Origin of the sequence: Curtobacterium sp. PhB78 (assembly GCF_003751685.1) — a bacterium.
In the GTDB taxonomy this organism is placed as follows: domain Bacteria; phylum Actinomycetota; class Actinomycetes; order Actinomycetales; family Microbacteriaceae; genus Curtobacterium.
This window is the reverse complement of the sequence record NZ_RKIA01000001.1, coordinates 55,464-279,022: the sequence shown is the minus strand read 5'-3', so window position 1 is coordinate 279,022 and position 223,559 is coordinate 55,464. Positions and strand designations below refer to the sequence as shown.

The 223,559-nt window shown below is 71.4% G+C and carries 225 protein-coding genes and 3 tRNA genes (2 of these 228 cut by a window edge); 108 read left to right on the top strand and 120 right to left on the bottom strand.

The window, feature by feature from the left end:
- A protein-coding gene (locus tag EDF53_RS01430; RefSeq protein WP_123291912.1) for a siderophore-interacting protein crosses the window boundary here: on the bottom strand, window positions 1-349 show its beginning. The gene continues 491 nt to the left of window position 1, outside the view; only the first 349 of its 840 coding nucleotides appear in the window; its start codon is at window positions 347-349; its stop codon lies off the left edge, out of view.
- Window positions 350-377: 28 nt separating this feature from the next.
- On the opposite strand from EDF53_RS01430, the gene EDF53_RS01425 reads away from it, so the two are divergent.
- Genes EDF53_RS01425 through EDF53_RS01410 form a run of 4 tightly spaced genes read left to right on the top strand, consistent with a single transcriptional unit; the run spans window position 378 to window position 4,418 of the window.
- Window positions 378-1,457: an iron ABC transporter permease gene (locus tag EDF53_RS01425; protein WP_235035880.1), complete on the top strand. Its 1,080-nt coding sequence runs from the start codon at window positions 378-380 to the stop codon at window positions 1,455-1,457.
- Complete coding sequence (locus EDF53_RS01420) at window positions 1,454-2,530, top strand: iron ABC transporter permease (RefSeq protein WP_260215155.1); 1,077 nt, start codon at window positions 1,454-1,456, stop codon at window positions 2,528-2,530. Before EDF53_RS01425 ends, EDF53_RS01420 begins: the two co-directional genes overlap by 4 nt.
- A complete protein-coding gene (locus tag EDF53_RS01415; protein ID WP_123291910.1) occupies window positions 2,527-3,396 on the top strand; it encodes an ABC transporter ATP-binding protein in 870 nt (289 codons plus the stop codon). The genes EDF53_RS01420 and EDF53_RS01415 overlap by 4 nt, the downstream gene beginning before the upstream one ends.
- 11 nt (window positions 3,397-3,407) lie before the next feature.
- The gene (locus tag EDF53_RS01410; protein WP_148058243.1) at window positions 3,408-4,418 is read left to right on the top strand and encodes an ABC transporter substrate-binding protein; all 1,011 of its coding nucleotides are present in this window, start codon (window positions 3,408-3,410) and stop codon (window positions 4,416-4,418) included.
- Window positions 4,419-4,516: 98 nt separating this feature from the next.
- On the opposite strand, the gene EDF53_RS01405 is transcribed toward EDF53_RS01410, so the two are convergent.
- A complete protein-coding gene (locus EDF53_RS01405) occupies window positions 4,517-6,571 on the bottom strand; it encodes a transglycosylase domain-containing protein (RefSeq protein WP_260215154.1) in 2,055 nt (684 codons plus the stop codon).
- 148 nt (window positions 6,572-6,719) lie between these two features.
- The gene (locus EDF53_RS01400) at window positions 6,720-7,166 is read right to left on the bottom strand and encodes an NUDIX hydrolase (RefSeq protein WP_123291907.1); all 447 of its coding nucleotides are present in this window, start codon (window positions 7,164-7,166) and stop codon (window positions 6,720-6,722) included.
- Between the two features lie 42 nt (window positions 7,167-7,208).
- On the opposite strand from EDF53_RS01400, the gene EDF53_RS01395 reads away from it, so the two are divergent.
- Entirely contained in the window at window positions 7,209-7,439 is a 231-nt protein-coding gene (locus tag EDF53_RS01395) for a hypothetical protein (RefSeq protein WP_123291906.1), read from the top strand.
- Here EDF53_RS01395 and EDF53_RS01390 read toward each other — a convergent pair.
- Window positions 7,436-8,392: a phosphotransferase gene (locus EDF53_RS01390; RefSeq protein WP_123291905.1), complete on the bottom strand. Its 957-nt coding sequence runs from the start codon at window positions 8,390-8,392 to the stop codon at window positions 7,436-7,438. The genes EDF53_RS01395 and EDF53_RS01390 overlap by 4 nt on opposite strands.
- 62 nt (window positions 8,393-8,454) lie before the next feature.
- Between EDF53_RS01390 and EDF53_RS01385 the strand changes: the two genes are divergently transcribed.
- Complete coding sequence (locus EDF53_RS01385; RefSeq protein ID WP_123291904.1) at window positions 8,455-8,694, top strand: hypothetical protein; 240 nt, start codon at window positions 8,455-8,457, stop codon at window positions 8,692-8,694.
- A 4-nt stretch (window positions 8,695-8,698) separates the two neighbouring features.
- Here the strand turns inward: EDF53_RS01385 and EDF53_RS01380 are convergent, their stop codons facing one another.
- Together EDF53_RS01380 and EDF53_RS01375 are read right to left on the bottom strand one after the other, a co-directional pair.
- Entirely contained in the window at window positions 8,699-8,947 is a 249-nt protein-coding gene (locus tag EDF53_RS01380) for a hypothetical protein (RefSeq protein ID WP_123291903.1), read from the bottom strand.
- On the bottom strand, window positions 8,944-9,450 hold the full coding sequence (locus EDF53_RS01375) for a MarR family winged helix-turn-helix transcriptional regulator (protein WP_123291902.1): 507 nt from the start codon (window positions 9,448-9,450) through the stop codon (window positions 8,944-8,946). Before EDF53_RS01375 ends, EDF53_RS01380 begins: the two co-directional genes overlap by 4 nt.
- Before the next feature lie 92 nt (window positions 9,451-9,542).
- Between EDF53_RS01375 and EDF53_RS01370 the strand changes: the two genes are divergently transcribed.
- Window positions 9,543-10,472, top strand: a complete 930-nt coding sequence (locus EDF53_RS01370; protein WP_185020895.1) for an NADP-dependent oxidoreductase — start codon at window positions 9,543-9,545, stop codon at window positions 10,470-10,472.
- A gap of 22 nt (window positions 10,473-10,494) precedes the next feature.
- On the opposite strand, the gene EDF53_RS01365 is transcribed toward EDF53_RS01370, so the two are convergent.
- Window positions 10,495-11,355: a pentapeptide repeat-containing protein gene (locus tag EDF53_RS01365; RefSeq protein WP_123291901.1), complete on the bottom strand. Its 861-nt coding sequence runs from the start codon at window positions 11,353-11,355 to the stop codon at window positions 10,495-10,497.
- A 224-nt stretch (window positions 11,356-11,579) separates the two neighbouring features.
- Between EDF53_RS01365 and EDF53_RS18915 the strand changes: the two genes are divergently transcribed.
- On the top strand, window positions 11,580-11,771 hold the full coding sequence (locus tag EDF53_RS18915; protein ID WP_146249808.1) for a hypothetical protein: 192 nt from the start codon (window positions 11,580-11,582) through the stop codon (window positions 11,769-11,771).
- 25 nt (window positions 11,772-11,796) lie between these two features.
- On the opposite strand, the gene EDF53_RS01360 is transcribed toward EDF53_RS18915, so the two are convergent.
- Genes EDF53_RS01360 through EDF53_RS01345 form a run of 4 tightly spaced genes read right to left on the bottom strand, consistent with a single transcriptional unit; the run spans window position 11,797 to window position 15,507 of the window.
- Complete coding sequence (locus tag EDF53_RS01360) at window positions 11,797-12,453, bottom strand: response regulator transcription factor (protein ID WP_123291900.1); 657 nt, start codon at window positions 12,451-12,453, stop codon at window positions 11,797-11,799.
- A complete protein-coding gene (locus EDF53_RS01355; protein WP_185020894.1) occupies window positions 12,450-13,736 on the bottom strand; it encodes a sensor histidine kinase in 1,287 nt (428 codons plus the stop codon). The genes EDF53_RS01360 and EDF53_RS01355 overlap by 4 nt, the downstream gene beginning before the upstream one ends.
- Entirely contained in the window at window positions 13,733-14,599 is an 867-nt protein-coding gene (locus EDF53_RS01350; protein WP_123291898.1) for an ABC transporter permease subunit, read from the bottom strand. The genes EDF53_RS01355 and EDF53_RS01350 overlap by 4 nt, the downstream gene beginning before the upstream one ends.
- The gene (locus EDF53_RS01345; protein ID WP_123291897.1) at window positions 14,596-15,507 is read right to left on the bottom strand and encodes an ABC transporter ATP-binding protein; all 912 of its coding nucleotides are present in this window, start codon (window positions 15,505-15,507) and stop codon (window positions 14,596-14,598) included. Before EDF53_RS01345 ends, EDF53_RS01350 begins: the two co-directional genes overlap by 4 nt.
- Before the next feature lie 113 nt (window positions 15,508-15,620).
- Here EDF53_RS01345 and EDF53_RS01340 point away from each other — a divergent pair, with 113 nt between their 5' ends.
- Window positions 15,621-16,616 (top strand): alpha/beta hydrolase, encoded by a 996-nt coding sequence (locus EDF53_RS01340; RefSeq protein ID WP_123291896.1) that lies wholly within the window; start codon window positions 15,621-15,623, stop codon window positions 16,614-16,616.
- 9 nt (window positions 16,617-16,625) lie between these two features.
- Complete coding sequence (locus tag EDF53_RS01335) at window positions 16,626-17,192, top strand: GNAT family N-acetyltransferase (protein WP_123291895.1); 567 nt, start codon at window positions 16,626-16,628, stop codon at window positions 17,190-17,192.
- Between the two features lie 170 nt (window positions 17,193-17,362).
- Here the strand turns inward: EDF53_RS01335 and EDF53_RS19110 are convergent, their stop codons facing one another.
- From EDF53_RS19110 to EDF53_RS01305, 6 genes are all read right to left on the bottom strand, one after another.
- Window positions 17,363-17,923, bottom strand: coding sequence for a TetR family transcriptional regulator (locus tag EDF53_RS19110; RefSeq protein ID WP_185020893.1), 561 nt, complete (start codon window positions 17,921-17,923; stop codon window positions 17,363-17,365).
- Window positions 17,920-18,771 carry an MBL fold metallo-hydrolase gene (locus EDF53_RS01325; protein WP_123291894.1) on the bottom strand — a complete coding sequence of 284 codons (852 nt, stop codon included), beginning with the start codon at window positions 18,769-18,771 and terminating at the stop codon, window positions 17,920-17,922. The genes EDF53_RS19110 and EDF53_RS01325 overlap by 4 nt, the downstream gene beginning before the upstream one ends.
- Window positions 18,768-19,496: an alpha/beta fold hydrolase gene (locus EDF53_RS01320; RefSeq protein ID WP_123291893.1), complete on the bottom strand. Its 729-nt coding sequence runs from the start codon at window positions 19,494-19,496 to the stop codon at window positions 18,768-18,770. Before EDF53_RS01320 ends, EDF53_RS01325 begins: the two co-directional genes overlap by 4 nt.
- Window positions 19,497-19,534: 38 nt before the next feature.
- The gene (locus EDF53_RS01315; protein WP_123291892.1) at window positions 19,535-19,906 is read right to left on the bottom strand and encodes a VOC family protein; all 372 of its coding nucleotides are present in this window, start codon (window positions 19,904-19,906) and stop codon (window positions 19,535-19,537) included.
- A 107-nt stretch (window positions 19,907-20,013) separates the two neighbouring features.
- Entirely contained in the window at window positions 20,014-20,721 is a 708-nt protein-coding gene (locus tag EDF53_RS01310) for a YafY family protein (protein ID WP_123291891.1), read from the bottom strand.
- 108 nt (window positions 20,722-20,829) lie between these two features.
- Window positions 20,830-22,311 (bottom strand): mannitol dehydrogenase family protein, encoded by a 1,482-nt coding sequence (locus tag EDF53_RS01305; RefSeq protein ID WP_123291890.1) that lies wholly within the window; start codon window positions 22,309-22,311, stop codon window positions 20,830-20,832.
- Between the two features lie 184 nt (window positions 22,312-22,495).
- Between EDF53_RS01305 and EDF53_RS01300 the strand changes: the two genes are divergently transcribed.
- From EDF53_RS01300 to EDF53_RS01270, 7 genes are all read left to right on the top strand, one after another.
- Entirely contained in the window at window positions 22,496-23,134 is a 639-nt protein-coding gene (locus tag EDF53_RS01300; protein WP_165901448.1) for a TetR/AcrR family transcriptional regulator, read from the top strand.
- A 75-nt stretch (window positions 23,135-23,209) separates the two neighbouring features.
- On the top strand, window positions 23,210-25,912 hold the full coding sequence (locus EDF53_RS01295) for an MMPL family transporter (RefSeq protein WP_123291888.1): 2,703 nt from the start codon (window positions 23,210-23,212) through the stop codon (window positions 25,910-25,912).
- 300 nt (window positions 25,913-26,212) lie between these two features.
- On the top strand, window positions 26,213-26,653 hold the full coding sequence (locus EDF53_RS01290; RefSeq protein WP_111086213.1) for a MarR family winged helix-turn-helix transcriptional regulator: 441 nt from the start codon (window positions 26,213-26,215) through the stop codon (window positions 26,651-26,653).
- Window positions 26,654-26,705: 52 nt separating this feature from the next.
- Window positions 26,706-26,918, top strand: coding sequence for a hypothetical protein (locus tag EDF53_RS01285; protein WP_173169183.1), 213 nt, complete (start codon window positions 26,706-26,708; stop codon window positions 26,916-26,918).
- 41 nt (window positions 26,919-26,959) lie between these two features.
- The gene (locus EDF53_RS01280; RefSeq protein ID WP_123291886.1) at window positions 26,960-28,051 is read left to right on the top strand and encodes an alkene reductase; all 1,092 of its coding nucleotides are present in this window, start codon (window positions 26,960-26,962) and stop codon (window positions 28,049-28,051) included.
- Window positions 28,052-28,292: 241 nt separating this feature from the next.
- Entirely contained in the window at window positions 28,293-30,419 is a 2,127-nt protein-coding gene (locus EDF53_RS01275) for an acyltransferase family protein (RefSeq protein WP_185020892.1), read from the top strand.
- Window positions 30,420-30,675: 256 nt separating this feature from the next.
- On the top strand, window positions 30,676-30,984 hold the full coding sequence (locus EDF53_RS01270; protein WP_185020891.1) for a DUF4190 domain-containing protein: 309 nt from the start codon (window positions 30,676-30,678) through the stop codon (window positions 30,982-30,984).
- A gap of 47 nt (window positions 30,985-31,031) precedes the next feature.
- On the opposite strand, the gene EDF53_RS01265 is transcribed toward EDF53_RS01270, so the two are convergent.
- Window positions 31,032-31,406, bottom strand: a complete 375-nt coding sequence (locus EDF53_RS01265) for an HIT family protein (protein WP_123291883.1) — start codon at window positions 31,404-31,406, stop codon at window positions 31,032-31,034.
- 36 nt (window positions 31,407-31,442) lie between these two features.
- On the opposite strand from EDF53_RS01265, the gene EDF53_RS19105 reads away from it, so the two are divergent.
- Window positions 31,443-31,610: a hypothetical protein gene (locus tag EDF53_RS19105; protein ID WP_185020890.1), complete on the top strand. Its 168-nt coding sequence runs from the start codon at window positions 31,443-31,445 to the stop codon at window positions 31,608-31,610.
- A gap of 97 nt (window positions 31,611-31,707) precedes the next feature.
- On the opposite strand, the gene EDF53_RS01260 is transcribed toward EDF53_RS19105, so the two are convergent.
- From EDF53_RS01260 to EDF53_RS01250, 3 genes are all read right to left on the bottom strand, one after another.
- Window positions 31,708-31,780: transfer RNA gene (locus EDF53_RS01260), tRNA-Arg, on the bottom strand.
- A 110-nt stretch (window positions 31,781-31,890) separates the two neighbouring features.
- Window positions 31,891-32,676, bottom strand: coding sequence for a dienelactone hydrolase family protein (locus EDF53_RS01255; protein WP_123291882.1), 786 nt, complete (start codon window positions 32,674-32,676; stop codon window positions 31,891-31,893).
- Between the two features lie 28 nt (window positions 32,677-32,704).
- Window positions 32,705-34,126 (bottom strand): glucose-6-phosphate dehydrogenase, encoded by a 1,422-nt coding sequence (locus tag EDF53_RS01250; protein WP_123291881.1) that lies wholly within the window; start codon window positions 34,124-34,126, stop codon window positions 32,705-32,707.
- A gap of 76 nt (window positions 34,127-34,202) precedes the next feature.
- On the opposite strand from EDF53_RS01250, the gene EDF53_RS01245 reads away from it, so the two are divergent.
- The 3 genes from EDF53_RS01245 to EDF53_RS01235 all read left to right on the top strand — a co-directional run bounded on the left by EDF53_RS01245 (window position 34,203) and on the right by EDF53_RS01235 (window position 38,758).
- Entirely contained in the window at window positions 34,203-35,360 is a 1,158-nt protein-coding gene (locus EDF53_RS01245; RefSeq protein ID WP_173169152.1) for a Gfo/Idh/MocA family protein, read from the top strand.
- Window positions 35,357-36,280, top strand: coding sequence for a sugar phosphate isomerase/epimerase (locus EDF53_RS01240; protein ID WP_123292302.1), 924 nt, complete (start codon window positions 35,357-35,359; stop codon window positions 36,278-36,280). The genes EDF53_RS01245 and EDF53_RS01240 overlap by 4 nt, the downstream gene beginning before the upstream one ends.
- Window positions 36,281-36,391: 111 nt before the next feature.
- The gene (locus tag EDF53_RS01235; protein WP_123291880.1) at window positions 36,392-38,758 is read left to right on the top strand and encodes a bifunctional UDP-sugar hydrolase/5'-nucleotidase; all 2,367 of its coding nucleotides are present in this window, start codon (window positions 36,392-36,394) and stop codon (window positions 38,756-38,758) included.
- Between the two features lie 329 nt (window positions 38,759-39,087).
- Here EDF53_RS01235 and efeB read toward each other — a convergent pair whose 3' ends face one another.
- From efeB to efeU, 3 genes are read right to left on the bottom strand one after another with little or no spacing between them, the layout of a single operon-like run.
- A complete protein-coding gene (efeB, locus tag EDF53_RS01230) occupies window positions 39,088-40,389 on the bottom strand; it encodes an iron uptake transporter deferrochelatase/peroxidase subunit (RefSeq protein ID WP_123291879.1) in 1,302 nt (433 codons plus the stop codon).
- Window positions 40,386-41,606 carry an iron uptake system protein EfeO gene (gene efeO, locus EDF53_RS01225; protein WP_123291878.1) on the bottom strand — a complete coding sequence of 407 codons (1,221 nt, stop codon included), beginning with the start codon at window positions 41,604-41,606 and terminating at the stop codon, window positions 40,386-40,388. The genes efeB and efeO overlap by 4 nt, the downstream gene beginning before the upstream one ends.
- Entirely contained in the window at window positions 41,593-43,188 is a 1,596-nt protein-coding gene (efeU, locus tag EDF53_RS01220; RefSeq protein ID WP_123291877.1) for an iron uptake transporter permease EfeU, read from the bottom strand. The genes efeO and efeU overlap by 14 nt, the downstream gene beginning before the upstream one ends.
- A gap of 69 nt (window positions 43,189-43,257) precedes the next feature.
- Here efeU and EDF53_RS01215 point away from each other — a divergent pair, with 69 nt between their 5' ends.
- Complete coding sequence (locus EDF53_RS01215; RefSeq protein WP_123291876.1) at window positions 43,258-44,043, top strand: trimeric intracellular cation channel family protein; 786 nt, start codon at window positions 43,258-43,260, stop codon at window positions 44,041-44,043.
- Between the two features lie 258 nt (window positions 44,044-44,301).
- Window positions 44,302-44,910: a TetR/AcrR family transcriptional regulator gene (locus EDF53_RS01210; RefSeq protein WP_123291875.1), complete on the top strand. Its 609-nt coding sequence runs from the start codon at window positions 44,302-44,304 to the stop codon at window positions 44,908-44,910.
- 279 nt (window positions 44,911-45,189) lie between these two features.
- Here EDF53_RS01210 and EDF53_RS01205 read toward each other — a convergent pair whose 3' ends face one another.
- The 5 genes from EDF53_RS01205 to EDF53_RS01185 form a co-directional block, all read right to left on the bottom strand.
- Window positions 45,190-47,535, bottom strand: coding sequence for a DUF3488 and transglutaminase-like domain-containing protein (locus EDF53_RS01205; RefSeq protein ID WP_148058241.1), 2,346 nt, complete (start codon window positions 47,533-47,535; stop codon window positions 45,190-45,192).
- The gene (locus EDF53_RS01200; protein WP_123291873.1) at window positions 47,532-48,863 is read right to left on the bottom strand and encodes a DUF58 domain-containing protein; all 1,332 of its coding nucleotides are present in this window, start codon (window positions 48,861-48,863) and stop codon (window positions 47,532-47,534) included. The genes EDF53_RS01205 and EDF53_RS01200 overlap by 4 nt, the downstream gene beginning before the upstream one ends.
- Window positions 48,863-49,855 carry a MoxR family ATPase gene (locus EDF53_RS01195; protein ID WP_235035938.1) on the bottom strand — a complete coding sequence of 331 codons (993 nt, stop codon included), beginning with the start codon at window positions 49,853-49,855 and terminating at the stop codon, window positions 48,863-48,865. The genes EDF53_RS01200 and EDF53_RS01195 overlap by 1 nt, the downstream gene beginning before the upstream one ends.
- Window positions 49,856-50,027: 172 nt before the next feature.
- Complete coding sequence (locus EDF53_RS01190; protein ID WP_123291871.1) at window positions 50,028-51,032, bottom strand: sugar phosphate isomerase/epimerase; 1,005 nt, start codon at window positions 51,030-51,032, stop codon at window positions 50,028-50,030.
- A complete protein-coding gene (locus tag EDF53_RS01185) occupies window positions 51,029-52,249 on the bottom strand; it encodes a Gfo/Idh/MocA family protein (protein ID WP_123291870.1) in 1,221 nt (406 codons plus the stop codon). Before EDF53_RS01185 ends, EDF53_RS01190 begins: the two co-directional genes overlap by 4 nt.
- Before the next feature lie 98 nt (window positions 52,250-52,347).
- Here EDF53_RS01185 and EDF53_RS01180 point away from each other — a divergent pair, with 98 nt between their 5' ends.
- Window positions 52,348-53,343, top strand: a complete 996-nt coding sequence (locus EDF53_RS01180) for a LacI family DNA-binding transcriptional regulator (protein ID WP_123291869.1) — start codon at window positions 52,348-52,350, stop codon at window positions 53,341-53,343.
- A gap of 64 nt (window positions 53,344-53,407) precedes the next feature.
- Here EDF53_RS01180 and EDF53_RS01175 read toward each other — a convergent pair whose 3' ends face one another.
- On the bottom strand, window positions 53,408-53,857 hold the full coding sequence (locus EDF53_RS01175) for a MarR family winged helix-turn-helix transcriptional regulator (RefSeq protein ID WP_123291868.1): 450 nt from the start codon (window positions 53,855-53,857) through the stop codon (window positions 53,408-53,410).
- Window positions 53,858-54,028: 171 nt separating this feature from the next.
- Between EDF53_RS01175 and EDF53_RS01170 the strand changes: the two genes are divergently transcribed.
- A complete protein-coding gene (locus EDF53_RS01170; RefSeq protein ID WP_123291867.1) occupies window positions 54,029-55,225 on the top strand; it encodes an MFS transporter in 1,197 nt (398 codons plus the stop codon).
- A 15-nt stretch (window positions 55,226-55,240) separates the two neighbouring features.
- On the opposite strand, the gene EDF53_RS01165 is transcribed toward EDF53_RS01170, so the two are convergent.
- The 6 genes from EDF53_RS01165 to EDF53_RS01140 all read right to left on the bottom strand — a co-directional run bounded on the left by EDF53_RS01165 (window position 55,241) and on the right by EDF53_RS01140 (window position 61,539).
- The gene (locus tag EDF53_RS01165) at window positions 55,241-56,053 is read right to left on the bottom strand and encodes a hypothetical protein (RefSeq protein WP_148058240.1); all 813 of its coding nucleotides are present in this window, start codon (window positions 56,051-56,053) and stop codon (window positions 55,241-55,243) included.
- Window positions 56,046-57,035 carry a type IV toxin-antitoxin system AbiEi family antitoxin gene (locus tag EDF53_RS01160; protein WP_123291865.1) on the bottom strand — a complete coding sequence of 330 codons (990 nt, stop codon included), beginning with the start codon at window positions 57,033-57,035 and terminating at the stop codon, window positions 56,046-56,048. Before EDF53_RS01160 ends, EDF53_RS01165 begins: the two co-directional genes overlap by 8 nt.
- A 139-nt stretch (window positions 57,036-57,174) precedes the next feature.
- Window positions 57,175-57,263 (bottom strand) — tRNA-Ser (locus EDF53_RS01155).
- Window positions 57,264-57,749: 486 nt separating this feature from the next.
- The gene (locus tag EDF53_RS01150) at window positions 57,750-59,063 is read right to left on the bottom strand and encodes an LCP family protein (protein ID WP_123291864.1); all 1,314 of its coding nucleotides are present in this window, start codon (window positions 59,061-59,063) and stop codon (window positions 57,750-57,752) included.
- A gap of 170 nt (window positions 59,064-59,233) precedes the next feature.
- On the bottom strand, window positions 59,234-59,914 hold the full coding sequence (locus tag EDF53_RS01145; RefSeq protein WP_123938362.1) for a GntR family transcriptional regulator: 681 nt from the start codon (window positions 59,912-59,914) through the stop codon (window positions 59,234-59,236).
- Window positions 59,915-60,084: 170 nt separating this feature from the next.
- Window positions 60,085-61,539 carry an MFS transporter gene (locus EDF53_RS01140; protein WP_311316827.1) on the bottom strand — a complete coding sequence of 485 codons (1,455 nt, stop codon included), beginning with the start codon at window positions 61,537-61,539 and terminating at the stop codon, window positions 60,085-60,087.
- A 203-nt stretch (window positions 61,540-61,742) separates the two neighbouring features.
- On the opposite strand from EDF53_RS01140, the gene EDF53_RS01135 reads away from it, so the two are divergent.
- Together EDF53_RS01135 and EDF53_RS01130 are read left to right on the top strand one after the other, a co-directional pair.
- The gene (locus EDF53_RS01135) at window positions 61,743-63,128 is read left to right on the top strand and encodes an AAA family ATPase (protein WP_123291862.1); all 1,386 of its coding nucleotides are present in this window, start codon (window positions 61,743-61,745) and stop codon (window positions 63,126-63,128) included.
- Entirely contained in the window at window positions 63,121-65,121 is a 2,001-nt protein-coding gene (locus EDF53_RS01130; protein WP_123291861.1) for a VWA domain-containing protein, read from the top strand. The genes EDF53_RS01135 and EDF53_RS01130 overlap by 8 nt, the downstream gene beginning before the upstream one ends.
- Window positions 65,122-65,484: 363 nt before the next feature.
- On the opposite strand, the gene EDF53_RS01125 is transcribed toward EDF53_RS01130, so the two are convergent.
- Genes EDF53_RS01125 through EDF53_RS01105 form a run of 5 tightly spaced genes read right to left on the bottom strand, consistent with a single transcriptional unit; the run spans window position 65,485 to window position 69,365 of the window.
- Window positions 65,485-66,243, bottom strand: coding sequence for an SCO1664 family protein (locus tag EDF53_RS01125; protein WP_123291860.1), 759 nt, complete (start codon window positions 66,241-66,243; stop codon window positions 65,485-65,487).
- Window positions 66,240-66,767, bottom strand: a complete 528-nt coding sequence (locus EDF53_RS01120; RefSeq protein WP_123291859.1) for a DUF3090 domain-containing protein — start codon at window positions 66,765-66,767, stop codon at window positions 66,240-66,242. The genes EDF53_RS01125 and EDF53_RS01120 overlap by 4 nt, the downstream gene beginning before the upstream one ends.
- A 33-nt stretch (window positions 66,768-66,800) precedes the next feature.
- The gene (locus tag EDF53_RS01115) at window positions 66,801-67,523 is read right to left on the bottom strand and encodes an MSMEG_4193 family putative phosphomutase (RefSeq protein ID WP_123291858.1); all 723 of its coding nucleotides are present in this window, start codon (window positions 67,521-67,523) and stop codon (window positions 66,801-66,803) included.
- A gap of 10 nt (window positions 67,524-67,533) precedes the next feature.
- Window positions 67,534-68,235 (bottom strand): ABC transporter ATP-binding protein, encoded by a 702-nt coding sequence (locus EDF53_RS01110; RefSeq protein WP_123291857.1) that lies wholly within the window; start codon window positions 68,233-68,235, stop codon window positions 67,534-67,536.
- On the bottom strand, window positions 68,232-69,365 hold the full coding sequence (locus EDF53_RS01105; RefSeq protein WP_123291856.1) for an ABC transporter permease: 1,134 nt from the start codon (window positions 69,363-69,365) through the stop codon (window positions 68,232-68,234). The genes EDF53_RS01110 and EDF53_RS01105 overlap by 4 nt, the downstream gene beginning before the upstream one ends.
- A 150-nt stretch (window positions 69,366-69,515) precedes the next feature.
- On the opposite strand from EDF53_RS01105, the gene EDF53_RS01100 reads away from it, so the two are divergent.
- The 5 genes from EDF53_RS01100 (at window position 69,516) to EDF53_RS01080 (ending at window position 74,260) form a co-directional block, all read left to right on the top strand.
- Complete coding sequence (locus EDF53_RS01100; protein WP_123291855.1) at window positions 69,516-70,685, top strand: sensor histidine kinase; 1,170 nt, start codon at window positions 69,516-69,518, stop codon at window positions 70,683-70,685.
- On the top strand, window positions 70,682-71,302 hold the full coding sequence (locus EDF53_RS01095) for a response regulator transcription factor (protein ID WP_123291854.1): 621 nt from the start codon (window positions 70,682-70,684) through the stop codon (window positions 71,300-71,302). The genes EDF53_RS01100 and EDF53_RS01095 overlap by 4 nt, the downstream gene beginning before the upstream one ends.
- A gap of 46 nt (window positions 71,303-71,348) precedes the next feature.
- Window positions 71,349-72,563 (top strand): MFS transporter, encoded by a 1,215-nt coding sequence (locus EDF53_RS01090; RefSeq protein ID WP_123291853.1) that lies wholly within the window; start codon window positions 71,349-71,351, stop codon window positions 72,561-72,563.
- 59 nt (window positions 72,564-72,622) lie between these two features.
- Window positions 72,623-73,768: an AI-2E family transporter gene (locus tag EDF53_RS01085; protein ID WP_123291852.1), complete on the top strand. Its 1,146-nt coding sequence runs from the start codon at window positions 72,623-72,625 to the stop codon at window positions 73,766-73,768.
- 63 nt (window positions 73,769-73,831) lie between these two features.
- Window positions 73,832-74,260 (top strand): BLUF domain-containing protein, encoded by a 429-nt coding sequence (locus tag EDF53_RS01080; protein ID WP_111084665.1) that lies wholly within the window; start codon window positions 73,832-73,834, stop codon window positions 74,258-74,260.
- Here EDF53_RS01080 and EDF53_RS01075 read toward each other — a convergent pair.
- The 4 genes from EDF53_RS01075 to EDF53_RS01060 form a co-directional block, all read right to left on the bottom strand.
- The gene (locus tag EDF53_RS01075; RefSeq protein ID WP_134194579.1) at window positions 74,223-74,855 is read right to left on the bottom strand and encodes a ScbR family autoregulator-binding transcription factor; all 633 of its coding nucleotides are present in this window, start codon (window positions 74,853-74,855) and stop codon (window positions 74,223-74,225) included. The genes EDF53_RS01080 and EDF53_RS01075 overlap by 38 nt on opposite strands.
- A gap of 157 nt (window positions 74,856-75,012) precedes the next feature.
- Window positions 75,013-76,386 (bottom strand): sugar ABC transporter substrate-binding protein, encoded by a 1,374-nt coding sequence (locus EDF53_RS01070; RefSeq protein WP_123291850.1) that lies wholly within the window; start codon window positions 76,384-76,386, stop codon window positions 75,013-75,015.
- Between the two features lie 24 nt (window positions 76,387-76,410).
- Window positions 76,411-77,352, bottom strand: a complete 942-nt coding sequence (locus EDF53_RS01065; protein ID WP_123291849.1) for a carbohydrate ABC transporter permease — start codon at window positions 77,350-77,352, stop codon at window positions 76,411-76,413.
- Window positions 77,353-77,367: 15 nt separating this feature from the next.
- The gene (locus EDF53_RS01060; RefSeq protein WP_123292300.1) at window positions 77,368-78,315 is read right to left on the bottom strand and encodes a carbohydrate ABC transporter permease; all 948 of its coding nucleotides are present in this window, start codon (window positions 78,313-78,315) and stop codon (window positions 77,368-77,370) included.
- A gap of 230 nt (window positions 78,316-78,545) precedes the next feature.
- On the opposite strand from EDF53_RS01060, the gene EDF53_RS01055 reads away from it, so the two are divergent.
- Together EDF53_RS01055 and EDF53_RS01050 are read left to right on the top strand one after the other, a co-directional pair.
- Window positions 78,546-79,778: a Gfo/Idh/MocA family protein gene (locus EDF53_RS01055; protein ID WP_395872969.1), complete on the top strand. Its 1,233-nt coding sequence runs from the start codon at window positions 78,546-78,548 to the stop codon at window positions 79,776-79,778.
- 74 nt (window positions 79,779-79,852) lie between these two features.
- Window positions 79,853-80,866 (top strand): LacI family DNA-binding transcriptional regulator, encoded by a 1,014-nt coding sequence (locus tag EDF53_RS01050; RefSeq protein WP_248703786.1) that lies wholly within the window; start codon window positions 79,853-79,855, stop codon window positions 80,864-80,866.
- 57 nt (window positions 80,867-80,923) lie between these two features.
- On the opposite strand, the gene EDF53_RS01045 is transcribed toward EDF53_RS01050, so the two are convergent.
- A complete protein-coding gene (locus tag EDF53_RS01045; RefSeq protein WP_123291848.1) occupies window positions 80,924-81,379 on the bottom strand; it encodes a helix-turn-helix domain-containing protein in 456 nt (151 codons plus the stop codon).
- A gap of 85 nt (window positions 81,380-81,464) precedes the next feature.
- Between EDF53_RS01045 and EDF53_RS01040 the strand changes: the two genes are divergently transcribed.
- The 3 genes from EDF53_RS01040 to EDF53_RS01030 all read left to right on the top strand — a co-directional run bounded on the left by EDF53_RS01040 (window position 81,465) and on the right by EDF53_RS01030 (window position 83,253).
- Window positions 81,465-82,160 (top strand): SDR family oxidoreductase, encoded by a 696-nt coding sequence (locus EDF53_RS01040; RefSeq protein WP_123291847.1) that lies wholly within the window; start codon window positions 81,465-81,467, stop codon window positions 82,158-82,160.
- 101 nt (window positions 82,161-82,261) lie between these two features.
- On the top strand, window positions 82,262-82,675 hold the full coding sequence (locus EDF53_RS01035) for a hypothetical protein (RefSeq protein WP_123291846.1): 414 nt from the start codon (window positions 82,262-82,264) through the stop codon (window positions 82,673-82,675).
- Window positions 82,672-83,253 carry a DUF6036 family nucleotidyltransferase gene (locus EDF53_RS01030; RefSeq protein ID WP_123291845.1) on the top strand — a complete coding sequence of 194 codons (582 nt, stop codon included), beginning with the start codon at window positions 82,672-82,674 and terminating at the stop codon, window positions 83,251-83,253. The genes EDF53_RS01035 and EDF53_RS01030 overlap by 4 nt, the downstream gene beginning before the upstream one ends.
- A 6-nt stretch (window positions 83,254-83,259) precedes the next feature.
- Here the strand turns inward: EDF53_RS01030 and EDF53_RS01025 are convergent, their stop codons facing one another.
- The 5 genes from EDF53_RS01025 to serS all read right to left on the bottom strand — a co-directional run bounded on the left by EDF53_RS01025 (window position 83,260) and on the right by serS (window position 86,660).
- On the bottom strand, window positions 83,260-83,823 hold the full coding sequence (locus tag EDF53_RS01025) for a GrpB family protein (protein ID WP_123291844.1): 564 nt from the start codon (window positions 83,821-83,823) through the stop codon (window positions 83,260-83,262).
- Window positions 83,820-84,362, bottom strand: a complete 543-nt coding sequence (locus tag EDF53_RS01020) for a GNAT family N-acetyltransferase (RefSeq protein WP_123291843.1) — start codon at window positions 84,360-84,362, stop codon at window positions 83,820-83,822. The genes EDF53_RS01025 and EDF53_RS01020 overlap by 4 nt, the downstream gene beginning before the upstream one ends.
- Window positions 84,362-84,449, bottom strand: a tRNA-Ser gene (locus tag EDF53_RS01015). Before EDF53_RS01015 ends, EDF53_RS01020 begins: the two co-directional genes overlap by 1 nt.
- 88 nt (window positions 84,450-84,537) lie before the next feature.
- Window positions 84,538-85,401 carry an HAD-IIB family hydrolase gene (locus tag EDF53_RS01010; RefSeq protein WP_123291842.1) on the bottom strand — a complete coding sequence of 288 codons (864 nt, stop codon included), beginning with the start codon at window positions 85,399-85,401 and terminating at the stop codon, window positions 84,538-84,540.
- Window positions 85,398-86,660, bottom strand: coding sequence for a serine--tRNA ligase (gene serS / locus EDF53_RS01005; RefSeq protein WP_123291841.1), 1,263 nt, complete (start codon window positions 86,658-86,660; stop codon window positions 85,398-85,400). Before serS ends, EDF53_RS01010 begins: the two co-directional genes overlap by 4 nt.
- Window positions 86,661-86,732: 72 nt before the next feature.
- Here serS and EDF53_RS01000 point away from each other — a divergent pair, with 72 nt between their 5' ends.
- Window positions 86,733-87,809, top strand: coding sequence for a diacylglycerol kinase family protein (locus tag EDF53_RS01000; protein WP_123291840.1), 1,077 nt, complete (start codon window positions 86,733-86,735; stop codon window positions 87,807-87,809).
- Window positions 87,810-87,926: 117 nt separating this feature from the next.
- On the opposite strand, the gene pheA is transcribed toward EDF53_RS01000, so the two are convergent.
- Genes pheA through EDF53_RS00980 form a run of 4 tightly spaced genes read right to left on the bottom strand, consistent with a single transcriptional unit; the run spans window position 87,927 to window position 91,338 of the window.
- Entirely contained in the window at window positions 87,927-88,883 is a 957-nt protein-coding gene (pheA, locus tag EDF53_RS00995) for a prephenate dehydratase (RefSeq protein WP_123291839.1), read from the bottom strand.
- 53 nt (window positions 88,884-88,936) lie between these two features.
- Entirely contained in the window at window positions 88,937-89,482 is a 546-nt protein-coding gene (locus tag EDF53_RS00990) for a MarR family winged helix-turn-helix transcriptional regulator (protein WP_123291838.1), read from the bottom strand.
- Between the two features lie 9 nt (window positions 89,483-89,491).
- Window positions 89,492-89,941, bottom strand: a complete 450-nt coding sequence (locus EDF53_RS00985; protein WP_123291837.1) for a hypothetical protein — start codon at window positions 89,939-89,941, stop codon at window positions 89,492-89,494.
- Window positions 89,938-91,338, bottom strand: coding sequence for a molybdopterin-dependent oxidoreductase (locus EDF53_RS00980; protein ID WP_185020889.1), 1,401 nt, complete (start codon window positions 91,336-91,338; stop codon window positions 89,938-89,940). The genes EDF53_RS00985 and EDF53_RS00980 overlap by 4 nt, the downstream gene beginning before the upstream one ends.
- Window positions 91,339-91,359: 21 nt before the next feature.
- On the opposite strand from EDF53_RS00980, the gene EDF53_RS00975 reads away from it, so the two are divergent.
- Genes EDF53_RS00975 through EDF53_RS00965 form a run of 3 tightly spaced genes read left to right on the top strand, consistent with a single transcriptional unit; the run spans window position 91,360 to window position 94,094 of the window.
- Window positions 91,360-92,799 carry a glycosyltransferase family 87 protein gene (locus tag EDF53_RS00975; RefSeq protein ID WP_123291836.1) on the top strand — a complete coding sequence of 480 codons (1,440 nt, stop codon included), beginning with the start codon at window positions 91,360-91,362 and terminating at the stop codon, window positions 92,797-92,799.
- A 5-nt stretch (window positions 92,800-92,804) separates the two neighbouring features.
- Window positions 92,805-93,851, top strand: coding sequence for a GTP 3',8-cyclase MoaA (moaA, locus tag EDF53_RS00970; RefSeq protein WP_123291835.1), 1,047 nt, complete (start codon window positions 92,805-92,807; stop codon window positions 93,849-93,851).
- 3 nt (window positions 93,852-93,854) lie between these two features.
- Entirely contained in the window at window positions 93,855-94,094 is a 240-nt protein-coding gene (locus EDF53_RS00965) for a MoaD/ThiS family protein (protein ID WP_123291834.1), read from the top strand.
- Between the two features lie 299 nt (window positions 94,095-94,393).
- Here EDF53_RS00965 and EDF53_RS00960 read toward each other — a convergent pair whose 3' ends face one another.
- The 6 genes from EDF53_RS00960 to EDF53_RS00935 are packed head-to-tail and all read right to left on the bottom strand — an operon-like array spanning window position 94,394 to window position 99,669.
- Complete coding sequence (locus EDF53_RS00960) at window positions 94,394-95,494, bottom strand: calcium:proton antiporter (protein WP_123291833.1); 1,101 nt, start codon at window positions 95,492-95,494, stop codon at window positions 94,394-94,396.
- A gap of 12 nt (window positions 95,495-95,506) precedes the next feature.
- Window positions 95,507-96,532: an ABC transporter ATP-binding protein gene (locus EDF53_RS00955; protein ID WP_123291832.1), complete on the bottom strand. Its 1,026-nt coding sequence runs from the start codon at window positions 96,530-96,532 to the stop codon at window positions 95,507-95,509.
- Window positions 96,529-97,329 (bottom strand): ABC transporter permease, encoded by an 801-nt coding sequence (locus tag EDF53_RS00950; RefSeq protein WP_123291831.1) that lies wholly within the window; start codon window positions 97,327-97,329, stop codon window positions 96,529-96,531. The genes EDF53_RS00955 and EDF53_RS00950 overlap by 4 nt, the downstream gene beginning before the upstream one ends.
- Window positions 97,330-97,332: 3 nt before the next feature.
- On the bottom strand, window positions 97,333-98,148 hold the full coding sequence (modA, locus tag EDF53_RS00945; protein ID WP_123291830.1) for a molybdate ABC transporter substrate-binding protein: 816 nt from the start codon (window positions 98,146-98,148) through the stop codon (window positions 97,333-97,335).
- Window positions 98,145-98,561 carry a molybdopterin-binding protein gene (locus tag EDF53_RS00940; protein WP_123291829.1) on the bottom strand — a complete coding sequence of 139 codons (417 nt, stop codon included), beginning with the start codon at window positions 98,559-98,561 and terminating at the stop codon, window positions 98,145-98,147. Before EDF53_RS00940 ends, modA begins: the two co-directional genes overlap by 4 nt.
- A 52-nt stretch (window positions 98,562-98,613) precedes the next feature.
- Complete coding sequence (locus EDF53_RS00935) at window positions 98,614-99,669, bottom strand: HesA/MoeB/ThiF family protein (protein WP_165901074.1); 1,056 nt, start codon at window positions 99,667-99,669, stop codon at window positions 98,614-98,616.
- Window positions 99,670-99,764: 95 nt separating this feature from the next.
- On the opposite strand from EDF53_RS00935, the gene EDF53_RS00930 reads away from it, so the two are divergent.
- Window positions 99,765-101,417 (top strand): glycosyltransferase family 39 protein, encoded by a 1,653-nt coding sequence (locus tag EDF53_RS00930; protein WP_148058239.1) that lies wholly within the window; start codon window positions 99,765-99,767, stop codon window positions 101,415-101,417.
- Window positions 101,418-101,501: 84 nt separating this feature from the next.
- Here the strand turns inward: EDF53_RS00930 and EDF53_RS00925 are convergent, their stop codons facing one another.
- The 5 genes from EDF53_RS00925 to EDF53_RS00905 all read right to left on the bottom strand — a co-directional run bounded on the left by EDF53_RS00925 (window position 101,502) and on the right by EDF53_RS00905 (window position 107,017).
- Window positions 101,502-102,434 carry a 4-(cytidine 5'-diphospho)-2-C-methyl-D-erythritol kinase gene (locus EDF53_RS00925; RefSeq protein WP_111084697.1) on the bottom strand — a complete coding sequence of 311 codons (933 nt, stop codon included), beginning with the start codon at window positions 102,432-102,434 and terminating at the stop codon, window positions 101,502-101,504.
- Window positions 102,435-102,443: 9 nt separating this feature from the next.
- Entirely contained in the window at window positions 102,444-103,751 is a 1,308-nt protein-coding gene (locus EDF53_RS00920) for an O-acetylhomoserine aminocarboxypropyltransferase/cysteine synthase family protein (RefSeq protein WP_123291826.1), read from the bottom strand.
- A complete protein-coding gene (locus EDF53_RS00915) occupies window positions 103,751-104,803 on the bottom strand; it encodes an LLM class flavin-dependent oxidoreductase (protein ID WP_123291825.1) in 1,053 nt (350 codons plus the stop codon). Before EDF53_RS00915 ends, EDF53_RS00920 begins: the two co-directional genes overlap by 1 nt.
- Before the next feature lie 109 nt (window positions 104,804-104,912).
- The gene (locus EDF53_RS00910; RefSeq protein WP_123291824.1) at window positions 104,913-105,911 is read right to left on the bottom strand and encodes a RimK family alpha-L-glutamate ligase; all 999 of its coding nucleotides are present in this window, start codon (window positions 105,909-105,911) and stop codon (window positions 104,913-104,915) included.
- Between the two features lie 263 nt (window positions 105,912-106,174).
- Window positions 106,175-107,017, bottom strand: coding sequence for a helix-turn-helix transcriptional regulator (locus EDF53_RS00905; protein ID WP_123291823.1), 843 nt, complete (start codon window positions 107,015-107,017; stop codon window positions 106,175-106,177).
- Between the two features lie 102 nt (window positions 107,018-107,119).
- Between EDF53_RS00905 and EDF53_RS00900 the strand changes: the two genes are divergently transcribed.
- Window positions 107,120-107,860, top strand: a complete 741-nt coding sequence (locus EDF53_RS00900) for an SDR family oxidoreductase (RefSeq protein ID WP_123292296.1) — start codon at window positions 107,120-107,122, stop codon at window positions 107,858-107,860.
- A gap of 118 nt (window positions 107,861-107,978) precedes the next feature.
- Here the strand turns inward: EDF53_RS00900 and EDF53_RS00895 are convergent, their stop codons facing one another.
- The 9 genes from EDF53_RS00895 to rsmI all read right to left on the bottom strand — a co-directional run bounded on the left by EDF53_RS00895 (window position 107,979) and on the right by rsmI (window position 114,224).
- Window positions 107,979-108,404, bottom strand: coding sequence for a hypothetical protein (locus tag EDF53_RS00895; protein WP_123291822.1), 426 nt, complete (start codon window positions 108,402-108,404; stop codon window positions 107,979-107,981).
- 52 nt (window positions 108,405-108,456) lie between these two features.
- Window positions 108,457-108,588, bottom strand: a complete 132-nt coding sequence (locus EDF53_RS19565) for a hypothetical protein (RefSeq protein ID WP_260215149.1) — start codon at window positions 108,586-108,588, stop codon at window positions 108,457-108,459.
- A 21-nt stretch (window positions 108,589-108,609) separates the two neighbouring features.
- Window positions 108,610-108,996 carry a hypothetical protein gene (locus tag EDF53_RS00890; RefSeq protein WP_123291821.1) on the bottom strand — a complete coding sequence of 129 codons (387 nt, stop codon included), beginning with the start codon at window positions 108,994-108,996 and terminating at the stop codon, window positions 108,610-108,612.
- 37 nt (window positions 108,997-109,033) lie between these two features.
- Window positions 109,034-109,567: a type II toxin-antitoxin system VapC family toxin gene (locus tag EDF53_RS00885; protein ID WP_123291820.1), complete on the bottom strand. Its 534-nt coding sequence runs from the start codon at window positions 109,565-109,567 to the stop codon at window positions 109,034-109,036.
- Window positions 109,568-109,569: 2 nt separating this feature from the next.
- Window positions 109,570-109,842: a hypothetical protein gene (locus EDF53_RS00880; RefSeq protein ID WP_123291819.1), complete on the bottom strand. Its 273-nt coding sequence runs from the start codon at window positions 109,840-109,842 to the stop codon at window positions 109,570-109,572.
- A 92-nt stretch (window positions 109,843-109,934) separates the two neighbouring features.
- A complete protein-coding gene (gene rsmA, locus EDF53_RS00875) occupies window positions 109,935-110,786 on the bottom strand; it encodes a 16S rRNA (adenine(1518)-N(6)/adenine(1519)-N(6))-dimethyltransferase RsmA (RefSeq protein ID WP_123291818.1) in 852 nt (283 codons plus the stop codon).
- Window positions 110,786-111,694 (bottom strand): TatD family hydrolase, encoded by a 909-nt coding sequence (locus EDF53_RS00870; RefSeq protein ID WP_123291817.1) that lies wholly within the window; start codon window positions 111,692-111,694, stop codon window positions 110,786-110,788. The genes rsmA and EDF53_RS00870 overlap by 1 nt, the downstream gene beginning before the upstream one ends.
- Complete coding sequence (gene metG / locus EDF53_RS00865) at window positions 111,691-113,268, bottom strand: methionine--tRNA ligase (RefSeq protein ID WP_123291816.1); 1,578 nt, start codon at window positions 113,266-113,268, stop codon at window positions 111,691-111,693. The genes EDF53_RS00870 and metG overlap by 4 nt, the downstream gene beginning before the upstream one ends.
- Before the next feature lie 134 nt (window positions 113,269-113,402).
- Window positions 113,403-114,224, bottom strand: coding sequence for a 16S rRNA (cytidine(1402)-2'-O)-methyltransferase (gene rsmI, locus EDF53_RS00860; protein ID WP_123292295.1), 822 nt, complete (start codon window positions 114,222-114,224; stop codon window positions 113,403-113,405).
- A 99-nt stretch (window positions 114,225-114,323) separates the two neighbouring features.
- Here rsmI and EDF53_RS00855 point away from each other — a divergent pair, with 99 nt between their 5' ends.
- A complete protein-coding gene (locus tag EDF53_RS00855; protein WP_123291815.1) occupies window positions 114,324-115,955 on the top strand; it encodes a dolichyl-phosphate-mannose--protein mannosyltransferase in 1,632 nt (543 codons plus the stop codon).
- Between the two features lie 178 nt (window positions 115,956-116,133).
- Here the strand turns inward: EDF53_RS00855 and EDF53_RS00850 are convergent, their stop codons facing one another.
- Window positions 116,134-116,796 (bottom strand): TetR/AcrR family transcriptional regulator, encoded by a 663-nt coding sequence (locus tag EDF53_RS00850; RefSeq protein ID WP_165901439.1) that lies wholly within the window; start codon window positions 116,794-116,796, stop codon window positions 116,134-116,136.
- A 169-nt stretch (window positions 116,797-116,965) separates the two neighbouring features.
- On the opposite strand from EDF53_RS00850, the gene EDF53_RS00845 reads away from it, so the two are divergent.
- The 7 genes from EDF53_RS00845 to EDF53_RS00815 all read left to right on the top strand — a co-directional run bounded on the left by EDF53_RS00845 (window position 116,966) and on the right by EDF53_RS00815 (window position 127,567).
- Window positions 116,966-118,507, top strand: coding sequence for an MFS transporter (locus tag EDF53_RS00845; protein WP_123291813.1), 1,542 nt, complete (start codon window positions 116,966-116,968; stop codon window positions 118,505-118,507).
- Window positions 118,508-118,854: 347 nt separating this feature from the next.
- Entirely contained in the window at window positions 118,855-119,727 is an 873-nt protein-coding gene (locus EDF53_RS00840; RefSeq protein ID WP_185020888.1) for a sulfurtransferase, read from the top strand.
- A 31-nt stretch (window positions 119,728-119,758) separates the two neighbouring features.
- Entirely contained in the window at window positions 119,759-120,826 is a 1,068-nt protein-coding gene (locus EDF53_RS00835; RefSeq protein ID WP_123291811.1) for an NAD(P)-dependent oxidoreductase, read from the top strand.
- Between the two features lie 2 nt (window positions 120,827-120,828).
- Window positions 120,829-121,368 (top strand): ATPase, encoded by a 540-nt coding sequence (locus tag EDF53_RS00830; protein WP_123292294.1) that lies wholly within the window; start codon window positions 120,829-120,831, stop codon window positions 121,366-121,368.
- Between the two features lie 90 nt (window positions 121,369-121,458).
- Entirely contained in the window at window positions 121,459-123,303 is a 1,845-nt protein-coding gene (locus tag EDF53_RS00825) for a thioredoxin domain-containing protein (protein WP_123291810.1), read from the top strand.
- An 18-nt stretch (window positions 123,304-123,321) separates the two neighbouring features.
- Window positions 123,322-127,179 (top strand): ATP-dependent RNA helicase HrpA, encoded by a 3,858-nt coding sequence (hrpA, locus tag EDF53_RS00820; protein WP_123292293.1) that lies wholly within the window; start codon window positions 123,322-123,324, stop codon window positions 127,177-127,179.
- Between the two features lie 19 nt (window positions 127,180-127,198).
- Complete coding sequence (locus tag EDF53_RS00815) at window positions 127,199-127,567, top strand: VOC family protein (protein WP_123292292.1); 369 nt, start codon at window positions 127,199-127,201, stop codon at window positions 127,565-127,567.
- Here the strand turns inward: EDF53_RS00815 and EDF53_RS00810 are convergent, their stop codons facing one another.
- Window positions 127,568-128,122, bottom strand: a complete 555-nt coding sequence (locus EDF53_RS00810) for a YbaK/EbsC family protein (protein WP_123291809.1) — start codon at window positions 128,120-128,122, stop codon at window positions 127,568-127,570. It lies immediately after the preceding gene.
- Between the two features lie 40 nt (window positions 128,123-128,162).
- On the opposite strand from EDF53_RS00810, the gene EDF53_RS00805 reads away from it, so the two are divergent.
- Window positions 128,163-128,855: a maleylpyruvate isomerase family mycothiol-dependent enzyme gene (locus EDF53_RS00805; protein ID WP_123291808.1), complete on the top strand. Its 693-nt coding sequence runs from the start codon at window positions 128,163-128,165 to the stop codon at window positions 128,853-128,855.
- Window positions 128,852-129,505 (top strand): CatA-like O-acetyltransferase, encoded by a 654-nt coding sequence (locus tag EDF53_RS00800; protein ID WP_123291807.1) that lies wholly within the window; start codon window positions 128,852-128,854, stop codon window positions 129,503-129,505. Before EDF53_RS00805 ends, EDF53_RS00800 begins: the two co-directional genes overlap by 4 nt.
- A 158-nt stretch (window positions 129,506-129,663) precedes the next feature.
- Here the strand turns inward: EDF53_RS00800 and EDF53_RS00795 are convergent, their stop codons facing one another.
- The 3 genes from EDF53_RS00795 to EDF53_RS00785 are packed head-to-tail and all read right to left on the bottom strand — an operon-like array spanning window position 129,664 to window position 133,204.
- Window positions 129,664-131,286 (bottom strand): extracellular solute-binding protein, encoded by a 1,623-nt coding sequence (locus tag EDF53_RS00795; protein ID WP_123291806.1) that lies wholly within the window; start codon window positions 131,284-131,286, stop codon window positions 129,664-129,666.
- 5 nt (window positions 131,287-131,291) lie between these two features.
- Entirely contained in the window at window positions 131,292-132,218 is a 927-nt protein-coding gene (locus EDF53_RS00790; protein ID WP_123291805.1) for a carbohydrate ABC transporter permease, read from the bottom strand.
- Window positions 132,215-133,204, bottom strand: a complete 990-nt coding sequence (locus EDF53_RS00785) for a sugar ABC transporter permease (protein WP_260215146.1) — start codon at window positions 133,202-133,204, stop codon at window positions 132,215-132,217. The genes EDF53_RS00790 and EDF53_RS00785 overlap by 4 nt, the downstream gene beginning before the upstream one ends.
- 164 nt (window positions 133,205-133,368) lie before the next feature.
- Here EDF53_RS00785 and EDF53_RS00780 point away from each other — a divergent pair, with 164 nt between their 5' ends.
- Together EDF53_RS00780 and EDF53_RS00775 are read left to right on the top strand one after the other, a co-directional pair.
- On the top strand, window positions 133,369-134,376 hold the full coding sequence (locus EDF53_RS00780) for a LacI family DNA-binding transcriptional regulator (RefSeq protein ID WP_123291804.1): 1,008 nt from the start codon (window positions 133,369-133,371) through the stop codon (window positions 134,374-134,376).
- Window positions 134,377-134,437: 61 nt separating this feature from the next.
- The gene (locus EDF53_RS00775) at window positions 134,438-134,824 is read left to right on the top strand and encodes a VOC family protein (protein WP_243698104.1); all 387 of its coding nucleotides are present in this window, start codon (window positions 134,438-134,440) and stop codon (window positions 134,822-134,824) included.
- A 147-nt stretch (window positions 134,825-134,971) separates the two neighbouring features.
- Here the strand turns inward: EDF53_RS00775 and EDF53_RS00770 are convergent, their stop codons facing one another.
- Window positions 134,972-135,718, bottom strand: a complete 747-nt coding sequence (locus EDF53_RS00770) for an alpha/beta hydrolase (protein ID WP_311316826.1) — start codon at window positions 135,716-135,718, stop codon at window positions 134,972-134,974.
- An 83-nt stretch (window positions 135,719-135,801) separates the two neighbouring features.
- Between EDF53_RS00770 and EDF53_RS00765 the strand changes: the two genes are divergently transcribed.
- The 3 genes from EDF53_RS00765 (at window position 135,802) to EDF53_RS00755 (ending at window position 138,269) form a co-directional block, all read left to right on the top strand.
- Complete coding sequence (locus EDF53_RS00765) at window positions 135,802-136,299, top strand: hypothetical protein (protein WP_123291803.1); 498 nt, start codon at window positions 135,802-135,804, stop codon at window positions 136,297-136,299.
- A gap of 19 nt (window positions 136,300-136,318) precedes the next feature.
- The gene (locus tag EDF53_RS00760; RefSeq protein ID WP_123291802.1) at window positions 136,319-136,867 is read left to right on the top strand and encodes a dihydrofolate reductase family protein; all 549 of its coding nucleotides are present in this window, start codon (window positions 136,319-136,321) and stop codon (window positions 136,865-136,867) included.
- 103 nt (window positions 136,868-136,970) lie between these two features.
- Window positions 136,971-138,269, top strand: a complete 1,299-nt coding sequence (locus EDF53_RS00755) for an NAD(P)/FAD-dependent oxidoreductase (RefSeq protein ID WP_123291801.1) — start codon at window positions 136,971-136,973, stop codon at window positions 138,267-138,269.
- Window positions 138,270-138,391: 122 nt separating this feature from the next.
- Here EDF53_RS00755 and EDF53_RS00750 read toward each other — a convergent pair whose 3' ends face one another.
- On the bottom strand, window positions 138,392-139,297 hold the full coding sequence (locus EDF53_RS00750; protein ID WP_123291800.1) for an SDR family oxidoreductase: 906 nt from the start codon (window positions 139,295-139,297) through the stop codon (window positions 138,392-138,394).
- 109 nt (window positions 139,298-139,406) lie between these two features.
- On the opposite strand from EDF53_RS00750, the gene EDF53_RS00745 reads away from it, so the two are divergent.
- The 3 genes from EDF53_RS00745 to EDF53_RS00735 all read left to right on the top strand — a co-directional run bounded on the left by EDF53_RS00745 (window position 139,407) and on the right by EDF53_RS00735 (window position 142,471).
- Window positions 139,407-139,979 carry a TetR/AcrR family transcriptional regulator gene (locus tag EDF53_RS00745; RefSeq protein ID WP_123291799.1) on the top strand — a complete coding sequence of 191 codons (573 nt, stop codon included), beginning with the start codon at window positions 139,407-139,409 and terminating at the stop codon, window positions 139,977-139,979.
- 89 nt (window positions 139,980-140,068) lie between these two features.
- Window positions 140,069-141,280: an acyltransferase gene (locus tag EDF53_RS00740; RefSeq protein ID WP_185020887.1), complete on the top strand. Its 1,212-nt coding sequence runs from the start codon at window positions 140,069-140,071 to the stop codon at window positions 141,278-141,280.
- 9 nt (window positions 141,281-141,289) lie between these two features.
- Entirely contained in the window at window positions 141,290-142,471 is a 1,182-nt protein-coding gene (locus EDF53_RS00735; protein ID WP_123291797.1) for an NAD(P)/FAD-dependent oxidoreductase, read from the top strand.
- A gap of 30 nt (window positions 142,472-142,501) precedes the next feature.
- On the opposite strand, the gene EDF53_RS00730 is transcribed toward EDF53_RS00735, so the two are convergent.
- Both EDF53_RS00730 and EDF53_RS00725 read right to left on the bottom strand, forming a co-directional pair.
- The gene (locus tag EDF53_RS00730) at window positions 142,502-143,371 is read right to left on the bottom strand and encodes a UbiA family prenyltransferase (RefSeq protein WP_123291796.1); all 870 of its coding nucleotides are present in this window, start codon (window positions 143,369-143,371) and stop codon (window positions 142,502-142,504) included.
- Window positions 143,368-144,291 carry a DMT family transporter gene (locus EDF53_RS00725; protein WP_111084731.1) on the bottom strand — a complete coding sequence of 308 codons (924 nt, stop codon included), beginning with the start codon at window positions 144,289-144,291 and terminating at the stop codon, window positions 143,368-143,370. Before EDF53_RS00725 ends, EDF53_RS00730 begins: the two co-directional genes overlap by 4 nt.
- 71 nt (window positions 144,292-144,362) lie before the next feature.
- Between EDF53_RS00725 and EDF53_RS00720 the strand changes: the two genes are divergently transcribed.
- From EDF53_RS00720 to EDF53_RS00680, 9 genes are all read left to right on the top strand, one after another.
- Window positions 144,363-145,211 carry a LysR family transcriptional regulator gene (locus EDF53_RS00720; protein WP_123291795.1) on the top strand — a complete coding sequence of 283 codons (849 nt, stop codon included), beginning with the start codon at window positions 144,363-144,365 and terminating at the stop codon, window positions 145,209-145,211.
- Window positions 145,212-145,285: 74 nt separating this feature from the next.
- Window positions 145,286-145,720 (top strand): excisionase family DNA-binding protein, encoded by a 435-nt coding sequence (locus tag EDF53_RS00715; RefSeq protein ID WP_123291794.1) that lies wholly within the window; start codon window positions 145,286-145,288, stop codon window positions 145,718-145,720.
- Window positions 145,721-145,748: 28 nt separating this feature from the next.
- Window positions 145,749-146,315 (top strand): putative toxin-antitoxin system toxin component, PIN family, encoded by a 567-nt coding sequence (locus tag EDF53_RS00710; protein ID WP_123291793.1) that lies wholly within the window; start codon window positions 145,749-145,751, stop codon window positions 146,313-146,315.
- A 45-nt stretch (window positions 146,316-146,360) separates the two neighbouring features.
- Window positions 146,361-147,173: a fructosamine kinase family protein gene (locus EDF53_RS00705; protein WP_123291792.1), complete on the top strand. Its 813-nt coding sequence runs from the start codon at window positions 146,361-146,363 to the stop codon at window positions 147,171-147,173.
- A 226-nt stretch (window positions 147,174-147,399) separates the two neighbouring features.
- Window positions 147,400-149,553: a glycosyltransferase family 39 protein gene (locus EDF53_RS00700; RefSeq protein WP_260215145.1), complete on the top strand. Its 2,154-nt coding sequence runs from the start codon at window positions 147,400-147,402 to the stop codon at window positions 149,551-149,553.
- A gap of 35 nt (window positions 149,554-149,588) precedes the next feature.
- Window positions 149,589-150,311 (top strand): response regulator transcription factor, encoded by a 723-nt coding sequence (locus EDF53_RS00695; RefSeq protein ID WP_123292287.1) that lies wholly within the window; start codon window positions 149,589-149,591, stop codon window positions 150,309-150,311.
- Window positions 150,308-151,882, top strand: coding sequence for a cell wall metabolism sensor histidine kinase WalK (locus tag EDF53_RS00690; RefSeq protein ID WP_185020885.1), 1,575 nt, complete (start codon window positions 150,308-150,310; stop codon window positions 151,880-151,882). Before EDF53_RS00695 ends, EDF53_RS00690 begins: the two co-directional genes overlap by 4 nt.
- A 108-nt stretch (window positions 151,883-151,990) precedes the next feature.
- Complete coding sequence (locus EDF53_RS00685; RefSeq protein WP_123291791.1) at window positions 151,991-152,260, top strand: hypothetical protein; 270 nt, start codon at window positions 151,991-151,993, stop codon at window positions 152,258-152,260.
- Window positions 152,261-152,533: 273 nt separating this feature from the next.
- Window positions 152,534-153,022, top strand: a complete 489-nt coding sequence (locus EDF53_RS00680; protein WP_111084734.1) for a hypothetical protein — start codon at window positions 152,534-152,536, stop codon at window positions 153,020-153,022.
- Between the two features lie 39 nt (window positions 153,023-153,061).
- Here the strand turns inward: EDF53_RS00680 and EDF53_RS00675 are convergent, their stop codons facing one another.
- Window positions 153,062-153,892 (bottom strand): helix-turn-helix transcriptional regulator, encoded by an 831-nt coding sequence (locus EDF53_RS00675; protein ID WP_123291790.1) that lies wholly within the window; start codon window positions 153,890-153,892, stop codon window positions 153,062-153,064.
- A 131-nt stretch (window positions 153,893-154,023) separates the two neighbouring features.
- On the opposite strand from EDF53_RS00675, the gene EDF53_RS00670 reads away from it, so the two are divergent.
- The 3 genes from EDF53_RS00670 to EDF53_RS00660 all read left to right on the top strand — a co-directional run bounded on the left by EDF53_RS00670 (window position 154,024) and on the right by EDF53_RS00660 (window position 163,006).
- Window positions 154,024-155,310 carry a bifunctional glycosyltransferase family 2/GtrA family protein gene (locus EDF53_RS00670; protein WP_260215144.1) on the top strand — a complete coding sequence of 429 codons (1,287 nt, stop codon included), beginning with the start codon at window positions 154,024-154,026 and terminating at the stop codon, window positions 155,308-155,310.
- A gap of 341 nt (window positions 155,311-155,651) precedes the next feature.
- Window positions 155,652-161,219, top strand: a complete 5,568-nt coding sequence (locus EDF53_RS00665; RefSeq protein ID WP_123291789.1) for a glutamate synthase-related protein — start codon at window positions 155,652-155,654, stop codon at window positions 161,217-161,219.
- Window positions 161,216-163,006 (top strand): sulfite reductase subunit alpha, encoded by a 1,791-nt coding sequence (locus tag EDF53_RS00660; protein WP_123291788.1) that lies wholly within the window; start codon window positions 161,216-161,218, stop codon window positions 163,004-163,006. Before EDF53_RS00665 ends, EDF53_RS00660 begins: the two co-directional genes overlap by 4 nt.
- 398 nt (window positions 163,007-163,404) lie before the next feature.
- Here EDF53_RS00660 and EDF53_RS00655 read toward each other — a convergent pair whose 3' ends face one another.
- From EDF53_RS00655 to EDF53_RS00640, 4 genes are read right to left on the bottom strand one after another with little or no spacing between them, the layout of a single operon-like run.
- Window positions 163,405-163,800 carry an ATP-dependent DNA ligase gene (locus tag EDF53_RS00655; protein ID WP_123291787.1) on the bottom strand — a complete coding sequence of 132 codons (396 nt, stop codon included), beginning with the start codon at window positions 163,798-163,800 and terminating at the stop codon, window positions 163,405-163,407.
- Window positions 163,801-163,808: 8 nt separating this feature from the next.
- Window positions 163,809-164,951 carry a S9 family peptidase gene (locus tag EDF53_RS00650; protein WP_123291786.1) on the bottom strand — a complete coding sequence of 381 codons (1,143 nt, stop codon included), beginning with the start codon at window positions 164,949-164,951 and terminating at the stop codon, window positions 163,809-163,811.
- A gap of 4 nt (window positions 164,952-164,955) precedes the next feature.
- Entirely contained in the window at window positions 164,956-165,861 is a 906-nt protein-coding gene (locus EDF53_RS00645) for a hypothetical protein (RefSeq protein WP_123291785.1), read from the bottom strand.
- Window positions 165,861-166,250, bottom strand: coding sequence for a hypothetical protein (locus EDF53_RS00640; RefSeq protein ID WP_123938427.1), 390 nt, complete (start codon window positions 166,248-166,250; stop codon window positions 165,861-165,863). Before EDF53_RS00640 ends, EDF53_RS00645 begins: the two co-directional genes overlap by 1 nt.
- A gap of 158 nt (window positions 166,251-166,408) precedes the next feature.
- Between EDF53_RS00640 and EDF53_RS00635 the strand changes: the two genes are divergently transcribed.
- Both EDF53_RS00635 and EDF53_RS00630 read left to right on the top strand, forming a co-directional pair.
- Entirely contained in the window at window positions 166,409-166,753 is a 345-nt protein-coding gene (locus tag EDF53_RS00635) for a helix-turn-helix transcriptional regulator (protein ID WP_123291783.1), read from the top strand.
- Window positions 166,753-167,736, top strand: a complete 984-nt coding sequence (locus EDF53_RS00630) for an SRPBCC family protein (RefSeq protein ID WP_123291782.1) — start codon at window positions 166,753-166,755, stop codon at window positions 167,734-167,736. Before EDF53_RS00635 ends, EDF53_RS00630 begins: the two co-directional genes overlap by 1 nt.
- Before the next feature lie 133 nt (window positions 167,737-167,869).
- On the opposite strand, the gene EDF53_RS00625 is transcribed toward EDF53_RS00630, so the two are convergent.
- Genes EDF53_RS00625 through mvk form a run of 5 tightly spaced genes read right to left on the bottom strand, consistent with a single transcriptional unit; the run spans window position 167,870 to window position 173,183 of the window.
- Window positions 167,870-169,030, bottom strand: coding sequence for a hydroxymethylglutaryl-CoA synthase (locus EDF53_RS00625; protein WP_123291781.1), 1,161 nt, complete (start codon window positions 169,028-169,030; stop codon window positions 167,870-167,872).
- Window positions 169,027-170,091: a hydroxymethylglutaryl-CoA reductase gene (locus tag EDF53_RS00620; RefSeq protein ID WP_123291780.1), complete on the bottom strand. Its 1,065-nt coding sequence runs from the start codon at window positions 170,089-170,091 to the stop codon at window positions 169,027-169,029. The genes EDF53_RS00625 and EDF53_RS00620 overlap by 4 nt, the downstream gene beginning before the upstream one ends.
- Entirely contained in the window at window positions 170,084-171,166 is a 1,083-nt protein-coding gene (locus tag EDF53_RS00615; RefSeq protein WP_123291779.1) for a phosphomevalonate kinase, read from the bottom strand. The genes EDF53_RS00620 and EDF53_RS00615 overlap by 8 nt, the downstream gene beginning before the upstream one ends.
- Window positions 171,163-172,188, bottom strand: a complete 1,026-nt coding sequence (gene mvaD / locus EDF53_RS00610) for a diphosphomevalonate decarboxylase (protein WP_260215143.1) — start codon at window positions 172,186-172,188, stop codon at window positions 171,163-171,165. Before mvaD ends, EDF53_RS00615 begins: the two co-directional genes overlap by 4 nt.
- The gene (mvk, locus tag EDF53_RS00605; RefSeq protein WP_123291777.1) at window positions 172,188-173,183 is read right to left on the bottom strand and encodes a mevalonate kinase; all 996 of its coding nucleotides are present in this window, start codon (window positions 173,181-173,183) and stop codon (window positions 172,188-172,190) included. The genes mvaD and mvk overlap by 1 nt, the downstream gene beginning before the upstream one ends.
- A gap of 81 nt (window positions 173,184-173,264) precedes the next feature.
- Between mvk and EDF53_RS00600 the strand changes: the two genes are divergently transcribed.
- Genes EDF53_RS00600 through EDF53_RS00590 form a run of 3 tightly spaced genes read left to right on the top strand, consistent with a single transcriptional unit; the run spans window position 173,265 to window position 175,184 of the window.
- Window positions 173,265-173,738, top strand: a complete 474-nt coding sequence (locus tag EDF53_RS00600) for a MarR family winged helix-turn-helix transcriptional regulator (protein ID WP_185020884.1) — start codon at window positions 173,265-173,267, stop codon at window positions 173,736-173,738.
- Between the two features lie 21 nt (window positions 173,739-173,759).
- The gene (locus tag EDF53_RS00595; RefSeq protein ID WP_123291776.1) at window positions 173,760-174,182 is read left to right on the top strand and encodes an organic hydroperoxide resistance protein; all 423 of its coding nucleotides are present in this window, start codon (window positions 173,760-173,762) and stop codon (window positions 174,180-174,182) included.
- Window positions 174,183-174,209: 27 nt separating this feature from the next.
- Complete coding sequence (locus tag EDF53_RS00590; RefSeq protein WP_123292283.1) at window positions 174,210-175,184, top strand: zinc-binding dehydrogenase; 975 nt, start codon at window positions 174,210-174,212, stop codon at window positions 175,182-175,184.
- A gap of 152 nt (window positions 175,185-175,336) precedes the next feature.
- Here EDF53_RS00590 and EDF53_RS00585 read toward each other — a convergent pair whose 3' ends face one another.
- The 4 genes from EDF53_RS00585 to EDF53_RS00570 all read right to left on the bottom strand — a co-directional run bounded on the left by EDF53_RS00585 (window position 175,337) and on the right by EDF53_RS00570 (window position 178,881).
- Window positions 175,337-176,794 carry a sugar porter family MFS transporter gene (locus EDF53_RS00585; RefSeq protein ID WP_123291775.1) on the bottom strand — a complete coding sequence of 486 codons (1,458 nt, stop codon included), beginning with the start codon at window positions 176,792-176,794 and terminating at the stop codon, window positions 175,337-175,339.
- A gap of 158 nt (window positions 176,795-176,952) precedes the next feature.
- Window positions 176,953-177,486, bottom strand: coding sequence for a hypothetical protein (locus EDF53_RS00580; RefSeq protein ID WP_123291774.1), 534 nt, complete (start codon window positions 177,484-177,486; stop codon window positions 176,953-176,955).
- Window positions 177,487-177,526: 40 nt separating this feature from the next.
- Window positions 177,527-178,330 (bottom strand): zeta toxin family protein, encoded by an 804-nt coding sequence (locus EDF53_RS00575; RefSeq protein ID WP_123291773.1) that lies wholly within the window; start codon window positions 178,328-178,330, stop codon window positions 177,527-177,529.
- Window positions 178,327-178,881, bottom strand: coding sequence for a hypothetical protein (locus tag EDF53_RS00570; protein ID WP_123291772.1), 555 nt, complete (start codon window positions 178,879-178,881; stop codon window positions 178,327-178,329). The genes EDF53_RS00575 and EDF53_RS00570 overlap by 4 nt, the downstream gene beginning before the upstream one ends.
- A 140-nt stretch (window positions 178,882-179,021) precedes the next feature.
- Here EDF53_RS00570 and EDF53_RS00565 point away from each other — a divergent pair, with 140 nt between their 5' ends.
- Window positions 179,022-179,924, top strand: coding sequence for a LysM domain-containing protein (locus EDF53_RS00565; RefSeq protein ID WP_123291771.1), 903 nt, complete (start codon window positions 179,022-179,024; stop codon window positions 179,922-179,924).
- Between the two features lie 186 nt (window positions 179,925-180,110).
- Here the strand turns inward: EDF53_RS00565 and pgi are convergent, their stop codons facing one another.
- From pgi to EDF53_RS00545, 4 genes are all read right to left on the bottom strand, one after another.
- Window positions 180,111-181,832, bottom strand: a complete 1,722-nt coding sequence (gene pgi, locus EDF53_RS00560) for a glucose-6-phosphate isomerase (RefSeq protein WP_123291770.1) — start codon at window positions 181,830-181,832, stop codon at window positions 180,111-180,113.
- A 167-nt stretch (window positions 181,833-181,999) separates the two neighbouring features.
- The gene (locus EDF53_RS00555) at window positions 182,000-184,237 is read right to left on the bottom strand and encodes a cation-translocating P-type ATPase (RefSeq protein WP_123291769.1); all 2,238 of its coding nucleotides are present in this window, start codon (window positions 184,235-184,237) and stop codon (window positions 182,000-182,002) included.
- Window positions 184,234-184,452, bottom strand: a complete 219-nt coding sequence (locus tag EDF53_RS00550) for a heavy-metal-associated domain-containing protein (protein ID WP_374202908.1) — start codon at window positions 184,450-184,452, stop codon at window positions 184,234-184,236. The genes EDF53_RS00555 and EDF53_RS00550 overlap by 4 nt, the downstream gene beginning before the upstream one ends.
- Window positions 184,453-184,487: 35 nt before the next feature.
- Window positions 184,488-184,778: a metal-sensitive transcriptional regulator gene (locus EDF53_RS00545; RefSeq protein ID WP_111084793.1), complete on the bottom strand. Its 291-nt coding sequence runs from the start codon at window positions 184,776-184,778 to the stop codon at window positions 184,488-184,490.
- Between the two features lie 114 nt (window positions 184,779-184,892).
- Here EDF53_RS00545 and EDF53_RS00540 point away from each other — a divergent pair, with 114 nt between their 5' ends.
- The 11 genes from EDF53_RS00540 to EDF53_RS00490 all read left to right on the top strand — a co-directional run bounded on the left by EDF53_RS00540 (window position 184,893) and on the right by EDF53_RS00490 (window position 191,176).
- Window positions 184,893-186,101, top strand: coding sequence for an AraC family transcriptional regulator (locus EDF53_RS00540; RefSeq protein ID WP_165918763.1), 1,209 nt, complete (start codon window positions 184,893-184,895; stop codon window positions 186,099-186,101).
- A gap of 162 nt (window positions 186,102-186,263) precedes the next feature.
- Window positions 186,264-186,731: an Asp23/Gls24 family envelope stress response protein gene (locus EDF53_RS00535; RefSeq protein WP_123291767.1), complete on the top strand. Its 468-nt coding sequence runs from the start codon at window positions 186,264-186,266 to the stop codon at window positions 186,729-186,731.
- The gene (locus tag EDF53_RS00530; protein ID WP_123291766.1) at window positions 186,728-186,919 is read left to right on the top strand and encodes a DUF2273 domain-containing protein; all 192 of its coding nucleotides are present in this window, start codon (window positions 186,728-186,730) and stop codon (window positions 186,917-186,919) included. Before EDF53_RS00535 ends, EDF53_RS00530 begins: the two co-directional genes overlap by 4 nt.
- Window positions 186,916-187,233: a hypothetical protein gene (locus EDF53_RS00525; RefSeq protein WP_123291765.1), complete on the top strand. Its 318-nt coding sequence runs from the start codon at window positions 186,916-186,918 to the stop codon at window positions 187,231-187,233. The genes EDF53_RS00530 and EDF53_RS00525 overlap by 4 nt, the downstream gene beginning before the upstream one ends.
- A gap of 9 nt (window positions 187,234-187,242) precedes the next feature.
- Window positions 187,243-187,818 (top strand): DUF6286 domain-containing protein, encoded by a 576-nt coding sequence (locus EDF53_RS00520; RefSeq protein ID WP_123291764.1) that lies wholly within the window; start codon window positions 187,243-187,245, stop codon window positions 187,816-187,818.
- Entirely contained in the window at window positions 187,815-188,378 is a 564-nt protein-coding gene (locus tag EDF53_RS00515; RefSeq protein ID WP_123291763.1) for a hypothetical protein, read from the top strand. The genes EDF53_RS00520 and EDF53_RS00515 overlap by 4 nt, the downstream gene beginning before the upstream one ends.
- A gap of 98 nt (window positions 188,379-188,476) precedes the next feature.
- Window positions 188,477-188,650, top strand: a complete 174-nt coding sequence (locus tag EDF53_RS00510; protein WP_123291762.1) for a CsbD family protein — start codon at window positions 188,477-188,479, stop codon at window positions 188,648-188,650.
- Between the two features lie 76 nt (window positions 188,651-188,726).
- Window positions 188,727-189,809, top strand: a complete 1,083-nt coding sequence (locus tag EDF53_RS00505) for an Asp23/Gls24 family envelope stress response protein (RefSeq protein WP_123291761.1) — start codon at window positions 188,727-188,729, stop codon at window positions 189,807-189,809.
- Entirely contained in the window at window positions 189,806-190,222 is a 417-nt protein-coding gene (locus EDF53_RS00500) for an MFS transporter permease (protein WP_123291760.1), read from the top strand. Before EDF53_RS00505 ends, EDF53_RS00500 begins: the two co-directional genes overlap by 4 nt.
- Window positions 190,223-190,260: 38 nt before the next feature.
- Entirely contained in the window at window positions 190,261-190,452 is a 192-nt protein-coding gene (locus EDF53_RS00495; protein ID WP_111084762.1) for a hypothetical protein, read from the top strand.
- A 73-nt stretch (window positions 190,453-190,525) separates the two neighbouring features.
- Window positions 190,526-191,176 carry a gamma-glutamylcyclotransferase family protein gene (locus EDF53_RS00490; protein WP_260215141.1) on the top strand — a complete coding sequence of 217 codons (651 nt, stop codon included), beginning with the start codon at window positions 190,526-190,528 and terminating at the stop codon, window positions 191,174-191,176.
- Here EDF53_RS00490 and EDF53_RS00485 read toward each other — a convergent pair.
- From EDF53_RS00485 to rimK, 4 genes are read right to left on the bottom strand one after another with little or no spacing between them, the layout of a single operon-like run.
- Window positions 191,152-192,138, bottom strand: coding sequence for an NAD(P)-dependent oxidoreductase (locus tag EDF53_RS00485; RefSeq protein ID WP_123291759.1), 987 nt, complete (start codon window positions 192,136-192,138; stop codon window positions 191,152-191,154). The two genes, EDF53_RS00490 and EDF53_RS00485, sit on opposite strands and share 25 nt — an antisense overlap.
- Window positions 192,135-194,849 (bottom strand): alpha/beta fold hydrolase, encoded by a 2,715-nt coding sequence (locus tag EDF53_RS00480; RefSeq protein WP_260215140.1) that lies wholly within the window; start codon window positions 194,847-194,849, stop codon window positions 192,135-192,137. The genes EDF53_RS00485 and EDF53_RS00480 overlap by 4 nt, the downstream gene beginning before the upstream one ends.
- On the bottom strand, window positions 194,846-195,952 hold the full coding sequence (locus EDF53_RS00475; protein WP_111084764.1) for a 3-oxoacyl-ACP synthase III: 1,107 nt from the start codon (window positions 195,950-195,952) through the stop codon (window positions 194,846-194,848). The genes EDF53_RS00480 and EDF53_RS00475 overlap by 4 nt, the downstream gene beginning before the upstream one ends.
- Before the next feature lie 53 nt (window positions 195,953-196,005).
- Window positions 196,006-197,184 (bottom strand): 30S ribosomal protein S6--L-glutamate ligase, encoded by a 1,179-nt coding sequence (gene rimK / locus EDF53_RS00470; protein ID WP_123291758.1) that lies wholly within the window; start codon window positions 197,182-197,184, stop codon window positions 196,006-196,008.
- 349 nt (window positions 197,185-197,533) lie between these two features.
- Between rimK and EDF53_RS00465 the strand changes: the two genes are divergently transcribed.
- From EDF53_RS00465 to EDF53_RS00455, 3 genes are read left to right on the top strand one after another with little or no spacing between them, the layout of a single operon-like run.
- Window positions 197,534-198,010, top strand: a complete 477-nt coding sequence (locus EDF53_RS00465; RefSeq protein WP_148058237.1) for a hypothetical protein — start codon at window positions 197,534-197,536, stop codon at window positions 198,008-198,010.
- Window positions 198,007-198,639: an RES family NAD+ phosphorylase gene (locus EDF53_RS00460; RefSeq protein ID WP_123291756.1), complete on the top strand. Its 633-nt coding sequence runs from the start codon at window positions 198,007-198,009 to the stop codon at window positions 198,637-198,639. Before EDF53_RS00465 ends, EDF53_RS00460 begins: the two co-directional genes overlap by 4 nt.
- A gap of 33 nt (window positions 198,640-198,672) precedes the next feature.
- Window positions 198,673-199,155, top strand: coding sequence for a RimK/LysX family protein (locus tag EDF53_RS00455; protein ID WP_123291755.1), 483 nt, complete (start codon window positions 198,673-198,675; stop codon window positions 199,153-199,155).
- Window positions 199,156-199,273: 118 nt separating this feature from the next.
- Here the strand turns inward: EDF53_RS00455 and EDF53_RS00450 are convergent, their stop codons facing one another.
- Window positions 199,274-200,167, bottom strand: a complete 894-nt coding sequence (locus EDF53_RS00450) for an alpha/beta hydrolase family protein (RefSeq protein ID WP_123291754.1) — start codon at window positions 200,165-200,167, stop codon at window positions 199,274-199,276.
- A 119-nt stretch (window positions 200,168-200,286) separates the two neighbouring features.
- On the bottom strand, window positions 200,287-200,847 hold the full coding sequence (locus EDF53_RS00440) for a TetR/AcrR family transcriptional regulator (protein ID WP_123291753.1): 561 nt from the start codon (window positions 200,845-200,847) through the stop codon (window positions 200,287-200,289).
- A gap of 41 nt (window positions 200,848-200,888) precedes the next feature.
- Here EDF53_RS00440 and EDF53_RS00435 point away from each other — a divergent pair, with 41 nt between their 5' ends.
- The gene (locus tag EDF53_RS00435) at window positions 200,889-202,127 is read left to right on the top strand and encodes an MFS transporter (protein ID WP_185020883.1); all 1,239 of its coding nucleotides are present in this window, start codon (window positions 200,889-200,891) and stop codon (window positions 202,125-202,127) included.
- On the opposite strand, the gene EDF53_RS00430 is transcribed toward EDF53_RS00435, so the two are convergent.
- Window positions 202,033-202,371, bottom strand: a complete 339-nt coding sequence (locus tag EDF53_RS00430; RefSeq protein ID WP_123291751.1) for a YciI family protein — start codon at window positions 202,369-202,371, stop codon at window positions 202,033-202,035. The genes EDF53_RS00435 and EDF53_RS00430 overlap by 95 nt on opposite strands.
- A 148-nt stretch (window positions 202,372-202,519) precedes the next feature.
- Here EDF53_RS00430 and EDF53_RS00425 point away from each other — a divergent pair, with 148 nt between their 5' ends.
- From EDF53_RS00425 to EDF53_RS00405, 5 genes are all read left to right on the top strand, one after another.
- Window positions 202,520-203,194 carry a peroxiredoxin-like family protein gene (locus EDF53_RS00425; protein WP_123291750.1) on the top strand — a complete coding sequence of 225 codons (675 nt, stop codon included), beginning with the start codon at window positions 202,520-202,522 and terminating at the stop codon, window positions 203,192-203,194.
- Between the two features lie 10 nt (window positions 203,195-203,204).
- On the top strand, window positions 203,205-204,479 hold the full coding sequence (locus EDF53_RS00420) for a sensor histidine kinase (RefSeq protein WP_123291749.1): 1,275 nt from the start codon (window positions 203,205-203,207) through the stop codon (window positions 204,477-204,479).
- A complete protein-coding gene (locus EDF53_RS00415; RefSeq protein ID WP_123291748.1) occupies window positions 204,461-205,165 on the top strand; it encodes a response regulator transcription factor in 705 nt (234 codons plus the stop codon). The genes EDF53_RS00420 and EDF53_RS00415 overlap by 19 nt, the downstream gene beginning before the upstream one ends.
- A 373-nt stretch (window positions 205,166-205,538) precedes the next feature.
- Window positions 205,539-206,420: an ABC transporter ATP-binding protein gene (locus EDF53_RS00410; protein WP_123291747.1), complete on the top strand. Its 882-nt coding sequence runs from the start codon at window positions 205,539-205,541 to the stop codon at window positions 206,418-206,420.
- Window positions 206,417-207,493: an ABC transporter permease gene (locus EDF53_RS00405; RefSeq protein ID WP_123291746.1), complete on the top strand. Its 1,077-nt coding sequence runs from the start codon at window positions 206,417-206,419 to the stop codon at window positions 207,491-207,493. Before EDF53_RS00410 ends, EDF53_RS00405 begins: the two co-directional genes overlap by 4 nt.
- Window positions 207,494-207,562: 69 nt before the next feature.
- Here the strand turns inward: EDF53_RS00405 and EDF53_RS00400 are convergent, their stop codons facing one another.
- The 3 genes from EDF53_RS00400 to EDF53_RS00390 all read right to left on the bottom strand — a co-directional run bounded on the left by EDF53_RS00400 (window position 207,563) and on the right by EDF53_RS00390 (window position 209,529).
- On the bottom strand, window positions 207,563-207,793 hold the full coding sequence (locus EDF53_RS00400) for a helix-turn-helix transcriptional regulator (RefSeq protein WP_123291745.1): 231 nt from the start codon (window positions 207,791-207,793) through the stop codon (window positions 207,563-207,565).
- Entirely contained in the window at window positions 207,793-208,404 is a 612-nt protein-coding gene (locus EDF53_RS00395) for a hypothetical protein (protein WP_123291744.1), read from the bottom strand. The genes EDF53_RS00400 and EDF53_RS00395 overlap by 1 nt, the downstream gene beginning before the upstream one ends.
- 93 nt (window positions 208,405-208,497) lie before the next feature.
- Window positions 208,498-209,529 (bottom strand): YeiH family protein, encoded by a 1,032-nt coding sequence (locus tag EDF53_RS00390; RefSeq protein ID WP_123291743.1) that lies wholly within the window; start codon window positions 209,527-209,529, stop codon window positions 208,498-208,500.
- Between the two features lie 57 nt (window positions 209,530-209,586).
- On the opposite strand from EDF53_RS00390, the gene EDF53_RS00385 reads away from it, so the two are divergent.
- Window positions 209,587-210,270, top strand: a complete 684-nt coding sequence (locus EDF53_RS00385; protein ID WP_123291742.1) for a hypothetical protein — start codon at window positions 209,587-209,589, stop codon at window positions 210,268-210,270.
- Entirely contained in the window at window positions 210,267-210,932 is a 666-nt protein-coding gene (locus EDF53_RS00380) for a hypothetical protein (RefSeq protein WP_123291741.1), read from the top strand. The genes EDF53_RS00385 and EDF53_RS00380 overlap by 4 nt, the downstream gene beginning before the upstream one ends.
- Here EDF53_RS00380 and EDF53_RS19100 read toward each other — a convergent pair.
- Complete coding sequence (locus tag EDF53_RS19100) at window positions 210,923-211,531, bottom strand: LppP/LprE family lipoprotein (RefSeq protein WP_185020882.1); 609 nt, start codon at window positions 211,529-211,531, stop codon at window positions 210,923-210,925. The genes EDF53_RS00380 and EDF53_RS19100 overlap by 10 nt on opposite strands.
- 64 nt (window positions 211,532-211,595) lie before the next feature.
- Between EDF53_RS19100 and EDF53_RS00370 the strand changes: the two genes are divergently transcribed.
- Complete coding sequence (locus EDF53_RS00370) at window positions 211,596-212,426, top strand: alpha/beta hydrolase (RefSeq protein ID WP_123291740.1); 831 nt, start codon at window positions 211,596-211,598, stop codon at window positions 212,424-212,426.
- A gap of 146 nt (window positions 212,427-212,572) precedes the next feature.
- A complete protein-coding gene (locus EDF53_RS00365) occupies window positions 212,573-212,917 on the top strand; it encodes a hypothetical protein (RefSeq protein WP_123291739.1) in 345 nt (114 codons plus the stop codon).
- A gap of 32 nt (window positions 212,918-212,949) precedes the next feature.
- Here EDF53_RS00365 and EDF53_RS00360 read toward each other — a convergent pair whose 3' ends face one another.
- From EDF53_RS00360 to EDF53_RS00345, 4 genes are all read right to left on the bottom strand, one after another.
- Window positions 212,950-214,368: a hypothetical protein gene (locus EDF53_RS00360; RefSeq protein ID WP_148058236.1), complete on the bottom strand. Its 1,419-nt coding sequence runs from the start codon at window positions 214,366-214,368 to the stop codon at window positions 212,950-212,952.
- Between the two features lie 148 nt (window positions 214,369-214,516).
- Window positions 214,517-215,668, bottom strand: a complete 1,152-nt coding sequence (locus EDF53_RS00355; RefSeq protein WP_123292279.1) for a Gfo/Idh/MocA family protein — start codon at window positions 215,666-215,668, stop codon at window positions 214,517-214,519.
- Window positions 215,665-216,498, bottom strand: coding sequence for a sugar phosphate isomerase/epimerase (locus EDF53_RS00350; protein WP_123291737.1), 834 nt, complete (start codon window positions 216,496-216,498; stop codon window positions 215,665-215,667). The genes EDF53_RS00355 and EDF53_RS00350 overlap by 4 nt, the downstream gene beginning before the upstream one ends.
- 92 nt (window positions 216,499-216,590) lie before the next feature.
- Window positions 216,591-217,955: an MFS transporter gene (locus EDF53_RS00345; RefSeq protein ID WP_123291736.1), complete on the bottom strand. Its 1,365-nt coding sequence runs from the start codon at window positions 217,953-217,955 to the stop codon at window positions 216,591-216,593.
- A 132-nt stretch (window positions 217,956-218,087) separates the two neighbouring features.
- Between EDF53_RS00345 and EDF53_RS00340 the strand changes: the two genes are divergently transcribed.
- Window positions 218,088-218,672 (top strand): TetR/AcrR family transcriptional regulator, encoded by a 585-nt coding sequence (locus EDF53_RS00340; RefSeq protein ID WP_123291735.1) that lies wholly within the window; start codon window positions 218,088-218,090, stop codon window positions 218,670-218,672.
- Between the two features lie 132 nt (window positions 218,673-218,804).
- Here EDF53_RS00340 and EDF53_RS00335 read toward each other — a convergent pair whose 3' ends face one another.
- Window positions 218,805-218,987, bottom strand: a complete 183-nt coding sequence (locus EDF53_RS00335; RefSeq protein WP_123291734.1) for a hypothetical protein — start codon at window positions 218,985-218,987, stop codon at window positions 218,805-218,807.
- A gap of 172 nt (window positions 218,988-219,159) precedes the next feature.
- Between EDF53_RS00335 and EDF53_RS00330 the strand changes: the two genes are divergently transcribed.
- From EDF53_RS00330 to EDF53_RS00315, 4 genes are all read left to right on the top strand, one after another.
- Window positions 219,160-219,921, top strand: coding sequence for a LamB/YcsF family protein (locus EDF53_RS00330; RefSeq protein ID WP_123291733.1), 762 nt, complete (start codon window positions 219,160-219,162; stop codon window positions 219,919-219,921).
- Entirely contained in the window at window positions 219,918-220,550 is a 633-nt protein-coding gene (locus EDF53_RS00325; RefSeq protein ID WP_123291732.1) for an allophanate hydrolase subunit 1, read from the top strand. Before EDF53_RS00330 ends, EDF53_RS00325 begins: the two co-directional genes overlap by 4 nt.
- Complete coding sequence (locus tag EDF53_RS00320) at window positions 220,547-221,431, top strand: biotin-dependent carboxyltransferase family protein (RefSeq protein WP_123291731.1); 885 nt, start codon at window positions 220,547-220,549, stop codon at window positions 221,429-221,431. The genes EDF53_RS00325 and EDF53_RS00320 overlap by 4 nt, the downstream gene beginning before the upstream one ends.
- Before the next feature lie 80 nt (window positions 221,432-221,511).
- Window positions 221,512-221,814, top strand: coding sequence for a putative quinol monooxygenase (locus EDF53_RS00315; RefSeq protein ID WP_111086660.1), 303 nt, complete (start codon window positions 221,512-221,514; stop codon window positions 221,812-221,814).
- An 11-nt stretch (window positions 221,815-221,825) separates the two neighbouring features.
- On the opposite strand, the gene EDF53_RS00310 is transcribed toward EDF53_RS00315, so the two are convergent.
- Together EDF53_RS00310 and EDF53_RS00305 are read right to left on the bottom strand one after the other, a co-directional pair.
- Window positions 221,826-222,584: a glycoside hydrolase family 16 protein gene (locus EDF53_RS00310; protein ID WP_123291730.1), complete on the bottom strand. Its 759-nt coding sequence runs from the start codon at window positions 222,582-222,584 to the stop codon at window positions 221,826-221,828.
- 150 nt (window positions 222,585-222,734) lie between these two features.
- Window positions 222,735-223,559 carry the 3' portion of a DUF2891 domain-containing protein gene (locus EDF53_RS00305; RefSeq protein ID WP_260215139.1) on the bottom strand. Its footprint extends 231 nt past the window's final position, so 825 of the gene's 1,056 nt are visible here — the last part of the coding sequence; its start codon lies beyond the right edge, outside the window — the gene reads right to left on this strand; its stop codon occupies window positions 222,735-222,737.

Below are 223,559 nucleotides of genomic sequence, written 5' to 3'. Positions count from 1 at the left end.
CAGCGTCGGTGTGCACGACGAAGTCGATGTCCATCTCGGCGGTGCCGTCGGGCATCGGGCGGAACGCGGCGACGGTGTAGTTCGCGCAGTGCGGACGGACGTCCTCGGGGATGGCCAGGAACGTCGGCCACCACTTCTTGCCGTCGAGGTCCGGCATCCGGAACGCGTCCTGGTCCGGACGCCCGGTGAACAAGCGGAACCAGTGGTCGAAGCCGAGGAACGGGAACTCGTGCAGGTCGTCGCCGGTGACGGTGACACGCTGCATCGACGGCGTCGTGCGCTCGGTGCGCAGGACCCGGGCACGGAAGAGCCGGGGATTCTCGGGCAGGAGCCGCGGAGTCTTCGCCATGAGGCAAGGCTAACCTAAGATGTTCTCCGTGCCAGCCCCCTCCCCCGCCCTGGCTTCCGTCTCGGAGGCCCGCACCGCCGATGCGTCAGCAGCCCTCGGTGTCCACCGCACCGCCGTCCGTCGCCGCGTCCTGGTGATCGCCGGACTGGTCGTCGTGCTGGTCCTGGTGGCGGTCGCGAGCATGCTCCTCGGCAGCAACCGGATCGGCGTCGACCGGGTGCTCGACGGCCTGTTCCGGACCGGGTCGACCACCGATGAGGCGATCGTCTGGGGCTCCCGGGTCCCGCGCACGCTCATCGGTGCCGCGGTCGGTGCGGCCCTGGGGATCGCGGGGCTCCTGATGCAGGGACACACGCGCAACCCGCTCGCCGACCCCGGACTGTTCGGGGTCTCGTCGGGTGCCGGGCTCGCCGTCGTCCTCGGCGTCTACGTGTTCGGGGTCACGAGCACCGGCGCGACGGTGTGGTTCGCCCTCGGCGGTGCGCTGGTCGCGAGCGTCGTGGTGTTCTCGGTGACGATCGCGGGCAGCGGGACGGCGAGCCCGGTCCCCCTCGCCCTCGCGGGCGCTGCCGTTTCAGCCCTGTTGGGCGCGTTGACCTCGTTCGTCGTCCTGACCGACCAGGACTCGCTCGACGCCTACCGGCTGTGGGTCGTCGGTTCCCTCGCCGCACGCCAACTCGACATCCTCGGGGCAGTGTGGCCGTTCCTGGTCGCCGGGCTGGTGCTCGCGATCCTGAACGTCCGGGCACTCGATGCACTCGGGCTCGGCTCGGACCTGGCCAAGGGCCTGGGCGAGAACGTGCTCGTCGCGCGGCTCGTCGGGCTCGGGGCCATCACGTTGCTCGCAGCCGGTGCGACCGCCGCCGCCGGGCCGATCGGCTTCGTCGGCCTGACCGTGCCGCACGTCGCCCGAGCCCTCGTCGGCACCGGGCACCGGTGGACCCTGCCGGTCTCCGGGCTCGTCGGAGCGGCGCTCGTGCTGCTCGCCGACGTCGTCGGACGCCTGATCGGCGGGTTCTCGGAGGTCGAGGTCGGCATCGTCCTGGCCGTCATCGGCGGCCCCGTGTTCGTCGCCGTCGCCCGTCGCCGATCGCTGGTGTCCCTGTGACGGGCGCTGCGGTCCGCGCGCCCGGCCGTTCCGGTGTCCGCATCGGTCCGATCGGCCTCGCCTGGCGCCCGCGGGTGTTCTGGTACACGGTGGCCTCGCTCGGTCTGGTCCTGGTGCTCGTCGTCCTCGGTGTGGCGATCGGCTCGACCTGGATCGCCCCGGGCATCGTGCTCCGCTCCTTGGTCGGGCTCGAGACCGGCCCGGACGGCTTCATCATCACCACACTCCGGCTGCCCCGTGTCCTCACCGGAGCGCTCGTCGGGCTGACCCTCGGCATCGCCGGCGCACTGACCCAGACCTTCACGCGGAACCCCCTGGGCACCCCGGACATCATCGGCGTGACCTCGGGCGCGAGTGTCGGCGCCGTGGCGGCCATCGTGCTCGGCGGGGGCACCTACTCGGTGTCCTCGATCGTGCTCAGCGGCGGGATCCCGGTGGCCGCGACGATCGGTGCGCTCGTCGCCGCCGCCGTCGTCTACGGGCTCGGCTGGCGCGGCGGGGTGCAGAGCTACCGGCTCATCCTCGTCGGCATCGGCGTGAGCGCGACCCTCGACGCCGTGACGAGCTACCTGCTCGTCCGCGCCAAGATCACCATCGCGACCGCGGCGTCGCAATGGCTCGTCGGCAGCCTGTCGAGCACCTCGTGGTCGAGCGTCTGGCCACTCCTCATCGTCGCCGCGGTCGCGGTGCCGATCGCCCTGGCGACGAGTGCGGCGCTCGGCATCGGACAGCTCGGTGACGAGGTCGCGACCGGGGTGGGGCTCGCCGTCCAGCGGCACCGCCTGCTCGTGATCGCCCTGGCCGTCGTGCTCACCGCCGCCGCCGTCGCCGCTGCGGGACCGGTCGGTTTCGTCGCGTTCGTGGTACCGCAGGTCGGACTCCGGCTGGCCGGCACGAACCGTCCGCCCCTGCTGCTCGCCGGTCTGCTCGGCGCAGCGCTCGTCCTCGCCGCGGACCTGCTGTCCCGATCGGCGTTCCCGTGGCAGGTGCCCGTCGGCATCATCACGACCGTGATCGGTGCCCCCTACCTGATCTGGCTCCTCATCCGTCACCGCAAGGAGATGTCCCGATGACTCCCCCGTCGACACCCCCGTCCACACCGGTCCTCGAAGCCCGCGGCCTGTCCGTCGGCTACGACCGGCACCCCGTGCTGACCGATCTCGACCTGCGCATCGAGCGCGGCACCGTGACGACGTTCCTCGGCGCGAACGGCTGCGGCAAGTCGACCCTGCTCAAGGCCTTCGGGCGCGTGCTGAAGCCGCAGTCCGGCGAGGTCCTGCTCGACGGTGCCCCGATCCGCAAGGAACCGAACCGCCAGGTCGCGCGGAAGCTCGCGATCCTGCCGCAGTCCCCCGTCGCTCCTGCGGGCACGAGCGTGCTCGACCTCGTGATGCGCGGCCGCAACCCGCACCAGTCGTGGGCGAAGCCCTGGACCGCGGACGACGCCGACGTGGCGGAGCAGGCCATCGCGGCGACCGGGCTGACCGACGTCGCCCACCGCGACGTCGCGAGCCTGTCGGGTGGCCAGCGACAGCGTGCATGGATCGCCCTGGTGGTGGCGCAGCAGGCCGACACGTTGCTGCTCGACGAACCGACGACCTACCTGGACCTCGCGCACCAGCTCGAGGTCCTGCGCCTGGTGCGCCGGCTCAACCGCGAGCAGGACTCCACCATCGTGATGGTCCTGCACGACCTGTCGCTCGCGGCCCGGTTCTCCGACCGGCTCGTCGTCCTGCACGACGGCGGCGTCGCTGCCGACGGCGCACCGCACGAGGTACTGACCCCCGCGTTGCTCGAGCACGCCTTCGGGCTGCACGCGCGCGTGTTCCCGGACCCCGTGACCGGTGCCCCGATGATCGTGCCCGAGGCCGACGAGCACGACCCGGCGCCGCATGCCGAACCGGACGTCGAACTGGCGGGTGCCACGCACTTAGGTTAGCCTCTCCTAACGTGAAGCTCTCCCGACGCGGCTCCCTCCGAGCCACTCTCCTGACCTCCGTGGCCGTCTCGGCCCTCCTCCTCGCCGGCTGCTCGAGCACCGACTCGAACGACTCCGACGGTGACACCGCGGCATCGAAGGCCTGGTCCTACGAGGACGCCACCGGCACGACCGTCAAGGTCGACCACACGCCGAAGCGCGTCGTCGTGCTGAACGACATCGCGATCTCGTTCATCGAGTACGGCCTGAAGCCGGTCGGCACCTTCGGCCAGCTGACCATGGCGAAGGACGCCCGCTTCGACGACCTGGACACCGACGGCATCACGCAGCTCGGCACCGGGTACGGCGACGTCGACCTCGAGAAGCTCGCCGCGCTGAAGCCCGACCTCGTCGTGACCTCGGTCTACCCGACCGACGAGAAGGGCACGCTCGACGACACGCAGCCCGGCTACGGCTTCAAGGACAACGAGCAGGAGAAGCAGATCGAGGCCATCGCGCCGGTCGTCCAGGTCAAGTGGGGCGGCAAGGGCGAGGACGTCATCGAGAAGATCGCCGACCTGAGCGAGTCGCTCGGTGCGAAGGAGTCGACGATCGAGGCCGCCGAGAAGCGCTTCGACACCGCCGGTGACGAGCTCGAGAAGGTCGCGAAGGAGCAGGACCTGTCGGTCGTCTCCATGTACGCCGACGGTGACGGCGCCTACGTCACCCGCCCGACCGACGAGCCGCTGCTGCAGATGTACTCGTCGTTCGGCGTCGACTTCGTGAACCCGAAGCCGAAGGGCTTCTACTGGGGCATCTACTCGTGGGAGAACGCGGGCCAGATCAAGGCCGACGTGCTGCTGCTGTCGCAGCAGGGCTACCAGGTCGCGGACCTCGAGAAGCAGCCGACCTTCGCCGACAACGCGGCGCTCGAGGCCGGCCAGGCGCACAGCTTCACCTTCCCGGCGCTCGACTACGCCTCGCAGGCCGGCTACATGACGGAGCTGGCGGGCTGGCTCGAGGACAGCAAGAAGCTGTCCTAGGACGCAACCAACGATCGGACGGGAGGCCCGTTGCCAGCTGGCGACGGGCCTCCCGTCTGTCCTATGGTGCGTCTCGTGCACGTGACCCGCTGCTGTCGTCAGCCCGCCGGCAAGGCGGCGTTCACAGCGGTCTGCGCATCGCGCCAGACCGCTGCGCGGGACCCCGCGTAGGTGCCGCCCTGACCGTTCGAGTAGTACCGCAGGTTGTGCTTCCCGCCGTCGGTGTTGCCCTGCCAGTACGCGGTCACAGCACGCGAGCTCCCGCCGACCAACCACACCTGGTCGGCGGCGTCGGCCGTCCCGGTCTTGCCGAACAGCGTGGTGCCGTCCGGGGTCTGGCCGCCGCTCGCCGTGCCGCCTCGGAACGCGCCCTGCATGACCTCGAACGCCGTCGCCGCAGTCTGCGGCGAGACGGCCTGCGAGCAGGTGCGCGGCTGCCCGCCGAGCTCCGTGCCGTCCGGTGCGGTCACCTGGTCGATGACGACCGGCGCGCAGTACCGACCACCGTTCGCGACGCCCGCGTACGCCGCCGCCATCGTCAGCGGCGCGATGCTCTCGGTACCGAGCAGCGACGCGGGGTTCCACGGCAGCTCGCCGCCGGCGGCCAGGTGCACACCGAGGCGCTTCGCGACGTCCCGGATGTCGCACAGGTCGAGCTGCGCCGCCATCGACTGGTAGGCGGCGTTCACGGACTGGGCCGTGGCCGAGCGGACCGAGTACGGCCCCTTCTGGCCGGGCGAGTCGTTCTTCGGCTGCCAGAAGGCCGTCGTCTGCTCGCCGCACGCCGTCCACGTGCTCTGCGGGTGCGGGGTGCCGTTCACGACCGTGTCCGGGCTGCGGCCGGCTTCGAGCCACGCCAGCAGGGTGAACATCTTGTAGGTCGAGCCGGTCTGGAAGCCCGTCGAATCTCCGTCGGCCTGGTCGACGGCGTAGTTCAGCGACGTCGCCGTCGGTGGCGCCTGCTCCGACCGGTCGTAGTCGGTGTTCTGCGCCATCGTGAGCACCCGGCCGGTGCCCGCCTCGACGGTGTTCAGCGTCGCGCCCAGCGCCAACCGGGTCTCGGTCTTCGGGTCGTACCGGTCGAGCAGTTCCTTCTGCTTCGCGTTCAGGTCGAGATCGAGCGTCGTCTGGATGCGGTACCCACCCGTCCGCCAAGCATCGGCGCGCTGCTGCTTCGTCGCGCCGAGCTGCGGCAGACGTTCGGCGACGCGCTTGGCGTAGTCGCAGAAGAACTCCGCCCCGGTCTCGACGGCCTCGCACCCCTGCTGCGGTGCGGTGATCCGGACGGAGTCGGCCAGCCGCGACAGCCGTGCCGTGCGGTACTCGTCGGTCGTCAGGTGCCCCTGCTCGTGCATCGAGCGGAGGATCACGTTCCGCCGCGCAGCGTTGTCGCGGTAGTGGTCCGGCGTGGACAGGTCGCGGCGCTCCGGCCACTGCACGATCGCGATGAGCGATGCCGCTTCGGCCGGGGTCAGGTCGGTGGCGGACTTGCCGTAGTAGTGCTGCGCGGCCGACTGCACACCGTAGGTCTGGTCGCCGAAGTACGCGATGTTCAGGTACGCCGTCAGGATCTGCTCCTTGGTGTACTTCTTCGCCAGGCCGATCGCGAGCTTCATCTCGGCGAGCTTCCGCTGCGGCGACCGCTTCGTCGCCTCCTTGTACCCGGCCTCCTGCTCCTCGAGCGTCGGCAGCTCGCTCGCCCGCTGGATCTTGATGTTGCGGACGAGCTGCATCGTGAGCGTCGAGCCACCCGAACCGCCCTCGCCCTGCGACGCGGCGACGCTCACCAGGGAGCGGACCATCGACGTCGCGTCCACACCACCGGTCTCGTAGAACCGCTTGTCCTCACCGTCGACCGCGGCGTGCTTCAGCTGGTCGCTGATCTGGTCGAACGACAGCTCCTGCCGGTCCTGCGCCCACACGTTCGCCAGGTGCACCGGTTCGCCACCGCGGTAGGCCCAGACCTGGTTGCGCTGCGGCAGATCCCCGATCTCGATGTGCTCCGGCAGCGATTCGAACACCCCGATCGCCGACGTCGTGCTCACCCCGGCGACCGCGATCATCGGCGTCACGCCGACCCCGATCATCAACCCGGCGAGCACACTGCCGCCCACGAAGCCGAGCGCGGCTCCCCCTGCACGTCTCATCGTCATCGCTCTGGATCCCCCGTGGTGCATCACCGCACCGATCTGGCGCGGTAGTTCGGGAGCGTCCCAGCCGTTCTCGGGCGGTCGCCGGGACTTCGCCGCGGAACACCGCCGTGTCCGCTGGGAATGCGCCCGTCGTGACGGGATCGTGACGTCAGCGGGTCGAGTGGTCACCTTGCGTCGCCGGGACGGTGCCTGCGAGCAGTTCGAGCACGCCGTCCGGGAACACCGGGACGTCCGTGTCGACGGGCGCCCAGCGCACCGGGCTGCCCTCGTCCAGCACCACGAGTTCAGCGTCGAGCGGCACCGCGTCCAGCTCTGCCGACCGGACGGCGAACACGTGGACGTACTCGTGTCCGGGCTGCCCCTCGTACTCGAACAGGTTCTCGAGGACACCGAGCAGCCGGACGTCGTCGAGGGCGACGTCGAGCTCCTCGCGGAACTCCCGGCGGAGCGCCTGGACCGCGGTCTCGCCGAACTCGATGCCGCCGCCGACTGCACGGTGGAAGCGGAGGTCCCGCACGCTGTCGAACGACTCGGACAGCAGCACGTGGCCGTCCTTGACCGGCAGCCCGACCGAGATGTTCCGGATGCTCCCCATCACGCCACTCTGCCACCGGTGCGGGTTCGGTAGGTTCGAGCCATGCACCACATCCGCTCGATCGTCACCCTCGCGATCGTCTTCCTCGGTCTGGGCTTCCTGCTCACCGCCGGTGGTTCCGTCTGGACGATCCTCACCCCGGACGGCACTGGCGTGAACTTCGCCGCGGGGTTCATGTACATGGGTGGCATGGTCGTCGGTATCGCCGGGATCGCACTCGGGGTCGCCGCGCTCGTGGCCGTCGCCCGGGCGGCGAAGCGCTTCGGCCGCTAACCGGCGAGCGCCTCGGCAGCAGCACCCCACCCGGTGGGGTCATCCCCCGGCGGGACGAACAGCATCGTGTTCCAGAGCACCAGGACGTCCCACCACGCGAGCTCGTCGGCAGTGAGCGCGCTCACCGAGCGGTAGCCGTCGAGCAGCTGCCGGTGGACGGCCGCGGGGACCGGGCCCCAGTCGTGGAAGAGCGTCCCGAGCAGGACGGCCGAGCGTGCCAGCTCGACGATGCGGTGGTCGAGGCGCAGGTCCTCGAAGTCGATGACGGCGACGACGTCCGAGTCGGCGAACAAGACGTTCGCCGCCCGGTAGTCGCCGTGCACGATCTGGACCGGCAGGTCGTCGGACGGCGCGGCCGCAAGCAGCCGTCGCAGTGCCACCCGGGCGCGGTCCAGCACGTGCGTCGGCCCACCGTCGAGCCAGTCCTCGACCTGCTGCACGAGCGGGGTCGGCGGCGGGCGTACACCGGCCGCGCGCGCCCGATCGGGGCTGTCGCGCAGGGCGTCGTGGAAGCGGGCGAGCGTCGCACCGGCGGCGCGGACCTCTGCCGGTTCACGGACGTCCAGCAGTGTTCCGTCGATGACGCGCTGGAGCCCCATCGAGACCCCGTCGTCCTCGACCTGCACCCGTCCGTCGGGCGTCGGCACCGGGGCGGAAACGGGCAGGCCGCGCTCCGCGAGCCACGTCGTGAGGTCCGTCGCGAACGCCAAGCGCTCGAACCCCTCCGGTGCGATGGACCACTTCAGGAGCATCCGGCCGTCAGCGGTCGACACCCAGGCGAGCGCGTTGTGGTCACTCATCACGATGCGCTCGCACACGACGATGTGCACGTTCCACCACCGGTCGAGCGTCCGGATGACCCAGTCCTCGGCAGCGGCGACGTCCGTGAACCCGAAGCGGCTCCGCAGCACCTGGGCGGGATCGGCACGTTCCCAGAGCATCTCGAGGGTCATCGCTCCACCCTCGCAGGTCGCGCTACCATCCGGTACCGGTCCACCCACGGAAGCGAGCCGCCATGACCTCCCAGAGCACGAGGGTCCTGCACGTGATGTGCACGGTGTTCCTGTTGGGCGCCTTCCTGTCGGTCGGGATCGGTGGGTGGTCGCTCGCGAACGACACCGGGGGCGGTGCGAACATCGGCGGCGGCATCCTGATGCTGTTCGGTTACCTGCTCGGCCTGATCGGGATCGCGCTCGGGGTCGCCACACTTGTCGTCGACACCGTGTCGCGGCGACGGTCACGCACGCGCAGCTGACGCCTCAGCGGCGGCGAGCGCGGAGCCGCTGCACGCCCACCCATCCGGCGACCGCGAAGCACCCGAGCGCGAGGACGTACGAGACGAGCAGGTCGGCCCACGTGCGCGGGTTGATCGATCCGTCGGGCAACCGCTCCTGGAGTTGGAACGACGTCGGGAACAGCCAGTACGACGTCGCGTAGACGGTGAGCGCCAGTCCGACGACGACCGAGCCGACGATGATCCACCGAGCAGCGCGCGCTCCGACGGTCACGCGGACGCCCCCTTCACGGATCGTCGCGACGCCGACCGCGGTGGGTTCGCTCGCAGGTGTTCGCTGATGCGTCCGAGGATCCGGCCGAGGTCGGTCGCGTCGTCGTCCGTGATCGGTGCGAACAGGAGTCCGTGCACGGTGCCGATGTGGCCGGGGAACACCTCGGCAAGGACCTCGCGCCCCGCGTCGGTGATCGCGACGACGGTGCTGCGCTCGTCGTCCGGCGACGGGGACCTCGTGACGAGCCCGCGCTGTTCGAGCAGTTGCGCCTGGTAGGTCAGCCCGCTGCGGCTGTACACGACACCGTCGGCAAGGTCCGTCATGCGCAGGTGCCCCTCCGGAGCGTCCCCCAACCGCGCCAGGAGCTGGAACTGCACGGTGCTCAACCCGCCGACGTCGCGGAGCTGCTTCTCGACCGCGGGGCGCAGGAGTGCACTCACCTCGGTCAGCGCGAAGTAGGCGCTGAGCTGTGTCGGGGTCAGTGCAGTTGGGGTGTCGCTCATGGAGCCATCCTACCTGTTGCTTCGAGTTCGAAGCAGTGCTAGCGTCTCCGACAGGCGCTTCGAATTCGAAGCAACTACGAGAGGGCATCACCATGAAGGCAGTGCAGTTCCACGAAGTCGGCGGACCCGAGGTCCTCCAGTTCGGCGAGGTCGAGCAGCCGACCCCGGCAGCGGGTCAGGTGCGACTCCGCGTCGCGGCCTCCGCGTACAACGCTGCGGACAACGGCATGCGGGCTGGCTTCCTGCCGATCCCGATCCAGCTGCCGCACGTCCCCGGCTACGACGTCTCCGGCACGGTCGACGCGATCGGCGAGGGGGTGACCGGGTTGACCGTGGACGACGCGGTCATCGCGTTCCTGCCGATGGACCGCGACGGCGGGGCAGCCGAGTACGTCGTCGCGCCGGCGGACGCCGTGGTCGCAGCGCCGACGAGCGTCCCGCTCGCCGACGCAGCCGCGCTGCCGTCCGTCGCGCTGACGGCATGGCAGGCCCTGTTCGACGACGGCCGGCTCACCGCCGGGCAGCGTCTGCTTGTCTTGGGTGCCGGCGGGGTCGTCGGCAAGTACGCCGTCCAGCTCGCCAAGCGCGCCGGAGCACACGTCATCGCGACCGCCAGCCCCCGCAGTGCCGATGCCGTGCGCGCGGCCGGTGCCGACCAGGTCATCGACCACACCGACGTCGACCTGCTCGACGCCCTCGACGGTCAGGTCGACGTGCTGCTCAACCTGGCGCCGATCGAGCCCGAGCAGTTCGCGGCGGACGTCGCAGCGGTCCGTGACGGCGGGGTCGTCGTGAGCACGACGGCGTTCATGGCCACGCCGGGTGACGAGTCGCGAGGCGTTCGTGCAGCGACTGTGTTCGTCCTGCCGAACCGCGAACGCCTGACGGAGCTCGTCGCGCTCGTGGACGCCGGGGCCCTGACGGTCGAGGTCACGCGGCGCATCCCGCTCGCCGATCTGCCCGCACTGCACGCCGAGGGCGCAGCCGGGAGGATCGTCGGCAAGGTCATCGTCCTGCCCTGACCCGGATCACCGGATCACCGGATCACCGGAGCGACCAGTGTGACGGGCGGTCCAGGTCGTCGGGCAGCACCGTGGATGCGTCACCCTGGGCGGCGTTCACCTGCGGCTGGGTGAGGAACAGCGCGTTCGACAGGTCCGCTCCCCCGAGCCGGGCATCGCGCAGGTCCGCCCCGAGCAGGTCCACGCCAGACAGGTCGCCTCCCCGCAGGTCCGCGGCGATCAGGACCGCACCGCGCAGATCGGCGCCGACCCGGACGCGAGATCGCAGGTCGCGGCCGGCCAGGTCAGCCGACGGGTGCAGGTCACCGACCGCCTCACCGGCGGCGGGGTACCCACCTCGAGCCTCGGCGCTGACGTCGATCAGGACGGAACGAACGTCGAACCGGAGCGACTCGACGTCCACCGCGATGACGTCGGCCAGCTCGCCGTCGAGGACCTGCTGAATGCGGCGCCCGAGCACGGTCGGTGCTTCCGCAGACCCCAGAACGGTCGATCGGGACACCGCCTCGGCCAGGTACCAGAGCATCTCGTGGAGCTGCCGGGCGACGGCGAAGGCCCGGAACATCTCGGGCTTCGAGTCGGGTTCGTCGACCCAGCTCGTGCCGTCGAACAGGACCTGCGAGACGTACTGGCCGGCCCCGAAGCAGTCGAAGGTGGTGCATCCGGTGAACCCCCGTGGACGGAGGGCCTGGTGGATCGTGCAGGAGAAGTCGTCGGCCAGGTTGCGGCACGGAGTCCCTGAGGCCTTGTCGATCGGGAAGTCGCTGGACCGCTGGAACCCGAAGGCGGTGCAGCAGAGGGCGAAGCAGTCACCGCACGAAGCGCGGAGCCCCGAGCGGTCGGCGGGAGAAGAAGGAGAGGATGAAGAAGAAGACGATGACATGGACGAACGGTCTCTCTGGAGTGGTCTCGACAGGGCGCCGGGGTGCTGGGGAACTCCGTCGGGAGTCCCCGTTCCGGGCGCACGAGATCACCACCCCTCGTCCGAGGAGCGAACCGGTGTCGCTGGATGGGCTCTGCGTCACAGAGCGGGAGAACGTGTCACTGCGGCCAGGCTAGCGGCGCGCGACTGCGCCCGTCCGCAGTCCCGACGCGTACGGTGCACGTGTGACCAGAACCCACCCGGCAAGACCGCACCGCCTCGTGCTGATCGCCGCCGCCGTCGTGCTGGTGATCGGCATCGTGCTCCTGTTCACACCGTGGGACGGCTTGATCCCCGTGCTCGCCTGGGTGCTGATCGTCGCGTCCATCGCCCTCGGCGCGATCACCCTCTTCTTCTCGCGCGCACCCCGCAGCTGAGCGCCGCCACGCGATCGGCGCCCCGTCAGGACCGCGGCACGAGACCGTGCTCGTAGGCGAAGATCACCGCATGCACCCGGTCGCGCAGGCCCAGTTTGCCGAGCACCCGCCCGACGTGGGTCTTGACCGTGGACTCGCTCGTCACCAGGTGTGCGGCGATCTCGGGGTTCGACAACCCGCGGGCCATCGCGAGCAGCACCTCGCGCTCCCGCGGGGTCAGGGGCTCCAGCGGGTCCGGACCCGCCGGCCGGTCGTCCGGCAGCACGGAGCCGAAGAGCTCGAGCATCCGCTGCGTCACCCGCGGTGAGACCGCGGCCTCGCCCGCTGCCACGGACCGGACAGCGTCGAGGAGCTGCGCGGCGCTGACGTCCTTGAGCAGGAACCCGCTCGCCCCGGCACGCAGGCCACCGAACGCGTACTCGTCCAGGTCGAAGGTCGTCAGCACGAGCACCCGGGTCTCGGGGACCTGCTCGACGATCGCGGCCGTCGCCGTGACGCCGTCGACGTGGGGCATCCGGACGTCCATGAGCACGACATCCGGACGCAGAGCACGCACGAGCCGAACTCCCGCACCGCCGTAGCCGGCTTCGCCGACGACCTCGATGTCGGACTGTGCCTCGAGCAGCAGTCGGAACCCCGTCCGGATGAGCTGCTGGTCGTCGACGATCGCCACGCGGATCACCGGTCCTCCGTCCTGACCGGGATCGTCGCCCGGATCTGCCAACCGTCGGTGCCGTCGCGGGAGCCCGCGCGCACCTGCCCACCCAGCGCGCGGATGCGCTCGTCGATCCCGATGAGCCCTCGACCCGACCCCGCTGGGGCGTGGGCCGATCCGCCCGGCCGAGTCGGGCCTCCTGTCCGTCCGTCGTCGGTGACGACCACGGTGACCTCGGTGGCGGACGCTGCCACGCGGACGTCGACGGATCGGACGCGCTGCGCGTGCCGGGCGGTGTTGGTGAGGCCCTCCTGCACGACCCGGTACACGGCGAGCTGCAGGGCATCGTCGTCGGGGACGACGCCGATGCGTTCGAGGGCGACGGGGGTGCCCAGCGCGCGGAACCGGTCGACGAGCTGCGGGACGTCGTGGATGCCCGGTTGCGGCGCGAGCGCGGGTTCGCCGTCGCCTCCGAGCACCCCGAGCATGCGGCGCATGTCGCCCATCGCGCCACGGCCGACGTCGGCGACACCGCGCATGGCAGCGGCAGCGGACCCCGCCGAACCGGTGGGTGCACCGGCTGCCGACCCGGCCGCCGCGCCCTCGGCCAGCCGCACCATCACCGTGAGCGAGTGCGACACGATGTCGTGCATCTCCCGCGCGATCCGGGCCCGCTCCGCGGCAGTGGCGAGCTGCGCCTGCTGGTCACGCTCCCGGGCCAGCTGGTGCGCGCGGTCGATGAGCGCCTGCGTGTAGCGACGGCGGTTCGACACGTTGACCCCGATCAGGACCGCTGCCAGCAGGAACGTCGTGGGCTGCGGGTACAGGACGTCCGCGAGTCCTCCGGACCCCGGCGCGACCACGAAGACGCGCAGCGCCGTCGCCCCCGCCGCCAGCACGACGGCGACCGCGCCCGTCCACCACCCGGCGGCACGCGACCACCACACGGTCGCGGCGTACACGGTGAAGAGCACCGGCGAGTACCCCGCTTCCGTCCACGTCATCGCGACGACGGACGCGAGCCCGAGCACCGCCGTCACCGCGGGGTGTGTGCGCCGGAGCGGGATGCCGGAGACGGCGATGACCACGAGGACGACGACCGTGACCCGCGCGGCGGGGCTCCCGTCGACCTGCCACGCACTCCGGAACGCGACGACGACCTCGATCGCACCCCAGAAGACCATGAGCAGCGCGTCGGTCATGACCGGGTGGCGTGCCCAGAACCGCCGGAGCCGGCCGGGTGCGTCGGGCAGGGCGATGCCCCCGGCACCGTCCTGGACGGCACCGGGGGCGAGGTCGGCAGGGGTCACGCGTCCCGCTTCTCGACCAGGGCGAGCGCCGTCACCGAGGCGACGACCACCCAGGCCAGCAGTACCGCGAATCCGCTCCATCCCCCCAAGGCTAGGACGCCGTCGTGCCACCCCGACGTCACCTCGGTGCCGAACTGCATGAGCGGCTGCCCGGCGTTCTGCGGCAGCAGGTTGGTCAGCGTGCCGAGCCAGTCCGCTCCGGTGAACGACTGCACCAGCTGCACGACGACCGGGGCGACCAGCATCAGGCCGAGGACCCCGGCGATCGCGCCGGCTGTGGAACGCAGGACCACACCGACCGCGAAGGCGAGCAGCGCGATGAGCGTCAGGTAGACCGAGGCGCCGAGCAGCGGCATCGCGACGCTCGCGTCCAGCGACGCCTCGACGTTCCGCCCCGCCGCGATCGGCAGGGTGGTGAACGCGGTGGCCCAGACGCTCACGGCACTCGTGACGAAGACGGCCACGGCGAGGACGATCGCCTTCGCCGCCAGTGCGACCGACCGCCGTGGGACCGCCGCGAACGACGAGCGGATCATGCCGGTGCCGTACTCGCCGGTGACGACGAGGGCGCCGATCACCGCGACGATCAGCGACGAGAGCATCGTGCCGCTCGTGCTGTAGAGGACGAGGGCGTTCCGAGCCGCGTCACCCGAGAGCCCCTGACCGCCGTTGTCCGCGAAGGACGCCAGGAGCACACCGATGCCGATCGGCAGGACGAGCACCAGCAGGAAGCTCCACGCCGTCGACCGCAGCGAGCGGAGCTTGATCCACTCCGAGCGCAGGACGCCGGAGAAGTGGACGCCGGACGTGTGGCTGCCGGCTCCGTCGTGCCGGGGCAGGGTGTCGCTCGTGACCGCGCTCATCGGGCCACCTCCGATCGGTACTCGACCTGGTCGTGCGTGAGTTCGAGGTAGGCCTGCTCCAGGCTCGCCTCGGTGGTGGCCAGCTGGTGCAGGACGATGCCCGCGGCACCGGCTGCCTCGCCGATCTGCTCGGCGCCGAGGCCACGGACCTGCAGCGACCCGTCGCTCTCGTAGCCGATGGTGACGTCCGGTCCGGCGATCGCGTCGAGGAGCCGCTCGGGCTCCGGCGTCCGCACGGTGACTGACCGCTCCGTGGCGGCGGCGACCAGGTCCGCGATGTCCGTGTCCGCGAGCATCCGGCCGCGACCCATCACGACGATGCGGTCGGCGGTCAGGGCCATCTCGCTCATCAGGTGGCTCGAGATGAACACCGCACGTCCCTCGGCGGCCAGGCTGCGGGCGAGCCGACGCACCCACACGACGCCCTCGGGGTCGAGGCCGTTGACCGGCTCGTCGAGGATCAGCGTCTGCGGATCACCGAGCAGTGCCGCCGCGATCCCGAGCCGCTGCCCCATGCCGAGCGAGAACCCGCCGACGCGCTTCTTCGCGACGTTCTCGAGACCGGTCATCCCGATGACCTCGTGCACCCGGGCCGTCGGGATCCGGTGCGTCGCGGCGAGCGCCGACAGGTGGTCGAAGGCGCTGCGTCCCTTGTGGACCGCCTTGGCCTCGAGCAGTGCGCCGACGCGACGCAGCGGGTCGCGCAGCTCGCGGTAGGGGCGTCCGTCGACGTGGGCGGTGCCCGAGGTCGGCCGGTCGAGTCCGACGACGGCGCGCATCGTGGTGGACTTGCCCGCGCCGTTCGGACCGAGGAAGCCGGTGACGACGCCGGGGCGCACCGTGAAGGACACGTCGTCGACGGCGACCTTCTCGCCGTAGCGCTTGGAGAGGTTCTGGATCTCGATCATGCGGCAACGGTACGGAGACCACCGGGTCCACCACATCGCCGTCGCAGACGATCTCCGCGGAGCGACCGTGGTACCCCGGTACCACCCGCAGCGGTGCCGGATACGGTGGGGTCATGGTCGTCCAGCGGTGGCACGAGGACGTCCTCGGAGCGCCCTACGAGCGACTCGAACTGCCGCTCGGCTCCGACCCCGAGGGGCCGGTCGTCGCCACCCTCGTCCGTCGTCGGCACACCCCGACGGACCTGCTGCTGCACGGGCGCGGGCCGCTGCACGGCGCTGACGTGCTGTACGTGCACGGGTGGTCGGACTACTTCTTCCAGACCGAGCTGGCGGAGCGGATCGAACGGCTCGGGGCCCGCTTCCACGCGCTGGACCTGCGGAAGTACGGCCGGAGCCTCCGCCCCCACCAGACCCCGGGCAACGTCGACGCCCTGGCGGTGTACGACGAGGACATCGCCGCAGCGCTCGACGCGGTGTCCGCCGAGCACCCCGGCCCCGGCGAGCGGCGGCTCGTGCTGATGGGGCACTCCACCGGCGGTCTGACGCTGTCGCTGTGGGCTGCGCGCCACCCCGAACTCGTCGACGGCGTCGTCCTGAACAGTCCGTGGCTCGAGTTCCAGGCGACCGCCGTGGGCCGGGCGATCGTCGCACCCGTCATCAAGCTCGGCGCCAAGCGGAACCCCCTCGCCCCGATGCCCGCCGTCGACCCCGGCTTCTACACGCGCACCGTGTCGGCCGCCGGCGAGGGCTCGTGGACGTACGACCAGCAGTGGCGGCCGGAACGCGGGTTCCCCCTGCACCCCGGTTGGCTCGCGGCGGTCTTCGCGGGGCAGGAGACGGTCGAGCACGGGCTCGACATCCAGGTCCCCGTCCTCGTCATGCTCAGCGACAAGAGCATGTTGCAACCCCGGTGGGACCCCGGCATGGCACACGCCGACGTCGCGCTGAACGTCGACACGGTGGCCCACCGAGCCCTGTCGCTCGGGAACGAGGTGACGGTCCGCCGGCTGCCGGGAGCCGTGCACGACGTGGTGCTGTCCGCGCCCGACGTGCGGGAGCAGGCGTACGACGCGATCGGACGCTGGGCCACCACGCTGCACCCCCGCTAGCGTGACGGGATGACCGAGCGCTCCGTCCGGCTGACCCGGCTCGACCCGACCGGGATCGACCACGACGCACTCGTCGACTTCCTGTCGACCGAGGACTTCCCGTTCCACGTGCGGCGGACGTGGAACCGTGCAGAGGCCGTCCAGGCCGTGGACTCCGGCTCCTACCGCGACGACGAGCACGACTCGTACTGGGTCGACCACACGGAGCACGGCCGCATCGGGTTCGTCCGGCTCGCGGACCTGGACGACCCGGTCCCGCTGTTCGACCTGCGCATCGCCGGCGCGTTCCGCGGTCGCGGCCTCGGCGTCCCGACACTGCGTGCGGTCACCGACCACGTCTTCGGCACTCTGCCGTCGGTGGCCCGCTTCGAGGGCCAGACCCGCGAGGACAACACGGCCATGCGCCGGGTCTTCGTGCGTGCCGGGTGGGTCAAGGAGGCGCACTACCGCGAGGGGTGGCCGATCGAGGGCGGCCGCGCGGTGGCGTCGGTCGGCTACGGGATCCTGCGCCACGACTGGGAGACGGGCGAGACGACGCCGGTGCCGTGGGACGACGACGTGCTTCCTGACGACTGACGGTTCTGGTTCGTGATCCACGGGGAACGTGAACCAGAACCGTCACCACACGAGGAACGTGCTTGCCCGGCGCGTCTCGCGTCACGGTCCAGAGCGGACGGGAGGCTCGGGTCACGCCCGCCACGGGCCTCCCGTCCGCCCGGTGGATGCGTCCAGGGCGTGACGCGCGATCAGCCGCCAGTCGCCGCCCTGCGCAGCGCGGCGCAGGTCCGCCGGAACGCCGCGCTGAGCGACTCCCCTGCGGCGCGCTCCGCCCACTCGTCGAACGCGGCGCGCAGCGCGAGCAGCGCCAACGGCACCGCGAACCGGTCGGCGCCCTGCCACGCCGACTGCAGCTCCAGCGTCTGCGCGGCGTCCCGCTCGAGCACGGCGGACAGCAGCACCGGATCGGCGACGAGCAGCGCGCGCACCCGGACCAGGCGGTCGAGGTCGTCGTGGCGATCGCGTTCGAACGTCGCGAGCACCTCGGCGATCACCTCGGTCAACGCATCGAACGGCACCGGGGCGGTCACGGCGGCGGTGACGGCGTCGTGGACGTCGCGTGAGACGAACAAGAACGCGTCGACCTTCGAAGCGCAGTACCGGAAGAACGTGCGCTCGGTGATGCCGGCCGCGGTCGCGATCTCGGCCCCGGTGACGACGTCGAACCCGCGCGCGCCGACCAGCGCGACCGCGGCGTCCTCGACGGCACACTCCGTCGCCCGGCGGTTCTGCGCCCGGACCCCGGTCACGGCGCGGACCGCATGGAGACGGTCTCGCGCTGCCAGAGCTCCGGCAGCCGGAGGTCGACACCGTCGGCGTCCGCCAGGCGTGCGAACGCGCGCATCGTCACGTCGAGGCGGTCGAGCTTCTTCGGCAGGGGCGTGAGCGGACGGGTCAACGGACGCCAGAACGCGTCCCAGTGCACCGGCCGGACGACGCTCGGACGCAGGGCACCGACGGTCTCCTGCCAGTACTGCTCGATCCAGGCCGTCGGCTTCGCACCGGCGGCGCCCGCACCCAGGTAGACGGTGTCGGCGTGGAGCCCCGCGAACGCTCCGGGGATGAAGTTCGCCGTCGGGTGCACCAGTACGGAGCCGTCCGGGTGCTCGAACAGGAACGAGGAGCACCCGCCGGTACGGAAGTCGCGCATCCGGGCCGGCAGGGTGACCGGCTCGGTGATCTCGCCCGGGACCGCGTCGCCGTCACTGTGCAGCGCGTGCAGCGGCGTGACCGTGAAGGCCCCCACCGCGAACGACTCGCGGTCGTGGAGCTCCCGGAAGGGCACGCGGTCGAGCCCGTACCCGGTGGCGATCATCCGGGTGGACGTCGAGCCGCCGAGTTCGGCCCCGGTCCGGTCCGCGACCACGGGCGCGTCGAGGGCGTGGTCGGCGTGCGAGTGCGAGACGAGCACGGCATCGAGGTGGTCGACGTCGAACCGTGCGAGTGCGTCCTCGATCCGGGTGACGTCCGGTCGGAGCCGGCCGAGCATCAGCCGTGGGAACGAGGGACGACTGAAGAAGCCGTCCACGAGCAGCGAGGTCGTGCCGTCGGAGACGAGGACGTTGGACACCCCGCCGAACACCGTGGTGACGCTCATGCGTGCGCCCCGCCGAGCACGTCGTCGAGGAGCCGCATCGTACGCGCGGCGTCCTCCATCGCGAGGTCGTGGTGCACGCCGCGCACCCGTTCGACGTCCCACCCGAGGTGCTCGTAGACCGGTACCTCGGCCGCGGGCACGACGTGTCGACCGTCGTCGGTGAGCACGAGCGTCGACGGCACGCACGGGGCCGCCGGAGCGACCGGTGTCGTCGCGACCGCTCGCAGGACGTCGCGCAGCATCGTGCGGTCCCAGTGCCGATGGCTCTCCTCGGCCCGGGCGACGTTCGCCGGACCCCACCGCGGATCGGTGCGGTCGTACGCCTTCACGAGCAGCGGCTGCAGCCCGGGCAGCGCCCAGAACGCCCGACCGAGCACGCCCCGCCCCGGTGCCCGCAGGTGGAAGCCGGGGTCGAGGTACACCGCCCGCGCAGGGCGCAACCGGTCGACGGCGTCGAACAGCACCCGCCCGCCGAGCGAGTGTCCGACAACGGCGTCGAGCCCCTGCGGCAGCGTCTCGGCGAGGTCGTCGGCGAACGCGGCGAGTGTGTACGACGCCGCGCGGTCGCTCTCGCCGTGACCCCGCAGGTCCGGCACGAGGAACGTGTACCGGTCCGGGTCGGCGTGGGACACGAGGTCGCGCCACACCAGCGCCGAACCGAGGATGCCGTGCACGAGTCCGACCCGGACCGGGCCGTGACCGTGGGTCTCGACGTGGAGCTGCATGTGCACTCGATTCTGTCAGTGACTGACAGAATACACGGTCAAGCGGGACGGCTGAAGAGGTTCACGAGGTTGCCGTCCGGGTCACGGAACAGCGCCGACCGGTTTCCCCAGGGCATCGTCGTCGGCGGCAGCACCACGTCGTCGAGGTCGCCACGCAATCCCGCGAACGCGGCGTCGACGTCGTCCACCACGAACTCGAGGAACACCCCGCCGTTCGTGCGGGGCTCCACTGCGGCCGGTCCGAGCATCGCCACGGTCGCCGGGGTCGCGAGGGCGAGCACGGCGCCGCCGGTCACGATGTCGGCGAAGACGGGTGCGGGCCGCCGCGCCTCGGTCCCGGTGACGCGTTCGTAGAACCGCACCATCCCGTCGAGGTCGTCGGTGATGATCCGGATGGATGCGAACTGCATGGGAAGCCCTCCTGGCCGGCCACCGTGACCGGACTCGTCGAGCATGCGCGACCACCGCGACACCGTCCTGTCGGTGTTTCGGCGAGTGAGCAGGCGGATCTGGCGGTTCAGTCCCCGAGCAGGTCTCCGAGCACGGGGCGCAGGACGCCGTGCGGGATGTCGAGTTCGTCGAGGTGGACCACCCGGGGCGGAGCCTGTTCGTCGGTCTCCTCGACCGCCAGCACCCGGTCTCCGCGGAAGGCCCGGACGCCGTCGCGCAACCGGCACCACGCGACGAGGTACCAGTCCTCGCCCTTCCCGATGTACCCGAGCGGTTCGACCACGCGGTCGGTCTCCGCGCCCGCTGCGTCGCGGTACCGCATCCGGACGACGCGCCCGCCCGTCAGCGCACCGGCGAGCGCCGTGGGAGCCGGCGTGCGCTCCCCCGACTCGAGCAGGTGCACGCGGCTCGCGAGTCGCGCTGCCCGTCGGGCGTCGTCCTCGGCGAGCACCGCGGTGACCTTGCGGGCAGCGCTGCGCGCCGCGTCGCGGAACGGGCTGGAGCCGAGCGTGCCGAGGCCGATCGCCACCGCGAGCGCTTCGTCAGCGGTCAGTCCAAGCGGCGGGAGCGTCGCACGGACGTCGATCGTGTACCCGCCGGTCCGCCCCGGCTCGGCCCAGATCGGCACCCCGGCTTGCTGCAGGGACAGCAGGTCCCGCTCGACCGTGCGCACACTGACTCCGAACCGCTCGGCGAGTCGTCGCGCGCTCCGCAGCGCGGGCGCCGCGGCGCGGAGCTCCTCGACGAGCGAGTACAGGCGGTCGGTCCGGTTCACGACGCGACCATAGCCCGTGACGCTACCGGGCACCGGACGGGAGGCGCGGCACCAGCTGGCACCGGGCCTCCCGTCCGCCGTTCGGTCACGCGCAGGGCGCGACTCGCGTCAGGAACGCGACAAGCGTTCGACCGTGGCGTGGGCGCCGTCGGCGATGAGCCCGTCGAGGGCGTCGCGGTACGCCGCGACGAACCGTTCGTCGTCGATCAGGTCGCCGAAGACCTGCCGGTTCGCGATGAAGGCGAGCCGGTCGTCGCGCTGGGTGAGGGCGATGCGGTGCAGCGGTTCGGCCAGCCGGTCGACGATCTGGATCGACTCGCCGGACTCGTCCGTGCCCTCGTCGTAGCGCGCCCACGACGCGACGATGGCGGCGGACAGCGTGACGGGCCGGCCGGCGGCGAGGTTGTCGCGGACCACCGGCAGCAGCCACTTCGGGATCCGGTCGCTCGACTCGGCACAGAGGCGGGCCAGGGTGTCGCGGACCTCGGGGTTCTGGAAGCGCTCGATGAGGGTGGACTTGTAGTCCTCGAGGTCGATGCCGGGCACGGGGTGCAGGGTCGGCGAGCCCTCGTCGTCCATGTAGCGGCGCAGGAACGTGGCGATCGCCGGGTCCTGCGTGGCCTCGTGCGCGTAGCGGTACCCGGAGAGGTACCCGAAGTAGCACAGGCCCTGGTGCGAGGCGTTGAGCAACCGGAGCTTCATCAGCTCGTACGGCTCGACGTCCTCGACGATCTGCACGTCGGCGTCCTGGTACGGCGGACGTCCGGCGGGGTGGTCGTCCTCGAGCACCCACTGGAAGAACGGTTCGGCGACGACGGGCCAGGCATCCTCGATGCCGAGCTCGTCGCGGACCCAGGCGCGGTCCTCGTCGGCGGTGACCGGGGTGATGCGGTCGACCATCGAGTTCGGGAACGACACGTGCTCGTCCATCCAGTCGGAGAACGCCGGGTCCTGCAGGCGTGCGTAGGCCGTGAACATGTCGCGGGCGACGTGGCCGTTGCCCTGGATGTTGTCGCAGGACATCACGGTGAACGGTTCCAGCCCGCGCTCCCGGCGCCGCTGCAGCGCTGCCACGACCAGGCCGAACACCGTGCGGGGCGGTCCGTCGCCGCGCAGGTCGGCCGCGACGCCGGGCTCGTCCGCGACGAACTCGCCGGTGACGTGATCGAAGTTGTAGCCGCCCTCGGTGATGGTCAGGCTGACGATCCTGGTGTCCGGGTGCGCCATCTTCTCGACGACGGCGTCCGGATCGTCCACGGCGAGCAGGTAGTCGACGATGCTGCCGACGACGCGGGACTCGCGCGTGCCGTCAGGGTGCTTGAGGACGAGCGTGTAGAGGCCGCCCTGCTCCGCCATCGCCGTGGCCATCCGGCGGTCCTGCTCGAGGACACCGACGCCGCAGATGCCGTACTCGCGCGCCTCGCCCTGCTGGAGCAGCCGGTCGATCACCATCGCCTGGTGCGCGCGGTGGAAGCCGCCGACGCCGAAGTGCACGATGCCGGCGGTGATCCCGCTGCGGTCGTAGGTCGGGACGGCGACACCGCTCGCGGCGATCTCGTCGAGGGTCTCCGGGGACAGGCGGACGGGCATCGGGTACTCCTTCGTACAACGGTCGTTCTGGCGGTCGCGCCGCCGGTCGCACCGGCGGTCGTGCTGGGTGCAGTCAACCATGCGCACATCTGTTCAGAACCGAGTTTCCACCGCGGGGTACGAACCTGAGGATGCACTCGTAGTCGTTGCACCGAGTGCATCGATGCACCTAGTGTTCTCATTCGTGACCCTCACGACCGACCGCCGCGCCGCCCTCAAAGCGAAGCACCGTGCGGCGATCCTGCAGGCCGCACGCGACCTGGTCGACGAACGCGGCGGCCGTGAGTTCAGCGTCGACGACCTGGCAGCACGGGCCGACATCGCGCGGCGGACGGTGTTCAACCACTTCGCCTCCCTCGACGAGGTCCTGCTGGCCGTGTGCGAGCAGGAGCTGTCCGTGATCATCGACCGGTTCCTCGCCGACATGGCACGCACCCCGGTCGGCGACGGCAGCCGGGCCTCGATGTTCGACGAGCTCGAGTCCGCCGCACGCGGAGCCGACCTGGCAGCCGCGATCTCGAGCATGTACCGGATCCTCGGTGACCCGGGCAAGGACGACCCGAAGGCCGCGGTCCTCACCCAGACGGCGTTCTCGCGGGTCACCGAACGACTCCGCGACGAGGTCGCACGCCGCTACCCGGCAGCGGATCCCCTCGACGCCGCCCTGCTCGTCGAGTCGCTCATGAGCGGCATCGTCGTGATCGCGGAACACTGGTTGGCCACCTCCGGCCCCGCGATCGACGAGCAGTCCGTCGCCGACTGGGACGCCCTGCTGGCACGACTGGTGCACAGCGTCCGCAGCGGCTACATGCCCACCGACTGACGCTTCCATCCCCAGGGGTCCACCGGCGCACCCCGCTCCACACAGCACCTGCAACGAAAGGAACGGGGCAACCGCATGGCCGGTCTCCTCTACCGTCTCGGACGGTTCTCCGCACGACGCCACTGGCTCGTGATCATCACCTGGGTGGTGATCATGGCCGTCGCCGGCGTCACCTACAGCCTGTTCTCGGGCACGATCTCGTCGGCGATCTCGATCCCGAACACCAAGACCAGTCAGGTGCAGGACGAGCTCGCCGACAAGTTCCCGTCCGCCAACGGCGGCAACGGCACGATCGTCTTCGAGACGAAGAACGGCAAGGCGTTCACCGACGCGCAGAAGTCGGAGGTCGCGGACTTCCTGACCAAGGTCGAGAAGCTCGACGGCGTCAAGGGCGCGACGAGCGGCTTCGACACCCAGGACCAGCTCGACGAGCAGCGTCAGAAGATCGTCGACGGCCGCAAGGAGATCACCGACGGCCGCGCGAAGCTCGAGACCGGCCAGGACCAGCTCGACGCTCAGAAGGCGCAGCTGACCTCCGGCAAGCAGCAGATCGAGGACGCCCAGGCGCAGCTCGACGCCCAGAAGGCCCAGGCCGAGGCCGCCGGCGCAGCACTCCCCGCAGCGCAGGCGCAGGCTGCGGCGGCGCAGCTCCAGCAGGCGCAGGCGCAGATCGACGCCCAGCAGGCGCAGATCGACGCCGGCGAGCAGCAGATCGCCGACGCGCAGAAGACGATCGACGCCAACACGAAGAAGCTCGACGACAGCGCCGACGAGCTGGAGCAGGGCTCGAAGCTCCTCGACCTGTCGAAGGACGTCCGCTTCGTGTCGTCGAACGGCAGCGCCGCCATCGGCACGGTCCAGTTCACGAAGTCGACCTACGAGGTCCCCGCCGACACGAAGACCGCCATCGCGGACGACGCCGACTCGGCCGACATCAGCGGCGTGAACGTCTACGTGTCGAACGACATCGCGCAGGGCGTGCCGTCGATCCTCGGACCGGGCGAGATCGTCGGCGTCATCATCGCCGCGCTCGTGCTCTTCCTGATGCTCCGCACCGTCATCGGTGCGGCGATCCCGCTCGTCAGCGCCGTGCTCGGTGTCGGCGTGGCCTCACTTGCCTCGCTGTCGTTCTCCGGCCTGGTCGAGTTCATCTCGGTCACGCCGGTGCTGGGGGTGATGTTGGGCCTGGCGGTCGGCATCGACTACTCGCTCTTCATCCTGAACCGACACCGCACCCAGCTGAAGCAGGGCATGCAGGTGCACGAGTCCATCGGCCTCGCGAACGGCACCTCGGGCAACGCCGTGGTGTTCGCCGGTGCGACCGTCATCGTCGCGCTGCTCGCGCTGAACATCACCGGCATCCCGTTCCTCGGGCTGATGGGCACGGTCGGTGCGGTCGCGGTGTTCTTCGCGATCCTCATCGCCACCTCGTTCACCCCGGCGCTGCTGTCCCTGATCGGGATGCGGATCCTGCGGAAGAAGGAGCGCGCGAAGATCGGCAACACCGGCTCGACCCGGGTGCCGAACAAGCCGATGAAGACCTGGCGCGCGATCGTCACGCTCGTCGCCGGTGTCGCCGTGCTCGGTGTCATCGCGCTCCCCGCGACGCAGATGCGCCTCGGCCTGCCGACCGGTGCGTCCGAGTCCGTCGACTCGAGCCAGTACAAGGCGTACAAGGCCCTCGACGAGGAGTTCGGTGCCGGCCAGAACGGCCCGCTGCTCGTCGTCGCGACCCTGCCGGAGTCGATCAGCAAGTCCGACGTCACCGCGACCGAGGTCACCATCGGCGAGGCCCTGGCGAAGAACGACGACGTCAAGGCCGTCCTGCCGATCGGCACCTCGTCGGAACGCGACATCATCGCGCTCCAGGTGAAGCCCGGCGGCGGTCCCGACAGCATCTCCACCGAGAACCTGGTCAAGGACCTGCGCGAGCAGACCGTCACGACCGACGACGGGACGGTCACGCTCGGTGTCGCGGGCAACGCGTCCGCCAACATCGACGTGTCCGAGAAGCTGTCGAACGTCCTGCCGCTCTACCTCGTGGTGGTCGTCGGCCTGTCGCTCATCATCCTGATCATCGTGTTCCGGTCCTTCCTGGTCCCGATCACGGCGACGGCGGGCTTCATCCTGTCCGTGATGGCGTCGTTCGGTGGCCTGACCGCGATCTACCAGTGGGGCTGGCTCGGCTCCGTGTTCGGCGTGCACGACCCGGCTCCGATCCTGAGCTTCCTGCCCATCATCGAGATCGGCATCCTGTTCGGTCTGGCGATGGACTACCAGCTGTTCCTGGTGTCCGGCATGCGTGAGGCCTACGCCCACGGCGCCTCGGCGAAGGTCGCGGTCCAGCGCGGGCTGCACGCCGGTCGCGCGGTGGTCACGGCAGCGGCGATCATCATGATCTCGGTGTTCGCGGGCTTCATCTTCTCGGACTCCTCCACCATCAAGCCGATCGGCTTCGGGCTGGCGTTCGGTGTGCTCATCGACGCGTTCGTCGTCCGCATGCTGCTGATCCCGGCCGCGATGCACCTGCTCGGCCAGAGCGCGTGGTGGTTCCCGAAGTGGCTCGACCGGATCGTGCCGGACGTCGACGTCGAGGGCGCGAAGCTCGAGCGGTCGCACCCGGTCGCCGGTCAGCCCGGCCAGCCCGGCCAGCCCGGTCAGCCGGGCCAGCCGGGCCAGCCCGGCCACGAAGACACCCACACGGGGTCGCACGCCCTCCCCGTGGCGCCGGACGCCAACGCGCACGAGTCGGGGCACCCGCCCGCGCACCGCGCGTAGTCGACGCACCCAGCCTGGAGGCCCGGGGCCGGTCCACGAGACCGGCACCGGGCCTCCCGTGCGTGCGCCCACCCCGCGCCCGGCGGCCGGACGCATGCGTCCGCACCTTCCGACGATCCACCCGTTGATCGACGCGTGGAACGTCGGAACATGCGCACGCATCTGATGCGGCCGCAACGTGCGACAGAACACGCGTTGATCGACTGGTGTTCTGTCGGATCCTGCTCACGCATGGAAGCGCCCGCGCGGCATCGTGAGAGGACCCCGGAACACTTCGTGGGCGAACGGTATCGTGGGCGCATGACCTCCGCACCCGACCCGCTCGCGCTCGACCGGCAGCTCTGCTTCGCCCTCGCGGCCACGAGCCGGAGCGTCATCGGGCTGTACCGCGACCTGCTCGAGCCGATGGGCCTGACGCATCCGCAGTACCTCGTGATGCTCGCACTCTGGGAGCAGGATCCCCGGTCGGTGCGCGAGATCGCCGGCGAACTGCGGCTCGACTCAGCCACCCTCAGCCCATTGCTCAAGCGACTCGAGGCCTCCGGCTACGTCCGCCGGACCCGCAGCGCCGCCGACGAACGGCAGCTCGAGGTCTCGCTCACCACGGCCGGGCGGGCCCTGCGCGACCGCGCACGAGCGGTCCCCCTGGCGGTCGCGGACCGGCTCGGGTGGCCACTGGAACGCCTCGAAGCGCTCAAGGACGACCTGACGGAACTGCTGGAGCGGGTCGACCAGGTGTGATCCCGGGGCCGATGGTGCCATAATGGTTCGTGCACGAACGAAAGGACACACCGTGGGGCGCTTCGGCAAGTGGTACGAACGGTGGAACACGACGCTCATCAACAAGATGGGACCGTCGCAGATCGGCGCCGGACACCCCGAGGGGGTCGACGACCGGTCAGTGGACCGCGGCTGCCCGATCTGCGGCAAGCCCCTCTCCCTGCACCAGGTGATCCGCCCCGAGGGCCAGGTCCGTTCGTCGACCCTGGTCTGCCCGCGCGACTGACGGCGGGAATTGCACCGAGCAACACGACGTTCCACTCCCTCGTGAAGCTCTTCGAACCCACCTCCTTCGGCGCCCTGCGCCTGTCGAACCGCGTCGTCATGGCCCCGCTCACGCGCACCCGCGCCGGTGAGCACGGCATCCCGAACGACCTGCTCGTCGAGCACTACCGTCAGCGTGCGGGCCTCGGCATGATCATCACCGAGGGCACCTGGCCCGTGCAGGAAGGCCGCTCCTACCCCGGGCAGCCCGGCATCGAGACCGACGAGCAGATCGCCGGCTGGCGCCGCGTCGCCGACGCCGTGCACGCCGAGGGCGGCACCATCGTGATGCAGCTCATGCACGGTGGCCGTGTCTCGCACCCCGACATCTCGCAGACGCCGCGCATCGTCGCCCCGAGCGCCATCGCCGCTCCCGGTCAGACCCACACCGCGACCGGCAAGGCCGACATGCCCGTCCCCCACGAGCTGACCACCGCCGAGGTGCAGGACGCCGTGCAGGGCTTCGCGCAGGCTGCCCGCAACGCGATCGCCGCCGGACTCGACGGCGTCGAGGTCCACGGCGCCAACGGCTACCTGGTGCACGAGTTCATGTCCCCGGTGTCCAACACCCGCACCGACCAGTACGGCGGCTCCCCCGAGAACCGCGCCCGCTTCGCGATCGAGGTCACGACCGCCGTCGCCGAGGCCGTCGGCGCAGACCGCACCGGCATCCGCCTGTCGCCCGAGCACGGTATCCAGGGCGTCATCGAGGACGACGCGGCCGACGTCCGTGCGACCTACACCGCGATCGCCGAGGGCCTCGCGCCGCTCGGACTCGCCTTCATCGACGTCCTGCACGCCGAGCCGACCGGCGACCTGGTGCAGCACGTCCGCCGCACCGCGGGCGCACCCTTCATCGTCAACTCGGGCTTCAGCGCGATGACGACGCGTGAGGAAGCGATCACCGTCGTCCACGACCAGGACATCGCCGACGCGATCGCCGTCGGCCGTCCGGCGATCGCGAACCCGGACCTCGCGCACCGCTGGGAGCAGGATGCGGAGCTGAACGAGCCCCGCCCCGAGCTCTTCTACGGTGCGACCGCCGAGGGCTACACCGACTACCCGTCGCTGGCCGAGGTGCGCGCGAGCGTCTAGGGCTGCGCGCGGATCCACGACACGCGGCGCGCGGTGCGTCGGGGTTCCACGACACCCCGCGTGCGTTCCGTCGAGGTTCCGATCAGGACGGTGCGTGCCCGCGAGGTTCCGAGATCTCGGAACCCCACGGGGTGGGGGCGAGCGAACGACGGACGGGAGGCCCGTGGCGAGACCGCCACGGGCCTCCCGTCTTCTCGCGTGCCGTCCCAGGGCGTGACGTGCTTCTCGTAGGATCGTCGCAGTGAACACTGCAACGCCGGGCGAGCGGGGCCCCGCGCACCGCGCGCGCGACACGACGCGGTGGGACATCCAGGGTCTCCGCGCGTTCGCGGTGCTGGCCGTCGTCGTGTACCACCTGTGGCCGCACGCCCTGCGTGGCGGGTTCGTCGGGGTCGACGTCTTCTTTGTGATCTCCGGGTTCCTCATCACCGGTCTCCTGCTGCGCGAACAGGTCGCCACCGGCACGATCCACCTCGGCCGGTTCTGGTCCCGCCGGGCAAAACGCCTGCTGCCGGCCGCGTTCCTCACCATCCTCACCACCGGCGCAGCGGTGCTCGTCGCCGTGCCGAGCGCACTGTGGGGGCAGTACGGCCGCGAGCTCATCGCGTCGACGGTCTACCTGCAGAACTGGGAGCTGGCGGCGAACTCGGTCGACTACCTGGCCTCGGCGGACGACCCCTCACCGTTCCAGCACTTCTGGTCGCTGTCGGTCGAGGAGCAGTTCTACATCGTCCTGCCGCTCCTGCTGATCGGGTTGGCTGTCGCCGTGCGCGGGCGCCTCTCGACGCTGACCACCGCACGCCTGCTGCTCGGCGCGGTCGTCGTGCTGTCCCTGGTGTGGAGCATCGTGCAGACCAGCACGAACCCCGGCGTCGCGTACTTCTCCACCGGCACCCGCGCGTGGGAGTTCGCGCTCGGCGGCCTCGCCGCGACCGTGCACCTGCCCGAGGTCCGCACCGAGGTCGCCCGGCGGGTGCGCATGATCCTGACGAGTGTCGGCGCCGTGGCCCTCGTCCTGTCCCTGTTCGTCATCGGGGCGGAGACGCCGTTCCCCGGGATTGCCGCACTGCTCCCCGTTGCCGGCGCGACCCTCGTGGTGCTGTTCGGAGGACGCACCGTGTTCGAGTCGATCGGCGCACTCGGACCGGTCGCGTTCACCGGACGGATCTCGTACGCGCTGTACCTCTGGCACTGGCCGCTCGTCGTGATCCTGCCGATCATGCTCGGACGCCCGCTCGACTGGGCGACCAGCACCTCGGTGCTCCTGGTGTCGGTCGGACTGGCAGCCGTCACGACCATCTGGTTCGAGGAACCCGTCCGCTTCTCGACCTGGCTGCGCGACCTGCGGCCCCGCGGGGTCGTCGCCCTCGGCGTCATCTGCACCTTCACGGTCGTGACCCTCGGCGCCTCGACCCTGACCGCCGTCTACGTACAGGAGGTCCACGCCGAAGGCGCCACCGAGCAGCTCACGAAGCGGCTCGCGACCGAACGGGCACAGGACGACGAGTCCTGCATCGGAGCAGCCGCACGGATCAGCTCCGCCGACCCCTGCGTCGACCCGGCCCTCGCCGACACGCGGATCCCGGCCCCCGCGGCGGCGGAGGACGACGACGCGAACCGCCCCGAGTGCTGGAACGGCACCTTCCGCACCTGCGTGCTCGGCAAGGCGACCGGCTGGTCGAAGCACCTGATCGTCATCGGCGACTCGCACAGCAACGCCCTGCTCGGCGCCTACGAGAAGATCGCCGACGACAACGGGTGGCGCATCGACATGGCCGGCATCGGCGGCTGCTACCTCACCACGGCGCAGCAGAACTCGGTGAACGCCGGCGCGCTGCGCGGCTGCAACGCGTGGAAGCACGCGGCCATCGACTACGTCCGAGCCCACCGCGACGCCGACGCCCTGGTCGTCACCCACTCCGCCACACAGATGCCCGTCAGCCTGCCGGCCGGAGCCTCACGCGACATCGCGACCCGCAACGGCCTCGTCGACGCCTGGGAGCAGGCCGCCGGCGACGAACTCCCCGTCATCGCGATCCGTGACAACCCGGTCCCCCGGCCCGACGTCATCGCCTGTGTGAGCAAGATGTCCGGGCCGACGAACGCGTCGTGCGACCGGCCCCGCTCCGAGGCGCTCGCCCAGACCGACTCGTCGATCGAGGCCGTGCGGGCGTTCAAGGCCGCCGGAGGACGAGCCGGGGTGATCGACCTGACCGACTACTACTGCACCGAGAGGACCTGCCCCGCGGTGATCGGCGGCGTGCTGGTCTACCGGGACACCACCCACATCACGGCGACGTGGGCGACGTCGTTGGAGCCGTACCTCGCGCGCGGGTTGCAGAAGCAGCTCACGGCGCTCGGGCGCTGAGCGCGTACGCGCGTACGCGCGTGCGCTTCGTGAGCGCGTGCGCCTCGTGAGCCATGCGCTTCGTGAGCGCGTGCGTTTCGTGAGCACAAATGGTCGAGTCCCGTCGATGAACCCGACCATTTCTGCTCACGAAGTCGCCCGACCGGGCAGCTGGACCCCGAATGCGGGCCACCGCTCCGGTCGCCGTCGCTCTACTCTTGAGCGGACCTCGTACGCCCGCAGCTCGCCACGTGCGCCGACTGAACGGAAGACACCCGTGACCGACCTCGCCCCCGAGCGTTCCGCGCCGGCCGCCTCGGCCCCGAGCACTGACGGGACGCCCGGACTCGCGCCGCTGAGCTTGCTCGCCGTCGTGGCGATCGCGCTCGCCTTCGTCGCCCCGATCGGCGGCGTCGTCGTCGGGTTCATCGCGCGGCACGAGGTTCGACGGACCGGCGAGCGCGGGGACGGACTGGCGTTCGCGGCCATCCTGATCGGCGCGACGCTCACCCTGTTCGGCGTGCTCGTCCCGGGAGCCCTCGCGCTGTCCGGCGTCATCGACTCGACGATCCACCTCTGGGGCTGACTCGTCGCCCAGTCGTTCCACTGGCCACTGGCCACTGGCCACCGCGCTCAGGAGTGGCCGCGCCCGACGACGGCGTGCCGCACCCCGCCAGCCGGCGCCGGGACATCGCCGTCGAAGCGCGGGATGACGTGCAGGTGGGCGTGGAAGACGGTCTGGCCAGCGGCCGATCCGTCGTTGAACCCGACGTTGTAGCCGTCGGGGTGGTGCTGCTCGTCGAGCCGGGCCTTCAGCAGCGCCACCATCCGGGTCATCGCGGCGAGCTCTCCCTCGGTCGCATCGAACCAGCTGGTGATCCGCCGCTTCGGGATGACGAGCGTGTGGCCAGGTGACACCGGGTGTGCATCGAGGATCGCGAAGACAAACTCGTCGTCCGCGACCCACTGCGCTCGTGGTACCAGTTCGAACACGGACGTCGTCGTCATGTTCCCCATCCAACCTCGCCGTGCTTCACTCGGACCATGACCATGACCACGACCACCGTCCTCGCCTCCTGTGCCGTCGGGAACGTCGACTGCCACGACGACACCGCGTCGATCGACCTGCTCCCCCTGCTCGTCGTCGTCGGGCTCGTCGTCGTGGCGCTGGTCGTGCTGGGGATCGCGCTGCTCGGGCGTCAGCGTCGGTGAAACACGACTCGCGCACGAACCACCAACGACGAAGGGCCCCGGCGGAATCCGCCGGGGCCCTTCGTCTGTTCGGTGTCATGCCGTTCAACCGGCACTGTGCGCTCGAAGGGACTCGAACCCCCAACCTTCTGATCCGTAGTCAGATGCTCTATCCATTGAGCTACGAGCGCGTGGCCTTGCGGCCGTGGAAGACTCTACAACAGCTCCGGCCCGGGCGCCAATCGAGGCCGCCCGACCGCTCCACCCGGCGTGTCGCGAGGCGACAGCCGAGCCCCCGACGTCACAGCGCCGCGGCCTCCTCGTCGAACACCTCGGCCAGGAACACCCGCAGCGCCTGCCACGATCGGCGGTCGGCGCGCTCCTGGTACTGGGCGCCGTGGTCGGGCGCGTCGGTCCCCGGCACGGCGAACGCGTGCATGGCACCCGCGTAGGTGACGACCTGCCAGTCGACGCCGGGCTCGGTGCGCATCTCGTCCTGCCAGGCGTGCACGGCGTCGTCGGGCACGACGGGGTCCGCTCCCCCGGTCAGCACGAGCAACTTCGCCCGGATCGCCGAGGCGTCGGCGGGGTCGTGCGTGATGAGGCCGCCGTGGAACGACACCGCTCCGACCAGGTCCGCGCCGGTGCGTGCGAGCTCGATCGCGGTGGAGCCGCCGAAGCAGTAGCCGATGACGACGATGCGGGCAGGGTCGACGTCGGGGTCCTGCCGCAGCCGCTCGAGGCCGGCGGTCGCACGTGCCCGGAGTAACGGCAGGTCCTGGTAGTACGACCCGGCGACCTGGCCGGCGGTGTCGTCACCGGGCCGCACGCCGGCACCGTAGATGTCCGCACCGAAGGCGACGTAGCCGAGGCGGGCGAGCATCGTCACGCGCGCCTCGACGTGCTCGTTCACGCCGTGCCAGTCGTGCACGACCAGGACGGCCGGGCGGGGACCGGCGACGGCCGCGTCCTTCGCGAGCACGCCGAGCAGGTCGGTGCCCTCGTGGTCGTAGTGGACGGGCTCGACACGGATGTCGGCGCCGGCGGGTTCGGGAACGGTCTGCAGGACGTCGTCGATGGTGGTCACGTCGTCCGACGCTACGCCGCCGTCCGGCTCAGGCGTCGATGTTGTCCCAGTCCTCAGGACCGCTCGACCCGGCCGGGTACTCGTCGAGCGGCGTCGTGCCGGCCTTCCACGCCTCGAGGAACGGTCCGACGACCTTCCAGCCCTGCACGGCACTGTCACCGCGGACCGACAGCGTCGCATCGCCCTCGAGCACACCGGCCAGGACCTCGCCGTAGGCACTGAGCCGTCCGGGGTTGAACGTCGTCTCGAGACTCGTGCGGTCGATCGTGTACGGGTCGCCGGGGCCGTTGACGTTCAGCTCGAGCTGCATCTCGTCCGGGGCGATCCAGATCCGGAGCCGGTCCGGGTGGGCGGCACCGGACAGGCCGACCGGCACCTGCGGGGAGTCCTTGAACGTGATGACGATCTCGCGGCGCTGCTTCGCGAGCGCCTTACCGGAACGCAGCGTGAAGGGGACGCCGGCCCATCGCCAGTTCGCGATCTCCAGTGTCAGCTGGGCGAGGGTCTCGGTACCGAGCGAGGGGTCGACGCCGTCCTCGTCGGCGTACGACGGCAGCTTGCGGTCGCCGACCGTGCCCGCGGTGTACCGGGCACGCTTGCCGGCGGCGACGACGTCGCCGCCCCACGGCCGCACGGCACGCAGCACGAGTTCCTTCTGGGTCCGCAGGTCGTCGGCGTCGATCGACGCCGGCGCCTCCATCGCCACGACCGCCATGACCTGCAGCAGGTGGCTCTGGATCATGTCGGTGAGGGCGCCGGCCTTGTCGTAGTAGCGGGCGCGACCCTCGAGCCCGAGGGTCTCGTCGTACACGATGTCGACGCGTTCGACGTGCTGCGAGGACAGCAGGGGCTCGATGATGCGGTTCGCGAAGCGCAGCCCGATCAGGTTGAGCACCGTCGAACGGCCGAGGAAGTGGTCGACCCGGTGGATGCGCTCCTCGGGGATGAACGAGTGCAGCAGGTCGTTCAGGTGCTCGGCGCTGGCGGCGTCGGTACCGAACGGCTTCTCGAGCGCCAGGCGGGTGCGCTTCGGCAGGTCGAGGTGGGCGAGCTGTTCGCAGCTCTTCTCGGTCACGGCCGGGGGCAGCGCGAAGTAGATCGCGGGGTCGTGGTCGCAGGCTCCGAGCAGCGCGCGCAGGTCGTCGGCGCTCGTGACGTCGGCCTTGCGGTACGAGGACGCGTCGATCACGGCCTGCAGCCGCTCCGACAGCGACGACTCGCCCTCCGCGCCTTCGTCGCCCTCGTTCTTCGACGCCTGCGCGTTCTCGAAGGACTCGCGCACCTGCGCCTTCCAGTCGGCGTCGGAGAGGTCCTCGACACCCGCCCCGATGAGCTGGACGTCCCAGTCGTCCTTGACCTCGAGCAGGGTCGCGAGACCCGGCAGGAGCAGGCGCTTGGACAGGTCGCCGCTGGCTCCGAGGATGAGCAGGCTGGTCTGGAGGCTCGACATGCCTCCGACCGTACTCATCGGCCCCGGTGGACGGCCGGGCCGCTACGGTGGTGACAGTTCGGCGCGAGGGAGCACCATGAGCAGTGGGTACGAAGGACGACGCCTCCGCGTCGTCGTGATCGGCACCGGCATGATCGCGGGGGTCCACGCCCGCGCGGCCCGGGCCGCTGGTGCCGAGGTGCTCGGGGTGCTCGGCCGGAACGCATCGCGCTCCGAGCAGGTCGCGGCGCAACTCGACCTGCCTCGTGGGTACGCCTCGCTCGACGACGTCATCGCGGACGCCCCCGACGTCGTGCACATCTGCACGCCGAACGACCAGCACCACCCGCAGGCGATGGCGGTCATCGCCGCGGGCATCCACGTGGTGTGCGAGAAGCCCCTCGCGATCGACCCGGCACAGGCCGCCGAACTCGTCGCCGCGGCGGCGGACGCCGGTGTCGTCGCCACGGTGCCGTTCGTGTACCGCTACCACCCGATGATCCGTGAGATCCGCGCGCGCATCGCCGACGGCGACCTCGGTCGACTACTCGCCGTGCACGGCCACTACCTGCAGGACTGGATGCTCGACGAGGACGCCTCGAGCTGGCGGGTCGACCCGACCTCGAGCGGGTTGTCCCGCGCGTTCGCCGACATCGGCTCGCACTGGTGCGACCTGGTCGAGTTCGTCACCGGCGAGCGCTTCGCCTCGGTGTCCGCGGCGACCGACATCGTCTACCCGACCCGCCCCGCGGCCTCGGGGCCGTCGTTCTCCGGCTCGCCGGACCCCGACCCGGTCGCCGACGCCGCGGAACGGGCCGAGGTCACCACCGAGGACACCGCGGTCGCGACGTTCCGCACCGGCACCGGGCGCATCGGCAACGTGGTGATCTCGCAGGTGGCGTCCGGTCGGAAGAACCGCCTGTGGTTCGAGGTCGACGGCACCCGGGGCAGCGCCGCCTTCGACCAGGAACAGCCCGAGTCCGCGTGGTTCGGCAACGAGCGTGGTGCGCAGATCGTCGTGCGCGACCCGTCGCAGGGGTACCCGGACCAGCGGCGTCTGGCGATCGTGCCGTCCGGGCACCCGCAGGGCTACCTCGACGCCTTCGCCGCGTTCGTCGCCGACACCTACACCGCGGTCCGCACCGGTGTGGCCCCCGACGGCCTGCCGACCTTCGCGGACGGCGCACGTTCCGCCGACATCATCGACGCCGTGATCACCAGCGCGGCCGAGACCACGTGGCGGGAGATCCGGTGAAGCTCGGCATGCTGACGGCCTGCCTGCCCGGCTGGTCGCTCGATCGGATCGCCGAGTTCGCGACTGGTCAGGGCTACGAGCGGCTCGAGGTCGGCGTGTGGCCCGGCACCGGTGGCCGCGACTTCGAGGCGGCGCACCTGCCGGTGGCGACGTTCACCGACGAGGACGCCGCTGCGACCCGTGACCTGCTCGACCGCACCGGCCTCGAGATCTCGGCGCTCGCGTACTACGAGAACAACCTGCACCAGGACCTCGCCCGGCGCGAGGAGGTCCGCACCCACCTCAAGCACGCGATCGATGCCGCACAGGTGCTCGGCGTGCCGTACGTCGGCACGTTCATCGGCCGTGACAACAGCAAGTCGGTGCGGGAGAACATGGCAGAAGGGAACCGGGTCCTCCCCGAGCTCGTCGACTACGCCGGCGAGCGCAGCGTGCGGTTGATCATCGAGAACTGCGTGATGGAGGGCTGGCACCCGGACGGCTACCCCGGCAACCTGGCGTACTCCCCCGAGCTCTGGGGCTGGGTCACCGGCCTCGGCTTCGGCCTGAACTGGGACCCGTCGCACCTGACCTGGATCGGCATCGACCCGGTCGAGACGATCCTGCCGTTCGCCGAGCACATCGTGCACGCCCAAGCGAAGGACCTCGAGCTGTTCCCCCGGGAGCGCAACGAGTACGGCTTCTTCGGCAAGGTCGACAAGGGCGGCGACCCGTGGGACATGGGCTGGTGGCGCTTCCGGGTGCCGGGCCGTGGCGTCGTGGACTGGCCGCACGTCGTCGACCGCCTGTACGAAGCGGGGTTCGACGGCACCCTGTCGGTCGAGCACGAGGACCCGCTCTGGGGTGGCACGGACGAGAAGGTCCTCGAGGGGCTGCGCATCGCCCACCGCACGCTCCGCCCCCTCATCGCCGCGGAGTGACGGCACGTCGAGCAGCACGCAGCACGACGGGTGTTGCCCATGTGAACGTCGTGTGACGACTTCGACCCGACACTGGCGGGTCGGCTGTGCGTCCTCATAGGTTCTCCGACGATGAACATCCACTCCTCTCCGCGCCGCCGACGGCGCATCACCAGCGGCGCGGCCTTCGCCACCGCGGGTGTGCTCGTCGCACTGTCCGTCCCCTCCACCGCCGTCGCCGCCGAGGGCGACACGACGATCGACATCATCGACGTCAACGACTTCCACGGCCGCATCGAGTCCGAGGGCACCGCCGTCGACAAGGCGGCCGGTGCCGCCAAGCTCGCCGGTGTCGTGCAGTCGTACCGCGAGGCCAACCCGAACACGATCTTCGCCAGCGTCGGCGACAACGTCGGTGCCTCGACGTTCACCTCGCTGATCCAGCAGGACGCCCCGACGATCGATGCGCTCAACGCCATGGACCTCGACGTCAGCGCGATCGGCAACCACGAGCTCGACAAGGGCCAGGACGACCTGACCGGGCGCATCGAGGACCGGGCCGACTGGCCCTACGTCTCGGCGAACATCGTCAAACAGGGCACGACCGACCCCGCGTTCGAGCCGTACTCCATCGTGGAGAAGGGCGGCGTGAAGGTCGGCTTCATCGGCGCGACCACCGAGGACCTCATCCCGGGGCTCGTCAGCCCCGGCGGTGTCGAGGGCCTCGCGATGGCCCCGATCGTCAGCCAGGTCAACAAGTACGCCGACCAGCTCACCGACGGTGTCGACAGCAACGGCGAGGCCGACGTGCTCGTCCTGCTGGTGCACGAGGGTGCTCCCACGAACGCCCTCGCCGACGCGACCGGGTCCGGCGTGTTCGGCACGATCACCTCGGGCGTCTCGTCGAAGGTGTCCGCGATCGTCTCCGCACACACCCACGCGACCTACAACCACCAGATCGCGGGTCCCGACGGTACGACCCGCCCGGTGATCCAGACCGGTTCCTACGGCGTGAACTACGGACACCTGCAGCTCACCGTCGACGCCGACAAGCAGCTCACCGGCATCACGTCCGAGGTCAAGTCGGTCAACGGTGAGACCCGTGTGCCGGCCGACTCCACCTCGGTGGACGCGGTGGCCGACATCGTGACGGCTGCGAAGGCCGTCGCCGACGTCGAGGGCAGCAAGAAGCTCGGCGAGATCACCGGCGACCTGCGTCGTGCGGTGCAGTCGGACCGCACGACCGAGAACCGCGGCGGCGAGTCCGTCCTGGGCAACTCCATCGCCGAGGTGCAGCGCTCCGCGACCGAGCGCAACGGCTCGCAGATCGCCTTCATGAACCCCGGCGGGCTGCGCACGGACATGGTCTACGCGTCGAGCGGTGCCGGCGACCCGGACGGCACGGTGACCTACAAGGAGGCCGCGCTCGTCCAGCCGTTCGCGAACACCCTCGTCACCGAGGACATGACCGGCCAGCAGATCAAGGACGCCCTCGAGCAGCAGTGGCAGCCGGACGGCCTGCCGCGTCCGTTCCTCAAGCTCGGCGTCTCGGACGGCTTCGCGTACACCTACGACCCCGCGAAGGGCCGTGGCGAGCGCATCACCGGCATGACCTTGAACGGCGAGTCGATCGCCCTCGACGACACCCTCAAGGTGACGGTCAACTCGTTCCTGTCGACCGGTGGCGACAACTTCGCCGCCTTCGCGACCGGCGCGAACATCGCCGACTCGGGCCAGGTCGACCTGCAGGCGCAGGTGGACTACTTCCTGGCCAACCCGACGGTCACCCCGCCGTCCGACCAGCGTGCCGTCGGCACCACGGTCACGCCGACCCCCGAGGGCGGGTTCCAGCCCGGCGACGAGATCACGATCGACCTGTCGTCGCTCGTGTTCAGCAGCGACGACCCCGCTGCAGCCGGCACCGTGTCGGTGAGCGCCGGTGACGTCGAGCTCGCCACCGCCGAGATCGACCCGACGATCGTCGACACGAACGACGAGCAGGGTCGTGCGACGCTGACCTTCGCCGTGCCGACCGTCGAGTCGTCGGCCGACGCAGCGACGGTCCGGACGGCTGCCCGTGCCGCCGCGACGACGGACGAGCCGCTCGTCGTCACCCTGCCGGGCGGCCAGACGATCACGCTCGCCGTGACCATCCCGCTCGCCGCGGCCGTCGACCCGACGGACCCGACGGAACCCACGGACCCGACCGACCCCACGGACCCGGCTGACCCGGGCGCGGGCAACGGGGACGCCCCAGGTGCCGGCAACGGCAACGCTCCGGGAACGGGCACTGGCACTGGCACCGGCACCGGCACGGGCACGGACCTGGCGGGTGACCCCGCCGACTCCACGAACGCCGGCGGCGACCTCGCCTACACGGGCGCGGACCTGACGGCGCCGGGGATCGCAGCGGGCCTGCTCCTGCTGGCGGGAATCACCGCACTCGTCGCCGTGCGCCGGAAGCGCGCACGGACCGACGCGAGCGTCCAGACCGACTGACACCGGGCCTCCAGTCCGACACGAACGGGCCGTCTCACCACCGTGAGGCGGCCCGTTCCGTCGCGCCGGGAGGCACGGATCGCGTCCGGCGCGCACCGCGCGCCGATCCGCTGCCGCGCTCCCTGTCCCATAGCGGCGCTCGCACTGCGGATCCGGGGACCGGCGGGGTACTCTCGGGGATGTCGCATCGCGACGCGTCGCGCCGGGTCGCCTCTCAGGTCGGCGGTGGTTCCGTTCGACGAGACCCCGCGGCGCGGGTGCCCTCCGCCTCCAGGGAAACGGCGGAGGGCGCCCTCTCCCCCAGCGGCGTCAGCGCGCTCCGGACACCGTCAGCGGAACAGCTGCTCGCCGATGTACGACCCCTTGCGCGGTGCCGGCGGGATCGCGAACACCGCGGACCCGATGTGCGAGATGTACTCGTTCAAGCGGTCCGAGGCGCCGAGCTTCCGCTGCAGCCGGGTGAAGTGCTCCGGGTCGTTCATGTACGCCAGGAACAGCAACCCGGCGTCGAGCTGGCCGTACTCGTTGAGGCCGTCGGTGTAGTTGTACGGACGACGCAGGATCTTCACGCCGCCGTTCGCCTCGTGGGCGGCCAGGGCGATGTGGGACGTCACGTCGATCTTCGCTGCACCGTCCTTCCCCGTGGCCGCGAAGTCCGGCGTCGTGTGCTCGGTCCCACCGGACAACGGTGCGCCCTCGATCTTGGTCCGACCGAACACGCGCTGCTGGTCGCTGACGACGTCGGCGTCCCAGATCTCGATGTTCATCCGGATCTTCCGCACCACCTGGTAGGTGCCGCCGGTCATCCACGCCGCACCGTCGCCCGGGTCGTCGACCCACACGAAGCGGTCGTGGTCCTCGTCCGTCGTGATGTTCCTGGTGCCGTCCTTGAAGCCCATCAGGTTGCGCGGCGTCGTCTGGTGCGGGCCGGCCGACGCACGACCGAAGCCGAGCACGGTCCACCGCACGGTGGCCGTCCCCCGCGCCATCCGGGCCAGGTCGCGGACCGCGTGGTACGCCACCTGCGGGTCGTCGGCGCAGGCCTGCAACGACAGGTCGCCGCCGGTCAGTCCGGCCTGCAGGTTGTCGCTCGGCAGCCGAGGCACGTCGGCGAGATCAGCCGGACGCTTGTCGGCCAGACCGAAGCGCTCGTCGAACACGCCGGGGCCGAACCCCACCGTGACCGTCAGGGACGCCGGGCCGAGGTCGAGCGCCTCACCGGTGTCCGCGCCGACGCCGTCACCGTGCGCGGGCTCGACGCTGCCGACGGTCTTGCCCGCCTGCAGCTGCGCGATCGCCGCGGACCAGCGGGCGAGGAGCACCTGCAGCTCGGTCGCGACGCTGGTGGACAGGTCGAAGGTCATGAAGACGCAGTACCGCTGGGGGGCGGTCTGCACCCCGCCCTGCGGCTGCCGTGCGGCGGTCGCGTAGAACGGGTGGCTCTGGGACAGGTCGATGGACTCGTCACCGTTGGCGGCCGCCGTGAACGGGTTGACCCCCGTCGCGGCCGTCGCGCCGCCGATGCCGACCGCGGCGCCCGCCCCGGCTCCGGCCGCGGCGAGTCCCGCGCCGAACAGCCCGCGCCGGGAGACCCCGGTACGGGCTGCGCGGTCGTCGTCGGGCTGCGTCACGCGGTGGCGACCTTCTCGGCGAGGCGGGACAGCGGGTCCTGCAGGGCCTGGATCTGCTGCGAGATGCGGTTCGCGTCGGACTTCTTGGTCGCCGCGTCCCACGTGTCGAAGCCGCCGAGGTCGTCGGCGTTGCGGTAGCCGTCCATCATCGTGTTCGTCGCGTCGAACTGCTTCGCGATCTGCTTCGTCAGGGTCGGGTCGAGCTTCGTCAGGCCCGGCTTGAGGTACGCGAAGGCCTGACGGGCACCCTCGACGTTGGCGGCGAGGTCGACGAGGTCGATGTGGCTGTACGCCTCTTCCTCACCGGTGACCTTGTTCGACTGGACTTCCTCGAGCAGGCCGGCGGCACCGTTCGCCAGGTCCTCGGGCTTGTAGTCGAGCGTCGGGACGAGCTTCGCGAGCAGCTGCACGTTCTCGGTCAGGTCGGCCGCGGTCTTCTTGGTCGACGCGGTGATCTCCCCCGCCTGGAACAGGTCCTTCTCGACGGCGTGGAACCCGCTCCAGCCGACGGCCGGGTCGAGGTTCGAGGCGCGCATGTCGATCAGGTAGTCGAGGTTGCCGGCGTTGTCGGTCGCCTTGTGGCCCTTCTTGACGAAGCCGTCGACGTCGCTCTCGACGTGCTCGTAGAACGGGCGGGCGTTCGCGTAGTCGGTCTTCGCGGCGTCGAGGTCGCCGGCGTCGATGTCCTTCTGCAGCAGTTCGACCGCGGTGACCATGTCGGTGACCTGGCCGTCGACGTAGTCGGCGTAGCCCTTCGTGCCCTCGTCGAGCAGGGTGGCGGCGCTGCTGTTCGCGGTCGAGGTGACCTTGCCCGTGACCGTGAAGTCGGTGAGCTCGGTGTCGGCTCCGGGGCAGTACACCTGGTACTCCCCACCGGTCAGTGTCGCGGTGAACTGCACGGCGTCGAGGCCGGGTGCGAGGTTCTCCTTCTCGCCCAGGATCCGCTGGTCCTGCAGCAGTTCGACCTCGGTGATGGCGGTCGAGGACTCGTTCTTCACCGAGAACGTGACCGGCCCGGCGGGGACCTTCGTCTCGGAGACCTTGCACTGGTCCGAGCCGTCGTTCGTCAGGGTGATGGTGACGCGCGAGACCTTCGCGGCGTCGGTGGAGCTGTCGGAGGCACCGTCGGAGCTCGCGCAGCCGGTCAGTGCGAGGGCGGTGACGACGCCGAGGGCGCCGAGGGTGATCAGGGGTCGAACGGGCTTACCGAACGGCATAGTCGTTGCTCCTTGCAGGGTCCCCGGCGGGTGGGCCGCGCGTCGGGACGGTTTCGGGGGTGGGGTTCACGGGTGCCGTCCGACGACGGCGGTCACGGAGCGCGAGCAGCGCCTGGGCGGCGGCTGCGACGCCGAGGGCGATCGGCAACCAGGCCTTCCAGAGCAGCAGCTCGGCAGCCCGCGTGTCCGCGGCCGCCACCGAGGTGGCTGCCTGCTCGACGCGGGGGTCGGGGACGGACCACACGGAGCGGTCCAGGGTCGTGGTGCGGGCGGACGGGAGGCCCCCACCGCTCAGCGTCAGCACGGTGCGTTCGTCGCGGGTGGCGTCCAGGACCCCACCACGGACCGTCCAGAGGGTCACGGTGTCGCGCACCGCCCAGCGGGCGGTGAACGGGCCGGGGTTCGTCGACGGCGAGACGCCGACGGGTATCCGGCCGAACAGGTCGACGAGGTCGTCGAGCGTCAGCGTGGTGGGGCGGTTCGCTGCGGTGGCCGACGTGCGCACCCGCCACCGGTCGGCGGCCACGCCCGCGCGGGTCACGCGGCGGTGGGCCGACGTCGGCAACGTGAGCCGTGCCTCCTGGCCGGTGGTGGTGCCGGCGACGCGCAGGACGCCGGACGCACCGTGGACGTCCGCCGAGACGGACGTGGCGTCCCCGCTGACCGCAGCGGTGCGCGGCAGGTCGACCCCGCCCGTCGGCACGGCGATCGCCAGCGCTGCGGCGGCGACCGCGAGCGCACCGGCGACCGTCGCGCGGATCGCGGGGACGCGTGCCGACGACGGACGCCAAGCGCGGGGCCAGAGCGTCAGGGCGAGGACCGGCACGACGTAGAGGACCCAGCCGAGCACCTCGATGACGCGGGGGTCCGGTGGGATGCCGAGCACGCCCGTGACGAGCGCACCCTGCACCGACCCGTTCGGGGCGAGCCAGGACAGGTCGACGGTCCGCTGCTGCCCGATGACGATCCACCCGGCCTCGTGCGCGCGCCGGAGCACCGTCAGCACGAGGCCGCCGGCGACGAACACCAGGAAGACGCCGGTGCCGGTGAAGAACTTCGACAGGTTCAGCCGGACGCCGCCGGTGTAGATGCCGTAGCCGATGACGACGGCGCCCGCGATGCCGATGACCGCGCCGAGGGCGGCGAGACCGGTGTCCGACGACGCCTGGAAGGTGGCGAGGAGGAAGACCGCGGTCTCGAAGCCCTCCTTGAGCACGGCGAGGAAGGCCATGCCGGCCAGTGCCCACGCGGTGCCGCGGCCGAGCGCCTCGGTCGCGCTCGCCTCGAGTTCCTTGGTCAGGGTGCGCGCGTGGGTGCGCATCCAGACGATCATGCCGGTGACGAAGACCACGGCGACGATGCCGATGATCGCCTCCATGCCCTCCTGCTGCGCCTGCGGCAGGGCCTGCTCGACGACCTGCAGGCCGAATCCGACGCCGATGCTGAGCACGACGGCGACCCCGACGCCGAACCACATGGGGGCGAGGGGGACACGGTTGCGACGCAGGAACGCGGCGATGATGCCGACGATGAGCGTCGCTTCGAGGCCTTCACGGAGGCCGATGACGAGAGTGGCGAGCATGACGTAGGTGAGGCTAACCTAACCGCCGTTCGGCCCGCCAGTCGTTCGGCGTGGGGTTTGATGGTTCTCATGAACCTGCTGTCCGTCGATGGCCTGGCGTCGGTCACGAACGTGCTCGACCTCGCCGGGGTGTTCGCGTCCGCCCTCCTCGGTGGATCGATCGCCCGCGCGATGGACTTCGACCTGTTCGGGTTCCTGGTCGTCGGCTTCGTCTCGGGACTCGGCGGCGGCATGCTGCGCGACACCCTGCTGCAGAACGGCCCCCCGGTCGCACTCGTCGACCCGCTCTACGTGCCGGTCGCCCTGGCCGGGGCACTCATCGCCTTCTTCGTGTCGTTCTCCGAGATCACCTGGGACCGGCTGTTCACCGTGCTCGACGCCGCGGTGATCGGGTTCTGGGCGGTGGTCGGGGTGCAGCGCACCTACGACGCCGGCCTGGAGTGGCCCGCCGCGATCATCATGGGCACGATCACCGCGGTCGGCGGCGGCGCGATGCGGGACCTGCTGCTCCGCCGAGTGCCAGCGGTGTTCGGCGGGAACGCGCTGTACGCCACTGTGGCCGTCGCGGCGTCGGTCGTCATGGTCGTCGCGTCCGCCCTCGGGTCGCCGTCGATCGGGATCGTGGCCGCGATCGCGCTGTCGCTCGGGCTGCGCTGGGGTGCGGTCCGCCGCGGCTGGGGACTGCCCAACGGTCGTGACTGGCAGCCGAAGTCGACGCTCGGCTCGCTGCTGCGGCGCGGGCGGAGCCTGCGACCCGACGCACTCCGGCTGCTCCGACGCCCCGGACGGCGCACGGGAGCGGGCAGTGTCCGCGAAGAACACGACACGGCAACGGATTCCTCGTTCGACGACTGAGGGGTGTCATCTGTCAGTGCTCCGGCGTAGCATCCCTACCGTCGGGTATCGACCCGGCTCATGTCGTCCGCACCGAACCGACGCGACCCGAACGCGGCGGTTCCGCGCAGACGTGGTGATGGGGGCTTCGCTGATGCCGCGCGTGATCAGACGCGCGGCGCGGCAGGTCTCCCACCCCAAGCTCGCCCACCCCAAGCTCGCCCGCCCCCAGCTCGCCCGCCCGGGTTCCAGCCCCGGTGCCCCGCCCCGGCAGGAACGATGAACGACGACGTCTCCGACTCCCCCACGCCGCGGACGCCACGGGCCGAGGTCCGAGAACGTCTCCTCATCGCCGGCGCTGCCGTCTTCGCCGAACAGGGCGTGCACGGAGCACGTCTCGACGAGGTCGCCGCCCGTGCCGGGTTCAGCAAGGGCGCGGTCTACTCGAACTTCTCGTCGAAGGAGGACCTGCTCGCGCAGGTCATGCAGCGCGGGACGAACCTGGTGCTCGGGTCGCTGCAGGAGCTCATCCGCGCCGACATCGCCGCGGCGGACATCGCGGACGTCGTGCGAGCGGCCTTCGGACGGCACGACCAGCGCGCGCAGTTCGCCCTGCTGTCGGAGTTCCGTGCCTACTCGATCCGGCACACCGACCTGCTGCCCGAGTTCGTGCGGCAGCGACGGGTGCTGCAGGACGGCGTGCACGAGCTGGTGCGACTGTGGTTCGGGGCGCACCCGGAGGTCGACGCCGGCATGCCGCTCGACGCCTTCGCCACGGCGCTCGTCGCCGCCAACGTCGGGGTCGTGTTCGACGGGCCTGCGCTGCCGGGGGTCGACCCCGGCGAGGTCATCGCCGCCCTGGTCGAGGCGGTCATCCGCCGCCGCTGACCCGGCGTCCGCGGCGCCCGGCGCGGCGCGGCCGGCGCGGCGGCGCACGGTGCGGCGGCGGCGATCCCGTGCCGCGTTCACCGCTCGGTGGCAGGCTGTAGAGCCGCACGGAGCCGTCAACCTCGCACCACCCGGCGACCCCCGCGCGGTGCGGCGCGGCGCTGCGGCGCACGGTGCGGCGGCGGCGATCCCGTGCCGCGTTGACCGCTCGGTGCCCGGTTGTAGAGCCGCACGGAGCCGTCAACCTCGCACCAGCCGAGACTCCGGGGTCAGGCGGGGTCAGGCAGGGCGACGGGAGCGGCGACGGCCCTCGTGCGACCACGCGGACGACGGCAGCAGGCTCGGTGGCAGCAGGCGCGACCGCAGCACCCGTCCACCGGAGACCGAGGCGTCGAGGGCGTCCCGCGCCTGCTGCACGTGCCGCACGAGCGCCTCGCCGTCGACCGCTGCGACCCCGTCAGCCGCGAACCGTTCACGGTCGACGGCGTCGACCACGGCGTCGAGGTGCGGGAGCGCCGAGGCCGGCAGCACCGGACGGAGTCGTCCGAGGACGGCTCGGGCAGTCCGGGCCGCAGCCCCTGCGTCACCGGGTGGTGCCAGCCCCGGGGCGTAGCCGTGGTCGGCGACGTCGTCGAGGGCATCACGCCAGGCGTTCACCGCGGGTGAGCGACCAGCGGCGACGGCCGACAACCGCGACCGCCGTCGGAGTGCTCGGACGAGTCCGGGGGCGATGAGCAACGCGAGGACGAGTGCCGCGCCGAACAGCAGGCCGGCCGGACCGCTGCCACCCGAGGCACCGGCCGCACCGGGCTGCGCCGACGCCGAGGGGGTCGGCGTCGCCGAGGACTCGGCGGGGGCGGACTGCTCGGGCGCGGGCAGCGGGGACTCGGGCGTCGCCGCGGTCGGGGTCTCCGTGGGTTCGGTCGAGGGCTGCGCTGCCGCGTCGGAGTCCGGCGTCGGCTCGAACGCGACCCAGCCGGCCCCCTTGATGTACAGCTCGGGCCAGGAGTGCAGCTGCCGGTTCGACACCGCGTACTCGCCGTCGGGCTGCGCCGCCCCGGCCCGGTACCCCACCGCGATCCGGGACGGGATGCCGAGCGTCCGGGCCATCACGGCCATCGCCGACGAGAAGTGGACGCAGTAGCCCTCGCGCACCTGCAGGAAGGTCGAGACGACGTCCATGCTGTCGCCGTCGTAGCCCTGCTCGACGGGGGCCGTCTCGGAGTAGGTGAACAGGTCGCTGCGGAACCACTGCTCGAGGGCGCGGGCCTGGGCGTAGTCGTCGGACGCGGCCCCGGCCACCCGCTCCGCGGTCGACGTGATGTTCGCGGGCAGGTCCTTCGGCAGCGTCAGGTCGGTCTGCAGCTGGTCGCCGCTCGGCTCCCGGAACCCCCGGCCGTCGGCACGGGACAGGACACCCGAGGCCGCGACGGCGTCGAGGTACGCGTTCGCGAAGGTCGAGGCACCGTAGACCTCGTACGTCGCACCGCGCGGCGTGGCCGGACCGGTCGACCGCACGGTGCTCGAGGACCCCATCCAGCGCCATTGCGACAGGTCGAGGTTGGTGGAACGCGACTCGATCGACACCGCCCCGGACGGCACCGGCAGGTACGTGCTCGACAGCCCGGTGATCCGGACCGTGACGTCGCCGCGGGTCGCCAGGCGGGGGTTCACGCCCTCGGCCCACTGCTGCTGGTCGGCGGTGTCGGCCTCGGCGGCGTTCGTCACCGTCGGCACCCAGTCCCCGGTGCCGAACTCGTCCAGGTCGGCGAGCTTGAGGTACTCGGGCTGGCCGTCGGACGACCGGTACCGGAGCACCTCGAGTTCGCTCGGCTGCCGCAGGTCGTTGCCGAGCTCGAGCAGGGTGCCGGGTCGCCCGGGCTGGATCGGCGACTGGATGGCCCCGGTGACGCCGGACAGCCAGCTCGCGTTGAGCGGCACGATCGCGGGCAGGCCGATCGCGACGACGAGCCCGATCGCACCGACGACCGCGGCCGGGACCGCTCGTTGCACGGGTCGGACCGACAGCCACAGCAGCGCGAGGAAGGCGACGGCCGTGGTGATCACGAGCGCGGTGCCCGCCGGCTGTCCGGTGATGATCCCCGGCACGATGAGGATGACGAGTGCCGGCGCGGCGGCGAGCGACGGGATCCGGGCGATCGCGGCGAGGAACAACGAGACGCCCGCCACCCAGGCGATCGACACGGTCACGACCAGTCGGATCGCGTCGGTCTGCGGCAACGGCGCGGGGTTCAGGCGGATGGCGGCGAGCGTCTCGCCCAGCGCCCCGTCGGCGTCGAGCCAGCCGAGGGGTTGCACGTCGTTGACCAGGGCGGCGGCGCACGAGCACAGCACGAGGGTGGCGACGAGTGCCACGAACCGGACCCCGGGGGCCCGGCGACGCACCGCGAGCATGACGGCCACGAGCACCGCGACGACCACGACGCCGGACACCCACCAGGCGGTGCCCTGCACGAGCGGGCGGATCGCGAGCGCGGCGATGAGCACGGGCACCGGGGCGAGCGCGACGACCCAGGTGCTCGGGGTGTCACGGGTGTCGTCGTCGCGGTCCAGGACCTCGCGCACGTCGACGGGCCGGCGCGACGACGCAGCGGTGCCGCTCACCGTGCGGCTCCGGACGCGGTCGCCCCGGCGACCGGCACCACGAGGGTGCGCCAACCGCCGCGGTCGAGGATCCCCCGGACCACCGGGTCCGGCGGCACGATCGTCGCCATGATCCCGCGGCTCGATCCGCTCGTCGCCGTCACGAGTTCAGCCGCTTGCTCGGCGGTGCAGTTGCCGGTGACCACCGCGGTCATGCCGTGCACGTCCCGCCCACGCACCTCGGGCAGGACCTCGGTGACCGGACGGGCGTCGCTTCGGAGCCGGACGTCCGCGAGTCCGACGAGCACGTCGGTGAGGCCGCCGACGTCACCGGCGTGCCGGGTGCTGCCGGCCGGTCCGTCGCTCACGAGGACGACGCGCGAGGTCCGGGCGGCGAGGGCGCGGGCGACACTGGCGGCGACGACGACCGCGTGTTCGAAGGCCTGGTCACCGCCCAGGTCGGACAGCTCCGCCAGGTCCTCACGCCCGAGGCCCTGGTAGGACTCGCGCCGGACGTCGAGCGCGATGACGGCCTCGGGCGGTTGCGCCTGCGTGGTCTGCCGGACGTGCAGTTCGCCGCGGCGAGCACTCTGCGCCCAGTGCACCCGACGGATGGGGTCGCCGGGACGGTACGGCCGGAGTTCGCTGTCGTCGGCGGACCCGCCCTGCCCGACCCGTCCTTCGTCGGCGGAGACGGCCCCGGCGAGGGCGCCGGTGTCGATCGCGGCGAGGGGTGCGCTCGCGGGGACGACGACGACCTCTTCTGCCGGCACCACCGGGCGGTCGATGCGGAGCAGGCCGAAGGGGTCCTCGACCCGGATGGTGACGGGCCCGACGAGCGTGCGACCCCGGTGCATCGCGAGTGCCTCGACGTCGAGCACCGCTGGCGGCAGGCCCGGGCCGACGAGCGCGTAGGTCTCCGCCTCGGACGCACTCGCGAAGGCGTCCTCGAGCTGTTCGCGGACGAGCAGGGTCGACCGCGGGCCGATCGGCAGACTGGTGCTGCCGAGGGTGATCCGCTCGCGGTACACCTCTCCGACCTGCACGATCGCGCGGGCCGTGCTCCGGCTGCCCCGGAGCGGTGCGGCGACCACGAACGCCATCACGATGCCGAGCACGACGAGCACGAGCAGCAGCAGCCCGGCCGAGACGGCGACGCTGGTGGTGCCCACGAGCCCACCCCCGATCAGCCCGATGCCGATCGCGATGACGGTCCAGCCGCGCACGGTCGGACGGAGGAACGGCGTGCGCCGGAGCAGGGACAGCCCACGGCGGCCGAAGCGCCCGAGCGTCGAGCGCGCGGCACCGGTGCGCCGCAGCAGCGACGACGGTGCCGATCGGCCGGGCATCAGGAGCGGACGGGGGTCGCCGTGAACGGCACGGCGGTGTCGGAGACGATGCGGACGACGATCTCGCGCACGGTGTCCTCGCCCGTGCCACCGAGTCCGCGCGCCACCGGCACGAGCCGGTGGGCGAGCACGATCGGTGCCAGCGCAGCGACGTCGTCCGGCGTGACGAACGGCCGGCCGAGCAACGCCGCGTGGGCACGGGCCGCCTGGGCCAGGTGCAGCGTGGCGCGGGGGCTGGCGCCGAGCACCAGGTCGGGGTGGGTGCGGGTGGAGCGGACGATCGCGATGACGTACGCCTCGACGTCGGGGGCGATGTGGACGTTCGCCACGGCCTCGATGATCCCGCGCAGCGTGGTCACGTCGACGATCGGTCGCAGGTGCGACAGCGGGTCGCCGCCGCCGCGGTTCGCGAGCATCTGCCGTTCGGCGTCGACGCTCGGGTACCCCATCGTGATGCGCGCCATGAAGCGGTCACGCTGGGCCTCGGGCAACGGGTAGGTGCCCTCCATGTCGATCGGGTTCTGCGTCGCCACGATCATGAAGGGGCGGTCGAGCAGCCGGGTCACGCCGTCGACCGTGACCTGCGACTCGGCCATCGCCTCGAGCAGGGCGGACTGGGTCTTCGGGCTGGTGCGGTTGATCTCGTCACCGATGACGACGTTCGCGAACACCGGCCCCGGTGAGAACCGGAACGTGCCCGAGGACTGGTCGAAGATGTTCACCCCGGTGACGTCCGACGGCAGCATGTCGGACGTGAACTGGATGCGGTTCACCGAGCCGCCCACCGAGGCGCCGAGTGCCTTCGCCAGGACCGTCTTGCCGACGCCGGGGACGTCCTCGACGAGCAGGTGCCCCTCGGCCAGCATCACGGTGAGGGCGGTGCGGATCGCCTCGGTCTTGCCGTCGATGACCGTCGAGACGGACGCGACGATGGCGTCGCCGACCTCTCGGATGCGCTCGAGGGGGAAGGCGGGGTCGGTCGGCTCCGGCACGCAGGGCTCCTCGTCTCGGGACAGGTGTCGTGCATGCTACATCGGTCCGGTGACAGCGCCCGGTGGGCGTGTCACCGATGCGCACTGGACGGGAGGCCCGTGGAGCGTGCGCCGATCAGCGCACGTCCCACGGGCCTCCCGTCCGGATCACGTGGTGCGTCTCAGACGCGAGTCACGCGCGCGTCGTGAGCGCCGTGTCGGCTGCGAGCAGGACCTTCGCGGCGACCGCGACCCCTTCTTCGCGACCGAGCTCGGTGTCCTCGTGCTCGATGTTGACCCACATGTCCGGGTCCACCTCGCGCAGGGCCCCGAGGAACGCCGACCAGTACGCCTCGTCGTGACCCTTGCCGAGCGCGACGAAGTCCCACGCGGACGGCTTCGGCCACTCGTTGGCCCACTCGTCGCCACCGAGGTTCGTGCGCGGCTCGTCCGGCGACAGCCGACGGAACGAGTTGTCGAGCACGCCGTTGATCGCCGCGTGCGGGTTGATCCGGACGTCCTTCGCGGCGGCGTGGAAGACCAGGTCGCCGAGGTCGCGGACGACCGCCACCGGGTCCATCTGCTGCCAGAACAGGTGACTCGCGTCGAGTTCGACGCCGATGTTCGTCAGCGCACCGCGCTGCACGAGCTCGCGGATCGTCGCCGGGTTGAACACCACGTTCTGCGGGTGCAGCTCGAGTGCGACCTTGACCCCGTGCTCCCGCGCCAGGGCATCGATCTCCTGCCAGAACGGCACGGCGACGCTCCACTGGTACTCGATGACGTCGAGCGCGGCGGAGTTCCAGGCGTTCACGATCCAGTTCGGTCGGGTGCCGCCGGGCTCGCCCGCCGGCAGCCCGGACATCGTGACGACGCGGTCCTGGCCGAGGCGTGCGGCGAGGCGGATGCTGCGCCGGATGTCCTCGGCGTGGGCCTGGCCGATCGCACGGTCCGGGTGCAGCGGGTTGCCGTTGCAGTTCAGGCCGGCGATGGACACCCCGGTGCCCTCGAACCGGGCGAGGAAGGCGTCACGTGCTGCGTCGTCCTCGAGGATCGCGTCGATGTCCGGCACGTGCACCGGCGGCAGGAACCCGCCGGTGTTCAGCTCGATGCCGGTCAGGCCGTTGCCCGCGATGGCCGTCAGGGCCTCGGCGAGCGGCCGGTCGTGGAAGATGGCGTTGTAGAGACCGAGCTTCATGCGTGCGCTCCTTCGGTGGTGCGGACGGACGGCACCTCGAGGGAGGCCCCACCGGCCCCGGCGGACCGTGCCACCGCGTCGAGGATCTCCATGTTGTGCACGCCGTCGTCGAACGTGGCGTTGGCGGGCAGCGGGTCGGCGACGCCGGCGACCTCGTCGAGGAACGCGCGTGCCTGGTACTCGAACATCTGGTTCTGTCCCCAGCCGACACCGGGCGCGTCCATCGCCATGCCGCCGGCGACGTAGGGGTGGTCCGGGCCGAGGACGACCTGGCGGTACCCACCGAGGCGGGAGCCGTCGGACTGCAACGCGAGGCCGATCTCCGACGCACGCTCCTGGTCCCAGCGCGCTGCACCGTTCTCGCAGAAGACCTCGATGACCAGGCCGTTCGGGTGCGCCGTGGCGACCCGGGACACCTCGAGCGAGCCCACCACGGAGCCGTCGCCGAAGCGTGCGTTGAAGGTGGCGTAGTCGTCGTTCTCGACGTCGGCGAACTCACCCGTCAGCGGGACGGCTTGCCCGCGCAGGGCGAACCCGGCGGCGATCGGGCGCTTCGTGATGGCGGTCGTGAACATGCCGCCGTTGACGCTCTGCACCTCGCCGGCCAGGAACTCGGCCACGTACGCCAGGTGCGAGCCGACGTCGGCGAGGGCTCCGGTGCCGGGGGCACCCGCGAAGCGCCACGAGAAGGGCACGTCGGGCGACGAGCCGTAGTCGGTCCAGTAGCGGGCGGAGACGTGCAGGACGCGGCCGAGCGTGCCGTCCTCGACGAGCTGCTTGATCGCGGCGAGGCCAGGGGCGCGGCGGTAGGTGAACCCGACGCGGGCGACGAGCCCGCGCTGCGATGCCTCGGTGGCCGCGGTGGCCATCGCCCGTGCGTCCTCGAGCGAGTCCGACAGCGGCTTCTCGCACAGGACGTGCTTGCCGGCGGCCAGCAGCCCCTCGACGATCTCGCGGTGCAGCTTGTTCGCGACGACGACGCTCACGACGTCGATGTCGTCGGCCTCGGCGATGGCTCGCCAGTCCGTGTCGTGGCGGGCGTAGCCGAACCGCTGCGCAGCCTCGGCCGCGAGGGGCTCGTACACGTCGCCGATCGACACGAGCCGCACGGGCGGCAGCGTCGGGGCGAAGAGTGAGGGTGCGTTCCGCCACGCGGCCATGTGGGCCTTGCCCGCCATGCCCGCCCCGATGACGGCGACGCCGATGCTGTCGCTCATGGTTCTCTCCTTCGAGAAGTCCGGTGCCGATTCTGGAACGTTCCAGAACGTGTCGGTAGACTTTAGCCCGACCACCCCATGTCCTGTCAAGGAGCCGCGTGTCACGACCCCCGACGATCATCGACGTCGCGACCCGTGCCGGCGTCTCGAAGTCACTCGTCTCGATGGTGCTCCGCGACGACCCGGGTGTCTCCGACGCACGCCGCTCGGCCGTGCTCGCGGCCGCCGCCGAGCTCGGCTACCGCCCGAACCGCGCCGCCGCGATCCTCGCCGGAACCCGGACCCGCACCGTCGGGGTCATCGTCGACGACTTCCGCAACCCGTGGTTCGTCCCGCTGCTCGACGGCATCCGCGACGCGCTCGCACCGCACGGCCTGCGACTCACCCTCGCGGACACCCGTGCGAACGCCCACCTCGACTCCTCGCCGTTCGACGACCTCGTCTCACTGCGGGTCGACGGCGTCGTCCTCGCCGCCGAGGGCTTCCCCGACCTCGTCGTGCCGGCCGACACCCCCGTCGTCGTCGCCGGCGCCCGGGCCGACGTGCCCGGCGGGCTCGACGTCGTCGCCTCGGACGAGGCCGCCGGCGGCCGGTTGGCAGCGGATCACCTGATCGGACTCGGTCACCGCCGCATCGTCCACGTCACCGGCTCGGGAGGCCCGGCTGCGGTCCGCCGCGAGGGCACCGTCGCGCGGATGGTCGCGTCCGGCATCGCGCCACTGGTCTACGGCGACGGCCCGACGTCCGAGACGACCGGGTACGAGGGCACCCGCCGCGCACTGCGGGACCACCCGGACCTGACGGCGGTGTTCGCCGCGAACGACGTCATGGCGATGGGCGCGATCGCCGCCGTGCGCGAAGCCGGACTCCGGGTCCCCGAGGACGTCTCGGTGGTCGGCAACGACGAGACCCCGCTCGCCGCCTCACCCCTGCTGCGCCTGACCACGGTCGACCCGCACAACGACGAGGTCGGGCGGCTCGCGGCGAACCGGCTCGTGGAGCTCGTCGGCGCGGCCGAACGACCCGCTCCGAGCCGGGTCCTGGTGCCGCCGTCGCTCGTCGTGCGGTCCACGACGGCGCCGCCGCGGGCCTGAGACGCCACCACCCCGCGACCGCAGCGCGCGGGGCGGCGGTGATCCGGGCCTCCCGGCCGACGGATCAGACGCTGGCACCCTCGAGCCGGTCGACCGCGACCGCGAGTTCTTCGAGTTCCGGGACCTCGCGCGCTTCGGCGAGCGCCCCCTCGAGCGCAGCGGCGTGGATCGGCGTGGCCGCATCCAGCAGCCGCTGACCGGCGTGGGTGAGCTCCGTGTAGAGCCCGCGGCGGTCGTCGGCGCAGAGCACGCGGGTGAGCAGCGCACGTTCCTCGAGTCGGTTGACCAGCCGGGTCGTGGCGCTCGGGCTGAGGGCCGCTGCGCGGGCGAGCTGCTGCATGCGCATGTGGAAGCCGTCCTGCCGGCGCAGCGCATCGAGCACGGTGTACTCGACCACGGACAGGTCGACATCGCGCAGCGCGCGCTCGAGTCGCGTCTCGATCAGGCCGTGCAGTGCCGCCAGGGTGCGCCAGCCGTGGGCACGGACAGCGGTGGAGGTGTCGTCGACGGACATCGGGCTCCTTCTGGTCGGCTGCGCGGTCGGTCGCTGCGGTCGGTCGCCGCGGTCGTTGCGGGCGCGTGCAGTTGCTTGCGCTGATACCCCGCGTGTGCAACTATCGATACCGCGCGTCTGCAACAACCAGCGTACGCGGCACAGCGCCACCGCACAACGGAAGGACCCCCCATGCCCGCGGGACTCATCGCCCTCGCACTCGGCGGATTCGGCATCGGACTGACCGAGTTCGTCATCACCGGCCTGCTGCCCGAGGTCGCCGCCGACTACGGCGTCACCGAAACCACGGCCGGCTGGCTCGTCACCGGCTACGCACTCGCCGTCATCGTCGGCGCCCTCGGCCTGACCGCCGCCACCACCCGACTCCCCCGCAAACCCGTCCTGCTCGGGCTGCTCGTGCTGTTCATCATCGGCAACACGCTGTCGGCGATCGCACCGACCTACGAGGTCATGATGTCCGGACGCGTCATCGCGGCACTCTGCCACGGAGCGTTCTTCGGCATCGGCTCCGTCGTTGCCGCGAACATGGTCGAACGGTCGAAGCGTGCCTCCGCGGTCGCCCTGATGTTCACGGGACTGACGGCGTCGAACGTGCTCGGGGTGCCGTTCGGCACGTTCCTCGGCCAGGCGCTCGGCTGGCGTTCGACCTTCTGGGCCATCGTCGCGATCGGTGTCGTCGCCCTGGTCGGCGTCCTCGTGCTCGTCCCCGCCGTCCGCCAGACCGAGACCCCGTCACTGGCCCGCGAGCTCGGGGTCTTCCGCTCCGGCCAGGTGTGGCTGTCGCTCGGCATGACCGTGCTCGGCTACGGCGGGATGTTCGGGGCGTTCACCTACATCGCGTACACGCTGACCTCGGTGTCCGGCTTCCCGTCCTCGGCGGTGCCGTGGCTGCTCGTGGTGTTCGGCCTCGGGCTGTTCGTCGGGAACTTCGTCGGCGGCAAGCTCGCCGCACGCTCGATCGACCGGACCCTGCTCGTCGTGCTCGTCGCCCTCACCGTGGTGCTCGGGCTGTTCGCCCTCGTCGCGACCTCGCCCGTGCTGACCGTCATCGCCCTCGTGCTCATGGGCGCCTTCGGGTTCGCGACCGTGCCGGCCCTGCAGACGCGCGTGATGCAGTACGCGGACCACGCGCCGACCCTGGCGAGCGGGGCGAACATCGCGGCGTTCAACCTCGGCAACGCGCTCGGTGCCTGGATCGGTGGGCTCACCATCGCCGCCGGGCTCGGCTACACCTCGCCGATCTGGGCGGGCGCCGGGATCACCCTGGCCGCCGTGGCCCTGACGCTCGTCGCCATGGGTGCCGTGCGGCGTGGGCGTTCGCGCGGGGCCGGCGAGCTGACCTCGACAGGGAGCGTCGCGACGGCCTGACGGTCACCCGTCGCTTCAGCGGTCGGCGCCGCGGAGGAAACCCTCCGTGAGTGCCTCGATCCGACGTACCCGTTCGTCGTTCCGCATCGACGAGAGTGGTGAGAACGTGAAACGACGCGGTCTCACCGGGGTCCGCTCGAGCAAAACTGCGAGCTCTCGCGCCCGCTCCGGACCGACAACGGCTGCGGCGCGCGTTCCGAGCAACCAGGTCGCGATGAGGTCGGTGTCGTGGGAATGCGCCTCGAACACCGCCTCATCGACCTCGTCCCAGAGCGAGTTTCGGATCGCGGCGTCGCCGCAGTACCAATCGACAGCGATCGCGAGGTCTTCGGAGTCCTTGTCGTTGTAGTGCGCCCGATCCACCCAGGCGCGCAGCTTCAACAGCGTGTAGCCCTCGGCCGTCGGGAACCGCACCTCCACACCACTCGGAAGCACCACCGACGGTGCCGAACGGAACACGTCCGCGATGCCGTACACGCTCATGTGCTCACGGCGAGCCGCTGGCTCGACGACACCGTCCGGGTCCTCGACGCCGCCGAACGGCATGAAGTCCACCTCGACGTTCGCGACGACGAACCGTACGCCGTTGGCTCCGGTCGCCGGGTACTCGTCGACGACCGTCTCGTACGTCGCCCAGTCGTCCGTGGCGATGGCGACGTCGACGTCTTGCGTCCCCCGGAGTGGATCCTTCCGACTGAAGACGGTGTGGTGCAGATGGTCTCGTGCTTCCGAACCGACGATCATCAACCGGTCCGGATCGACGCCACGGCGATCAACGAGGTCACTGACGACGTGGTTGACCACCACCAGCCGATCGGCCTCATGCATCGACGAGGTCCGTCTCCTGACGCAAGCGCCCCGCGGCTTCACGCGCGCGACCATCGCCCGCAGCCATCAGCTCGGCGTAGACGAGCAGCGGCGGTGCCGCTCGGATCCCGCCGGGTCTCGGCACGGGCGCAAGCCAGAACATGTCACGCACGGCGACGTTCGATCCCCGTCCGGTTCGCCACCTGTTGGCGAACGCGATCGCGGGCTGCCAGGGGCGGACCCACAGGGAAACCGTCTGGTGACGCACCCACGAGGTCGCCGCCTCACCGCTCACCATCATCTCGACGCCGGGGACCGGCCGGACGTCGAGGTCTCCGCTCTCGAATCGTCGTGTTCGCCGCTCGGCGCCCAACCCCGTGGGGAACGCCGCCGTCCACTGGTCGATCAGTGCGTCTCGTGAGCGTCCACCGGGAACGAGGTCGGAGGGTGCCCGATCGGTCGCCTTGAGCTGCTCGAGCACCTCGCTGACGAGCCCGACGGACACTCCCGCGCACCTCGCCACCGTGCGCGTCGACATCTCCGTCAGGGCCGGCCAGCTCAGGAGCGCGAACAGCACCTGCGCCCGCTTCGTGCTGAACAAGTTGACGAGGCCCACCTCCTCGGGTCCTCCGCGGCCCGACGCGACCGGCACCTTCCCCCGGACGTCGATCAGCAGCGTCGGATCCTGGACGAAGGCATTCCCTGCGCTGTCGACGTAGCTGACCCCCAGGGCACGGAACTGCGCCGCACTCCGCGGAGTCATGCGGTGGCCGAGGATCAGCCGATCTCGAGGACGGTCCGACGGCCAGGACACCCGGTCGTACGACCCCAAGGTCATCGCAGGCAGGAACGCGGCGGTCATCGGTTTCCGCCACTGTCCGTCGAGTCGGATCAACTCGGCGTCCCACACGCTCAGACCCGCACCGTCGGGACCGCCGCGCGCGGTCAGCCCCAACCCGTACTCGCCGAGACATTCTCCGATGCTTGCGAGGACCTCGTCCATGGACACCACCGTTCAATAGTCCGCCGTGTTCACTTTAATTGAACACTCGCCAAATGTGAACACCAGGAAGCGCGGCTGATCCAGTGGGGCGCAGGGACGACGAAACCCCGGTCCGATCGGACCGGGGTTTCATGGAGTGCGGAGACGGAGGGATTTGAACCCTCGGTCCCCTAAAGGGGACTCCACCTTAGCAGGGTGGTGCACTCGGCCGGACTATGCGACGTCTCCAAGCACTCTCGCGAGCGCTCCGACCACCATACAGGAGGACCGGGCCACTCTCGACCCGACCGCACCCCGCGCGTGGCACGGTCGCAGAACGCGGGTCCCCCGAAGTGGGGACACCTCGGGGTTGTCCCGACGTACCCCGGTGAATAGCATCATCGAGACGCGGCGATCACATTCCGGGGCTCGTCCCCGTAGTCGCGACACAGCACCGACGTCGCTCTCCGAGCCGGGCCCGGCGCGCCCGGTTGTCTGGCGCCCGCTCGGGGAGCGGCTTCCGGGGGCGCGGTCCACCACCGCGCCCCCGTTTCTGCGTCCGGGCACGGCGTCCGACCAGTACGCGAAAGCGACAGTGTGCCGGCACGGCCCGCGGTCTGTGCCGTCAGCACGACAGTGTGCCGCGGATGTTCGGCGGCAGACTGTCGCTTTCGCGAGACGCGGGGCGGGACGAGCGGGGCGGGGGCCCGGCGAGCCAGAGCCAGAGCCGCCGGGTCAGTAGCCGAAGGCCTTGGAGCAGGTCTCCTGGTCGGCGGACTGCCCCTCGAGCCCGTCGATGGTCTCCGGCGTCGCGGATGCCGTCGGAGCAGCGGCGGCAGGCGACGACGGCGCAGCAGCCGCGGGTGCGGACGCCGGAGCCGACGGCGCCGCAGCAGCCGGCGCCGAGGCCGCTGCCGACGGCGCCGCGTTCGCCTCGGACCCGATGCCCGTGCTGTCCTCCCCCAGGGAGAACGACTGGTCCGCCTTGATCTTCGCGAACAGCTGGTCGGCCAGGTACGTCGTCGGCTGGACCTTGCCCTCGTAGACACCGGTGCCGCCGGTCGTGCCCGGGTACTGCACGAAGTTCACCTGCGACAGCGGGAGGTCCTGCAGCGCCCGACCCATCTGCACCATCGTCCCGATGTCGTTCAGGCTCTGGGACAGCTGCATGTTCGACGCCGCGGCGCGGGCCAGCTTGTACAGGGTGGTCGGCGACGTGAGGGTGTCGTTCGACTTCACGGTCCGGAGCAGCGACGACAGGAACACCTGCTGGCTCGAGATCCGGCCGAGGTCGGAGCCGTCACCGACGCCGTGCCGGGTCCGGAGGAACGCGAGGGCTTCGTCGCCCTGCAGGGTCGAGGTGCCGGCGGGCAGGTCGAGCCCGGTGTAGGGGTCCTCGATCGGCTGCGCCACGCAGACCGGCACACCTCCGATCGCGTTCGACATCTCGATGACGCCGTTGAACGAGACCGCGGCCGAGTACTGGATGTCCAGGCCGGTGAGCCCCTGCACGGTCTGGGTCACGCAGTTCAGCCCGCCGTCGCTGAACGAGGTGTTGATCGGCTGCGCAGCCATGGCCGACGCGGTCCCGGAGCCGTCGGTCTTCTTGCACGCGGGGATCGGGGTGACGAGGTCACGGGGGATGCTCACCGCGGTCGCGTTGGTGTGGTCGGCCGACACGTGGAGCAGGATGTTGACGTCGTTGAGCGTGGCATCGCGCTCCCCGAACTCCGCGGACTGGTCCGGGTCGTTGTCCGTCCCGACGACGAGCATGTTGAAGCCGCCCTTGTACGCGCTGAGCGACGGGGCCTTGGTGCCGTTCGACCGCGGCGCGGGCTGCCCCTCGATCTGCACGCCGTCACCGAGGTCGTCGGTCACCTGCTTCGCGGCGATCGCGGCGACCGAGGCGGTGCTGACGAGCGCGACTGCGGCGACGCTCGCGACCAGCGCAGCGACGGTCCGGAAGGGACCGGACCGACGGAGACGTCCGTGCCGTGCGATCCCGTCGGCTCGGTTGAGACGGTGGGAGCGATCGCGGACGTCGTTCACGGGCTCTCCTGTCGTCGGTGGACGCGCCGGGGTGGCAACCGGTCAAGGCTGCCACGGAGGTCCCTGGCGATCCAGTGCGAACGACGTCGGAGCGAGGCCACCGGGCCACCGTCGACCCCCGGATCCGTGCGCCGTGGCGCCGACCTGTACGAACCCGCAGCCGGGACGGCTCAGGAGGCCACGGCCACCCGGAACCGGTCCGGCAGGGCGATGAGCGCCGCCGCGAGCTCGAGCAGCACCACGGCGCAGTCGTCGAGCGCGTCACGCTCCGCTGCCCGCACGGCCTGGTCGACGAGGTCGAGTCGCCGCGCCCGGTCGACCACGGCGTCGATCCCGTTGGCCAGTGCGATGTCGTCGGTGAAGAACGTGTCGAGCACGGTGCGCTGCGACAGCATCCAGTCGGCGCTGACCGAGGCGCCGCGCCGCCGGAGGAACCACGCGGCGAGTTCGACGAAGGCCCCGGCTTCGGTCCAGCACTCGCGGAGCCAGGCCGGGTCGAAGCGGTCGTCGTGGCCCGTGCCGCTCACCGGCGGGTCGACGACCAGCGCCCGGGCGATGCGCAGGCGCTCGGTCATCTGCCCGACGGACCACTGCGTGATCACCACGCCGACGTACCGCTGCACGGTGACGAGCTGATGGGACTCGAGGGAGACGAGGGCTTCGCGCACCGGCGTGCGGGAGACCCGCATGTCCTCGGCGATGGTGTCGAGGCGCAGGCGCTGCCCGCGGCGGTACTCGCCGCGCAGCACGCTGTCGAGCAGGCGGAGGAAGACCGCGTCGCGCAACAGACTGCGCCGGAGGCCGTGGGGGTCGCGGTCGCCCCGGCCGACACGCATCGGTGACTGCTCCATCGCGCCAGCCTCACGCACGGCGGTCACCCTGGCCGACCGCACCGGCACCGTCGTGGATCGTCGTGGTGGGTGTCGCGCTGTGGAGGAGTGCCATGCCAGCACCGTGACACCACGACGACGGCCGTGCTAAACACTCTGAATACAGAATGTTGCATGGCCGCCGTTGCTGTTCAGCGCCGCTGCTGTTCCGCGTCCCCGGTCAGGACGGACAGGGGCTGGGTGACGTCCTCGAGCCCCTTCCGTGCGGCATCGACCCCGAAGACCAGGGCTATCACCCCACCGCCGATCATCACCGCGGACCCGAGCAGGTACCCCCAGAAGAGCGGTTCACGCGAGGACCCGTCCCCGATGAAGGCACCGTAGATCAGCGGTGCGACCGCACCGAAGATCTGCGCGAGCGCGAAGAAGTACGAGATGGCCTGCGACCGCAGCTCGAGGGGGAAGATCTCGCTGACCGTCAGGTACGCGCTCGAGGCACCGGCGGACGCGAAGAAGAACGACACGCACCAGAAGGCCACCTGCACCGTCGCGGAGATCGCGTCGGCGCGGAACAGGAACGCCGAGGTCGCCAGGACGAGCCCCGACACCAGGTACGTCAGGAAGATCATCTGCCGACGGCCCCACGTGTCGAAGAACCGACCGAGGATGATCGGTCCGAGCAGGTTCCCGATCGCGAACGGGAAGAAGTAGATCGACGTCTGCGCGGTCTTCAGGCCGAAGAAGTTCGTCAGGACGAGCGCGTAGGTGAAGAAGATCGCGTTGTAGAGGAACGCCTGCGTGATCATCATCGACGCACCGACCAGGGTGCGCGTCGGGTACTGCTTGAGCAGCACGCGCGCGATGGTCAGGAACCCGACGCGGTCGGTCGGCGTGACGGTCATGGCCTTCGACTCGTCGACGTCCGGCAGCCGCTTGCCCGTGGACTTCTCGACCGCCTCCTCGATCTGGGTGACGGTCGCTTCGGCCTCTTCCTCGCGCCCGTGGGTCATGAGCCAGCGCGGACTCTCGGGGATGTGCCGCCGCAGGAAGATGATCGCGATGCCGAGCACGGGGCCGAGGAAGAAGCCGATGCGCCAGCCGATGCTCTCCGAGAAGTTGGCTGTGTCGAGCAGGTAGATGTTCGCGAAGGCGCCGAGCGCGGCGCCGCCCCAGTAGGTGCCGTTGATGGCGATGTCGACGTGGCCGCGGTACTTCGCGGGGATCAGTTCGTCGATCGCCGAGTTGATCGCCGCGTACTCGCCGCCGATGCCGAGACCGGCGACGAACCGGAACGCGGCCAGGAACCAGAAGTCCTGGGCGAGACCGGCGACGCCCGAGCCGATCAGGTAGATCGCGAGCGTCAGGATGAAGAGCTTGCGCCGCCCGAGCCGGTCGGACATGCGCCCGAACACCAGCGCTCCGACCACCTGGCCGACCAGGTAGATCGTGCCGAGGGAGGTCACCTGTTGCGTCGACAGGTTCAGGTCGGCCTGGAAGCCGGCGTTGGAGACGATCTGGATCTCCAGACCGTCCAGGATCCAGGAGACCCCGAGTCCGACGACGACACTCCAGTGGAACCTCGTCCACGGCAGTCTGTCCATCCTGGCGGGGACCAGGCTCTTGATCGCCCCGTTCGTGCTGCTCACGAGAGGGGAACCTACGCCGAGATCGGCGAGATGGTTCACATTCGGTACGACGGGGCCGGCTCGGAGCCGGATCCCCCTATCGAATCCGGCTCCGATGCCGGAGCCTCAATCATTGCGGTTGCTATGGAAACCCACAAGCGGACGGGAGGCGCGGTGCCAGCTGGCACCGTGCCTCCCGTCCGCGACGGCGTAACGTCCAGAACGTGACCCGACCCGACATCCGCACGGTCGGCGAGCTCCGCACTTCTGGCCACGTCCAGAAGACGGTCCGCGCCGAGATCCGCGACAACCTGCTCACCGCGCTGCGCGCGGGAGACGACCCCTGGCCCGGCCTGCACGGCTTCGAGACGACCGTGATCCCGCAACTCGAACGTGCCCTCATCGCCGGACACGACGTCGTCCTGCTCGGTGAGCGCGGCCAGGGCAAGACCCGCCTGCTCCGCACCCTGCAGGGCCTGCTCGACGAGTGGACCCCGGTGATCACCGGCTCCGAGCTCGGCGAGCACCCCTACGAGCCCATCACCACCGCGAGCGCCCGCCGAGCCGACGACCTCGGCGACGCCCTGCCGATCTCGTGGCGGCACCGCGACGACCGCTACGTCGAGAAGCTCGCGACGCCGGACACGAGCGTCGCCGACCTGATCGGCGACGTCGACCCGATGAAGGTCGCCGAGGGGCGCAGCCTGGGCGACCCGGAGACCATCCACTTCGGACTCGTCCCCCGGGGCCACCGCGGCATCGTCGCGATCAACGAGCTGCCCGACCTCGCCGAACGCATCCAGGTGGCGATGCTCAACGTGATGGAGGAACGCGACGTCCAGATCCGTGGCTACGTGCTCCGACTCCCCCTCGACGTGCTCGTGGTGGCCAGCGCGAACCCGGAGGACTACACGAACCGCGGCCGGATCATCACGCCGCTGAAGGACCGCTTCGGCGCGGAGATCCGGACCCATTACCCGATCGAACTCGAGGACGAGATCGCGGTCATCCGGCAGGAGGCGCAGCTCACCGCCGAGGTGCCGGACGCGATCGTCGAGATCCTCGCCCGCTTCACCCGTGCCCTGCGCGGATCGAGCGCGGTCGACCAGCGCAGCGGTGTCAGCGCCCGGTTCGCGATCGCCGGCGCCGAGACGGTCGCCGCGGCGGCCGTGCACCGTGCAGCACGCCAGGGCGAGCCGGAGGCCGTCGCGCGACCGATCGACCTCGAGACGGCGGTCGACGTGCTCGGCGGCAAGATCGAGTTCGAGAACGGCGAAGAGGACCGCGCGGACGAGGTCCTCGAGCACCTGCTGCGGACCGCCACGGCCGAGACGGTGCGTGCCCGGTTCCGCGGACTCGACTTCGGGGTGCTCGTCGAGGCGCTCGACGGCGGGACGATGGTGACGACGGGCGAACAGGTCGGGGCGCGGGCGTTCCTCGAGGGGCTGCCGTCGATCGGCGAGTCCGACCTGTACGACCAGGTGTGCGAGCGTCTCGGTGCCACGAACGACGGCGAGCGCGCGGGTGCGATCGAACTCGCGCTCGAGGGGCTCTTCCTCGCCCGCCGCATCAGCAAGGAGTCCGGCGGGGGCGAAGCCGTCTATGGCTAGGCAGAACCGACGACTGACGCGGGACACCCGGTACGGGGCGTACACCGACGGACCGGATCCGCTCGCGCCGCCCGCCGACCTCGCCGAAGCGCTCGACGCCATCGGGCAGGACGTGATGGCCGGCACCTCACCGGAGCGCGCGATGCGGGAGTTCCTGCGCCGTGGCGGCCGGACGCAGCGCGGACTCGACGACCTCGCGCGCAAGGTCGCGGAACGGCGCCGCGAACTCACCGCGAAGAACAACCTCGACGGCACCCTGCAGCAGGTCCGCGAGCTGCTCGACCAGGCGCTCCGCGCCGAACGCGGCGAACTCGCCCGCAACGTCGAGCTCGACGACGGCGACCGCGCCCTGGCCGAGATGCAGCTCGACAGCCTGTCCCCGTCGCCGGCCGCCGCGGTGCAGGAGCTCGGCGGGTACGACTGGACGAGCCGTGAGGCCCGGCAGAAGTACGACGAGATCAAGGACCTGCTCGGTCGCGAGGTGCTCGACCAGCGCTTCGCGGGCATGAAGCAGGCGCTCGAGGGCGCCACGGACGAAGACCGCGCCGCGGTCAGCGCGATGATGCAGGACCTCAACCAGCTGCTCGAGGACCACCGCGCCGGCACCGACTCGCAGGAGCAGTTCGACGCGTTCATGGCGGAGCATGGCGAGTACTTCCCGTCGAACCCCGCGAACGTCGACGAGCTGCTCGACGACCTCGCGGCACGGGCCGCCGCCGCCCAGCGGATGCGGAACTCGATGACCGAGGAGCAGCGCGACGAACTCGACGCCCTCGCCCAGCAGGCCTTCGGCTCCCCCGACCTGATGGGGCAGCTGTCCCAGCTCGACGGCAACCTGCGGTCCCTGCGCCCCGGTGAGGACTGGGGCGGATCCGAGCGCATGGAGGGCGACCAGGGGCTCGGGCTCGGCGACGGGACCGGGGTCTTCCATGACATCGCCGACCTCGACGCCCTCGCGGACCAACTCGCCCAGTCCGGCCCCGGTTCCGAGCTCGACGACCTGGACCTCGACGCCCTGACCCGGCAGCTCGGTGCCGAGGCCGCCGTGGACGCCAGGACCCTGCAGCAGCTCGAGAAGGCCCTGCGGAACTCCGGGGCGATGCGCCGCGGAGCGGACGGGCAGCTCCGGCTCACCCCGAAGGCCATGCGGCAGCTCGGCAAGAGCCTGCTCCGTGACGTCGCCGAGCGGATGTCCGGCCGACAGGGTGCCCGCGACATCCGGCAGTCCGGCGCGGCCGGCGAACCCTCGGGCGCGACCCGGCAGTGGGCGTACGGCGACACCGAGCCGTGGGACGTCACCCGGTCGATCACGAACGCGCTGACCCGGACCGCGGCCGACGGGCGGGTCGGCCCCGGCGTCCGCCTGACCATCGACGACGTCGAGGTGCAGGAGACCGAGTCCCGCACACAGGCCTGCGTGGCGCTGCTCGTCGACACGTCGTTCTCGATGGCGATGGAGGACCGCTGGGTGCCGATGAAGCGCACGGCCCTGGCGCTGCACACGCTCGTCTCGACGCGGTTCCGCGGCGACGACCTGCAACTGATCGCGTTCGGACGCGAGGCCGAGGTCGTGGACATCGAGCAGCTCGTGGGTCTCGACGCCATGTGGGACAAGGGCACGAACCTGCACCACGCGCTGCTCCTCGCCAACCGGCACTTCCGGAGGCACCCGACCGCCCAACCCGTGCTGCTCATCGTCACCGACGGGGAACCGACGTCGCACCTCGAGCCGAACGGACAGGTGTGGTTCGACTACCCGCCGGACCCCGTGACGATCGCACTGACCGTTCGGGAGCTCGAGAACGCCGGTCGGCTCGGCGCCCAGACGACGTTCTTCCGCCTCGGCGACGACCCGGGGCTCGCACGGTTCATCGACGCGATGGCGAAGCGGGTGGACGGCTCGGTCGTCGCTCCGGAGAACGACGACCTCGGTGTCGCCGTCGTGGGGTCGTACCTGGGGTCGCGCCGCGGCGGGCAGTCGTTGTTCGACTAGCCGCCGAGTCGATCCCGACAGGGGCTGTTGCGCGGGGTTCCGCAGTCGTATGCTGAGCGCCACCACAGTTGCCCCAGACCCCGGCCGCCGTGATCGTTCTTCCCGCGCTGACCTCGTCGGCGCGCCGGAAGCGGTCGGCCGAGTGCACCTGATCCGTTCTCGACCGGTCGACTCCCGCGGGGTCCCGGAGTGCAACGGCGCACGCCACCGGACGCCACGGGTCTCCGCGTCCACGGATCACGGACGCGGACCGGTCGGTGGGGTCCGGACCCGACGGGCCCCACCGTCCCGGACCGGGATGTCCACGGCCGGCCGGGGTCGCCACGGCAGGCCGGGCCGGGGCGCCGGCTCACGACGGGTGCGTCAGAACAAGGGCCACGGCACCGCGGGGCCGTGCCCCGGCGGTGGCGGGAAGATGCCGACGGCCCGCAGCGCCGCACACCGCGCGCGCACCGTGTCGACCTCTTCCGGCGTCAGGTGTTCGGCGAGTTCGTCACCCAGGGCACCGCGGAGCGCTTCCGACACCCGGTCGAGCCCCTCGAGTTCGTCCGGTCCGAGCGGCTCGCCGATCCAGCCCCACAGCACCGTGCGGAGCTTGTGCTCGACGTGGAAGGCCAGCCCGTGGTCGACACCGAACCGGTGTCCGTCGGGCATCGCCAGCACGTGCCCGCCCTTGCGGTCGGCGTTGTTCACCACGACGTCGAAGACGGCCATGCGGCGCAACGCCTCGGAGTCCTCGTGCACGAGCGTCACCGGCTGGTCGTGCTCGTCGATCGCCTCGAGCACGGGCAGCCACGGCGAACCGTCCGCCTCGGCGGCCTCGGGGGTGACGAGGTCGACGGCGTCCTGGTCCGGGTCGATCGTCTGCCAGCGCTGCACCATGCCGGGGCCGAACGGGCCGTCACCGAGCCACGTCGGTGGCACGATGCCCCAGCCGAACGCCTCGGACACCAGGTGGGCCGCGACCTCGCGGCCGGCGAGCGTGCCGTCCGGGAAGTCCCAGAGCGGGCGTTCCCCCTCGATCGGCTTGTAGACGACCGCCTCGCCGTCCAGCTCGGCCAGGAAGGTCGCGTTCGAGGCCTCGCGGATCCGCGCCGTGATGCTCAGTGAGCCGTCGCTCATGCGTCGCCGGGCGGACGGCCGGCGGCGACGATCTCGCGGGTGCGCTCGACGAACGCGCGAGCGGTGCCGACCGGGATCTTGACCTGGAAGAGCTCGTCGGGTTCGGGGATCTCGACGACCGCCTCGATCTCGAGGCCGTCCTCGCTCTCCTCGGACACGATCTCGACGTCGTCGTCGATCGGGTACGCCTCGATGACCACCTGCGCCGTCGACGGGTCGAAGCCCAGGCTCAGGGCACCGGCCCGGAACTCGGGCTCCACCGGCTGGTCGAGCGGCTCCGGGTCGCGGAGCTCGACGGGGGCGGTGTCCGGCACGCTGAAGCGGTTCGCCTCGACCGTGGCGACCTCGTCCAGCAGCTCGTCGATCTTCTCGGCGAGCACGGCGGTCTGCTCCTTCTCGAGGGCGACGCTCGTGACGCGCTTGCCGGAGCGGGCCTGCAGGTAGAAGGCGCGCTCGCCCGGACGGCCGATGGTGCCGACGACGAGGCGGTCCGGCCAGTCGAAGCCGTGGACGATGGAGGGCATACCCGCATTGTAGGAGTGCGGGCCTGCGCCCGTTCAGGGTCTGGCAGGGCCTGCCTCGGACGGGGCCTCCGGATGTCCGGCTCCGCCGCCGACCGCTGCGTCCCCGCTGGGCGCCGGAGCGGTCGCGAGCCACGACAGATCGCCGGACTCGGTGTTCGTCGCGACCACCTCGGGCCGGTGCTCGCCGTACCGCACGACCGACACCGACGCGGGCCCGACGCCGATGCGTTGGAACAGGTCGAGGTGCATGCCGAACGCGTCGGCCAGGACGGACTTGATGATGTCGCCGTGGCTCACCGCGACCCAGACCGCTCCGGGCCCGTGCTCCGCTTCGACCTCGGCGTCGATGCGCCGGACGGCCGACACCGCCCGGGACTGCATGGTCTGCATGGACTCGCCGCCGGGGAACACCACGGCGCTCGGGTTCGCCTGCACCGTCCGCCACAGCGGCTCCTTCGCCAGGTCGGCGAGCTTCCGCCCTTGCCACTCGCCGTAGTCCGCCTCGGTGATCGCCCGCTCGATGGCCGACGCGGGGTCGCCCGGCTGTCGCTCGAGGATCGCCCTCGCCGTCTGCCGGCATCGCTCGAGCGGACTCGACACGACGGCGACGACCGGCACGGCCGCGATGCGCTCCGCGGTGCGGTCGGCCTGCTTCCGGCCGACGGCGTCGAGTCGCACGCCGGCGGTTCGTCCGGCGAGCACGCCCGTGGCGTTCGCGGTGGTGCGTCCGTGTCGGACGAGGAGGACGGTCGCCATGTGCCCGATCCTAGGCGGCGATCACCGGCGCCCCGGCCAGCCGACCGTCCACCACCGTGACGAGTTCGTCGAGGGTCCCGCGGTGCACCAGGTCGTGGGTGACCAGCATCGTCGCGGTGTCCCGCTCGCGCGTCAGTTTGGCGATGAGCTCCATGATCGCCGCGCCGCGCTCCTGGTCCAGCGCACTCGTCGGTTCGTCCACGAGCAGGACGTCGGGTTCGTGCACGAGTGCCCGGGCGATCGCGACGCGCTGCCGCTGCCCGCCGGACAGCTGCGCCGGCCGCTTGTCCAGGTGGTCGGACAGCCCCACGGCGTCCAGCAGGTCGTCGGCCCGGTCCCGGAGCCCTCCCGCGCGACGACCTCCGGCGGGGTGCCGGCCGCCGAGGTGCGCCATCACGAGCACCTGCTCCCGTGCGGTCAGCGACGGCAGCAGGTTCGACTGCTGGAACACGATCCCGATGTGCGCACGCCGCAGGGCGGTGGCTTCGTCCCGGGACAGCGCGGCCGCGTCGACGTCGCCGATGAGCACACGACCGGAGTCCGGCCGGATGAGCGTCGCGGCGACCGCGAGCAGCGACGACTTGCCCGATCCGGAGGGGCCGGTGATGCCGGTCACGACGCCGGGCCGGGCGACGAGGGACACGTGGTCGACCGCGGTGATCCGCCGGTCGCCGTCGGGGAAGGTCAGGGTGACGTCGTCGAGGGTGATCATCGGTTGCTCCCGAGTGCGGTGAGGGGGTCGGCGGAGGTGACGGTGCGGAGCGCGACGGCGGCGCCGGCGAGTCCGAGGACGGCCATCGCGGCGGCCGGCACGACGGTGGTGACCGGGCTGAGCAGGAACGGCAGTGCACCGCCGGCGAGCGCGCCGAGTCCGACGACGGCCAGCATCCCGACGCCGATCCCCAGGACGAGCACGACGAGCGCCTGTCCGAGCGCATCGCGGACGAGTGATCCGGTGCTCGCGCCGAGGGCCTTGAGCACGGCGACGTCGCCGGCTCGCTGCATGGTCCAGACCGTGAAGAACGCCCCGACGACGAGCGCGGACACCCCGAAGAGCATGACGATCATCAGGCCGAGCGACCCGATCTCGGACCGGAAGGTCTCGAGGGCGGTCAGCGACCCGAGCGGCGACGCGGCGGACGTGCCGGTGGACGCTGCGACAGCGTCCCAGTCCGGGCTGCCGCTGACGGCCAGGACGGTCGGCGCGCCGTCGCCGCCGAGTCGCCGGTCGGCCGCGGCCCACGCTTCCGGGGTCATGGCGAGCACCGGTGTGTGGCTGTACCAGGCGTCACCGCCGACGACGGCGACGCGGTAGTCCGTCCCGGTGACGGTGATGCGGTCGCCGACCTGCACGCCGAGGTCGGCCGCAGCACCGGACGACAGCCCGACCTGGTCGTCGCGACCGGGTGCGAGATCGGTGACGGGGGTCGACCGTGCTCCCGTCGGCAGCCCGACCAGCGCGACGCCGACGGCCGCGCCCGACGCCGCAGCACCCGACCCCGCAGCGCCCGACCCCGCAGCGCCGGACCCCGCGCCCGGTGCCGTCGCCCGGCCCTGGACGATGCCCACCGGCACCACGTCGTCGACCCCGGGGGCCGCCTGCCAGCCGTCCACGGCCCGCTGCCCGATGGTGGAGTCGCCGAACGACGGCTGCCCGGTGGACGGCTGCTGCAGGACCAGGCGGTCGCCGGGCAGGTCGAGCACCGCGGAGACGTTCTGCGACGCGAGGCCGCCGGTGAGCCCGGCGAGGAACCCGACGAGCAGGGTGATGAGTGCCACGACGGAGCCGATGAGGACGAACCGGCCACGGGCGAACCGGAGATCGTGCCAAGCGACGAACACGGTGTTCCCTTCCCGGGTCGCAGACCTTCCGCGACCACGACTCCCAGCCTCGCCGCGGTGCTCCCACCCGGCATCGCCGGAGGGTTCGGTCCTCCGATCGAACTTTCGGTTGATCCCCACCGGCCGACGCCTCCGTACGCTGGGGAGCACATGGCGCACAGCACCCTCACCCCGGTCTTCGTCGGTCTGCGGACCGGCCTGCACGTGCTGTCGGCCGCGCTGCTCGCCCTGGTCGTCGTGCGGGTGCTCGTGGACGGTGGCGCCGGCACGTGGGTGCGGTTGGCCCTGGCTGCGGTGTTCGCGGGCGTGTACCTGCTCGGGGCGGTCGTCGCGCGCGGCGACGGCCGCCGTCGGACGGTCGCCGGTGCGGTCTGGCTCATCGCCCTGACCCTCGTCTGGATCGCCCTGCTCGTCGGCGTCCCCGAGGCCGCCTACCTCGTCTTCCCGCTCTTCTTCCTGTACCTGCACGTCCTGCCGCGCATCGTCGGACCGGTGGCCGTCATCACTGCGACCCTGGTCGCCGTCGTCGCCCTCGGACTGCACGGCGGCTTCACCGTCGGTGGTGTGGTCGGTCCGCTCGTCGGAGCGGGCGTCGCACTGCTCATCGGACTGGGGTACCGGGCGCTCGCGCGCGAGGCGGTCGAACGCGAGGCCCTGGTCGCCGAGCTCCTCGCCACGCGCGACCGGTTGGCCGTCACCGAACGCGAGCAGGGCGTCCTCGCCGAGCGGGCCCGGTTGGCCCGTGAGATCCACGACACCGTCGCGCAGGGGTTGTCGAGCATCCAGATGCTGCTGCATGCGGCCGAACGCGCGGACGGGGAGCGTCCGGGGACGGAGCACATCCGGCTCGCCCGTGAGACCGCTGCCGAGGGCCTCGCCGACACCCGGCGGTTCATCCGCGAACTCGCACCACCGGCGCTCGAACGCGGACTCGGGGCAGCGCTGGAACGGTTGGCCGGCTCCCAGTGGTCGCGCGACGGCCTCGACGTCACGGTCGACGTCGCGGAGGCCTCGTTGCCGATGGACGTCCAGACCGCGCTGCTCCGCATCGCCCAGGGCGCCGTCGCCAACGTGGTGCAGCACGCCGCGGCCACCCACGTCCGACTGTCACTCACCGTGGACGGTCAGGAGGCCCGGCTCACCATCGCGGACGACGGCGTCGGTTTCGACCCGGTCGCCGTCCACGACCGGTCGGGCACGACGGACTCGTTCGGGTTGCGTGCCACCGAAGAGCGCGTCGAGCAGTTCGGCGGCCGGCTCGAGGTCGACTCGGCCCCTGGCCGCGGGACGACGCTCGTCGCGATCCTGGAGGTCCGGTGATCCGCATCCTCATCGCCGACGACCACCCGGTGGTCCGCGCCGGGCTCCGAGCACTCCTCGACGGCACGGACGGCATCGTCGTCGCGGGTGAGGCGTCCACCCCGGACGAAGCCGTGGACCTCGCCGCCCGGCTCTCGCCGGAACTCGTGCTCATGGACCTGCAGTTCGGGCAGGACCTCACCGGGGCGGACGCGACGCGACGGATCCGCGCGCTCGACGCCGCGCCGTACGTGCTCGTGCTGACGAACTACGACTCCGACGGGGACATCCTCGGTGCGGTCGAGGCCGGCGCGAGCGGGTACCTGCTCAAGGACGCGCCCCCGCACGAACTCGTCGCGGCCGTCCGCGCCGCCGCGTCCGGACAGAGTGCCCTCGCGCCGACGATCGCGGGTCGGCTCATGGCGCGGATGCGCGCCCCGTCGGTGAGCCTGTCGGCGCGGGAGCTCGAGGTGCTGCGCCTCGTCGCCGAGGGGGCGTCGAACGGCGCCGTCGCCGCGCGCCTGCACATCAGCGACGCCACCGTGAAGTCGCACCTGGTGCACGTGTTCTCGAAGCTCGGGGTGTCCTCGCGCACGGCCGCGGTCTCCGAGGCCCGCGCCCTCGGCATGCTCCGCTGACGACCGCACCCTTGACGGGCCGTCGGCGGACCGATCAGATGGTCACATGACCCGGCACCCTCGAGGGGCCCTGTTCGCCACGTCGACGATGACCGGCTTCGGCATCGCCACGTGGGTGACCAGGACGCCCGCCATCCGCGACGAACTCGGGGCGTCGATCGAGGCGATGGGGCTCGTGCTCCTCGGGCTGTCGATCGGGTCGATGATCGGGATCCTCGGCGCCGGTGCGCTCGTCCGACGGCTCGGGACACGACCCTTGATCCTGCTCGGTGGCGCGCTGCCCGTGGTGGGGATGGTCCTCGTCGCCCTGCTCGCCCCGGCACAGGTGCCGGCGGGTGTCTGGGCGGGGCTGTTCCTGATCGGGTTCGGGTCGGGGGTCGCCGAGATCGGGCTGAACGTCGAGGCCGCCGCGGTCGAGCGGCGCATCGGCCACCCGGTGGTGCCGGTGCTGCACGCCTGCTTCAGCCTGGGGACCGTCGTCGGCGGGGTCGTCGGCATCGCGATGACGGCTGCTCGGACACCGGTGCTCTTGCACCTGATCGTGGGGGCTGCGGTGATGGCAGCGCTCGCGGCGTTCGCGGCGCTCAACCTGCAGCCGCTGCCGCGTGCGACGGCGCAGACGGACGGGGCCGACGCCGAGGACGCCACAGGCACGTCCCGCGTCACCACGGCAACCCGCCGCTCCGTCATCACCGTGCAGCTCGCGCTCATCGCGGTGATCACGCTCGCGATGGCCTTCGCCGAGGGCGCCGCCAGCGACTGGCTCCCGCTCCTCATGACGACCGACCACGACGCTCCGGAAGCGGTCGGCTCGCTGGTCTTCACCGGGTTCGCGCTCGCCATGCTCATCGGCCGGTCGGCCGGCACCCCGCTCGTCACGCGGCTCGGGCGGGGCCCGGTCGTCCGGCTCTGCGCCGCGGTCGGCGGGATCGGGGTCCTGCTCGTGGTCGTCTCGCCGAGTCCGGTCGTCACGGCGATCGCCGCCGCCGTCTGGGGGCTCGGCATCGCGCTCGGGTTCCCGCTCGCGATCTCGGCAGCGGGTGACCACCCGACCGACGGGGACCGCCGGGTGTCGGTCGTCGCGACCGCCGGCTACATCGCGTTCCTGGTCGGACCGCCCCTGCTCGGCTTCGTCGGCGAGCACCTCGGGCTGCAGGCGGCGATGCTGGTGCCCCTCGTGCTGCTCGTCGCCGCCTTCGTCGTCGCGCCCGCCGCACGGGACTCCCACGACGTCGACGTCCGGCGGACCGTCTCCACCTGATCCGCGACGCCGGGCGCGGGTCCGGGCGCGCCGCCCCGCGGATCAGTACGGTCGATCCCATGCCGTTCTTCCGCGACAGCCCCCAGCCGACCACCCCCTCGAAGATCCAGGCGGCGTGGTCCGACTCGACGGGTCGTCTCGCCACGCGGTGCCTGCAGGTGATCATCGTCGTCGTGGTCATCGCCGGCGTCGTCTACGCCGGCAGCGTGCTGAGCGTCGTCACCATCCCGGTGCTCCTCGCGCTCATCATCGCCTCGGCCATGCACCCGATCGTGTCCTGGTTGCGCAAGCACAAGGTGCCGTCGGTCCTCGCGACCCTCGCGGTGCTCATCGGCGTCCTCGCGGTGCTCGGGCTCATCGGGTGGCTCATCGTTGTCGCCGTCGAGAACCAGTGGTCGCAGTTGCAGAAGTCGGCCGTCGACGGGTTCCAGCAGTTGCAGGACTTCGCGAAGAACCTGCCCATCTCGATCTCGGACAAGCAGGTCGACGACGCTGTGGCGTCCGTCACCGACTTCATCACGAGTGCGCAGTTCGGCTCCGGCGCCCTGGCCGGCGCCTCGGCCACCGCGAACTTCCTGACCGGCCTCGTGCTGATGATCGTGGTGCTGTTCTTCTTCCTCAAGGACGGCCCGAGCATCTGGGAGTTCCTGCTCCGCCCGTTCACCGGTGAGCGCTACGACCGTGCACGCCGGGTGGGCGACCGCGTGGTCTCGACCCTCGGCGGGTACGTCCGCGGTACCGCCACGGTCGCCGCCGTCGACGCCATCGGCATCGGTGTCGGCATCGCGATCGTCGGCGTCCCGCTGGCACTCCCCCTGGCCGTCGTCGTGTTCATCACGGCCTTCATCCCGATCGTCGGTGCGACGGCAGCCGGCATCCTGGCCGCGCTGGTGGCGCTCGTCGCACTCGGTCCCGTCCAGGCGCTCATCGTCGTCGGGATCGTGATCCTGGTGAACCAGCTCGAGGGCAACCTGCTCCAGCCGGTGCTGATGGGACGCACCCTGAAGCTGCACGGCCTGGTCATCCTGATCGGCCTGACCGCGGGCACCGTCCTGGCGGGCATCACCGGTGCCATCATCTCGGTGCCGCTGTTGGCCGCCGCGTGGGGCGCGATCCTGGTCTGGGACGGCCCGAACACCCCCGCGCGTCCGTGGCGGAAGAAGCGCAACGAGGACGTCACGGCCCACGAGCTCCCCGCCGACTGAGCCCCGGGGCGTTCTGCGGACATCCGTTTCGCGCAATCGGGCCCGTCACACGAAGATGGACCCGTGCTCGTCTCCATCGTCTACATGAGTCGTGCCGTCGTCCCCTTCGACGACGGCGACCTCGCGACGCTGCTGGACGGCTCACGGCTCCGCAACGAGGCGCTCGGCGTCTCCGGGCTGCTCGTCGTGAAGGGCGGCCGCTTCATGCAGTTGCTCGAGGGCCCCGCGTGGAGCGTCGACGACCGGTTCGCTGCGATCAGCCGTGATCCGCGGCATGGCGAGGTGAAGTCGCTCATCCGCGAGGACATCGAGCGACGACGCTTCGACGGCTGGTCGATGGCCTACCGCTCGCTCGACGACGCGGACGTCCACGCGGAGCCGGGCTTCAGTCCGTTCCTGTCCGGCGAGACGGACTTCCCGCGGTCCTTCGACCGCACGAGCGCGGCGTGGCTGCTCAAGTGGTTCCGCGACCGCGAACTCCACGACCGCTGAACGCCTCGTCGACGACCCCGAGCAGCCGGTCGCGGTGCGCCGGGTCCGCCGTGGCCGTCAGGACCACCCGCCACATCGTCGCGACCGCGGGGAACAGATCGGCCCGCCCGGTGCGGACGTCGGACACCAGTTGCACGCCCGTGAAGTACGGCACGACGGTGGCGCCGAGCTGTTCCGCGGTCAGGTCGGTGCGGAGCTCGCCGCTCGCGATCGCCAGCCGGAACACGTCGACGATCCCGCCGATCCACTGCTCGTAGAAGCTGACCGTGGCCGCGTGGAACTCGCCGCGCTCCAGTGACAACCGGATGCCCGCCCGCACGATCGGGTCGGTCCGCAGCAGGTCCGCGATGGCTCGCGAGGCGCCGACCAGGGCAGCTGCTGGTGACTGCTCGGTGTGGCTCACGACGTCGAAGGTCCGGACGTTCTGCTCGTCGATCACACCGAGCGCGAGGGCCAGCTTGGTCGGGAAGTGGAAGTGCAGCGCCCCCTGCGAGACGCCCGCCCCGCGGGCGATGGCCGCGATCGTTGCGGCGGCGAAGCCGACGCGGTCGAACTCCTCCGCAGCGGCCACCAGGATCTGCTCACGTCGTTCCACGTGACCAGTCTGACGGTCTGGAGGCGCGGGGCGGGCGTGCCCCGTGCCTCTCCCCACCGACACGGCCGACACGCCGCTGGCGCGTCGCGCCGGAACCGGCGGCGTGGGCCCAGACCGAGGGGTGGTCGCGTCAGACCGCGTCAGGCGACCCGCGCGCTCAGGTGAGCGCCAGCAGGTTGTTGACCTGCTCGTTGATGCCGGTCAACGTCGAGATCGGCTTGCCGTTCGCGTAGACGTTATCAAAGGCCGGCTGCAGCAGCGCCTGCACGTCCGCCGGGTTGCGGGTGACGGGGAACAGGAACGTGGTCTTCTCCTCGACCTGCCGGGTGAACGCCGACACGTCCAGCCCGCGCTTCCGGAACGACGCGACCGCCGCCTCGGTACCGGCGGGACGGGCCGGGAACACGACGCCTGCGCGGCCGACGATCTCCTGGGCGGTGTCGCTGCCGAGGAACGCGACCCACTTCGCCGCCGCCTCCGGGTCCTTCGCCTGCTTCGTGATCGAGTCGCCGAGCCCGTTGAACATCGACGCCCGCTTGCCCGTCGGCCCGATCGGCGTCGGGGCGACGGCGATGTCGAGGTCCTTCATGTTCAGGTACGTGCCGATCATCCACGAACCGTTGAACGACAGCGCACACTTGCCCGCGCCGAGCTGCACGTCGGGACCGGTCGTCGTCGAGAAGACGCCGTACTTCGCCATGTAGCCCTTGTCGGCCAGGCGGTAGTACCAGGCGAGGGTGTCCTGCACGGTCTTCTCGTCGTAGCGGAACTTGTCGCCCCACGGGTTCTCGTTCGTGTAGAACCAGTCGGTCGACCCGGTGAAGGGCGACCACTGCGTCTGGCCGAAGCCGTCGCCGCCGGACCCGTTCGACGAGATGCCGTAGACCTCGACGTTCTCCTTGTCGAAGCCGGGCTCGTCACCCCGCCGACCCTTGGAGTCGATGGTCAGGTGCGCGAGCATCCGTTCGAACGAGCCGCCGTCTTCGGGGTTCCACTCGAGCGTGGCGAGCTCGTCGTCGGAGACGCCGGCCTTCTGCATCGCCTTCCGGTCGTAGAACATCCCGATGGTGTCCCAGTCCTTCGGCGAGCCGTAGCGGTGGCCGTCCTGGCCCTTCCACAGCTCGGCGAGGCCGGACTGGTAGTCGTCGTCGCTGATGGACTTCGTCGCGTCGAGCTCGTCGAGCTTGTAGAGCACGTCGAGGTCGGAGAACTGCGGGAACTTCGTCAGGTGGTCGGTGAAGACGTCCGGCGCGGTGCCGGCGATGAACCCGGCCGTCAGCTTGGTCCAGTAGTCCGCCCACCCGAGCTGGGTGATCTGCACCGTGATGTCGGGGTTCTCGCGGTGGAAGGCCTTCGCGACCTGCTGGTAGGCGGGCAGCTGGTTGGAGTCCCAGAGCCAGTAGCTCACGGTGCGGGCGCCGCTCTTCGAGGCGGTCCCCCGGCTCGGGGACGAGCAGGCGGCGAGCGCACCGAGGGCGAGGGCTGAAGCGCCGCCCGCGAACAGTGCGCGGCGGGAGAGGTTGTTCGTCATGGTGTGGTCCTGTCCGAGCCGGGGCTACTTGATCCCGGAGAAGCCGATGGAGTTGACGATCCGCTTGGCGAAGACGCCGAACAGCACGATCATCGGGAGCGCCGCCACGAGGGTCGCGGACATCAGCCCGGCCCAGTCGGTGCCGGACTGCGGGGACTGCGACTTGAAGACGCCGAGTGCGACGGTGAGCACCCGCGAGCTGTCCGTGTACGACACCATGAGCGGCCAGAAGTAGTCGTTCCAGCTCGTGATGTACGTCAGCACGGCGAGCGTCGCGATCGGTGCAGCGGCCATCGGGATGACGAGCCGGAAGAACACCCGGACCTTGCCCGCGCCGTCGATCAGCGCGGCCTCCTCGACCTCCTTCGAGATGCCGAGGAAGAACTGCCGCAGGAAGAACACCGCGAACGGGGTCATGAACATCGTCGGCAACGCGATGCCGAGCAGGTTGTCGACGAGCCCGAGCTGCTTGATGAGCGTGAAGTTCGGCAGCAGCGTGAAGATCGCGGGCACCATCAGGCCGGCGAGGAACACCCCGAAGACCTTGTCGCGTCCGGGCCAGCGCAGTCGGGCGAAGGCGTACGCGGCAGCGGCCGAGAAGAACACCTGGCCGACCGTCACGAGCGTCGACACGATCACCGAGTTGAGCAGGTACCGCCAGAAGTTCAGGGCAGCGCCGGAGCCACCCTGGGCGAGGGCCTCCTCGGTGGACTGCAGGCCGAGGACCCGCTCGAACCCACCCAGGCTGAACCCGACGGGCAGCAGCGACGTGGGGTCGGAGTTGATCGCACCGTTCGACGACAGGGCGGTGCGCAGGATCCAGTAGAACGGGAACAGGGTGACGACGATGACGATGATCATCGCGACCCAGGCGAGGACGCGGCCGACCGACGGACGACGGCGGTGGCCGGCTCCGGGTCGGGGCGGACGCTTCGTGGTGACGGAACGGGTGAGGGTCGTGGTCATGGTGCGGCGCTCCGTTCAGTCCAGGTCCGACTCACCCGAGCGGGTGAGGCGGTACTGGATGATCGTGATGATGCTGAGGACGATGAGGAGCGCGACCGAGACCGCGGACGCGTAGCCGAACTGGAACCGGCCGAACGCCAGGTTGTAGATGTAGTTCTGCACGACGTTCGTGGCGTTCGCCGGGCCGCCCTGCGTGGTGACGGCGACGGTGTCGAACACCTGGAACGACCCGATCACCGTGATGATGAGCACCAGCGACAGGATCGGGCGGAGCAGCGGCACCGTGATGCGCCAGAACATCTTCCACTCGCTCGCACCGTCGATGCGGCCGGCTTCGTAGACCGTCTCGGGCAGCGACTGCAGGCCGGCGAAGATCAGGAGCGCCGTGTAGCCGACGTGCCGCCACACGTTGATGAGCGCGATCGACGGGATGCCCCAGACGTCGCTCTGCAGGAACGGGATGCGGTCCAGGCCGAGGGCCGCGAGCATCTCGTTGCCGATGCCGAGCTGGGTGTCGAGGATCCACAGCCAGACCAGCGCCGCGACGACGTTCGACACCAGGTAGGGCGCCAGGACGATGCCGCGCACGAAGGTCGACTTCGTCAGGCGGTGCATCATCACGGCGATGAACAGTGCGACGACCGTCTGGATGACGATGTTGATGAGCACGTACTCGATCGTGACGACCATCGAGTGCCAGAAGATCGAGTCCTGCACGAGCCGCGCGTAGTTCTGCAGCCCGGTGAACTCCGGCTCGGTGAGGAGGTTGTAGGACGTGAAGCTCAGGTAGATGCCCCGCACGGTCGGCCAGGCGAGGAACACCACGAAGCCGATCGCGGCCGGCGCGATGAACAGCAGCGCGAGCCACAGGTCGTTCCGGGGACGGCGGCGGCGTGGGACGGTGGTGCTGGCGAGCGGGAGGTCGGCTGCCCGACTCCTCCGTCTCGTGCTGGCGGTCGTCAAGGGTGACGACACAGGGCTCTCGGTGGCCATCGCGACTCCTTCGTCTGCGGTGGACTGACGTGCAGCAGTCCGTGAGCCGGGAATCTACACGTGGTGACACCGGGTGGCAAGAGGCTCTTTCACGCTCCGAATCCGGGGTTGTCACGTGTAGACAATCGTGTCAGGATGGCGGTCGATCGCATCGGCGCGACCTGCCCGGCGACGCATCCCTCACCCTGGAAAGGTCACTGATGATCTCTGTCGGAATGGTCGGCGCGGGCCAGTTCGCCCCCCAGTTCGCCAAGCTGTTCAAGCTCCACCCGGACGTCGACCGCGTCTTCGTGGCCGACCTCGTCGACGACCGCGCGTCGGAGCTCGTCGAGTCGCAGCACCTCGACGGCACGTTCGCCGACTTCGACGCCGTGCTCGCCTCGGACGTCGACGCCGTCGCGATCTTCACGCAGCGCTGGACGCACGGTCCGCTCGTCGTCAAGGCGCTCCGCGCCGGCAAGCACGTCTACTCGGCGGTGCCGATGGCGATCTCGGTCGACGAGATCCGCGACATCATCGAGGCCGTCCGCGAGACCGGGCTCACCTACATGATGGGCGAGACGAGCTACTACAACCCCGCGACGGTGTTCGCCCGCAAGCAGGTCGCCGACGGCGCCTTCGGCCGGGTCTTCTACTCCGAGGGCGACTACGTGCACGACATGGACCTCGGGTTCTACGCCGCGTACCAGTTCAGCGGTGGCGAGGACTGGAAGCGCACCGCCAGCTACCCGCCCATGCTGTACCCGACCCACTCGGTCGGCGGCGTCCTCGGCGCCATCCCCGGACACGCGGTCAGCGTCAGCTGCATCGGCGTCAAGGACGACCGGGGCGACGGCGTCTTCGACAAGGACGTCAGCCAGTTCGACAACGACTTCTCGAACGCCACCGCCCTGTTCGAGCTCGACAACGGCGGCGTCATGCGCATCAACGAGATGCGCCGTGTCGGCTACCCGTCGCACATCCGCGAGTCCCGCTTCCGCTACTTCGGCACCGAAGCCAGCTTCGAGCAGCTCGCGAAGACCAGCGTCTGGCAGGACAAGGAGGACTCGCACGACATCAGCGACAAGATCAACACGCAGGCGACGATGGACCTCGACGACCCGCGTCTCGCCGGCGTCGACCCCTCGCTGCGCGACGCGTTCGTGTCCGGGTACGCCGAGGTGCACGACACCGACCGCCTGCCCGCCGAGTACGCCGGCGTGCCGACCGGGCACGAGGGCTCGCACCAGTTCCTGGCCGACGACTTCGTCCGCGCCGTCGTCGACCGGACCCTGCCGCCGGTGAACGCCTGGACCGCCGCTCGCTTCACGCTGCCCGGCATCATCGCCCACCAGTCGGCCCTGCAGGGTGGCGCACGCCTCGAGGTGCCGGACTTCGGGGACGCCCCGGAGACGACCTCGGCGGTGCCCTCGTCTAGTATCGCCAGCGAATAGCAAGTGGTGTTCGGGTGTCGGTCCGCACGGGCCGGCACCCGAACGCGACTTCCGAGCCGACGAAGGTGGCACCCGTGAGCGTCCCGACGACCCCGAGGGCGGTCACCCGCGCCGACGTCGCCCGGTACGCCGGCGTGAGCACCTCCGTCGTCAGCTACGTCGTGCACGACGGCCCCCGTCCCGTCGCGGCCACCACCGCCGCCCGGGTCCGTGACGCCATCCGGGTCCTCGGCTACCGCCCGAACGCCAGCGCCCAGGCCCTGCGCACCGGGTCGTCGAAGATGCTCGGCCTCATCGTCCCCGAGCTCGACAACCCCTTCTGGTCCGAGCTCGCCGTCGAGGTCACCCACGCCGCAGCAGCCCGCGGCTACGACGTCCTGCTCGCCAACAGCGACGGCGACGCCAGCCAGGAGCGCGAGCGGCTCCGCAGCCTGTCCGCCCGTCAGGTCGACGGGATCATCGTCACGAGCATCATGACCCACCCGGACCTGTCCACCGTGTCGGACCCGGGCATCCCGATGGTCCTGCTCAACACCTTCTTCGAGGTGCCCGAGTACGCCAGCATCGGCGTCGACGCGCTGCGGGGCGCGTACGACGGCACCCAGCACCTGGTCGAGCACGGCTACGGGTCGATCGGCCTCGTCATGGGGCACGCCGGCTCCATGGAACTCCGCGAACAGGGCTGGATGCGAGCACTGCGCGACGCTGGCCTGCCGGACGGCCCGATCGTGCGCTGCGACTTCACCCGACGGGGCGGGTACGAGGCCGGCCTCCGCATGTTCGCGGACGGGACGGGACCCCGCGCCGTCTTCGTCAGCTCGGACATGCAGGCCGTCGGTGTGCTGCGGGCACTGTGGGAACTCGGGCTGCGCGCACCGGAGGACGTCGCGATCGTGTCGTTCGACGGCGGCGCCGAGGCCGACTACACGAACCCGCAGCTCACGACGGTCCGGCAGCCGATCGAGACGATGGCCACCGCCGCCGTCGACCGTGTGCTCGGGCTCGACGCGGACAACCAGTGGCACCGCGACCTGGTGCCCGCCGAGTTGGTCCTGGGCGCGAGTTGCGGGTGCGACGTGCGTCGCTGACGCACCACCAAACCGTCCTGGAGGCGCGGGGCGGGGCCGCCACGGGCCTCCCGTCCGTCAGGTGGCCGGGTCCATGACGGCGGTGAGCCGCTGGAGCGGCACACGCTGCTGGGACTCCTGCGTCACCGCGACCGCTTCGACCGGCTCGCCGGAATCGGTGTCGACGAAGCGCAGGTCCGACGTCAGCTCCGTGGGGCGGTACCGATCCGCCCAGCCGCCGAGCGCCAGGAGCACCAGCGAGAGATCGCGGCCGGCGTCGGTGAGGATGTACTCCTCGCGCGCCCGGGCACCCTCCGGCTTGTAGGTCGTGCGCTCGAGCACTCCCCCGTCCACGAGGGAGGCCAGTCGTGCGGTCAGGACTTCGCGCGGGACGCCGAGGCTCTGCTGGAACTGGCTGAAGCGCGTGGAACCGGCGAGGGCGTCACGCACGATCATGAGCGTCCACTTCTCGCCGAGGACGTCGAGGGACCGTGCGATGGGGCAGCGCTCGTCGCCGCCAAGGATGCCGAGCATGCGTTCATCCTAGCTGGGTTCGATTTCCGGACACAACGTGCTAGGTTCGGTTTCCGTACTCAACATCTCTCGTCTGGAGCCTCTCATGACCGACCTCACCAACGCCATCGTCCTCGTCACCGGAGCGAACGGCGGCCTCGGCGCCGAGTTCGTCCAGCAGGCCCTGGACCGCGGCGCCGCCAAGGTCTACGCGACCGCCCGCACCCCGCGCACCTGGGACGACGAGCGCATCGTGCCGCTCGCCCTCGACGTCACCAGCCAGGAGAGCGTCGATGCCGCAGCCCGTGCCGCCGCGGACACCACGATCGTCGTGAACAACGCCGGGATCGCCGGCGCCGACCCGCTCGTCGACACCTCGGTCGCGGAGGTCGAGCGCATCTTCGCGACGAACGTCTTCGGCGCGCTCCGTGTCGCCAAGGCCTTCGCCCCCTCGATCGGCGGCGGCGCACTGATCGACGTGCACTCGGCTCTGAGCTGGGTCGCTCTGGCCGGCGCGTACTCGGCGTCGAAGGCAGCGTTCTGGTCGATCACGAACTCGCTCCGCCTCGAGCTCGCACCCCAGGGCACCCAGGTCGTCGGCGCACACCTCGGCTACACCGACACCGGCATGACGGCGGGGCTCGACGTCGAGAAGTCCGACCCGGCCGACATCGTCCGGCTCATCTGGGACGCCGTGGAGGCCGGTGAGCACGAGGTGCTGGCCGACCAGGTCAGCCGTGACGTCCGCGCCGGGCTCAGTGCGCCGCTGACGGCGCTGTACCCGGCGCTCGCGACCGCTTGATCGGTTCGGCGGCTCCGGTTCAGGACCTCCGCGGTTCACGAACCGGACCCGCCCGCAAGATCGAGTGCGGGCGCGACCGGACGGACCCGTAGGATTCGACCATGGCCGGGAACGCACTGTTGATCCCACTGTCGAGGGCAGCGGAGCTGATCCGCGACGCGCTCCGAATCGGCCACGTCGCCGCCGCCGACCGGGCTCTGACCGATGCAGTCAGCCGCATTCTGCACGCCGCTCCCGACACACCGGTCGATCCGGGTGTGACGGAGCGCGCTCCGTCGGTCGGCGATGAGCACTACGACGCGCTCCTGACCACGGCGTACGCGTACGCGCTCCTCCGGCACGGGACCCAGCCGCCGACGTGGATGCTCGAGCTCCGTCCGCTCGATCGCGAATGGCTCTGGGACGGGGATGCCGAGGCTTCGCTCGAGTGGCGTTCGTTCATCAGGCAACGGACGCCCGATCTCTTCCTGCGGAAGAACATCTTGCTTCGCGAAGGCGACCTCGAGGCCGCATGACCGAGGATTACCGTCTCCTCAGTGGCGCTGAGGTCGTCGACCTCCTCGGTGAGCTGTTGGAGCGCCTGGCTGGCCGCGGCGTCGAGGTCGAGACCTACATCGTCGGAGGCGCCGCTGTCGCTGTGCACCTCGGCCGCGACGAGGTGACCCCCGACATCGACGGACTGTTCCAACCGATGGACGAGGTGCTCGTCGAAGCGCGAGCCATGGCGGCCGAACACCGACTCGACCCCGAGTGGATCAACTCCCGCGCGTTCTCGTTCATGGAGTTCTCGCCGAATGACGACACCGAAGCGCTGCACACCACCATCAACGGTCGCCCGGTCGTCGTGGCCTCGAAACGACGGCTCTTGGCGATGAAGCTCGCAGCGTCCCGCCCGAAGGACCGGACGGACCTCAACCGTCTGATCATCGACCTCGACGTGAGGACCGCCGACGAACTCGTGGCGATCGCGCGCGAAGCGTACGGCGAGCACAGCATGACGCTTCCGGACGACCCAGCCGAGGTCCAGCTGATCGCCGAGGAGGCGCTCCGTCGGGCTGACGCTTGGAGACGACGAACGCACACGGCGGAATGAGCGAACTCAACCGCGGGCGCCTCTGCCGGTGATGTCGCGGTTCACTTTGGTGATCGCGGCGCGCTCCTCGACCGAGATCCCCGCCGCAGCCAGGACACGACCGAGCACGCCGCTCTTGCGCTCGATGTAGTCGTCGATGTCCTCGGCCTCCGCAGCCGCCCGGCGCTTCACGGCGGCGTACTCGTCGCGCAGCACCGGGTCGGCGCGCAGCACGTCGCGGACGGCGAGGTGGTTCCGGAGCGAGAGCGATCCGGCAGTGGCGACGTAGGTGTTGCTCGGGGCGAAGCGCTCGGGTGTCCGAAAGGCCTGCCGGTCGGGGACACCGAGGTCTCCCCGAGGTTCGAAGCCGATCGCGGTCAGCGCTGCGACCGCAGCCGTGACGTCGCCGGCGTCGACCACGATGTCGACGTCGATGACGGGCTTCGCCGCGAGGCCGGGTACCGAGGTGCTGCCGACGTGTTCGATGCTGCGGTACCGAGCGCCGGCGGCGTCGAGCGCCGCGGCGTAGGCGTCCCGCAACACCGCGAACCGCTCGGGCCACGATGGCTGGTACTCGACGACGACGATCATCGGGTCCGCCGCGTGGCAGGCGGTGGCGCGAGGAGCTGGAACATGACGTGGTCGCGCCAGGCGCCGTCGATCTTGATGTACTCCGGCGCGAACCCGTAGCGCTTGAACCCCGCGGACTCGAGGGCACGCTGCGACCCCACGTTCTCCGGCAGCGTCTCGGCCTGCACCCGGTGGAGTCGGAGGACGTCGAACGCGTGGGCGGCAGCAGCGGCGACGGCGCGGGAGGCGTGACCCTGGCGCAGCCGATCGGCGCGGATCCAGTACCCCATCGCGCAGGACTGCAGGGCCCCGCGGGTGATGCCGCTCAGCGTGATGCGCCCGAGGAGTTCACCGTCGGCCGACTCGATCACGAACGGGACCGCGGTGCCGGCGCGCTCTGCGGCGAGCGACTGCACGATGACGTCGTGCTGGCCCTGCTCGGTGAAGTACGCCGGGGCCCGGGACGGCTCCCACGGGCGTAGGTGCTCGGCGCTCGCGGTGATGACGGCGGCGAGCGTCGCCGCGTCGTCGACGCGGAGCAGGCGCAACCGGGTGTCCATGGCGGAGGGTGTGGGATTCGAACCCACGAGACATCTCTGCCCACCTGTTTTCAAGACAGGCTCCATCGGCCGCTCGGACAACCCTCCAGTGACGCGACCACGTGGCGAGACGTGACCGCGTCCCGGGAAGTCTAACGGGCCTCCCGTCCGCCGTGCGCGTCAGCGCATGCCGGGGTCAGCGCGGCAGGGAGTCGAGCGCCGCTGCCAGGCCGTCGTCGGACACGCCACCGGTGAGTTCGTTGCCGGCGTCGACGACGTCGTCGGGCGCCTGGCCCATCACGACGCCGCGACCGGAGGTCGATGCCCACCGCAGCATGTCGATGTCGTTGCGGCCGTCCCCCGCGGCGAAGACGCGGGAGCGCGGGATGTCGAGCCACTCGCGCACGCGTTCCATCGCAGTGGCCTTCGTCACGCCCTCTGGTGCGATGTCGAGCCAGGCGGTCCACCCGACCGTGTACGAGACCTTGTGCAGGCCCATGTCCTCGACGATCTGCAGGAACTCCTCGAGCCCGTGCTCCGGCGAGATCACGACGACGCGGGTGGCCTCGACCGTGAGCAGCTGCTCGAACGGCACCAGCTCGCCGGCGTTGGTCATGGTGTCGGCGGGGAAGTTCTCGGACAACCGGAAGTGGCCAGTCTCGTCCTCGACGCCGAAGGCCGCGTTCTCCAGGGCGCCACGGATGGTCTGCAGGACGTCGCTCGGGTCGAAGTGCTCGACGTGGACACGCTCGTAGGACCCGTCCGGACGGCGGGCCAGGGTCAGCGCACCGTTGGCGCAGACGAGGTACTTCGGCTCGATGCCGAGGGTCTCGAGCAGCGGCACCGTCATGCCCTCGCTGCGGCCCGTGGAGAGCATGACCTCGTGCCCGGCGGCCTCGGCATCGCGCACGGCGGCGACCACGGCCTCCGTGATGACGCCGTCCTCGCGCATCGTGGTGCCGTCGATGTCGAGCGCCACCAGCCACCGCTTCGTGCGGGCGGGAGCACCAGCGCCCGCGCCCTGCGCCGCGCCGTCCACGAACCGCCCCTGCGTGCTCATCGGGGCTCGATGACCTCGACGCCACCGAGGTAGGGGCGCAGCACCTCGGGCACGACGACGGAGCCGTCGGCCTGCTGGTGGGTCTCGAGGATCGCGACGATCCAGCGGGTGGTCGCGAGGGTGCCGTTCAGGGTGGCGACCGGGGCGGTCTTGCCGCTCTCGGTGCGGTACCGGATGTCGAGGCGACGGGCCTGGAACGTCGTGCAGTTCGACGTCGAGGTGAGCTCGCGGAACGTGCCCTGCGTCGGGACCCAGGCCTCGATGTCGTACTTCTTCGCCGCGCTCGTGCCGAGGTCACCAGCGGCGACGTCGATCACGCGGTAGTGCAGCCCGAGGTCCTGCAGCATCTGCTCCTGGTAGGACACCAGCTTCTCGTGCTCGGCCTCGGCCTGGTCCGGGTGGACGTAGGCGAACATCTCGAGCTTGTTGAACTGGTGCACGCGCAGGATGCCACGGTTGTCCTTGCCCGCCGAACCGGCTTCGCGCCGGTAGCAGGTCGACCAGCCGGCGTAGCGGTGCGCGGTCTTCTCGATGTCGAGGATCTCGTCGGCGTGGAAGCCGGCGAGTGCGACCTCGCTCGTGCCGGTCAGGTACAGGTCGTCGGCCTCGAGCCGGTAGACCTCGGCCGCGTGCTCGCCGAGGAAGCCGGTGCCCGCCATGGTCTCGGGGCGGACGAGCGTCGGGGTGATGAGCGGCTCGAAGCCGGCAGCGATGGCGCGGTCGAGGCCGAGCGACATGAGCGCGATCTCGAGCCGGGCGCCGAGGCCGCGCAGGAAGTAGAAGCGCGAGCCGGAGACCTTCACGCCGCGCGGGATGTCGATGATGCCGAGGTGCTCGCCGAGGTCGGCGTGGTCCTTCGGCTCGAAGTCGAACTCGGGCTTCGTGCCGACGGTGCGGAGGGTGACGAAGTCCTCTTCGCCACCGGCCGGGACGCCGGGCAGCACGACGTTCGGGATGGCGCGCACGACGGAGTTGAAGGTCTCCTCGGCCGCGGTGACGGTCGCCTGGGCTTCCTTCACCTGGGCCGAGAGCGCCTGTGCCTGCTGCACGAGCGCGGCCTTCTCGTCCTTCGGGGCCTTGGCGACGGTCTTGCCGAAGGCGTTCTGCTCGGCGCGGAGCGACTCGAACGCGGTGATCGCGCTGCGTCGGGCGGCGTCGGCAGCGACGGCCTCGTCGACCACGGCGACGGATGCGCGGCGGGACTCCTGCGAGGCCTTGATGACGTCCGGGTTGTCACGAAGCAGCTGGGGATCGATCACCGCTCCATCCTAGAGGCGGCGACATGGGGAGGAACCCGCCGCTCGCAGCGTCCGATCGGTACCGTTGATCCCATGTCGACCCCTTCGGAGACCGCGCCCGCGGACCAGGACGCCCTCCCCACCGAGCACCGGACGGCTGCCGTGGTCTACAACCCGGTCAAGGTCCACCTGCCGACCCTCAAGGCCACCGTGGAACAGCACCAGCAGGAAGCCGGCTGGGCCGAGACGCTCTGGTTCGAGACCACCGAGGAAGACCCGGGCGGAGGCATGGCCCGCGCAGCGCTCGAGGCGGGGGCCGACGTCGTCGCCGCCGCGGGTGGCGACGGCACCGTGCGCGCGGTCGCCGAGGTCGTGCACGGCTCCGGTGCCTCGCTCGCGCTGCTGCCGAGCGGGACGGGCAACCTGCTCGCCCGCAACATGAAGCTCCCCCTCGACGACCTGGCGAGCAGCGCGCACACGATCTTCTCCGGCCACGAGCGGGCGATCGACTTCGGCCTCATCGGCATCGAGCGGCCGGACGGCGCCCGCGAGCAGTTCGGCTTCGTCGTGATGGCGGGCCTCGGACTCGACGCCCGGATGATCGCGAACACCCGCCCCGAGCTGAAGAAGCGCGTCGGGTGGCTCGCCTACCTCGACTCGCTGCTCCGCTCCGTGCGGGACACCGACGGCTTCGAGTTCAAGTACCGGCTCGACGAGTCGGCCCGCAACGGTTCAGTGCGCGCGCACTCGGTCATCGTCGGCAACTGCGGCATGCTGCAGGCGAACGCGATGCTGCTGCCCGACGCCGAGATCGACGACGGCGTGTTCGACATCGTCGTGATGCGCCCGCGCGGCTTCTTCGGCTGGGTGCGGATCGGTGCCCGCGTGTTCTGGGAGAACGGGATCCTGCGCTGGTTCCGGCGTTCGGCCCTGTCCGAGACCCTGATCGGTCGACGCATCACGACGGCAGCGAAGCAGGAGCGTCCGCTGCGGTACATGCGCGGCGAGGAGTTCACGCTGCGACTCGAGAAGCCCGACGAGTTCGAGATCGACGGCGACCCGGTGGGCGAGATCACGGCGTTCCGCGCGCGGATCGACCCCGGTTCACTGACGGTCAAGGTGCCGACGGTGGAGCCGCGGCCGAGCTGGGTGCGCGGCCGCAAGCGCTGAGCGGCGGCGGGCCGTGCGGCCCGTGCGGCGTTGCTCACTCGGTGCGAGGTTGTTCGGGCGCACGGAGTGATCAACCTCGCACTGAGCAGCGCCGACCGACGAGCACACCGCCGCGCGTCAGCCCGCGTCGGGCTCGCCGGACACGATCGCGCGTAGCCAGTCCCGCGCCTCGACGAACGCGGCGTCCGAGTAGCGCGCCGGCACCTCGGGCTGCGCGCCGTCGGCACGCGGGTACGACCCGAGGAACGTCACGCGCGGGCTGAACCGACGGAGACCGAGCAGGGCGTCGGCCACGCGCTCGTCCTGCACGTGCCCGTCCAGGTCGATGACGAACCGGTAGCGGCCGAGCTCGTCGCCGATCGGCCGCGACGACAGCAGCCCCATGTTGATGCCGCGGGTCGCGAACTGCTCGAGCATGTCGACCAGGGCGCCGGGGTGGTCGGCGGGCAGCTCGACGATGACGCTCGTCTTGTCGGCACCGGTCGGCTCGGGCAGCGCCAAGGTCTTGGACACGAGCACGAAGCGGGTCACGGCCGAGGCGTTGTCGCCGATCGACGACGCGAGCACGACGACGTCGTGGTGGTCGGTGATGCCGGGCGGTGCGACGGCGGCGTCGGCGGTGGGGTTCGCCTCGAGCAGGGCGAGCGCGGCGGCGACGTTCGACGACGCCGGGATGTGGCCGTGACCGGGCAGGTTCACCTCGAGCCAGTTGTGGGTCTGCGCGTACGCCACCGGGTGCGCGTTCACCGTGCGGACGTCGGCGAGCACGGTGCCGGGGCGCGCGACGAGCACGAAGTCGACCGGCACGAGGTACTCCCCCACGATCCGTACGCCGGGGATCCGGGCGAGGGCGTCCTGCGTTGCGCTGACGCCGCCGTCGACGCTGTTCTCGATCGCGATGACCGCGCCGACCGAGCGGCCGGACATGACGTCGTCGAGCGCTTCACCGACGTTGTTGACGCTCCGCCAGGGCTTGCCGGCCGCGGCCTCGACGAGCTTGAGGGCCGCCTCGGTGAAGGTGCCGGCGGGTCCGAGGTAGGAGTAGGTGTCGGACGGCGCGGCGGGGTCGGTCATGGGCCGAGCCTATTGCAACGACCGAGCCCGCAGACGCGGGCGCACAGCGCCGTTCAGTCGGTGCTGGCGCCGGTCAGCCGGGCCTCGCAGATCGCGGTGTCGTCGTCGTCCCGCGGGTACGTCAGGGCAGCGAACCGCCCCTCGGGGTCGAGCCGTGTGAGCAGTGCGGCCGCGATGCCGTCGAGCTGGACGACCTGCTCGTCACTCAGGGCGTCGATCACGACGTGGCGTGCGGTGCGGACGTGGTCCGGAGCGGCCTCGACGATCGTGGCGTACCCGGCGTCGGTGAGCCGGACGTCGGTCGCGCGGCGGTCCGAGGTCGAGGGGCAGCGCGTCACGAGCCCGCGCTTCTCGAGCCGGGACACCACGTGCGACAGCCGGGGCAGCGAGGCGTTCGTCGCCGAGGCCAGCGCCGACATGCGCAGCGTGCGACCGTCGGTCTCGGAGAGCATCGCGATGACCATGTAGTCGAAGTGCGTCAGGTCCGCGTCACGCTGCAGCTGCTGGTCGAGCGCCGCCGGCAGGAGTTCCATGACGGCCACGAGCTTCATCCACGCGCGCAGCTGCTCGCGGGTGAGCCACGGGGTCTCGTCGGTCATGTCTGCATCCTACCGAATGGTTGTCGCTTTAACCAGTGCCGTCCGCCGCGCACGGACCACCCCGACGACGAGCACCGCCACCACCACGAGCAGCAGCACCCCCTCGACGATCAGCAACCGCGTGCCGTAGTCGAACGGCAGGATCGTGGGGTTCTTCTGCCCGTGCCGCTTCGCGGCGATCTCGGGCAGCACCACGAGGGCGAGCACACTGCCGAGCACGATCACCGTCTGCACCACGACGAGCACCCACGCCCGGAGCGACCGCCCCGCCCGACGCAGGAGCAGTCCGGCGCCGACGACGAACGGCGACAGGATCGCGTCGTGCAGGATCACCGCGCCGAGCAGCCAGGTCGCCAGCCCGCCGATCCGGTTCGGCTTGACCGACGTCACCAGGACGTAGGCGCCGAACGCGATCACCAGCACGCCGAGCACGACGAGCACGATCCGCGCGGCCTTCACCGCAGCACCTCGATCTTCTCGATCCACTTGGTCTGCAGCACGCCCGGTCGCCCCGGAGCGATGATCCGCGCCGGGAACCCGTGGTCCAGGTCGAGCGTCGAACCGTTCAGCTCGAGCGCGACCAGGGTGGTCGGGTCCTCGGCGTACTCCGGCCCCATGTCCATGATCCGGTAGCCGCCGTGCCGTTCCAGGCTCGTGACGCGCACGTGCGATCCGGGTTCGGCCTGCACGGCGCCGAGCAGGTCGCGCATCCGCACGCCCTTCCAGCTGCCCATCTGGCTCCACCCCTCGACGCACGAGATCGGCAGGTCGACCTCGGTGGTACCGAGCGCGACGAGTTCCGCGCGCACGAAGGTCCGGGTCACGTCGGGTCCGACGACGGTCAGCGTCCAGTCCGCGGCAGTCGCACTGGCGAGCACCCCCGCCGCGCGGGCGGTGCGGTTGACCGGCAGGCCGTTCGCGCCGAGACCGCGCTGGCGCGCGCCGAACACGTTGAACGGTTCGGCGAGCTTCGAGGACTGCCCCGCCGTCAGGGCGACGACGCCGACGACCGCAGCCGTCACACCGCCGAAGAACCCGCGTCGTGCGATCCGCTGGCGTCGGCCCTGCGCGCGCTCCTCGACCGACCGGGAGGCCCGGGTCGGCTCCGGCGCATCGGCCGTCGGTTCGTCCGGGGCTGCGTCGACCGCCTCGACAGCCTTGACCGCGTCGACGCCGTCGATCCAGCGGAACACGCGGCCGAGCAGGCCGGGGGCCGTGGACTGGGTCGTTTCGGCACCCGCAGCCTGCGGTGCGGACGCCGGGCGGGCCTCCAGGACGGGTGGGAGCAGCTCACTGCCGGACGCGGGGTCCACGATGAACCGGCCCTGCTCGTCGTAGGAGTCGCGCTTCCGCCAGTAGCGGGCGATCACCGGCAGCTTCGACGCGATGTGGATGATGAGCGACCCGATGATCACGTACGCCATCGCGTTGTGGACCTGGCGGAACGGGAACGGCCACGGGTACCACTGGTACGTGTTGAGCAGGCCGGTCGTGACCTGGATGATCGAGGCCGACACGAGCACGGCGATCGACAGCCGCTCGAACAGGTGCAGCACGCCGCGCACCGGCGGGACCTGCACCAGCGCGGGCATGACGGTGTTGAGCTTGGCCAGCAGCAGCGGGATGATCGCGATGCCGGTGGTGATGTGCAGGCCCTGGGTGAACTGGTAGAGCTGCGTCGGCCGGGTCGGGAACCGCATCCAGCCGAGGGGCTCCTGCAGCAGGTGACTGTAGATGCCGGTGCCGAAGCACACCACGAAGGCGATGCCGAGCAGTCGTCCGAGCACCACCGCGGAGCGCGCGTTCCGGTTCGGCGAGGCCAGAGCGGCCCGCGCCTCGAACAGCAGGTGCCGCATGCCCGCTAGCCTCGACGGACCATGAGCGACCGACTGCGTGCCGTCCGACCGTCCTCCGCCGTCGGACCCGGTGCCCGCCTCGCCGTCGTGGGCGCGGTCGTCGGGGTACTGGCCCTCGCGGGCGTCATCGCCTTCGGCGTCACGCATCTGGGGTTCCTCCGATCCGACACTCGTTCGTCATTCGTTGCGTGGACGCTGATCGCTTGGACGGTGTTCGTGATCGCCGTGCTCGCGCTGCGGTTCGTGCCCGCCCGGTGGATGACCGCCGTGGTCATGGTCGGGGCGGTGGTGGTCGGTCTCGCGGCGCTGGCCGGCCCACCGAGCACGAGCACCGACTCGGCGCGGTACGCGTGGGACGGCATCGTCCAGCATGCCGGAGTCTCACCGTACGCGCACACCCCCCAGTCCACGGCACTGTCCGGTCTGCGGCCCGACTGGCTGTTCCCGGACAAGGTGAACGGCACGTGCGACGACCTCAAGCCCCGGTTCCGCGGCCTGGGTGACGGCGCGGACGGCCACTGCACCGCGATCAACCGGCCGGACGTGACGACGATCTACCCGCCGATGGCGCAGCTCTGGTTCGCCGCGGTCCGTGCGTTCGTGCCGGCGACCGCGCAGTACATGCCGTTCCAGGTGGCGGGCCTGCTCCTCTCGCTCGTGGTGACCATCGCCCTCGTCGTGGTGCTGCGGAAGACCGGTCGTCCGACCTGGTGGGCGGCGCTCTGGGCCTGGTCGCCGCTCGTGGCGTCGGAGGCCGTGACGAACTCGCACGTCGATGCCCTCGGCGCGGCGCTCGCGACCGCGGGTGCCGTCCTCGTCGCGTTCGGTCGACCGATCTGGGGCGGGATAGCGCTCGGTGCGGCGACGGCGACGAAGCTCATCCCCGCGATCGTGTACCCGCCGTTGCTCGGCCGGTGGCGTTCCTGGTGGGCGATCCCGGTCGGCATCGCCGTGTTCGGACTGCTCTACGTGCCCTACGTGCTGACGACGGGGCTCGACGTGCTCGGGTACCTGCCGGGCTACCTGAGCGAGGAGGGCTACGAGGACGGCTCGCGCTTCGCCCTGGTGTCGCTGGTGTTCCGGGGCGACGCCGCGACCGTCGTGGTCGGGCTCGCCGTGCTGCTCGCCGCCTTCGTGGCCTGGCGGCTGTCCGACCCGTCGCGGCCGTGGTCCGGCGAGGTGCTGATGATCGGCGTCACGTTCCTCGCCGTGACGCCGCGCTACCCCTGGTACGCGCTGCTGCTCATCCCGTTCGTGGTGCTGTCGGGCCGGTGGGAGTGGCTGTCGATCGGGCTCGCCATCGCGCTGCGCGGGGTGTGGCCGTCGACGGACGCCTACCGGTGGTGGCTGCTCGCCGCCGTGGCCGTCATCGTGGTGGTCACGCTCCTGCGCACGAGCCGGTCGGACTGGCGGCGCTGGTGGGAACGGCTGTCGTTCCGGCGCGTCGAACACGTACGCTGAGCCGCATGGCACCCGCGACCCTGCTCGGCACGACCGTGGACCCGGCGTCCGCCGGGCTCGTCGACCGCTTCGGGCGTCGTGCGATCGACCTGCGGGTGTCGCTGACCGAACGGTGCAACCTGCGCTGCACGTACTGCATGCCGGCCGCCGGGCTGCCGTTCGCCCCCGACGATGCCCTGATGACCGCCGCCGAGATCGAGCGGCTGGTCCGGATCGGGTCGTCGCGCTTCGGCGTGCGCAAGGTGCGGTTCACCGGCGGCGAGCCGATGCTCCGGCACGACCTGGTCGACGTGATAGCCCGGTGCGCCGCGCTGCCCGACGCCCCGGAACTGTCGCTCACCACGAACGCCATCGGTCTCGCCCACCGCGCCCAGGCCCTGTACAACGCCGGGCTGCGGCGCGTGAACGTGTCGCTCGACACCGTCGACCCGGACGTGTTCACCACCGTGACCCGCCGCCCGTTCCTCGACAAGGTGATCGCCGGGCTGTCCGCCGCCCACGACGCCGGCCTCGACATCAAGGTCAACGCGGTGCTGCTGCGCGGGATCAACGACGAGGCCGCGCCGGAGCTGCTGCGCTGGTGCCTCGACCGCGGCTACGAGCTGCGGTTCATCGAGCAGATGCCGCTCGACCCCGACCACGCCTGGGACCGCACCGAGATGGTGACCGCTGCCGAGACCCGGGCGCTGCTGGCGTCGTCGTTCGTGCTGACGCCGGACGAGGCACCGCGTGACGGCGCCCCGGCCGAGCGGTACCGGGTGCAGGATGCGCGCTCCGGTGCGTCACTCGGCACCGTGGGCATCATCGCGAGCATCACCGAGTCCTTCTGCGCCGACTGCACCCGCACCCGGTTGACCGCCGACGGCAACGTCAGGAGCTGCCTGTTCTCCGACGCGGAGACCGACGTGCTCGGCCCGATGCGCGCGGGGGTCTCCGACGACGACCTGGCCGAGCTGTGGCGCCGGGCGATGTGGGCGAAGCCGCGCGACCACGGCGACGACAGCGACGAGCTCGTGCACCCGACGCGCGGCATGAGCGCGATCGGCGGCTGAGACATGACCACGATCCGGTTCTTCGCCGCTGCCCGGGCGGCGGTCGGCGCGGACACGCTGACCACCGCGGCCGGCACGCTCGACGAGGCGCTGCGCGAGGTCACCGCCACCGACCCATCGCGATGGAGTGCGCTGCAGGAGCGGTGCTCGTACCTGGTCGACGGCGTGACCACCCGCGACCGGGCCACCGCGCTGTCCGGGGTCGCGGTCGTCGACGTCATGCCCCCGTTCGCCGGCGGCTGAGCGCCCCCGCTCGTTCTTTCCCAGAACGCCCGCGATGCCTGGTGTTTCCGGGCGTACTGGGTCGAAACTTCCGACCAGGTACGCCCGATCCGACCAGCTACGCCCGGAACGACCAGGTACGCCCGACTCGACCCCGTGCCTGCGCGCCCTGTGTCCGTTCTTTCCCAGAACGCCCGCGATGCCTGGTGTTTCCGGGCATACCGGGTCAGAACTTCCGACCAGGTACGCCCGAATCGACCAGGTACGCCGCCGCCGCCGCGCCGCCCGGCCGCGGCCGCCGCGCCCCCCCCCCCCCCCCCCTACGGCGAGACGGACAGCACGATGAACGCGGCGAAGATCACCAGGTGCACCCCGCCCTGCAGTCGCGTCGCCCGACCCGGCAGCACGGTGAGCACCGCGGCGACGATCGTCAGCGCGAGCAGCACGATCTGCGACGACCCGAGCCCGAGCAGCAGCGTGCCCGGCATGAACAGCGACGCCACCGCGATGGACGGGATCGTCAGACCGATCGACGCCATCGCCGACCCCATCGCCAGGTTCAGGCTCGTCTGGATCCGGTTGCGGGCGGCGGCCTTCGACGCCGCGATGCCCTCGGGCAGCAGGATGAGCAGGGCGATCACGACACCGACGAACGACGGCGGGAACCCGACCGCGGCCACGCCGGCCTCGATCGCGGGCGACTCGACCTTGGCGAGCCCGACGACGGCGACGAGCGCGACGACGAGCAGCGCGAGTGAGATCATCGTCGCGCGTCCGGTCGGCCGGGCGGCGTGGGCGTCCTCGGACTCGGCGAGCACACCCCCTGACCGGTTCACGGGCAGGAAGAAGTTGCGGTGGGCCACGGTCTGCGTCACCACGAACAGCCCGTAGAGCACGATCGACGCCACGGCGACGAAGACGAGCTGCGTCCCGGTGAAGGACGCGTCGTCGGTACCGGTGGTGAACGTCGGCAGCACCAGGGTCAGCACCGCGAGCGCGGCCACCGTCATCGTCGCGGCGCTCGCGCCCTCCTGGTTGAAGCGCACGGTGTTGTGCCGGAGCGTCCCGATCAGGATCGCGAGGCCGACCAGCCCGTTCATCGTGATCATCACGGCCGAGAACACCGTGTCGCGCGCCAGGGTCTCGGCCTGGGCGCCGCCGGAGCTCGACAGCGAGATGATGAGCGCGACCTCGATGATCGTGACCGCCACGGCGAGCACGAGTGACCCGAACGGTTCCCCGACCCGGTGCGCGACGACCTCGGCGTGGTGCACCGCCGCGAGCACGGTGGCGGCGAGCACGACCGCGACGATCGCCACGACCACGGTGCCGAGTCCGTAGCGGCCGTACGAGAACGCGAGCACGACGGCCGCCAGGATCGGGATGGCCACGGGCCACGCCTTGGGGAACCAGGAGGTCATCCGTCCATTGTCTCAACCGCGCGGCGCGTACACCGCCAGTTCGGACGCCGGGACGTCGACGTGGACCGCGTCGCCAGGCCCGATGCCGAGTGCCGTGACGCGCGACAGGGTCAGGTCCGCGACCAGGTCGCCGGCGCGGACCCGCACCAGACCGTCCCGCGGTTCGAGCGACGTGACGGTGCGCGCCGGTCCGGCGCCGTCCCGCGTGAGCACGGCGGCCGTCGGGTGGAAGGCGCCCAGGGCGGGCCGACCGGGAGGCACGGCGTGCGTCCCCGACGCCAACTCGCCCCCGCCGTCGGTCGCGATCCCACCCGCGGTGGCGGTCCCGCGCACCAGCGCGAGTCCGGAGAACGCCGCCGCGAAGGCACTCGTCGGCTGTCCGAGCACGGCCGCTGGGGTGCCGTCCTCGACGACCCGGCCGTGCTCGACGACGACCACCCGGTCAGCCAGGGCGACGACCTCGACCGGGTCGTGGGTCACCAGGACGCTCGGACGCCCGCCGATCGCGGTCCGGAGGGCCGCACGGACCTCGTCGCGCGCGGCGACGTCGAGCGCCGACGTCGGTTCGTCGAGCAGCAGGACCGCCGGGTCGGTGGCGAGCGCCCGGGCGATGGCGACGCGCTGGGCCTGCCCGCCGGACAGCGCATCGGGGCTCCGTCCCGCCAGGTCGTCGATGCCGAGGGCCGCCATGGCACGGAGCGCGCGGGCACGGGCCGCGGCTCGTCGGACACCGGCTGCCCGTGGGCCGAACGCCACGTTGCCGATCACGTCGACGAACGGGAACAGGTCCGGCCGTTGGGCGACGAGTCCGATGCGGCGGCGGTGGGCGGGGACGGTCCGCCGCTGGTCCGCCACCACGGTGCCGCCGAGGACCACCTGTCCGGCGTCGATCGGCAGCAGGCCGGCGAGGGCCTCGACCACGGTGGACTTGCCCGCGCCGTTCGGCCCGATGACGGCCACGCACTCCCCCGCCGCGACCTCGAGGGCGACGTCGACCCCGCGTCGCTCGACGACGATGCGCGCGGCGACCCCGGTCACGCTGCCACGCCCCGGGTCCGGAGCGACGAGGCGCCGATGACCACGACGGCGACCACGACGAGCACGACCGCCAGTGCCACGGCGGTGTCCGGGTCGACCTCGCGCTGCAGGTAGATCTCCAGCGGCAGGGTCCGGGTGACCCCCTGCAGGCTGCCCGCGAACGTCAGGGTCGCACCGAACTCGCCGAGTGCGCGCGCGAAGCAGAGCACCAGTCCGGAGACGATGCCGGGCAGGACCCTCGGGGTCGTGACGGTGAGGAACGTGCGGGTGGGACCGGCGCCGAGGGTGGCGGCGACCCGCTCGTACCGGTCCCCCTCGACGCGGAGCGCGCCCTCGATCGAGGACACCAGGAACGGCATGGCGACGAACGTCTGCGCGATGACGACCGCTGTCGTGGTGAACGCGATGTGCAGTCCGTGGTCGTCGAGGAACGCCCCGACCACCCCGAGGCGACCGAACGCCGCCAGCAGCGCGAGCCCGCCGACGACGGGCGGCAGCACGAGCGGGAGCAGGACGACGGCGCGGGCGATCCCCACCCACCGTGACCGGGACCGGGCGAACAGCACGGCGAGCGGGTACCCGAGCACGAACGCGACGGCCGTGGCGGTCAGCGCGGTGCCGAGGCTGAGCCCGAGGGCCGTGAGCGACGCCGTCGAGGTGACGAGGGCGACGAACGACGACCAGTCGACCCGACCGAGCATCGCGAGCACGGGGACGACGACGAACAGGCCGCCCAGCACCGCGGGCAGCGGGAGCCACCAGGCGACCGGCGGCCGTCCGTCAGCCCGCGAGGCCACGGGTCACGGCTTCCCGAACCCGGCGGCGGTGAGCACCTTCTGGCCGGTGGCGGACCGGACGTAGTCGGAGAACGCCTGCGCGAGCTCCGGGTCCTCGGACGCCTTGAGCACGCCGATCGGGTACGTGTTGACGGCCTTGCTCGACTCGTCGAACGGGACACCGTCGACCTTGCCGTCGGCACCCTGCACGTCGGTCACGTAGACCAGCCCGGCGTCGGCCTGACCGGACTCGACCTTGCCGAGCACGTCGGTGACGGACTGCTCCTCGCTGACGGGCTGCAGGTCGGCGCCCGAGGCGGACTCGACCTTCGCCGTCGCGGCGCCGCACGGCACCGGGGCGGCGCACGTGACGAGCTGGACGTCGGAGCCGGTCAGGTCGTCGAGGCTCGTGATGCCCTTCGGGTTGCCCGGCGCGACGGCGATCTCGAGGACGTTCGTCGCGAAGTCCTCCGGTGACCCGCTCGCCAGGTCGGTCGCGGACAGCTTCGCCATGTTCGCCTCGTCGGCGGAGGCGAACACGTCGGCGGGGGCGCCGTTCTGGATCTGGGTGACCAGGTCGCTCGACCCCGCGAACGAGAACTCGATCGAGGTGCCCGGGTGGGCGGCCTCGAACTGCTTGCCGAGCGTGGTGAAGGTCTTCTGGAGCGACGCTGCGGCGAAGACGGTGATCGAACCCGACACATCGGCGCTCGACGACGAGGACGACGATGGCGACGGCGACGACGACCCCGCCGGAGCGTCGGCGGTGGAACACGACGCCAGGCCGAGCGCCGCGACGACGGCGAGGGGTACGAGCAGCGTGCGGGAACGACGGGTCATCGGGGGTCCTCCTGGTGGGTGGGTGCCTCGACGGTGACCATCGTGGCCTTGACGGACGCCACGGCGACGGACCCGACCTCGAGCCCGAGGTCGCGCACCGCCTCGGCGCTCATGAGCGAGACGACGCGGTGCGGGCCGCACTGCAGTTCGACCTGCGCCATCACGGTGTCGACGACCAGGTCGGTGACGATGCCGACGAAGCGGTTCCGTGCCGAGCTCTTCACGCCGGTGTCCGGTGCGGCCAGCTCGGAGCTCCGTGCCCGGGCGTACTCGGCGACCTGCCGACCGTCGACGACGGCGCGACCGGCGTCGTCGGTGGCCCGGTCGAAGGTGCCGCCGTCGACGAGTCGGCGCACGGTGTCGTCACTCACCCCGAGGAAGGCAGCAGCATCGCGGATCCGCAGTTGCGTCATGATGCGACGATCCTAGCCGCGGAAGCGGCGCTCTGGACCCGATCGTGTCGGATCAGGACGTGTGCCCGATCGCCACGGGCAACCCTTCGCGGCGCCAGGCCTCGAACCCGCCGTCGAGGACCGCCACGTGCCTCCAGGCCGGTTGTGCGGCAGCCCACGCGTCCGCGCGCGGACCACGGGCGCAGTAGACGACCACGTCCGCCGCGTCGGCGTCGTCCGGAACGGCTCCGGCGACCACGCCGTCCGCCCGTTCGGCGTCGGTGCGCACGTCGACGACGACCACCGGGTCCGCGGGGTCGGCCAGGCGTGCGGCGAGCGCCGACGGCGCGATGCGGTCGGTCCGAGCGGGAGCGACCACGACGGGTCGGCGTGATGCCGGCCCGCGCCGGACGGGGCTCTCGCTCCACCGCCAGCGGCGCGCGTCGACGGTCAGGACGCGTCCGAGCAGCGGTTCGCCGGTGCCGGTGACCAGGGCCAGCACCTGTCCGGCCATCACCGCTCCGACGGCGCCGCACAGTGCCGGCACGACGCCGTCCAGGGCGCAGGAGCCCTCGTCGGGCAGGGCCTCGGGGTGCAGGTCGTGGAAGTCGACGCCCTCCGGTCCGGCGTCGCGGAACACGCTGACCTGGCCGTCGTGACCGAGCACCGTGCCCCAGACGAACGGCACGCCCGCGTCGGCGCAGGCCTCCGAGACCGCCCGGGTGACCAGGACGGAGTCCGCCGCGTCGACGACCACGTCGTGCCCGGCGACGAGCTCCGGGGTGAAGCACCCGACCACGGCGACGGCGTCGAGTTCCGGGTCGACGGCGCGGGCGCGGGCGACGGCGACCTCGGCCTTCGACGATCCGACGTCGGCCGCGGTGAAGAGCGTCTGGCGTGCGAGGTTCGACGCGTCGACCACGTCGGGGTCGACGACCGTGAGCCGCCCGACCCCCGCGAGGTACGCGACGACGGGCGCCCCGAGCCCGCCGGCGCCGACCACCAGGACGCGTGAAGCGGCCAGCCGGCGGAGCCCGATGCCGCCGACGTCGGACAGGGCAGCGGTCCGCGAGCCGAGCCGGGTCCGCCACGGGGAGAGCGCTGCGACGGGGGCGACGAGGGGGTCCATCCCGTCATTCTGGCCGGTCGCGCCGAATCCCTGCATGTGAATGCTCAGCGGGTGGACGCGGCGGATGCTCAGTGCCGCTCGGTACGGTCGCGGGCGTGAGTTCTCCCCGCACCGGCACCGTCACGGTCCGACGCACGACGTCGGACGCGTCGACGCGCGCACGGCTCCGGACACTCGCCCTGTCGACCGTGCGGACCCTGGTGCGTGCGCCGGAGATCACCGTCGGTGTGGTCGGTGTGGTCGTCGCCGCCGCCTTCACGTGGGTGCCGTCGGTCTGGTACGACGAAGCCGCCACCCTGACGAGTGCGCAGCGCAGTTGGCCGGCGCTCTGGGCGGAGCTGCAGAACGTCGACGCCGTGCACGGTCTGTACTACGCGCTCATGCACGTCTGGCTCGCGCTGGTCGGCTACTCCCCGTTCACGCTCCGCTTCCCGAGTGCCCTGGCGATCGGGATCGCCGCCGCCCTCGTGGTGGCGCTCGGCCGGCGGCTCGGCGGTGTCCGGCTCGGGGTCGTCTCCGGTCTGGTCTTCCTGCTGCTGCCCCGCGTCGCCTGGGCCGGCACCGAGGGCCGCCCGTACGCGACCGTCACCACCTTCGCCGCGCTGCTCACGCTCGTCGGCCTGACCGCGGTCCGTCGCACGCGGGTGCGGCACCACGCGACGCGGTGGTGGGTCGTCTACGGCGTGCTGGCGGCCGTGGCCGTGCTGTTCAACGTCTACCTGTCCCTCGCCGTCGTGGCGCACGGCGTCGTGCTCGCGTGGACCGGCGTCGCCGACCGGGCAGCCCGACGCCAGGCCACGGTGACGGATCGCAGCGGCACGGTGCCCTCGGCGATGGTGGACCGCGCCGTCGTCGTCCGCTGGGCCGTCGCCGCCTCCGCCGCAGCCGTGGTCGTCCTGCCGTTCATCGGACTCGCCGCCGGTCAGGCCAAGCAGGTCGGGTGGATCACCGGCATCGGGTGGGCCACCCTGCGCCAGGTGTTCGCGACCGCGTGGTTCGGGGTCGTCTACCCGTACGCCGCCCTCGGGTGGCTGCTCATGATCGTCGCCGTCGTGCTGGCGGTGCGCGCGGCCCGACGCCCGTCGCCGGCCGCCCGCGACGTGCTCCGCATGCAGGCCGTCCGGGTCGCCGTGCCCCTGACGATCGTGCCCACCGCGCTGCTGGTCGCCGCGACCGCCGCCGGCGAGCACCTGTACTCCCCCAAGTACGCGAGCATCAGCCTGCCGTTCGTGGCGCTCCTGATCGGACTGGCGATCACGGCCATCCGGCCGCGACGCTGGATCGCGATGGCCGTCGTGGCCATGGTCCTGGTGTCCGTGCCGACGTCGACGATCGTCCGACTGCCGCACGCCAAGCAGTCCTCGCACTGGGCGAACGCGGCGGCGATCATCGAACGCGAGCGGAACGTGACCACCGACGCCGACGAAGGGGTGATCTACGGCAGCGTGTGGGAGCACCCGACCGCGACGGCGCAGGTCATCGCCGACGCCTACCCCGAGGCCTTCAGCGGCATGCGGGACCTGGCGGTGGCGAGCACGGGTGCGCAGCGCGGTCAGCTCTGGAACGTGAACGGGGACATCGCCACGACCGTGCCGGCACGCCTGGCCGACATCGACACCGTCTGGTTCGTCGGCGCCAAGTCGCGGAACATCCGCCCCGAGGTCTCCGAGACGCTCAAGGACCAGGGCTACCACGTGGTGCGGTACTGGCACACCGACACGGTCATCCTGTGGAAGTACAGCCGCTGAGCTGACGGCCGGTCAGCGTTCGTCGTACGGTCAGCGTCTGTCGTACGGTCAGCGTCTGTCGTACGGTCAGCGTCTGTCGTGCGGTCAGTGCACGAGGCGGGCGCCGTGCACCGGTCCGGTGGCACGGAGCGCGACCAGGCCGGCAGCGCTGAGCTCGACCTGCAGTTCGAGCGCGGCGTCACGGTCACCGACCAGGAACGCCACCGTCGGACCGCTGCCCGACACCAGACCCGCGAGCGCTCCGGCCTTCTCGCCGAGTTCGAGGGTCGACGCGAGTCCGGGCTGCAGCCGCATGGCCGGGGCCTGCAGGTCGTTGTGGACGCAGTCGGCGAGCAGGTCGGGGTCGCCGGCACGCAGCGCCTGCAGCACGTTCGACTCCACCACCGGGTGGGACGGCGCCGGTGCGATGTCGGCGCGGTAGCGCTCCCGGTGCTCGTCGAGCGCACGGTAGACCGCCGGGGTCGACAGCCCGTCGTCGCTCAGGGCAAGGACCCAGTGGAACTCGCCCTTCGCCAGCGCGGGGCTGAGTTCGTCGCCGCGGCCGGTGCCCACGGCGGTGCCCCCGGCGAAGGCGAACGGCACGTCCGCGCCGAGCTGCGCGGCCAGACGGAGCAGTTCCTCACGCCCGAGGGCGGTGCCCCAGAGCGTGTCCACGGCGAGGAGCGTGGCCGCGGCGTCCGCCGAGCCACCACCCATGCCGCCGGCCACCGGCACCTGCTTGTCGATCGTCAACCGGACTCCGCCCCGATGCCCAGCGGCGTCGGCCACCAGCCGGGCCGCACGGATCGCCAGGTTCGACTCGTCGACCGGCACGTTCGACGTGTCGATCGGGCCGGTGAAGGTCACCGAGAAGTCGTCGGCGTGCTCGGCCGTGACGTCTTCGTACAGCGACACGGCCTGGTACGCGGTCGCCACGTCGTGGTAGCCGTCGTCCTGCAGCGCACCGACGGACAGGAACACGTTGATCTTGCCGGGGGCGCGCGTCCGCACGCGGGTCGGGGCGGCCAACGTGGTCATGCCCCCAACCTATCCCGCTGCGGCTGCCGCGAAGCCCCGCGCCAGGTCGGCGAGGACGTCGTCGATGTGCTCGAGGCCGATCGACAGCCGGATGAGCCCGTCGCCGACACCGGCCGCAGCCCGTTCCGACGACGTCATCTGCACGTGGGTCGTCGACGCCGGGTGCACGACGAGCGACCGGACGTCACCGATGTTCGACACGTGATCGAACAGCTCGAGGGCGGCCACGAACCGCCGTCCGGCCTCGACCCCGCCGTCCAGGTCGAACGCCAGGACCGCCGACGGCCCCTTCGGCACGTACCGCTGCTGCAGGTGGTGCCACGGCGACGACGGCAGCCCCGCGTAGTGCACGCCGAGCACCTGGTCGTGCGCGTCCAGCCACGACGCGACGGCGGCGGCGTTCGACACGTGCCGCTCCATCCGCAGGGAGAGCGTCTGGATGCCCTGCAGCACCAGGAAGGCGTTGAAGGGGGCGATCGCCGGACCGAGGTCGGCGGAGAGCTTCGACCGGGTGCGCTGGATGAACGCGCGCCGCCCGAACTTCTCGGCGAAGTCCGTGTTCGCGAACCCGGACTGTTCGGCGGTCGCGAGCTGCGGGAACCGCTCCGGAAAAGCCGCCCAGTCGAAGTTGCCGCTGTCCACGATGAGTCCGGCTATGGCGCTGCCGTGCCCGGCCAGGTACTTCGTCGCCGAGTGCACGACAATGTCGGCGCCGTGCTCGATCGGCCGGACCAGGTACGGCGTCGCGATGGTGTTGTCGACGATGAGCGGGACGCCGGCGTCGTGCGCGACACCGGCCACCCCGGCGAAGTCCAGGACGTCACCGCGCGGGTTCGGGATCGACTCCCCGAAGAACGCCTTCGTCTCCGGACGCACCGCGGCAGCCCACTCGTCCAGGTCCGTGGGGTCCTGCACGAAGGTGAACGCGATGCCGAGGTCGTGCAGCGTCGACGCGAACAGCGTGTACGTCGCGCCGTACAGCGAGGCACTCGACACGACGTGGTCACCGGCCCGGGCGACACCGAGGACGGCCAACGAGGTGGCCGCCTGGCCGGACGCCAGCGCGAGCGCCCCGACGCCGCCCTCGAGGTCCGCGATGCGCCGCTCGAGCGCCGCCGCCGACGGGTTGTTCACGCGCGAGTACGTGTGCCCCGGGGCGTTGAGCATGAAGCGGTCCGCCGCGTCCTCACCGGACGGGTAGACGAAGGCCGCGGTCTGGGCGATCGGCGGGACGTTGCCACCGAACCCCGGGTCGGCCTTGAAGCCCGCGCGGATCTGCCGGGTCTCGAACGCCCACTCCTCCTCGGTCGTGCCCATCAGACGACCGCCTCGGACGCCGCGACCACCGACGGGCGGACGAGCGGGATGACCTGTTCGCCGAAGCGGTCCATCTCCTCGAGCTGCGGCGAGAACTGCAGCAGCAGCGTGTCCACCCCGGCGTCCTCGAACTCCTTGATCCGGGCAGCGACCTGCGCCGGCGTGCCGACGAACCCGGGGCGCAGGCCGCGGTTCGACACCGAGTAGTCCTCGAGCGAGGGGACGTGCTCGAGCTGCGACTTCGAGATGAAGTCCTGGTACGACTCGTACGCGTTGCCGTGCTGCACGTCGGTGATCCGCGCGAGCTCGGCCTGCGCCTCTTCCTCGGTCTCGCGGACGATGACGTACGCGGCCATGCCGAACGCCTCGAACGGCGGCAGTCCGGCGTCGACCCGGCGCTGCTTCATCTCGGCGATCTTCGTGCGGAGTTCCTCGACCGTGCCGCCGTGGGTCACGTAGGCGTCGGCGTACCCGGTGATCGCGGCCTTGCCCGCCTCGCTCTCGCCGCCGGCGTAGATGCGCGGGGTCACGCGGGGCTTCGGCTCGAGGTGGGCGTTCTGGACGTCGTAGTACTCGCCCGAGAACGAGTACGGCGTCTCCCGCCACATCCCCTTCATGACCTCGACGAACTCCGCCGTCCGCTTGTACCGGTCGTCGTGCTCCGAGAAGATGCCGCCGTACTGCTTGGCCTCCTCCGCCCACCACGCGCTCACCACGTTGAACGTGAAGCGGCCGCACGAGATGTCGTCGATCGTCGCCGCCTGCTTCGCCGTCACCGCGGGCAGGTGGTACCCGGGGCGCATGGCCGCCATGATCTCGAGGCGCTCGGTCGTCGCCGCGATGGCCGCAGCGAGCGACCAGGCCTCGAGCGACGGCGCGGCCGTGCCCTTGATGTCGTTGAGGTTGAGCTCCGGCACGAGCGTCAGGTCGAAGCCGATCCGCTCGGCGCGCTGCGCCAGCCGCTTCACGTAGTCGAAGGTGACCGGCATGTTCTCGTTGTCGACGTTGCGCAGCCAGCCGCCGAAGAGCGGGGTCCAGTATCCGAATCGCACGGGGTGAGTTCCTTGGGGAGGTGGGGAGTGCCCGGGAAGGGGCGCGGAACGGACGGGAGGCCCGTGGCGGGGCCCGCCACGGGCCTCCAGTCCGGTGGTTCTTGCGTGCTCAGGCCGTGAGTTGCGCCGCGTACTGCGTCTCCAGCAGGCCACCGAGGTAGCGCGCGATGGAGCGCGGGCCGGAGGCCGGCGCGGACTCCTCGACGGCTGGGTTGTAGTTCGTGTTCGTGTTGATGTCGTAGACGACCGTGCGGCCGTCCGTGGTCTCCATGAACTCGACGCCCGCGATCGTGACGCGCTGGTCGGCGAGGAACGTGCGGAGCTGCTGGACGAGCGGGTGCTCGGCCGTGACCTCGGTCCGGACGCTGAACGCCGGCGGTGCTCCGGCGGTCTCGGTTCCGGGCACGTCGCAGACCGCTCCGGCGATGACCTGGGGGACCTCGCACGCGTCGGCCGGGCACAGCTCGAAGCTGCCGGCGCTCGTGTCGACGCGGACGGCGTACACGAACTCGCCGCCGACGAACTCGACGCGGGTGATGAAGGGCTCACGGGCCGTCAGGAACTCCTGCAGCAGCGTGATGCCGTCGACCGGCGCCTCGAACTCCGGCGAGTCGACGTAGGCGTCGAACTCGGCGAGCGAGTCGAACCGGCGGACGCCCAGGCCCTTGCCGCCCTGGTTGTGCTTCGTGATGAACGGGACGTCCTGGCCGTTCGTGAAGTCCCGTGCCGCCTGCTTGAGCGTCGTCGTGCCGAACACGGCGGTGGTGCGGGGCACGTCGAACCCGGCGTGCTGCAGCAGCCCGTGCTGGGCCACCTTGGAGACCTCGAGCTCGAGCACGTGGCTGCCGCCGACAACCTGGCGACCCGCTCGTTCGAGCCAGCCGAGGACCGCGCGGGTGTACTCCTTGCTGTGCTCGTGGCCGCGGGTGTGGCTCGACGCCGACATGCGGGACCAGTACACACCGGGCTCCGGCTCGGCACCGAGGTCGATCTGTCCCTCGGTCAGCAGGATCTCCTGCACCGGGACGCCCTCGGCCTCGAAGGCTGCGGCGAGCGGCGGGAACCACTCGGGGTTCTCGTGGATGACGTACACGCGGGGAGTGCTCACCCGCCCACCCTAGGCACGGTATACCGCACGCGGCCAAGTGTGTGACGCGCGGTTGCTTCGCGTGGAGCGCCCGGGGGGGGGGGGAGGAGCCGGGGGGTCCGGGTCGCACGGTGCGCGCTTGTCCGGCCGGTGCGAGGTTGATCGCTCGGTGGCGGGATGAAGCGCGGCACCGAGCGGTCAACGGTGCACGGGATCATCGGCCTCGCACCGTGCGGGCTCGACCAACCTCGCACGAGCCGGACGGACGCGCACCGTGCGCCGCGTCAGCCCGCGAACGTCTGCTGACCGACGACGCCGAGGAGCTCGAGCTTCTGCGCGTCCTCGGACCCTGGGGGTGCGGTGAAGAGCAGCAGCGCCTGGGCTTGGTCGTCGGTGTGCAGGACCTGGCAGTCGACGGTGATCCGGCCGAGCTGCGGCTGCACGATCGTCTTGTTGTCGGACCAGCGACTCGTCACCTCGTGCAGTGCCCAGAGCTCGCGGAACTCGGGGCTGCGGGTCTCGAGCTCGGCGATCAGCTCGGTGGCCCGACGGTCCCCCGGTCCGGCCAGCCCCGCCGCCGCCCGCAGCGACGCCACCACGACCCGGGCCAGTCGCTCGTGTTGCTCCGGCGCGTACTTCGCGAGCTCGTCGCCGGTCACGAACCACCGCCACGCCTGGTAGCGCTCGTTGCCGGGCAGGCTGACGGACGACCCGAGCAGCGCCGCCGCGAGCCGGTTCTCGACCAGCGTCTCCCCCAGGTGGCTGACCACGATCGCGGGGGTGTCCTCGAGCCGGTCGAGCACCCGCAGGATCGCGGGGTCGACGTGGTCGGCGCGGTGCAACCGGGTCGGCGCGTTCTGTCCGGCCAGGTGGAACAGGTGGTCGCGTTCGTCGAGGCTGCAGCGGAGCGCCCGGGCGATCGCGGCGATCATCTGCTCCGACGGCTGCGGTCCGCGCTGCTGCTCCAGCCGTGTGTAGTAGTCGACCGACATGCCCGCGAGCGCAGCGACTTCTTCGCGCCGGAGACCAGGCGTCCGGCGTCGTGGTCCCTGACCGAGGCCGACGTCCTCGGGGCGCAGCAGTTCGCGGCGACGGCGGAGGAAGTCGGCGAGTGCAGCGCGGTCCATGGTCCCGATTGTCGTCGGGTTCCCGCCGCCGTGCCAGGGATCGCCGATCCCCCGATGACCGAGGTCTGGATGGGTTGCCGACGGAGGCGCATGGTGGTGGACATGGACATCACGAACTCCACCGTCTTCATCCCCGGCGCGACCTCCGGCATCGGCCTCGCCCTCGCCCAGCGCCTGCAGGCCGCGGGCAGCACCGTCGTCATCGGCGGGCGTCGCCAGTCGCTCCTCGACTCGCTCGCCGCTGAGCACGGCTTCGGCACCGTGCAGATCGACGTGAGCGACGCCGCATCCATCGAGAAGGCCGCCGCCTCCGTCCTCGAGGCGTACCCGTCGCTCGACGCCCTCGTCACCATGTCGGGGATCATGCGCAACGAGGACCTGCGCTCCCCCGACCACATCCACGACGCGCTCGAGATCATCCAGACCAACCTGGTCGGCACGATCCGCCTCATCGACGCGTTCCTGCCGCACCTGCTGGCGCAGCCCGCCTCGACCATCGTCACGGTCTCGTCCGGCCTCGCGTTCGTCCCGCTCACCGCGACGCCGACGTACAACGCCACCAAGGCCGGCATCCACTCGTACACGCAGTCGCTCCGTCAGCAGCTGCTCGGCACCCCGGTGTCGGTGCTCGAACTCGCTCCCCCGGCAGTGTCGACCGACCTGATGGGCGGAGCGGACTTCGGTGGCATGCCGCTGAACGCCTTCGCCGACGAGGTCCTCTCGCTGCTGGAGTCGGGGGCATCGCCCGAGATCCTGGTGCAGAACGTGCTGCCGCTCCGGTTCGCCGAGCGCGACGGCACGCACCAGCAGATCTTCGAGGCGATGGCGTCGCGCGCGCACTGACGCGCGGCGACGCCTCGAACGGTGCGAGGTTCCGCGTTCCGTGCGAGGCACTTCGGCTCGCACCGACCACGGAACCTCGCACCACGCGTGGTGTGCCTCGCACGGTGCGAGGAGCGCGTCAGTCGTCAGCGCCGTCGGCCTGCTCACCACGGCGACGGGCGAGCCGATCGAGGGCACGGCTCGCGAGCGGAAGCGCCGAGGCGATCACCGCGCTGTACAACGCCGAGTCGAGGGGCTTGTGGTGCAGCCGTGTCACCGCCCAGGCGGCGGTGAACGCCGTCACGGCCAGTGCCCCCTCGGCCACCCGGCCCAGCCGGTCGAGGCGCATCGGCGGCCGGAAGTCGTCATCGACGTCGCTCGGATCGTCTCGGAACGCCGAGACCGCGACACCGAACACCGGAAATGCGACCCCGAGGACCGCACCCGCCCACGCCGCGTCGTTCGCCGGGTCCCGCACGACAGCGGGTACGGCGAAGAACTCGATGACGAGCCCGCCGAGCACGGCGACGATCGCGAGCCACTGGGAAAGGGTGATGCGACGCACCCGCCGATCGTAGGGGTCCGCGGGTCCTGCGCGCGCTCCCCCGTTCGCGGGCTCAGAGTCCGGCGAGCAGTTGCTGCAGTTCGGCCTTGGCGTCGGGCATCCGCTCGGGGCCGGTGAGCCGTTCCCGCTGCACCGAGATGCGGACCGTGTCGGGCTTGGGACCGTCCTCGGTGTTCAGCAGCACGGATTCGCGGTCGGGGAAGGTTCACCGGGCTGACGGGCGCTTGCCGCCGCGGCGCTCGGACGTCGGCGTGGACCCGAGTGCGGTCGCGAACACCGGCACGATCCGATCGAGCACCGCCTCGCGCTCACCGGGGACCTGCCGTGAGGCCGACACCGCGAAGGTGCCGTCCGAGCGCTGCCCGGGGACGCGGAGCCCACGAGCCTGCTCGTACCCGATGGTGATGCCCTGCGCCCACCACGGCTCGACGCCCTGATCCACGATCCACGACGCGATCGCAGCGTGCCCGATGGTGGCTCCGTCCGCCGTGTCGATCAGCGCGTGCCACTCGTCCGGTGACTTGCCCGTCGCCGCGAGGACGCGGTCCGGCGCCATCCCCTGCGCGTGCGAGCGAACCGTTCCGTCGGTCATGCCGCCATCGTAGGCCGGAGGACACCGCCCTCGCGGATCAGCGCTGGGAACCTGCCCGCAGGCGACGCGCCAGCTGAGCACCCTCGGCGTCGATGATCAGCGGGAGGCGCTCCTTGTCGACGACCCCGAACGCAGGATCGACCGTCACGAAGCCGTCGACTTCCCAATGGAAAGCCGTGGCGACGTGCACAGCACCCGAGGCAGTCAGGCCGAACTCCTCGATCAGCCCCGGGACTCCGTCGCTGACGTCATCGATCCCGACCCAGTGCAGTTGCGTCGACCGCAGCAGGTCTCGCCATGCAGCCACATGGCGACGTGCGGCCTGCAGTCCCCTGTGGTGGGCCGATTCGAACAGTTCGAACTCGGTGAACGCGCTGTACAGGATCCGCGTGTCGGCCAGGTCGAGGTGGTCCCAGAACGCTGACGCCCCGCCATGCTGCGGCTCCGCACGGTGCAGCACGCATTCGATGAAACTCGTCTCAACGAGGACAGCATCCGGCCTGCTGGTGCATCCGTCGAACTCCAGTACCCGATGCTCGTCGAACTCATCGGATCCGAGCCGCTCGAACACGGTCAGCCCACCTGGCGGATGCGCGCGATGGGTTCAGCCCGGCAGTCCGGATCGATCGACTCGATCGCGCGCCGTCGGCGCTCGCGGCGTTCTTCGAACGTGCCTTCAGGTCGCGGCGTCCGAGCGAACAGCGCTTGCCGTTCGGCTTCGGTGGAGATCCTCGGCCCCCGCTGCCGACCGGGGTCCGCGCTGAGCAGGGCGCGACGACGTCCCGCTGTGAGCTGTTCCTCGGTCAGGCCGCGGCGGTTCGGTCGGCGTGGTTCGGTCGGCTGCATGGTGTCTCCTTGGTCGATGTGATCAACCGTAGGAGCACCGAACGGACGGTACCAAACATTCCGTATTTCGCCGATCCGAGGCGGGAGACGAGCTACTCCGCAGCCGCGAGGACCGTCCGACCGAGCCGCACGAAGTCGTCGACGCCGATCGCCTCGCCCCGCGCTGTCGGGTCGATGCCCGCCGCCGTCAGGACCTCGGAGGCGTGGGCACTGCCGCCGAGCACACCGGACAGGCTCTGCCGCAGCATCTTCCGACGCTGCTGGAACGCCGCATCGACCAGGGTGAAGACCCGCGACCGCAGCCGCTCGTCCCCCGGGGGGTCGTGCCGGTCGAACGCCACGAGCACACTGTCGACGTTCGGGACAGGCCAGAACACCTGTCGGCTGACGAGCCCGGCCGTGCTCCACGAGCCGTACCAGGCGGCCTTGACGCTCGGCGACCCGTAGACCTTGCTGCCCGGGCCCGCCGCGAGGCGGTACCCGACCTCGGCCTGCACCATCACGAGCGACCGCTCGATCGACGGGAAGGTCGCGAGCAGGTGCAGCAGCACGGGCACCGAGATGTTGTAGGGCAGGTTCGCGACGAGGTGGGTCGGTTCGGTGTCGAGGTCCGATGCGGCGACGGTCATCGCGTCCTGCTGCACGACCGTCAACGAGGCCTCCGGCTGCATCGCGCTCACCGTCGACGGCAACCGCGCCGCGAGCCGCTTGTCGATCTCGACGGCGGTGACGTGGGCGCCGGTCTCGGTGAGCCCGAGCGTCAGGGAGCCGAGGCCCGGCCCGATCTCGAGCACTCGGGACGACGGCTTCACGCCGGCGACCGACACGATGCGCCGGACGGTGTTGGCGTCGTGCACGAAGTTCTGCCCGAGCTTCTTCGTCGGGGTCACGTCGAGTTCGGCGGCGAGCTCCCGGATCTCGGCCGGGCCGAGCAGCGCGCCCACTACTCGTCCACCGTCACGGGCTCGGCGTCCCACGCACCGTAGACGAGCTCGGTGTTCGACGCGATCTGCGCGGCGAGCATCGAGGCATCGGTGCCGAGGGTCTCCGCCATCGACCGCAGGGTGATCGGGATCAGGTACGGGGCGTTCGGCCGGCCGCGGTACGGCGTCGGGGTCAGGAACGGCGCGTCCGTCTCGACCATGATCAGGTGCCGCGGCGCGACGACGAGGGCTTCGCGGAGGAGTGCCGCGTTCTTGAACGTCACGGTTCCGGCGAACGACATGTACCAACCGCGCTCGGCACAGAGCCGAGCCAGGTCGGGTCCGCCGGAGAAGCAGTGGAACACGGTGCGCTCCGGAGCCCCGACGCGGTCGAGCACCTCGACCACGGCGTCGTGCGCGTCGCGGTCGTGGATGGTCAGCGCGAGGCCGTGCTCCTTCGCGATGCGGATGTGCTCTTCGAACGAACGGATCTGGGCGTCGCGCCCGTCCTCACCGGTGCGGAAGAAGTCGAGCCCGGTCTCACCGATCGCCCGGACGCGGGGCAACGCTGCCAGCGCCTCGATCCCGGCGAGGTGCTCGTCGAGCAGCCCCTGCTCCTGCAGCGACGGCGCCTCGTTCGGGTGCAGTGCGACCGCTGCGAGCACGCGGGGTTCACGGGTGGCGATCGACGCGGACCACTGCGAAGTGGCGAGGTCGGTGCCGACCTGCACGACACCGCGGACGCCGACGCTCGAGGCACGGCCGAGGTGCTCGCGGTAGTCGAGCGCCCCGTCGCCACCGTCGGCGATCTCCATGTGCGTGTGGTTGTCGTAGACCGGGACCACGAGCGCCTCGGGCAGGGGCGGGTAGGTCAGGTCGCGCTTGGAGCCGTCCCCGTCGCCACGGGAGCGGAGGTGGGCGTCGGTCACGCGGCGCCCTGCTCCGCCTGCTCGATGCGCGGGAACAGCCCGCTCTCGAGCGCCACGACGTGCGAAGCACCCTGCCACTCGAAGGCACGATCGACTCGCTGCTCGGCGATCGAGCCGCCGGCACCGATCGACGCCCACAGCTTCTCGGTGGCCTTCGGCATCACCGGGGAGAGCAGGACCGCGACGGTGCCGAGCCCACGGAGCGCGGTGGTCAGGACGGTGCCGAGCCGCTCGCGGTTCGCGTCGTCCTTCGCCAGGGCCCACGGCTGCTGCTCGGTGATGTACCCGTTCAGGGCATCGACGAGCTCCCAGACGGCAGCGATCGCCTCGTGCGGGGCGAACGCGGCGATGGCGGCGTCGGCACGCTCGGTGACCGAGACCGCCAGGGCATCGATCGCCTGGTCCGACTCGGTCAGCGAGCCGCGCGCCGGCACTGCGCCGTCGAAGTACTTCTGCAGCATCGCGACCAGGCGCGAGGCCAGGTTGCCGAAGCCGTTCGCGAGCTCGGCCTGGTACCGCGCCGAGATGTCCTCCCAGCTGAAGTTGCCGTCCTGCCCGAAGGTGATGGCGCGGAGGAAGTAGTAGCGGAAGGCGTCGGAGCCGAAGGTGTCGGTGATCTCCGACGGCGCGATGCCGGTCAGCTTCGACTTGGACATCTTCTCGCCGCCGACGAGCAACCAGCCGTGACCGAAGACGCGCTCGGGGACGGGCAGGCCGGCAGCCATGAGCATCGCCGGCCAGATGACCGCGTGGAAGCGGGCGATGTCCTTGCCGACGATGTGCACGCTCGGCCACAGGCGCTTGAAGGCCTCGTCGTCCTCGGTGCCGTAGCCCAGCGCCGTGACGTAGTTGAGCAGGGCGTCGAACCACACGTACAGGACGTGGTCGCTGTCCCACGGGATCTTGATGCCCCAGTCGAAGCTGGACCGCGAGATCGACAGGTCGCGGAGGCCCTGCTTCACGAACGAGATGATCTCGTTGCGGACGCTCTCCGGCTGGATGAACAGCGGGTTCGACTCGTACAGGTCGAGCAGGCGCTGCTCGAAGTCCGACATGCGGAAGAAGTAGTTGCGCTCGGACAGCACCTCGACCGGGATCGAGTGGATGGCACAGACCTGCTGCCCCTCGTACGCACCGGTGCCGGGGACCAGGTCGCTCGGCTGCTTGTACTCCTCGCAGCCCACGCAGTAGAAGCCCTCGAACTCGCCGGCGTAGATGAAGCCGTCGTCGTAGAGCTTCTGCAGGAACGCCGTCACACCGCGCTCGTGGCGCTCGTCGGTGGTGCGGATGAAGTCGTCGTTGGCGACGTCGACGGTGTCGAGCAGTGGCTTCCACGCCTCGGTCACGAGTCGGTCGGCCCACTCCTGGGGCGTGACCTCGTTCGCCGAGGCGGTGCGCAGGATCTTCTGCCCGTGCTCGTCGGTGCCGGTGAGCAGCCAGGTGTCGTCACCCCGCTGCCGGTGCCAGCGCGCGAGGACGTCCGCGGCGACCTCGGTGTAGGCGTGCCCGATGTGGGGCACGTCGTTCACGTAGAAGATCGGCGTGGTGATGCTGAACGAGGACCCGGCGGACATGCGGACCATCCTACGGGCGCGCGGAACCCGGATGACGCGCGCGGCGGTGGACTGTGGAAAACCGGATCCGGGAGGCCCGTAGCGGGCCCGCCCCGCGCCTCCAGACCGGCCGACGCGAACGTGACGAGCCCCGCTCAGCGCGCCGCGAGCGCCCCTTCGTACAGGTCCCGCTTCGACAGGCCGGTCGCGTCCGCGACCGCCGCTGCGGCCTCCTTCATGCGCATGCCGGCGGCCACCCGCTCGAGCACGAGGCGGACCCCGTCGTCGAGCGTTGCCTCCTCGGTGGCCTCGGCGGCACCGGCGACGACGATGCAGATCTCGCCCCGGACGCCCTCTGACGCCCACGTGACGAGCTCGTCGAGCGGCCCACGACGGACCTCTTCGTACAGCTTCGTGAGCTCGCGGCAGACGGCGGCACGACGGTCGCCCCCGAACCCGACGGCCATGTCGGCGAGCGTCTCGGCCAACCGGTGCGGCGACTCGAAGAAGACCATCGTGCGCTGCTCCCCCGCGAGCGCCTGGAACGCACGACGCCGCTCCCCGCCCTTGCGCGTCGGGAACCCCTCGAACGTGAAGCGGTCCGTCGGCAGTCCGGAGACGGCGAGCGCCATGAGCACCGCCGACGGGCCGGGCAGTGCCGTGACCGTGACGCCTGCGGCGGCCGCTGCCTCGACGAGCGGGAAGCCGGGGTCGCTGATCGCCGGCATGCCGGCATCGGTGAGGACCACGACGTCCTCGTCACGGGCGAGCTCGACGACCTCGGACGCCTTCGCCCGCTCGTTGTGCTCGTGCAGGGCGATGAGCCGCGGACGGTTCTCGATGCCGAGGGCGCGCATGAGGTGGATGGCGGTCCTGGTGTCCTCCGCCGCGACCACCGTGGCGTTGGAGAGGGTCTCGACGAGACGGCGCGAGGCGTCCCCGAGGTTGCCGATGGGGGTTGCTGCGAGGACGATCACGCCACCCATTGTCGTCGCAGCACCGACGCAGCGCGGACATGTTGTCGTCGCAGCACCGACGCAGCGCGGACATGCGGTCGATCCGTAGGATGCTCAGCGATGACCAGCGAGCTGACCGACGACCGCACGGCCGTGCCCGACGGGCCGGTCGGCTCGCGCCTCGACGACTGGTGGGGGCGGGTGCTCTCCACCGCCCAGCGCGTCGCGGTGTGGCGCTGGGCCGGACCGATCGCGGTGACGCTGCTCGCCGCCGTGCTGCGCCTGGCGAACCTGGGGAACCCGCACTCGCTGGTCTTCGACGAGACCTACTACGTCAAGGACGGCTGGTCGATCGTCCACCTCGGCTACGAGGGCACCTGGCCGGCGAACCCGAGCAGCGACTCCGCCCCGACGACCGACGACCGGTTCTCGAGTGGTGAGACGGACGTCTTCACCAGCGCCGCGGAGTTCATCGCGCACCCGCCGCTCGGCAAGTACCTGATCGGGCTCGGCATGCTCCTGTTCGGGGCGGACAACTCGTTCGGCTGGCGGTTCGCGGTCGCCGTGCTCGGCATCGCGACGGTGTTCCTCACCGCGGTGATCGCCCGGTCGCTGTTCCGCTCCACCCTGGTCGGCACGCTCGCCGGCGGCCTGCTCGCGATCGACGGCCAGGCCATCGTGATGTCCCGCGTCACGCTGCTCGACGGGATCCTGACGTTCTTCGTCGTGCTCGGGTTCGGGGCGCTCCTGCTCGACCGGCGCCGGAGTCAGCGGCGGCTCGACGACTGGGTCGCCGAGCGCGTCGCCGCCGGCCGGGACACCCTGTGGGGGCCCGTGCTCTGGTGGCGTCCGTGGCTGTTCGCGATGGGGCTGACGATGGGGTTGGCCACCGCGACGAAGTGGTCGGGGATGTACTTCCTGGCGTTCTTCGCCGTGTACTCCGTGCTGAGCGACATGATGATGCGCCGCCGTGCCGGGGTCGAGTTCTGGTCGTCGAGCGCGCTGCTGCAGCAGGCCCCCGTGTCGTTCCTGCTCACCGTGCCGATCGCCGCCGTCACCTACGTCGCGTCGTGGACCGGCTGGTTCGTGTCGAAGGACGGCTGGGACCGCAACTGGCTGGCCTCCGGCGGCGAACGCTGGACCGGATTGCTCCGGTGGGTGCCGGACAGTCTGCAGAACTGGTGGCACTACCAGTCGGAGATCTACAACTTCAACATCGGGCTGCACACGCCGCACTCGTACCAGGCGAACCCGCTGCTCTGGCTCGTGATGCAGCGGCCCACGTCGATGTTCTACGTCGGCACCGATGCCGGCCAGGACGGCTGCTCGGCGAGCCGCTGCGGCGAGGCGATCACCGGCGTTGCGAACCCGTTCATCTGGTACGCGGCGGTCATCGCGACCGTGGCGCTGCTCGTGCTCTGGATCCTGCGCCGACAGTGGCAGTACGGCTTCGTCCTGCTCGGCGTCGCCGCGGGCTACCTGCCGTGGCTGATGTACGTCAACCGGACGGTCTTCCAGTTCTACACGATCGCCTTCGAGCCCTTCATGGTGATGGCGCTGGCGGCGGCGATCGGGTTGGTGCTCGGGTCACGGACCGATCCGCGGCCCCGACGGACCCGGGCGATCGTCTGGGTCGGCGTGTACCTGGTCGTGGTGGTGCTCGCGTCGGCGTACTGGTACCCGATGTGGACCGCGATCCAGGTGCCGTGGGACTTCATCCGGTCGCACTACTGGCTGCCGAGCTGGCTGTAGCGCGCGTCGGGTGTCGGCCCGGCGCGCTGTTCGCCACCGGCCCGGCGCGCTGGTCGCGACCGGCCCGGCGCACTGGTCGCGACCAGACCGCCGGACAGGAGGCACGGGTCGGGCCCGCCACGGGCCTCCCGTCCGGGGTCGGTTGGCACCCGAGCCGCGCGCGGTCCGCGGGGACGCGTCAGGACTGCGCGTGCAGCGCGCGCTCGATCGACTCGCGGTCGAGCGGGTCGCCGACCATGCTCGGCGCGGTCCGGGTCTGCGGCAGGACGCCCTCGATGAGGAGTTCGGCGTACCGGCGCCAGGCGTTCGGGTCGTGCTCGCGGGTGGCGTCCGCGACGGCACCCACCATGGCGGTGAGCATCGGGAGGTCGCGGTAGTCGAAGCCGGGGCGGACCACCCCGGCAGTCTCGGCCCGCCCGATGATCGCGGAGACCTGGCGTTCCAACCGGTCACGCTCCTGCACGATCGACGGACGCGCCTTGCCCGCACGCACGATGGCGTCGGCGAGCGCACGGTCGCGGGCGCGGAACTCGAACACCCCGGTCAGGTAGACCCGCAGGGCCTCGCGCGGGTCGACGACGTCGGCGGCGCGGGCCGCTGCGTCGTTCATCGCCTCGAACTTGGTGGCGAGCAGCGCCTCGATCAAGGAGTCCTTGTCGGCGAAGCGTCGGTACACGGTGCCGACACCGACCCCCGCTTCGTGCGCGATGTCGTTCAGGGTGACCGACAGCCCGCGCTCCGCGAAGCACTTGCGAGCGGTCTGCAGGATCAGCTCGCGGTTGCGTGCCGCATCGGCGCGCAGCGGGCGCTCGAGGTCGGGCGCGGACTCGGTGGTGCTCACGATGCCGAACCTAGTTGAACTTTCTGGGAATAAGTGGATGCGGACCTTCCGTTTCGGTCTACACTGTCGACAAACGGATGCCGTGCATCCGTTTGACACCTCTCCTCTTCGAAACGCCCGACGGTGCGCGCTTCGTGCTCCCCCTCCAACCTTCTCGAAGGAGGCTGCCGTGACGGCAGAACACACCGTGCCGACCCCCACCGGGGCAGCACCCACGACTTCTGGCACTACCCCCGCCAAGAGCAACCACCGCTGGATCGCCCTGGCGGTCATCGCCCTCGCCCAGCTGATGGTCGTGCTCGACGCCACCATCGTGAACATCGCGCTCCCCTCGGCCCAGGCCGACCTGGGGTTCGGCACCGACCAGCGCCAGTGGATCGTCACCGCGTACTCGCTGGCGTTCGGCTCGCTCCTGCTGCTCGGCGGGCGCCTCGGCGACCTGTTCGGCCGCAAGAACACCTTCATCATCGGCCTGGTCGGCTTCGCGGTCGCGTCCGTGCTCGGCGGCCTCGCCGACTCGTTCGGCCTGCTCGTCGCGGCCCGCGCCCTGCAGGGTGTCTTCGGCGCCCTGCTCGCACCGTCCGCGCTCGGCATGCTGACCACCACGTTCCGCGACCCGAAGGAGCGCGGTCGTGCGTTCGGCATCTTCGGCTCGATCGCCGGTTCCGGTGCGGCCATCGGCCTGCTCCTGGGCGGCGTGCTCACCGAGTACGCGTCGTGGCGCTGGTGCCTCTACGTCAACGTCGTCTTCGCCGTGCTCGGCGTGATCGGCGCGCTCGTCTTCATGGAGAAGCCGCCGAAGGTCGATCGCCCGCGCATCGACGTCGCCGGCGTCATCACCATCACCGCCGGTCTGGTCGGTGTCGTCTACGGGTTCTCGAACGCCGAGACCAACGGCTGGGACTCCCCCGTCACCATCGCGATGCTCGCCGGTGGCGTCGTCCTGATCGCCGCGTTCGTGTTCATCGAGACCCGTGTGGCGCACCCGCTGCTGCCCCTGCGGGTCGTGCTCGACCGTGACCGCGGTGGGTCGTTCATCGCGATCGGCCTGGTGGCGATCGGCATGTTCGGCATCTTCCTGTTCCTGACCTACTACCTCGAGCAGACCCTCGGGTTCAGCTCGCTGCAGACCGGTCTGGCCTTCCTGCCGATGCCGCTGTCGATCATGATCTCGGCGACGCAGATCGGTGGGCGACTGCTGCCCCGCATCGGCCCGAAGATCCTGATCTTCGCCGGTGGCCTCGTCGCCGCGATCGGCCTGCTCCTGCTGCTGCGCACCGACCTGGACAGCTCCTACGCGGGCACCGTCCTGCCGGCGCTGATCGTCATCGGGCTCGGCATGGGCACGATCTTCTCGTCCGCGATGAACACCGCGACCACCGGGGTGGCCCGCGCCGACGCCGGTGTGGCCTCGGCGACGGTCAACACCATGCAGCAGATCGGTGGCTCGATCGGCACGGCGCTGCTGTCGACGATCTTCGCCGACGTCGTGAAGAACAGCCTGACCGGGCTGTCGGCGGCGCCCACGAAGCTGCAGCAGGCGCAGGCCACGCTCGACGGCTACCACGTGGCGTTCGGCATCTCGGCCGGTGTGCTCGTGCTCGTCGCCCTCGCGGGTGGCCTGCTCATCAACCGGCAGTCGGTGCGGCTCGACCGGCTCGCCCACGCCGCGTCCACGACGACCGGGAGCATCCCCGCCGCCGCACACTGACGCGTCAGCTCGTCCGAACGGCCCGTCCTGGTTCTGCCGGGGCGGGCCGTTCGTGCGTGTGGGTGCGGGCCGGGGTGCGGGCGGGGCGGGGGCGCGGGCGGGGGCGGTTGCGGGCGGGGGCGTGTGCCGGGTCGCGCGGGTTTTGCGACGTTCCACGAGTCGTTCAACGCGTGGATCGTCGGAACATGCACCCGCAGTCATTGCGTGTGCATGTTGCGACGAACCACCGGTCGAACAACTCGTGGATCGTCGGAACATGCGCACGCACCAGCCACCACACGCGCCCCGGTTGCTCCGTGTGTCGGTTTCCCTGTCACCCGTCAGTGGTCCGCATTATCGTGTGCGGCATGGCCCCCGTCCTGACCTCGCCGCTCGTGTCGACGCAGTGGCTCGCCGACCACCTCGGTGGTGACGAGCTCGTCGTCCTCGACGCCTCCGTGCACACGGTGGGGACCGGCCTCGAGACGATGTGGCACTCCGCGGTCGACTCCTACGAGCAGCGCGGGCACGTCCCCGGCGCCCGCTTCGCCGACCTCGTCGACGCGTTCTCCACGCCGGGCGCCGAGGTGCCCTTCACCCGCCCGAGTGCCGAACGGTTCGAGGCAGCTGCTGGCGACCTCGGCGTCACGAACACCTCGACGGTCGTGGTCTACGACGACAGCGTCGGCGAGTGGTCGGCGCGGCTGTGGTGGATCTTCCGGTCGTTCGGCTTCGACTCCGTCGCGGTCCTCGACGGCGGGTTCACGAAGTGGCGCGACGAGGGCCGACCGGTCCGCGTCGGTGCCCTGCGCCAGGCACCATCGCCGGCGAAGGCGCCCGACGACGACAGCGCCTTCCTCGCCGGTGAAGAACGCCCGCTCTGGGCCGACCACGCCCGTGTCCGCCGAGCAGTGACGGGCGAACAGCCCGCGGCACTGGTGTTCGCGGCGCCCGCAGCGGCCCTCGGCGACGACCACCCGCCGATCATCCCGGGGAGCACCCCGATCACCGTGGACACCCTGGTCGACCCGGACACCAACGCGTACCTGCGCGGGCCGAAGCTCGCCGAGGCGTTCGCCGCGGTCGTCGGCGAGGACGAGATCGTGACGTACTGCGGGGTCGGTAGCGCCGCGTGCGTCGATGCCCTGGCGCTGACCGTGCTCGGCCACGACAAGGTCACCGTGTACGACGGCTCGCTGTTGGACTGGTGGCGGCACGAGCCCCAGGCCCTGGCGTCCTGACGACGACGCGCGTCCCGGCTAGCGTTGGCGCATGAGCTCCAGACGCGCGGTCATCCTCGGCGGTACCGGCGGGATCGGTTCGGCCGTCGCGCGTGAGCTCCTCGACGCCTCCGGGCGGGGCGGCGACGACTGGCAGGTCGACGTCGTGGCGCGCCGCGGTGGCCCGGCAGCCGATTCCCTCACCGCCCGCGGCGCGACCTTCACCGCGGGTGACCGCCGCGACACGAGCACCCTGCGCGACCTCCTCCGCCCCGGCGCGGACCTGCTCGTCGACACCGTGGGGCTGACCCGCGACGACGCGACGCAGCTCCTGCCGTTCCTCGACGACGTCGGTTCCAGCGTCTTCGTCTCCTCGCGTGCGGTCTACGTCGACGAGCAGGGTCGGCACGCGAACTCGACGGACAAGCCGGTCTTCGGCGCCGCGGTCACCGAGATCCAGCCGACCGTCACGGCGGGCGACGGCGACCCGACCAGCCGTGACGGCTACGGCGCGGCGAAGGTGGCGTCCGAGCAGGTGCTGCTCGACCACGGCGCCCCGGTCACGGTGCTGCGCCCCTCGAAGGTGTACGGCGTCGGCATCGGCCGTCCACGCGAGTGGTTCGTGGTCCGCCGGGTCCTCGACGGCCGCGAACGGATCCTGCTCGCCGACCACGGCCGCGGTGTGGACCACACGACGGCGGCGAGCGGCATCGGCTCGCTCGTCCGACTGGTCGCGGACGCTCCGGACCGGCGCATCCTCAACGTCGCCGACGAGACCGCGCCGACCGCGCTCGAGATCGTGCGGACGATTGCTGGGCACCTCGACCACCGGTTCGACGAGGTCCTGCTCGACGCGGACGCCCCTGCCTTCGTCGGCACGACCCCGTGGTCGTCGCCGTCACCGTTCGTCCTCGACACGACGGCGGCACGCGCGCTCGGGTGGCAGCCGACGACCTTCGCGACCGCGGTCCTGCCCGAGCTCGACTGGTTGGTGGAGACGGCGCAGTCCACACCGGCGGACGGCGACGTGCCGTGGGCCGACGACCCGTTCTGGGACCGCATGTTCGACTACGGCCCCGAGGACGCTGCCCTCGCGCTCCTGTCGCTGGGCCTCGGGTGACGGTGCCGAGCACGCCCCGCTGCGAGGTCCTGTTCATCGGCGGGCGGTCCGGTGTCGGCAAGTCCACCGCTGCCGAGGCGCTGCACGACCTGCTCGTCGCCGCGGACGTGCGCCACGCGGTGATCGAGGGCGACCTGCTCGATCTGGCGCACCCGGCGCCGCACGTCGAGCACCCCGAGGCACGGCTCGCCGAACGGAACCTCGCAGCCCTGTGGACGTCCTACCGCGAGCTCGGCCACCGCCGGTTGGTCTACACGAACACCGTTTCCGTGCTGGAACACGAGCGTCTGGCGGCCGCCATGGGCGACGATCCCGTGGTCACGACGGTCCTGCTGCGCGCGGCAGACGGTCCCACCGCCGAGCGGCTGGCCCGACGGGCAGGTGGCGACGTCCCGCAGGCGCAGCTCGCGCACAGCACGCGGACGGCCGGGAGGCTCGACTCGGCTTCCGGGGACACGGTCACCCGGGTGGACACCGACGATCTCACCCCCGCCCAGGTCGCGCAGCGCCTCGCCGCGTTGACGGGGTGGCTCCCCCGCTGACCATCCCGCTGCGGCCTGTGGACTCCGCGATCCGTCCACAGATCGCGTCCGCCGCTGGCCCGCTCAGTCGCCACGGGGCACGCTGGAGCCATGAACGACAACCGACTCGGCACCTCGGTCAGCCCGTACCTCCGGCTGCACGCCGACAACCCCGTGGACTGGCGCGAGTGGGGCCCCGAAGCCTTCGCCGAGGCACGTGAGCGCGGCGTCCCGGTCCTGGTGTCGGTCGGCTACGCCACGTGCCACTGGTGCCACGTCATGGCGCGTGAGAGCTTCGCCGATCCGGACATCGGTTCACTGCTCCGCCAGGACTTCGTCGCCGTCAAGGTCGACCGCGAAGAACGTCCCGACGTCGACGCCAGCCTGATGGCCGCCGCGAGCGCGTTCACCCAGCAGCTCGGGTGGCCCCTGACGACGTTCCTGACGCCCGAGGGCCACGTGTTCTTCGCCGGCACCTACTTCCCGCCGACCCCCGTCGGTCAGGTGCCCGCGTTCCGGCAGATCCTGGCGGCGGTGCTCGATGCGTGGACCGAGCGGCGGCACGAGGTCGACGCGAACGCCGCGGCCATCGCGACGGCGATCCGGCAGGGGGCCGAGGCGGACGCGACCGCCCGCGCGGCCGAGGGTGCTGACGGAGCCGACCCGCGCCTCCCGTCCGCCGACAGCATCCGGGCCGTCACCGGTCAGCTGTCGCAGGCAGAGGACACCACCTACGGGGGTTTCGGCGGTGCTCCGAAGTTCCCGAGCACGCCGCTGCTGGAGTTCCTCGCCGACGCAGCACGCGACGGCGATGCCGAGGCCGACGGCCTGCTGGACCGGTCGCTCCACGCGATCCGGGCCTCCGAGTTGACCGATGCCGACGGCGGTGTCTTCCGGTACGCCACCAAGCGCGACTGGAGCGTGCCGCACTACGAGCGGATGCTCTACGACAACGCCGGACTCCTCGCGGTCGCCGGTGCCGAACAGGCGCGCGGCATCGCGGACTTCCTGCGCGACACCCTGCGGCAGGACGACGGGGCGTTCGTCGCCGCGCAGGACAGCGAGTCCACGATCGACGGCCAGCGGGTGGAGGGCGAGTGGTACCGACGGCCGCTGTCGGAGCGCGCGCTCCTCGAGCCGCCACCACTCGACGACCAGGTCCTGACCGGCTGGAACGGCCTGGCGATCCGCGGACTCGCGATCGCCGGTGACCGCCACGACGACCCCGAGATGATCGGCATCGCCCGGGATGCGGCCGATGCGCTGCTGCGGTCGCACGTGCGTGACGGGCACGTCGTGGTCCGCTCGAGCACGCCTCGCGGCGCGTCAGCAGCACCGGCGACCATCGAGGACGTCGGACTGCTGGCCGAGGGTCTGCTCGAGCTCGCCCTGGTGACCGGCGAGGTCACCTACGCCGTGACAGCTCGTTCCCTGGTCGACGACGGCCTGGCGAACCGGTTCGACGTCGACGCCGTGCTCGCCGGAGCGGGCACGGCGACCGGGGAACAGCCGCAGACCGCGATGCGCTCCGGCACGGTGGCGCTGGCCGCAGCGGCAGCCGGCCTCGCGGCGTTGACCGGGGACTCCGCGTACCGGACAGCGGCGGCGCGGTTGGTGGCCGACCGCGCGACGACGGGTACCGAGCGACCGCTCGGGCACGCCGACGCCCTCGGTGTCGCACTCGGCCTGCAACGACCCTCGCGCGAGGTCGTGGTCGTGACGTCGGACCCGCACGACCCGCTCCGCGACGCCGTCCGCGCCGCGCGCCGACCCGGCACGGTCATCGCTCGTGTGACCCCGACGCAGGCTGCGGATTGGGCGGCTGCGGGGTTCGAACTGTTCGAGGCACGGGACGCCCTCGACCCGGCTGCGTACGTCTGCCACGACCGCGTGTGCGCCCTGCCCGCTCGATCCGCGGCGGACCTGGCCGCCGGACTCGCAGCACCGGCGGCGTGACGGTATCCTGGAATGCTCATGTCTCCCACGCCGCCAGTCATCACGTACCCGCCCGAACTGCCGGTCTCGCAGCGGCGGGACGACATCGCGGCCGCCATCCGTGACAACCAGGTCGTCATCGTCGCGGGTGCCACCGGCTCGGGCAAGACCACCCAGCTGCCGAAGATCTGCCTCGAGCTGGGGCGTGAGCACATCGGGCACACCCAGCCCCGCCGGATCGCCGCTCGCACCATCGCCGAGCGCGTGTCCGAAGAGCTCGGCAGCGACCTCGGCGACCTGGTCGGCTACCAGGTCCGGTTCACCGACAAGGTGTCGTCGAACACCCGCATCAAGCTGATGACCGACGGCATCCTGCTGAACGAGATCCACTTCGACCGCGACCTGAAGCGGTACGACACGATCATCATCGACGAGGCGCACGAGCGGTCGCTCACGATCGACTTCCTGCTCGGGTACCTCAAGCGACTCCTGGTGCGGCGCCCTGACCTCAAGCTCATCATCACGAGCGCGACGATCGACCCCGAGTCCTTCTCGAAGCACTTCGGCGACGCCCCGATCATCGAGGTCTCCGGGCGGACCTACCCCGTCGAGATCCGGTACCGCCCGCTCGTGTCCGAGGACGCCGACGACACCGACGAGGACGACGAGACCGACTCGCGCACGGCCGACCGCGGCGGGGCGAACGGCGCCGACGATCGCGACACCCTACAGGGGATCACCGACGCACTCGACGAACTCGCGCGCGAAGAACCCGGCGACGTGCTCGTGTTCCTGTCCGGCGAGAACGAGATCCGCGACGCGCAGGACGCGATCGAGGGCAAGCGCTACCAGGGCACCGAGGTCCTGCCCCTGTACGGCCGACTCTCCGCCGCCGACCAGCACCGCGTGTTCGACCGACGCACCACGCCGGGGATCCGCCGACGCGTGGTGCTCGCCACGAACGTCGCCGAGACCTCGCTGACGGTGCCCGGCATCAAGTACGTCATCGACACCGGGACCGCCCGCATCTCGCGGTACTCCCCGCGCGCCAAGGTGCAGCGGCTGCCGATCGAGGCGATCTCGCAGGCCAGCGCGAACCAGCGTTCGGGTCGAGCGGGCCGCACGAGCGCCGGCATCGCGATCCGGCTCTACTCCGAAGACGACTTCGAGCGTCGAGACGAGTTCACCGACCCCGAGATCCTGCGGACGAACCTCGCCGCGGTGATCCTGCAGATGATCTCGCTCGGGTTCGGTGACATCGAGTCGTTCCCGTTCCTGCAGCCGCCGGACTCCCGTGGCGTGAAGGACGGCCTCGACCTGCTGCGCGAACTCCGCGCCGTCGACAAGGACGGCCGGATCACCAAGTCCGGACGGCAGCTCACCCGGCTGCCGATCGACCCGCGGCTCGGCCGGATGGTGCTCGAGGCCGGGCGGCAGGGCGTCGGTCGCGAGGTCGTCGCCGTCGTCAGCGCCCTGAGCATCCAGGACCCCCGCGAACGCCCGCTCGAGAAGCGCGCCCACGCCGACCAGATGCACGCCCGCTTCGCCGATCCGACGAGCGACTTCCTCACCCTGCTCGCGCTGTGGAACTACATCGAGGACAAGCAGGACGAGCTGTCGTCGAGCGCGTTCCGCCGGCTCTGCAAGGCCGAGTTCCTCAACTACCTGCGCATCCGCGAGTGGCAGGACCTGTACCGCCAGCTCTCCCGCGCCGCGAAGCAGGTCGACGTCCGGGTCGGGCAGTCCCGCTCCGACGACGGCGACGCGGTGCACCGGTCCCTGCTCGCCGGTCTGCTCAGCCAGATCGGGCTGCGCGACCGCGAGAAGCGCGACTACCTCGGCTCGCGGAACACCCGGTTCGTGGTGTTCCCGGGCAGTGTGCTCGCGAAGAAGCAGCCCGACGCGGTGATGGCGGCCGAACTCGTCGAAACCAGTCGGTTGTTCGCACGGACCGTCGGCCGGATCGACCCCGCCTGGGTCGAGCCCCTCGCCGGTGACCTGCTGAAGCGCACCTACGGCGAACCGCACTGGGAGAAGAAGCAGGGCGCGGTCGTCGCCTACGAGCGGGTGACCCTGTTCGGCGTCCCGATCGTGCAGCGGCGCCGCGTGCAGTACGCCCGGATCGACCCGGAGCACTCGCGCGAGCTCTTCATCCGCCACGCCCTGGTCGAGGGCGAGTGGGAGTCGCAGCAGGCGTTCGACCGTGCCAACCGGAAGCTCCGCAAGGAACTCGAGCAGCTCGAGGAGCGCACGCGCCGGCGCGACATCCTGCTCGACGACGAGAACGTCTACGACTTCTACGACGCCCGCATCCCCGCCGACATCGCGACGACCCGCGACTTCGAGGGGTGGTGGCGGACGACGCGCCGCGACCAGCCGGACCTGCTCACGATGCGCCGGGCGGACCTCCTGGACGAATCCGCTGCCGAGGCGGCGGAGGACGACGTCGAGTACCCGACCCAGTGGCAGAGCGGCGACCAGCGACTCGCGATCCAGTACCGCTTCGAGCCGGGCGCGCAGGACGACGGCGTCAGCGTGCAGGTGCCGCTCGCGCTGCTCCCCCGCATGCGCGAAGAGGGCTTCGACTGGCAGGTCCGCGGCCTGCGCAAGGAGCTCGTGACCGCCCTCATCAAGTCGTTGCCGAAGCAGATCCGCAAGAACGTCGTACCCGCCGCCGACTGGGCCGAGAAGATCGTCGCCGAACTGCCGGACGATGCCCCGACCGAGCCGACCGAGTCGTTCCGCGCGACCCTGGCCAAGGCGATCCAGCGCATGACCTACGTGCCGGTGTCGGAGTCCGACTTCGACCTGACCCGCGTGCCGTCGCACCTGCTGCCGACCTGGGCGGTCGTCGACGAACGTGGTCGGCGGGTCGAGGCCGGCAAGGACCTGTCGGTCCTGCAGACGAAGCTCAAGGACCGCACGCAGCAGAGTGTCGCCTCCGCCACGGTGCGAGGTGCGGGACGACCGGGAGGCGCGGCTCGCGTCGCCGCCGCCGGTGGCGGAGCCGGGGTGGAGCAGTCCGGCCTGACGACCTGGCCGGCCCAGGACTTGCCGCAGACCCTCGACACCAAGCAGGCCGGTGGCGTCATCCGCGCGTACCCGTCCCTGGTGGAGGAGGGCTCCGGCCTGAAGGCGACCGTCGGCGTGCAGCTGCTCGCGACGCCGTCCGACCGGCAGGTCCGCATGCCCGCCGGGGTCCGTCGCCTGGTGATGCTCGCGGTGCCGTCGCCGGTGTCGTACATCCAGTCGCACCTGACCGCGCAGGAGAAGCTCGCACTCGCGGCGAGCCCGTACGCCTCCACGAACGCACTCTTCGACGACGTGCTCGCGGCCGTCGTCGACGCGGTGATCCGTCGCGCTCACCCGGACGGGCTCGTGTTCACGAAGGCCGCGTTCGAAGCGGTCCGTGACGCCGTGTCGGCGACGGTCGTCGACACGATGTTCACGGCGGTGTCCGAGCTCGCTGCCGTGCTCCTCGCCCAACGGTCCGCCGAACGAGCACTCAAGCAGGCGAACTCGATGTCCCTGCTCGGTGCGCTGACGGACATGCGCCAGCAGATGGAGCGTCTCGTCTCCCCGGGGTTCGTCTCCGTCGCCGGGACCGACCGGCTCCGGCGCATCCGGGTCTACCTGCAGGGCATCGAGGCGCGCGTGCAGAAGCTGCTGCAGAACCCCGGGCGCGATGCCACGTGGATGCGCGAGGTCACCGTCGCGACCGACCGCTACGTCGACGCCGGCGGGGCCTTCCCTCCGGCAGTCGGTTCGCACGCCGAGCTCGTGCACGCGCGGTGGATGCTCGAGGAGTTCCGCCTCAGCCTGTTCGCCCAGGAACTCGGCACCGCTGAGACGGTGTCGTTGCAGCGGATCACGAAGGCCCTGACCGCGGCGCGCTGATCGGTCTACCGTGACGGCCATGATCGGCACACTCGACATGGTCGTCCTGGACTGCGCAGACCCTCGCGGCCTGGCGCGCTTCTACGCGGAGCTGCTCGGCGGCGAGATCGTCGGCTTCGACGAGGACTGGGCCGAGGTCGCGCTCCCCTTCACCGACCAGCGGCCGCTCCTGGCGTTCCAGCAGGTCGAGGACTACCGCGCACCGGAGTGGCCCGGCCAGCTCGTCCCGCAGCAGAGCCACCTCGACGTGAAGGTCGAGGACCTCGACGACGGCGAGGCCGCGGTCCTGGCGATCGGTGCGACCGCGACGGGCTCGGCGACCCCGACGTTCCGCGTCTACCTCGACCCGGCGGGCCACCCGTTCTGCCTCATCCGCCCGAACGACTGATCAGGCTTCGGTCGCGAGCCCTTCGGTCGCCAGGCCCTCGACGACCTGCACACCCGGCAGCGCTCCGAGGACGGTGCCGGGCAGGAACACCTTCGCACCGCGGCGGCCTGCACCGATCACGGCGTCCGGTGCATCGAGCACGCGGGAATCGACGTACACCGGCCAAGCGGAGGGCAGCCCGATCGGGGTGATCCCGCCGTACTCCATGCCCGTCAGCTCCACGGCCTGGTCCATCGGCGCGAAGCTCGCCTTCCGCACGTCGAGCAGCTTCCGGACGACACGGTTCACGTCGAGGCGGGTGTGGGCGAGCACCACGCACGCGGCGAACCGGACGTCCTCGCCGCGCTTGCCCGCGACGATAATGCAGTTCGCCCCGCCGTCGAGCGGGAAGCCGTACGCCTCCGAGAACGCGGCGGTGTCGGCCAGGTCAGGGTCGATCGGAGCTGCCTCGATCCGTGCGGCGACGCCGGCGGGCAACGCGGCGAGCGCCGCGGCGACGGGTGCGGCCAGCAGTTCCGGGGCGGTCGGGGCAGGAACCCGTTCGAGCGTCGGCATGGCTCCACCCTAGGGAGCACCTCGTGACCATGCTGGCTCCATGTCGACGTACGGCACCCACCTCACCGCCCTCGCCGGAGCAGCGCAACGGTTCGACGACGTCCTGCGGTCCGGCGACCGCGCGGCACCGGTGCCGTCGTGCCCTGGTTGGTCCGTCGAGGACCTCGGGGTCCATCTGACCGACGTGCACCGGTGGGCGCTCGGGCAGCTGACCGGTGCGGAGCCCGCACCGCTCGCGCACGACGACCTCGCGGACCGCTTCCGCACGGGAGCCGACGAACTCGTCGCGGCACTCCGGGCACGCTCCTCGGACACCCCGTGCTCGGCGATCTACCCGCCGGACACGGCCGCGACCTGGGCACGTCGCCAGGCGCACGAGACCGCGATCCACCTGTGGGACGCGCAGCGGGCGCTGGGAGTCGGGCCGGGCCTCCCGGTCGAGCTGGCGACCGACGGCGTTCGTGAGGTCGTCGGTGACCTGTACCCGCGTCAGGTGCGGCTCGGCCGCATCGCGCCGCTGGCGCGGACCGTCGTGTTCGCGTTCTCAGACGCACCCGGCGAGGCCACGCTCGACGGCGCGGACGGTGGCGACGCCGCCGTCATCGTCACCGGTCGGGCGGAGGACGTGCTGCTCCTCCTGTGGAAGCGACGGGCGCTCGTCGAGGCCGCGTTGACGATCAACGGCGAGCGGGCAGCACTCGACGCCGCACTCGCGACCAGACTGGTGCCATGACAGAGCTCCGACCGATCGACCTGGCCACCTGGCCCCGCCGCGAGCACTTCGAGCACTACCGGCAGCGTGTGCAGTGCTCCTACGAGGTGACCGTCGACGTCGACGTGACGGCCTTCGTCGCGGCGGTCCGCACGAGCGCGGCGAAGACCTACGCGTCCCAGATCTGGGCGATCGCGACCGTCGTCAACCGCCACGCCGAGTTCCGGATGCAGCTGCTCGACGACGGCTCCCCCGGCGTCTGGGACGTCGTGCACCCGATGTTCACGGTGTTCCACCCGGACACGGAGACCTTCTCGGCGTTGGTCGTGCCCTACGACGAGGACCCCGGCCGGTTCCACGCCGCCGCGGTCGACACGATGGATCGGTACCGGGACGACGTCCGGATGTTCCCGCAGGACGACCGGCCCCGGAACGTGTTCGACGTCTCCACCCTCCCCCGCACGTCGTTCACGGGGTTCGCGCTGCACGTCCGCGACGGGTACGACCACCTGTTGCCGATCGTCACGCTCGGCAGGTACCGGACGGAGGGCGACCGCACGGTGATGCCGATGGCGCTGCAGATCAACCACGCGGCGGCCGACGGTTTCCACACCTCGCGGTTGGTCCAGGAACTCGAGGACCTGTTCGCCGATCCGTCGTGGCTGGTGTGAGCGCGCCGCGCTGACGGACGGGAGGCCCGTGGCGGACCCCGCCACGGGCCTCCCGTCCGCTCGCCCCGAGTCCAGGGCCGCGCAGGACGCCGTCGTGTGCGCGAGACGCCGCGAAACGGCGTGGCGTCTGGGCGCCACACCACGCGACGACGATCCCCTCAGGACGACCGCGCTGCCAACGCCTGCTGGTTCTCGCGGCGGATCGCGTCACCGCCCCGGCGACGCCACTCTCGCACGGTCCCCTTCCACGACGACACCTTCGCCCGCCCGAGCAGCACGTCGTTGATCGCGTTCGTCGCGAAGGTGCCGAGGGCCGGCCCGGTCGTCGAGTTCGTCGGCGAGTACAGGCCGTAGGCGGGGTTCGGCAGCCCGCGGTCGACCCACGACGACAGCGACTCGTAGACGGTGTCCGTCATCGTCGGGTTGCCCGAGTAGTACAGCGGCAGCGGGCACTCGGTGAAGTACTGCAACGGGAACTCGCCGAGCGCGGTCTCGCTGTTGCCCGTCTTCGTGAGGACCGGCGCTCCGTCGCGGTACTCGAAGTCGCGGCCCTCGATGCCGAACTTGCGGTACATCCAGGCCTCGGTACCGAAGGGCGACGCGCACCAGTTCAGGACCTCGAGGAGCATCTTCACGCGCTCCTCACCGCCGGCGGCGACGGCCGCGATCGCGTTGTTCGGGTCGCCGAGCCACGGCTTCGACTCCGCTCCGGACGGTCCGACGAAGGGGGCGATGGTCAGCTCGAACCCGCTGCCCGGGGTGGCCTGCTGCAGCAGTCCGGGGATGGCGCTGTACGTGTCGGAGAGCATGAGCGCGGAGCCCTGCACGAACCAGACCTTGCCGTTGTAGGCGGTGATGCTGTCCGGGTGGACGAGGTCCTCGGCGATGAGCTTCCGCGACACCTCGAGCAGGTCCTGGTACTCGTCCAGCTCGTACATGTGGGTGAACCGGCCACCCTCGACCTGCCACTGGTTCGGCAGCCCGAGCATCGGACCGAGGATGTTCGTCGGCACCGAGGCGAGTGCCCAGCGGTTGCTGTGCGGGTCCGAGACGTCGCGGCAGACCTGCACGAACTCGTCGACGCTCGAGAACGCGGAGTCGACGCCGAGGGCTTCGAACCGGTCCTGCCGGCGGTACAGGGCCTGCGACGTCAGCGGTCCGCGCGGGACGGGGACGCCGTAGATGCCGCCCGAGTAGACGGTGCCGCGCCACGACGCGGTCGGCAGGTTGGCGAGGTAGGGGTAGTCGCGGACGCCACTGCCGGACAGGTGCGGACTGAGGTCGGCGGCCTTGGCCTCGAGGAACTGCGGCAGGTACGGGAACGACCCGAACACCGTGAACACGTCGCCGAGGGTGTCGCCGGCGACCTGCGTGGCGAACTTGTTGCCGAAGTCGGCGTTCGGCGTGATGGTGAGGTCGAGGTCGATCCCCATCCGCTGGTCGAGCCCCTGCCAGTACGGGTTGCTGCCCTTCGAGGGCGGCACGGGCGAGTTCGTCGGCACGCTGCCGTGCACGGTCGAGCCGTCGCCGGGCTTGCCGTCGGTGGGCACGAGCGACGCCGGGATCTTCCGGAAGGCGCTCGGCATGAGGGCGCTCGTCTTCGGGAACGCCGGCTCCGGCCCGCCGGCCCACGGCACGTAGTCCGGCAGCGTGACCGCCTGGTTGATCGCCTTGACGTCGGTCGAGCGGGTCACGGTGGAGCAGCTGGCCAGGAGGCCCGTGGCTGCGACCCCGAGACTGCCCGCGATGAGCGCGCGGCGGGTGATTCCGTTGTTCGTCACGCTGGTCAGCCCTTCACCGCACCGGTCAGGACACCCTTGGCGAAGTGCCGCTGCAGGAACGGGTAGACGATGAGGATCGGCACGATCGAGACGACGAGGATCGCCATCTGGATCGAGGCCTGGGGTGGGAGGGCATCGGCGGACGCCCCGAGGTCGGCGCCGCCGAGCTGCGCGTTGTTGATCACGTAGGTGCGGAGCACCAGCTGCAGGGGCCACTTCGCGGTGTCGTTGATGTAGAGCAGCGCGTTGAAGAACGCGTTCCAGTACCCGACGGCGTAGAACAGGCCGATGACGGCGAGGACGGCCTTCGACAGCGGCAGCACGATCCGCCAGAACACCGCGAAGTCCCCGGCGCCGTCGATGCGTGCCGACTCGAGGAGCTCCTGCGGGATCGCCATGAAGAACGACCGCATCACGATGACGTTGAAGGCGCTCAGGGCGGTGGGCAGGATGAGCGCCCAGTACGAGTCGAGCAGCCCGAACTGCTTGACGACGAGGTAGTTCGGGATGAGGCCGGGCGCGAACAGCAGGCTGACGAGCACGAGGCCGAGCACGGCGCCCGACCCGTAGGAGCCCGGACGGCTGAGGGCGTAGGCGAGCATCGCGCTCACGAACAGGCTGATGAGCGTGCCGACGGTGGTGATGCCGATGCTCACGACCAGGGCCCGGGTGACGACCCCGCCGGCGAAGATGCTCTCGTAGGCGCTGAGGTCGAAGCCCTTCGGCCACATCACGAACCCGCCGGCGTCGTTCACCTGGCTGGTGGGTGCGAGGCTCGTCGACACGATGCCGACGAACGGCAGGATCACCACGAGGCAGATCACGAGCAGGACCGCTCCGGTGAGCAGCCGTCCGGGCAGCGGAGCCGCGTCCGGGCCACCGCGCTTGCGCTTCTTCGCCCGTGGGACGGTCACGGTGTGCGTGGCGGTCATCGCGACTCCTTCCGGTAGACGCCCGCTTCGCCGAAGACGTGCGCGAGCTTGTTGGCGCCGAGCACGAGCAGCACGCCCACGACGCCCTTGACGAGTCCGACGGCCGCGGCGACACCCCACTGCCCACCGAGCACGCCGTTGTTGTAGACGTAGGTGTCGAGGACCTCGCTGGCGGCACGACCGACGGCCTGCTGCTGCAGGATGATCTGCTCGAAGCCGACGGTGAGCGAGTCGCCGAGCCGCAGGATGAGCAGCAGGATGATGATGCCGCGCATGCCGGGCAGGGTGACGTGCCACAGCTGGCGCCAGCGCGAGGCGCCGTCCATCTTCGCCGCCTCGTACAGGCTGGCGTCGATCGAGCTGAGGACGGCGAGGAACAGGATCGTCGCCCAGCCGGTGTCCTTCCAGATCACCTGGCTGGTGAGCAGGGCGATGAACCCGTCGGGGTTGCCGAGGAAGTCGATCGCGTCGCCGCCGGCGGCACGGATCGCGTTGTTCACGAGCCCGGAGCCGCCGAGGATCTGCTGGAACACCGCGACGACGATCACCCACGACAGGAAGTGCGGCAGGTACAGGATCGACTGCACGACGCCCTTGATCCGCTCGGACAGCAGCGAGTTGAGCATGAGCGCCAGGATGATCGGTGCGGGGAACACGAACACGACCTGCACGAGGGTGATCACGAGGGTGTTCCGGAGCGCGCCGAGGAACTCGCCGTTGCCGTCGAACACCACCGAGAAGTTCTCGAACCCGACCCAGGGGCTGCGGCCGAGCGGCACGAACGGCAGGTACTCCTGGAATGCGATGAGGTTCCCGAGCAGCGGCAGGTAGTGGAACCCGAGCAGCAGGGCGACTCCCGGCAGGCCCATCAGCAGCAGCACCCGGTCGCGGCGGATCCGCTGCCACGTGCTCCGTCGGCGGAGCCCGGGGTCGGGTGGTGGTGCGGTGTGCGCGGTGGTCGTCGCGCGGACGTCGAGCTTCGTCACTCGGTGGCCTCCTCCGTTGGATTCCTGCAGCGACCCTGGCGTGCGGAGTTACAACGTGGCAATCCGTTGCCAAACGTTTCCATCGTTGTAACGCTCCAGTGAGCGCACACCCGCGGCCCCGCACGACGACTCCGCCGGAGACCTGCCGCGCTACGCTCGTCCCGATGCGCGCAACCGTGCGGGACGTGGCCACCCTCGCCGGGGTGTCGCCGAAGACCGTCTCCAACGTCATCAACGGCGGCGTGGTGGTGCGCCCGGAGACCCGCGAGCGCGTCGAACGGGCCGTCGCCGAACTCGACTACGTGCCGAACCTGTCCGCCCGCGGGCTGCGGAACGGCCGCTCCGGTGCGATCGCCCTGACCCTTCCCGAGATGGCCAGCGCCTACTCCGCCGAACTCGCGCAGTGGTTCGTCGAACTCGCCCGCGAGCGCGGATGGGTCGTCCAGCTCGACCAGACCGGCAACGACCCGGCCCGCGAGCGCGACCTCGTCTCACGAGCCCGCGCCCACCTCGTCGACGGCCTCGTGCTCAACCCGGTGTCGCTCAGCGCGAGCGTCCTGGCCTCGACCGAGGGGCTCCCACCGACCGTCGTGATCGGTGAGGTCGAACCCGAGCACGTCGACCAGGTGCACGTCGACAGCCGGGCCGCCGCCGAGCAGGTCACCGCCTACCTGGTGTCCCGGGGCCACCGCCGGATCGCGGTCGCCGGTGCCGCCCGGGCGTCCGAGCCCACCGCCACCAGTGAGCTGCGGGAGCGCGGGTACCTCGCCGCACTCGCCACCGCCGGGATCGAACCGGACCCCGCACTGCGGGTGCCGCTGCCGTCCTGGACGACGAGTTCGGCAGCGACGGCGTTCGCGGCCTGGCTCGACGAGCACCCCCTGCCCGACGCCGTGTTCGCCTTCACGGACTCGATCGCCTTCGGCGTGCTGCACGTCCTGGCCGCCCGAGGTGTCCGCGTCCCCGAGGACGTCAGCGTCATCGGGTTCGACGACATCGACGGAGCGGCGTACTCGATCCCCGCGCTCAGCACGGTGTCGTTCGACCGGCGGGCGTTCGCGACGGCAGCACTCGACCTGCTGACCCGACGGATCAAGGACCGGAGCCTGCCGCCCGAGACCGTGGTGGTGCCGCACCGCATCGTCGAGCGCGCGAGCGTCGCCGACCGCTGATCGGTGGTCGCTGATCGGTGGTCGCTGATCGCTGATCGTTGATCGGCGTACGCTCCGCGGCATGACCAGCGAAGACGCCTCGATGCCGACGCTCGCCGCGACCGTCCTGCAGTCCCCGGAGCCGATCGCCCTCGCCCGGTTCTACGGCGCCCTGACCGGGTGGACCGTGTACGAGGACGACCCGACCTGGGCCCGCATCCGCCCCGCCGAGGGCCCCGGTCTGTCCGTGCAGTACGAGCCCGAGTACGTCGCGCCGACCTGGCCCGGCACCGCCGATGCCCCCGGCATGCAGCTGCACCTCGACTTCCAGGTGGAGGACCTGCCGGCAGCCGTCGCCCGCGCCGAGGAGCTCGGTGCCACACAGGCCGCGTTCCAACCGCAGGACGACGTCCGGGTGCTGCTCGACCCGGACGGGCACCCGTTCTGCCTGTTCCTGCCCGGGGCCTGAGACAGGTTGGCCGCGCCCCGGGGTTCCACAACACGCCGGGTGATCGCCGCCGAGGTTCCGAACTGCGGCGATCCGAGCGCCGACATGCCGAGATTTCGGAACCTCGGGGACGAGACGGGACGGGGACGAGACGGGGACGGGCGCGCCTCAGGCCGGGTCGGCGGCCGCCAGGACCGCGGCGCGCGTGCGGGCGTCACCGAGGATCCGGAAGTGCCCGCCCACCGGCAGCCGCACGTTCGTCGCCCCGGACAGTTCACTGCCCTCCGGGATGAGCGTGTCGAACACCCCGTAGACCGAGGTGATGCGGGCGTTCGCGTCGAGCTCCCGCGCCAGTCCGGCCAGCACGGGGTCGGCCGCCCGGAACACCCGCAGGTGCCGTACCGGAGCCAGTCGCGCGTAGCCCGACCCGGCGAACGGCGTCGAAACGGCGACCATGCGGTCGATGCGGCCGTGGTCGTCGAGCTGGGTCATCGCGTACTTCCCGATGAGCCCGCCCTTGCTGTGCGCGAGCACGAGCACGTTCCGCAGGTCGTGCTCCTCGAGGTACGCGAACACGTCGCGCGCCGAGTCCGGCACCGGCCGCAGGTTGTGCCGCAGCACCGGCAGCACGTGCACCGGGTGCCCGCGGTCGTGCAGGGCGTCCATGAGCGGCCGCATGAAGTGCCACGTCTCGTAGACGCCGGGGATCACGACGACGGGCTGGCCGTCGCCGGTCCGGTAGTCGTCAGCGGTGGTGGGCCCGAGGCTCCGCACCTGCCACGAGATCGCGTACCACCAGTCGAGTGCGGCCCACCTCGCGCGTCGCACCAGCGGGATGCCGGGAGGCACGGGCCGGCCCGTGCGCGCCGGCTCCGTGCGGTACGTGGTCGGGTCCGTCTCCAGCTCATCGCGCACGAACCGAGGGTACGCGGCGGTTCGCAGCACTGCGTCAGGCTCGTCATCGGCTGCACATAGGGGCGCGGTGTGCACTGCCTTCCATGAGCGACACCACTCCCACGAACGGCCACGAGCCGGGCGACGCCGCCCGCACTCCCTCGGCAGCGGCACCGGCCGGCTGGGGTTCGGCCCCGACCCCGACCTCCACGGCGACCCTCGACGCACCCGCACCCGCACCGAACCAGTACGCCCAGCAGCCCTACCGGTCGGACGCCGGATCCTGGAACGCCGGCGACCCGAACGGCGCCACCCCGTGGTACGGCGCCTCGGCCCCGACGAGCCGGAAGAGCACACCGAAGCCGCCGTGGTTCTGGCCCGTCCTGGCTGCGATCGTCGGACTCGCAGCACTGCTCGTCGGCGGTGGCATCGGCTTCGCCATCGGGCATGCGATCGGTGGGGACCAGTCCCAGTCGACGACGCAGGTGCCCGGCACGAACGGCGGGACGAACCAGTTCCCGGGCAACGGCACCGGGCAGCTCCCCGGGTACGGATCCGGCAGCGGCACGGACGGCAGCAGCGACAGCGGCACCGGCAGCTGATCCGCAGTACGCTCCGGCCATGCGCAAGGTCACCGCAGGGCTGTTCACGTCGGTCGACGGCGTGGTGCAGGACCCGTACGAGTTCCAGTACGACAGCTTCGACGACGAGCTCGGGGCCGGGATGGGCGCGTTCATGGCCCGCACCGACACCGTCCTGCTCGGCAGGAACAGCTACCTCGAGTGGTCCGAGTGGTGGCCGGCGCACCCCGACGACCCGTTCGGACAGTGGATCAACCCGATCGAGAAGTACGTGGCCTCCACGACGCTCGACGACGACCTGACGTGGCAGAACACCACCAGGATCGCGGGCGACCTCGACACCTTCGTCCGCGAGCTCAAGGAACGCGACGGCGCCGACATCGCGGTGTGCGGCAGCGTGAGCGTCGTCCGGCACCTGCTGTTCGCTGGGCTCCTGGACGAGCTCCAACTGATGGTGCACCCGGCGATCGCCGGCGCCGGCCGGAAGCTCTTCGAGCCGACCGACCCGGCCACGCGCCTGCGGCTGGTCGACAGCACCGTGACGAGCAAGGGGAACGTCGTGAGCACCTACGCACGGCTCGACGCCTGACGGAGCCGACCCGGGCCTCCCGGTCGGCAGTGGACGGGAGCGGTCCACAGCGCGCGTACCCTCGTGGGTGACCACCTCACGAACCGAAGAAAGCCGGATCAGCATGCCCCAGGACACCCGCCCGCACGTCGTCATCGTCGGCGGTGGATTCGCCGGTGTCGCTGCCATGCGCGAGCTGGCGGACGCTCCCGTCCGGGTGACGCTCGTCGACCGGCACGTCTACAACATGTTCCAGCCCCTCATGTACCAGGTGGCGACGGGCGGGCTGAACGCCGGCGACGTGACGTACTTCCTGCGCAGCCTGCGCGCCAAGCAGGACAACGCCGAGTTCCGGCACGGCTTGCTCACCGGCATCCGGACCGACGAACGCATCGCCGAGATGTCCGACGGCGAGCACCTGCACTACGACTACCTGGTGCTGGCGAACGGCGTGAACACGAGTTACTTCGGCACCCCGGGCGCCTACGAGTACGCGTACTCGATGTACTCCCGCTCGCAGGCCCTGCGGATCCGCGACGAGCTGTTCACCCGCTTGGAGGAAGCCGCGGCGAACCAGGGCCCCGACGAGATCAAGATCGTCATCGTCGGCGGCGGCGCGACCGGCGTCGAGATGGCCGGCGCGCTCGCGGAGCTCCGCGACCAGGCACTCGAGGGGGCGTACCCCGAGCTGGACAAGGGCGCCATCACCATCACCCTCGTGCACCGCAGCGGCGAACTGCTCAAGCCGTTCGCCCCGCGCCTGCGCCGGTACGCGGCCAAGGTCCTGCGGAAGCGCGGCGTCGTCCTCCGGCTGAACACCGGCGTCTCCGAGGTCAAGGCCGACGGCGTGATGACGGCCGACGGCAAGTTCATCCCCGCCTCGCAGGTCATCTGGGCCACCGGCGTCGCCGCCCACAAGGAGGTCTCGGGCTGGGGCCTGCCGCAGACCAGCGGCGGACGCATCCAGGTCGGCGACGACCTGCGCGTCAACGGCGCTGAGCGGATCTTCTCGGCCGGCGACATCGCGGCGCAGTCCGATGCCCTCGCGCAGCTGGCCCAGCCGGCGCTGCAGGGTGGACGGCACGTCGCGAAGCAGATCAAGCGTCTGCTCGAGGGCAAGCCCACCGAGCACTTCAAGTACTTCGACAAGGGCACGATGGCGACCATCGGCACGAACGCCGCGGTCGCCCAGCTGCGGGGTGGCATCACGCTCGTCGGTCCGGTCGCGTGGCTGGCGTGGGTGGCGGTGCACATCGCGTCGCTGCTCGGCAACGGCAACCGGCTGTCGACGCTGTCGCACTTCTTCGTCCGCTACCTGTGGTTCATGCGGAAGCGTGCCATCCCGATCGTCGGCGACGTCCGGCCCGTGCGCCCGAACGGCGACCGCGAGCCGGAGCCGTGGCAGATGCAGAAGTCCGAGTAGTCGGCGCCGACGCGCTCGCGCGTCGCGCGTCGCTTCGCGGTTCGCTTCGTGAGTAGAAATGGTCGGGTCCGGTGACTGAACCCGACCATTTCTGCTCACCATCCGCGGGTGCTCCGCGCCGCCTAGGCGACCCGCACGCCGGAGTAGGCGCCAGCGGCGATGTCCTCGAGCAGCCCAGGGCCGGTGGGCTCCCACCCGAGGAGCTCGCGGGTGGCGTCGGACGTGGCGGACATCTCCATGCCGAAGAACCGGCCGATGAACCCGAAGTGCGCGTCCGCGTCCGCCGGGTCGATCGAGGTCACCGGCAGCCCGAGGACCTCGCCGATGGCCTCGGCGATCGCCCGGGTCGGGATCGCGGTCTCGGCGACGGCGTGCATCCGAGTGCCGGCCGGCGCCTGCTCCAGACCGAGGCGGACGAGCCGGGCGGCGTCGGTGACGTGCACGGCGGACCAGCTGTTCGTGCCCTCGCCCACGTAGCCCGACTCGCCTCGCTCCTGAGCGGCGCCGACGATCGCGGCGATGAAGCCGTGGTCACCGGTGCCGTGCGTGGTGGGGCTGAACCGGGCAGCGATCGTGCGTACCCCCTGGCCGACGAAGTCGAAGCCGCGGTTCTCGCTGCCGCCGCGCATGCTGTCCGGGCCGACGAACGGGTTGGCGTCCGCTTCGGTCGAGGGGCGGCCTTGGGCGAGCCCGGCGACGCCCGACGCGAGGACGAACGGGCGGTCGGTGCCGACGAGCGCTGCACCGATGGTCTCGACGGCGGCCCGCTCGCTGGCGTTCGTGGCGGCAGCGTTCGCCCAGTCGTGCTTGTTGGCGAGGTGCAGGACGCCCTCGGCCTCGGAAGCGCCCCGGCGGATGACGTCGAGGTCGTCGAGGTCACCGCGAAGGACGGCGACGCCCTTCGCCTCGAGCGCGGTGGCCGACGCGTCGGAACGCGCGAGCCCGGTGACGGTGTGTCCGGCGGCGAGCAGGTCGTCGACGGTGTGGGAGCCGATCCAGCCGGAGGCCCCGGTGACGAACACGTGCATGAGTGGTCCTTTCGCAGGTGTCCACGGCGGTGATGTCATGAACTGACATCACCGTAGCACTCGATGTCAGCCGCTGTCATCAAGGTGTCCTGTTCAGTAGACTCTGTGCATGGCTCGATGGCAACCCGGAACGAGGGAACGACTGCAGGCGGTCGCGCTGCAGCTCTTCGCGTCCGAGGGCTACGACGGCACCACGGTCGCGCGGATCGCCGCCGAGGCCCAGGTCACCGAGCGCACCTTCTTCCGGCACTTCGCGGACAAGCGCGAGGTCCTGTTCGCCGGCCAGGACGACTTCCTCGCGATGTTCGTCGACCCGATCACGGCCGCCCCGGCCGACGCGGCGCCATTCGACCTGGTCGGACGCGCCCTCGACGCCGCCGCCGGGTTCTTCCCCGAGGACCGCCGGTCGTGGTCGCGGGCACGGCAGACGATCATCGACGCGAACGCGGCGCTCGGCGAACGGGAGCTCGGCAAGCTCGCCACCCTGAAGGCACGCCTGGGCGAGGTCATGCGCGAGCGCGGCGTCCCCGAACCGGCGGCGACGATGGCCGCCGAGACCGCCGTGACGGTGTTCCACCTGTCCTTCGCCCAGTGGATCGCTCCGGGTGAGGACCGCCCCTTCGCTGCGATCGTGCACGAACGACTCGACGCCCTGGCGACGCTGGTGCACCCCGGGCGTTGAGACGGCTCTTACCTGCCGCGCGCATCATGTGACGATCCGGTCACGACGCGTCCCGCTGCCGTGGCCTCGCGATCGCGCAGGAGGTGCCCGTGACGACCGACGTGCTGTCGCCCGAGCTGGTCCGCACGACGACCGCGCCCGGCCACGCGACGACCGCGCGGGGCCGGACCGACGGCGACCCGACGGGCCGGACGCCACCGCCCCCGCTCACCCACCGTGCACCGGCCCTCGACGGACTCCGGACCCTCGCGATCCTCGCCGTCGTCCTGTACCACCTGCACGTCCCGCAGTTCGAGGGCGGCTTCATCGGCGTGACGGTGTTCTTCGTACTGTCCGGCTTCCTCATCACCACGCTGCTGCTCGGTGAACGCCGACGAACCGGTCGTGTCCGGCTCGGCTCGTTCTGGCTCAAGCGCCTGCTCCGGCTCTACCCCGCGCTGCTCGTGTTCGTCGCGGTGGGTCTGCTGCTGTGGAACTGGGTCGGTGACTACAAGGGCGCGTCGTTCTCGGCGGGCGAGGCCGGTGTCATCGCCCTGACCTACACCGGCAACCTCTTCCGCGCGTTCTGGGACACCACGCAGGGTGTGTTCGCGCACACGTGGAGCCTGTCCATGGAGGAGCAGTTCTACCTGGTCTGGCCACCGGTGCTCGTGCTGCTCGCGGCGCTGCGGGCCCGACGACGTTGGCTGCTGACGGGCCTCGGCGTCCTGGTCGTCGGAGCGTCGGCGGCGTCGTGGGCGAGCTACCGGACCCCCAGCGGCGGTGCCACACCGGACGTGTACTTCTCGCCGGTGCTCGGCGTCGTGCCGCTCGCGATCGGGTGCGCGCTCGCGCTGCTGCTCGACGACGAACGGGTACGCGTCCGGGCAGCCGGGGTCGCCGGACACGTCGCGACCTGGACCGGCCTCGGGCTCCTGGCGGGTGTGCTGCTCTGGATCGACGACGACTGGACCCAGCACGCCTGGACCTTCGGCGTCGTCCTGCCGGTCACCGGGGTGATCTCGGCGGTGCTCATCGGTGGCCTGGTGTCGGTGCGCTCGCCCGTCGCCACCGCGCTGAGCTGGACCCCGGTGGCGTGGTTCGGACGACGGGTGTCGTACTCGGCCTACCTGTGGCACCCGCTCGTCATCGCGCTGCTCGGCACGTTCGCGATCGGCGCGTGGGGCACGGTCGGTCTGGTCGGCATCGTGCTGCTCGTGTCGATCGGTGCCGCCTACGCGGTCGAGGTCCCCGTGGAGCGGCTCCGTCGCCGGCTGCGCACGAGCAGTGCAGCTGTGCGCGGCTCGACCGCCCGACCGTAGGCTCGGCCCGTGACCACGGAGCGCACCGACGTCCTCGTCGTCGGCGGTGGTCCCGTCGGCCTCTTCCTCGCCGCGCTGCTGGCCGCGCGGGGCATCGCCGTGCAGGTGTGGGAGCGTCGCCCCGGTCCACCCGAGGGGTCGCGCGCCATCGGCATCCACCCGCCGTCCCTCGATGCCTTCGCCGCGATCGGGCTCGACGTCCCGGTGCTCGCCGAGGCCACCCTCGTGCGCACCGGCGTCGCGCGGAGCCGCGGGCGGACGCTCGGCACGCTGACCTTCGACCGCGCCTCGGACACCCACCCGTACGTCGCGACGCTCGACCAGCACCGCACCGAGTCCCTGCTGCGGGACCGGCTGGCCGCTGCCGATGGGGCAGCGCTGCGCACCGGGACGACGGTGACCGCCCTGTCCCGGCACCGTGACCACGTCGACGCGGTCGGCACCGGCCCGGACGGCGATGTGGTCGCCGTGCGCGCCGCCTTCGTGGTCGGGGCCGACGGCGCACGGAGCGTCGTCCGTGATCTGCTCGGCATCGGCACCACCGGACGCGACTACCCCGACCGCTACGTGATGGGCGACTTCGCCGACCCCGAGGGCGCCGACGCCCGGACCGCGGCCCTGGTGGACGTCGGCCCCGGAGGCGTCGTCGAGTCCTTCCCCCTGCCGCACGGTCGGCGCCGGTACGTCGCCCTCGTACCGGACTCGCTGGCGTTCGCCCCGAGCGGCGCGACCCCCGACCCGGAGACGGCGGCACGACTGGCCGCGATCGTCGCCGCACGCACCGGCGTCGTCCCGGATCCGTCCTCCTGCACGATGCTCAGCGGCTTCCGAGTGCGGCGCCGCGTCGCCGACCGCGTCGGGGTCGGCCGGGTCGTGCTCGTCGGCGATGCCGCCCACGAGATCAGCCCGATCGGCGGGCAGGGCATGAACCTCGGCTGGCTCGACGCGGCCGAGCTCGCGCCGTTGCTCGCCGGTGCGGTCCGGACCGGCGTGGCCGGACCGTGGCCCGGCTACGCCGCCCGCCGCCAGGCTGCCGCCCGACGTGCGGCCCGGCAGGCCGAGGCGAACATGGGCCTCGGTCGTCCGCTCGGTGCCGTCTCGACCACCGGACGGGAGGCGCTGCTCCGGACGGTCCTGTCGCTGCCGACCGCGCACGGCCTGGCCCGGCTCTACGCCATGCGCTGGGCCTGACGGCTCGCGTCGGCGCGCGGCTGGCTCGCGTCAGGCGACGAGTCGCGCCCCGGCGAACCCGAGCTCGACGACGAGCACCAGGGACGACGCGATGACGAGCCGGAACAGGGTGCGCGATGCCCGTCCCGCCAGCACCAGCCGGACCCCCACCACGGCGAGCGCCAGCACGACGACCGCTCCGACCACGGCCAGTACGACCCCGCCGCCGCGGACCGGGTCGTCACCGAGCACCTGTCCGCCGAGCACCAGGCCGGCCGCGACGACGAGCGACCCGAACGCGACGATCCCGGCTCCCCGGAGCCCGAGGCGGTGCGGGAACCCGCGGACCCCGGTGGCGGCGTCGTCGACCAGGTCGGGCAGGACGTTCGTGCAGTGGATCGCGACGCCGAACACCGCGCCGGTGGCGATCGCCCACCACGCCGGCCACAGCTGCTCGGGACCGGCGGACACCGCGACCACGGGCAGCAGCCCGAACGCGACGACGAACGGCACGACCGACCACACGGTGCGCTTCAGCCCGGCGTCGTAGGCCCACCCGGCGGCGACGAGCACCAGGTGCGCGACAGCGGCGACGGGCCCGAGGAACAGCGAGAGGACCACGGCGACTGCGGCCGTCACGAACGCCGCCGTGCGGACCGTCTCCACCGCGATGAGTCCGCGGGCGACGGGCTTGTCGCTCCGGCCGACGGCACGGTCGCGGTCGGCGTCGATCCAGTCGTTCGCCAGGCCGATCGACAGCTGCCCGGCGACCACCGTCAGCGCGACCAGGACCACGAGCCACACGGGGTGTTCGACGGCCGCGGCGATGACGGCGGCGAGCACCGTGACGGTGACCGTCGGGCCGGGGTGGGACGAGGCGAACAGCAGTCGCACCACTTTGGGGTCCCGGCCGGAGGTCACCCGGCCAGCGTACGGGCGGGGCGTGCCGGACGACGCAGACTCCGGCGGCCGAGCACCCCCGAGGCCAGCGCGATGCCGAGCAGCACGACCAGTCCACCGACCGGTTCGTTCCACCGCACGCGCTCACCGAGCACGAGCACGCCGAGCGCCACGCCGACCACCGGCGTCAGGTAGGTGACCGTCGACGCCCGACCGGCGCCCCACGCCTGGACCAGGCGCGTGTTCCACGCGTAGGCCAGCCCTGTGCCGACGCAACCGAGCGCGACCATCGCGGCCACGATCCTCCCGTCCAGCTGTACCGGGCCGGTGGCGATGGCGGGCGCGACCAGCAGGAGCATCCCCGAGGCGAGCGTGAGCTGCACCGTCGCGATCGTGACCGGGTCGTACGCGCTGCCCACCGCCACGCGCCGCAGGTAGGCGAGCCCGATGCCGTACGAGGCGGTCATGCCGAGCAACGCGACCTGCCCCGGGACGCTCGCCAGGACGGCCGGGTCACCGAGCAGGTCCCACGGACCGACGAGCACCAGCACCCCGACGATGCCGACCACGATCCCGGCCACCTGCCGGCCCCGCAGCCGTTCGGAGGGCACGAGCACCGCGAGCGCCGCCAGCGTCATGATCGGGGTCGTCGCGTTGTAGATGCTCGCGAGCCCGGACGGCACGGTCTGCTCGGCCCACGCCATCAGCGACGACGGCAGGGCGTTCAGGAAGAACGCGACGACCGCCAGGTGCGCCCACACGCGGGGCTCCCGCGGCCAGCGCCGACGGGTCGCGAGCAACAGCACGACGAGCGTCACGCCGCCCAGGACGGTCCGCACGGTGGCGACCTGCTGCGGTGCGAGTCCGTCGAGGCCGATCTTCGCGAAGAGGAAGCTCGAGCCCCAGGTGAGGGCGACGAGACCGTAGAGGAGGGCGTTCATGTGGCCTAGTGTCGAACCACCAACGCCCATGCGGCAAACGCATGGGGTTCATGCCGACATGAGGAGCACGCATGACCGTCTCGGTCCCCCAGCTCCGTGCGTTCGTCGCCACGCTCGACGCCGGGTCGTTCACGTCCGCGGCCTCCGTCCTCGGCGTCGGCCAGTCGGCCGTCTCGCACGCCGTCGCCGGGCTCGAGCGGGAGGTCGGCGGGCCGGTCGTCCGGCGCGGCGCGGTCGCCGTCCCGACCCCCCTGGGCGACCGCCTGCTCGCCCACGCCCGCAGCGTGCTCGCCTCGGTCGACGCCCTGGAGGCAGTGGTCCGGCCCGCCACGGCGCGCGGCACCGTGCGACTCGCGGCCGTCCCCACCGTCTGCCAGGGCCTGCTGCCGCGGCTCCGCGAGCTGTGGGCGGTGACGTTGCCCGACGTCGATGTGCAGGTCTACGAGGGCGACGACGACGAGATGCCCGAGTGGCTCGAGAGCGGCACGGTGGACGCTGCCGTGCTCGTCGACCCCGCGCCGGTGCCGACTGGGGGCGTCGTCGTCGCCCGGGACGAGATGGCCGCGGTCGTCCGCCGCGACCACCCGCTCGCCGAGCTGCCCGCGCTCACGCTCGACGACCTGCACGAGGACGGCCTGGTCGCGGGCGGCGGCGGGTGCGAGTACCAGATCCAGAAGTTGCACGAGCTCGACGGACGCCCCTTCCGGTACGCCCACCGCGTGCGGGAGATGAGCACCATGTTCGGGATGATCGAACGGGGCGAGGGCGTCTCGATCGTGCCGACGCTCGGCCGGGTGATGCTGCCGCCGGACCTCGTGATGGTGCCGATGGCCCGGCGACTCGAGCGGACCCTGGTGCTGAGCGGCCCGTCGTCGCGCGAGTGGCACCCGCTGGCGAGGGCGCTGGTCGACGCGGTCTGACGGGTTGCACTTGCAAGTGCAACCCCGGTACCGTTGAGCCAGTTGCCCACCAACGGACGCGAGACGGAGACCCGATGCGCCAGACGACGACACCACGGCCCCTCCGCGTCGACGAGGTCGCTCGCGCCGAGGCCGTCGACATCGTCGAGCGCGCCGGCGATCGACAGGTCGCGACCGTCGAGCTCCACCTCGACGACGGCACGGAAGTCGTGCTCCCGGAGCGACTCGGGGGCTTCGTCGCGAACCTCGTCCGCAGCATGGCCGACGGGGCTGGCATCTCGACGAGCATCCTCCCCGACGAGATGACGACGACCGTCGCCGCCGACGTCATCGGGATCTCCCGACCCACCTTGATGAAGGCCATCGGCCGAGGTGAGATCGCCGCACACACCGTCGGGACCCACCACCGGCTCCGGCGCGCGGACGTCCTCGCAGCCCGAGACACACGACGGGTCGCCCGCGCAGCGGCAGCTCGCGAACTGCTCGAGTCCGGTGAGGCCTTCGACTGACACCCGATCGCACTAGGCTTGATATGTGATGCTTCAGCGGGTCTTCGTCGATGCGAACGTCTTCTGCAGCCGAACGTTGCGAGACTGGACGTGCCTGCTCCGACTGCACACGGACGGGATGTTCCAGCTCCACACGACCGAGGACGTGCTGGCCGAGACCACGCACACCCTCCGTCGACTGCACCCCGACCTCCCCGGGTCAGCTGTCTCCCGACTGCGAGCGGCGATCCTCGACTCGATCGACGAGCTCGTCGACGACTTCGACGCCACGGTCGAGTACCACGGAACCGATCCCGACGACCGGCACGTGCACGCCGCCGCGATCGCCTGCAGGGCGCACGTCCTCCTCACGCAGGACCGTGGTCTCCGCGCGACGGATGCAGCGATGTACGAGGTGTACCGCTGTGACGAGTTCTTCAGCCTGGTCGACGACTCGGCGCCGTGGATCGTGCGCGACGTCGTGCGCGAGCAGGCGCGGTACTGGTCCAGCCGTCCCCGCGGCGCACGGAAGAGCCTGCCCGGGGCGCTCCGTGACGCCGATTGCCCGACGTTCGCCGGGCGGGTGGAACGACATCTGCGGTTCCTCGCTGGATGACCGTGCGCTGAACGGACGACGAGGACCCCTCGGCAGGATGGACCGATGGCCGAGACGCACGTGAAGACCTTCACCACCCCGGACGAAGCGGCAGCCGAAGCCGCCGGCCTCGGCTGGCTCGCCGAGGCCGAAGACGCTGGCGGCACCAGGATCGCGCGGGTGTTGGACCGGCCGGCCCCGACCGTGCTCGACCTCGAGCTGATCACCGACGGCTCCCCCACCGCCGCACAGGCCGAGCGCTTCGGACGCTCCCTCGCGCGCACCCACGCCGCCGGCGCCGACCACTGGGGCGCACCGCCCGCCGGCTGGACGACGGGCTCCGCGCTCCGGATGGGACGCTCCCGCACCCCGTTCGTCGACGCCGCGCACGCACCGGCCACCTGGGGTGAGTTCTTCGCCGAGTACCGGATCCGCGACTTCGTCCGCCGCATCGTCGACGCCGGCGGGTTCGACCACGCCCAGGCGGCCGTGTTCGAGCGGGTCGCCGACCGGTTGCAGGACGGCACGCTCGGGTCGCCGCAGCCCGCACTCGTCGGGGACCGTCCTGCACGGCTGCACGGCGACCTGTGGGCCGGCAACGTGCTCTGGCCGACGGACGCGTCCGAACCGACCGGCGCCGTGCTCATCGACCCCATCGCGCACGGCGGGCACGCCGAGACCGACCTGGCACTGCTCGGGCTGTTCGGGCTGCCCCGGCTCGAGACGGTGCTCGCCGCCTACGACCGGGAGTCACGGCTGGCCGACGGCTGGCAGGAGCGCGTCGAGCTCCACCAGCTCGCGCCGCTGCTGCTGCACGTGTTCCTGTTCGGCGGGTCCTACACGGGGGCGGCCCTGCACGCGGCGCAGCGGTACGCCTGACCTCGCACGGTGCGAGGGGCGCGGCCGAACGGTGCGAGGTTCCGCACCCCGTGCGACCCCGCGTGCCTCGCACCGAGTGCGGAACCTCGCACCACGGCAGACTGCCCCTCGCACGGTGCGCCGCGCCGGCCGCGCCCGACGTTCCTTAGGCCGCGCACAGCCGGCGCAGTGCCGCGCTCGGGGAACGCCCCCGATGCTCATCGACATGACCACGTACCCGATACCCGTGACCGATCGAAAGGCCTCCGCGCTGACCGACGCGCAGGATCGGCGTCGCAAGCCGCTCGCCCGCCTGTTCCTCGGCGAGCGCGAGGACGCCCGCTGGCTCCGGCCGGCGTTCTGGGCGCTCCTCGCCGTGACCGCCGTGGTGTACCTCTGGGACCTCAGCGTCTCGGGGTACGCCAACAGCTTCTACGCCGCCGCCGTGCAGGCCGGCACGAAGTCGTGGGAGGCGTTCTTCTTCGGCTCCCTCGACTCGTCGAACTTCATCACGGTCGACAAACCCCCGGCGTCGCTCTGGGTGATGGTGTTGTCCGCGCGGCTGTTCGGCTTCTCGAGCTTCAGCCTGCTGCTCCCGCAGGCGCTCATGGCCGTGGGCTCGGTCGCACTGGTGTGGGGCACGGTCCGCCGCACCCTCGCCCGCGTCGGCACCACCACCGCGAACGTGGGCGCGCTGCTCGCCGGCTTCGTCGTCGCGGCCACGCCGGCGGCGGCCCTGATGTTCCGCTTCGACAACCCGGACGCGATGCTCGTGTTCCTGATGACCGCCGGCGCGTACTGCACCGTGCGGGCGCTGCCGCGAGGCAGCTGGAAGTGGATTGCACTGGCCGGGGTCGCCCTCGGCTTCGCGTTCCTGACGAAGATGCTGCAGGGGCTGCTCGTCCTGCCGGCCTTCGGCCTCGTCTACCTGTTCGCCGCCCGCACCACCTGGGGCAAGCGCGTCATCGGGCTGCTCATCGCCGCGGGGTCCCTCGTGGTGTCGGCCGGCTGGTGGGTCGTCGCCGTGTGGCTGTGGCCGGCCGAATCCCGCCCGTACATCGGCGGTTCGACGAACAACACCGTCCTCGACCTGGTGTTCGGCTACAACGGCCTCGGTCGGATCTTCGGCGGATCGGGCAACGGCGGCGGAGGCGGCGGCATGACCGGCGGCACCGCGGGTGGCTCCTTCGGTGGCTCGACGGGCCTGAACCGGCTGTTCTCGTCCGAGATGGGGCTCGAGATCTCGTGGCTCCTGCCCGCAGCGCTCATCGCACTGGTGGTCGGTCTGGTCGTCGTCGGACGCCGTCACCTGGCCGACCCGGCCCGCGCCGGACTCGTCCTGTGGGGCGGCTGGCTCCTGGTCACCGGCCTGGTGTTCTCGTACATGTCCGGCACGATCCACCCGTACTACACGGTCGCGTTGGCACCGGCGATCGCCGGGCTCGTCGGCACCGGTGGCGCACTGCTCTGGCACGCACGAGCGCGGTTCGTCGGCCGGCTCGGCCTGGCCGCGATGATCGGCATCACCGCCTTCTGGGGCTGGTGCCTCCTCAACGAGAACCCGACGTGGCTGCCCTGGCTCCGCTGGGTGATGCTGGCCGGCGGGCTGCTGTCCGCAGCGCTCGTGGTGATCGGCAGTGTCCCGTCGCTCCGCAAGCTGGTCACGGTCGGCGTCCTCGCCGGCACCCTGTTCGGGCTGTCCGGCACCACCGCCTACGCCCTCGCCACGACGACCGTCGCGCACTCCGGTTCGATCCCGAGCGTCGGTCCGGCGGGCAGCAGCTCCGTTGGGATGGGCGGCGGCACCGGTGGCTTCCCGGGAGGCACGGGCGGACCGGGTGGGTCGACCTCCGGCTCCGACGACGGCGGCTCCGACAGCACGTCCGACTCCCAGCAGGGTCCCGGCGGGACCCCGCCGGAGGGCGCGTCCGGCGAGGCGCCGGAGATGCCGGACGGCACGTCCGGCACGGCACCGGGCAGTGGCCAGGACGGCACGGACGACGCGACCTCCGAGGGTGGGTCGGGGACGGGCCTCCAGACCGGGGGTGGTGGCGAAGGTGCGTCGACCTCGTCGGCCCTGCAGAAGCTGCTCGAGGCGTCCGACGCGAAGTGGGCGGCCGCCGTCAACGGATCGCAGTCGGCCGCGCAGCTCGAACTCGACACCGACACCGCCGTCATGGCGATCGGTGGCTGGTCGAGCGACCCGGCACCCACGCTCGCGCAGTTCAAGGCGTACGTCGCCGACGGGGACATCGGGTACTACGTCTCCTCCGGCTCCGGTGGCGGTGGCATGGGCGGCGGTTCGGCCACCGCCTCGGCGATCCAGGAGTGGGTCGCGGCGAACTACGAGTCGACGACGGTCGGCGGGCAGACCGTCTACGACCTGAGCACCGCCAAGTGATCGACGACGAGGGCGCGGTGGATAGGCTCGCGGACGTGACCGGCCAACCGCTGCAGCGCACCGACGGCACCCCCGTCCGCGCCCTCGTCGTCGACGACGAGCACGCCCTGGCCGACGCCGTCGCCCTCGCGTTCGAGGGGGACGGCTGGGCCGTGCGGGCGGTGCACCGAGGACGCGACGTCCTGTTCGCCGCGCGGGAGTTCCAACCCGACGTCATCGTCCTCGACGTGATGCTGCCGGACATCGACGGGTTCGAGGTGCTCGAGCGGCTCCGCGACTCCCGCGACGCCGTCCGTGTGCTCTTCCTCACCGCGCGCGACGCCCCCGAGGACCGGCTCGCCGGACTCACCGGCGGCGGGGACGACTACCTGACGAAGCCCTTCGGCATCGACGAGCTGCTCGTCCGAGCTCGGATCCTCGCACGGACCTCCGCTCGGGTCGCAGCGGTGGGCGGGAGCGCCGAGGTGGTGGTCGGTGACCTCCGCCTCGACGAGGACGCCCGCGCCGTCAGCCGTGCCGGCGAACCGATCGAGCTCACACCGACCGAGTACGAGCTGCTGCGGCACCTGGCGCGGAACGCCAACCGGGTGCTCTCGCGGGAACAGCTGCTCGCGGGCGTCTGGGGCATGGACTTCGGGTCGTCGTCGAACCTGGTCGACATGTACGTGTCGTACCTGCGGAAGAAGCTCGACGCCGGACGCGAGCCGATGCTGCAGACCGTGCGCGGGGCTGGGTACGTCCTCCGGCCGGCGACGTGAGCCGATCGACGAAGGCGATCCGCACCCGTCCGACCCGCGCCGGACGGGTGCCGTCGTTGCGGTGGCGGGTCGTGGCTGCCGTCGCGCTCCTGCTCGTCGCGACGAACGTCGTCGTCGGAGCGGTGACCGTCGTCGCGTTCCGGGGGTACCTGGTCGACCGCCTCGACGCGGAGCTGTCGACGGCGGCGAACCGGACCGTCGGTGGCCGGGACGGCGCGGACGCACCCACCGGCCCGCCGCCCGGGTCGTCGTCGGGATCGTCGTCGGACCGTCCGGATCCGGACAACGCCTTCATCGGGGCACCCGGGCAGTCCGCCGGCACCGTCGTCGCGATCGTCCGCGACGGATCCGTGGTGCTCGGCGGGTACACCGACAGCGACGGCGACCAGCACGGGCTGTCGTCGGCGCAACGGCAGACGCTCACCGCGGTCGACAGCGGCGCCGACCCGGCGACGATCGACCTCGGCTCGCTCGGCACCTACCGGGTGCAGGCGGTCGGGGACGACGGCGACGTGTTCGTCACCGCACTCCCCCTCGGCGACCTGAACGCCGCCATCGCCCGCCTGTTGCTCGTCATCGGGATCGTCACGGTGCTGGGCCTCGTCGTCGCAGCGTGGGCCCTCGCACTGCTCGTGCGGCGGTCCCTCCGACCGCTCGAACGCGTCGCCGCGGTCGCCTCCGGGGTGACCGACCTCGACCTCGAACGCGGCGACACCGACATCCCGGTGCGGGTCGCCGACGCCGACCTCACCGCGAACCGCGAGGTCGGGCAGGTCGGCACCGCACTGAATCGGCTGCTCGGGCACGTCGCCCGAGCCCTGACGGTGCGCCGGGACGCCGAGGCCGGCATGCGGACCTTCGTCGCCGACGCCTCGCACGAGCTGCGGACGCCGATCGCGACCGTCCGGGCCTACGCCGAGCTGACCGCGCGCTCGTCGGACCTCGACGCGATCCACCGGAACGTCGACCGGATCGGCCGGGAGGCCGTGCGGATGGGCGACCTCGTCGAGGAACTCCTGCTGCTCGCACGGCTCGACGCGACGGCCCTGGCGTCCGGGGCTCCGGTGTCCCCGATCGTGCGCGAACCCGTCGACCTGACCTCGATCGTGGTCGAGGCGACGATGGACGCCCGGGCCACCGCGCCCGGGCACCGGTGGACCCTGCAGATCGTCGACGACCACCCGCTGACCGTGACGGGCGACGCGGAGCAGCTGCGCCGCGTCGTGACGAACCTGCTCGCGAACGCCCGGACGCACACCCCGACCGGCACCGCGGTGGTGGTGTCGTTGCAGCGGATGGGGCCGTCCGGTGCTGGTGCGGCCGCTCGCCTCGTCGTGGCCAACGACGGGCCGCCGATCCCGGCGGACGCACTGCCGACCCTGTTCGACCGGTTCACCCGGGGTGAGGCCTCGCGGACCCGTGCGCAGGGACAGGGGACGAGCGGCCTCGGGCTGGCGATCGTGCAGGCCGTGGTGTCGGCGCACGGCGGGAGCGTGCGGGTGGCCTCCGGCCCCGGTCGGACGGCGTTCACGGTGGACCTGCCGGACGTGGTGCCTGTGCCCGCTTCGTGACGTCCGCCTCGCCCGCTTCGTGAGCAGAAATGGTCGAGTCCTCTGGCGCGACTCGACCATTGCTGCTCACGAAGGACGCCGACCCCGACGGCGACGCATACTGGTCGCATGACGAAGGAGTACGGCGAGCTGCCGGGGCGCCCGGACCCGTCGGAACTCGTGGTCGAAGTGCCCGCGTTCGAAGACGATCGTCCGCAGCCCGAACCTGCACCGCCGGCGGCCGCACCGGAGCTCGTCGCAGCGACCGAGTTCGCCCGGAGTTCCCACGCGCCGCCGACGATCCGCCGAACCCAGGTCCGCGCAGGGATGTGGATCGCGGGCGTGCCGATCGCGGTCCTCGCGGTCATCGCGATCGTGCAGATCCTGCTGCAACCCTGACGGTACCCGCGTGCTCGTTGCGGGTCAGTCGTCACGGACGTCGACGTCTGATCCGCAGAACTCGCCGGGAAAGCGCAAGACCCGAGCGCCCAACCGTCCGGATGGGGCCCGCGCCAGAGGATGGCACGCGCCCGGCGCAACCGTCCGCATCATCAGACGATCGTCCAACGTCCGGGCCGAACGCGTGCAACCCGGCACCCGGCGACGCAGGCTGGGTCCTGTCCGAGCTGGACGACCCACACGGGTCACCACCGCAGAGATGGGAACACGATCATGAACTCGTTCAAGCGCAAGTCCGTCAAGCTCCTCGCCGGCACCGCACTCGGTGGCGCCGTCATCGCCGGGGCGTTCGTCGCGGCACCGGCACAGGCCGCCGAGCCCGCACCGAGCACCTCGGCCTCCGTCGGCGGCAACGTCAACGTGAACCTCGACCCGGTCGCGATCGTCAACGCGATCAAGGACGCCGTGAACGACCAGAGCGACCGCGGCGGCGCCGTGCAGGCCGCGCTCGACGTCGGCTACTGGAACGCGGGCAACCCCGACCGCCTCACCGTCGCGGTGGTCAACAAGAACCAGGACATCACGGTGTCCGGCGACGTCGCGGACGCGCAGTCGATCGACATCAAGGGCGGCAACTACGTCATCTACTGGTTCAAGGGCCCCGGCTCGATCACGAACAACGGTGACGGTGGCTGGCTGAACTGGGGTGCGTTCGGCAACATCGAACGCATCGACAACGTCATCCACGTGAACGGCGGCTGATCCGCCGACGCCGCACCGACGCCCCCGGGGACCACGGTCTCAGGGGGCGTCGTCGTGTGTGGCGGGACGCTCGGCGGCGGGCTCGATCGCCGGGGGCCAGGTCCGTGCTGCACCGCGGACCTCGCGCCGTGCACGGATCCACCCCTTCACGAAGGCGACCGACACCAGCGCCGTCCGGTTCGGCGCCTTCCACGACTTCATCAGCCGTCCGAGGTGCCACGCGACGGCCTGGCGGCTGTAGGCCGTCTCCTTCGCGATCTCGTCGTTGGAGAGCCCCTGCGCGGCGAGCGCGAGCATCTGCTCCTCGGTCTCGTCGAGGCCAGGCGCACGGGCGACGAGGTCGATCTCCCCGGTGGTGACCGCCGCCGCGGACTCGCCCGCCGATCGCCGTCGCTGCTCGGCCCAGGCCTCGGCCCAGCACGAGCCGAGTTCGTGGGCGACGAGCGAGGCGCGGCTCATCGCGAGCATCGTCCGGCCGGCGTGGTCGAGCGTGACGGCGTGGTCGCGGGTGGCCGTGTGCATGACGAGGGCGAAGACCCTGATCGCCGGCAGGGCCCCACGGAGCACGACCGACACGTCGACGCGGGGGTCCTCGGCGCTCGCGGCCGCCACCGCGCGCAGCTGGGCGAGGCACTCGCGGTCGACGGGTTCACCGCGCTCGACGGCACGCAGCGCGGCGGGGAGCACGAGCGGGACGATCTCGGCGTACCGGCGTCGCAGCCAGTCGTGGCCGTCCGGTCGGATGCCGTGCAGCGGAGGCGTGAGCAGGAGCTCCTCGAACTCCGGACACCGCTCGTCGAGCGCCAGGCCGAGCCGCTCCCCCGGGAGCAGCACCGCCGATCGGTGTGCGTCGTCGCGCTCGGTCGTCATCGTCCGTCGACCGTATCCGCGCGACACCTGTCGTGTTCGGCCGTGACGTGAACGGTCGCCGAACGCCGTTCTTACCGGGAGCACAGCGCACTGCCTCGGTCCGCATGTGCCCGCTGCCGAGCATGAGCGGCATGACGGAGACGAACCAGACCCTCGACATCGACATCGTCGTCCCCTGCTACAACGAGCAGGACACGCTCGCGGCCCACGTGCGACGCCTGCACACGTTCTGCCGGACGTCGTTGCACCACTCTTGGCGGATCACGATCGCCGACAACGCCTCGACCGACGACACCGCGCGGATCGCCGACGACCTGGCCGCCATGCTGCCCGGCGTGCACGCGGTCCACCTGCACGAGAAGGGTCGCGGGCGGGCACTCAAGGCCGTGTGGGGTGCATCTCCGGCGACCGTGCTCGTGTACGTCGACGAGGACCTGTCGACGGACCTCGCGGCACTCGAGCCGCTCGTGGCGCCGCTGCTCTCCGGGCACTCCGACCTGGCGATCGGCACGCGGTTGGCGGACTCGTCGCGGGTGGTTCGGGGTAGCAAGCGCGAGTTCATCTCCCGCTCGTACAACCTGCTGCTCCGCACGACGATGGGGGTGTCGTTCTCGGACGCGCAGTGCGGGTTCAAGGCCGTCACGAAACGGGCGGCCGACCAGTTGCTGCCGCTGTGCGAGGACGACGCGTGGTTCTTCGACACCGAGATGCTCGTCCTGGCCGAGCACGCGGGGCTGCGCATCCACGAGGTCCCGGTGGACTGGGTCGACGACGTGAACTCGTCGGTGCAGATCGCCTCGACGGCCACCGAGGATCTGAAGGGCATGTGGCGCGTCTCGCGGGGCATCGCCAGCGGGCGGGTGCCGGTGGGTGCCGTGTACGAGACCATCGGCCGCCGTCCGTTCACGCCACCGCACGTCGGGTTCCTCGGGCAGGTGCTGCGCTTCGGCGCCATCGGGGTGCTGTCGACCGTCGCGTTCGCGGTGCTGTACGCGCTGTTCCGTCCGGCGATCGGGGCGCAGACCGCGGACTTCCTGGCCCTGCTGCTGACGGCGATCGGCAACACCGCGCTCAACCGGCGGTTCACGTTCGGTGTGCGGGGGCGTGCCGGAGCCGGGCGACATCACGTGCAGGGACTGGTGGTGTTCGGCATCGCGTGGGCGATCACCTCGGGGTCGCTGGTCGTGCTCCACAGCAGCGTGCCGGGAGCATCGCACGGTGCCGAGATCCTGGTGCTGACGGCCGCCAACCTGGTCGCGACCTGCGTTCGGTTCGTGCTGTTCAAGGCGTGGGTGTTCCGCGGCGGCCGCCGTCGCCCGGAGCTCATCCGCCCCGGCACGACCCCCGCCGCCGACGCCAGCACGGCGGTGACGGAGCCGATCACCGTCGACGAACGGACCGGCGAGCGCGCGGCCTGACACCGTGCGGGGCTGGCCACTCGGTGCGGGGTCGTTCGGCCCGCGCAGCCCGTCGCACCGTGCGGTGCGGCCCATCCCGTGCGAGGTTGCACGCTCCGTGCAGCGCAACAACAGCGCACCGAGCGGGCAACCTCGCACCAGCCGGACAGGCGCGCACGGTGCGACACCATCACACGCCCGGACGCGCGGTGTTGCGTGGGCGGTATACCGCGCCGTAGCATCGCCGTACCGCACCACAACCCCACAGGGCCCGACTGCCAACACCGGTCTGCCCGCGGCGAGCGCTCCATCGATGCAGCCTGGCCGTCCGCTGCCGGCAACGCCCCACTGGACCCGCACACGTGAACCCCACATCTTTCGGTCTCTACGACCCTGCCCGCGAATCGAGCGACTGCGGCGTCGGTTTCATCACCCGACTCGACGGCACGCCCCACCACGACGTCATCCGCAAGGGTGACGAAGCGCTCTGCGCCATCCCCCACCGCGGCGGCAAGTCCGCCGAGGGTGTCGGTGACGGCGCCGGCGTGAGCATCGACCTGTCGGTGGAGTTCTTCAGCGCCATCACCGGCCAGGAGCTCCGCGCCGGACACTTCGGTGTCGCGAACTGCTTCGTGCCGAGCGGCGCAGGTGCGGCGGCGGACGCCGAGCGCGCCCGTGCGCGGCAGACCGTCACGGACGCCATCGAGCAGCAGGGCTTCGAGCTGCTCGTCGTCCGCGACGTCCCGGTGGACCACTCCGTCGCCCGGCCCGAGGCCGAGCAGTACCAGCTGCCGATCGTGCAGTGGGTCTTCCGCGCGCCCGAGCAGTGGGACCGCACCGAGGTCGACGCGGCGGCGAACCGCGCCCTGCTCGCGATCGAGTCGGTGTCCTACGGCGAGGCCGCCGAGCAGCGCGCCGAGCACGCGGCCCTGTACCCGCTGTCGCTCAGCGCCCGGACCCAGATCCTGAAGGGCCGCCTGAACTCGGGCGAGGTCATCGGGTACTTCACGGACCTGCGTGACCCGCGGCACTCGGTGCGGACGCTGTACTTCCACACCCGGTTCTCGACGAACACCGAGCCGCACCCGACGATGGCGCAGCCGTTCCGGCTGATGGCGCACAACGGCGAGCTGAACACCGACCGGAAGAACCGGCTGTCGGACGAGGCGCTGGCGCGTGCCCGCACCCGCAGCATCGTCCGCCCGCCCGGGCAGTCGGACTCGAGCCGCCTCGACCAGACGCTGCAGAGCCGCGTGTTCGACGACGGACTCGAGATCGTCGAGGCCGTGGTCTCGCTCATGCCGCCGGCGTGGGAGAACGACCGCACGCTGACCGCCGACGTGCGGGACATGCTCGAGTACTTCTCGCTGTACGAGGAGAAGAACGACGGCCCCGCCGCCGTGATCTTCAGCGACGGCGACGTGGTCGGCGCGCGCCTGGACCGCCTGGGGCTGCGTCCGCTGCGCACCGTCGAGACCACCGAGTACCTGATGGTGTCGTCCGAGGCCGGTCAGGTCATGTTCGACGCCGACGAGGTCGTGCACCGCGGCCGCATCGAGGCCGGCGGCATGCTCGTCGTCGACCACCGCACCGGTACCCGGATGCGCACGGACGAGGTGCTGCGCATGCTCGCGGCCCGCCGCGACTACGGCACGCTGCTCGACGCCGCGCGTGTGAACCTCGACGACCTGCCCGCTCCGGACTACGAGCGCACGACGACCACCCTGGGCTACGAGGGCGACCTGTCGCTCGCCGGCCGGTACGTGGCGTACTCGCTGAACCAGGAGAGCTTCCGGTTCATGCTCGACCCGATGCTGCAGAACGGCTCGGAGCGGATCTCGGCGATGGGCTACGGCAACGCCATCAACGCCCTGAGCGACACCGAGGGCGGCATGGCGAAGTACTTCTCGCAGCGCTTCGCCCAGGTGACGAACCCGCCGCTCGACTCGATCCGTGAAGCCGACGGCATGAGCATGCGCGTGGCGCTCGGCGCGAAGCCGGACGGCACGGGTTCGACGAGCCGACAGCTCGTCGTGCAGTCGCCGATCCTCGGCCACCTGGACATGGTGCGCCTGCGCGACCAGGACATCGTGCCGCTCGAGCGCTTCGACATGCTCTACGTGCCGGTGCTCGGCGACGAGCAGGCGAACGCGGACGCCGTGCGCGACGCCGTGGACGCCCTGTGCGACGCCGTGGAGCAGTTCGCGGGGACGTCCGGCGGCATCGCCGTGCTGACCGACCGCGAGGTCTCGTCGGCCCGTGCGCCCCTGCCCGTGATCCTGGCCGTGGCCGCCGTGAACCAGCGGCTCATCGAGACCGGGCTGCGCCTGCGGGTGTCCGTCGTCGCCGAGAGCGGTCAGCTGCCGTCGTCACACCACGTGGCGACGGCCCTGGGCTTCGGCGCCTCGGCTGTGTACAGCTTGAGCGCGCGCCTGCGTGCCGAGGAGAAGTACCCCGCCGCGCCGGCCCCCGCCGGTGAGCTCACCGCGACGGACCTCGCGCTGAAGCAGTTCCGCAAGGCCGCCGAGAAGGCGCTGGCGAAGACCATGGGCCGCGTCGGTCTGTGCACCGCCGAGAGCTACATCGGTGGCGCGTTCTTCGAGCCGAACTACCTGGACACCGGCGACGACGTCCTGGCGCGGGTGTTCCCGCACATGCAGGCCCCCGTGGGCGGCGTCGGCTTCGCCCGCATCGCCCAGGCGGCGACGGACTGGCACGAGCGTGCCCGCTCGGTCGCGGCCGAGGGCCAGGTCCCCCTGCTCGGCCTGTTCAAGGAGCGCTCGGACGGTGCCGGCCACTCGTTCGGCGTCGCGAGCGTCCGCGGGTTCGGCGGGATGACCGAGGAGCGTCCGGCCTTCGAGCGCTCCGGCGACTCGGACGCCCTGCGCCTGCTGACGCTCGGTCAGCTCGACGACTCGTTCGGCATCACCGACGCCGCGTACCGCAACACCGGCTACGACCGCCTCAGTGACACCGAGATCGACCAGCACCGGATCACGCCGGGCTACGTCACGTTCCTGCAGACCACGCACGACGAGCGGTCGCGCCGTCCCGCTGCGCTCCGCGACGTGCTCGCCCTGCCCGCGGACGTCACCGGCATCGACACGGCCGAGGACTTCGCGCGCGAGCTGGGTCGGTTCTCGACGACCGGCAACGCCAGCGTCACCGTGCGCGGGCTGTCCGGCTCGCGTCCGACGGACGACCAGGACCTGCCGGGAGGCACGGAGCGGTTCCGCCTCGCCCTCGCGTCCACGGGGACCACGGGTGCACTGCGCCACCAGGCCCTGGCAGACGGCCTCGCGCTGCTCTACCCGGGCCAGGTCGACGTCGACGCCGTCGACGCCACCCAGGTGACGCTCCGCGCCACCGGCGCGGCCGTCGGCCTGCTCGCCCTGCTCGAGAGCGCGCCCGACAGCGTCGAGCTCGACGAGGTCCAGCCGGCGCACGAGATCACCCGGACCCTGGCGTCCGGCGCGATGAGCCACGGCGCCCTCGTCGCCACCGCGCACGAGGCGGTGGCGCACGGCACGAACATGGTCGGCGGCATGTCGAACAGCGGTGAGGGCGGCGAGCACCACTCCCGCTACGGCACCATCCGCGGCTCGCGGATCAAGCAGTTCGCCTCGGGTCGCTTCGGCATCTGGGCGGGCTACCTCGCCGACCCCATGCTCGAGGAACTCGAGATCAAGATCGGTCAGGGCGCGAAGCCCGGCGAGGGCGGTCAGCTGCCCGCGCCGAAGGTCACGGTGGACATCGCCGCGGCCCGTGGTGGCACCCCCGGCGTCGAGCTCATCTCGCCGCCGCCGCACCACGACACGTACTCGATCGAGGACCTGGCGCAGCTCATCCACGACTGCAAGGCCGCCCGTGTCCGGGTGATCGTGAAGCTCGTGTCCTCCGAGGGCATCGGCACCATCGCGGTCGGCGTCGCCAAGGCCGGTGCGGACGTCATCAACGTCGCGGGCAACACCGGTGGCACCGGTGCCGCGGCCGTCACGAGCCTGAAGTACGCGGGACGTTCGGCGGAGATCGGCGTCGCCGAGGTCCACCAGGCCCTCGTCGCGAACGGCCTGCGCTCCAAGGTCACGCTCCGGTGCTCGGGCGCGCACCAGACGGGGTCCGACGTCGTGACGAGCGCCCTGCTCGGCGGCGACAGCTTCGAGTTCGGCACGACCGCGCTCATGATGCTCGGCTGCGTCATGGCGAAGAACTGCAACGTGAAGTGCCCGGCCGGCCTCACCACGAACGCCGAGGCGTTCGAGGGCGACCCGCGTGCCCTCGCGCAGTACCTGCTCAACATCGCCCACGACGTCCGGCAGATCCTCGCTCGCCTCGGTCTGCGCTCGCTGCGCGAGGCACGGGGTCGCACCGACCTGCTGCAGCTCCTCGACCACCCGGCGAGCGTCGGGCGTCTGGACGCCCGCGCCCTGCTCGCGCAGGTGCCGGAGAAGGTCGTGACGGACCCGGAGTACCTGGAGAAGGACTTCCACACCGACGACACACTGCTCGAGCGCATCCGCACGGCGCTGGTCGACCACGCCCAGGAGCACGTGCTCGTGCACGGGGTCCTGCTCGGCAACAGCGACAAGTCCGTCGGCGGCCAGCTCGGCATCGACGTCGAGCGCCTGCTCAACCACGAGTTCGGCGCCGAGGACGTCCAGGGGCTGCCCGCCGTGGCGACCGACGACCGCGGGCGCCGCCGGCTGGTCGACGGTGCGGTCACGATCCGCACCCAGGGGTCGGCCGGGCAGTCGTACGGCGTGTTCAACAACGACGGCATCGTGCTCGAGCACACCGGCACCGCGAACGACGGCGTCGGCAAGAGCCAGAGCGGCGGTCGGATCATCGTCCGTGCGCCCGGCGGCGGCAGCGCCGACCAGGGCGGGAACGTGCTGATCGGCAACTTCGCGCTCTTCGGGGCCACCGGCGGCCGCACCTTCGTCGAGGGCGAGGCCGGAGACCGCTTCGCCGTCCGCAACTCCGGCGCCACGGCCGTGGTCGAGGGCGTCGGCGACTTCGGGTGCGAGTACATGACGGGCGGCGCCGTGTTCAACCTCGGCGCGTTCGGCAAGGGGCTCGGCAACGGCATGTCCGGCGGGTTCCTGTACCAGTACGACCCGTCCGGTCAGGTCGCCCAGCGCGCCAGCACCGACTCGCTCCTCGTGTTCCCCGTCACCGACACCGAGCGCGGCGCGTTCCACGAGGCCGGCGCGCGCCTGCTGCTCGAGTGGCATCTCGAGGCGACCGGGTCGGCGCTGGCCGAGCGGCTGCTCGCCGACTGGGAGACCACCCGGCAGCACGTCTTCGTCGGCATGCCGCGCGCCCTGCTGCTCTCGCAGGACGCCGGCGAGATCCTCGCGGCGGCCACCCGCTCCGAGCTGCTCGACGAGCTCGCGTCCTCGATCGCCACGGACAAGCTCCGTGCGTTCAAGGTCGACTACCGCGACCAGCGCACCGTCCTCGACGGCCGGGCCCCGGCCCTCGGCGACCAGGGCGACGACATGTTCTCGCTGCTGTCGTCGTACACGGTGCTCGGTGTCGCCCAGGACGTCGCCCTCGAGCGCGTCCCCGGTGCGGGTCCGAACGACCCCCGCGTCACCGAAGCGGTGAAGAACCTCGTCCTGACCGAGGACTTCTCGGTGAAGCAGCGCGTCGTGAAGTACCTGCGCGGCACGCTCGACCGGTTCGCGGACGACCAGCTCGCGACGCTCATCGCGATCAAGCGGCTCGACGACTACAAGCGTGCGCTCACGCAGCGGAACAACCGCAGCATGGACGCACCGGGCACCACGGGGTGGATCATGCACCAGAACGCCAAGAACGACGGCCGCGTCCGCGAGGCCCGCTTCGACGAGCTGCTCGCCACCGCGGCGCTCGAGGACATCGCCCGCCGTGCACCCCAGGCGCCGACCGAGGCGGTGTCCGCGTGAGCCTGCTCCCCCCGACCGGATCGCTGATCCCCGTCGACGCACCGTTCTCGGCTGCCCAGGAGTCCTGGCTGGCCGGGTTCATCGCGGGCATCGCCGCCGCCGGCAAGAAGGCGTCCGGCGCCGCCCCCACGACGACGATCGACGTGCTGTTCGGCACGCAGACCGGCAACGCGGAGTTCCTGGCCGACGAGCTCGTCGCCGGGGCGAAGGCCCGCGGGCTCGGTGGCCGTGCCGCTGCACTCGACGCCGTCACCCCGGAGCAGCTCGCCGAGATGACCCACGTGCTCGTCGTCACCTCGACGTACGGCGAGGGCGAGATGCCCGACAACGCCGGCCTGTTCTGGGACGCGGTCCAGGCGTCCACCGTGCCGCGGCTCGAGGGACTGCAGTACGCCGTCCTCGGCCTCGGGGACACCAGCTACGACGAGTTCTGCCAGGCCGGCAAGCTCCTCGACACCCGCTTCGAGCAGCTCGGCGCGACCCGGGTGCACGACCGCGTGGACTGCGACGTCGACTTCGAGGACGCCGCCGCACTCTGGAGCGCCGCCGTGCTCGACCGGCTCGCTGCCGAGGCCGGCGCGACGGGCGCACCCGGCGCGACCACGGGCAGTGGTGCCGACGGCGGTGCCGCCGTGACCGGCGGGGCGGGCGCGGGCCGTGCCTCCCGGCCGGGGTCGCAGTGGAACAAGCGCAACCCGTACCCGTCGCGGCTGGCCGAGAACCGGCTGCTCTCCTCGCCGCGCAGCGCGAAGGAGATCCGGCACTACGAGTTCGACCTCGGCGACTCCGGCATCGAGTACGCCGCCGGCGACGCCCTGGCGGTCGTGCCGGTCAACGACGAGGTCTTCGTCGCGGAGCTGCTCGAGCAGGTCGGCGCGAACGGCGGCGAGTCGTTCGACGGCCGACCGATCACCGAGGTGCTGCGGAGCGACCGCGAGGTCCGCACGCCGTCGAAGGACCTCATCGCGGACCTCGTGCAGCGCGCCCCGGCGAGCGAACTCGCCGCGGTCGTCTCGCACGGCGACAAGCACGAACTGGACCGCTGGCTGTGGGGCCGTGACGTCCTCGACCTGCTGCGTGACGCCGGACCGGCCGCTCCCGGACTCGACGAGCTGCTGCCGAACCTGCGCCCGCTGCAGGCACGCCAGTACTCGATCTCGTCGAGCCCGCTGGCGCACCCGGACCGCATCCACCTGACCATCGCGTCCGTCCGGTACGGCGACCCGCACCGGATGTACGCCGGTGTCGCGTCGACGTTCCTGGCGGACCGGGTCGACCCCGACGGTACGGTCGACGTCTACCTGCAGCCGAACGCGTCGTTCGGCGTGCCGGCCGACGCGTCCGCACCGATGATCATGATCGGTCCGGGCACCGGCATCGCCCCGTTCCGCGGGTTCCTGCACGAGCGGGCCGCGGCCGGTGCGACGGGGCGCAACTGGCTGTTCTTCGGCGACCAGCACCGCGACACCGACTTCGTCTACCAGGACGAGCTCACCGAGCTGCAGGAGCAGGGCGTGCTGAACCGCCTCGACCTGGCGTTCTCACGCGACCAGGCCGAGAAGGTCTACGTGCAGACGCGGATGCGCGAGCAGTCCGCCGAGCTGTTCGCCTGGCTCGAGGACGGCGGCCACGTGTACGTGTGCGGCGACGCCTCGCGGATGGCGAAGGACGTCGAGGCCGCGCTGCTCGACGTCATCCGCACCGGCCGCGGGCGGGACGAGGACGACGCGCTGTCGTACCTGGCCGACCTGCGCCGCACGAAGCGGTACGTCCGCGACGTCTACTGAGCCAGCAGTGCCCGCCCGATCCGGGCAGCAGGACGCCCGGGCAGCAGAACGCCCCGGTAGCGGAACCCGAATCCGACTGCCGGGGCGTCCTGTGGAAGGGTGCCGGTCAGTGAGGCCTGACCGACGAGCCCAGTGGCGTGACGCAAGGACCCGGGTGCGATGACCCGGCTTCCTGGACGACGAGTCTCCTGATCCGGGACTCCCGTCGTGCTCGCCACTCGATCGCCGATGGTTGGTCGGCGCCGGGCGCGCACTGCGTCACGGTCATTCGGGTCCCCCTCCTGCCGCGGTTCGTTGCCATCACCGGCTCCCTGGATGCCGGCCCGAAGGGACGACTCTGATCCGCGGTACAGAAACGCTACGACGATCGGCGGATCTTCGGAACCCGTTGACGGGAATCACTCAGCCGTGCTACCGCTCGGTGTCCCCGAAGCGTCGTCGGCGTCCCCCGGTGCGACCGCTCGCGACCACGCCGAGTCGGCCGCCGTGCTCGTGTCCGGCGGTTCCGGCGTCAGGACGAGCCCCGACCCGGACGTGGCCGAGGCGTAGAGGTCCTCGAGCCAACTGCGGTTGATCGACGGCACCCGGCTGCCGGAGAACTTGAAGTGCAGGCCGACGTTGGGGTTCAACCAGATCGTGCTGCGGCCGTTGCCGTGGACGACGTCGTCCTTCCACGAGAACGCGAACCGGTGATCACGCCGGAGCATGTTCACGATCACGATCTGCAGGTGTGTCATGGCACGGTCGTCGATGCGGAGGTCGAGCGGCTGGCCGTCGTAGATGAGCTGACCCATGGCCCCTTCTACTCCATGGTGCCGGTGTGGTCGAGCGATCTCGCCCAGGTCGTGATCGTGGTGTCGAACCAGACGGCGTCGACGTTCCGCTCCCAGGCGTGCTCGGCGGGCTCGCTGACCGCCAACGTCACGGTGTCGGGGTGCGCGTCGGCGAACTCCCGACTGACGGCGAACGGCACGGTGGTGTCCCCCGACGAGTGGATGAGCAGGGTCGGCGGCAGGCTCCGCGGCGTGTGCAACCAGGAGAGCGCGCGGACGTCCACGGGTGAACGGAGCCCGACGAGACGGCACACGAGCGGCAGCGCCATCGCCCGGAGCGCGGCACCGACGACGAACCCGGGGAGCCCGGCACGACCGGCCTGGGAGCGCACCGTGGTCGCCCAGTCGAGCGCCGGTGACACGAGGACCAGTCCGACGAACCGGTCGCGGTGCGCCGACCGTGCCAGCAGCTCGTGGGTGATCGTCGCGCCCATCGACCACCCCACGATGACGAGCCGTTCGGCCCCGTTCGCGACGGCGTGGTCGAGTGCGGCCTCGACGTCGGGCCACTCACGGGCACCGAGGTGCGAGGCGCGGCCCTGCCAGGGCGCTTCGCCGTCGCCGCGGAACGACGGGACGATCGAGGTCCAGCCGGCCTCGAGTGCCGCCGGCACGGTCCGGAGCGCCGTCACGCGGGTGGTGCGGATGCCGTGCACGTGGACGGCCCAGGTGGCGGCGGGCGCGGCCTCGGGGCCGCCGGGCCGGATGACCCAGGCCGGCGCGGGTCCCACGGGCGTCGCCAGGTCGACCTCCGCCCAGTCGACGTCCATCGCGGCGGGGTCCGGGTGCACGTGCCCGCTCCACCGCACCCGTGTCGACACGTCGCCCGTCGTCCGGACCACCGCACGCCGCACGGTGCCGGCGGCCTCGTCGACGTCGAGCACCGGTCCGACCGTGGTGTGCCCGGTACCGTCGTGCCACAGGCCGTACTCCCCCGGGCGCACGGTGTCGTCGGTGATCGGGAGCCGGATCGAGTCGTCGGTCGTCTCGAGCACCGGGGTCCAGCGGTCGCCGCCGGGCAGCACGATCTTGCCGACGACCTTCCGCACCACGAGCAGGAACGCCGCCGCCAGCACGACGAGCACGCCGAGCACCCACCAGACGATCGTCATCGCATCAGCCTCCGAGACTGCGGGTCAGGGTCAGTTCCGCCGAGCGCACCTGGGCGAGTTCGGCGTCGTCGAGGGTACGGCCCTGCACCTCGGCGTCGCGGATCGCGATGACGAGGTCGTAGGTCCGTGCCTGCACGTCGCCGTCCCGTTCGACGGTACGCAGTTCGTGGCGCCGGGCGATGCGGCGGAGCCGTCGGTGGTGCCGACGGCACGTCACGTCCCGCCACCACCGGCGGAACGTCAGGGACGCCATCGCGACGACGATGAGGACGATGCCCAGGTAGAACGGTGGGTCGAAGCCCAGACGGAGTCCGTCGCGCAGCGGAGCGGGGAACCACCCGAAGTGGTCGGCGGTGAGGGAGAGGAGCTCGTCGATGCTCGCGATGACCACGAGCGACAGGCCCACCCGGAAGACCACGAGCGCGACCGGGTTGCGCAGCACGCCGTACCGGAGCGTCGCGGCGGCGATCACGCCGACACCGACCATGTAGACCGACCCGTAGAGCCACATCGCCGGCTGTTGGATCTCCCGCACGATGAAGTGGAAGTCGGTGCCGCCCCGGTCGCGCACGGCGAAGAACGGGACGGCGAAGGCCACGACCACCACGAGGAGCGCGAGCGGGCTCGCCAACCCCGGCCGTTTCGGCAGGTCGGACGTGCTCGCCCGGAGCATCAGCCAGAAGGCCGCCGTGGCACACACGTTCTGCACCAGGTTGATGAGGTTCGTGCCCCCGAGGGCGCCGTCGAGCACGGTCTGCGGAACGACGCTGCCGAGCGTCAGCAGCCCGAGCGCACCGACGCCGGTCGCACCCCAGGCGGCGCGGCCACGTGGGTTCCGCAGCACGTAGGGCGTGCGGGCGAGGAAGATCAGCGCCGCGCACCAGAAGGCGGCGGCGTGCAGGACGGCCATCAGCCGTAGGCCCGCTCGTCCGCGCTCGCGCTGCCGGCGAGCAGCACGGTCGCCAGCTCGTACGCGAACCGCTCGGCGAAGTGCTCGTCGTCGTCCGAGATGCTCACCAGTCCGGTGTCGCCGTCGAGGGCGCGGCGGCACACGTGCCCGCCCGAGGCGAACTCGGCGATCGAGGTGGTGGTCGGGGCTCCGGCGTCGCCGTGCACGAGGTGTCCGAGCTCGTGCAGGACGCAGTGCATCCGGTACAGCTCGGGGGCGCCGGCCGGCACCAGGACGAGGTTCTCGTGCTCGAACTGCGACACCAGCGCGGTGAGCGGCCCCCAGCTCGGACCGTCGACGTCGACCACGCGGGTCGGCTTGCCGACGAACCGACCGACCCCGGCGACCACGTCCGGGAGCCTCGGCGACGGAGGAAGGGTCGCGACGAGGGCACTGACGGTGTCCGACGCGCTCGAGCCCACTGGCATCGCCCCTTTCGATCTCCGCGGACAGACTACCTGCACGTCCCCCTTGCGCACGAGGGTGGACAGTCGTAACGTACAACCAAATGGTTGTACGAATTGCACTGTCCGACGCCGAGGTCGACCGGGTGTTCCACGCACTGGCCGACGCGACCCGTCGTGACATCGTCCGACGCACGCTCGTCGGGTCCTCGTCCGTCAGTGACCTCGCGGACGCGTACTCGATGTCGTTCGCCGCCGTCCAGAAGCACGTCGCCGTCCTCGAAGGAGCCGGACTCGTGAGCAAGGAAGCACGCGGCCGCACCCGCATCGTGCGCGCCGAACCGGGGCAGCTCGCCCGGGTGCGCGACCTGCTCGACGCCTACGGCGACCTCTGGCGGGGCCGGCTCGACCGCCTCGACACCCTGCTCGACACCGACAAGGAGCAATGATGCCCACCACGTCCGTCCACACCGATCCCGAGGCCCTCGCGCTGACGCTCATCGCCGAGTTCCCCGTCCCGGTCGAGCGCCTCTGGGGCGCCTTCGCCGATCCCCGTCAGCTCGAACGCTTCTGGGGCCCACCCGGCTTCCCCGCCACCTTCACCTCGTTCGACCTGCGGCCCGGCGGCCGCGCCGACTACCGGATGACGTCACCACAGGGCGAGCGGTTCCACGCGGTCTGGCAGGTCACAGCGGTCGACGAGCCACACCGCATCGTGTTCCGCGACCTCTTCACCGACGCCGACGGCGAGGTCGACGACGGGTTGCCGACCAGCGAGACCGTCTTGTCGTTCGAGACCGTCGGAACCGGGTCGCGTGTAACCGTCCAGTCGTCGTTCGGGTCCACCGCCGACCTCGAGACCATGGTGGACATGGGCATGGTCGAGGGCTACGAGCAGGCCTTCGGACAGCTCGACGCCGTCCTCGCCGACCTGCGCGAGTACGCCCTGGGCAACGGCACCGTCACCGAGCTCGTCGACGACACCCACGTCCGCATCACGCGGGCCTTCGCAGCACCACGCCACCTGCTGTGGCGGGCGCACACCGAGCCCGAACTCGTCCGGCAGTGGTTGCTCGGACCGGACGGGTGGGAGATGACGGTGTACGAGAACGACCTGACGCCGGGTGGCACGTTCCGGCAGGCGTGGGCGCCGACGGGTGACACCGAGGGCGAGCCGTTCGGGTTCGAGGGCGAGAACCTCGTCGTGGAACCGGAGCGGCGGATGGTGTCCACCGAGCGTATGACCGGTGCGCCGTTCCCGCCGAACACGAACGACCTGCAGTTCGACGAGGCCGACGGCGTCACCCTCCTGACGCTGCGCATCACCTACCCCGACCGGACGCAGCGCGACATGATCCTGGCCACCGGCATGACCGACGGCATGGAGACCAGCTACCAGCGTCTGGAACGCGAGGTGCTGTCCGCCACGTGACCAGCGGACGGACGGGAGGCCCGTGGCGGGGCCGCCACGGGCCTCCCGTCCGTCACGCGGAAGCGACAGATCCCTGCGAACGTTCCGCACAGATCTGTCGCTTTCGCGGAGAAGTCAGGCCTGCGCGGAGGGGTCAGGCCTGCGCGGTCGCCTCGTAGTGGCGCGCGCCGCCGCGCACCCCGGCGAAGCGGTACGGCCCTGCCGTGACGCGCGGACGCTCGACGTCGTCGCTCGTCGCGGCGCCGGTCGCGTGCAGCTCCCGGTACGCGTCCACGGTCAGGGGGACGCGGGCGGACAGGAGCTGCCGGACCCGGCCGACGCGACGGTGCTCACGGTAGGACGGCTGCACGATGCCGGTGAGGAGCTCGCCGACGCTGCCCGAGCCGTAGCTGAACAGGGCGATGCGCTCACCCGCCAGGTCCTCGTCGAGGTCGAGGAGCGCGGCGAGCCCGATCCAGAGCGACGCCGTGTAGGTGTTGCCGGTCTGCTTGTTGTACGTGAAGCCGACGAACAGCTCCGACTCGTCGAACGGCACGCCCACGTGCTGCGTCAGCTTCCGGTGGGCCTTGAGCGCCATCTTCGTGAACGGCTGGTGGTGGACGAAGCGCACGATGTCCTCGTACGCCGGTCCGCCCTGGTCCGCCAGGTCGTCCCAGGCGCCGACGAACGCGTCGACGTAGGCGCTGACGGACAGACGGCCGTCGACCAGCGCGGTGGAGCGGTCGTTCGGACGCCAGAAGTCGTCGACGTCCGCGGTGAAGACGCCGGCGGCCGGCTCGATCTCGATGAGGTCGGGGTCGGCGGACACCAGGATCGCGGCCGCACCGGCACCCTGTGTGGGCTCGGCGGCGGTGTCGACGTCGTAGCGGGCGACGTCGGCGGCGATGACGAGCACGCGCTCGTGCGGTGCCCGGGCGATGATGCCGAGGGCGAGCTGCACGGCGGCCATCCCGCCGTAGCAGGCCTGCTTCAGCTCGACGACGCGGACGTTCTTCGGCAGGCCGAGCAGGCCGTGCACGAAGACGCCGGCGGCCTTGGACTGGTCGACGCCGGACTCGGTGGCGAACAGCACGGTTCGGATGCCGTCGACACCGTGGCGGTCGATGACCTCCTTGGCCGCGGCGGCCCCCATCGTGACGATGTCCTCGTCCGGGGCGGGCACGCTGAAGGCGTCCTGGCCGATGCCGACGTGGTACTTCGCCGGGTCGACGCCGAGGCGCTCGGCCAGGTCGTCGAGCTCGAGCACGTGGTGCCCGGTCGCGATGGCGATGTCGTGGATGCCGATGCGCGTCATGCTGCGCCTCCGGCCGGCTTCGTGCCCCGTCGCTCCATGGCGACGTGGGCGGCCATCAGCTCACCCGGGTTCGTCTGGGCGGCGAGGAGCGAGAGTTCCCCGCACAGCACCGTGGCGGCACACAGGGCGGCGAGCCGACGGGCGTTCGCACCGGGCTCGCGGTCCTCGCGGCAGCCGAGGCGCACCAGGGCGTCCTCGACGACGGGCAGGTCCCCGCCCTTGCCGTTGCCGACCGTGCCGACGATCAGGTGCGGCAGCGACGTGGCGAAGTACAGGTCGCCGTCGCGGTTCTCGGCACTCGTGATGCCCTGCGAACCCTCGACGATGTTCGCGGCGTCCTGCCCGGTGGCCAGGTAGAAGCCGAGCAGCATGTTCGCGTAGTGCGCGTTCGCGGAGCGGAGTGCCCCGGCGATGGTCGAGCCGATGAGGTTCTTCGCGATGTTCAGTTCGACGATGCGTTCGGTGCTCGACCGCAGGCGCTTCTCGACGATCTCGCCGGGGATCACGATCTCGGCGATGGTGTTGCGGCCGCGACCACGGATGCCGTTCACTGCGCTGGCCTTCTTGTCGGTGCAGAAGTTGCCCGAGACGGACACGTAGCGCAGGCCCGGCTGCCACGCCAGGATCGCGGGCAGGAGCTTGTCCGCCGCCTGCGTGACCATGTTGTGGCCGGAGGCGTCACCGGTCGTGAAGGCGAACCGCAGGAACAGCAGGTCACCGACGATCTCGGGGTGCACCTCGATGAGCTTCGCGAACCGGCTCTGCCCGGCGACCAGCGCCTCGAGCTCGTCCTGTCGCGCGAGGATCTGCCCCGCAGCGACGTGCGCCGCAGCGGCACTGGCTGCTCGGACGACGACCGAGCGGGTCATGCGCTCGTCGACGACGGTCGCGACGATGCCGTCGTCGACCATGCGCGAGATGCGGGCGCCGCGGCCGACGGACGGCCAGAGCGGCGACTCGTACGTGGCGAGCGGGACCTCGTGCTCGCCCTGGACCGCGTTGCCGCTGATGCGGATCGGTCCGACCCACTTGGTCGGGATCGGCGTGAGCAGGTCACTCATCGAGGGCTCCTTCTGGTGCTCGCACCGCGACGCTGAGGTGTCTGATGTCGTGCGCCTCCCAGGCGCGGTGTATGCCGGCGGGGTCGATGTCCGCGGGGACGAGTGCGATGCCGCAGTCGCCGCCGCCGGCGCCGGACGGCTTCGCCGCTCCGCCGGCCGCCTCGACGACGTCGCACAGCGTCGCGAGGCGTTCGGTCTCGATCTTCGACCCGACCGAGTCGCCGAGGCGCTGCATGAGCACCCGGGCACGTCGGAGCGCGTCGAGCGTCTGCTCCGCGTCGCCGGTCTGGAGGCCCGTGGTCAGGTCGTCGACACAGCTGCGGCTCTCGTCGAGGAACGCCTGGTACCCGCCGTTGCGGTGCCGACGCACCACACCGACGAGCTTCGTGGTCGAGGCCGGCGAGCCGGTCCAGCCGACCAGGAGCTGCAGGTTCTCGGGGGCCGGCAGCCGCTGGACGTCGAAGCCCGCCCACGCGGCGGCGTCGGTGAGGATGTCGGACACGCGGCGCTCGTCGACGAACGACGCGAGGTGGTCGCGGTCCGGGGCGCTGTAGCGCAGCCATCCACCGAAGGTGCTCGCGGCGAGGTCCCCGCCGGAGGCCCGCGGGTTCACCCGGATGGTGGCGAGCAGGGCGACCTGGAAGCGCTGCCGCTGCGTCAGGCCGATGCCGTAGAAACGGTCGAGGGCACCGACGGTCGCGACGGTCACCGCCGCCGAGGACCCGAGCCCGAACTTCCGGCCGCTGGCGTCGTCGAGCTGGCTCTCGATCCGCAGGTCGTGGAAGCGCGGGGCGATCCCCCGCTCGGCGCGGAGCTTCTCGACGAGGTCGATCGTCGCCATCACGTAGTCGTAGGGGTGGTGCTCGCGGTCCAGGGCGAGGCCGTCCTCGTCGCGCGTCCACGTCAGCGGCAGGTGGCCGTACTCCTCCGAGTGCACGCTGCCCGCACCGTGCGCCTCGGACACGCGTGCCGTGATGGCGCGGTCGAGGGCGATGAGGACGGACGGCTGGCCGGGCTCGACGACGGCGTACTCGCCGGCGACGAACAGCTTGCCGTGGGCGCGGAACTCGATCACTGCACGGACTCCTTCTGGTCGGGGCTGTCGCTCGCTGCGGCGACCCCGATCTCTTCGGAGCGGAGCACCCGAGCGGCAGGTCCGGTGCCGGACTCGATGACGTCGCCGAACGACGCCAGCGCGGTGGCCACGGCGGAGCGGTCCTCGGGCCGGCAGAGCACGACCACGTTCGGGCCGGCGTCGGCGGTGGCGTAGGCCTCGAGCCCGGCGGCGCGGAGTTCGCCCACGGCGTCGAACACGGCGACGCTGCGCGCGTTGAGGTAGCGGATGGGCGGGAAGGCGCCCTCGATCGTGGCGTGCATGCGCAGCGCGTTGCTCTCGGTGATCTCGCCGATGCGCGTGAAGTCGCCGGCTGCGCAGGCGTCGAGCATGTCGCCGACGGTCTCGGTGGTCGACGTGACCCACGCCGGGTAGAACGGCGACGTCGCGATGGTGCGTCGCATCGCCTCGCGCGAACCGATGGGCTTCGGTCCGGCGTCGATCGTCACGACCACCATGGCCATCGGCGGTGCCGGGATCGGCTCGGCGAAGGACCCCTGGTCGTCACCGGCGTGCCACACGGCGACGCCGCCGGGGATCGACCGCGTGGCCGACCCCGAGCCGCGTCGGGCCAGGCGGGACAGGTCGCGCGGGGACAGGTCGAGGCCGTACGCCGCCGAGGCCGCGGTGGCGAGCGCCGCGAACCCCGACGCACTGGACGCCAGCCCGGCACCGGTCGGCACGGTGTTCTCGGACACGACGGAGGCGCGGGCGTCGCTGCCGGCGAGCTCCCGCACGAGGTCGAGGAACTGCTGCACGCGCACCAGGGCGCCGTCCTCGACGACGTGACCGTTCAGCGTGAACCGGTCACGGGCCTCCTGGCCGGCGCCGGACCCGCCGTCCAGCGTGACGGTCGTCGTCGTCGGGAACACGTCGAGACCCATGGAGACGCTGCCCGTGGCGGGCAGCGCGAGCTGCGCGTCCGCCTTGCCCCAGTACTTGACGAGGGCGATGTTGGGGTGCGCGACGGCGGTGGCGGTCATCAAGCGCGGGCTCCGATCGTGGTGGTCCAGGTGGCTGCGGCCCCTGCGCCGCGGAGTGCGGCCGCGATGCGGTCCGCGTGGTCGTCGTCCGCGGCGAGTGCGAGCACGCACCCGCCCCGCCCGCCGCCGGTCAGCTTCGCGCCGAGGGCGTCCGCAGCACGTGCGGCGTCGACGAGCCGGTCCAGGTCGGCACTCGACACGTCGAGTGCGCTGAGCAGGTCGTGCGCGGCGTCCATCGTGGCACCGAGCCCCTGTGCGTCGCCAGCCTCGAGTGTCCCCCGTGCCTGCCGTGCGAGCGCGCCGATCCGGTCGATGACCGCGTCGACGGCGACCGGGTCCTGGTCGTGCCGTTCCCGCACGGCCGCGACCGCCTGCCGGGTGTGGCCGGGGACACCGGTGTCGGCGACGACGAAGGTGAAGCGGGCCCCGAGGGCGACGGGCTCGATGCGGCCACCCTCGAACCAGACCGGCACCGCGGCGACGACACCGCGGGCGTCGAGTCCTGACGGACGGCCGTGGGCGACCCGCTCGCACTCCTGGATGAGGTCGTGGTGGGTCTCGGCGTCGAGGGACTCGCCGAGGGCGTCCGCGACGGCTGCCGTCACGGCGGCGGCGACCGCTGCGCTCGAGCCCATGCCCCGGGCGGTCGGGACCTCGCTCTCGACCCGGACGTGGAAGTGCCGGTCGGTCACCCCGAAGTGCCGCAGCGTCGCGGTGACGGCGGTGACGGTCGGCATCACTGCTGCAGGTGCGAGGTCGAGCGGCCCCGTGTGCACCGTGGACTCGAGGGTGTGCCCGACGACCGTGCCGGTGGCCTCGTCGACGCCGGCGGTGACGGGGCTCACGGTCGCGACGACCCGGGCGTCGAGCACCGGCAGGACGAGTGCGGGTGCGCCGTAGACCACGGCGTGCTCACCGATCAGGATCGTCTTGCCGTGGGACGACGCGGTCCCGGAGCCGGGGGTCGTGGTGGAGTCGAGGTCGCTGCTGGTCATCGTGGGTCACGTCAGCCTAACCGTCCGCGCCGGAGCACGTGTTGGGTTGTGCACAACCGAGTTGCGTGCGATCCTGGTGGCATGCCCGTGACCGACGAGATGGTGTGCTTCTCCCTCTACGCAGCGAGCCGCGCGACCACGCAGGCGTACCGCTCGCTGCTCGAACCCTGGGGACTGACCTACCCGCAGTACCTGGTGCTCGTGACCCTGTGGATCGAGGGTGACCAGACCGTCTCGAGCCTCGGCGACCACCTGCAGCTCGACTCCGGCACCCTGTCGCCCCTGCTCCGCCGCATGGAGCAGTCCGAGCTCGTCCGCCGCGAGCGCCGCAGCGCCGACGAGCGCGTCGTGACGATCACGCTCGGCGACCGCGGCCGCACCATCCGTGCCGACCTCGCGCACATCCCGGCGACGATCGCCGCCGGCATGGGGCTCCCCGACGAGCAGGCCGCCACGGAGCTCATCGCGACCCTGCACCGGCTGACCGAGACGATGCACGCCGCGGCCACGAACGACACCGCCGCGACGCCCGACCGCGCCGCCGCGGACCACTGACCCCACGAAGGAAGGAACACCATGGAAGCCCTCTACACCGCCGAGGCCCTGGCCACCGGCGAAGGCCGCAACGGCCACGTTGCCACGAGCGACGGCACGGTCGAGTTCGACCTCGCCATCCCGAAGGAGATGGGTGGCTCCGGCAACGGCGCCAACCCCGAGCAGCTCTTCGCCGCCGGGTACGCCGCCTGCTTCCACTCCGCACTGCAGGGCGTCGCCCGCAGCCAGAAGGTGAAGATCACCGACTCGTCCGTCGGCGGCCGCGTGCAGATCGGCCCGAACGGCGACGGCGGCTACCAGCTCGCCGTCATGCTCGAGGTCGTCATCCCCGGCCTGGAGCACGACCAGGCCCAGGCACTCGCCGACGCAGCCCACCAGGTCTGCCCGTACTCGAACGCGACCCGCGGCAACATCGACGTCACCATCGTCGTCTCGGAGGACTGACCCATGAGCACCACCACCCCCACCACCATGCGCGCCGTCGTCCACGAGACCTTCGCCGAGCCCGCCGAGGTCCTCGGCGTCCAGGAGCGCCCGGTCCCCACGCCCGGCGCCGGCGAGGTCCTCGTCCGCACGGTCCTCTCCCCCATCCACAACCACGACCTGTGGACCGTCCGCGGCACCTACGGCTTCAAGCCCGAGCTGCCCGCCCCCTCCGGCACCGAGGCGCTCGGCGTCGTCGAGGCCCTGGGCGAGGGCGTCACGAACCTGACGGTCGGCCAGCGCGTCGCCGGCGGTGCCTTCGGCGTCTGGGCCGAGTACTACACCGCGAACGCCGCCGGGCTCGTCCCGGTGCCGGACGCCATGACCGACGAGGCCGCAGCACAGCTCGTCTCGATGCCGTTCAGCGCCATCAGCCTGCTGCACTCACTCGACCTGCACGAGGGCGACTGGCTCATCCAGAACGCCGCGAACGGTGCCGTCGGGCGCATGGTCGCCCAGCTCGGCGCGGCCCGCGGCATCAACGTCATCGGCCTGGTGCGTCGCGCCGCCGGCGTCGAGGAGCTGCGCGAGCAGGGCATCGAGCGCATCGTCGCCACCGACGCGGACGACTGGAAGGACCAGGTCGCCGCGATCACCGGAGGCGCCCCGATCGTCGCCGGTGTCGAGTCCGTCGGTGGCAAGGCCGCTGGCGACATCGCCAGCGTGCTCGGTGAGAACGCCACCCTCGTCGTGTTCGGCGCGATGGCCTCGCCCACGCTCGAGATCCCGTCCGGCAAGGTCATCTTCGGCCAGCTCACCGTGAAGGGCTTCTGGGGCAGCGTCGTCAGCAAGACGATGCCGGCCGAGACGAAGGGCCAGCTCTTCGGCGAGCTCATCACCCGCGTGCTCGACGGCTCGCTGACGCTCCCCGTCGCCGAGACCTTCGCGTTCGAGGACGTCCGCGACGCTGTGCGCGCCTCGGACACCGCCGGCCGCGTCGGCAAGGTGCTCCTGCGCCCGTAGCGCGACCGAACTACGGACGGGCGCGCCCCGCTCAGCGGCAACGCGAAGCGTTGCGCGGGGCGCGCCGACCGAGCCTGCGAGGGAGGACGGTGCCAGCTGGCACCGTCCTCCCTCGCCGTCTGAACGCGCGATCACCGCGCCACGTGCGCGACCTAGCCGCGCGACGCCTTCTGCGGGACCGTGAAGATGTTGCCGGTGGTGACGCCCTCTTCCACCTCTTCGAGGGTGCGGCCGCGGCTCTCCGGCACGAACTTCCAGATGAAGAGCAGCGCGAGCAGACCGACGATGCCGAAGCCGAAGAACGTCCCGGTGATGCCGGTCGCGGCGACGATCGTCGGGAAGTAGAGCCCGAGGAACGCGTTGGCGATCCAGAGGCAGAACACCGAGATGCCCATGCCGAGCGCGCGGATCTGGGTCGGGAAGATCTCCGACAGCACCACCCACACGGCGATGTTGAGGAAGGTCTGCATCGAGCCGACGAACGCGACGACGAGGAACAGGATCACCCACGGGCGGGCCGGGTTGCCCTCGGGCAGCGCGACCGAGGCGATGCCGATCAGGAAGTGGCAGACCGTCGTCAGCGAGAACCCGATGATCAGGGTCGTCCGGCGGTTGATCTTCTCCATGTTGTACAGCGCGATGACGCCACCGACCACGGCGATCACGCCGGGGGCGATGTTGGCGATGAGGGCCGCCGACGCCTGGAAGCCGGACTCGATGAGCACGGTCTGCCCGTAGTACATGATCGAGTTGATCCCGGTCAGCTGCTGGGCCACACCGAGGCCGGCGCCGATGAGCACGATGCGGATGAGCCACTTGTTGCCGAGCAAGGTGCGCCAGCCACTGACCTTCTGGACCTTCTGCTCGAACTCGTTCGTGCGCTTGATGTCGTCGAGTTCGGCGGTCGCACGCTCCGTGGTGCGGACCTGCTGCAGCACCGAGAGGGCTTCGTCGTACCGACCCTTCGACGCGAGCCACCGTGGCGACTCGGGCACCCGCAACATGCCGACGAACAGGGCGATCGCGGGCAGCGCGCAGACGGCGAGCATGACGCGCCAGACCCCGTTGCCCTCACCCCAGATGGTCCCGATGAAGGCGTTCACCACGAAGGCGGCGAGCTGCCCGATCACGATCATGAGTTCGTTGCGGCCGGACAACGAACCGCGGATCTCGTACGGCGCGAGTTCGGCGAGGAACACCGGGACGACGGTGGAGGCACCGCCGACCGCCAGACCGAGCAGGACACGACCGACCACCATCACGCCGAACACCGGGGCGAAGACGCAGATCAGGGTGCCGAAGAAGAACGTCACCGCGAGGGCGATGATCGTCTTGCGACGACCCCAGCCGTCGGCGATCCGGCCACCGAGCATGGCGCCGATCGCGGCACCGAACAGGAGCGAGCTCGTGACGATGCCCTCGGTGAGGTTCGTCAGGCCGAGCTCTTCCTTCATCGGGAGGAGCGCACCGTTGATGACACCGGTGTCGTACCCGAAGAGCAGGCCGCCGAACGTGGCGACCAGGGCCAGGACGCCGAGGCGGCGTCGGTGTGGTCCGGTCCCGATCGGGGGTAGTGCGACAGTCGGGGCTGTCGGCTTGATGTCGACCATTCGGTGACTCCTTCGTCGGTGATCGCGCTTCAGTGCGTGCACCGATGGTAACCCGGATCCATGTCCTGTCAATTGGACATTCTGTCGTCAGGACGATTGGATCGGTCCACATAACGCCTGATCAGGACGGGAGCGGTCCAACGCACTCCGGGTAAGCGTCAGGACTCATCGGGCGCCTGGCTGTCCCCCAGCACGTCACCGAGCGACGCGATGTCCGCGCCGTGGTCGGTGTAGCGCCGGACGGTCCGTCGGGCAGCTGCACTCGCGGCACCGGACAGCGCCGGGTTGCGTCGCGCGGCATCGGCCACCCGGCCCGCGTGCCCCGCGGTCGAGAGCAGGACGTTCGCCAGCGCCCGGGCGTCGCCGCGTTCGGGCACCCCGGTGACCGTCCACGCCGTGCGCACCTGGGCGTCCGGCGTCACACCGCGTCGGGTGCCCATGCGGTGCCAGTCGGACAGGACGCCCTCGGTCCGGGAGGCCGCGCGGTCGGCCTCGCCCGCTCTCCGGCGCGCGGCGTCACGTGCAGCGGACTCGCTCGCGCCCTCGACCGTGTCGTACCGGTCGGTGAGGCCGTCGGCCCGGCGCCGGACACTCTCCGCCCGTTCACGAGCAGCGCCGTCGTCACCGCCTTCTTCTGCGATGCGGGCGGCGTGCGCGGCGGCAGCCGCGGCGAGGATCTCCGAACGCTCCATGGCCTCGACGGTAGCCGTTCCGACCGACACCGGCGACCGCTCAGACGATCGACACGTCCCAGCCGAGGTCGGCGGCCCGGTCACCGAGGACCCGGGCGTTCGCGCCGCACACCGACTCGGTCGACCCGGTCGGGTAGTAGCGACGGATGGCTGCTTCGGGAACGAACCGACCACCGAGCGGATCCGTGGCGGCATCACGCACGCTCCACCACCGATCGGTCGCCTGCGCGATCGCCGTCTCGAGCGGGACCTCCACGGTGACGATGCGCAGCTTCTCGTACCCGGCGTCGTCGAGCTCGGCGAGGAGGTCGTCGAGGTAGTCCACGCTCGACAGGGTGCCGTGCACGACGACGTTCTCGCCGTTGCGGAGGGCGCGGCGGCGCAGCGTGTCGGCAACGGTGGTCGACTCGGCGTGCACGAACCCGGCGATCTCACGGAGCTGCACGGGCCGGTCGTCGGCCAGGCGACGAGCCGTCCACCGGTCCACCAGACCGTCCGCCTGTGCGCGCAGGAGCAGCGGGTCCTTGAAGTCGTCGGCGTCGATCGACCGGTACCCGCACAGCTCCGGCATCCGCTCCAGGGCGGTCGACTTCCCCGACCCGGGCGGCCCGGCCGTCACGACCACCGCGAGCGAGCCGTCGGTGACCGGCGACGGGGTCAGCGCGCGGTGTTCCTCGAGCACGGACTCGTGGAACCGCAGGCGGCTCGCCTCGTACAGGAAGCCGTCCGGCGCGTAGATCGTCCTGGTGCTCGCGCCGGCAGTGTCCGACCAGGGGTTGTCGAGCGAGTCGGCCCGGAGCGCACGGCCCAGCTCGACGGCCACCCGGTCGCGGAGCTTCGTCACCGGGTGCGCTTGCGGGTCTGCCGTTCGGCGATCGCCCGGCGGACGGTCTCGTACTCGACCTCGGACAGGAGGCCGTCCTGGAACGCCGCCGCGAGTTCCTTGGTGGTGCCGGTGGCCGAGGCGGCACCGTCGAACGCCGCACCACGCTTCGGGGTGCGGTGCGTCAACGCCATCGACGACAGCTCGCGCAGCATCGTCTCCGAGTCGATCTGGCCACCCTCGCGCCGGGAGATGACCTCACGCGGAGACGGCCGCTTCGTGGTCAGGGTCCTGCGGGAGAGCCGCCGCGAGACCTCGGGCTGGGAGATCCCGGCGAGCTTCGCGATCTCGCGCTGCGGGACGCCGAGGTCGGCGAGCTTGAAGATCCCGCGCCGCAGTTCCATCTCGGCGTGGTGTTGCTGCTCACGACTGTGCAGGACGTGCTCGACCGCCGCACGGACGGTCGCGGGCGCACTGTCGGTCCGACCGGCCAACGCGCGCACGACGGCTTCGGTGTCGGGTCGACGGGGGTCTGACCCACCGCGTCGCTCGGGGACCACCCTGACGCCCATGACCACCTGCTCTCGTTGATACCGATGGTATCACTCGTCGTGGACGACGGAGGATCCGCGGTACGTCTGCAGACACAGGACGGAGGCGCTGCGTTCGCCCCGGGGACACCGCGCGGTTAGCATCGAGCTGAGGGGGAATCATGAACCGGACGCTCGCGATCGGGGTCGTCGTCGCGGCCACTGTGGCACTGTCGGGGTGCTCGCTGCTGCGCGGGTCGGACCGAGCCCTCCCCGCCCCGTCCACCCCGGCGACGACGCCGACCTCGTCGGCCGACCCGACACCGACGCCGGACGACGACCCGGAGGGTGACCTCCTCGAGTCGTCGGCGCACCCCCGCACGCCGACCCCGGAACCGACCGAGTCGGCGGCTCCGGCTCCGACGCTGACGCCGATCCCCGCCGGGACCGTCCTCGCCCAGGGCGACGTCGCGTCGCCGAAGGGCAGCGTGCACTTCCGGTTCCGCGTGGTCGCGGTCGGCGACGACACGTTCACCGCGCAGTACTCCGGCTTCACCTCGACCCTGCCGGTGCCGGTCGGGGTCGGCCTGTTCGACCTGCCGCGCGCGGTCGGCGACGGCCTGACCTACCCCGGCGTCGGCGACCGGACGCTCGGTGGGCCGACCAGCACGGCAACCGCGGTGGACGTCCCGCTGAGCGGCTCCGGCGTCGACCCGTCGCACCTCACCACGCTCGTGACCTACTCCGCGGCGGCTCCGGGGCAGGAGGCCCCGGTCGAGATCGGGGCCGGCAAGGTGCTCGCGGTGACGACCGTGCGGTGGTCCGTCCCGGCGCGGCAGACGAACGTGCACCCGGAGGACGCCGGCGCCCGGGCGAACGCGACCGGTCCGGTCACCGCGACGACGACCGGCGGGACGCCGCGGTCGTACACGGTCGCGCCGGACGACCTCATCGGAGACGTCGCCGCGCGGTTCGGCATCAGCGTGCGGGCGCTCGTCTGGCTCAACGAGGGCGTGCAGGTGTTCGGGACGGACCAGCACCTCTACGAGGGAACGACGCTCAACCTCGACCCGCTCGCCCGCTGACCGCGGCGGCCACGGCGCCGGCGACCTTTCGCGGTGAGCGACACCTCACGGGCCGCGCCGCGCGTGAACTGTCGCTCAGCGCGAAAACCGCCTCGGGTCCGCCCCGCGGCCAGCGCGACCGGCAGACGGACGGGAGGCCCGTGGCGGATCCGCCACGGGCCTCCCGTCTCGCAGGTGGGTGCGTCGTTACTTGCGCAGCTCCAGGTACTTCGCGATGAGCGCCTTGGTCGAGGCGTCCTGCGCGTCGAGCGCGGCCTGGTCGCCCTCGACGGCGGGCGTGACCTGCAGCGCCAGCTGCTTGCCGAGCTCCACGCCCCACTGGTCGAACGAGTCGATGCCCCAGATCGTGCCCTCGGTGAACACGATGTGCTCGTAGAGCGCGATGAGCTGGCCGAGCACGCTCGGGGTGAGCTCCGGCGCCAGGATCGACGTCGTCGGCTTGTTGCCCGGGAAGGTGCGCGCCGCGACGATCCCCTCGTCGGTGGTGCCCTCGGCCCGGACCTCGTCGGCGCTCTTGCCGAACGCCAGCGCCTTGGTCTGCGCGAAGAAGTTCGCCAGGAACAGCGTGTGCACGTCGGTGCCGGGTGCGACGCCCTTGCCGTCGCCGGTCTCGTCCTTGAGCGGACGGGCCGGGTTCGCGACCGTGATGAAGTCGGCCGGGATCAGGCGGGTGCCCTGGTGGATGAGCTGGTAGAACGCGTGCTGGCCGTTCGTGCCGGGCTCGCCCCAGAAGACCTCGCCGGTCTCGGTGGTGACGGGCGAGCCGTCCCAGCGGACGCGCTTGCCGTTCGACTCCATGGTGAGCTGCTGCAGGTACGCGGCGAAGCGGTGCAGGTACTGCGTGTACGGCAGGACAGCGTGGCTCTGCGCACCGAGGAAGTTCGTGTACCAGACGTTGAGCAGGCCCATCAGGACGGGGACGTTCTGCTCGAGCGGCGTGGTGCGGACGTGCTCGTCGATGGCGTGGAAGCCGGCGAGGAACTGCTCCCAGTTCTCCTGGCCGATCGCGACGATGACGCTCGTGCCGATCGCGGAGTCGACGGAGTAGCGGCCGCCCACCCAGTCCCAGAACCCGAAGGCGTTCTCGGGGTCGATGCCGAAGGCCTCGACCTTGTCGAGCGCGGTGGACACGGCGACGAAGTGCTTCGCGACGGCGTTCTTCTTCTCGTCGTCACCGGCGTCGGTCAGGCCGAGCCGCTCCCACAGCCACTGGCGTGCGAGGCGCGCGTTCGTCAGGGTCTCGAGGGTGCCGAAGGTCTTCGACGCGACGATGAACAGCGTCGTCTCGGGGTCGAGGTCCACGGTCTTCTCGTAGATGTCCGCGGGGTCGATGTTCGACACGAAGCGGGCTTCGAGCCCGGCCTGCACGTAGGGCTTGAGTGCTTCGTAGACCATGACGGGGCCGAGGTCGGACCCACCGATGCCGATGTTGACGACGGTCTCGATGCGCTTGCCGGTGACACCGGTCCACGAGCCGTCACGCACCTGCGACGCGAACGCGTAGACCTTGTCGAGCGTGGCGTGCACATCGGCGTCGACGTCCTGGCCGTCGACGGTCAGCGGCGCCGCCGGGACGAGCCCCTCGGTCGCCTTCGGGCGGCGGAGCGCGGTGTGCAGGACGGCGCGGTCCTCGGTGACGTTGATGTGCTCGCCGGAGAGCATCGCCTGGAAGCGCTCGGCGACGCCGGTGTCCTTCGCGACCTGCAGCAGCGCGGCGAGGACGTCCTCGGTGACGAGGCCCTTCGACAGGTCCACGGTCAGGTCGGCGGCCTGGAACGTGTACTGCTCGGCACGGCCGGGGTCGCTGTCGAACCACCCGCGCAGGTCAGGGGTGAAGTCGGCAGCGATGCTGTCGAGCTTCTTCCAGCCTTCGGTCGATGTGGGGTCGACGGGAGCGGATTCGGTCACTTCGGTCCTCCTGGGATCACGTTCGAGACGTACAGCCCGCAGGTCACCGCACCAGTGCGTCGCGGACCGTCTTCGAGCGTAGTGCCGTCGGCACCGTCGCGCGCACCGCCGGACGGGAGGCACGGGGTGCGTTCGCTGCGCGCGTCACGTCCGGCGGATGGCCGGCCTCAGGGCCGGGGTGCGAAACGCCGCAGCCGCAGGCTGTTCGTCACGACGAACACCGACGAGAACGCCATGGCGGCGCCGGCGAGCACCGGGTTCAGCAGCCCCGCCATCGCGAGCGGGATCGCCGCCACGTTGTACGCGAACGCCCAGAACAGGTTGCCCTTGATGATGCCGAGCGTGGCCCGCGACAGCCGGACGGCGTCGGCGACGACGGTGAGCCGACCGCTCACGACCGTGATGTCACTGGCCGCGATCGCGGCGTCGGTGCCGGCCCCCATCGCGATGCCGAGGTCGGCCGCGGCGAGCGCGGCAGCGTCGTTGACGCCGTCACCGACCATGGCCACGCTCCGTCCCTGGGCCTGCATGGCCCGGACGGCGTCGAGCTTGCCGGCCGGGGTCGCGCGGGCGTGCACTTCGTCGATGCCGACCTGTGCGGCGACGGCGCGTGCGGCGCCGTCGTTGTCGCCGGTGAGCAGGACGGGGTGCAGGCCGAGCGCCACGAAGCGCGCGACCGCGTCGGCTGCCTCGGGCTTCACGGTGTCGCCGACGACCACGACGCCCAGCACGCGGCCGTTCCGCGCGACGACGACCGCGGTGCCCCCGTCGGCCTCGGCGGCGGTGACCGCGGCCGAGGCCTCGTCGGGCACGACGACGGCCCAGGACGCTGCGAGCCAGCGGGTCCCGCCGACGAGCACGACGTCGCCGTCCACGACGGCCTGCACGCCAGCGCCGGGGGTGGAGTCGAACTGTTCTGCGGTCGGGACGTCGAGTTGGCGGGCCGTCGCGGCCCGTACGACCGCACGTGCCACGGGGTGTTCCGATCCGTGCTCGACGGCGGCGGCGAGCCGGAGCACGGCGTCCGCGTCGAGGGTCGCGTCCGTCGAGGTCACGGCGCGAAGGGTCATCTCGCCGGTGGTGACGGTGCCGGTCTTGTCGAGCACGATGGTGTCGACGCCACGGGTCCGTTCGAGCACCTGCGGGCCGCCGATCAGGATGCCGAGCTGGGACCCGCGGCCGGTGCCGACGAGCAGTGCGGTCGGCGTCGCGAGTCCGAGGGCGCACGGGCAGGCGATGATGAGCGTGGCGACGGCCGCGGTGAACGCCGCCGTGACCGAGCCGCCGAGTACGAGCCAGCCGACGAACGCCAGCACGGCGAGCCCGATGACGATCGGCACGAAGACGCCGGAGACCCGGTCGGCCAGGCGTTGGACGTCGGCCTTGCCGGTCTGCGCGTCCTCGACGAGCCGTCCCATCCGGGCGAGCTCGGTGTCGGCGCCGACGCGGGTGACGGCGACCACGAGCCGGCCGCCGACGTTGATCGTCGCGCCGGTCACCCGATCGCCCGGTCCGACCTCGACGGGGACGGATTCACCGGTGACCATGCTGCAGTCGACGGCCGAGGACCCGTCATGCACGAGGCCGTCGCTGGGGATCCGCTCCCCCGGCCGCACGACGACGACGTCCCCGACGACGAGCGCCGACGCGGGCACACGCTGCTCGACGCCGTCGCGCAGCACCGTGGCCTCCTTCGCGCCGAGTTCGAGCAGGGCGCGGAGTGCCGCCCCGGACTGCTTCTTGGCGCGGGCCTCCATGTACCGGCCGGCCAGGATGAACACCGTGACGGCCGCGGCGACCTCGAGGTACAGGTCGGTCGCCTCGGGGTCGGTCGCGATCCACGAGAACGTCATGTGCATGCCGGTGGTGCCGGCGTCGCCGAAGAAGAGCGCGTAGAGGGACCAGCCGAAGGCCGCCAGCACACCCACGCTGACCAGGGTGTCCATGGTCGCGGCACCGTGTCGGGCGTTCACCCACGCGGCACGGTGGAACGGGAGCGCGCCCCACACCGCGACGGGCGCGGCGAGCGTCAGGGCGAGCCACTGCCAGTTCGGGAACTGCAGGACCGGCACCATCGAGAGCAGGACGACCGGCACGGCCAGGACCGTCGACACGACGAGTCGACGGCGCAGCGCACCGGCCGGGTCGTCGGCGTCGTCGTCCGGCGCCGTCGTGTCGGCCGGCGGCGCGGGGACGGTCGCACCGTAGCCCGCGGACTCGACGGCGGCGATGAGGGCAGCGGGGTCGGCGGGGCCGTCCGCGGCGACCTGCACCTGCGCCTTCTCGGTGGCGTAGTTGACGGTGGCGGTGACTCCGGGGAGCTTGCCGAGCTTCCGTTCGATGCGATTCGCGCACGAGGCGCAGGTCATGCCCGTGATGTCGAGCTCGACGATGCCGTCCGTCACGACGGCACGACCTCGTACCCCGCCTCGGCGACCGCGCCGCGGAGCGCATCGGCGTCGACGGGCGCGTCCGAGGTGACGGTCACCGACGAGGCACCGCCGGGGACGAGCGCGACGGCGACGTCGGACACCCCCTCGAGTTCGGTGAGTTCCTCGGTCACGCTCAGCACGCAGTGCTCGCAGGTCATGCCCTCGACGAGCAGCAGTTCGGTGGTCACGGTGTCTCCTCCTGTGGTTCGGGTGCGGGCGGCGGTCACGAGCGCACGAGCCGGGCGATGGCCTGGCTGGCTTCGCGGACCTTCTCGTCCGCGGCGTCGCCACCCTCGGCGACCGCCTCGGCGACGCAGTGCTTGAGGTGGTCCTCGAGCAGCGACAGCGCCACGCGTTCGAGCGCCCGGTTCGCCGCCGAGATCTGGGTGAGGACGTCGATGCAGTACGTCTCGTCCTCGACCATGCGGGCGATGCCGCGCACCTGGCCCTCGGCGCGACGGAGCCGCTTGAGCAGGTCGTCCTTGTCGCCGATGTACCCGACGTGTTCGTGCATGGTGGCCTCCACGGTCCTCAATACGGTACCCCCCTAGGGTATTCCCTCCCATGGACGCGCGGACACGAACGAGGGTATTCACCTCGCCGTGCCGTCGATGTCATGATTTCGACCATGACCGATCCGGCGACGAACGGCTTCCGCAGACTGCGGTTCGCCGACGGCGACGGCTCCGACTACTCGGACATCTTCGAGGCGGAGTACCACGGGTCCGACTTCGCCTCGGAGACGTACGCGACCGACGACGCCCGCTACGAGTACACCGTGGTGGGCGACGACGACCTGACGCTGCGGACCATGCGCGCCGAGGGCGGTCGACGGGGCGGGGTCATCGGGGCGCGGGAGGACCACGTCGTCTTCTGGCTCACCAGGGGCCGGCTCGAGATGCACTTCCCCGACCGCACGCGCGTGGTCGAGCCGGGCAGCCCGTACATCGCGAGTGCGTCCGAGGCGTACCGCTTCGAGTCCGACGGCACCGTCTACAACGGGGTGCACATCGCGGACTCGTTCCTGCGGACCGTCGGGCGCGACCTCGGCTACCGACTGCCGGACGGCCCGCTGCTGTTCGAGCAGCAGGACGAGGTCATCGCCCGCCGCGAGCCGCTGCGCCACCTGATCGGGGAGCTCGGCCCGGCACTCGTGGACGACCGCGTGGTCGGTCCGATGCGGACGGCGCTGAACCGTCGACTGGCGATCGTCGTGCTCGACACCTTCCCGATCCGCAACCGCGGCGACGACGTCCCCGTCGCGAACCGCCTGCGCGACGCGATCCGCTACGTCGAACAGCACGCGGCCGAACGTCCGGCGGTGTCGGACATCGCCGCGGCGTGCGGACTCAGCCAGCGGGGACTGCAGGACGTGTTCGCCCGCACCCTCGACTCCACGCCGCACCGGTTCCTGCGCGAGCACCGGCTCGACCGTGCCCGGAGCGAACTCCTGCGCGCGGGCGACGACCGGGCCCCCGGTGCCGACGGGGTCGCCGTGGTCGCGCGTCGGTGGGGCTTCACCAACCCGGGCCGGTTCGCCACCGCCTACCGCGAGCGGTTCGGCGAGGACCCCGCTGCCACGCTCCGCACGTCGCTGTCCGCACGCCCCGACAGCGGTCGGTCATCGTGGCGCGTCCGCCGCGCGGTGGCGTTCATCGAGCAGCACGCCGACGAGGGCCTCTCCCTGCAGGACATCGCCGACGCCGCCGGGGTCCTGCCGCGACGCCTGCAGCAGCTCTTCCGGGCCGAGCGCGGCGAGTCCCCGATGGCGTGTGCCCGGGCGATCCGCACCGCTGCAGAACGCAACGCGGCGGACGGAACACGCGAAACCGCCTGAGCGGACGGCCAGGGGGTACAGCCACATCCCCGTGTTTCCGCGGATTCCTGGATTTCTGCCGAATCCGAAAAGTCATGTGTGACGAATCTCTGGTGCAGCCCGTCTCATCCGTGAACAGCAACCGCTGGGAACGCCCGGCGGGTCACTCGGAAGGAACGAACCATGGCTGACTCCATCACCACCACCCCGGCAACCACCGCTGCGGCCCGTGCCACCTCGCACGCCGGCTCGAACGGCGGCGTCACCGGCAAGACCGTCATCGACGACACCGTCGTGTCGAAGGTCGCCGGCATCGCGGCGCGCGAGGTCAACGGCGTGCACTCGCTCGGCGGCGGCGCTGCCCGTGCGATCGGCGCCCTCCGCGACGCGATCGGCCAGCGCGACTTCGGTCAGGGCGTCAAGGTCGAGGTCGGCGAGAAGCAGGTCGCCGCGGACATCGTCATCGTCGCCGAGTACCCGGTGTCGCTCCAGCAGGTCGCCGACGGCGTCCGCAGCAGCGTCGCTCGTGCCCTCGAGCAGATCGTCGGCATGGAGGTCGCCGAGGTCAACGTGACCGTCCAGGACGTCTTCATCCCGGGCGACGACGACGACAACGAGAACGACGAGAAGAAGGAAGCGCGAGTCGCATGAGCAACACACTGATCGGTGCCCTCATCGGCGCCGTCCTCGCAGTCGTCGCACTGCAGTTCGGGTTCTGGGGCTTCGTCCTGGTCATCGTCTTCGGTGCGATCGGGGCCCTCGTGGCCGCCCTCGCCACCGGCAAGATCGACCGTGGCGCCCTGACCGACGTGCTCACCGGGCGCCGGAGCTCCCGGTGAACGCCGGCCCGGACGTCGTCCCGGGCCGCGTCGAGATCACCGCTCGTGCACTGACCTCGCTGGCGCGGGCCGTCGCAGCCGAACGGCTCGGCGCCCCCGCCAAGCGGGTCAGGGTCGGTCTCGGAGACGCGGCCGGAGCAATGGCCCTCGACGTCACCGGCCCGATCGCCGCGGGCGACGACCTCGTCGCCCGTTCGGCCCAGGTCGCCGACGAGGTCAAGCGCCGCGTGAGTGAACTCACCGGCCGCCGCGTCGGCAGTGCCCACATCGAACTCACCGGGATCGTGCGCGAGCGCGAGTCCCGAACCCGGTAGGAGACCATCATGAGCAACGGTTCCGTCGAACGACGCATCCGTCGTCGGAGCGTGCACCGCTCCCGCTCGACCGCAGTGGCGGTGGCGCTGGTGGTCCTCGCACTGGTCGCCGCGTGGATCGGCACGGAGTCGGTCCTGCGGGCGATCGGGCGGCCTCCGCTCCTCGCCGACCCGCAGACCGCCGTCGACGCCGCACTGCAGCCCGATGCCGCGTTCGTCACGATCGCCGAGGTCATCGCCGTCGTGCTCGTGGTCCTGGGCATCGTGCTGATCGTCCTGGCCCTGAAGCCGGGTCGCCAGCACCGTTCCGTCGTCCAGCACGACCGTGGCGCCGTCGTCATCGACACCCGCATCGTCGCCTCGACCGCGGCCAACGCCGCCGGCACGGCCGCAGGGGTCCCCGAGGGCAACGCCTCGGCCACCGCCCGCGGTCGCCGCACCGACGTCCGGATCGTGCCCGTCACCGGCATCCCGGTCGACGAGCAGGCCGTGCAGGCAGCCGTCCGCGACCGCCTCAGTGGTCTCGACGAACGATTCGGCCGGAACATCCGCGTCCGCGTCGACGAGAAGGGGACCATCGCATGACCAAGAGCAACCGGACCATGAACCGGATCATCCTCTTCGTCCTCGGCCTCGTCGCCGTCGTCGTCGGTCTCACGATCGGTGCGGGCGTCGTGCCCGCCGTGCAGGACGCGATCAAGCCCACCGTCGACCTGCCGAGCAGCCTGGACGTCCCCGCGTCCTCGCTCTGGATCGTCGCCGCCGCCTGCGCCGTCGTCATCGTGCTCGCCCTGGTCTGGGTGTTCACCCGCGGCGGGGGCGGCACGTCCGTCGCCGTCCGCGAGCGTTCCGGTGAGGACGCCGTCACGGTGAACGTCGCACTCGTCCGCGACGTCGTCGAGCACGAGCTCGCCGGGGTCCGCGACGTCGTCGGCTCCCGGGTCGACACCTACCTGGTGCGGAAGCAGCGTGCCGCTCGCATCCGCGTCGCGGTCCGCCGCGGCGGGGACGCCGTCTCGGTGCTCGACGCCGTCGACCGCGCCGTCGCGGTCCTCGACCGCACGCTCGGCCGCCAGGTGCCCGTCCTGGTCCACCTCACCGGTGGGACCCGTTCGGCGCTCGCGAAGTCGACGCGCGTCCACTGACACCCGTCAGCCGGACGCGACCCCGGGCCTCCCGGCCCACCGAAGACCCACGCAACACCCACCACCGGGCGCACGCCCGACCGATGAAAGGACCCGTCATGGGACTCGACGACAAGATCAAGAACGCTGCTCAGGACCTCGCCGGCAAGGCGAAGGAAGCCGTGGGCAAGGCCCAGAACGACGACTCCAAGGTCGCCGAGGGCCAGAAGGACCAGGCCTCCGCGAGCGTCAAGAAGACCGGCGAGGACGTCAAGGACGTCTTCAAGAACTAGGACGCTCGATGCGTGTCGGGGCACTCGCGACGTCGAGTGCCCCGATGCGTTCCGCGGACCCGAACGAGGAGGAACCATGCAGCACGACCCCCATGCGCACACGCAGGTCACCGAGGTGGCCCTGCCCGCAGAACTGACGGAGCCGCTGCCCGACGACGCGACCCCCGCGATGCTCATCGCGCGAACCGCGGCGGAGACGGCGCTCGGCGTGCCCGGCGTGCACCACCTCGGCGGGACCGTGTCCCGAGCCGCCGACGAAGTGCGGAAGCGGCTCGGCCGCTCCGCCGGGACCGCCGGTGTGCAGGTCGACGACGAGGACGGCACCTTCGCGGTGCAGGTCTCCGTCATCGTGACCTATCCGCAGAACGTCCGCGAGGTCGCCGACGAGGTGAAACGACAGGTCGCTGCAGCAGCCGGCCAGGTCGCATCCGCGCCGACGACCGTGGACGTCCGCGTCCTCGACGTGCACGGGCCGTTCGACGACGAGCCCTCGCCCGTCGAGCGTGCGGCCACCGCCGTCGGCGATGCCGTGCAGGATGCCGCCAAGGCGACGAGCGAGACCACGAAGCGCGTGGCGACGGCGACCGTCGACGCCACGAAGCAGGCGGCCGACGCGACGGCCGAGGCGACCAAGCGTGCCGCCGACGCCACCGCCGACGTCACGAAGCAGGCGGCCGAGGTCACCGCAGACGCCACCAGGCGTGCCGCCGACGCGACGGTCGACACCGCCAAGCGTGCTGCCTCGGCCACCGCTGAGGTCACCAAGCAGGCCGCTGACCAGGCCGCGGATGCCACGAAGCGTGCGGCCGACGTCACCGCGGACGCCGCCGAACAGGCCGTGGACGCGACGACCGCCACCGCCGGACGCGTGCACGAAGCCGCGTCCGACGCGCTCGACCGTGCATCCGAGGGTGCCCGAGACGCCGCTGACACCGCGCGCGACGCGGCCAGCAGCGCACGTGCGGCCGTCGTCGACGAGGACGCTGCCACCCCCGTCGTCGCCTCCGAGACGGCTGCCGACGCAGCGGTGCGTGCCGCCGACTCCGCCGAGGACGCCGCGCAGGACGCCGCCGACGCCGCAGCCGACGCCAGCGAGGCAGCGCGGGCAGCCGCCCGCGACGGCGACCAGCCGACCGACCCGACCACGGACCGACCGTGACCACCGCCTGGTCCGGCGGTCGTCGGCCCCGCACCCGTCGGCCCCGGCCGCGCGGTGTGTGGATCGCCGGTGGCATCGGCGTGGTCCTGGTCGCCGGGGTCCTGCTCGGGGCGTTCCTGCCCCTGGTCGGGTTCCTCGGCGGCGTCACCGCCACCACCGCCGGCCTCGTGCCGTTCCCGTTCGTGCGGGTCACGGTCGTCGCGGTCCTCGGGCTGATCGTCGTGCTGGCGCTCCTCGCCATGGCCCTCACCCGTCGGCACACCACGACGGCGACGATCTCGGTCGTGCTCGCCGTCCTGGTGAGCATCGCCGTCACGATCGTCCCCGTGGTCCTGGTGGCCGTCGGGTCCGCCGACCGCGCCGGGGACGTGTGGCCGATCGTCACCGAGCTCTGGCAACGCTTCACCGGCTGATCCGCCGGCACCTGCACCACCGACCAAGGAGTCCCACCATGCGCAACCGCATCATCGTCATCGGCCTGATCGTCCTGATCGGGTTCTGGTTCGGGTCCCGCGCGAACCGCCCGGTCATCAAGACGTCCAAGGGCGAGACCGTCCGCAAGGCCTGGAACGACCCGCACGCCCGCAAGGCCCGCAAGAAGCTGGGCAAGAAGATCGCCAAGGCCGCCAAGCGGCACAGCTGACGACCTGGAGGCCCGGATCACCTGCGCCGATCGGCGCGCGTGATCCGGGCCCCGCGTCCGCTACCCTCGCGACGTGAAGCGTCTCTCCCCCGGCCAGCGCTGGGTCATCGGTCTCGGCGCGTTCGCGCTCGTCTGTCTCGTCGTCGGCATCATCGCGATCACCGTCGGCGTCGCGAACGGACACGCGATGTGCGGCTCGTCCGAGGACGAGTTCTGGGAAGCCTGCCCCGGTGACACCTCCGGCATCGTCTGGGGGAGCGTGCTCGGCGTCGTCGGGCTGCTCCACCTCGGACTGACCGGCGTCGCCGGAGCACTCGTGTGGACGTCGACCCCGACCATCGGCCCGAAACCGATCCGGCGCCCCGCGCCGTGGCCCGGCACCACGCACCGGGTGTTCTCGTACGGCACGCTGCGACAGCCGCTCGTCCAGGAGTCGCTGTTCGGCGGCCACGTCCCGACCACCCCGGACACGCTGCCCGGGTGGCGGCTCGACTGGGTGGCGATCACCGACCCCGAGGTGGTCCGGACGAGCGGCTCGGACCTGCACCCGATCCTCCGCCGGGGTGCACCGGACGACGTCGTCGAAGGTGTCGCCCTGACCCTCGGCTACGAGTGGCAGCTCCGCGCCGTCGACGACTACGAGGTCGCGGACTACCAGCGCATCCGGGTCGAGCTCACCTCGGGCCTGTCGGCCTGGGTCTACGTCGCGGCCGACGAGGTCTGAGCCGCCGCCAAGCGCGCGAGACCCTCGTCGATCGACACCGACGGGGACCACTGCAGGTCGGCTCGGGTGCGGCGTTGGTCGAACCAGTGCGCCGTCGACAGCTGCTCGGCGAGGAACCGCGTCATCGGCGGCTCGTCCTGCCCCGGACGCACCCGCCACACGGCCTCGACGAGCGAGCCCGCGGCCCGGGCCACGACAGCCGGCACGTGCCACCGCGGTGCCGCGACCCCCGAGGCCGCGCAGATCCCGGCGAGCAGGTCCGCGACGGGTCGGGGCTCGCCGTTCGTGACGACGTAGGCGTTGCCGTGCACCCCGTCGTCCGCCGCATGCTCGAGCGCCGCGACCATGGCCGACGCGGCGTTGTCGACGTACAGGGTGTCGATCAGGGCGGCACCGGAGTCGAGCAGCGGCAGGCGCCCGGCCCGTGCCCGCTCGACGATCCGGCCGATCAGCTGCGTGTCCCCCGGCCCCCACACCAGGTGCGGCCGGACGGCGACGACGGCGAACCCAGGAGCGTCGGCGTCGAGCGCGAGGAGTTCGGCCGCGGCCTTCGTGCGGGCGTAGTCGCCACGAGCACGATCGGGTTCGGCGACACCGGCTCCGGCGCCGACGAGCGACGATCCGGTGTGCGCGACCGACGGCGACGAGACGAACACGAACCGCCGGGCGCCGGCACGGCGTGCGGCGTCGACGAGTGCTCGGGTGCCGTCGACGTTCACACGGACGAAGTCGGCCCGGTCACCCGCCAGGGAGACCTTCGCGGCGAGGTGCACGACGGCGTCGACCCCGTCGACCGCGCGTGCCACCGCGGCGGCATCGGTCATCGAACCGGCGACGTCCTGCACGCCCGCGACCCCGGACGGCCGTCGCTGGAACGTGCGGACCTCGTGTCCGGCGTCCCGCACGGCTGCGGCGGTCGCCTGTCCGAGGAACCCGCTGGCGCCGGTGACCAGGACCGTCACGGGCGGGCCATCCGTCCACCCGACAGCACCGCGGTCGCCCAGCGGGACAGCCGGGCGCGGTCGACCTTCGAGTTGTGCCGGATGTCGGTCGGCAGCACGGGCACGGTCAGCACCGCTGCGAGCGGGACCCCGGCCGCGGCACGGACCGAAGCGGCCAACGCCGGCGGAGCCAGGGCAGGCCGTCGGACACGTCGCCCGCCGGTGGTCTCGACGACGGCCACGACCTGCTGCGTCCCGCGCGGGCCGATCCCTGCGACGCCGGCACGGCCGACTCCGGGTACGCCCTCGATGCGCTGCTCCGGTCCGACCGGGGTGACGACACCGTCCGGGGTGGTGAGCACGTGCTGCATCCGCCCCTCGACCCAGAGGCGCCCGGACGCGTCCAGGTGTCCGACGTCACCGGTGCGGTGTCCGCGCGGGTCCTCGACGCCGAGCCGCGCGACGCGGTTCGTCCGCCAGAGCCGGTCGTAGTGGTCGCGCACGTGCGGTGCCACGACGACGATCTCGCCGGTGACGCCCGCCGCGTCGGTCAGCGCACCGGTCGCAGCACCCGCCGTGTCGAGCGGCGCGATCCGCACCCGCACGTTCGCCGCCGGGAGTCCGACGCAGATGCCCTCGTCGTCCGAGGCCGCCGCGGAACGGACGCCGTCCAGGTCGACGTCGGTCATGAGCAGCCCCTCGGTCATGCCGTAGGGGGTGTGCGCACTCGCGTTCGGCATCAGCTCGGTCGCCGCGGTCAGCAGCGCGGCCGACACCGGGGCGCCCGCCGACAGGAACAACCGGACGCGCGCGAGTGCCGCACGGTCGGCGTCGGTCAGCACCGGTGCCGTCGCCACGACGTTCGCCAACGCCGCCGGCGACAGGAAGACCACGGTCGCGTCGGCCGCGGCCACCGAGGCCGCGACGGCGCGCGCCGTCAGGGTCCGGGGCGCGGTGACGTCCATGTCCGGCGCCACCGACCGGGCCCCGAGAGCCGGTCCGAGCAGCGCGAAGGGTGCGAAGCCCGCGACGAGGCCGGTGCCGACACCGATGTCGTACTGGGCCGCCAGGACGTCGCGGACGGCACCGAGCTGTCCGTGCGTGTAGACGACGCCCTTCGCCGGGCCGGTCGACCCGGAGGTGAACAGGATCGCGGCCGGAGCGTCGGACGCCGGCACCGTGGGCAGCACGGAACCGTGCGCGAGCCGACGGGCACCCCGCCGGGCGACGTCGACGAGCGTGTGCTCGACGCGCAGCGCACGCCGTGCGGGTGCGGGCAGCGGGACGGTCGCGATGCGCCGACCCGGCCAGCCGAGTGCACGAGCGGCTCCGAGTCCGGGCAGCGCGCCGATGATCCAGTCGGGCCGAGCTCCGCGGACCGCACGGGTCAGACCGCGCAGCCCCAGTCCGGCATCGGCCACCACGACGACCGCACCGATCCGCACGCAGGCGTACAGGACGGCGGTCAGGTCGGCTCCCGGGGTGACGAGGAGCGAGACACGGTCACCGCTCCGGACACCGAGGTCGTCCAGCCCGGCGGCGATCTCGTCCACCCGACGGACGAGCAGGCGCCACGTGATCGTGCGGGGGCCGCCGGCCGCGGCCATCTCGACGAGGGCGGGTTCGTCGCTGTCGCGCAGGTCCTCGAGCGCGGCGCCGAGCGGGCGGCTCACGTCGGTCGACTGGTCGACGTCGACCGGGAGGCCCCTCTCGGCTGGAGCAGGCACGTGTCCGTCCGGCAGACGGTCGCCGATCCAGTCGAACACCGCGCCCGCCACGTCGGCGTCGTCGGGCAGCAGGTGGCCGGCCCCCTCGAAGCGGTGGACGTCGGCCTGCGGCAGCCGCTCGGACAGGTCGTCGAGGTAGCGCTCCAGGAACACCGGGTCGCGGGGCCCCCAGAGCAGCAGCGCCGGGACGTCGAGCGCAGCGACCCCGGCGGCGATCCGGTCGAGCTCGGGCGCACTCCGGTGCCGGTCGTCGACGGGGATGTCCGCCACGAATCCGCCGATGCCACCACGACGCGCGGCGCCGCGGTAGGGGGCACGGTAGCCGTCGGCCACGGCACGGTCGAGCTTCGGGTGGGCGATGCCGAGCGTCGTCTCGAGGAACGCCGGCGTCACGACGGTCGCACGGCCGAGCAGCCCCGGGCCGAGGGCGAGCCGCAGCGGCGCGGGGATCGGGGCGTCGTCGGGCTGGTGCACGGCGGTGTTGCACGTCATCACGGCAGTCAGGACGTCGGGGTGGTCGACCGCCCAGCCGAGCGACACCACGCCACCCCAGTCGTGGCCGAGGGTGACGACCGGGCCGGTGAGCCCGAGTTCGTCGGTCAGGGCGCCGAGGTCCGCGACGCGCTGCGGCAGCCCCCGTTCCACCCCGGTGCGCTCCGAGAAGCCCATGTCGAGCTGGTCGACGGCGACCACGCGCCAGGCCGGGCCACCGGCCTGGGCGACCTCGAGCGAGGTGCGGAGCACCGACCGCCACAGGTACGACCACGTGGGGTTGCCGTGCACGCACAGGATGGTGCCGACCGGTTCCACGCCGAGCGCCGCCAGGGACCCGGCCGTGTCGAGGAGGTGCCAGGTGCGCGCGGCGCGATCCGTGCCTCCCGAACGGTTCTCGGACCATTCCGGGACCGTGACCAGGCGTGACCAGGCCGGGTCGAGTCCGGGCAGGGAGGGCGGCTGCGTCGCCGGAGCCGTGCTCGCGGCGACGCGGGGCAGCCGGGACCTCACCAGTGGAGTTCCATCATCGCCGTGTTGATGCCGGAACCGACGCCGCCCAGGAACACGCGGTCACCGCGACGGATGCCGCCGGACTCGACCTCGTCGGCCAGGGTGATCGGGATCGACGCCGGGCCGACGTTGCCGAAGCGCTGGTAGGTGGTGGGGACCTTGTCGCGCGGGATGCCGATGGCCTCGACGAACGCGTTGGTGTGCACGTCGGAGACCTGGTGCAGGACGTAGCGGTCCATGTCGGCCCAGTCGAAGTGGGCACGGGCCTCGGTCCAGGCCGCGACGACGAGCTCCATGCCGCCCTTGAGCAGCATCTTGGCGTCCGTGAACATGCCGTCCACGCTGCCGACGCACAGGTCGTACCACTGGGTCGCCGCGCGGGTGACGCCGCCGACGATCCGGTGCCCTTCGGGGTGCAGGTCCGCCGGGCCGAGCACGGCGGCCGCGGCACCGGACCCGAGGGTCAGGCTCGCGAACTCGCTCATGAAGTCCTTGCGGTTCCGACCGCCCTGGTTCAGGCGGTCGATGGTGTTGAGCTGCACCTGGTCGGCGTCCTCGCCGTCGACGACGAGCGCGTACTTGATCTGACCGGAGTCGATCATGCCCGCGGCGACGCTCATGGCGTTGACGAACCCCAGGCAGGCGTTCGCGATGTCGAAGTTGATCGCGGACGACGGCAGACCGAGCCCGTGGTGCAGGCGCACGGCGACCGACGGCTCGAGGTGCGGACGGGTCACCGAGGTGTTGATCAGCAGCCCGATCTCGTCCGGACGCACCCCCGCCTCGGCCATGGCGCGACGGCCGGCGTCGATGGCGGCGTCCTGGAAGGTCTGGCCCTCGCCCCAGTTGCGGCGCTCGATCACACCGGCGACCCGCTCGAGCAGTCCCATCGGCAGACGGAGGCGGCGGAGCACGCCGCGCAGCCGCGCTTCGATGTCCGCAGAGGTCGTCACGCGTTCGGCGGTCGTCGTCGCCACGGACAGCAGCGAGACGTTGTGGTGCTTCGCCGTGGCGTTGCCGGGCTGCTCGGGTTCACTGCTCGGCGCCCGGTCACTGCTCGCTGCCCGGTCGACCGGCCGTTCCGTCATGATCGTCACCGACACATACTTCCTCATTTCACCTGTGTGTGCAGTCCGGCTCGGCTGGACGCGCGGTGTCAGGCGTCCTTCGGGAGCTTCCGGATCTTGCTGCGACGGCGTCGACGGTCCGGCACCATCGAGCGCATCTCCTCGAGCTTGCCGAAGCAGAGCAGCCGGTCACTGGCCTGCAGCTCGACGCCACTGCGCGGGTTCGGGATGACGGTCGCGCCCCGGTGCAGGGTCAGCACGGTGATGTCCCGGTCCCACAGTCCCGACTCCTTGATCGTCTTCCCGACCAGGTCGGCGTTGGTGTGCACGAGCAGCTCGGCGACGCCGTAGCCCGTCGACACACTGAGCCGCTGGCGCACGTCGATCTCGGGGAAGGCCACCTGGTTGCCGATGAAGTCGATGATCGCGCCGGCGACGTCCAAGCCCGTCGCACGCTCGATGCCCTCGAGCCCCGGTGACGAGTTGACCTCCATCACGAGCGGACCGTCGTTGCCCTCGAGCATGTCGACACCGGCGACCTTGAGCCCCATGATCTGCGCCGACCGGACCGCGACCGCCTCGTACTCCGGCGACAGCGTGACCTTCTCGACGGTGCCGCCACGGTGCACGTTGGACCGGAACTCGTCCCCCGACGCCGTCCTGCGCATCGCGGCCACCACCCGGTCGCCGACGACGAGCGCGCGGATGTCACGACCGCGGCTCTCCGAGATGAACGACTGGATCAGGACGTTCTGCTTGGTCGAGTGCAGGGTCTCGACGATCGACTCGGCGACCTTCTCCTCCGGCGCCAGGATCACGCCGATCCCCTGCGTGCCCTCGAGCAGCTTGATCACGACCGGGGCCCCGCCGACCCGTTCGATCGCGCCGCGGACGTCGGCCCGGCTGTTCACGAACGTCGTCGCCGGCATGCCGATGTGGTGGCGGGACAGGATCTGGTTCGCCCGGAGCTTGTCGCGGGAGTTCGTGATGCCCGTCGCGGTGTTCGGCGTGTACACGTCCATCTGCTCGAACTGCCGCACCACCGCGGTGCCGTAGTAGGTGATCGAGTTGCCGATCCGGGGCAGCACCGCGTCGTAGTCGGACAGGAGCTTGCCGCGGTACAGCAGGTCCGGGTCCTCGCCGGACAGGTCGATCGCGAAGCGCAGCGTGTTCAGCACCTTGACGTCGTGGCCGCGGTCGAGCGCCGCAGCACGGAGGCGCTGGGTCGAGTACGCCTGCGGGGCGCGGGACAGGATGGCGAGTTTCATCGAGGGGTTCTCCGCGGGGTGGGATCGACGGCGACGGTCCATCCAAGCACGCCCGCGCCGCGATGCCACTGACCGCCTTGGCGAGCGAGCGCGTTGTACTCTTTTGACGCTTGTGCGGTACGCTGGATTGACTGATCGGACGGTGCGCGCAATGACGAAGGACCAGCACGGTCTCCGGGCGACCCGGAGCAACCGGACCCCTCGACTCGCAGGGTCCGGACGGTCGACGTCGCGGCGACCCGCGTCGTCCGAGTGGCGTGTCCGATCGCGGAGACCTTCCTCGACCGAGGCGGTCGCGCCACCGACCACCACCTCCACCGGTGCGGCGGACGACCTCCGGGATCGCCTCGTGGCCGCGCTCCTGCGGCACGTGGACCTGATCGATCTCGCCGAGGTCGAGCGGGTGAACGGATCGATGGACGCCGTCGCGGAGCGGATGCTCGCCAGCATCCCCGGCGCCGATGTGCTCGACGAGCGCGTCGGACCGTTCTACGACACTGCCGGCCTGCGGAAGTGGTTCCAGATGAGCCGGCAGACCCTCGACGCGCAGGCCAAGGTCGGCGACGTGCTCTGCGTGCTGTCAGCCGACGGCTTCCGGCTCTACCCGTCGTTCCAGTTCGATGCACGGGGCATCCTGCTGCCACGGTTGCGCGATGTCCTGGCCGGCCTGGACCCCGACCGGGTCGACCCCTGGGGCGATGCCGTGTGGCTGAACGCGCCGGCGGACGAACTCGACGGACTCACGCCGGCCCAGGCGCTCCGGACGGACCGCGCGGACGAAGCGGTCCGTCTCGCCGCACTCGCCGGAGCGTTCCGACTCGGATGACCACCGTCGCACGCACCGACGTCGTCCAGACCGCACCACCGGCCGGTCTCGACCTGACCGGCTTCCCCAACGGGGGCAGACTCCCCACCGAGGTGTTCCGCGCGCACCTCGCCGAGTTCGCGCCCTGGTACTTCGCCAGCCACCCCCACGGCCGCTTCAACCTCCGGGAACCGAACGGCACGTGCTGCTTCGCAGCCGCGGCCTCGACTGCTGTCCGAGAGTTCTTCGGCCCGAAGGTCCGCCGCAACGAAGTGAGCGCTGCCGACGCTGCCGCCCTCCGCGTCTCGACGATCACCCCGCCGTCCGATGCGAGCTCCGCCCACGTCAGCGGCGCGGGCGCTGCACGCTTCGGGGTCACGAGCGAACTCACGACCATGTGCGACTACGCCGTGACGCAGGCATGGGCCGAGCTGTTCAAGGACCGGATCGATGCGCTCCGCTACGACTCGAGGTTCGACCCGGGGGGCGAGGCGTGGGCACTGTTCGGGACCGCGGGGCCGGCACCGTCGCTCGGCGGCGCGACCGCGGTCATCGACGGAGCACGTGCGGCCGAGGCAGCCGGCGTTTCGGTGCTGCCCGGGCCGCCGCGGAAGAGCGCAGTGCGGATGGTGCCGAACCCGCCCGCCTGACCGGCCGGGTCGTGCATGGGACAGGATGGGCACATGGCCCGTGCTCCGAAGTCCCCCGACGGCGGACTCGTCGTCGCCGGCTGGCGCGAGTGGGCCGGCCTGCCGGACCTCGGTCTGCCGTGGATCAAGGTCAAGCTCGACACCGGTGCGCGCAGCTCGGCGCTTCACGCGTTCGACCTCGAAGAACTCCCGGGCGACCGGGTGCGGTTCTCGGTGCACCCGTGGCAGGACACCGATGCCGACGCCGTCACGATCGAGTGCGACGTGCACGACCGGCGCATCATCCGCAGCTCGACCGGGCACACCCAGGAGCGCATCGTCGTGCTCACCACGATCACCCTGGCCGGGCGTGCCGTCATGTCCGAGGTCACCCTGAGCAACCGCGATCAGATGGGGTTCCGGATGCTCGTCGGGCGCGAGGCCCTGCGGCAGGGCTTCCTCGTCGATCCTGCGAGGTCCTTCATGGCCGGTCGGGCGCCGAAGGAGATCCGGCGCCGCAACCGCGGGCGAGCCTGAGCGCTGCTCGCCACGCGGCACGGGCCGTGGGCGCGACCGATCGGCGGCCTGGAGGCGCGGTGCGGGGACGCCACGGGCCTCCCGTCCGCCTCGGCGACCGCCCAGGGCGCGGGCTGGGTCAGCGACCCAGGTGACGGCCGAGGAAGGCGAGTTGCTGCGGTGCCAGGCGGCGCCAGTAGCCGTGTGTGTGGGCGCCGGGCTCGAAGCCCCCGGCGGGCGGCGTCGCGAAACCGTCGACGTAGGCGTGGGCCGCCCGAGCGAACCCGTCACCGTTGCCGCAGTCGACACGGACCGCGATCCCGTCGAGCGCGCGCTGCCGACCGAGGACCGTGTTCGCTCGGAAGTCGGCCGCGTCGTCGAAGGCTCCGCGGGCGGTGTCCGCTGCTGCCGTCCAGAGCGCCGGACTGATCGCCGACACCGCGCGGACGCGAGACGCACCGAGCACCCCGCCGAGCCGGAGAGCGCCGAACCCGCCCATCGAGTACCCGGTCAGCGCGAGCCGGTCGGTGTCGAACCCGCGCCGCGCGATCCGGGGCAGGAACTCGTCGACGACCATCGCTGCGGGGTCGTCCCCGTCGGAACGGTGGTGCCAGTAGCGGTTGCCGCCGTCGATCGAGGCGATCGCGAACGGAGCGCCGCCACCCGTGATGTGCGCCGCGAGGAACCGGTCCCAGCCGAGCTCCCGCCCGAAGAACGCCGAGTGGTCGTCGCCGTAGCCGTGCAACGCGACGGCCACCGGCAGCGGGGTGCCCGACTCCGGGGCGGCGATGGTCCACCCGACGGTCCGTCCCTTCCGCGCGGTCGACACGAAGGTGCCGGAGACCGAGGGGACCGGGTCGACGTCGGGGATCGTGCCGTCGGCACCGTTGAGCCCGAGCACGCGGTACATCGTCGACCGACCCGGCAGCAGGTCGAGGTTCACCGCCTCGGCGGCTGCACCCGCGGCGACGATGCCGACTCCCCCGACCAACAGCGACCGACGGGTGATCGTCGACGCACGCGAACGGGTCATCCGAGGGGCACCGTTCCGTCAGAGGTCACGCGCTTCATCACGAGGGTCGAGGAGAGTCGCTGCACACCGGGCAAGGTACCCAGCGCAGCGTCGGAGAACCCCGGGGCGCTGACGAGCGGTCAGGCTGCTGCGACGAGCGCCACGGCGACCGCACGCGCCGTCGCCGTGCCGACCGACGGATCGCGCAGGCGCATCGCGAGGTACCCGGAGACGACGAGCAGCAGCTGGTCGGCCAGGGCCCCGGCGCGCTCGCCGACGACGGGCGCGGCACGTTCGGTCAGCCGGGTCCGGAGCGCCCCGGTCTCGCGGTCGAGCACCTCGTGCACCTCGGCTGGGGCGTCCGCGTACTCGGCAGCGGTCCCGAGGAACGCGCACCAGCGCGAACCGGCGGCGGTCGACCGGTAGTCGTCGAGCGCGTCGAACACCGCGAGCAGGCGGCCACGGTCGTCCGGAGCGGCCTGGACCGCGCGGTCCCACGTGGCGAGCCAGTCGTCGTGCCGCCGATCCAGCGCCGCGGCGACCAGGGCTTCCTTGCTCGCGTACCCGCGGTAGAGCGTGGCGCTCGAGATCCCGGCGCGATCGAGCACGGCGTCGATCGGGGTGGCGGCGATGCCCCGCGTGAAGAAGAGCTCCTCGGCCGCGTCGAGCAGCCGCTGCTCGGTTCCTGGACGCATCGCCATGCAAGCACCCTAGGCTCTCAAAAGTGAAACGATCGTTTTCGTTGCGACAGTGGGTGTTCCTCGGCAGCGGTCTGGCCCTGATCGCCGCGACGTACGGGCTGGTGCGCCTGGCGTTCGGCCTCTTCCTGCCCGACGTCCAACGTGACCTCGGCCTGCGCCCGGACGCCGCCGGGTGGGTCTCCTCGGGGGCCTCGGCGATGTACTGCGTCGGCGCGGTGGTCGGGTTCCTGGTCGCCGCACGCGTCCCCCGGGTGCTCGTCGCCGCAGCCGCCGGGGTCGCCGGGGTCGGTGCGCTCGCGATGGCAGCGGCGGCGGGGCCGTGGTCCTTCGGGATCGCCGCGGTGGTCGCCTCGACCGGGGCCGGGCTCGCCTCACCGGCCCTCGTGCAGCTCGTGTCGCGCGCGGTGCCGGGGTCCGTGCAGGGGACGGCGCAGGCGGTCGTCAACTCGGGGACCGGCCCGGGGCTGATCGCCGCCGGGGCGCTCGCACTCGTGCTCCTGCCGGACTGGCGGACGGCCTGGGCGTGGTCCGGGGTCTTCGCACTCGTCGTCGGCGTCGTGCTGCTGGTGGTGTCCCGTGGGAGCGGGTCCGGCGGTGACCGACCAGCCGCACCGGGGACGGTGTGGTTCGCGGCGCACCGACGGGTCATCGCGCTCGCGCTGCTCTTCGGTGCCGGATCGGCGGTCGTGTGGACCTACGGCCGCTCCGCGCTGGTCGACGCGGGCGCGCCCGTCGTGGTGTCGGTGTCGGCGTGGATCGCGCTCGGGGTCGGCGGTGCTGCGGTCGCCGTGACGGCTCGGTGGACGAGCGGGCTCCGCGCACGGACGCTCTGGGCGGTGACCGCAGGCGCCGTGGCGGTGGCCGTCGTCACACTCGGTGTCGCGCCGCAGTCCACGGCGGTGGCGATGCTGGCGTGTGCGGTGTTCGGCTGGGGCTACACGGCGGCGACCGGCGCGTTGATCACCTGGACGACCGAACTCGACGCTGCGCGGTCGTCGGCCGGGACGTCGGTGCTCTTCGTCGCGCTCGTGCTCGGCCAGGCCGTGGGAGCGGCGGCGTCGGGCGCACTCGTCGGCACGGCGGGCTACGCGGCGACGTTCGTGGTCGGCGCGCTCGTCACGGCGGCGAGCGCCGTGCCCGCCGTGGTCGGCAGGCGCGGAGGCACTCCGCACGGTGACGCCGCCGTCACAGCAGCGGACGCAGCTCGATCTTCCGGTTGCACGCCCGCGACGCCTCGTGCGCCACACGGAGCGCCGTCTCGGCATCCAGCAGCTCCATGACCCAGAAGCCCGCGACGAACTCGGAGCTGTCGGCCACCAGTCCGGGCGTGGTGTCCGAACCGCCGCCACGGGCGTCGACGACGGTGCCGTCGGCGGGCGCGGACACCCCGGCGGCGAACACGACGGCGTCGCCCAGGCGTTCGTTCAGGGCATCGACCGCAGTGGCCTCGGCCTGGGTGGCGGACTCCGTGCGACCGACGGCGTCGGCCTGCCCGTCGTCGATGACGTTGACGAGGAACTGCATGGTGACTCCCCTGACTCGTTGGTCGGAGGCTACTCCCCGACCACCCGGTTCCGTGACGCTCCGTGACGAGCGACGGGACCGCGAGCCCCGGGACGTGCCTACGCTCCCTCCGACGGCGACCCGGCCGCCCACGACCACGGAGTACCCGATGCCCCACGACACCATCGCGCGTCGAGTCGACGAGTTCAACGACGGCTTCACCGCGCAGATCGGCCCCGAGCTCAGCGCCGTATTCGATCGGGAACAGGCCGACCTGCGTGCCGACGGCGTCCCCGACGGTGTCCTCGCCGTCGGGGACGACGCCCCGGACGCTCCACTGCTGGACGCGACGGGCGCCGCCACGTCACTGGGCGCCGCGCGTGGTGACACGCCGACCGTGATCGTGTTCTACCGCGGCGCCTGGTGCCCGTACTGCAACCTCACGCTCCGCACCTACCAGCAGGAGTTGCTCCCCGCGCTGCAGGGACGCGGAGCACGCCTCGTCGCCGTCTCGCCGCAGACCCCCGAGGGCACCGAGCAGTCGATCGCGAACGGCGAGCTGGCATTCCCGGTCCTGTCCGACCCGGAGAACGTGCTCGCCGGTCGGTTCGGCGTCGTCACGGCGCCCAGCACCGAGGCACGAGCAGCCCACACCGAGCTCGGGTTCGACGTCGCCGACAGCAACGCCGACGGAACCGCCGCGATCCCGTTCCCGTCGGTCTTCGTCATCGACGAGCACGGTGTCGTCCGGTTCGTGGACGTGCACGTCGACTACACGACGCGCACCGAGGTCACGACGGTCCTCGCGGCCCTCGACGGCCTGGACGGGGACGGCACCCGCTAGCGTTTGCTGCATGGGGACGACGGCGGAGTGGTCACGGCTGCCCGTGGGGCGCCGCGAGCACCGCCAGGACGCCGTGCTCGCCCTGGTGCTCGCCGCCGGCCTGACGATCACCACCGTCCTGTACGGGGCGTCCGGCATCTACGGCGACGACCAGGCGGCCTGGTGGGTCTCGGCCCTGATGATCGTCGCGAACGCGGTCCCGATCGCGTTCCGTCGCCGGTTCCCGATGTCCGCTGCAGTGTTGTCCGCGCTGGCGTTCGCGGCCACGCAGCTCCTGCACGTGCCCGAGGTGTTCCTGGTCAACTTCACCCTGTTCATCTCGCTGTACTCCGTCGGTGCATGGTGCGCCGACCGGGTGCGGGCCGAGGTGGTCCGGTGGGTCGTCATCGGCGGGATGTTCTCGTGGCTGTTCCTCGCGATCTCGTTCGGCTGGGCGGTACCGAACGCACTGCCCAACGACGACGGCGCCCTCATCCCGCCGTACATCGCGTACTCGTTGCTGAACATCGTGATCAACGTCATCTACTTCGGCGCCGCCTGGTACGCGGGCAACCGGGCCTGGGCCTCGGCCGTCGCCCGACACCAGCTCGACGAGCGCACCGCGGAGCTGGCAGCCGAACGGGAGCGCAGTGCTGCCCAGGCCGTGACGATCGAGCGGGTCCGGATCGCCCGCGAACTGCACGACGTCGTCGCGCACCACGTGTCCCTGATGGGCGTGCAGGCCGGCGCTGCCCGACGGGTCATCGACCGTGATCCCGCGCAGGCGACGGCATCGCTCGGCGTGGTGGAGGAGAGCGCGCGCACGGCTGTCGAGGAGCTCCGCCGGATGCTCGGCACCCTGCGGTCGGCGGACGAACCGGGCATCGGTGACCGCGGTGTCGGGGACGCTCCGAGCACCGAGGGCATCGCACGCATCGTCGAGCTCGCCGAGTCCGCTCGGGTCGCCGGTCACCCGACCGAGTACGTGGTCGTGGGCAACGAGCGTCCCGTGCCGCCGACGGTCGCCGCCGTCGCGTACCGGATCGTGCAGGAGGCCGTGACGAACGTCCTCAAGCACGCCGGCCCCACCGCCCGCGCGGACGTCCGGCTCAGGTACCTCGACGACGGCGTCGAGGTCGAGGTCACCGACGACGGGCACGGCGACCGTGCTGCGCGGAACACGTCGGGCAGCGGCCTCGGGCACATCGGCATGCGGGAGCGGGTCGCCGCCGTCGACGGACGGATCGAGATCGGGCCACGCGCCCGGGGAGGCTACCTGGTGCGGGCATGGCTGCCGACGACGTGAACGAGACGAACGACCCGAACGGCGCGACCGACCTGACGATCGTGCTCGCAGACGATCAGGAGCTGGTGCGGGCCGGGTTCCGCGTGATCCTGGAGTCCGAGCCGGGGTTCCGGGTGATCGGCGAGGCCCCCGACGGCGCCCGTGCGGTCGAGGCCGTCCGGGCCCTGCGCCCCGACGTGGTCTGCCTCGACGTGCAGATGCCCGGCGTCGACGGACTCGAGGCCGCTCGGCGGATCGCAGCGTTGCCGGACCCGCCGGCGGTGCTCATCCTGACGACGTTCGACAGCGACGACGCACTGTTCCAGGCACTCGAGGCGGGTGCCAGCGGCTTCCTGCTGAAGAACGCCTCCCCCGAACGGCTGATCGACGCCGTGCGGACCGTCGCGGCCGGGGACGCCCTGCTCGCGCCCGACGTCACGCGCCGGGTGATCAGCCGTGCGACCGCCGCACCGGTGGCGAGCGCGCGGACCGCGGACGGCGCACTGGCAGCCGCCGGACTCACCGAGCGCGAGACCGAAGTGCTCCGGCTGCTCGCCCGGGGCCTCAGCAACGCCGAGATCGCCGCCGAGCTGTACGTCGGTGACGCCACCGTGAAGACCCACGTGTCGAACGTGCTGCAGAAGCTCGCGCTGCGCGACCGCATCCAGGCGGTCGTCTGGGCGTTCGAGCACGGCGTCGCCGGCTGACCGAGCCCGACTCGCCGACCGGCCGCCGCCGCGAAGTCCGACGTTCCACGAGACGTTCGACGCGTGGAACGTCGGAAGATGCACACGCATTGCGTGCGGGTGCATGTTCCGACAGAACGTGAGTCGTTCGACGCGTGGAACGTCGGAAGATGCACATGCATCCGGCACGGCACCGCGCCGCGCCGCACCGCACCGCACCGCACCGCACCGAGGCACACCACGGCACCGCGGGACGACGCAGCCCACCCGCCCCCTCCCCCGCGCGGTGGAGCCGACCACCCGCCCAAGTCCCGCCGGATGGCGGAGGCGCCCCGTGCCTCCCGGCCAATAGCGTCGACGCAGGCGGCGCAGGCCGTCGCGAGAGGGGTACGACATGCTCACCATCGAAGGGGTGACCAAGCACTTCGGCGACCGCCGGGTGCTCGACGACGTGAGGTTCACGGTCGGCAACGGCCGCCTCACCGGGTTCGTCGGCGGCAACGGCGCCGGCAAGACGACCACCATGCGCATCATGCTCGGCGTGCTGCAGGCCGACGCGGGATCCGTCTCGATCGACGGCACCGCGGTCCGGCCCGCCGACCGCCGCCGCTTCGGCTACATGCCCGAGGAACGCGGGCTGTACCCGAAGATGCCGGTGGCCGAGCAGATCACCTACATGGCCCGGTTGCACGGTGTCGACAAGCGCGCGGCGACCACGCGGACCACCGAGCTGCTCGAACGGCTCGAGCTGACCGGCCACGCCGACGACGCCGTCGAGAAGCTGTCGCTCGGCAACCAGCAGCGGGTGCAGATCGCCGCGGCCCTGGCCCACGATCCCGAGGTGCTGGTGCTCGACGAGCCGTTCTCGGGTCTCGACCCGATGGCCGTCGACACGGTGCTCGGTGTCCTACGCGAGACCGCGGCGCGCGGGGTCCCGGTGCTGTTCTCGAGCCACCAGCTGGACGTCGTCGAACGGCTCTGCGACGACGTCGTCGTGATCGCGGGCGGCACCATCCGCGCCGCCGGCCCGCAGGACGAACTCCGCAAGCAGGCCGGGCCCGCCGCCTGGGAGCTGCTGGTCGACGGCGACGTCGCCTGGCTCCGCGACGAGCCCGGTGTGACGGTCCGCGAGTTCGACGGCGGCTACGCCGTCTTCGAGGCCGACCCGTCCACCGCCCAACACGTCCTGCAGCGGGCCGTCCAGCAGGGCACCGTCGGGTCGTTCGCCCCGCGGGTCCCGCGGCTCAGCGAAGTCTTCCGGGAGGTCATCCGATGAACAACTCCTTCGTGCAGGCCGTGCGGCTCGTCTCCGCACGTGAGATCCAGGCACGCATCCGCAGCAAGGCCTTCGTGGTCTCCGCCCTCATCCTGATCGGCATGGTCGTCGCGTCCATCGTGGTCGGCGGCATCGTCGGCAAGGCCACCGCCGACGACACCACGCCGGTCGCCGTGGTCGACAGCGTCTCGCTGCCCACCACGAGCGGGCTCGACGTCACGAAGTCCGGTTCCGTCGCCGACGCGGAACGGCTCGTGCAGAACGGCGACGTCGACGCGGCGATCGTGCCGTCCGACGACCCGCTCGGCTACAAGGTCGTCGGCCTCGACGAAGCCCCGACCGACGTCGTCTCCGCGCTGAGCGTCACACCGCGGATCGAACTGCTCGACCCGGACGCGCTGCCCGGCGGACTCGTCTACCTCATCGCCATCGCGTTCGGCGTCGTGTACTTCGCCTCGGCCGTGACCTTCGGCCAGTCCATCGCGCAGAGCGTGGTCGAGGAGAAGTCGACCAGGGTCGTCGAGATCCTGATGTCCGCGATCTCGGCCAGGGCGCTGCTCGCCGGCAAGGTCCTCGGCAACAGCGTGATGGCGTTCGCGCAGATCGTCGCCGTGGCCATCGCCGCGGTCGTCACCCTGGCGGTGACCGGGCAGGACAACATGTTCTCGATGCTCGGCCCGAGCATCCTGTGGTTCGTCGGGTTCTTCGCCGTCGGCTTCGTGCTCATCGCGTCGCTGTTCGCCGCGGCGGCCGTGCTCGTGTCGCGCCAGGAGGACGTCGGCAGCGTCACCACGCCGGTGATGATGCTCGTGATGATCCCGTACATCCTGATCATCGTCGCGTACAACAACCCGACGGTGCTCGGCATCATGTCGTACGTGCCGTTCAGTGCCCCGATCGGCATGCCGATGCGGATCTTCCTCGGCACGGCCGAGTGGTGGGAGCCGATCCTGTCGCTCCTGATCGTGGTCGCCGCGGTGGTCGTGGTCGTGCTGGTGGGCGCCCGCGTCTACGAGAACGCGCTGCTGCGGACGGGCAGTCGCGTGAAGCTGACGGAGGCGCTGCGCGGCTGACGCCGCGGTGTGGACGGGAGGCCCGGATCACGTGAGCAGGTCGGCTCACGTGATCCGGGCCTCCTGTCGTCAGTCCGCGCGCACCGAGAAAACGTCGCCCGGCTGGCACCCGAGCTCCTGGCAGAGCCGGGTGAGCGTGGAGAAGCGGATCGCGCGTGCCCGGTTGTTCTTCAGCACCGACAGGTTCACCACGGTCACCCCGACCCGGTCGGCGAGCTCGGTCAGCGTCATGCCCCGAGCGGCGAGCAGCTCGTCGAGGTGGCAGACGACCGCGTGGCCGTCCTCCTGTTCCGGGGGCATCAGACCAGCCCGGACTGGTCGCGCACCATCCGCTGCGAGGCGGTCAGGGCGAACCGGAAGCAGATGACGACGAGCAGACCGAGGTACACCGGCACGAACTGGTGGTCGACGTCGGGCGTCGGGAGACGACCGTCCCAGCCGAGCCCCGACACCACCCAGTTCCACCCCATCCGGCGGACGAACTGGGGCACGAACCCGGCCACCAGCACCGCAGCCGCGAGCCAGTCGAGGATGCGGGTCGTCGACCGGTCGAACAGCCCGCCGCGCGAGATCTTCCACGCCACCGCGGCGACGAGGGCGATGAGCGCACTGACGAACAGGACCTCGAGCGCGTCACCGACCCGGATGTACCCGATCGCCCCGGCCGGCACGTCCGCGATCGGGGCCCGGAGCACGAGGTGTTCGGCGGTGACGGTCGCACCACCGGGCGGCTGCGGGACCTCGCTCGTCGCGGTCATCCGGACGGGCACCGACACCGTCCCGGAGCTGAGCGAGCGGACGAGGAGGTCGACGTACCGCCAGACGACGAGCGCGATGCCGATCACGCAGCAGGCGACGTAGGCGAGGTAGGAGTTCCGCCCGCGGGGCGGTTCGTACACGGGTGCGGTCATGGCGTCTTCCCCTGTCGATCATCGATACCATCGAATTTCGATACAACGATAAACGATGGGTCGGATCGGTGCAAGACCCCGCCCGGCTCCGACCTACAGCAGGCCGAACACAGCCTGCGCGCCGAGGCTCGTGCCCGCCACGAGCACCCAGAGCGCGATGCCGAGCAGCATCGGACGGAAGCCGGCACGTCGCAGCGCCGCGAAGTCCGTCGAGCACCCGATCGCCGCCAGGGCCACCGTGATGAGGAACGACGCCGCGGTCGAGAACCCCGGTGCAGCGTCAGCCGGCAGCACCCCGACGGTCCGGAGCAGCACCACCACGAGGAACCCGATCAGGAACCACGGGACCAACCGGAACAGGCGGAACCCGCTGCGCGACCCCGTGTCGGGCGCGAGCTGCTCGCGGGAGGCGCGTCGGGCCTCCAGTCCGGCCAGCCCGATGACGATCGGGATGATCATCAGGGTCCGCACCAGCTTCACGACGACCGCCGTGTCGGTCGCCTGGCGACCGTAGACCGTCGCGGTGGCGACGACGGACGACGTGTCGTTCACCGCAGTGCCCGCGAACACGCCGAAGGCGTGCTGGCTGAGGCCGAGGGCGTGGCCGAGCAGGGGGAAGGCGAACACCGCGGCGATGTTGCAGAGGAAGATCGTCGACATCGCGTAGGCGACGTCCGCGCTGACCGCACCGATGACGGGCGTGACGGCCGCGATCGCGGACGCACCGCAGATCCCGGTCCCCACGCCGATCAGGGTGCGGAGGGCGCTCGACACCCGCATCAGACGGCCGATCCCCCAGGCGGCACCGAGGCAGACCACGAGGGTCGTCAGCATGACCGGCAGGGTCTCGCCGCCGATGCGCAGGACCTCGCCGATCGACAGCTGCGCGCCGAGCAGGACCACCGCGAACTGCAGCACACGACTCGACGAGAACTTCACGCCGGGAGCGAGCACGGCGAGGGTGCCGCCGGTGCGCCGACGGACGAGCCAACCGAGCACCGCGCCGATCAGGACGGCGGGGACGGGCCCGCCCACGACCGGGACGACCGATCCGATCAGGGTCGCGACGAGGCCGATCGCGACGGCGACGGCGACACCGGGTGCGGTGGTGCGGGCGAACTGCATGGGAACAGCATCTCGTGCTCGCGGCCGTCGTGCGGTCCAGCCGGGCAGGATGGTGCGGTGGAGTACTCGGGCGAGCGGTGGGTGCAGCGGCTGCGTGACGGGGAGACACCGAAGCGGTGGCCGTTCCTGGTCGGCCTCGCGATCGTCACGGTGGCCGGTGGGATCGGGGTGTACTTCTCGGCGACCCACCTCGACGGCATCCTGCACTCGGACGCCCGACGCCCGTTCACCGTCCCGTTGTTCTCGGTGCTGCTGCTCGGGTTCGGGCCCGTGGCCGCGGTGCTGTCCTGGTTGCGCGGGCGGCGCGACCGCGTGGTGCTGGACCGGATCCGCCGGAAGGGGACGACCACGCGCTTCCACCTGCCCGTCCTCCGCACGGGCCCGTACGCCGCCGACGACTTCCCGGACCCGAGGCCGGAGCTGTGGACGGTCGACGCGGCGGGTCTCCACGCGTGGTCACCCGAGCGCGACGAGCCCGTGTTCGACCTGGTGTGGGACGACGTCAGGACGATCGAGCTGGCCTCGACGGACGTCCGCGGACAACGCACCGACACCGGGATCTGGATCGTCACCGAGGCGGTGGGCCGGTTCGTGCTGCTGCCGCGCGCAGTCATCGGGCGGCCGTTCGGCGCGAGCGTGACGAAGATCCACATCCTGATGCAGGTGCTCCGGTCGCTGCGGCGCGAGTTCGATCCGCGCCACGACACCGGGCGCTCCGGTCGAGCCCCGGCCGATCGATGACGACACCCGACGAGCAGTGGGTGCAGCGGCTGCGTGACGGCGAGATGCCGAAGCGGGGGCCGGTCCTGCTCGTGGCCGCGGTGACGACGGCCGCGGGGCTCGGCGTGCTCGTCGCCGAGTTCGCGTCGCCGGATTTCCTGCGCGGTCTCGACAGCGCCCGCACACAGGCCAACTTCGTCCTGTGGCCGCTGTTCGTCGCCGGGTTCGGCCTGCTGCTGGCGGTGGTGACCTGGAGCGCCGGTCGGACCGATCGCCGCACCCTGGCACGGATCCGGGAACGCCACACGCCCCGGTTCCACCTGCCGGTCTCCGCGTCGGGGTTTCGGGCGACCGACGACCTGCCGGGCCCCCGACCCGAGATCTGGACCGTCGACGCGTCCGGTCTGCACGCGTGGGCGCCGTCGCGGGCGGAGCCGGTGTTCGACCTGCCCTGGACCCACATCCGGAAGTTCTCCGTGGCCACGAAGGACGCACGCGGACAACGGGTCGACTTCGGCGTCTGGATCAGCACGACGGTCGGCGAGGACGTCGTGGTGGAGCCACGACCAGCGCTCGGACGCGGGTTCGAGGGCGGCCCGGACAAGCTCGCGACGATCGTTCGGGTCCTCCGCGCACTGCAGCGCGAGCTCGGCGGTCGGGGTGCTGCCGCCGATCAGCCCTGAGCGGGCGGGACCTCGCCGGTCATGTCGACGCGCTCGGTGCCGTCGTTCCAGATGTACGTCGCGGTGGTGCGACCGGAGGCGTCAGCGTTCGCCTCGTTCGCCTTCGCGTACGTGTAGGTGACCTTGATCGAGGCGTCGGCCAATCGTTCGACGACCGGCTCGAACGCGTACTGCTCGGAGGTCGCGGTGCCGAGGTACCGGCCCTGGTGGAAGAGCAGGATCGCGTACGGCGACCCGGCGGTGCCGAACTCGGGCGCGACGACGGACCAGGACAGTGAGGCGCAGGCGTCGTAGCCGCTGTAGTCGGCGTTCGCGGCGTCCCACTTGGTGTCCTCGAGGCCGGCGGGTGACGGCAGCGCAGCGATCCCGGCGGCTGCTGCCTCGGAGCCGGTCGCGGGACCACAGGTCGGGGTGGGGGTCGGCGTCGGTGTCGGCGTGCTCGTCGGCGACGGGGTGGCTGCCGTGTCCGTCGGCGCCGCGGTCACGGTCTCGGTGACGGTCGGGGTGGCGTCGCCGCCGTCCCCGCCACCGGAGCATCCGGTCAGCAGGGCGACCACGGCCGCGCCGGTCAGGAACAGAGCAGTCTTCGAGGTGCGCACCACTCCACGGTGCACCGACCGACGTGTCGGCGCTCGCATCGTTACCGGCCCGTAGTCTGCTGGCATGCGGGGAGAGGGCATCGGGGCATCGGTGGGGACGGTCGACGTCATGGACGACGTGCTCCCCGGCCCGCACGGACCGGTCCCGATCCGGCGCTACCGACCGCAGGATCCGGCAGCCGCTCCGGCCCTGGTCTGGCTGCACGGCGGCGGGTTCTTCCGGGGCGACCTGGACCTGCCCGAGTCGGACGCCGTGGCCCGGGCACTCAGCGCCCGCGGCATCCCGGTGGTCACCGTCGACTACCGCCTCGGTCCGCTGCCCGGCATGCCCTGGATCGGGCGGACGGGTCCACGAGCACGCCGACGTGCACCGCATGCACGCGACGAGGTCGTGGCGGTGCTCCACTCGCTCGCAGAGGAGTGTCCGGCCGGTCTGGTGCTGGGTGGCGCGAGCGCTGGAGCGTGCCTCGCCACCACCGCGATCCCGTCCGGACCCGCGCTGGCCGGCGCCGTGCTCGCGTACGGGTTCTTCCACGCGCGGATCCCCTGCGACCCAGCGGTGCAGCGTCTCGTGCGCGGGCACCGGCGGATCACGCACGCTCCACTGTTGCTCGACGCCGCGAACCGCACCTACGCCGGGCCGCTCGGCGCCGGAGCGTTCCCGGCACCGGAGGACCTCAGCACGTTCCCGCGCGCCCTGATGCTCGACGCCGAGCGGGACACGATGCGCGCATCCGGCGACCGGTTCGCACGGCAACTCGGTGCCGCGGGGGTCGATCTCGAACGGCACGTCCTGCCCGACAGCCGGCACGCGTTCCTCAACCGACCGGACAGCATCGACTTCGCGGCTGCCGTCGACCTGATCGCTTCGTGGATGGTCCGTCGGCCCGTCTGAACGTTCGAGCGTGTGCGACCGTCGGACATTCCGGTGACGCCACGACGAACCGGACGTATTCTGCTGTCGGAAGCAACGGCGGTTCCGAACACCCTTCGCCACGTTCACCGTCGTGGCGTCCCGCCTCTGTGACGAAGAGTCCTACCGTGACCGAACACCTCATCGAGTACGTCGCCCGTGACCGCACGGGCATCACCGCCGTCGTGACGACCACCAGCGTCATCGACGTCGACACCGTGATCCAGCACATCCGCTCCGGACACACCGGCTACTACGTGGCTGCCGACTCCTGGAAGCGCACCCCGGTCCGGAGCATGTCGTTCATCGGCGGCACCTACCTGTTCGCGAACTGGGACGGCTCGAAGCGGAACATGCTGCACGACCTCGCGTTCCGGTCGCCGACGCGCGCGGTCCAGACCGCGCCGCCGGCGGAGTCCCGCTTCGCGCGGTTCCTCAGCGCGGTGTTCGGCCGCAGGCTCTCGCAGCCCTGACCCGGGCACACGCCTTCCAGCGCGCCAGCTGACTATGACGTCAGGGTCCTCCGGATCGGATTGCTCACGTTTCCCGTCGCATCGACCGCCCAAGCGAGCAGGGTGTACCGCTGACCTTCGTGCAGACTCGGCAGCGGGGCTGAGCCGGGACTGCCCCCACCGATCGCCGAGCCGGAGAGCACGGTCGCGCCGGTGCCGTCGCCCTCGACCAGACGAACCACGGTGGACACGGCGTCAGACGACTTGGAACGACCCCAGCTGACAATCCGGTGCTCAGCTCCGGTGACCGTCACCCCTGCGGGACCGCGCGGCACAGTGACGTCTGCCCGGTGACGGAAGAGCAGCTCTCCCTGGACCGGGTCGGGATACGGGTCGCTCCCGCAATCGACGGTGAAGACGACCTTCGCGCGGTCGACCATTCCCCGGCCCTTGAAGGTCAGCCCGGAGATCTTCTCCGTTCCCCTCGTCCCGTTGCAGTCCCGGTACGCGCGCGAGATGTTCAGGGTCGGGACGCCGGTCCCGGTGTCACCGACGGCGAACGTCCCGTCCCGCAGCGACTGGCCCGGCGGCATCGCGAGTTCGAGACGGTTGACGTCGACACCGTTGACGTAGGTGGCGGTGGCACTGAACGCGACTGAGGAGTCGCCGGTGCGTTGCCCCCAGAGCGCGTACGGCCCGTCGGCATCGGTTCGGGTCTTTCCCAGCGCGATCCAGTTGCGTCCCTTGACAGTGAGCCGTGTGATGCCGAGGGGCGCGTCACCCGCCAGGTCCGCCGTGACCGTCGAGCCGTTCGACGGCACCGTGAGCGCCGCTGTCCGGGGACCACCGTGCGCTGGTGAGAACCCGACGCGCACCGAACAGGTCGATCCTGCTGCCAGGACAGTCCCACTGCACTTGTCGTCCGCCAGCGCCCAGTCTCCAGCTTGCGGTCCACCGAGAGCGACATGTCCGAGCCTGACGGCAGTTGAGCCGGCGTTGTGCACGGCCTCGTTGGCCCATACTCGCGTCCCGTTGACCGGAGTCTGCGGCCAGTGCAGGTGTGTCCCAGCGAACCGGACCGCGGGGTCGTCCTGTCCGAAGCGGATCTGCCCGAAGTACGCGTCCGATGGGAGGTCTCCGCGCAGGCGGAACACCGCGTCGAAGCGAGTCATCGTGCCAGCGTCGTCGAACGCGAGGTCGCGCACCTCGAGCTCGCCGGTGTCTCCGAGCGGGAACGTGCCGACGGCGAGGTCTTCGCCGTCGGCACGCTCCAGGTCGAAGTCCTCCATGGTGAGCGAGGTCCCGTCCTGGTGCGGGAACGTCACTCCCACGGTCGTCTTGGTCGCGTAGCGCAGCGTGATGTCGCCGTCACCCCAGCGTTGCGGCACGATCCGCTCTGGGGGTGTCGTGTTCCCGAGCATCCCGATCACCACCGGCTGCTGATCAGCTGCACTGGCGGGCTGTGCAGCCATGGCTGAGCCGACGATCGCGATGATTGCGCATGCGGCGATGGGGCCGATGGCTGCCGTCCGTGGCATGGTGCTCCTTGGGCGATTTGAGTGGCTGTCACTCATATCCTGTCCGACGGGGCCACCGTTGTCCGGTCAACCCAGCGACGGGTCACCCCTGCGCGCCCTCCAGCGTCGCCGCGAGCGGGTCGAAGTCCTCGGGCAGCGACGCGATCGGTGCGACGGTCGACTCGACCTCGATGAACGAGCGGGCGGCGATGGACTCCTCGACCGCGACCATGGTGTCGAGCACGTGGTACCCGACCTCACCGGTCGCGATGTGCGAGCCGCCGCCACGGATGGCCCGCGCCATGTCGAGCACGCCGAGGCCTCGTCCGACGGTGGGCTCCTCGTCGAGCAGCACGTCCCACTCCTGCGAGAAGGGGAACGTCGCGTCCGCGGTCAGCGGTCGCGCGATCCGGATCGGGTGCCCGCCACCGAACGTGTTCGGGTCGGGCAGGACGATCGTGCCCTCGGTCCCGTTGACCTCGAACACGCCGTGCCGGAACAGCGGGGTGTCGAACGACAGCAGCGACTGTGCGTTGCCACCCTGCTCGAACGAGGTCAGGACGGAGACGTGGGTCGGCACCTCGACGGGGAACGAGTCGCCCGCGTTCGGTCCGACGACCAGCTGCCGCGTCGACCGCGACTGAGACCCAGTCGCGACGACGGAGTCGATCGGTCCGAGCAGGTGCACGAGCGCCGTGAAGTAGTACGGGCCGATGTCGAACAGCGGGCCCGCGCCCTTGGCGTAGAGGAACGACGCGTTCGGGTGGAACACGTCCGGCCCCTGCCACTGCATGCTCGTGACCGCGGTGAGCGGGGTGCCGATCGCACCGGCCTCGATCGCACGCTTGGCGGTCTGCCACCCCGGGCCGAGCACGGTGTCGGGCGCGATGCCGAGCTTCAGGCCGAGGGAGTCGGCGAGTTCGACGAGCGACGCGGCCGAGGCACGGTCCACGCCGATCGGCTTCTCGCTCCACACGTGCTTGCCGGCACGCAGTGCGTCCATCGAGACGGCGACGTGCGTGGCGGGGAGCGTCAGGTTGATGACGATCTCGACGTCGGGATCGGTGAGCACGGATGCGCCGTCGCCCGAGGCCGCGACACCCCACTTCGAAGCCGACGCCGCGGCGCGCTCCGTGTCGATGTCGCCGATCCGGACGACCTCGACGTCGGGGAACGTCGTGAGGTTCGCCAGGTACTGCTCGCTGATCATGCCGGCGCCGATGAAGCCGATGCCGACGCGTCCCGTGCGGGTCATGCGGACACCTCCGATGCGGACGACGAACCGGCCGGCGCGAGCTGCGCCGCGAGCCACTCGCACGACTGCTGCACACCGTCGAAGACGTCCCCGTCGAACCCGTCGAACTCGATCACGGCGTACTCGAGCGCCGTCGCCGCACGGAGGGCCTCGGCGAGCCGGACGTCGCCCTGGCCGGCCGGGGTCTGGTCGGTGGGGATCGTCGCGGTGGAGATGTCGTCGCGCATCGGACCGTCCTTGACGTGCACGGCGACGATGCGGTCGCCGAGCTCCTCGATGAACGCGACGACGTCGATGCCCGCAGCCGATGCCCAGTACAGGTCGAGCTCGAGCACCACGGCCGGGTCGAGCAGCGACGCGAGCACCTGCAGCGCGGGCTGCCCGTCGATCTGCGGCCGGAGCTCGTGGTCGTGGTTGTGGTATCCGACGCGCAGACCGTGCTCGGCGGCCTCGACGGCGGCGGCGTTCAGTCGTGCGGCGACACGCTCGACGCCCTCGCGGGTCGTCCACGCGTCGGGCCCGACGAACGGGTCGATGACGATCTCGAGGCCGAGTTCCTTCGCCGCGGCGAAGGTGTCGGCATGCGACGGAGCGGTCATCACGGTGCCGTCGGGCAGCGGGATGGTCTCCTCGACCAGGAACGCGTGGCCGGTCTTCGCGGTGATGCCGTGGGCGTCGAACGCGGACTTGAGCTGCGCTGCTCGGTCCACGAACGCGAACGCTTCGACGGTGTCGAAGCCGATCTCGGCCAGGCGGCGGACGCCGCCGTCGAGGTCGGGCTCCAGCGCGGCGTTCACCGTGTAGAGCTGCAGGGAGATGGCGGGAGCCATGTCGGGTCCTTTCCGGGGGTGGTACAGGTGACTGCCTGGAGGCGCGACTCGCGTTGCGGACGCAAGTTGCGCCTCCAGGCTGGTTGCGTTGGTCAGCGGACCGACTTGATCGGCAGGATGACGAGGGCGCCGAGGATGACGGCGACGCCGGCACCCCAGAGCATGAGCGTGTAGTTCTGACCACCGCCGATGCCGAGCAGGAACAGGCCGACGGCCGGAGCGAGCGACTGCGGCAGCGCGTTCGCGATGTTGATGACGCCGAGGTCCTTGCCGGGGCGTTCCGGGTCGGGCAGCACGTCGACGATCAGGGCGGTGTCGATGGCGGCGTAGATGCCGAAGGCGAAGCCGAGGACGATCTCGGCGAAGTAGAAGCCGCCGACGGTGTCGACGTGGGCCAGGATCACGAGGCCGACCGCGGTCAGTGCGGTGGAGCCCCAGACGAAGACCTTGCGGCGCTGGACGCGGTCCGACACCCAACCGGAGACGGCGGCGCTGACGAGCAGGGCGACCGTGTAGAGCAGGACGCCGAACGCGACGACCCCGACGGCCTCGGCCTGCGGCAGACCGATGCGGTCCTGCATGTAGAGCAGGCGGTACGTCGTGAACATGAACGTGCCGAAGGTGATGAGGAAGCGCCCCCACCAGGCGAGTCCGAAGTCGCGGTGCTTGAACGGGTTCGTCCAGAACGAGCTGATCAGGTTGATCCAGCTGAACGGCTTGACCGGCGTCGTCGGCAGGTCGTCGCGTGCCACGAAGCAGTAGACGAGGATCGCGATGATCGCCAGGACGCCCGGGGCGATGAAGAGGACCGGCAGGTTCCCGACCAGGTACACGGCCAGGTACAGGCCGGCGAGGATCGCGATGTTCTGCGCGAGGGCGATGACGCTCGAGGCCTTGCCGCGCTGGAACTCCGGCACGTTGTCGGCGAAGCTCGCGGTCAGCGTGGCGAGGACGGCGTTCGCCGTGATCTGCGCGAGGACCCAGGCCAGCGTGAGCTGCAGGACGTTCGGCGAGAACGCGAGCCAGGCGAGCGAACCGACGAAGACGATGACGCCGCCGAGCATCCACGGGCGTCGACGTCCCCACCGGCTGCGGGTGCGGTCGGAGATCGCGCCGAACAGCGGGTTTGCGAACAGTGCACCGAGGGCACCGAACGGCAGGACGGAGCCGACCACGGTCTCGGGGCTCGTGGGGTTGAGCTCGGTCGCCTTGATCGACATGCTCACGAAGACCGGCGTGAGCAGGGCGACGAACAGGCCGAACTGGGCGAAGCTGAGGCCCCAGAGGTAGCCGCGGCCCACACGCATCGTGCTGACGGACTGCGTGATCCCCTCGACCGAGAACGCTCGGGGCGCCGCGGCGTCCGAGGCGGTGGCACCGGCGGCTGCGGTGACCGCTGGTGATGCGGTCCCGGCGATGCCGCGGGTGGGTTCTTCCTTCGACGTCGGTGTCGACATGACTCCTCCTCGAGTCATAGGGGGCTTCGGGGCCCTCGAATACCTAGTGCTGCTAGGTGATCGGGACTGTAGCACCGGAAACCTCCGACCGGAAGTTTTTGGCCCGATTGTTGCGCCGGTACATTGGCACTCGTGACCTCCAACGATGGAATCGGCACCAGGGGCCCCTACGCCAAGGGCGTGCAGCGTCGGCGGGAGATCCTCGACCAGACGCTCGACGTCGTCGCCTCGCGCGGGATCGACGGCACCTCGCTGCGCGCCATCGGCGATGCGATCGGGGTCTCGCACGCGGCACTGAAGCACTACTTCTCGTCCCGCGAAGCGCTGCTGGTCGAGGTCCTGCGGGAACGCGATGCCGCCTCGGACCGGGCACTCGGCGACACGGCCGGGGTCTTCACCCGACTGGCCTTCGTCGCCGACCGGAACGTCAGCGAGCCGGCACTCGTGACGCTCTACACGACCCTCCTCGGGGCGTCGGTGGAGTCCGGCAACGAGACGGCGCGGGAGTTCTTCGCCGCACGGTTCGACGAGGCGCGGGGGAACCTGGTCGCCCAGCTGCACGACGAGCTCGCGGCGTCGGGGCGGCACTCGGACGCCGACCTCGAGCAGGTGGCGTCGCTCATCATCGCGGCGTTCGACGGGCTGCAGGTGCAGTGGCTGCTGGACCGGAACGTGGACATCGCGGGGACGCTGCGGTTGCTGGAGCGCGTGTTGTAGGGGACTTTCGGGCGGTCGCGGGTCGACGTGGAACGACACCGGGTCGACTCGGAACGACACCGGGTCGACTCGGAACGACGTCCTCGTCGTCGTACGACAACGAGGACGTCGTCCCGAGTCGACGAACGACCCCTACTCCTCGCCGTCCTCTTCCGGGTTGAAGTGCGAGTCGTCCCCGACGTGCCCAGCGGCGAGGCCGTCCGGGTCGTTGGGGATGGTGTTGTCGTCACCGAGCCCGCCCGGCTTCTCGATGCCCTCGGAGTCGTTCACGGGGGCCTTGGCGTCGTCGTCGTGCGTGTTGCTGCTGTCGGTCATGGTCTGCTCCAGTGCAGTGGTCGAACCGAGGGCGACGCCCCCGGCAGGTGCTGACCTCGGACGCTACGTGCCGCTGCTCGGAATCCACCCACCAGCCGCGTGCCCCGATCGGTCGACAGCGGAGTCGCCGCTCGGTAGATTGTTCAACAACCCGCGACGACAGGGAGTCCCCGTGACGACGATCGACCTGAACAGCGACCTCGGCGAGGGGTTCGGCGCCTGGACGATGGGCGACGACGCCGCGATGCTCGACGTCGTGTCGAGCGCCAACATCGCCTGCGGATTCCACGCCGGCGACCCGACGATCATGCTCGCCACCGCCCGCGCTGCCGCCGAGCGCGGGGTCGCCATCGGAGCGCACGTCGCCTACCGCGACCTCGCCGGCTTCGGTCGCCGTCCGGTGCACGTCACACCGGACGAACTCCACGCCGACGTCGTGCACCAGCTCGGCGCGATGGCCGCCACCGCGCGGGTCGCCGGCACCGCGGTCACCTACGTCAAGCCCCACGGCGCCCTCTACAACACCGCGTGCGCCGACCCGGTCCAGGCCGAGGCCGTGGTCCGGGCGATCGCCGACGTCGACGGCTCGCTCGCGGTGCTCGCGCTGCCGGGTTCCGAACTCCTGCTCGCTGCCGAACGCCACGGGCTGCGCGCGGTCGCGGAGTCCTTCGCCGACCGCGCCTACGAACCCGACGGCTCCCTGGTGTCCCGCAGCACGCCGGGTTCGGTGCTGCACGATCCGGACGAGGTCGCGGCTCGCGTCCTCCGCATGGTCACCGACGGGGTCGCGACCGCCGTCGACGGCTCCGAGCTGCGGGTCAGTGCCGACTCCGTCTGCGTCCACGGCGACTCCCCCGGTGCCGTCGCCATGGCCCGCGCGATCCGATCACTGCTGACCGAGCACGGCGTCGCGATCGCGCCGTTCGCACCGTGACCGTCCTCGACCTCCGGCCCGCTGGGCGCACCGCCTTGCTCGCCACCTTCGACTCCCTGCAGCAGGTCGTCGCGTTCCGTGCCGGGCTGACCGCGGCTCGGCTGCCCGGCCTCACCGAGGTCGTGTCCGGCGCGCGGACACTGCTGCTCCGTTACGACCCGGCGACGACCGACGCCGTGAGACTCCGCAGTGCACTCGAACGGGTCGTCCCGTCCGCCGACGCCGATGCGGCGAGCGCCGTGGACCCCCTCGTCATCCCGGTGGTCTACGACGGCGAGGACCTCGACCAGGTCGTCGCCCTGACCGGCATGCGCCGCGACCGCGTGATCGCGTGGCACACCGGCCAGCTCTGGACGAGCGCGTTCTGCGGCTTCGCCCCGGGCTTCAGCTACCTCACCGGCACCAAGCCGTCACTCGACCTGCCTCGCCGGAGCACGTCGCGCACCGTCGTGCCGAGCGGTGCCGTCGCACTGGCGGGCGAGTTCAGTGCCGTCTACCCGCGCGCCTCCCCCGGCGGCTGGCAGCTCATCGGCCGCACCGACGTGCCGATGTGGTCGCTCGACCGGGAACCGCCGGCGCTGGCACCCGCCGGCACACGGGTCCGGTTCGTCGACGCGGATGCGGCATGAGCGCGCTGACCGTCCTGCAGGTCGGCTACGGCGCGGCAACGCAGGACCTGGGGCGGCCGGGCTTCAGTGACATGGGCCTCGGCGCGGCGGGCGCCGCCGACCGTGGTTCCGCAGCACTGGCCAACCGGCTGGTCGGCAACCGTCCCGATGCGGCCGTCCTGGAGGCCCTGCTCGGCTCCGTCACGCTGCGGACCGACGCGTACGTGGTCATCGCAACCGCCGGGGCCGCCTGCCCGGTCGAGATCGAGCGGGCGGACGGCCGGGTCCGCGGTGCGGCCTCGCACGAGGTCCTGATGCTCGCACCGGGTGACACGCTCCGGATCGGTACGGCCACCGCCGGGCTGCGCTCCTACATCGCGGTCCTCGGCGGGTTCGCGGTCGAGCCCGTACTGGGTAGTCGCTCGTGGGACTCACTCGCACGCCTCGGGCCTCCGCCGTCGTCGCCGGGTGACGTCCTGCCGATCGGCGACGCGCGCGCTTCGTGGCCGATCGTCGACGCCGTGCCGCAACCCGACGAGCACTGGCCGGACGACCCGGTCGCCCTCGACGTCACCGCCGGCCCCCGCGACGACTGGTTCACGCTGGACTGGCGCGACACCCTGACCGCTCAGGACTTCACCGTCGGGTCGGACAGCGACCGCGTGGGGGTCCGCACCACGGCTCCGCAGCCGCTCGTCCGCGCCGTGACGCACGAGCTGCCGAGCGAAGGGGTGGAGACCGGTTCGCTGCAGGTCCCGCCGGAGGGCTTCCCGGTGCTGTTCCTCGCCGACCACCCGGTGACCGGTGGCTACCCCGTCGTGGCGGTCCTCACGCCGGAGTCGGTCGACCGTGCCGCGCAGCTCCGCCCGGGCGACACCATCCGCTTCCGGTTCGTCCACTGACGACAGGCTCGCTGACCGATCCGGAACAGGTCGGCGCCGCTGCGGGTTGAGTCGGACACTGCCGACGAAAGGTGCACCACATGTCGATCACCGTCCTGCTCGAGGTCCAGTTCCGGAGCGACGTCCCCGCCGACACCGTCGAGGCGGCGATCCGCGAGACGCTCGCGCAGACCCGCGCCTTCGACGGCTGCGAGTCCCTCGAGGTGCTGGTCGACGACGCCGACCCGACGCGCATGGTCGTCGTCGAGTCCTGGACGAGCGGGGCCGCCCACGACGCCTACGAGGCATGGCGGGCGACCCCGGACGGTGCCGCAGCGATCGGACCGATCGTCGCCGCACCGCCCGTCGCTCGGACGTTCGCCCGGACGATCGCGATCAGCTGACCTGCTGTGGGTCAGCCCGTGTACTCGTAGGTGCTGACCCAGTCGATGTCGAGGTGCCCGGCGGCACCCCAGTTGCCGACCTGGAACATGTACCGGTGCGCGGTCTTCGGCACGTTCGACGTGACCGTCTTGATGACCTTGCCGTCGAGCAGGTACTGCACCGACTTACCGGGGATCCACTCGACCGAGTAGACGTGCCAGCTACGCCAGGTCACCCCGGTGCTCATGCTCGTCGAGTTCGCTTCCTGCCCGGCGACCATCGAGTGGTGGTGGAGCATCGGCGACCCCTCGAAGTTCGCCTCCGGGTAGTCGATCTCGCCGTCCGACCAGACGTTGGACGACGGCCAGAGCATGAACGCTGCACCGTTCCCGTCGCCGCCGGTGGCCTTGGCGCGGACGCTGAACTTGCCGCCCACGTGCGACCACGCACCGTTCGGGGTCCCGAAGGTCCCCGCGGCTCCGTGCTTGCCGTCGAGCGTGACGTCCATGTAGCCATTGCGGGCACTGACCTGCGAGCCCGAGTAGTACGTGCCGCCCGTCCCGTCCGGGTAGGGCTGCCACGAGTTCGCGTAGGTCTTCGCGAACTGGCCGTTGGCCGAGGCCGTCGTGCTGAAGTTCTCGACGAAGGTCTGCTTGAACTTGCCGACGTTGCCGACCGGGGCGGTGACCCCCGCGTAGGCAACGGTTCCCGCTCCGAGCGGTGCCGCCACGACGACGGCGCCCATGAGTGCGGCGATGAGCGCGGTCCGCCTGATCCTGCGGTGCTGCATGTGTCACTCCCTGGTGTGACTGGTGGCACCCGTTCCCCTCGGGCACCCAGCCGGATCTCGGCTGCGCACCGAGGGTAGGTGCATTCTGCAACCGATGCAGGGGGTTGACAGCAGCACGCCGGACCGGCGACCATGCCCCTCGTTCGAGGGTCAGCGTGCGGCGTGCTCGCGTGCTTCCATGGCGTCCCAGGCGAAGCTCGCGAGCCAGTGCGTGGAGTAGTACTCCTCGCCGACGCTGGCGGCCAGACCCGAGGCCAGCAGCCGGTCCGCCGCCTCGTCGAGCAGGCTCGCGAGCCCGTCGTCGTCGAGCTCACCGGCGCGCAGGGCGTCCGCGATGCGCCGGGCCGATCCCGCTCGCGACAGGTCGAGCCCGAACAGGTGCACCTGCTGCGGGTCGTTCTCGTCGCGGACCACCGTCGACTGCAGGATCGCGTCGCCCGACCGCACCTGGGCGAAGAAGCCGTCCGACCACGTCGCGAACTCGGCGGGGGTCAGCACGGCGCGCATCAGGTCGGCCTCGGCCAGTCCGGCGGACAGGAAGTCGTGTCCGCTGCGCTCCCAGGCGAACGGCCACCCGGCGTCCTCGCCGAACCAGTCGCGCGCCGCTCGCTCCACCGTCGTGGCGAGCTCGTCGCGGCCGAGCGACCGTGCGGCCTCGAGCACGAGCAGCAGCCCGAACGCCGAGTTCGAGTGCACCCCGTGCCGCACCGGGTGGGCAGCGCCGTCGACCCAGCGGGTGACGAGGTCCTCGAGCACGTCGACGACGGGCGCGAACCCGGGGGCGAGCTGCCGGATGGCCGGCACCTCGGACGCGGAGACCTCGGCGGCGAGCTTCGCGAGCCAGGCCCACCCGTAGGGGCGCTCGTAGTGCGGCGTCGTGTGGAAGTAGGCGGCTTCCGTGGCCAGGTGATCCGCACTCAGGTGGGCCTGCAGGATCGCGGTGAGCCGGGCCTCCAGGTCGGCCGGCAGACCGTG

What these genes read in the sequence shown, in the direction of transcription:
- EDF53_RS01415 (WP_123291910.1), top strand. Translation starts at nt 2,527, where the DNA reads ATGACTCCCCCGTCGACACCCCCGTCCACACCGGTCCTCGAAGCCCGC.
- EDF53_RS01405 (WP_260215154.1), bottom strand. Translation starts at nt 6,571, where the DNA reads ATGACGATGAGACGTGCAGGGGGAGCCGCGCTCGGCTTCGTGGGCGGC.
- EDF53_RS01400 (WP_123291907.1), bottom strand. Translation starts at nt 7,166, where the DNA reads ATGGGGAGCATCCGGAACATCTCGGTCGGGCTGCCGGTCAAGGACGGC.
- EDF53_RS01395 (WP_123291906.1), top strand. Translation starts at nt 7,209, where the DNA reads ATGCACCACATCCGCTCGATCGTCACCCTCGCGATCGTCTTCCTCGGT.
- EDF53_RS01390 (WP_123291905.1), bottom strand. Translation starts at nt 8,392, where the DNA reads ATGACCCTCGAGATGCTCTGGGAACGTGCCGATCCCGCCCAGGTGCTG.
- EDF53_RS01385 (WP_123291904.1), top strand. Translation starts at nt 8,455, where the DNA reads ATGACCTCCCAGAGCACGAGGGTCCTGCACGTGATGTGCACGGTGTTC.
- EDF53_RS01375 (WP_123291902.1), bottom strand. Translation starts at nt 9,450, where the DNA reads ATGAGCGACACCCCAACTGCACTGACCCCGACACAGCTCAGCGCCTAC.
- EDF53_RS01370 (WP_185020895.1), top strand. Translation starts at nt 9,543, where the DNA reads ATGAAGGCAGTGCAGTTCCACGAAGTCGGCGGACCCGAGGTCCTCCAG.
- EDF53_RS01365 (WP_123291901.1), bottom strand. Translation starts at nt 11,355, where the DNA reads ATGTCATCGTCTTCTTCTTCATCCTCTCCTTCTTCTCCCGCCGACCGC.
- EDF53_RS01350 (WP_123291898.1), bottom strand. Translation starts at nt 14,599, where the DNA reads ATGAGCGCGGTCACGAGCGACACCCTGCCCCGGCACGACGGAGCCGGC.
- EDF53_RS01345 (WP_123291897.1), bottom strand. Translation starts at nt 15,507, where the DNA reads ATGATCGAGATCCAGAACCTCTCCAAGCGCTACGGCGAGAAGGTCGCC.
- EDF53_RS01340 (WP_123291896.1), top strand. Translation starts at nt 15,621, where the DNA reads ATGGTCGTCCAGCGGTGGCACGAGGACGTCCTCGGAGCGCCCTACGAG.
- EDF53_RS01335 (WP_123291895.1), top strand. Translation starts at nt 16,626, where the DNA reads ATGACCGAGCGCTCCGTCCGGCTGACCCGGCTCGACCCGACCGGGATC.
- EDF53_RS01325 (WP_123291894.1), bottom strand. Translation starts at nt 18,771, where the DNA reads ATGAGCGTCACCACGGTGTTCGGCGGGGTGTCCAACGTCCTCGTCTCC.
- EDF53_RS01320 (WP_123291893.1), bottom strand. Translation starts at nt 19,496, where the DNA reads ATGCAGCTCCACGTCGAGACCCACGGTCACGGCCCGGTCCGGGTCGGA.
- EDF53_RS01315 (WP_123291892.1), bottom strand. Translation starts at nt 19,906, where the DNA reads ATGCAGTTCGCATCCATCCGGATCATCACCGACGACCTCGACGGGATG.
- EDF53_RS01305 (WP_123291890.1), bottom strand. Translation starts at nt 22,311, where the DNA reads ATGCCCGTCCGCCTGTCCCCGGAGACCCTCGACGAGATCGCCGCGAGC.
- EDF53_RS01295 (WP_123291888.1), top strand. Translation starts at nt 23,210, where the DNA reads ATGGCCGGTCTCCTCTACCGTCTCGGACGGTTCTCCGCACGACGCCAC.
- EDF53_RS01290 (WP_111086213.1), top strand. Translation starts at nt 26,213, where the DNA reads ATGACCTCCGCACCCGACCCGCTCGCGCTCGACCGGCAGCTCTGCTTC.
- EDF53_RS01265 (WP_123291883.1), bottom strand. Translation starts at nt 31,406, where the DNA reads ATGACGACGACGTCCGTGTTCGAACTGGTACCACGAGCGCAGTGGGTC.
- EDF53_RS19105 (WP_185020890.1), top strand. Translation starts at nt 31,443, where the DNA reads ATGACCATGACCACGACCACCGTCCTCGCCTCCTGTGCCGTCGGGAAC.
- EDF53_RS01250 (WP_123291881.1), bottom strand. Translation starts at nt 34,126, where the DNA reads ATGTCGAGCCTCCAGACCAGCCTGCTCATCCTCGGAGCCAGCGGCGAC.
- EDF53_RS01245 (WP_173169152.1), top strand. Translation starts at nt 34,203, where the DNA reads ATGAGCAGTGGGTACGAAGGACGACGCCTCCGCGTCGTCGTGATCGGC.
- EDF53_RS01235 (WP_123291880.1), top strand. Translation starts at nt 36,392, where the DNA reads ATGAACATCCACTCCTCTCCGCGCCGCCGACGGCGCATCACCAGCGGC.
- efeO (WP_123291878.1), bottom strand. Translation starts at nt 41,606, where the DNA reads ATGCCGTTCGGTAAGCCCGTTCGACCCCTGATCACCCTCGGCGCCCTC.
- efeU (WP_123291877.1), bottom strand. Translation starts at nt 43,188, where the DNA reads ATGCTCGCCACTCTCGTCATCGGCCTCCGTGAAGGCCTCGAAGCGACG.
- EDF53_RS01215 (WP_123291876.1), top strand. Translation starts at nt 43,258, where the DNA reads ATGAACCTGCTGTCCGTCGATGGCCTGGCGTCGGTCACGAACGTGCTC.
- EDF53_RS01210 (WP_123291875.1), top strand. Translation starts at nt 44,302, where the DNA reads ATGAACGACGACGTCTCCGACTCCCCCACGCCGCGGACGCCACGGGCC.
- EDF53_RS01200 (WP_123291873.1), bottom strand. Translation starts at nt 48,863, where the DNA reads ATGCCCGGCCGATCGGCACCGTCGTCGCTGCTGCGGCGCACCGGTGCC.
- EDF53_RS01190 (WP_123291871.1), bottom strand. Translation starts at nt 51,032, where the DNA reads ATGAAGCTCGGTCTCTACAACGCCATCTTCCACGACCGGCCGCTCGCC.
- EDF53_RS01185 (WP_123291870.1), bottom strand. Translation starts at nt 52,249, where the DNA reads ATGAGCGACAGCATCGGCGTCGCCGTCATCGGGGCGGGCATGGCGGGC.
- EDF53_RS01175 (WP_123291868.1), bottom strand. Translation starts at nt 53,857, where the DNA reads ATGTCCGTCGACGACACCTCCACCGCTGTCCGTGCCCACGGCTGGCGC.
- EDF53_RS01170 (WP_123291867.1), top strand. Translation starts at nt 54,029, where the DNA reads ATGCCCGCGGGACTCATCGCCCTCGCACTCGGCGGATTCGGCATCGGA.
- EDF53_RS01165 (WP_148058240.1), bottom strand. Translation starts at nt 56,053, where the DNA reads ATGCATGAGGCCGATCGGCTGGTGGTGGTCAACCACGTCGTCAGTGAC.
- EDF53_RS01160 (WP_123291865.1), bottom strand. Translation starts at nt 57,035, where the DNA reads ATGGACGAGGTCCTCGCAAGCATCGGAGAATGTCTCGGCGAGTACGGG.
- EDF53_RS01145 (WP_123938362.1), bottom strand. Translation starts at nt 59,914, where the DNA reads ATGGAGCAGTCACCGATGCGTGTCGGCCGGGGCGACCGCGACCCCCAC.
- EDF53_RS01130 (WP_123291861.1), top strand. Translation starts at nt 63,121, where the DNA reads ATGGCTAGGCAGAACCGACGACTGACGCGGGACACCCGGTACGGGGCG.
- EDF53_RS01125 (WP_123291860.1), bottom strand. Translation starts at nt 66,243, where the DNA reads ATGAGCGACGGCTCACTGAGCATCACGGCGCGGATCCGCGAGGCCTCG.
- EDF53_RS01120 (WP_123291859.1), bottom strand. Translation starts at nt 66,767, where the DNA reads ATGCCCTCCATCGTCCACGGCTTCGACTGGCCGGACCGCCTCGTCGTC.
- EDF53_RS01115 (WP_123291858.1), bottom strand. Translation starts at nt 67,523, where the DNA reads ATGGCGACCGTCCTCCTCGTCCGACACGGACGCACCACCGCGAACGCC.
- EDF53_RS01110 (WP_123291857.1), bottom strand. Translation starts at nt 68,235, where the DNA reads ATGATCACCCTCGACGACGTCACCCTGACCTTCCCCGACGGCGACCGG.
- EDF53_RS01100 (WP_123291855.1), top strand. Translation starts at nt 69,516, where the DNA reads ATGGCGCACAGCACCCTCACCCCGGTCTTCGTCGGTCTGCGGACCGGC.
- EDF53_RS01090 (WP_123291853.1), top strand. Translation starts at nt 71,349, where the DNA reads ATGACCCGGCACCCTCGAGGGGCCCTGTTCGCCACGTCGACGATGACC.
- EDF53_RS01085 (WP_123291852.1), top strand. Translation starts at nt 72,623, where the DNA reads ATGCCGTTCTTCCGCGACAGCCCCCAGCCGACCACCCCCTCGAAGATC.
- EDF53_RS01070 (WP_123291850.1), bottom strand. Translation starts at nt 76,386, where the DNA reads ATGACGAACAACCTCTCCCGCCGCGCACTGTTCGCGGGCGGCGCTTCA.
- EDF53_RS01065 (WP_123291849.1), bottom strand. Translation starts at nt 77,352, where the DNA reads ATGACCACGACCCTCACCCGTTCCGTCACCACGAAGCGTCCGCCCCGA.
- EDF53_RS01055 (WP_395872969.1), top strand. Translation starts at nt 78,546, where the DNA reads ATGATCTCTGTCGGAATGGTCGGCGCGGGCCAGTTCGCCCCCCAGTTC.
- EDF53_RS01045 (WP_123291848.1), bottom strand. Translation starts at nt 81,379, where the DNA reads ATGCTCGGCATCCTTGGCGGCGACGAGCGCTGCCCCATCGCACGGTCC.
- EDF53_RS01040 (WP_123291847.1), top strand. Translation starts at nt 81,465, where the DNA reads ATGACCGACCTCACCAACGCCATCGTCCTCGTCACCGGAGCGAACGGC.
- EDF53_RS01035 (WP_123291846.1), top strand. Translation starts at nt 82,262, where the DNA reads ATGGCCGGGAACGCACTGTTGATCCCACTGTCGAGGGCAGCGGAGCTG.
- EDF53_RS01030 (WP_123291845.1), top strand. Translation starts at nt 82,672, where the DNA reads ATGACCGAGGATTACCGTCTCCTCAGTGGCGCTGAGGTCGTCGACCTC.
- EDF53_RS01025 (WP_123291844.1), bottom strand. Translation starts at nt 83,823, where the DNA reads ATGATCGTCGTCGTCGAGTACCAGCCATCGTGGCCCGAGCGGTTCGCG.
- EDF53_RS01020 (WP_123291843.1), bottom strand. Translation starts at nt 84,362, where the DNA reads ATGGACACCCGGTTGCGCCTGCTCCGCGTCGACGACGCGGCGACGCTC.
- EDF53_RS01010 (WP_123291842.1), bottom strand. Translation starts at nt 85,401, where the DNA reads ATGAGCACGCAGGGGCGGTTCGTGGACGGCGCGGCGCAGGGCGCGGGC.
- EDF53_RS01000 (WP_123291840.1), top strand. Translation starts at nt 86,733, where the DNA reads ATGTCGACCCCTTCGGAGACCGCGCCCGCGGACCAGGACGCCCTCCCC.
- pheA (WP_123291839.1), bottom strand. Translation starts at nt 88,883, where the DNA reads ATGACCGACCCCGCCGCGCCGTCCGACACCTACTCCTACCTCGGACCC.
- EDF53_RS00990 (WP_123291838.1), bottom strand. Translation starts at nt 89,482, where the DNA reads ATGACCGACGAGACCCCGTGGCTCACCCGCGAGCAGCTGCGCGCGTGG.
- EDF53_RS00980 (WP_185020889.1), bottom strand. Translation starts at nt 91,338, where the DNA reads ATGCGGCACCTGCTGTTCGAGGCGCGGGCCGCTCTGGCCTCGCCGAAC.
- EDF53_RS00975 (WP_123291836.1), top strand. Translation starts at nt 91,360, where the DNA reads ATGAGCGACCGACTGCGTGCCGTCCGACCGTCCTCCGCCGTCGGACCC.
- moaA (WP_123291835.1), top strand. Translation starts at nt 92,805, where the DNA reads ATGGCACCCGCGACCCTGCTCGGCACGACCGTGGACCCGGCGTCCGCC.
- EDF53_RS00965 (WP_123291834.1), top strand. Translation starts at nt 93,855, where the DNA reads ATGACCACGATCCGGTTCTTCGCCGCTGCCCGGGCGGCGGTCGGCGCG.
- EDF53_RS00960 (WP_123291833.1), bottom strand. Translation starts at nt 95,494, where the DNA reads ATGACCTCCTGGTTCCCCAAGGCGTGGCCCGTGGCCATCCCGATCCTG.
- modA (WP_123291830.1), bottom strand. Translation starts at nt 98,148, where the DNA reads ATGACCCGTCGTTCCCGCACGCTGCTCGTACCCCTCGCCGTCGTCGCG.
- EDF53_RS00940 (WP_123291829.1), bottom strand. Translation starts at nt 98,561, where the DNA reads ATGACGCAACTGCGGATCCGCGATGCTGCTGCCTTCCTCGGGGTGAGT.
- EDF53_RS00935 (WP_165901074.1), bottom strand. Translation starts at nt 99,669, where the DNA reads ATGGACCCCCTCGTCGCCCCCGTCGCAGCGCTCTCCCCGTGGCGGACC.
- EDF53_RS00925 (WP_111084697.1), bottom strand. Translation starts at nt 102,434, where the DNA reads ATGACCACGTTGGCCGCCCCGACCCGCGTGCGGACGCGCGCCCCCGGC.
- EDF53_RS00920 (WP_123291826.1), bottom strand. Translation starts at nt 103,751, where the DNA reads ATGGGCACGACCGAGGAGGAGTGGGCGTTCGAGACCCGGCAGATCCGC.
- EDF53_RS00905 (WP_123291823.1), bottom strand. Translation starts at nt 107,017, where the DNA reads ATGGACCGCGCTGCACTCGCCGACTTCCTCCGCCGTCGCCGCGAACTG.
- EDF53_RS00900 (WP_123292296.1), top strand. Translation starts at nt 107,120, where the DNA reads ATGGACATCACGAACTCCACCGTCTTCATCCCCGGCGCGACCTCCGGC.
- EDF53_RS00890 (WP_123291821.1), bottom strand. Translation starts at nt 108,996, where the DNA reads ATGACCGACGGAACGGTTCGCTCGCACGCGCAGGGGATGGCGCCGGAC.
- EDF53_RS00880 (WP_123291819.1), bottom strand. Translation starts at nt 109,842, where the DNA reads ATGCAGCCGACCGAACCACGCCGACCGAACCGCCGCGGCCTGACCGAG.
- metG (WP_123291816.1), bottom strand. Translation starts at nt 113,268, where the DNA reads ATGTCCGCCGGGTCCTCGTTCAGCATCACCACGCCGATCTTCTACGTG.
- EDF53_RS00855 (WP_123291815.1), top strand. Translation starts at nt 114,324, where the DNA reads ATGACCAGCGAGCTGACCGACGACCGCACGGCCGTGCCCGACGGGCCG.
- EDF53_RS00840 (WP_185020888.1), top strand. Translation starts at nt 118,855, where the DNA reads ATGGCCCCCGTCCTGACCTCGCCGCTCGTGTCGACGCAGTGGCTCGCC.
- EDF53_RS00835 (WP_123291811.1), top strand. Translation starts at nt 119,759, where the DNA reads ATGAGCTCCAGACGCGCGGTCATCCTCGGCGGTACCGGCGGGATCGGT.
- EDF53_RS00825 (WP_123291810.1), top strand. Translation starts at nt 121,459, where the DNA reads ATGAACGACAACCGACTCGGCACCTCGGTCAGCCCGTACCTCCGGCTG.
- hrpA (WP_123292293.1), top strand. Translation starts at nt 123,322, where the DNA reads ATGTCTCCCACGCCGCCAGTCATCACGTACCCGCCCGAACTGCCGGTC.
- EDF53_RS00815 (WP_123292292.1), top strand. Translation starts at nt 127,199, where the DNA reads ATGATCGGCACACTCGACATGGTCGTCCTGGACTGCGCAGACCCTCGC.
- EDF53_RS00810 (WP_123291809.1), bottom strand. Translation starts at nt 128,122, where the DNA reads ATGCCGACGCTCGAACGGGTTCCTGCCCCGACCGCCCCGGAACTGCTG.
- EDF53_RS00805 (WP_123291808.1), top strand. Translation starts at nt 128,163, where the DNA reads ATGTCGACGTACGGCACCCACCTCACCGCCCTCGCCGGAGCAGCGCAA.
- EDF53_RS00800 (WP_123291807.1), top strand. Translation starts at nt 128,852, where the DNA reads ATGACAGAGCTCCGACCGATCGACCTGGCCACCTGGCCCCGCCGCGAG.
- EDF53_RS00790 (WP_123291805.1), bottom strand. Translation starts at nt 132,218, where the DNA reads ATGACCGCCACGCACACCGTGACCGTCCCACGGGCGAAGAAGCGCAAG.
- EDF53_RS00780 (WP_123291804.1), top strand. Translation starts at nt 133,369, where the DNA reads ATGCGCGCAACCGTGCGGGACGTGGCCACCCTCGCCGGGGTGTCGCCG.
- EDF53_RS00775 (WP_243698104.1), top strand. Translation starts at nt 134,438, where the DNA reads ATGACCAGCGAAGACGCCTCGATGCCGACGCTCGCCGCGACCGTCCTG.
- EDF53_RS00765 (WP_123291803.1), top strand. Translation starts at nt 135,802, where the DNA reads ATGAGCGACACCACTCCCACGAACGGCCACGAGCCGGGCGACGCCGCC.
- EDF53_RS00760 (WP_123291802.1), top strand. Translation starts at nt 136,319, where the DNA reads ATGCGCAAGGTCACCGCAGGGCTGTTCACGTCGGTCGACGGCGTGGTG.
- EDF53_RS00755 (WP_123291801.1), top strand. Translation starts at nt 136,971, where the DNA reads ATGCCCCAGGACACCCGCCCGCACGTCGTCATCGTCGGCGGTGGATTC.
- EDF53_RS00750 (WP_123291800.1), bottom strand. Translation starts at nt 139,297, where the DNA reads ATGCACGTGTTCGTCACCGGGGCCTCCGGCTGGATCGGCTCCCACACC.
- EDF53_RS00745 (WP_123291799.1), top strand. Translation starts at nt 139,407, where the DNA reads ATGGCTCGATGGCAACCCGGAACGAGGGAACGACTGCAGGCGGTCGCG.
- EDF53_RS00725 (WP_111084731.1), bottom strand. Translation starts at nt 144,291, where the DNA reads ATGAACGCCCTCCTCTACGGTCTCGTCGCCCTCACCTGGGGCTCGAGC.
- EDF53_RS00720 (WP_123291795.1), top strand. Translation starts at nt 144,363, where the DNA reads ATGACCGTCTCGGTCCCCCAGCTCCGTGCGTTCGTCGCCACGCTCGAC.
- EDF53_RS00715 (WP_123291794.1), top strand. Translation starts at nt 145,286, where the DNA reads ATGCGCCAGACGACGACACCACGGCCCCTCCGCGTCGACGAGGTCGCT.
- EDF53_RS00710 (WP_123291793.1), top strand. Translation starts at nt 145,749, where the DNA reads ATGCTTCAGCGGGTCTTCGTCGATGCGAACGTCTTCTGCAGCCGAACG.
- EDF53_RS00705 (WP_123291792.1), top strand. Translation starts at nt 146,361, where the DNA reads ATGGCCGAGACGCACGTGAAGACCTTCACCACCCCGGACGAAGCGGCA.
- EDF53_RS00685 (WP_123291791.1), top strand. Translation starts at nt 151,991, where the DNA reads ATGACGAAGGAGTACGGCGAGCTGCCGGGGCGCCCGGACCCGTCGGAA.
- EDF53_RS00680 (WP_111084734.1), top strand. Translation starts at nt 152,534, where the DNA reads ATGAACTCGTTCAAGCGCAAGTCCGTCAAGCTCCTCGCCGGCACCGCA.
- EDF53_RS00675 (WP_123291790.1), bottom strand. Translation starts at nt 153,892, where the DNA reads ATGACGACCGAGCGCGACGACGCACACCGATCGGCGGTGCTGCTCCCG.
- EDF53_RS00670 (WP_260215144.1), top strand. Translation starts at nt 154,024, where the DNA reads ATGACGGAGACGAACCAGACCCTCGACATCGACATCGTCGTCCCCTGC.
- EDF53_RS00655 (WP_123291787.1), bottom strand. Translation starts at nt 163,800, where the DNA reads ATGGGTCAGCTCATCTACGACGGCCAGCCGCTCGACCTCCGCATCGAC.
- EDF53_RS00650 (WP_123291786.1), bottom strand. Translation starts at nt 164,951, where the DNA reads ATGACGATCGTCTGGTGGGTGCTCGGCGTGCTCGTCGTGCTGGCGGCG.
- EDF53_RS00645 (WP_123291785.1), bottom strand. Translation starts at nt 165,861, where the DNA reads ATGGCCGTCCTGCACGCCGCCGCCTTCTGGTGCGCGGCGCTGATCTTC.
- EDF53_RS00635 (WP_123291783.1), top strand. Translation starts at nt 166,409, where the DNA reads ATGGTTGTACGAATTGCACTGTCCGACGCCGAGGTCGACCGGGTGTTC.
- EDF53_RS00630 (WP_123291782.1), top strand. Translation starts at nt 166,753, where the DNA reads ATGCCCACCACGTCCGTCCACACCGATCCCGAGGCCCTCGCGCTGACG.
- EDF53_RS00625 (WP_123291781.1), bottom strand. Translation starts at nt 169,030, where the DNA reads ATGACGCGCATCGGCATCCACGACATCGCCATCGCGACCGGGCACCAC.
- EDF53_RS00620 (WP_123291780.1), bottom strand. Translation starts at nt 170,091, where the DNA reads ATGAGTGACCTGCTCACGCCGATCCCGACCAAGTGGGTCGGACCGATC.
- mvaD (WP_260215143.1), bottom strand. Translation starts at nt 172,188, where the DNA reads ATGACCGCCACCGCCGTCGCGCACCCCAACATCGCCCTCGTCAAGTAC.
- mvk (WP_123291777.1), bottom strand. Translation starts at nt 173,183, where the DNA reads ATGACCAGCAGCGACCTCGACTCCACCACGACCCCCGGCTCCGGGACC.
- EDF53_RS00600 (WP_185020884.1), top strand. Translation starts at nt 173,265, where the DNA reads ATGCCCGTGACCGACGAGATGGTGTGCTTCTCCCTCTACGCAGCGAGC.
- EDF53_RS00595 (WP_123291776.1), top strand. Translation starts at nt 173,760, where the DNA reads ATGGAAGCCCTCTACACCGCCGAGGCCCTGGCCACCGGCGAAGGCCGC.
- EDF53_RS00590 (WP_123292283.1), top strand. Translation starts at nt 174,210, where the DNA reads ATGCGCGCCGTCGTCCACGAGACCTTCGCCGAGCCCGCCGAGGTCCTC.
- EDF53_RS00585 (WP_123291775.1), bottom strand. Translation starts at nt 176,794, where the DNA reads ATGGTCGACATCAAGCCGACAGCCCCGACTGTCGCACTACCCCCGATC.
- EDF53_RS00580 (WP_123291774.1), bottom strand. Translation starts at nt 177,486, where the DNA reads ATGGAGCGTTCGGAGATCCTCGCCGCGGCTGCCGCCGCGCACGCCGCC.
- EDF53_RS00570 (WP_123291772.1), bottom strand. Translation starts at nt 178,881, where the DNA reads ATGGGCGTCAGGGTGGTCCCCGAGCGACGCGGTGGGTCAGACCCCCGT.
- EDF53_RS00565 (WP_123291771.1), top strand. Translation starts at nt 179,022, where the DNA reads ATGAACCGGACGCTCGCGATCGGGGTCGTCGTCGCGGCCACTGTGGCA.
- EDF53_RS00545 (WP_111084793.1), bottom strand. Translation starts at nt 184,778, where the DNA reads ATGCACGAACACGTCGGGTACATCGGCGACAAGGACGACCTGCTCAAG.
- EDF53_RS00540 (WP_165918763.1), top strand. Translation starts at nt 184,893, where the DNA reads ATGACCGATCCGGCGACGAACGGCTTCCGCAGACTGCGGTTCGCCGAC.
- EDF53_RS00535 (WP_123291767.1), top strand. Translation starts at nt 186,264, where the DNA reads ATGGCTGACTCCATCACCACCACCCCGGCAACCACCGCTGCGGCCCGT.
- EDF53_RS00530 (WP_123291766.1), top strand. Translation starts at nt 186,728, where the DNA reads ATGAGCAACACACTGATCGGTGCCCTCATCGGCGCCGTCCTCGCAGTC.
- EDF53_RS00520 (WP_123291764.1), top strand. Translation starts at nt 187,243, where the DNA reads ATGAGCAACGGTTCCGTCGAACGACGCATCCGTCGTCGGAGCGTGCAC.
- EDF53_RS00515 (WP_123291763.1), top strand. Translation starts at nt 187,815, where the DNA reads ATGACCAAGAGCAACCGGACCATGAACCGGATCATCCTCTTCGTCCTC.
- EDF53_RS00510 (WP_123291762.1), top strand. Translation starts at nt 188,477, where the DNA reads ATGGGACTCGACGACAAGATCAAGAACGCTGCTCAGGACCTCGCCGGC.
- EDF53_RS00505 (WP_123291761.1), top strand. Translation starts at nt 188,727, where the DNA reads ATGCAGCACGACCCCCATGCGCACACGCAGGTCACCGAGGTGGCCCTG.
- EDF53_RS00495 (WP_111084762.1), top strand. Translation starts at nt 190,261, where the DNA reads ATGCGCAACCGCATCATCGTCATCGGCCTGATCGTCCTGATCGGGTTC.
- rimK (WP_123291758.1), bottom strand. Translation starts at nt 197,184, where the DNA reads ATGAAACTCGCCATCCTGTCCCGCGCCCCGCAGGCGTACTCGACCCAG.
- EDF53_RS00460 (WP_123291756.1), top strand. Translation starts at nt 198,007, where the DNA reads ATGACCACCGTCGCACGCACCGACGTCGTCCAGACCGCACCACCGGCC.
- EDF53_RS00455 (WP_123291755.1), top strand. Translation starts at nt 198,673, where the DNA reads ATGGCCCGTGCTCCGAAGTCCCCCGACGGCGGACTCGTCGTCGCCGGC.
- EDF53_RS00450 (WP_123291754.1), bottom strand. Translation starts at nt 200,167, where the DNA reads ATGACCCGTTCGCGTGCGTCGACGATCACCCGTCGGTCGCTGTTGGTC.
- EDF53_RS00440 (WP_123291753.1), bottom strand. Translation starts at nt 200,847, where the DNA reads ATGGCGATGCGTCCAGGAACCGAGCAGCGGCTGCTCGACGCGGCCGAG.
- EDF53_RS00430 (WP_123291751.1), bottom strand. Translation starts at nt 202,371, where the DNA reads ATGCAGTTCCTCGTCAACGTCATCGACGACGGGCAGGCCGACGCCGTC.
- EDF53_RS00425 (WP_123291750.1), top strand. Translation starts at nt 202,520, where the DNA reads ATGCCCCACGACACCATCGCGCGTCGAGTCGACGAGTTCAACGACGGC.
- EDF53_RS00420 (WP_123291749.1), top strand. Translation starts at nt 203,205, where the DNA reads ATGGGGACGACGGCGGAGTGGTCACGGCTGCCCGTGGGGCGCCGCGAG.
- EDF53_RS00415 (WP_123291748.1), top strand. Translation starts at nt 204,461, where the DNA reads ATGGCTGCCGACGACGTGAACGAGACGAACGACCCGAACGGCGCGACC.
- EDF53_RS00410 (WP_123291747.1), top strand. Translation starts at nt 205,539, where the DNA reads ATGCTCACCATCGAAGGGGTGACCAAGCACTTCGGCGACCGCCGGGTG.
- EDF53_RS00405 (WP_123291746.1), top strand. Translation starts at nt 206,417, where the DNA reads ATGAACAACTCCTTCGTGCAGGCCGTGCGGCTCGTCTCCGCACGTGAG.
- EDF53_RS00400 (WP_123291745.1), bottom strand. Translation starts at nt 207,793, where the DNA reads ATGCCCCCGGAACAGGAGGACGGCCACGCGGTCGTCTGCCACCTCGAC.
- EDF53_RS00395 (WP_123291744.1), bottom strand. Translation starts at nt 208,404, where the DNA reads ATGACCGCACCCGTGTACGAACCGCCCCGCGGGCGGAACTCCTACCTC.
- EDF53_RS00390 (WP_123291743.1), bottom strand. Translation starts at nt 209,529, where the DNA reads ATGCAGTTCGCCCGCACCACCGCACCCGGTGTCGCCGTCGCCGTCGCG.
- EDF53_RS00380 (WP_123291741.1), top strand. Translation starts at nt 210,267, where the DNA reads ATGACGACACCCGACGAGCAGTGGGTGCAGCGGCTGCGTGACGGCGAG.
- EDF53_RS00370 (WP_123291740.1), top strand. Translation starts at nt 211,596, where the DNA reads ATGCGGGGAGAGGGCATCGGGGCATCGGTGGGGACGGTCGACGTCATG.
- EDF53_RS00360 (WP_148058236.1), bottom strand. Translation starts at nt 214,368, where the DNA reads ATGGCTGCACAGCCCGCCAGTGCAGCTGATCAGCAGCCGGTGGTGATC.
- EDF53_RS00355 (WP_123292279.1), bottom strand. Translation starts at nt 215,668, where the DNA reads ATGACCCGCACGGGACGCGTCGGCATCGGCTTCATCGGCGCCGGCATG.
- EDF53_RS00350 (WP_123291737.1), bottom strand. Translation starts at nt 216,498, where the DNA reads ATGGCTCCCGCCATCTCCCTGCAGCTCTACACGGTGAACGCCGCGCTG.
- EDF53_RS00345 (WP_123291736.1), bottom strand. Translation starts at nt 217,955, where the DNA reads ATGTCGACACCGACGTCGAAGGAAGAACCCACCCGCGGCATCGCCGGG.
- EDF53_RS00335 (WP_123291734.1), bottom strand. Translation starts at nt 218,987, where the DNA reads ATGACCGACAGCAGCAACACGCACGACGACGACGCCAAGGCCCCCGTG.
- EDF53_RS00320 (WP_123291731.1), top strand. Translation starts at nt 220,547, where the DNA reads ATGAGCGCGCTGACCGTCCTGCAGGTCGGCTACGGCGCGGCAACGCAG.
- EDF53_RS00315 (WP_111086660.1), top strand. Translation starts at nt 221,512, where the DNA reads ATGTCGATCACCGTCCTGCTCGAGGTCCAGTTCCGGAGCGACGTCCCC.
- EDF53_RS00310 (WP_123291730.1), bottom strand. Translation starts at nt 222,584, where the DNA reads ATGCAGCACCGCAGGATCAGGCGGACCGCGCTCATCGCCGCACTCATG.